Origin of the sequence: Orrella sp. JC864 (assembly GCF_037026685.1) — a bacterium.
In the GTDB taxonomy this organism is placed as follows: domain Bacteria; phylum Pseudomonadota; class Gammaproteobacteria; order Burkholderiales; family Burkholderiaceae_B; genus Orrella.
The window spans coordinates 112,761-324,319 of sequence record NZ_JBANET010000003.1; the positions used below are offsets into that span (position 1 = coordinate 112,761).

Here is a 211,559-nt window from a genome sequence, read left to right on the forward strand (position 1 = left end):
ATGCGGCAGCGACGTGTTCGGCAAGGCCGGCAAGCTGCGCCGGCTGATGCGCCAGGCAGGCGTGGCGCCCGGCCGCGTGCTGCTGGTGGGCGACGAACTGCGCGACATCGAGGCGGCCCGCCAGGCGGGCGTGTCGGCCGGTGCGGTCGCCTGGGGCTACAACGTGCCGCAGGCGCTGCGCGCGGCCGGCCCCGATGTGCTGTTCGACACGCCCGCGGACATCGCCGCTTACGTTCTGCAATCGTATTGCTAGGGGCGGCTGCTATCGTGTAGCGCACCGCCCGCAGGAGGGAGCGCGATGCTGTTCGACACCGCGTCCGACCGATACCGCACCATCGCCCGCTACGACCACGTGCTGCAAGCGCACCTGGCGGCCGGGCGCCTGCAATCCGAAGGCATAGACGCCGTCGTCGCCGACGAACACTACGTGTCGGTGAACTGGCTGATGGCCAATGCGCTGGGCGGGGTCAAGATACGCGTGCCGGCCGAGCAGGCCGACGCGGCGCTGGCCGTGCTGGCGCAGCTCGACGCCGGGGCCTACGCCCTGGCGCCGGACGAAGCGGCTGACGGCCAGGCCGGCATGCCGCCGGCGGCGCGCCCGCCTACCCCGCGATCCGGGCCGGCCCCGGATGAGTCGCCGCCCGCCGCGCCCGGCCCCCGCTGCCCCCAGTGCGCCAGCCTGCGAGCCGAGCCGCATCGCACCTGGCGCTGGCGCCTGGCCATGCTGCTGGTGCACACCATCAGCCTGCCCATGCCGTTCAAGGATGACGGCCGCTGGCGCTGCGCCGACTGCGGCTGGCGCTGGCGCCAGCAAGCCTAGCCGGCTTGCCAGCCGCGCACGAAGGCGTCGGCCGGCTGGCGCTTGCCGCCGGCCTTTTGCAGCTCCAGCAGGCGCAACACGCCCTGGCCGGTGGCCATGTCTATGCCGGCGGGGCAAGCCTGCAGCACGCTGCCCGGCGCGGCGTTGGCGGTCGTGGTGGGCACGCTGGCGCGCCAGACCTTGACCGGCTCGGCCAGGCCCGGCAACCGCACGGTGGCGCCCGGAAAGGGATTGAAGGCCCGCACGCGCCGGGCCAGCACCTCGGCCGGCTGGGACAGGTCCAGCGCGGCCTCGGCCTTGTCCAGCTTGGCCGCGTAGGTTACGCCTTCGGCCGGCTGCGGGCGGACGGACAACTGGCCGGCCTGCAAGCCTTGCAGCGCGGCCACGATGGCCTGCCCGCCCAGCTCGGCCAGCACGTCGTGCAGCTGCGCGGCGGTCTGCTCCGGCCCGATGGTGACGGCGCGCTCGAGCAGCATGCCGCCGGTATCCAGGCCGGCGTCCATCTGCATGATGGTCACGCCGGTCTGCGGGTCGCCGGCCTCGATGGCGCGCTGGATGGGGGCGGCGCCGCGCCAGCGCGGCAGCAGGCTGGCGTGGATGTTCAGGCAGCCGCGGCGCGGCAGGTCCAGCGTCCACTGCGGCAGGATCAGGCCATAGGCCGCCACCACCATCACCTCCGGCGCCACGGCCTGCAGCGCGGCCTGGGCCTGGCGCGCGTCTTCCGGGTAGCGCCCGTCCAGCCGCAGGCTGCGCGGCTGCAGCACCGGGATGCCGGCCTGCAGCGCCTCCTGCTTCACCGGGCTGGCCGTCAGCTTGAGCCCGCGGCCGGCGGGGCGGTCCGGCTGGGTCATGACCAGCGCCACCTCGTGGCCGGCCGCGCGCAGCGCCTGCAGGGCCACGCGGGCGAATTCTGGAGTACCGGCAAATACGATGCGCATGGAAGGCTCTGCCTGAAAATGCAACGCCCGGCGTATCAGGCCGGGCGCGAAGGGACCAGGGCGACAGGATAACGCATCAGGCGCGGGCGGCCTCGCGTTCGGCTTTTTTCAGGCGCGTCTTGATGCGCGATTGCTTGAGCGGGGACAGGTACTGCACGAAGACCTTGCCGTCCAGGTGGTCGATCTCGTGCTGCACGCAGACGGCCAGCAGCCCGTCGGCGTCGAACTCGTAGGGCTCGCCGTTCTCGTTCAGGGCACGCACGCGGATCTGCGAGGGCCGCTCGACCTCGTCGTACACGCCCGGCACCGACAGGCAGCCTTCCTCGTAGACCTTGCGTTCTTCGCTGCGCGAGAGGATTTCCGGGTTGATGAGCACCATCAGGCCGCTGCGGTCGTCGGTGACGTCGATGACGATCACGCGCTCGTGCACGTCGACCTGCGTGGCGGCCAGGCCCACGCCCGGCGCGTCGTACATGGTCTGGGCCATGTCGCGCACCAGCTGGCGGATGCGATCGTCCACCACCTGCACCGGCTTGGCCTTCTTGTGCAGCCGCGGGTCGGGATAGTGAAGGATGGGAAGCAAAGCCATTGCCTGGGGAAACCTGTCAGAACGGAATAAGCTCCATATTAATTCAATAGCGCATTGATTTCTAATAGTTTTGCACTATATAAGCCGCCGCGCCCAGGCTATGGCGCCGGCGCCCCGACCCGGCGGCCGCGGGCGCGGGCGGATGTTTTGGTCACGCCCGCGCATTTCGCTGCCCGGCCCGCGCTGGCACAGTAGCCGGCATGGCTAATCACCTTACCCGCGCCGCCGCGCGCACCGATCCCGGCCTGCGCTGCAGCGTCGGCCCCGCCGAACTGCCGGCCTGGCTGCGCCTTGCCCACGAACCCGGCATCGGGCCGGCCGGCGCGCTGGCGCTGGTCGCCGCGGCCGGCCCGCCCGACGTCCTGTACCAGATGCCGCCCGCCCAGCTGCGCCGCTACGTGCCCGCGGACCTGGCCCGGCGCATGGCCGGCCCCGCGCCGGCCTGGCTGGCCGCCGAAACCGAACGCGTGCTGCACTGGCTGGACGGCCATGCCCAACGCTACCTGCTCACCGTGCGCGATCCGCGCTACCCGGCCGCCCTGCTGCCCTTGCCCGATCCGCCGCTGCTGCTGTATGTCCAGGGGCGGATAGACTGGCTGCAGCGCCCGGCGCTGGCCATCGTGGGCGCGCGCAACGCCAGCGCCGCCGGGCTGGAAAACGCCCGGGCCTTCGCCGCGCACCTGGCGCGGCAAGGCTGGTGCGTGGTCAGCGGCCTGGCGCGCGGCATCGACGCGGCCGCCCATGCCGGCGCGCTCGATGCCGGCCCGGACTGCGGCACCGTCGCCGTGCTGGGCACCGGCATGGACCGCGTCTATCCCGCCGCGCATGCGCCGCTGGCCGCGCGCATCGCCGGTCAAGGAGCCCTGGTTTCCGAGCTGCCGCTGGGCACGCTGCCGCTCAAGCACCACTTTCCGCGCCGCAACCGCGTGGTCGCCGGCCTGGCGCGCGGCGTACTGGTGGTCGAGGCCGCGCGCCAGTCCGGCTCGCTGGGCACCGCCCGGCTGGCCGCCGATTTCGGCCGCGAGGTCTTCGCCCTGCCCGGATCCATCCACTCGCCGCTCACGCGCGGCTGCCACGCGCTGATCCGCGAAGGCGCCAAGCTGGTCGAGACCGCCGCCGACATCGCCGAAGAGCTCGGCGTGCCCGACGCGCCGCGCGGCTTCATGCGGCAGGCCGGGTCCGGCGTCCCGGCAGCCCCGCGGCCGGCCCCGCCCGCGCCGGCCGATGCGCCCCTGCTGCGCGCCCTGGGGCATGACCCGGCGCCGCTGGACGCGCTGGTCGCGCGCACCGGCCTGGAGGCGGGCGCGGTGCAGGCGGGCCTGCTCGAGCTGGAGCTGGCCGGGCGCATCGAAAGGCTGGCAGACGGGCGCTTCCAGCGCGTGGCGGCGGACTGAATCCGGCCCGCCGCGCACTGCGCCGGGCGCTGCCACTACAATGGTCGCCACGTCCCGGCCGCGGCGCGTCCGCGGGCCGCAAAACGATTCCTTCCCGCTGCGCCAGGCTTGGCCGGCCACCCAGGAAACCGCACATGTCCCTTCCCTCACGCGTCAAGATCGTCGAAGTCGCGCCGCGCGACGGCCTGCAGAACGAAAAGGCCTTCGTCGATACGGCCATCAAGATCGAACTGGTCGACCGCCTGTCGGCGGCGGGCTTTCCCAACGTCGAAGCCGTCTCCTTCGTTTCGCCCAAGTGGGTGCCCCAGATGGCCGACGCCAGCCAGGTCATGGCCGGCATCGCGCGCCGGCCCGGCACGATCTACTCGGCCCTGACGCCCAATCTCAAGGGCTTCGAGGCGGCGCGCGCGGCCGGCGTGCACGAGGTGGTGATCTTCAGCGCGGCCAGCGAGGCCTTCGCGCAGAAGAACATCAACTGCTCCATCGCCGAGTCCATCGCGCGCTTCGAGCCGGTGGCCCAGGCCGCGCGCGAGGCCGGCATCCGCCTGCGCGGCAGCATCAGCTGCGCCCTGGGCTGCCCCTACCAGGGCGAAGTCCCGGCCGCCGCCGTGGTGGACGTGGCCGAACGCTACCTGGCGCTGGGCTGCGACGAGATCGACGTGGCCGACACCATCGGCGTGGGCACGCCGCGCCAGGTGCAGGCCGTCATGGGCGCGGTGGCCCAGCGCATCGATCCCTCGCGCATCGCGGCGCATTTCCATGACACCTACGGCCAGGCGCTGGCCAACATCCTGGCCGCGCTGCAGGCCGGCATCGCCATCGTGCACACCTCGGTGGCGGGCCTGGGCGGCTGTCCCTACGCCAAGGGCGCCACGGGCAACGTGGCCACCGAAGACGTGCTGTACATGCTGCGCGGGCTGGACATCGAAACCGGCGTGGATTTCGACGCGGTGGTCGAGACAGGCCAGTGGATCGCCGGCCACCTGGGCCGGCCCGGATCGAGCCGGGCCGGCAACGCGGTCGTGGCCAAGCGCGCCGCCTGAACCCGCCGGCCGCCGTGCGCGGCCGGCCGATACGCTGACGCAAGGAGAGGGGATGGACCCGATCATCGATTTTCTGAACGGCATCCTGTGGAACTACGTGCTGGTCTACGGCCTGCTCGCCGTGGGGGTCTACTTCACGCTGCGGCTGGGCTTCGTGCAGCTGCGGCACTTCCCCGAGATGGTCCGCGCCGTGCTCAAGGCGCCGCAGAACGACCGGGGCGGCATCACGCCCTTCCAGGCGCTGTGCACCAGCCTGGCCTCGCGCGTGGGCACCGGCAACCTTGCCGGTGTGGCGGTGGCCCTGTACCTGGGCGGGCCCGGCGCCATTTTCTGGATGTGGATGGTGGCGCTGGTGGGCATGGCGACCGCCTTCGCGGAAAGCTCGCTGGCCCAGCTCTACAAGGTGCGCGATGCCGGCGGCCAGTTCCGCGGCGGCCCGGCCTTCTACATCGCCCGCGGCCTGAAGGCGCGCTGGGCGGCCGTGCTGTTCTCGATCTGCCTGGTGCTGGCCTTCGGCCTGGTGTTCAACGCCGTGCAGGCGAACTCCATCGCCGACGCCATGCAGGGCGCCTTCGGCCTGCCCAAGCTGGGCGTGGGCATCGCCCTGGCGGCGCTGGCCGGCGTGGTGATCTTCGGCGGCATCCGCCAGATCGCGCGCGTGGCCCAGGTCGTCGTGCCCTTCATGGCGCTGGCCTACCTGCTGGTGGCGCTGTACGTGGTCGTGGCCAATATCACCGAAGTGCCCGCGGTGCTGGCGCTCATCGTCAAGAGCGCACTGGGGCTGGAGCAGGCCGCCGGCGGCGTGGCCGGCGCCATGCTCAACGGCATCAAGCGCGGCCTGTTCTCCAACGAGGCCGGCATGGGCTCGGCCCCCAACATCGCCGCCGTGGCCACGCCCAACCCGCATCACCCGTGCTCGCAAGGGCTGGTGCAGGCCCTGGGCGTATTCATCGACACCCTGCTGATCTGCACGGCCACCGCCATCATGATCCTGCTCTCGGGCGTCATGACCCCGGGCTCGGAGCTGACCGGCACGCCGCTGACGCAGGAAGCCCTGAGCGTGCACATGGGCGAATGGGGCCGCTACTTCGTCGCGCTGGCCATCCTGTTCTTTGCCTTCACCTCCATCATCGGCAACTATTCCTACGCCGAGAACGCGATGGTCTACATGAAGGCCGGCGGGCCGGCCGGGCTCACCGCCCTGCGCGCCGGCACGCTGCTGATGGTGGTGTGGGGCGCCTACGAAAGCGTGGCCACGGTATTTAACGCCGCCGACGCGGCCATGGGCCTGATGGCCACCGTCAACCTGGTGGCCATCTGCCTGCTCTCGGGCGTGGTGGCCAAGCTGGCCCGCGACTACTTCGCGCAGCGGCGCCAGGGCGTGCCGCGCTTTGACAGCGGGCAGTATCCCGAACTGCACGGCGAAATCGACCTGGAGATCTGGGGGCCCGACGCCAAGCCGCGCGTGTGAGGCGCGCCTGCGGGGCGCGCGACGCCAGGGCCGGCCTTGGCGCCGGCCGGCACCGCCTGCCCCGGCTCATCCTTGCAGCGGCAGGGAAAAACCGAAGGTATTGACGCCGTCCCGGCTGCTCACGAAAACGTCCCCGCCGTGCATGGCCGCGATGGCGCGCACGATGGAAAGCCCCAGGCCGTGGTGCGCCTCGCTGCCGCTGCGGGCGGCATCGCCGCGATAGAAGCGCTCGAACAGGCGGGCCTGCTGGGCGGGCGGTATCGGATCGCCCTCGTCGCAGACGGCCACTTTCACGCTGTCGCCCTCGCGGGCGATCTTCACCCTGACCTGGCTGCCCGCGTGCGCGTATCGCGCGCTGTTGGCCAGCAGGTTGGCCAGCGCGCGATGAAACAGCCGTTTGTCCACGCGCGCCACCTGGTCGCCCTCCAGGGACACGGCCAGGTTGCGCTGGGCAAAAGAAGGCTCCAGATACTCCATCGTCTTTAGCGCTTCCTCGCGCAGCGATACCTCGCTCAATTCGGCCGCCCGCTGCCCGCTATCGGCCCGCGACAGGAACAGCATGTCGTTGACGATGCTGCTCATGCGCTCGAACTCTTCCAGGTTGGAGGCCAGCAGCTCCTGCAGTTCGCGGCTGTCGCGCGGGTGCGCCAGCGCCACCTGGGTCTGGCCGATGAGATTGGTCAAGGGCGTGCGCAGCTCGTGCGCCACGTCGGCGTTGAAGCCTTCGAGCTGGCGCCAGGCCGTTTCGCGCCGGCTCAGCGCGTTGTTGAACGAAGCGGCCAGCTCCAGGATCTCCGGCGGCAGGCGCCCGGTGTCCAGCCGCTTGCGCGGATCGTCCGGCGGCAGGGCATTGGCCTGGCTGCTGAGCCGGCGCACCGGCTCCAGGCCCAGCCGCGCGATCCAATAGCCGAACAGCGCCACCAGCAGGATGCCCAGCGCGCAGGCCAGCGCCAGGAATTGCTGGATCACGTTCTTGGTCTTGAGATAGGCGGTGCAGTCCATCGCCACGACCAGGCTGACGGCCGGGCGGTCATGGTAGGCGGGGATGTCGCGCGCCAGCACGCCCCAGGGCTTGCCCTGCTCGTCCTTGACCACCTTGAAACCGTCCTTGCCGCGCCAGGCGGTCGAGCGCCGCGCGATCGGCTCGCCGTGGCGGTAACGCGCATCCTCGGCAAGCAGCCAATAGCGAAAGCGCCCTTCCACCTCGCTCAAGGAGTCCAGCTTGCCGCGCACGTAGTCCCATTGGGCGGCGGTGCGCTGCTTGATCATGGGATCGAGCAGCGTGTGCTGGAAGTACAGCTCGCCCTGGATCTGCCGGCGCACGGCGTCGGCCGACACGTTGTAGAGCGCCACCGCCAGCACCGAGAAAATCACTGCAGCCACGACGGCGAACATCACCGACAGCCGCTGGGCGATGGACAGGCGGATCACGGCTGTGCGGCAGGGCCGGGCTCGTCGCGGGCTTCCAGCACGTAGCCCATGCCGCGCACCGTATGCAGCAGCTTGCGGGCATACGGCGCATCCACCTTGGTGCGCAGACGCTTGACGGCGGCCTCCACGACGTTCACGTCGCTGTCGAAGTTCATGTCCCACACCTGCTCGGCGATCATCAGCTTGGGCAGCACCTCGCCCCGATGGCGGGCCAGCAGGCTGAGCAGGGCGAACTCCTTGGCGGTCAGGTCCAGCCGCTGGCCGGCGCGCGTGACCTTGCGCGCGACCAGGTCGATGGCCAGGTCATCGACCTGCAACTGGGTGGCGTCCTGTCCGTCGGGGCCGCTGCGGCGCGCCAGCGCCTGCAGGCGCGCGACAAGCTCGGTGAAGGAAAAGGGCTTGGGCAGGTAGTCGTCCGCGCCCTTGCGCAAGCCCTTGACCCGGTCGTCGACCTCGCCGCGCGCCGAGAGCATGATCACCGGCGTTTTTTTGTGGCGGCGCAAGCCTTCGAGCACGGCGTACCCGTCCATGCCGGGCAGCATCAGGTCCAGCACCACGGCATCGTAGTCGAACTCCAGCGCGCAATGCAGGCCGTCGACGCCGGTATTGGCCAGGTCGACGGTATAGCCCATTTCCGTCAGGCCGCGGCGCAGATAGGAGGAGGTTTTTTCCTCGTCTTCAACGATCAGTAGACGCACGGTCGGATCTTTTGTCAGCAGGGTGGACGGCGGCCGCCGCCAGGGCCGATGCGGCCGGCAAACGCGCAATGTAGCGCAGGCATGCGGCGCCCATGCTGACCGCCGGCTGACATTTCTGTCAGCAAACCGCGGCCCGCGCCGGCCGGCAAAGACCCGGCCGGGGCTGGCTGACGCAAAAGTCATGCGCGCGTCAGCATTTTATCGACCGCCGGTCCGGCTTGCGTCCGCCGCGCGTCACGCTGGGGTCAGCCCCACCCTCCTAGAGTAGCGCCATCGCGGTGCCCACCGGTCTGAACAGGCGCCGCGTACTTCCCCACGCATTCAAGGAGAACGCGACCATGACCAAGACCCTCAAGCTGTTTCCCGGCCTGGCGCTGGGCCTGGCACTGAACGCCGGCACGTTGCAGGCGCAGGAACTGACCGCCGAGCCTCGGCCCCCCGCAAGCGCCAAATCGCGCGCCGAGGTGCGCGCCGAGACGGCCGCCTGGCGCCAGGCCGGCCTGGCCCAGGCCTGGCGCGGCGAGCAAACGCCCGACATCGAAGGCCCGCAATATCGCGCCGGGGTAGAGCGCTATGCGCAAGCGGCCGACCGCCTGCGCGCGCAGTCGGGCGAAGGCGCGCGCGCCCTGGCCTATGCGCCGCGCAAGGCGCGCTGATCCTGGGCGGGCGCCAGGCACGGAACCCCACGTGGCTGGCGCCGCGCCGCACCGCATGGCCGGCGCACCGCCGGTTTCTTTCGCGCGATCCGCGCGCATCTCCTTTCGGAGTCCGATAATGAAGCAAAAGTTAACCGGCCTGGCCTTCTGCCTGGCCGTCCTGTCCAATGCCCAGGCCGATACGTCGGTCACCCTGTACGGCATCGCCGACCTGGGCCTGGGCTACGAGTCGGTCAGGGGACCGGGCGGCTTCTCGCAAAGCCGCACCGGCCTGGTCGACGGCGTGAACAGCGGCTCGCGCTTCGGGCTGCGCGGCGTGGAAGAACTGGGCGGCGGCACCCGCGCCCTGTTCGTCCTCGAAGGCGGCATCAACCTGAGCGACGGCACCTCGGGCCAGAGCGGCCGCCTGTTCGGGCGGCGCGCCACCATCGGGCTGCAGAACGACGCCTGGGGCACGCTGGAGCTCGGGCGCCAGACCAACCTGGCCTCGACCTGGGTGGGCGACATGGTCAGCCCCTTCGGCACGTCCTTCCGCACGGCCAACATCGGCACGACCTTCAGCTCGGCCAACACCATGCGGCTGGACAACCTGGTGCTCTACCAGTCCCCCGATATCGCAGGATGGCAGGCCGGCGTCGGCTACTCGTTCAACGCCGACAGCACGCGCACGGACAACGGCGGCCAGCGCACCGGCTTCGGCACGGCCGACAACAACCGGGTACTGACCACGGCGCTGCGCTATCGCAACGGCCCGCTCTACGTGGCGGCCGCCTACGACCGCTTCAACCCGACCAGCGGCGCGGTGGGCGGCCAGTCGCCGGCCCGCATCCAGTCCTACATCCTGGCCGGCAGCTACGATTTCGAGGTGCTCAAGCTGGGACTGGCCTGGGGGCAGACGCGCGACGGCTGGTTCATCGGGCAGAACATGGGGACCTCGCCCAGCGAGGGCGGATTCCAGAACCTGGGCACGTTCAGCCTGCGCGACGGCTTCAAGGCCGACTCGTACATGGTCGGCGTCACCGTGCCTTTCGGCGCCAACGCCCTGCTGGCCTCCTGGCAGCGCGCCGACCCCGACAACGACCTGCTGACCGGCGAGGACGCCACCATGAACGTCTACAGCGTGGGCCTGACGCACGAGCTGTCGCGGCGCACCAACCTGTACGCCTACGCTTCGTACGGTGACAACTACGCCTTCAATCCGGACGCCAGCAACCGGACCGTGGTGGCCGGCGTGCGCCACCGCTTCTGAGCGCGGCGCCCCGCGCGCCGGGCGCCACCGGCGCGCGGGGCCGCGGTCATTCGTAGCTGCGCGCGTCCTCGATCACCTTGCCGTCGTTGGGCAGCGAGCCGGGCGCCAGCAGTTCCACCTCGGCCCGCAGCTTGGTGACCTCGCGCACCGACAGGGCCATTTTCTCGGCCAGTCCCGGCGGCTGGGCCTGGGCCTCCACGCGCAGCAGCATCCTGTCGCTGCCGACCTGGCCGCTGACCACCAGCCGCGCGCGGCGGGCTTCGGCGTGGCGCGCCAAGACCTCGGCGATCTGCGAAGGGTGCACGAACAGGCCGCGCACCTTGGTGGTCTGGTCCGCGCGGCCCATCCAGCCCTTGATGCGCGTATTGGTGCGCCCGCAAGGCGAGCGCCCCGGCAGCACGGCCGACAGGTCGCCGGTGCCAAAGCGCACCAGCGGATAGTCGGGATTGAGCGTGGTGACCACCACCTCGCCTACCTCGCCATCGGGCACCGGAATGCCGGTGCCCGGGCGCACGATCTCCACCAGGATGTCCTCGCCCAGCACCAGTCCTTCGCGCGCCGGCGTCTCGAAGGCGATCAGCCCCAGGTCGGCGCTGCCGTAGGCCTGGTAGGCCTGGATGCCGCGCTCGGCCAGCCAGTCGCGCAGCGAGGGCGGGAAGGCCTCGCCCGAGACCAGCGCGCGCTTGACCGATGTCAGCGGCAGGCGCAGTTCGTCGGCCTTCTCCAGGATGATCTTCAGGAAGCTGGGCGTGCCCGTGTAGCCGCTGGGCGCCAGGTCGTGGATGGCCCGCACCTGCTGCTCGGTCTGGCCGGTGCCCCCCGGGAACACCGTGCAGCCGACCGCGTGGGCGGCCGTCTCCATCATCGAGCCGGCCGGCGTGAAGTGATAGGAAAAGCAGTTGTAGGCCAGCTCGCCGGCGCGAAAGCCGGCCGCGTACAGGGCCCGGGCGAAGCGCCAGTAATCGGGCCGCGCGCTCTCGGGCTCGTAGATCGGCCCGGGCGAGGAAAACACCCGCAAGGCCTGCCCCCAGCCGATGGCCGAAAAGCCGCCGAAGACCCGCTCGATGGTGCCGGCCGCCGGCGCATCCTGCGCGCGGGCGCGCTGCTGCGCCTCCAGCAGCTGGCTCTTGCGCAGCACCGGCAATTGCGCCAGCGCCTGGCGGCTGTCCACGCGCCAAGGGTCGATGCCCTGCAACTGCCGGGCGATGCCCGGGGCGGTGGCCACCGCGCGCGCCACCGCGCCCGGCAGCGCGGCCATCAGGTCGCGTTCGCGCCGCTCGGGGTCGCGGATTTCCAATGCGTCGAAATACTCGGCCATGCTCGTGTCCTGCTGCTTGGGTGCGGCGGTTGCCGCGTGTGCCTTGCGCCCCGGCCGGCCTAGGCCAGCCAGCGCTTGCGGCGCCGGTAGAACTTGGTGTCGCGAAAACTCTTGCGCTGCCCGCTGGAGATGCCCAGGTAGAACTCCTTGACGTCCTCGTTGCGCGACAGGTCCTCGGCCCGTCCGTCCATCACCACGCGGCCGTTCTCCAGGATGTAGCCGTAATCGGCATAGCGCAGCGCAATGTTGGTGTTCTGCTCGGCCAGCAGGAAGCTCACACCCTCGCGGGTGTTCAGGTCGCGCACGATGCCGAAGATCTCCTCGACGATCTGCGGGGCCAGGCCCATCGAGGGCTCGTCCAGCAGGATCATGCGCGGATCGGCCATCAGCGCGCGGCCGATGGCGCACATCTGCTGTTCGCCGCCCGAGGTGTAGCCGGCCTGGCTGCCGCGGCGCTGCTTGAGCCGCGGGAAATACTGGTAGACGCGCTCGAGCGCGGCCTGCAGCCCGGCGCGGTCCAGCCGCCGGGTGTAGGCGCCGGTCAGCAGGTTTTCCTCGATGGTCAGGTGGGCAAAGCAATGGCGTCCCTCCATCACCTGCACCACCCCGCGCTTGACCAGGTCGGCCGGGGTCAGGCGCTCGATGCGCTCGCCCCGGTACTGGATCTGGCCCTTGGTCACGTCGCCGCGTTCGCCGCGCAGCAGGTTGGAGACCGCCCGCAAGGTGGTGGTCTTGCCCGCGCCGTTGGCGCCCAGCAGCGCCACGATGCGGCCTTCGGGCACCTGCAGCGAGACGCCCTTGAGCACCAGGATCACGTGGTTGTAGATAACCTCGATGCCGTTGACGTCCAGCAGGATCCGGCCGGGCTCTGCTTCAACGAAGGACTGGTTCATCTCATTGCTCCATTGGCACCGCATGATCGAGGACACCGCGAAGCCGGCCCTGCCGGCCCGCGGGTGTCGCCCCCTTCAAGGGCAAGCGCGATAGCGCTTCGTAAGCGGGCTAGCAATCCCGCGGCGTGGTGCCTTTCTCCTTGGCGTAGCGGGCCGCCAGCTCCTTGACCATGGGATCGATCAATTCCTTGTCGGACTGGTACCAGTCGGACACCACCTCGAACCTGGCGCCGTCCCACTGCACGATGCGGGCCCAGTCCCCGCCCATGTGGTCGCGGCAGGACGTCTGGATCGGCCGCATGATCTCGCCAAAGCCCAGCTCGTTCAGGCGCTCCTGCGTCAGGTTCAGGTTCTCCAGCCCCCAGCGCACCTGCTCGGGCGTCATGGGCTTGCCCTTGCCGAACTTCTCCTGCGCCGCGCGGATGCCCTCGACCTGCAGCATGGAGATGATCATGCCGCGCGTATGCGCGATGGTGCCCACCGAACTGGGGCCGGTGCCCTGGCCCTTGTCGTACACGTGGGTCTTCAGGTCCTCGTGGACCTTGTCGCGCGAGGCGCTGTTGTGGATGGTGATGGCGTTGTAGCCCTTGGCCACCGCGCCCAGGTCGCGCACGTCGCCTTCCGAGCCGGCCCACCAGATGGCGTACATCTTGTCGCGCGGATAACCGCTGGCCTGCGCCTCGCGGATGGCGGTCGGGGTCATGATGCCGGCGCTCCAAAGCAGCACGTAGGCAGGGCGCGACTGGCGGATCTGCAGCCAGGTCGATTTCTGCTCCACGCCCGGCGCGGTCACCGGATACATCAGCAGCTCGAAGCCGTGCTTCTTGGCGCGCGCCTGCAGCAGCGGAATGGGCTCCTTGCCGTAGGGCGAATCGTGATAGACCAGCGCGATCTTCTTGCCCTTGAGATTGTCGAAGCCGCCTTCCTTCCTGGCGATGTCCTGGATCATCACGTCGGCGGCGGTCCAGTAGGTGCCGCCCAGCGGGAAGTTCCATTCGAACACGCTGCCGTCGGCCGACTGCGACAGGCCGTAGCCGGGCGTGACCACCGGCACCTTGTCCAGCGGCGCCTTGTCGGTCACGGCGAAGGTGATGCCGGTGGACTGGGTATCGAAGCCCGAGGCCCCGCCGCCGCGCGTCTTCAGCCGCTCGTAGCACTCCACGCCGCGGTCGGTGGCATAGGCGGTCTCGCATTCCTCATAGGTGATCTTCACGCCGTTGATGCCGCCATCGCGCGCGTTGACCAGTTTCAGGTAGTCCATCTTGCCATCGGCCCACGGTATGCCCAGGGGCGCGAACGACCCCGTCCGGTAGGCCAACAGCGGAATGAACTGCTCGGCGGCGAGCGCCGGCAGCGCGGCGCCCAGGGCGCCGGTGGCGGCCAGCGCGGCCGCGGCCCGGATCAGTTTCTGTTTCATCTCCATTTACCTCCTGGCGGTGCAAGCACCTTCGTTGTGATCCCGATCTATGCCGGGTAAAAATCGAAACAGAGCCCCCGCAAGCCTTGGCCCCGGGGTGGGGCCCGTCAATGCGGGAACGGCCAGATGCGCAGCTTTTCCTTGCCTATGCTCCACAGCCTGGCCAGCCCATGCGGCTCGGCGATAAGAAAGAACACGATCAGGGCGCCGAAGATCATGTGCTCGATGTGCGCGGCGGTATCGACCGACAGCGGCACGCCGAACCAGTGCGGCACGTTGGCCAGCGCCACCGGCACCAGCACGATGAAGGCCGCGCCGAAGAAGCTGCCCAGCAGCGAGCCCAGCCCGCCGATGATCACCATGAACAGCAGCTGGAACGAACGGTTCAGGTCGAAGGCCAGCGGCTCCCACGAACCCAGGTGCAGGAAGCCCCACAGCGCCCCGGCCACCCCGACGATGAAGGAGCTGACGGCGAACGCCGTCAGCTTGGCGTAGACGGGGCGGATGCCGATCACCGAGGCGGCCACGTCCATGTCGCGGATGGCCATCCATTCGCGCCCGATCGCCCCGCGCACCAGGTTCTTGGCCAGCAGCGTGAAGACCACCACGATGCTCAGCACCAGCAGATACCTGTCCAGCGCGCTCTGGATCGGGATGCCGAACACGTCAAGGCGCGGCACCGACACGTTGCCCGAGGGCGAATAGTTGGTGAAATAGGGAATGCGCAGGAAGGCCCAGTCCACGAAGAACTGCGCGGCCAGCGTGGCCACCGCCAGGTACAGGCCGCGGATGCGCAGGCTGGGAATGCCGAAGACCACGCCTACCGCCGTGGCGCACAGCCCGCCCAGCAGGAACTGCACCAGCAGCGGGATCTCGGGCACGCGCACGCCGAAGTTCCAGGCGGCATAGGCGCCCACCGCCATGAAGGCGCCCGTGCCCAGCGAGATCTGGCCGCAATAGCCCACCAGGATGTTCAGCCCCACGGCGGCCAGCGCCAGGATCAGGAAGGGGATGAGCACCGCCCGCAGCAGGTAGTCCGAGGCCAGCATCGGCACCGCGACAAACGCCACGGCCAGCAGCAGCGCCATGAAGATGCGGTCCTGCCGGATCGGCAGGATCTGCTGGTCGGCCCGGTAGCTGGTCTTGAACTGCCCGTTTTCGCGATAGAACATAAATACCGTTTCCTCTGCCTTGCCTTATGCCTAGCGGGGACGCCGCGGATCCGGCTTTGCCGGTCCGCCAGCGTCGCCCCTTGAGGGGGGAAGCGCGCAGCGCTCCGGGAGTGGGTCACACCCTATCGATGATCTTCTCGCCGAACAGCCCCTGCGGGCGGAACAGCAGGAACACCAGCGCCAGCACGTAGGCGAACCAGATCTCGATGCCCCCGCCCACCATGGGGCCGAGATAGACCTCCGAGAGCTTCTCGCCCACGCCGATGATCAGCCCGCCGATGATGGCCCCGGGCACCGAGGTCAGCCCGCCCAGGATCACCACCGGCAGCGCCCGCAGCGCCGCCGTGGCCAGCGTGAACTGCACGCCGAACTTCGACCCCCAGATCACCCCGGCCACCAGCGCGCAGATGCCGGCCACCAGCCAGACGATGACCCAGATGCGGTTCAGTGCGATGCCCACCGACTGCGCGGCCTGGTGGTCGTCGGCCACCGCGCGCAGCGCCCGGCCGGTGGAGGTGTACTGGAAGAAAACCGCCAGCAGCGCCACCAGGGCGGCGGCCACGGCCGCGGCGGTCAGGTCCTCCAGGCTGATCAGGATGCCGCCCTCGAACACCGACTCCAGCGCGAACAGCGGATCCTTGGGCATGCCCACGTCGATGCTGTAGACCGAGCTGCCGAAGGCGATCTGGCCCAGCCCGTCCAGGAAGTAGCTGATGCCCAGCGTGGCCATCAGCAGCGTGGTGGCCTCCTGGTTGACCAGGTGGCGCAGCACGAATCGCTCGACCGCCCAGGCGAAGGCGAACATCAGGCAGGCGCTTACGCCGAAGGCCAGCACGTTGGCCAGCAGCTTGCTTTCGAAGCCCAGCCACTGGGGAATCCAGGCCGAGAAGCGCGCCATGGACAGCGCGGCCACCAGCACCATGGCGCCCTGCGCGAAATTGAACACGCCCGAGGCCTTGAAGATCAGCACGAAGCCCAGGCCGATGAGCGCGTACAGCATGCCGCTCATCAGGCCGCCGAACAGGGTTTCCAGGAAAAATCCCATGGCCGCGCTCCTAGGCTTGCAGGGCGGCCGGCGCCGCGCTGGTGTCCACGCCCAGGTAGGCGCGGATGACGTCCTGGTTGCCGCGCACCTGCTCGGGCGTGCCATCGCCGATCTTGCGGCCGTAGTCCAGCACCACCACGCGGTCCGAGATATCCATGACCACGCCCATGTCGTGCTCGATCAGCACGATGGTGGTGCCGAACTCGTCGTTCACGTCCAGGATGAAGCGGCTCATGTCCTGCTTTTCCTCGATGTTCATGCCCGCCATGGGCTCGTCCAGCAGCAGCATGCGCGGCTCCATGGCCAGCGCCCGGCCCAGGTCCACGCGCTTTTGCAGGCCGTAGGGCAGGCGTCCGACCGGCGTCTTGCGCCAGGCCTGGATCTCCAGGAAGTCGATGATGTTCTCGACGAACTCGCGGTGGCGCGTCTCCTCGCGCTCGGCCGGGCCCAGGCGCAGCGCCTGGGCGAACAGGCCGCATTTCATGCGCAGGTTGCGCCCGCTCATGATGTTCTCCAGCACGCTCATGCCCTTGAACAGCGCCAGGTTCTGGAACGTGCGCGCAATGCCCATCTCGGCGGCGCGGCGCGGGCTCATGCGCGAGAACGTCTTGCCGTCGAAGACGATGCTGCCCTGCTGCGGCGTGTACACGCCGTTGACCACGTTGAGCATGGAGCTCTTGCCCGCGCCGTTCGGGCCGATGATGGCGCGGATCTCGTGCTCGCGCACGTCGAAGGAAATATCGGTCAGCGCCTTGACCCCGCCGAAGGCCAGCGAGATGTTCTTCATGTCCAGCAGGACCTCGCCGATGCGCCCCTGGCGCCCGTCGGACAAGGCCGCGCCCGTCGCTGCGGCATTCATGGCTGTGCCTCCTGTACAGCGGCCCGGGCGGCGGGCGGCGCGCCGGCCGGCCCATGCCGCCGCGCCTGGCGGATCGCCACCGTGGCGGCGATCCTGCCGCTGCGGCCGTCCTCGAACTTGACCTCGGTCTCGATGTACTGGCTGTCGCGTCCCGCGTACAGGGCCTCGATCAGCGCGGCGTACTTCTGCGCGATGAAGCCGCGCCGCACCTTGCGCGTGCGCGTCAGCTCGTCGTCATCCGGATCCAGCTCCTTGTGCAGCACCAGGAAGCGGCTGACCTGCGAGCTGGCCAGCTTCTGGTCGCGCGCCAGGTCGGCATTGACCTCCTCCACGCAGCCGGCGACCAGCGCGTAGACCTCGGGCTTGCCGGCCAGGTCGGTATAGCCGGCGTAGGGCAGCCCGCGCCGCTCGGCCCAGTTGCCCACCGCCTCCAGGTCGATGTTGACGAAAACGCAGACTTCCTGGCGGCCATCGCCGAAGGCCACCGCCTCCTTGATGTAGGGGAAGAACTTGAGCTTGTTCTCGATGTACTTGGGCGCGAACAGGCTGCCGTCGGCCAGCCGGCCCACGTCCTTGGCGCGGTCGATGATCTTGAGCTGGCCGTCCGGGTCCAGGAAGCCGGCATCGCCGGTGCGGAACCAGCCGTCCTCGGTCATGGCCTCGCGCGTGGCCTCGGGATTGCGGTGGTACTCCTTGAACAGGCCGGGGCTCTTGAGCTGCACCTCGCCGGCCTCGCTCACGCGCAGCTGCACGCCCTCGACCGGCGGGCCCACGGTGTCGGCGCGCACCTGGCCGTCGTGCTGCACGCAGACGAACACCGAGGTCTCGGTCGAGCCGTACAGCTGCTTGAGGTTGATGCCGATGGAGCGGTAGAACACGAACAGGTCCGGGCCGATGGCCTCGCCCGCGGTATAGGCGATGCGCACCCGGCTCATGCCCAGCGCGTTGCGCAAGGGCCCGTAGATCAGCACGTCGCCCAGCGCATAGCACAGCCGGTCCAGCGCGCCCACCGGCTCGCCGTCCAGGATGCGCGCGCCCACGCGCCGGGCCAGCGCCATGCAGCGGTTGAACAGGGTGCGCTTGACCCAGCCGGCATCCTCCATGCGGATCAGCACCTGGGTCAGCAGGCCCTCGAGCACGCGCGGCGGCGCGAAATAATAGGTGGGGCCGATGTCGCGCATGTCGATGGCCACGGTGGCCGGCGACTCGGGATGGTTGACGGTAAAGCCGGTGACCAGCAGCTGGGTGTACGAAAACATGTTCTGGCCGATCCAGGCCGGCGGCAGGTAGGCCAGCACGTCCTCGCGGTCGGTCAGCCGCTCCATGCGCTCGATGGCGCGCGCCCGGTCGATCAGCGCGCGGTGGGTCAGCACCACGCCCTTGGGCCGGCCGGTGGTGCCCGAGGTATAGAACATGGCGGCCGCGTCGTCCGGCTGCACGCGGGCCGCCTGCCCGGCGAAGTAGCCCGGATGCCGCGCCCCGAAGGCCTGCCCGCGTTCGAGCAGCGCCTCGCACGAGAGCAGGGCCGGATCGCTGTAGTGGCGCAGCCCGCGCGGATCGTCGTAGACCACATGGCGCAGCGCGGGACACTGCTCGCGCACTTCCAGCATCTTGTCCACTTGCTCCTGGTCCTCGACCACGGCCACGGCGATGTCCGCATCCTGCAGCACGTAGCCCATTTCCTGGGCCACCGCGTCCTGGTAGAGCGGCACCGGGATCGCCCCCAGCGCCTGCGCCGCCATCATCGCCATGTACAGGCGCGGCCGGTTCTCGCCCACCACGGCCACATGCTGGCCGGCCGCCACGCCCAGCGCCGCCAGGCCCAGCGCCATCTGCTCGACCGTGCCCGCCACCTGCGACCAGCTATAGGTCTGCCAGATGCCCAGGTCCTTCTCGCGCAAGGCCGGCCGCGCGCCCCGCGTGCGCGCATGCTCGAGCAGTAGCGCGGGAAAAGTCCAGGCCCCCGGCGGGCCCGCTGCCTCGTGTGCCACCACGTCGTCTCCTGTCCGGACTTCTGGCCGCTGCGCCCTGGCGCGTGCGCGCCGGGCCGGGCTATCCGTTATTTATGGGCATAAGGTATAAGCAAGCTGCGCTCGCAACTGTCGCCATCGCGACAATTCCCGACTTTCAGGGGTTTTCCCCATGCCGTCTTCCGATTCGCTGCAGCTGGCCGCCGCCTGGTACCGCATGCTCACGCCCGAGCAGCAGGCGCGCGTCGAACGCGACGTCTCGATGCACCAGGTGGCGGCGGGCACGATCGTCGAGCGCAAGGGCGAGCCGGCGCAATGCTGGATCGGCGTGCTTTCGGGGCTGATCAAGGTTTCGGTGGGCAATGCCGACGGCAAGCTCGCCTCGCTGACGGGCGTGCCGGCCGGCGGCTGGATCGGCGAAGGCACGCTGCTCAAGCGCGAGATCCGCAAGTACGACGTGGTGGCCTTGCGCGATTCGGTGGTGGCGCGGCTGCCCGCGCCCACCTTCGAATGGCTGCTCGATACCAGCATCGCCTTCAACCGCTTCCTGCTCGATCAGCTCAACGAACGCGTGGCGCAGTTCATCGGCAAGGCCGAGAACGACCGCCTGCTGGACCCGGACGCGCGCGTGGCGCGCTGCCTGGCCGAATTGTTCAACCCGCTGCTCTATCCGGGCATGGGCATGCGCCTGGCGATCACGCAGGAAGAGCTGGGCTACCTGGCCCGCGTCTCGCGCCAGCGCGCCAACCAGGCGCTGCGCACGCTGGAGCAGGCCGGCCTGCTGCAAGCCGAGTATGGCGCGGTGCGCGTGCTGGACCTGGAGGGCCTGAAGCGCTACGGCCAATAAGCGAAGGTACACTGCGGCCATGCCCGCGCACAGGCGCGCCGGCGCCGCAACGCGCCATGCCGCCGCGCTTCAAGCCTACAGGAGGAAACCATGAAACTACGCAACACCATGCTGGCCGCGCTGCTGGCCCTGGGCGCCGGTGCCGCGCTGGCGGCCGAGACGATCGCGGTCAAGGATCCGTGGGTGCGCGCCAGCGCGCCCGGCCAGCGCAACGGCGCCGGCTACATGACGATAGAGAACGCCGGCCAGCAGCCCGACACGCTGCTGGCGGTCAGCTCGCCGGCCGCCGAACGCATCGAGCTGCACAACGTCGTGACCGAGAACGGCGTGGCCAGCATGCGCCCGGTCGACGGCGTGCCCGTGCCGGCGCAAGGCCAGGCGCGGCTGGCGCCCGGCGGCTATCACGTGATGTTCCTGAAGCTGCAGGCGCCCTTCAAGCAGGGCGAGCAGGTGCAGGCCACGCTGCGTTTCGAGAAGGCCGGCGAGATCCCGGTGACCTTTGCGGTGCAGCCGGCCACCTACAACCCCGGCGGCGGACATGGCAATCACGAGCACGGCGGCCACGGCCACGGCGGCCACGCCGACCACAAGCACTGAGGCGCGCAGGCCGCCGGCAAGCCGCCCGCCTGCCGCCGCAGGCCCGGCGGCCCGGCTTCAGGCCTTTTGCGCCGGTCCCTCCGGCCAGTAATAGGCGTCGCCATACTGGCGCGCCCCGAACAGCGCGGTGCCGATGCGCACCTCGGTCGAGCCCTCCTCGACCGCGCATTCGAAGTCGCCGCTCATGCCCATGGACAGGCGATCGAGCGAGACGCCGGCGATGCCCAGCTCGCGCACGCGGTCGCGCAGCTGGCGCAGCGAGCGAAAGCACGCCCGCACGGCCTGGGGGCTGGGCGAATTGATCGCCAGCGTCATCAGCCCGCGCACCCGCAGCGTGTCCATGCGCGCCACCTCGCGCAGCAGCGGTTCGAGCGCCTCGGGAGCCAGGCCGTACTTGCTGGGTTCGGTCGAGGTCTTGACCTGCACCAGCACGTCGATGGCCCGGCCCTCCTGCTGCAGCCGCCGGTCCAGCGCCTGGGCCAGTTCCAGCCGGTCCAGCGACTGCACCTCATGGGCCAGCCTGGCCACGTCCTTGGCCTTGTTGGTCTGCAGATGGCCGATCATCACCCATTGCACGCCGCTGTCGGCCAGCGGCTCGTACTTGTCGCGGATTTCCTGGGCCTTGTTCTCGCCGAAACGGCGATAGCCGGCCGCCACCGCCTCGCGGATGGCCGGCACCCCGAAGGTCTTGCTGACCGGCAGCAGCGCGACGCCGGCCGGGTCGCGGCCGACGCGCCGGCAAGCCGCGTCGATGCGCGCGCGCAGCTGCGCGGCGCGGCCGGCAAAGGTGGAAGGATCGGAAGTCGCGGTATCTGCCATGCTGTTCCTTGCCTGCGGAGAAATAGGGCAAAGATCCAAGTGTATCGGGCCGGCGCGGGCTCAGGCCGCGGCCAGCCGCCACAGCGACGTCGTCTCGGCCGCGCGCGCGGCATGCAGCGGGTCGGCCGCGTCCTGCGCCTTGCCGTGCACGGGCCGCGCGTCCAGCCGGCCCGCCACGCGCAGGCCGCCGGCCTCGATCCAGCCCAGCAGCTGTTCGCGGGTGCGCAGGCCCAGATGCTCGGCGATATCGGACAGGATCAGCCAGCCTTCGCCGCCGGGCGCCAGGCGGGCGGCCAGGCCGGCGAGAAAGCCGCGCAGCATGCGGCTGTCCGGGTCGTAGACGGCCTGCTCGACGGTGGACGTGGGGCGGGCCGGCACCCACGGCGGGTTGCACACGATCAGGGGCGCGCGGCCGGGGGGAAACAGGTCGGCGGCCAGCAGCGTGACGCGGTCGGCCAGGCCCAGGCGCCCGATGTTCTCGCGCGCGCATTCGAGCGCCCGCTCGCTGATGTCCGTGGCCACGATGCTGGCCACCCCGCGCCGGGCCAGCAGCGCGGCCAGCACGCCCGTGCCGGTGCCGATATCCCAGGCCAGCTGCGCGCTGCCGGCCGGCAGCGGCGCCTGGGCGGCCAGCCGCAGGTATTCGCCGCGCAGCGGCGAGAACACGCCATAGTGCGGATGGATGTGCGCCTGCAGCTCGGGCACCGGCACGCCCTTGCGGCGCCACTCGAAGGCGCCCACCAGCCCCAGCAGCTCGCGCAGCGACGCCACGCACCGCTGGCCGCCGGGGCCCCAGGCGGCCTGGCAGGCCGCCCTCAGGTCGGGCGCGCGGCGCAGGGCCACGCCATAGTCGGCCTGCAGCTCGATCAGCAGCATGCCCAGCGTGCGGGCGCGCTGCGCCTGCGCCATGCGATGGCGGTTGAACCGTTCGGCGCCCGCGCCCTGCGGCGGCTTGCGGGCGCGCTTGTCGATGCGCCGGGCGATGGCCTGCAGCAGCTGGCGGGCATTGTGGAAATCGCCCCGCCACAGCAGTCCGGTGCCTTCGCTGGCCAGCCTGAACGCCGTGTCGGCCGGCATGGCGTCGTCGGCCGGCACCACGCGCCGGGGGGCGGCGGCGCCCGATTCGCTGCGCCAGCGGGCGCGTTGCGGCTGGCCGTCCTCGGTCCAGTCCAGGTAGGCGGGCTCGTTCACGTGCACCTTTTGCTCAGGCCCTCAGTAGGTGGCGCGCCCGCCCGACAGGTCGAACACCGCCCCGGTGGTGAAGGAGTTTTCCTCGGACACCAGCCAGGCCACCATGGCGGCGATTTCCTCGACCTTGACGAAGCGCCCGCGCGGGATCTTCGAGAGCATGTAGTCGATGTGCTGCTGCGACATCTGGTCGAAGATCCGGGTCTTGGCCGCGGCCGGCGTGATGGCGTTGACCGCCACGCCCGAGCCGGCGGTTTCCTTGCCCAGGCTCTTGGTCAGCGCGATCACGCCGGCCTTGGAGGCGCTGTAGGCCGCCGCGTTGGGATTGCCCTCCTTGCCCGCGATCGAGGCGATGTTGACGATGCGGCCATAGTTGCGGGCCACCATGCCGGCGATGACCGTCCGGTTGACGTGGAAGGTGCCGGTCAGGTTGACCTCGATGACGCGGCGCCACTCGTCGGGCGGATACTGCGCCACGGTGGCATTGGCCCCGGCGATGCCCGCGCTGTTGACCAGGATGTCGATCTCGCCCAATGCCGCGGCGGTATCGTGCGCGGCCTGCTCGACCGCCGCCAGGTCGGTGATGTCCACCGTGTAGCCGCGCACCTGTCCCAGCGCGGCCAGGCCGCTTTCGGCCTGCGCCAGCTCGCGGGCGTCGCGGTCCCACAGCGCCACGCGCGCCCCGCCCTGCGCCAGGCGCTGGGCGATCGCCAGCCCGATGCCGGCCGCCCCGCCGGTGACCACCGCCGTGCGGCCCTTGAAGTCGTACTGGTTCATGCGCGGCCCTCCGTCAGGCGTTGACCACGCGCTGGCGCTGCTCGCCCAGGCCGTCTATGCCCAGGCGCATCACCTGCCCGGCCTTCAGGTACACCGGCTCGGGCTTCTGGCCCATGCCCACGCCCGGCGGCGTGCCGGTGGAAATCACGTCGCCCGGATACAGGGTCATGAAGCGGCTCAGATAGGCCACGATCTGCGGCACGCGAAAGATCATGGTCGAGGTGCTGCCGTCCTGGTAGCGCTTGCCGTCCACCTCCAGCCACAGGCGCAGGTTGTGCGGGTCGGCGATCTCGTCCCTGGTGACCAGCCAGGGGCCGGTGGGGCCGAAGGTATCGCAGCCCTTGCCCTTGTCCCAGGTGCCGCCGCGCTCGATCTGGTATTCGCGCTCGGAGACGTCGTTGACCACGCAGTAGCCGGCCACGTAGTCCATGGCCTGGTCCTCTTCGATGTAGCTGGCCTGCCGGCCGATGACCACGCCCAGCTCGACTTCCCAGTCGGTCTTGGTCGAACCGCGCGGGATCTTGACGTCGTCGTAGGCGCCGACCACCGCCGACTGCCATTTGTTGAAGACCACCGGCTCGGCGGGCACGGGCAGGCCCGACTCGGCCGCATGGTCGGCGTAGTTCAGGCCGATGCAGACGAACTTGCCGATGCTGCCCACGCAGGGCCCCAGGCGCACCGAGGCATCGACCGCCGGCAGGCCCTGCAGGTCCAGGGTCTTGAGCGTTTCGTATTGCTGGCTGGCCAGCAGCTTGCCGTCGATGTCGTGCACGATGCCGGACAGGTCGCGGATCACGCCCTGCGCATCCAGGATGCCGGGCTTTTCCTGGCCGGCGGGGCCGTAACGTAGCAGCTTCATGTAGCAGTCTCCTCTGTTGATGACGAACCCCCGGCGTGCGCCGGACGCGCGGCCCGGGGACGCGGGTGGATAATTCCGCTTGGCGGGCAGTGTAAGAAGACGCCCGCGGCCTGACTACTGACATTTGCCATACTACGGGATAACCCGATGTCATCTCCGGACTTACCCTCGCTGCACGCCATCAGCTCGCGCCTGCGCTTTCGCCAGCTGCGCCTGCTGCTGGCCATCGACGAGACCGGCTCGCTGCATCGCGCGGCCGATCTCATGGCCATGACGCAGCCCGGCGCCAGCAAGGCGCTGCGGGAACTAGAGGAGATCTTCGGCACCGAGCTGTTCGTGCGCAGCACGCAGGGGCTGCAGGCCAACGACATCGGCCGCTGCGTGGTGCGCTATGCGCGGCTGATCGGCACCAGCCTGGACAACCTGCGCGAGGAGATGACCGGCATCCTGCGCGGCCACGGCGCGCGCCTGGCCGTGGGCGCCATCGCGGGCGCCTTGCCCACCGTGCTGCTGCAGGCGGTGGAACGCTTCCGGCAGGCCCAGCCCTCGGTATCGATAGAGATCGTCGAAGGCACCAGCGCCCGCCTGCTCGAACTGCTGGGCAACGGCCAGCTCGACCTGGCGATCTGCCGCACCTCGGTCAGCGCCCGGCCCGAGCGTTTCGAGTTCGAATGGCTGCACGACGAGCGCATCGGCGTGGCCGCCGGCCCCCGGCACCGCCTGGCCCAGGCGCGCGCGGTCAGCCTGGCCGAACTGGCGGCCTGCCCCTGGGTGCTGTTTCCCAGCCAGATGCCGCTGCGCACCCTGCTCGAGCGCGAGCTGATCGAAGCCGGCCTGCCGTTTCCGCAGCACGCCATCGAGACCTCCTCGACCTTCGCCAGCGTGCTGCTGCTCTCGGAAAGCCGCGAGCTGGTCTCGCTGTTCTCGGCCGAAACCGTGGACTTTTTCGCCCGGCATGGCATGCTGCGGCGCCTGCCCATCGAGATCGGCGCCCGTGCCGAGCCCTGGGGCGTGGTGCGCCGGCGCGGCTCGCCGCCACTGCCGGCCGCCGCGCTGCTGATCGATGCGATCCGCCAGGCCGCGCAGGCGTTCCAGGCGCCGCCCGCCTCGCACGCCGCGCCGGTGGCGGCTGCAAGCCGCGGCCCTTAAAATTCGCGCTTTCGCAACCCGGGGCCGCCCAGCATGAACGAATCCAGCCACCAGCTTTCCATGACGATCCTGATGACGCCGGACATGGCCAATTTCGCCGGCAACGTGCACGGCGGGGCCATCCTCAAGCATCTGGACCAGGTGGCCTACGCCTGTGCCAGCCGTTATGCCGGGCGCTACGTGGTCACGCTGTCGGTCGACCAGGTGATCTTTCGCCAGCCCATCCACGTGGGCGAGCTGGTCACCTTCTATGCCTCGGTCAACTACACCGGCCGCACCTCGATGGAAGTGGGCATCAAGGTGGTGACCGAGGACATCCGCCAGGGCCTGGTGCGCCATGCCAACAGCTGCTACTTCACCATGGTGGCGGTCGATGACGAGCGCAATCCCGTGCCGGTCCCGCCCCTGCCGCTGGCCACCGAGGAAGAACGCCAGCGCTACGCCGCGGCGCAACTGCGCCGCGAGCTGCGCCAGGAAATGGAAAAGCGCCAGCACGCCATCAAGAGCCGGGTCAGCGGCGAGCAGCGCTGAGCCGGTCCAGCTGATCGCGCACGTCGTACTGCCTGCGGCGGGCATGCAGGGCGCTGCGCGTGGCGCGGCGCAGCGCCGCGGCCTGCAGCGGCCAGGGCGTCACGCAGGCGTGGCCCAGCTCCTGCACCAGGCGGTCGGTCAGGCCGCGCTCGGCGCCGTCCTCGCAGGGCAGCAGCACGAAAGGCATGTCCGACCAGACCGGCTGGCTGGCCAGCCATTGGCACAGCGCATTGCGCGTATCCCCGATCAGCGCCTCCTGGGCGGCGACCACGCAGCCGGCGCCCTGTTCGAGATTGCGGACCAGTTGCCCCGGCTCCGGGCAGGTCCGGGTGTTCATTCCGTCTTCGCCAAGGATCTCGGCGATCCAGCGCGCTTCACGGCCTGACTGCGCCAGGATAAGCACATCTTCCATCTTGTTGTCCGGGATAGGCGCGGCGGGCCCGGGGGCCGAACGGATCGCGCCGGCAAGGCATCGGCTCGAAGGTAGCAAATCGGCCTGCGCGCGCCATTGCAGGATGCCCCGCGCGGTGGCCAAATGTAAGGGCCGCGGGCCTGCGCCGCCGGGCCGCGCACAATCCGAAACCAAAGCCTGCCGCGCCGCGGCGCGCCCGCCACAGCGGCCCAGGCAGGGACCCGCCCTTCAGAACGTGTACTGCACGCTGGCGCCGGCGTACCACGACAGGCCCGGCCCCGGCTCGTAGAAGCGGCCATTGCCGTCGCCCACGATGACCGAGCCCACGTAGTCGCGGTCCAGCAGGTTGTCCAGCCGCAGCAGCTGGGTGAAGGTCCAGGGGCCGCTGCGCTGCTCGAACTGCGCGCGCCAGTTGAGCAGGCCATAGGCCGGCGCGGGCCGGCGGTCGATATCGCCGGGACGGCCGTTGTTGCTGTCGTCCACGTAGACCTTGCCGCGATAGACCGCCTCCAGGCCGGTGCTGACCCAAGGCCGCGGCGACCAGGTCAGCTCGGCATAGGCGCTGACGGCCGGCACGCCCGGCAGCTTGTTGCCGCGCGAGACGGTATAGGCGTCGGCGCCGCTGCCGCTGCGAAAACTGCTGGCATAGGTGGCGTCCAATAGGGTCAGGGCGGCGGCGGCCCGCCACTGGCTGTGCAGGCGGCTGTCTATGGACAGCTCCAGCCCGCGCCGCCGCGTCTTGCCGGCGTTCTGGTAGACGGTGCGCCCGCCCTGCGCCAGGGCCACCACCATCTCGTCGTCGGTATCGACCTGGAAGACCGCGGCATTGAGCTGGGTCCGCTCGCCCAGCAGCGCCTTCACGCCCGCCTCCACCTGCCGGCTGCGCGAAGGCCGCAGCCCGTGGTTGAACCCCCCGTCCTGCGTATAGGCCAGCTCGGCCAGCGAGGGCGTCTCGAACCCCCTGCCCGCGCTGACGTAGGCCTGCACCGACGGCGCGAGCGCGTAGCTGACGCCGGCGGCCGGGGCATACATGCTGTAGCGCTGCGAGCCGCTGTCATCGCCATTGCCCGGCGCCACGTAGCGATCGTCCACGCGCGTGCGCACCGAGCTATGGCGCAGGCCCGCCAGCACGGTCCAGCGGCCCGCTTCCCAGCTGGCCTGGACGTAGGGATCGACCGCGGTGACGGTATCGGTTTCGTCGCGCCGCAACCGGCCCCGCACGCCCAGCTGGCTGCCCACGAAGTTCTCGTAGCCCTGGCGGTCGTCCTGGCTGCGGTCGTAGGCCAGCCCGCCGGTCACGGTCAGCTCGCCCTGGCCCAGGCGCAGCGGCTGCTGCCAGCGCAGGTCGGCGCCGTGGAAGCGGCGCTCGAAATCGATCACCCCGCCCGCATGGGTGGGGTTGTTCTGCGGGGCCTGGGGAATCGCCAGGTACTGGATCACCCGCCGCGTGCCGGCATAGGCGTTCAGCTGCAGCGTGCCGGCGCCGATGCGGTGTTCGTATTGCAGCCCGCCCTGCCGGTGGCGGATGCTTTTGCGCGTGTCGAACTGCAGGGCCTGCGGGGCCACCGAGCGCGGATCCTGCCGGTACTGCGACCACGACAGGCCCAGCGGGTCCTGGGTGTCCTTCTGGTCCAGGCTGCTGAACACCAGCGCCAGGCGGCTGCCCGGGCCCGGCTCCAGGTTGATCTTGGCAAAGGTCTGGTCGCGCCGCACGGCGCTGTGGTCGCGATAGCCGTCGCTGGAAAAGCGCGAGGCATCGAGCACGAAGCCCACGCCGTCCATGCTGCCTTCGGCGCCCAGCCTGCGCTTGAACAGGCCGTCGCTGCCCGCCAGGCCCTCGGCCGTCAGGCGCGGGCGGCCCTGCCCATCGCGCGAGAACACCTGGATCACGCCCCCGGCATTGCTGCCATAGAGCGTGGCCATGGGGCCGCGCAACACCTCGATGCGGTCGGCGGTATCCAGGTTGAAGGTGGCGGCCTGCCCCTGGCCGTCGGGCGTGCTGGCGGGGATCCCGTCGGTATAGAGCTTCAGGCCCCGCACGCCAAAAGGCGTTTGCGCGCCGAAGCCGCGCGAGGAGATCTGCAGGTCCTGCGCGTAGTTCTGGCGGTTCTGCACCACCAGGCCGGGCACGCGCGCCAGCGCCTCCGAGGCATTGATGCGCAGCTGGCCGTCGCCGATCCGGCGGGCATCCACGCTATCGACCGAATACGGCGCCGTGAAGCTGGATACCTCCCGATACGAACCCGATACCACCACGGGCGCCAGCTGGGCGGGGCCGGCCGGCCCGCCCGCCTGGGGCGGCTGGGCCCGCGCCGGCATCCAGGCCAGCTGCGCGGCCGCGGCCAGGCACGGGCACAGGACGCGCAGCACCGGCGGGGATCGGCGCGCGGCGGGCGGGCAGGATGGGGGCATCGTCTTTCCTTGTGCGGCGGAACCGGCGCCCATCCAGGCGGCGGTTCGGTTCAGGGATGGGCCGGGGCCTGGACCTCGAAGGCCGCCAGGGCCAGCCGCGCGGCATGTGCGCGGATATCGACCGGCCAGGCCGAAATATGTTCGCGAAAAGCCGCGGCATCCCCGGCATACAGCGCCCGGCTGGCCGCCTCGTAGCCCGGCAGATCGCCCGCCATGGCCATCATGAAGCGGTCGCAGGCGGCCTGGGCCTGGCGCACTTCGTCCTGCCAGGCGGTCTCGCGCCGGGCGGCGTCCACCAGCTTACGCAAGGTGACCGATGCCCCGCCGGGCTGCGCCGCCAGCCACTCCCAGTGGCGGGGCAGCAGCGTGATTTCGCGCGCCACCACCCCCAGCTTGGGCCGGCCGGGCCCGCGGGCGGCCGGCGGCGGCGCGGGCTCGGCCGGGCCGGGGTCGGCCGGCAGCCGGGCCAGGACCTCCTGCTCGCTGCCGCGCAGGTCCAGGTCCACCGGCCGGCCCGTGCGGTCATCGAAAATCAGCACCGCCTGCGCGGGATCGCGCGCCGGATCGGCGAGAAACTGGCGGGCCGCCAAGGCCACGCTGCCCAGGGAACCGCAAGCCAGGCAACGCTCGCCGGCAAAGGCCGTATAGCCATGTCCGTGATGGGCCTGCATGCTCGTCTCCCGTATGGTTACGACACCCAGATTGTACCCGGATTAAATTACTTCCGAAGTTTTCATCCAAAATATTTCAGAGCAGCCCCTCCATGCGAGCCTGCATGAAGTCCAGGAAACAGGCGATGCGCGCCCCCAGCGCGGTGTTGCGGTAATAGACGGCGTGGATGGGCTGGCGGCTGTCCACGGTGTCGCGCATCAACACCTGCACCAGGTCGCCGCGGGCGCGGTCCTCGCGCGTCATGAAGTCGGCCAGGCACACCAGGCCATGGCCTTGCAGCGCCAGCTGGCGCAGGGTCTCGCCGCTGCCGGCCTGCACCGTGGGCCGGATGCGCAGGGTCTCGCCCCCGGCGTGACGCAGCGGCCAGTGGTTCAGGATCTCGGGCTGGGTAAAGCCCAGCAGGCTGTGCTGCGCCAGCGATCCCGGATCGCGCGGCCTGCCGTGGCGCTTGAGATAGGCCGGGCTGGCCAGCACCCGCAGCCGGCTGCTGCCCAGGGGCCGCGCGTGCAAGGTGGAATCGCCCAGCGCGCCGATGCGGATGGCCACGTCGGTGCGCTGCTCCAGCAGGTCGATATAGGTTTCGTCGCTATGCAGCTCCAGGGCGATGGCCGGGTACAGCGCGCGGAACTCGGCCATCAGCGGCACCATCACGTGCAGCATGAAAGGCGTGGCGGCGTTGACGCGCAGCCGCCCGGCCGGCTGCTGGCGCCGCGCGGCCAGCGTGCCTTCGGCGTCCTCCACGGCGTGCAGGATGGCGCGGGCGCGCTCCAGGAACTGCCCGCCTTCCTCGGTCAGCTCCAGCCGCCGGGTGGTGCGCCGCAGCAGATTGGTCTGCAGCTTTTCCTCGAGCCGGCTCAGGGCGCGGCTTACGCCCGACACGGTTTGGGAAAGCTGTTCGGCCGCGGCGGTGATCGAGCCGGTGTCCACCACCGCCACGAAGGCGGCCAGTTCGTCCAATGTCGTTTTCATTCTTGAATTCTAGGCAAATATCTTCTGCCCGAAACAGCGTTTCTTGAAAGAAAAAGCGGGCCAATACTTTCGCTGTCCCGCGTGCCCGGCCCCGCCTGTCTGGCGGTCCCCCGGGCGCGCCCCCCGTTTCGCCTGGATACGCATCATGCCCCTCGCCCTGTTCGCGCTGACGCTCAGCGCTTTTGCCATCGGCACCACCGAATTCGTCATCGTCGGCCTGATCCCCACGCTGGCCGCCGACCTGCAAGTCAGCCTGCCTTCGGCCGGCCTGCTGGTCAGCCTTTACGCCGTGGGCGTGGCGGTCGGCGCACCCGTGCTCACCGCCCTGACCGGCCGGCTGCCGCGCAAGGCCCTGCTGCTGGGGCTGATGGTGCTGTTCACCGCCGGCAACCTGCTGGCCTGGCAGGCGCCGGGCTACGAGTCGCTGGTGGCCGCGCGCGTGCTCACCGGGCTGGCCCATGGGGTGTTCTTCTCGATCGGCTCGACCCTGGCCACCAGCCTGGTTCCCAAGGAGAAGGCCGCCAGCGCCATCGCGCTGATGTTCTCGGGCCTGACCGTGGCCCTGGTGACCGGGGTGCCGCTGGGCACCTTCATCGGCCAGCACTTCGGCTGGCGCGCGACCTTCCTGGCGGTATCGGCGCTGGGGCTGCTGGCCTTCGTGGGCAGCCTGCTGTTCGTGCCGCGCCAGCTGCCGCGCGGCACGCCCGCCTCGCTGCTGCAGCAGGCCCGGGTACTGGGCCAGGGCCGGCTGCTGCTGGTCTATGCCATGACGGCGGTGGGCTACGGCGGCAGTTTTGCCGCCTTCACCTTCCTGGCGCCCATCCTGCAGGAGGTCTCGGGTTTCACGCCCGGGGCGGTCGGCCTGGTGCTGCTGGGCTACGGCGCTTCGGTGGCCGTGGGCAACATCTGGGGCGGACGGCTGGCCGACCGGCTCGGGCCGGTGCCGGCGCTCAAGCGCATCTTCCTGGCGCTGGCCGGCGTGCTGGCCGTGCTCGGCGTCACGGCGCACCATCCGTGGCTGGCGCTGGCCACCGTGCTGGCCTGGGGCGCCTTCGCCTTCGGCAACGTGCCGGGCCTGCAGCTGTACGTGGTGCGCCAGGCCGAACGCCACGCGCCCCACGCCGTGGACGTGGCCTCGGGCCTGAACATCGCCGCCTTCAACCTGGGCATCGCGCTGGGCGCCTGGGGCGGCGGCCTGGTGGTGCAGCACCTGGGCCTGATGCATACCCCTTGGATCGGCGCCCTGGTCGTGCTGGCAGCGGTGGCGCTGACGGCCTGGAGCGGCCGGCTGGACGCGCGCGAGCAAGCCGCCACCGGCACGGCGCCTGGCGCGGCGGCCTGCTGAAGGCAAGGCCGCCACGCCAGGTCTACAGGTGCAGGCGATGCCAGCGCATCTGGTCGGCCTCGCGCTCGTGCCGCGCCCTGGCCTGTGCCTGCAGCCACGCCGGCGCGCCGATATCGGCCAGCACGTGCGGCTCCAGGCCTTCGAGGGCGGCGCTGGCGTGTTCCCAGCCCTGCTCGCCGGCTCCGGCTGGCGCCGGGCCTGCCGGTGCGCGCCAGCGGGCGAGCCAGGCCGCCAGCCGGCGCAGCAGCGGGACCGGCGCGGCGCTTTCCTGCCTGGTGCAGGCCGGATCGAGGGGACGGGCGGGGGCAGGGTGCATGGTGGCTCTCCCAAAGTCGCGATGACGACACACTGGTCAGCTTATCTGTCCACCTCCACGCTGGATATCAAATTGTTTTGCCCAACTTGGTCGGCTATTCTTACCAGAATGACCCGCCTGCCCCTGAACGCCCTGCCCGCCTTCCAGGCCGTGGCCGAACGCGGCAACCTGCGCGCCGCGGCCCATGCCCTGCACCTGACCCACAGTGCGGTCAGCCAGCAGCTGCGCGTGCTCGAGACCCAGCTGGGCTTTGCCCTGTTCGAGCGGCGCGGCCGCCGGCTGGTGCTCAACGCCGCGGGGCAGGCCCTGCTCGGCCCGGTGCAGGAGGCCTTGCGCGGGCTGGAAGCGGGCAAACAGGCGGCCCTGGCCGCCGCGGGCCAGCGCCAGGCCCGCCTGCGCGTCTCGGTGCTGCCCTCGTTCGCCCAACGCTGGCTGCTGCCGCGCATGCAGCGCTGGCGCGCCCAGCATCCCCACCTTGCGCTGGAGATCGACGCCTCGCAGCGGCCGGTGGACCTGCAGCGCGAGGACTTCCATGCGGCCTTGCGCCAGGGCGTGGGGCCCTGGCCGGGCGTCGTGTCCGAAGCCTTGTTCGAGCAGCCCATGCCGTTTTTCGTGGTCGGCTGCGCCGTCGACGCGCGCAGGCTGGTGCACGCCGGCACGCATGCGCTGCTGCACGAGCCCTTGCTGGGCGAGGCCGAGATCTGGCGCTTGTGGTTCGCCGCCGCGGGCGTGCGGGCCGACATCACGCCGGTGGCCGTCTTCAACGACACCGGCCTGATGCTGCAGGCCGCCGAACAAGGCCTGGGGCTGGCGCTGGTGCGCGAGCCGCTGGCCGCCGATGCGCTGCGCGAGGGCCGGCTGATCAAGGTATCGGACATCGCCCTGCACCACGACGTGACGGACAACTATCACCTGCTCTATCCCCCGGCGCTGCGCGACTGGCCCGCGCTGCAGGCGCTGCGCCTATGGCTGCGGCACGAAATCGCGCTGTCGCGCCAGGCCTTGCAAGCATCGGAGCGGCCCGCGCCCGGCGCTTGAATAACGGTGCCGGGCCGCCCGCCCGGGCGCCACAACTGGACATCTCCTGTCACCGCTCGTTCGCCTCGGGCGCCGCGCCGCTTCGTAGACTTGCTTTCACGAAGATGTCGGTCCAGCCCGGGCCGGCGCATGCGGAGAACGACGATGGCCACAGCGGCAGCCCCATCCGGGCCCCAGGACAAGGATCACACGCCTCTCAAACGCGTCATGGGGCCCAAGCTCCTGCTGCTTTTCATCGTCGGCGACATCCTGGGCACCGGCATCTATGCCCTGACCGGACAGGTGGCCGCCGAGGTCGGCGGCGCGGCGTGGGCGCCCTTTCTGGTGGCTTTCGCCGTGGCCTTGCTCACGGCCTTCTCGTACCTGGAACTGGTTACCAAATACCCGCGCGCGGCCGGCGCTGCGCTGTACGTGCACAAGGCCTTCGGCATCCACTTCCTCACCTTCCTGGTCACCTTCACGGTGATGTGCTCGGGCCTGACCTCGGCCTCGACCGCCTCGCAGGCCTTCTCGGCCAACATGTTCCGCGCCCTGGGCATCGACGCCGACCCGGGCCTGGTCACGATGGGCGCGCTGGGCTTCATGCTGCTGGTCATGGCGATCAACTTTCGCGGGGTTTCCGAAAGCGTCAAGGCCAACGTGGTGCTGACCCTGGTCGAGCTCACCGGCCTGCTGCTGGTGATCGTGCTGGGCTTTTACGCCATCGCCGGCGGCCAGGCCGACTTCTCGCGCGTGGTGGCCTTCGACACGCCCGAGGACAAGAGCGTGTTCCTGGCCATCACCTCGGCCACCGCCCTGGCCTTCTTCGCCATGGTCGGCTTCGAGGACTCGGTGAACATGGCCGAGGAAATCAAGGACCCGCACCGGATCTTCCCCAAGGTCATGCTCAGCGGCCTGGCCATCACCGCGGTCATCTACGTGCTGGTATCCATCTGCGCCGTGGCGCTGATCCCGGTGGGCGAGCTGGCCGACAGCGACACCCCGCTGGTGCTGGTGGTCGAGCGCGCCGCGCCCGGCCTGCAAATGGACGTGGTCATGCCCGTCATCTCCATGTTCGCCGTGGCCAACTCGGCCCTGATCAACATGATGATGGCCAGCCGCCTGCTGTACGGCATGGCGCGCCAGGGCGTGCTGCCGCGCTTCCTGTCGCGCGTGCATGCGCGCAACCGCACGCCCTGGACGGCCATCCTCTTTACCACTGCGCTGGCCTTCGCGCTGATCGTGCTGGTATCGCTGTCCGACTCGCCCGCCATCCGCTCGCTGGGCGGCACCACGGCGCTGCTGCTGCTGGCGGTGTTCGCCTTCGTCAACGTGGCCGTGCTGGTGCTGCGCCGCCATAAGGTCGAGCATCCGCACTTTCGCATTCCCGCCGTCCTGCCGGTGATCGGCGCGGTCACCTGCCTGTTCCTGGTCACGCCGCTGACCGGGCGCGACGTCATCCAGTACCACGTGGCCGGCTGGCTGCTGGCGCTGGGCGTGGTGATGTGGGGCCTGACGCTGCTGTTTCACCGCAAGGACGCCGGGCATATCGATCCGGAGACGCTGAACGAGTAGCGCTCGGCCCTGATCCGGCGGGAGATGGCAAACGTGACGCTGGCAGGCAGGCGCCAGGCGTCAAGCCATGACGCGAGAACTCTCGCGCACCACGAGCCTGCAGGGCACCAAGTGCGTTTCGGGCGGGCGCTGCGGGTCGGGATGGGCCACAAGATCGGTGACCAGCCGGGCCACGGTAGCCCCGATGCGATAGGGCTCCGGCTTGACGGTGGTCAGGGTCGGCTCCAGCCACGAGCCCACCGCCGCATCGCCAAAGCCGGCCACCGCACAATCGCGCGGCAGGCGCAGCCCCAGCCGTCCCGCCTGCAGAATAGCCCCGGCCGCCATGTTGTCGCTGGCGAAAATGATGGCCCGGGGCCGCTGGGCTGCGGGCTCGGCGGCGTAGCGGGCGAGCAGGTCCGCGCCCGCCTGCATTTCGTCCTCGCTGTCCGAATACTGCACGTCGGGCACCAGGCCCGCGTCGCGCATGGCCGCCTCGTAGCCCAGCGTGCGCTGGCGGGCGCGGAAATCCTGGGCCACGTTACGCACCGCAAAACGGATGCGGTGCACGCCCTGCGCCAGGAAATGCTCGGTCAGCTGCACACCGACCTCGGAATGCGGGAAACCCACCTGGTGAAACGGCCGTCCCGGCACCACGCCCCAGGTTTCCACGACCGGGCTGCGCAAGGCGCGCAGCGCCGCCTCGGCCTGCGGCTCGTGATCGTCGCGCGTCACGATCAGGGCGCTGGGATGCCATCCTGCGAACGCCTCGATGGCGCGCGTTTCACGCTGGCGCGAATAGTTGGTGTTGGCCAGCAGCAGTTGCAAGCCGCCTTCCTCCAGGCCTTCGCTCATGCCCCGCACCAGTTCCGCGAAGGTGACGGTGGCGGTGTTCTGCATCACCGCCCCGACCACCCGGCTCTGTGCCGAGGCCAGCCGACCTGCCATCTGGCTGGGCACGTAGCCTGTCTCGGCGATGACCTCGCGCAGCCGGGCCTGCATGGCTTCGGAGACCTTGTGCGGCGCACGGAAGTATCGCGAAACCGTGATGGACGAAACCCCGGCCAGCGCCGCCACGTCGTGGATGGTGTACTGCCCCAGCTTGCGGCGCGGCGAGCGGCGTCTTGGCGCGGCCGGCTCCTGTCCGGCATCGGGCGCGGGCCCGTCGATCTGTGGCGTCATGGTTTACCCGTAGCGTGGTTCTAGCCGGTTGACGATCCCGGCCCCCAACTATACAGTTCAAACCAATGTTACCGGTGACATAAGGCGTGCGCCGCGCCCTTCCCGTCCCGCGAAACCTGCCGCAGGCCGGCGGCGGACCCACGAATATCCACCGGCCAGGAGACAAGCCATGACCTTCGCGCATCGCATCCGCCTGGCGTTGGCCTGCCTGGCGGCAATGGCCGCCGGCGCCGCGCCCGCGGCCCCGCAAGCCTATCCCGAACGCCCCTTGACCCTGGTAGTGCCCTATCCGGCCGGCGGTGTGGCCGACCAGATCGCGCGCCCCATCGCCCAGGCCCTGGGCCAAAGGCTGGGCCAGCCGGTGGTGATCGAGAACCGCGCCGGGGCCAATGGCAACATCGGCTCGGTATACGTGGCCCGCCAGCAACCGGCCGACGGCTATACCCTGCTGCTGGGCTCGCTGAGCACCCTGGCCATCAACCCCCACTTGTACAAGTCGATGGGCTACGACCCGCTGCAAGACCTGCAGCCGGTCTCGCTCACGCATCAGATGCCCAACGTGCTGGTGGTCGGTCCCCGCACGCCTTATCGAAGCGTGGCCGACGTGGTGGCGGCCGCCAAGGCCGACCCGGGCGGCCTGGTGTACGGCTCGGCGGGCAACGGCAACACCATGCACCTGACCGGCGTGCAGTTTCAGCAGCAAAGCGGCACGCAGCTGCTGCACGTGCCGTACAAGGGCGGCCCGCCCGCCCTGAACGACGTGATGGCCGGCCAGATCCCGATGATGTTCAACAACCTGCCGGCGGTGGTCGCCTTCCATCGCGCCGGCCGTGTACGGGTGCTGGCGGTCGCGGCCGACCAGCGTTCGCCGCTGCTGCCGGACGTGCCCACCATGGCCGAGGCGGGCGTGCCCGGCGTGGTCACGACGGTTTGGAACGGGCTGCTGGTGCGCCAGGGCACGCCGCCCGCCATCGTCCAGCGCCTCAACGCCGAGCTGCGCGCCGTGCTGCAGGATCCCGCCTTCCAGGCGCCCTTGCAAGCCCTGGGCTACGAAGTGCTCTGGTCTACACCCGAGGCCATGCAGACGCTGATCCGCACAGACTCCGAAGCGATGGCGCAGACCATCGAGCAAGCCGATATACGCATAGATTGACCGCATGAAGACATCTCCCCGCAAGACCCTGCAGTCGCTGCGCAGCCAGCGCTGGTTCGCCGCCGACGACATCCGCGGCTTCGCGCACCGCCAGCGGATGCAGCAGCAAGGCCTGGCGCGCGAAGAGTTCATGGGCCGGCCGGTGATCGGCATCCTGAACACCTGGAGCGAGCTTTCCCCCTGCCACGCGCACCTGCGCGAGCGCGCCAACGCCGTCAAGCGCGGCGTGCTGCAGGCCGGCGGCTATCCGCTGGAGCTGCCCGCGATGAGCCTGGGCGAAGTCATGGTCAAGCCCACGACCATGATCTACCGCAACTTCCTGGCCATGGAAACCGAGGAGCTGCTGCGCAGCCTGCCGCTGGACGGCGCGGTGCTCATGGGCGGCTGCGACAAGACCACCCCCGGACTGGTCATGGGCGCCCTGTCCATGGACATCCCGGCCATCTTCTGTCCGGCCGGGCCCATGCTCAATGACCGCTACCGGGGCCAGCCGGTCGGCGCCGGCACCCACACCAAGAAGTACTGGGAGCAATACGCCGTCGGCAACATAGACCAGCAGGAATGGATCGGCCTGGAGGCCCGCATGACGCGCGCACCGGGGACCTGCAACACCATGGGCACGGCCAGCACCATGACCGCCATCGTCGAAGCCATGGGGCTGGCGCTGCCGGGCGCCAGCAGCATTCCGGCCATGGACGCGGGACACAGCCGCATGGCGTGGGCCTGCGGGCAACGCATCGTCCAAATGGTCTGGGAAGACCTCAAGCCTTCGCGCATCGTCGACAAGGCCGCCCTGATGAACGGCGTGGCCGCGTACATGGCCCTGGGCGGATCGACCAACGCGGCCGTGCACCTGCCCGCCATCGCCGGCCGCGCCGGCCTTGCGCTGGGCCTGGACGAACTGGATGCGGTGGCCCGGCGGGTGCCCGTACTGGCCAATCTTTTTCCCTCGGGCAATGCGCTGATGGAGGATTTCCACTATGCCGGGGGCTTGCCCGCGCTGCTGAACAAGATTCGCGACGAACTTGCGCTGGACTGCCTGACGGTCACCGGCAAGACCCTGGGCGAGAACATAGCGGGCCGCCTGAGCACCGACGACGAAATCATCCGAGACCGCTGCCGGCCGCTGGTAGCCGCGCCCGCGGATTGCCCCGAGGCGGCCATGGCGCTGGCCGTGCTGCACGGCAACCTGTGCCCCGACGGCGCGGTGATCAAGCCCTCGGCCGCCAGCCCCGCCTTGCTGCGTCACCGGGGCCGCGCCCTGGTGTTCGACTCGAATGCCGAACTGCTGGCCGCGGTCAACGACCCGGACCTGGACGTGGATCAAAACACCGTGCTGGTGCTGCGCAACGGCGGGCCCGTGGGCGCGCCCGGCATGCCCGAATGGGGCAACCTGCCCATTCCCAAGAAGCTGCTCAAGCAAGGCGTGCGCGACCTGCTGCGCATCTCCGACTCTCGCATGAGCGGCACGCACTACGGCACCTGCGTGCTGCACGTGGCCCCCGAATCGGCGGTGGGCGGACCGCTGGCGCTGGTGCGCAGCGGCGACACGATCGAGCTGGACATCGGCCGGCGCCGGCTGGACATGCTGGTCGACGAAGCCGAACTCGCCCGCCGCCGCGCGGCCTGGCAGGCACCGCAGACCGCCTATGTGCGCGGCTACACGCGCATCTACCAGCAACAGGTCAGCCAGGCGGACAAAGGCTGCGATTTCGAGATCCTGAGCGGCAACGCCCCCACGCCCGAACCGCCCATCTACTGAACCCAACGCGGCCGGCGCACCGCAAGCGCCGGCCGCCCGGCTTTCTCCCTTTCCGCACAGGACGGATCCCCATGGCAGCATCGCGAGACATACTCGAAAACCCCTTCAAGCAACGCCTGGCCCAGGCCGACGGCGTGCCGCTGGGCACCTGGCTGATGAGCGGCGCGCCGGCCAGCGCCGAGGCGCTGGGCCGGCTGGGCTACGACTGGCTTCTGGTAGACCAGGAACACGTGCCGATCGATGCGCGCGACACGATGCAGATGCTGCAGGCCATCGAAGCGGCCGGCACGGCGGCCGTGGTGCGGCTGGCGGCCAACGACCCTGTGCTGTTCAAGCGCGCGCTGGATCTGGGCGCGCGCACGGTCATGGTGCCCTTCGTCGACAGCGCCCAGGACGCGCGCCGGGCCGTCTCGGCCAGCAAGTATCCGCCGCAAGGCACTCGCGGCTTTGCCGCCGTGGTGCGCGCCAGCGGCTACGGCACCGCCGCGGACTATGCCCGGCGGGCAAACGACTCGGTCTACACCATCATCCAGATCGAGACGCCCGCGGCCGTGCAGGCGCTGGAGGAGATCGCCGCCGTGCCGGGCGTGGACGCCCTGTTCCTGGGCCCGGGCGACCTGTCGGCCAATATGGGGCATATCGGCGACATCACCCATCCCGACGTGCAGGCCATCATCAAGGACGTCGCGCAGCGCTGCCGCAAGCTGGGCATTCCCTGCGGCATCGTCGGCCCCACGCCCGAAGTGGTGTGCGGTTTCGTCCAGGCCGGCTACGCCTTCGTGGCGGTGGCCTCGGACATGGCGATGATGCTGCGCCAAGCCACCGCCTGGATGCAAACCATGAAGCCGGCCTTGACGGGCGGCTTCGAAAGCTCGGTCTATTGAAAACCAACAATATCCCTTCAAGGAGACACCCCATGCTGCGCACCGTCCTCGCGACCGCGGCGCTGGGCCTGGCCGCCACGGCCGCCCAACCCGTCCTGGCGCAATCCGGCTATCCCACGAATCCCGTCACGCTGCTGGTGCCGTTCGGGCCGGGCGGCACCTCGGACATCATGGCCCGCCTGCTGCAGCAGCCGCTGGCCGAAGCGCTGGGCACCACCGTGGTGGTGGAGAACCGGGGCGGCGCGGGCGGAGCCATCGGCATGAGCGCGCTGGCGCGCGCCAAGCCGGACGGCTACACCATCGGCCTGTCCGTGATCGGGCCGGAGATCCTGCAGCCCTCGATGCGCAATACCGGCTACGGGCCCGACGACTTCGAGCACCTGTGCGGCACCTATGACGTGCCGCTGATGATGATGGTCAAGCCCGACTCGCCCTACAAAAGCCTGGCCGACGTGATCGAGGACGCCAAGCGCAAGCCCGGCGGCCTGACCTATGCATCCTCGGGCGCCGGCACGGTCCTGCACCTTGCCATGACCATGCTGCTCGAGGCCAACCAGGCCCCGGGCCTGCACGTTCCCTACAAAAACTCCAGCGAGATGGTGACGGCGCTGATGGGCGGACAGGTGGACGTCTTCAACGACACGCCGACCATCTCGACGCAGTACCGTCTGCGGGGCCTGGCGGTCTACGACGACAAGCGCCTGCCGGCGTTTCCCGACGTACCGACCGCGGCCGAGGCGGGCTTTCCCCTGAAGGCATCGGTCTGGGGCGGGCTGATCGCGCCGCGCGGCCTGCCCGAACCCGTACGCGCCAAGCTCGAGCAGGCTTGCCGCGACGCCACCCATACCGAGGCCTACCAACGCCGCGCCGCCCAGATCAACACGCCCCTGGCCTATCGGGACGGCCAGCAATACGGCCGGTTCGTGCGCGAGGAAATGCAGCGCTACAGCCGGCTGATCCAGGAAACCGGGCTGGCCAGCCAGCAATAGACGCCCATGCCCGCAGCCGGAGCCTTCGCATGATCAAGATCGACCGCCTGGAAGCCTTCGTCTATCGCGCCCCGGCCGAGCCGCCGGTGCAGACGTCCTTCGGCCTGATGCGCGACCGGCCCGCAGTGCTGGTACGCGTGACCGACACCGACGGCGCCCAGGGCTGGGGAGAAATATGGTGCAACTTTCCCACCGTGGGTGCCGAACATCGCGCCCGCCTGGCGCTGGCCTACGGCGCGCCGCTGCTGACCAGCCGGCCCTGGGCGCACCCGGGCCAGGCCTTTGCCCACCTGACGGACAAGCTTGCCGTGCTGGCCTTGCAGACCGGCGAAGCCGGCCCGCTGCAGCAAATGGTGGCCGGCCTTGACGTGGCGATGTGGGACCTGCATGCGCGGCGCGAGAACCGGCCGTTATGGCAGATGCTGGGAGGCGAGCGCGCCGCACCGGTACAACTGTATGCATCGGGCATCAACCCGACCGACCCCCAGGTGCTGGCCGCCGCCAAGCGCGACGAGGGCTACCGCGCCTTCAAGCTGAAGGTGGGCTTCGGCCTGCAGCGCGACCTGGCGAACCTGCAGGCCATGCGGCAGGCGCTGGGCCCCGCCGCCGTGCTGATGGCCGACGCCAACCAGGCCTGGGATATGGAGACAGCCTGCGCCGCGGGCGAGCGCCTGGCCGCGTTCGACCTGCTCTGGCTGGAAGAGCCGCTGCGCGCGGATCAGCCGCCGCAATGCTGGAGCGAACTGGCGCGGCGCCAACCGGTGCGCCTGGCCGGCGGCGAGAACCTGGCCGGTCTGGCGCAGTTCGACGCCTTCCTCGCCCAAGCCGGCATGGCGGTGATCCAGCCCGACCTGGGCAAATGGGGCGGCTTCACCGGCTGCGCCGAAGTGGCCCGGCGCGCCGTGCAGGCCGGGCGCTGGTACTGCCCGCACTGGCTGGGCGCAGGCATCGGCCTGATGGCCTCCATGCACCTGAAGACCGCCATCGGCGGGCCTGGCTACGTAGAGGTCGACGCCAACCCCAACCCCTTGCGCGAGCTGCTGGCCATGCCGGCCTGGACGCTGTCCGAAGGCAGCGTGACATTGGGCGCGCAGCCGGGCCTGGGCGTGGTGCCCGACCTGGCGGGCGCCGAACGCTACCGGATCGACCTGCCCACCAGCGGGCTGGCCTGAGAGGCGCGCAAGCCGCGCCGTCCCGGACCGGCACAGGTCAAGGCCGCCGGCACGCTACCGCTCGACCCATACGCCCGCTACAGTCCTGGTATCGCTTTCGCCGCCAGGACATCATGGACACACCCAACAAGGAACGGGAACTTCGGCGCAACCAGCGGCGCGCCCTGTTCTTCCTGCTCGCGTCCGCGGCGCTGTTCCTGCTGACCGCCTTCCTGCCGCCCGGCTTCTGGGTCAGCGGCGCCAAGGCCGTGGCCGAGGCAGCGCTGATCGGCGCGCTGGCCGACTGGTTCGCCGTGGCGGCCCTGTTCCATCGCATCGGCGTGCCCGGCCTGGGCCTGCCCATCCCCTTTCTGACGCGCCACACCGCCATCATCCCCAACAACAAGGCGCGCATCGCCGACGAACTGGCCAGCTTCGTGCGGGACAAGTTCCTGGACGAGCAATCGCTGGTGCAGCTGATCCGCCAGCACGACCCGGCCAGCCGGCTGGCTGCGTGGCTGCGCGCACGCGGCAACGCCCGGCGGCTGAGCCGGCATCTGGCCAAGGCGGCGGCCGGCATGCTGGCGCTGACCGGCGACGCCCGGATCCAGCGGCTGATGGCCGAGGCGCTGCGCGCGCTGCTGCGGCGGCTGGATCTGTCGCAGGCGGCCGGCTCGGTGCTGGAGACGCTGACCAAGGACGGCAGGCACCAGCAGCTGCTGGACGAAGGCATGGCGCAACTGGTGGCCCTGCTGCGCGACGCCCCGACCCGCGCGCTGATCGCCCAGAGCCTGGTGCTGTGGTTCAAGCGGGAATATCCCACCATCGAGAAGCTCATGCCCACCAGCTGGGCAGGCCGCAATGGCGCCGAACTGGTCGCCTCGGTCCTGGACAAGGTGCTGGCCGAGGTGGCCCGCGATCCGGACCATGCGCTGCGGCGCAAGTTCGACCAGGCGCTCGAGCGCCTGATCGCGCGCCTGCGCCAGGATCCGTCCTTCATCGAGCAGGGCGAGAAGCTCAAGCGCGCGCTGGCCGAGGGCGAGGCGGCCAACCGCTATGTCGCGGCGCTCTGGCAGGATTGGCGCCAATGGCTCGAACGCGACCTGGCCGCCGAGGATTCGGCCCTGCGCGCCGGCATCGCCGGCATGGGCCTGTGGCTAGGCCGCCAGCTGGCGCGCAGCCCGGCCCTGCGTCAATCGCTGAACGAGCACCTGGAAGGCGCCGCACGCGCCGTGGCGCCGGACTTCGCGCGCTTTCTGGCGCGCCACATCAGCGATACGGTCAAGCGCTGGGATACGCGCGAGCTGTCGCGCCAGATCGAGCTGGACATCGGCAAGGACCTGCAATACATCCGCATCAACGGCACCCTGGTGGGCGGGCTGATCGGCATGCTGCTGTACCTGGGTTCGCGCGGCATCGAGGCCGTCAGCCCCTACGTGCGCTAGCCCTGCGCGGCGGCCCGCTCGGCCCGCCGGCGGCGCTGCTGCGCGCGCACGGTCGCCATCCCGCCCAGCGCGATCATGCCCATGCCCAGCAGCGCCCAGGCATCCGGATGCTGGTCGTACACGAGATAGCCCAGCAGCACGGCGAATACGATCTGGAAATAGCCGAAAGGCGCCAGCAGCACCGGGCTGGCCTGCTTGAAGGCCGAGGCCAGCAGCATGTGCCCCATCATGCCCAGCAGCCCCAGCGCGATCATCCAGGCCCAGCCCGCCGCGTCGGGCGTCTGCCAGAAAAATGGCAGCATGACCGAGGCCAGCGCCGTGCCGAACAGGCCCACGAGGAAGTTGGACTTGGCCGCGCCGTCCACGGCGCCGGTCGCGCGCGTCAGCAGCTGGTAGACGGCGAAGAACACGCCACAGGAACCGGGCAGCAGGATGGCCGGCGTCCACAGCGCGCCGCCCGGCCGCACGATCAGCAGCACGCCCGCCAGCCCGGCGGCCACCGCCAGCCACTGCACGGGCCTGACCTGCTCGCGATAGAACAGCCGCGAGATCACCAGCACGAACAGCGGCGCCAGGAACACCATGGCGGTGGATTCGGCCAGCGGCACGTAGCGCAGGCCGTTCATGAAGCAATAGGCGATGCCGACCAGGCAGACCGCGCGCAGGAAGTGCAGCCCGAGCGCGCTCGAGCGCAAGGCCGCCGCGCCCATGCGCGGCGCGACGATGGCGCTCATTGCGCACAGGTGCACCAGGTAGCGCGCCCAGATCAGCAAGGGCACGGGATAGCCCTGCGCCAGGTACTTGGCCAGGGTGTCGTGGCTGGCAAGGCAAAGCGTGGCCACGATCAAGGTCAGGATGGCGGCGGCGGGGCTGTGGGGGATGGGCAGGCGAGGCATCGACGGGGCAGGCGCAAGGCAGGCAGACATAGTAGTTCTTTTGCTTGTGGTGCCGCCTTGGGTGCATAAGCTTTCATAAAACTTTCACCAAACTGACGGCAAGGGTTTACCCGGTACGACGCGACGAAATTTCTCTATATATTTCCTGCCCACAACAAAAGCCGTCGTTCACCATCCTGAACAGCCGGCGCAAGCGTCCACCAACAACGCCGAAGTTCAAACCCCGCGCTTACCAAAGCCTGTCAGGAGCCTTTCAATGCAGCGCCGTTCGTTTCTCAAGCAAGCCGCCCTGGGCGCCGCCGCCGGCGGCGCCACCATCGCCGCCCCCGCCATCGCGCAAGACTCGCCCACCGTCACCTGGCGGCTGGCCTCCAGCTTTCCGCGCAGCGCCGACGCCATCTACTCGGGCGCCGAAAGCGTGGGCAAATACGTGGCCGAAGCCACCGACGGCAAGTTCACCATCCGCACCTTCCCGGCCGGCGAGATCGTGCCGGCGCTGCAGGTGCTCGACGGCGTGCAGAACGGCACCATCGAGGCCGGCCACAGCGCTTCTTACTACTACTACGGCAAGGACCCGGTCCTGAGCTTCGACGCGGCCGTGCCCTTCGGCCTGAACACCCGCCAGATGAACGCCTGGATGCGCCACGGCGATGGGCTGTCCCTGCTGCGCGAAGTCTTCAAGGCCTACAACATCGTGAATTTCCCCTGCGGCTATACCGGCACGCAGATGGGCGGCTGGTTCCGCAAGGAAATCAAGTCGGTCGACGACCTCAAGGGCCTGAAGTTCCGCGTCAGCGCCTTCGCCGGGGCCGTGCTCTCGCGCCTGGGCGTGGTGCCGCAGCAGATCGCCGGCGGCGACATCTATCCCGCGCTGGAAAAAGGCACCATCGACGCGGCCGAATGGATCGGCCCCTACGACGACGAGAAACTGGGCTTTAACAAGGTCGCACCGCACTACTATTTCCCGGGCTGGTGGGAAGGCACGCTGCAGGTCTCGCTCTACGTCAACCAGGACGCCTATAACAAGCTGCCCAAGCGTTACCAGGCCGTGCTGGCGCAGGCCACCGCAGCGGCCACCAACGACATGATCGCCAAGTACGACGCCGAGAACCCGGCGGCGCTGCGCCGCCTGATCGCCGGCGGCGCGCAGCTCAAGGCCTTCCCCAAGCCCGTGCTCGACGCCTGCTACGCCGAGGCGGTCAAGCTCTACGACGAGCTCAGCGCCAAGAGCCCGATGTTCAAGAAGGTCTACGAAAGCATGCGCGAGTTCCGCGACAACGAACTGCCCTGGTTCCGTGTCGCCGAAGGCAGCTACGACAGCTACATGGGCACCATCGGCCGCGGCAAGTAAGCCTTGCGGCACAGGCGCCGCCGCGGCGCGGCGGCGCCTGCCGGCCCCCTTGCGCCCCCTTCCTTTTCCCATCGTCCGCCTTGCGGACCGGATCGCATCATGAACGCCCTGCTTGCCCTGTCCCGGTTGATCGACGCGATCAACACGGCGGTGGGCCGTGCGGTGACGTGGCTGACCTTGATCGTCGTGCTCGTCAGCGCCGGCAATGCCGTCGTCAGAAAAGTCTTCAATACCAGTTCCAACGCCTGGCTGGAACTGCAGTGGTATCTGTTCGGCGCGCTGTTCCTGCTTGCCGCCGGCTACACCCTGCTGCGCAACGAACACGTGCGCGTGGACGTGCTGGCCTCGCGCCTGCCGCGCCGCGTGCAGCTCTATATCGAGATCTTCGGCGTGGTCTTCTTCCTCATGCCGGCCTGCCTGCTGATCCTTTGGCTATCCTGGCCCATGTTCATGGATTCCTTCCTGACCAACGAGCAATCCTCCAATCCCGGCGGGCTGGTGCGCTGGCCCGTCAAGCTGCTGATCCCGGTCGGCTTCGCCCTGCTGGTGCTGGCCGGCCTGTCGCACCTGATCAAGTGCGTGGGCTTTCTGATGGGACGCTGCGCCGATCCAGGCGCACGCGAAGAGGCCCTGTCCGCCGAAGAGGCGCTGGCGCGGGAAATCGCCGAAGAGGCGCGGCTGCGCGAAGCCCGCCTGGCCGCCCAGGCAGGCGGCCAGGCGCCGGCCGCCGCCGGCGGCACGGACCCGCGCGACGGAAAGGGGCGCTGATCATGGAATTTCTCATCGCCAACATGGCGCCCATCATGTTCGCCACCCTGGTGGTCTTCCTGCTGCTGGGCTTTCCGGTGGCCTTTGCGCTGGCCGCCAACGGCATCCTGTTCGGCCTGATCGGCATGGAGCTGGGCCTGCTCAATGCGGCCCTGTTCCAGGCGCTGCCGCAGCGGGTGTTCGGCATCATCGCCAACGACACCTTGCTGGCCATCCCCTTCTTTACCTTCATGGGCCTGATCCTGGAGCGTTCCGGCATGGCCGAGGACCTGCTCGAGACCATCGGACAGCTCTTTGGCACCGTGCGCGGCGGCCTGGCCATCGCGGTGGTGTTCGTGGGCGCCATGCTGGCGGCCACCACCGGCGTGGTCTCGGCCTCGGTCATCTCCATGGGCCTGATCTCGCTGCCCATCATGCTGCGCTACGGCTACGACCGCCGCTTGGCCACCGGCATCATCGCGGCCTCGGGCACGTTGTCGCAAATCATCCCGCCCTCGCTGGTGCTGATCATCCTGGCCGACCAGCTGGGCCGCTCCATCGGCGACATGTACCGCGGCGCCATCCTGCCGGGCTTCATCCTGGCCGGCACCTATGTGGCCTACGTGGTGGTGATGTCCTACCTGAAGCCGGGCTCGGCCCCGGCCCTGCCCGAGTCCGCCCGCGCCTTTCGCGAGCCCAACGGCCGGCGCGGCGACCGCTCTCTGGCGGTGCTGATGGGCATTTCGGCGCTGTCGGCCTACCTGCTGACCGACCTGATCGAATCGGACGCCGCGCCTGTCGACGAGCAGATCGTGCTCTCGCTGCTCATCTGGGGCCTGACCGCGTTTCTCATCGCCGGCGCGAACAAGGTGTTCAAGCTCGGGCTGCTGTCCAAGCTGGCCGAGCGCGTGACCTTCGTGATGATCCCGCCGCTGTTCCTGATCTTCCTGGTGCTGGGCACCATCTTCATCGGCGTGGCCACGCCCACCGAAGGCGGCGCCATGGGCGCGGTGGGCGCCATCATCATGGCCCTGGCGCGCGGCCGGCTGACCCTGCCGCTGCTCAGGCAGGCCATGGACACCACCACCAAGCTGTCCACCTTCGTGGTGTTCATCCTGGTCGGCTCCACGGTGTTCGGCCTGACCTTCCGCGGCGTGAACGGCGATCTGTGGGTCGAGCACCTGCTGGTCGGCCTGCCCGGCGGCGAGATGGGATTCCTGATCGCCGTCAGCGTGCTCACCTTCCTGCTGGCCTTCTTCCTGGACTTCTTCGAGCTGGCCTTCATCATCGTGCCGCTGCTCGGGCCGGTGGCCGACAAGCTGGGCATCGACCTGATCTGGTTCGGCGTGCTGCTGGCGGTGAACATGCAGACCTCGTTCATGCACCCGCCCTTCGGCTTCGCGCTGTTCTACCTGCGCTCGGTCGCCCCGAAGAACCGCTATCGCGACAAGATCACCGGCCAGACCATCGAACCGGTGACCACGGGGCAGATCTACTGGGGTTCGGTGCCGTTCATCGTCATCCAGCTGGCCATGGTCGCCGCGGTGATGGCCTTCCCCAGCCTGGTGATGCACTACAAGGGCGATGCCCCGCCCGTCGATGCCAGCCAGATCAAGATCGAGGTCCAGAGCGACTACGGCGGCGGCATCTATGGAGGCGGGGACGCGGCTGCGGAGTTCAAGTAGCGCACGCGGGCAAGCGGGGCCGATCGGCTGGAGCCCGTCCCTGCCGGCCCGCTACCGCCGCAGGCGCCACCTCACGCCTGGACGGTTTCCCAGTCGGCAATGAGTGCCTGATAGATGGCGGCGCACTGCTCGATCTTGTCCACGGCGCACCATTCGTCGGTCTGGTGCGCCTGGGACGGTTCGCCAGGCCCGAGGATGAGCGTGGGAGCGCCGCCCAACGCGCCGGCCAGCAATGCGGCATCGCTGAAGTAGCTGGCCGTGCGCACCGCGAAGGCTTCGCCGGTAATGCGCGAGGCGATCGCTGCGGCCCGCTGCACCCAAGGCGACTGCGGCGACGTCCACACGCTGGGCAGATCGATCGTCGTCTCCAGCTCCATCTGCTCCTGCATGTGATCGGCGATCTGCTGGCGCACCTGGGCATGATCCATGCCGGGCACCGTCCGGACGTCGATCTCGATGATGGCCCTGTCGGGCACCGAATTGATGTTCAGCCCGCCGTGGAAGGTTCCGACGTTCAGCGTCGGCGAACCCAGCTCAGGATGCGCCGGCGCATGAAAGCAGAAGCATGAAAGCCTGGTGGTGGCCCGGGCGGCCTTGTAGACCGCGTTGTCGCCCTTCTGCGGCATCGAGCCGTGCGCGGTAACGCCGCGAGCGGTCCCGCGCAGCCACAGCGCGCCTTTGTGGCCCAGGTAAGGGACGTTGGCGGTCGGCTCCCCGACGATCAGCGCGCCCGCGGTGCCCTGCATGCCGGCGGCGATGATGGCCTCGGCCCCCTGGCAACCGGTTTCCTCCGCGGCGGTGATGAGCAGGGTGAGCTGCTTGCCTTCGCCCAGGCTGTCCGCCTGGGCGACAGCTGCCGCGACCATGGCGGCCACGCCCCCCTTCATGTCGCTGGCGCCGCGGCCATAGAGCCTGCCTTGGACGACCTCGCCTGCGAACGGCGCATGCGTCCATGCCTGGGCGCCCAGCGGCACCACATCGATGTGGCCGGTAAAAACCAGCGGGCCGCGCGGACCGGCCCTGCCCTTGGTGGCCACCAGGCTGGCCCGTTCCTTGCCCAGCGGCACCAGGCGGACGTCAAAGCCCGCTTGCTGCAGGATATCGGCAAGATAACGCGCGCAGGCCAGTTCGTTGCCCGGCGGATTGACCGTGTCGTACTGGATCAGCCGGCTGGCCAGCGCAACGGCATCGATGTCTTGTTTCATGTTTTTCCTGCTCGAAACGGGGTCAATGCGGCTGCGTCGCAATCATGGCGGGCAGCCGCGAGAAATCGGCATACCAGGCCGCGCTCTGCGGATGAGCCGCTCTCCAGTCGAATTCGGGATAACGGAAATCCAGGTAGCCCAGCGCGCATGCCAGGCTGATCTCGCCTATGGAGAAGTCGTCGGCGCGCAGCTGGCGAGCCTGCGACTCGATGCCATGCAGCGCCGCCTCGATCTTTTGCCATTGGCCCTGCGTCCATTGGCGGCACTGGAGCCCGGCGGGTCTGGCCGTGTGCTCATAGCGAATGAGCAATGCGGCATCGAGTACGCCATCGCCCAGGGCCTGCTGCGTCAAGGCCTGCCAGCGCGCCGGACCGCACGGCGGATAAAGCCGCGGGCCATGCCGCGCATCCAGGTATTCGCAGATGACGCGGCTGTCGAACAGCGCCGGCCCGTCCGGGCAGTCCGGCACAGCGACCGGGATCTTTCCCAATGGATTGACCGCGCCCACCACGCCGCTATAGCGGATGGGGCTGGCCGCGACTGCCATGCATGCGATTTCCTCGAAGGCTTGCAGCACATGGGCGCAGACCAGCACCTTGCGCGAGTACGGAGAAGTCGGCGCGAAATACAATTGCATGATGGCGGCGCGCGGCAGTGCAGGGGCCTGGCTCAGGCGCCAGGCGCCAGGCGCCATCCCAGCTGGCGGTAGACGGCAAGCAGATCGCCCAATACCCAGACCTTGTGGATCAGTCCGTCCTCGAAGCTGAAGAATCCCACTCCGGCATACTCCACCTGCCTGCCCGTCGCAGGCACTTCGTGAAACGCCCCCATGTGAGTGCCTCGGTATATCTGCCGGGAAATCACCTGCGGCCCCTGGCCGTAGCTCAGCGAAACCACTTCCGTATCGAAGTCGGGGAACGTCGCCTGCATCGTGTCCATATAGGACAGGAAGCCGTCGATGCCCTTTTTTTCAAGGCCTATCGCGCCACGAAAGGACAAGTCCGGATGCAGCAGGCTTGGAGCCAGCTCGCGTGCGTTGTCATTCCACAGGCGCCGGTAGAAGCGGTCGACCAGGCTGATGTGGCGGCTGGCATCGAGGGTATCCATGATGGACTCCACAAGGCAGGCGGGCCGCGCGACAGCGGCCCGCGTGATCAGACGGCAGCGTCCGGATCGGTGACGCGCAGCAGGAAGTTGTCCACTTGCGGCTCATACGCCCGCCACAACTGCCGGGCCTTCTCGACAGGCTCGTCGGCGTCGTCTATGCGCAGGTTGATGTGGGCGAAATCGAAGGGCCCAGCCACCAGCACGGCCACCGAACGGACCGGGTTGATCTCGCCGCCTGCAGCCAACCCGGCCTCCAAGGCATCGATCAACCGATCGGTGAAAGACGCATCGGGTCGCGCGCCGAAGCCGTCCACCATTGCCTTGGGCAGGGTGCTGGAGACCAGCAGGTTGCCGATGGCCACGCACTGCTCGCCTTGGTAGCCGCCATGCTTGGACACGATGCTGCCGCCGTTAAAAAAGGCGGTACGGCCCTGGCGGTCCACGATCGCCAGCTGCCGCCAGCCGATGACATGACCCTTGGCCACCAATTCGTCCAGCGCCTCCTGGGCGCTGGCGCCCGCCTCGAGCAGCTCGAGCCCGCGCGGACCGAGCCGGGGATCGGTCCGGTTCTGCGTCAGTACCGCGCCGACGCCGCCCTTGACGAACGGGCAGCGAGCGCCCACGCAAAGACTGGCCGTCGTGATGGCAATACCGAATTCGCCCGTTTCCGGGCAACGGGCCGCGATGGAAAAAGTCATGACTGCTCCTGCTGGTAAATGCCGTTGACGTCCCCTAGGACTTCATGAAATCGGGACGCCGGCTGGTTGCCCGCGCATCGATGAAGGCGGCGAATGATTGATCCAGGTGTTCATTGACCAGTCTTTCAGCGGTAGCCTTGTCCTTGGCCTTGACGGCCTCCAGGATTTCCCTGTGCTGGTCGAAGAACTGCTCGAACTGGTCGGCGTAGGATTCCTGTGCGATCAGAAAATAGGTGCGGCATTCGTGCCAGGTCTGGTAGAGCCGCTGATTGCGCGCCGCGGCGACCAGGAGCTGGTGAAACTCGCTGTTGTGCTGGGCCCGCGGCTCGACATCCTCGGAAGTCCATATGGCCGACTCGTTGCAGAGATATTCCAGCTCGGCCACCTGCCCGGGCGTGATCAGGTCGATGGCCTGCTTGACCGCATAGGTTTCCAGCGCCTTCCTGACCCCGAGCAGGTCCTTGAGCTCGCTGACCACGTCGCGCGTGATCACGCCACCGGTCTGCACCGGGATCACGAGCCGGTCTCGCTTGAGCAGCGACAGCGCCTCCCGGATGGGAGTGCGGCTGACCTTCAGCTGGGCAGCCAGCGCGGTCTCGATCAATTGCTGCTCCGCCGGAATCTCCCCGGTCAGGATCATGCGCCTCAATCGTTTATAGACTTGCGTTGCTGCGGAATCGGCCATCTCTACTGCTCCTCTACTTGAAGGTACCTTGCGTCAGTTGAGCAGTGGCCATCGCGTAAATCTTTGCTGCCGCTACGATATCCACGATGGATACACGCTCATCCGGCATGGTATTGTATTTTCCGCCCGGCCCCATCACGACGCCGGTCATGCCCGCTTGGGCCAGGTGCGCGGCATCCGAACCCAGGAACTTGTAGGGCGCGATGGCGCCGGTTGCCGGCACATGGCCCAGCACATCGGCGGCTGCCTCCTGCAACGCGATCACGGGCGGCGCATCTTCGCCGACCTTGAAAGGCGGCATGAAGATCCTGTTGTCTTCGAACAATTCAAGCTCTGCCTTCAATCCCGGCGTATCGCGCTCGATGCGATCGAGCAGTGCCCGGATGTCGGCCATGGCCCCGTCCTGCGTCTGGCCATATCCGAACCGGCCGGCGCACTTGAGCGTGCAGACATCGGCCAGCTGCTGCGGACGCCACTCGAAGTACTCGGCCGTCATGCCGCCGCGGATGACGCCGATGTTGATGCGGCTCAGGTCCTGCGACTCCTGCGTGGGTGCGCCCGAGAACTTCAGCTCACGCAGCTGCGCCGCGATCTTCATGGCGCCGGCTATCGCGTCGACGCCCTCCTCCATCTTGGACAGGTGTCGTGTCTTGCCATGGACGTGGATACGGAAGACAAAGCTGGCGGCATGGCAAGTGAGCAGGCACAAATCGGTGGGCTCGCCCACGATGAAGTAGTCGGTCCTGATGCCCGTTTCGATCAGCTTGCAGGTGCCCACGCCGCCTTGCAGCTCCCCGACGACATAGGCCAGCACGATATCGCCCTTGGGCTGGTAGCCGCACGCCTTCAAGGCCTCCATGGCGTGCAGGAAACTGCCATTGGCCGCTTTCATGTTGGATACGCCGATGCCGAATATGTGGCCGTCTTCGACCACGCCGCCCAGCGGATCCTTGGTCCAGCCCATGCCGGCCGGGTTGGTATCCATATGGCCGTTGAACATGAGCGACTTGCCGCCGCCCGAACCAGGCCATCTTCCCACTACGTTGTATCGATTGGGCGAGACCTCCTGGCGCTCGACCTGCAGGCCCAGGTCGGCCAGCCTGGCCTGCATGTAGTCGGCAATCTGCCGCTCGTCGCCGCTATAGCTCTTGATGCGCGCCGATTCGCTGATGAGCTGGACCACGCGCTGCTCGTCCACGGCGGCGGCTACGCGCGCCAGGCCTGCGGCGCTGTCCATGCGGCTGGCTTGCCCCGTACGGGCCGGCGTGCGTTCGCCTTCGGCATGCAGGGGGGCGCTCATCGGCCGGCTCCTGCGGCCGCCGGCTTGCCTGCCAGCTTGCGGTCATAGCGGGTCTTGGAATGGAACGGCCGGCCAAAGGCCGCATCGGCAAGCATGAACAGGTTCGACTCGCTACGGAAATGCAGCGTGAACGTGCGGATATCCCGATACAGGCGGTCCAGCTGGTAGCTTCTATGCGTGGCTCGCGAACCAAGGATGTCGAACGATTTATGGGCTGCCCAGTTGGCCGCTTCCTTGGCCAGGTGCATGGCGCGCATCGACAGGATCTCGGCCTGGTCGTAGTCGCCGCGCTCCCACAGGCCCGCGGCTTCATAGACGAGCGCGCGCGCGCCGCTGATCCGGCATCCCGCTTCGGCCAGGAACAGCTGGACCACCGGATTGGCGTCCAGGCCGCCGTATTTGGACGCGTAAGCCAGCACCAGGTCGTAGACGCTTTGCGCCTGCCCCACGTGGTTGGCGGCATAGCCGAGACTGAAGGTGCGAGGATCCTTGGCAACCCAGTCTCCCGGCTCGCCGACCAGGTCCTGGGGCGCCACGGCGACTTCGTGCAGCTTGAGCGCCCAGCTTACCGTCGGCCGCATGCCCATGGTGTCCCAGTTGTCGATCAGCTCGATCCCGTCTCGGTCGCTGGGCAGGGCCACCAGGACCATGCCCTCGCGCGTGGTCGCGGCACCGGGCAAGGTGGCCCAGATCAGCAGGATTCTTGCAACGGGCGCCAGGGTGGCAAAGCCCTTGAAGCCGGACAGGCGGTATGTGCCGTCCTGCTGCCCGACCAATACGGTGTCGTAGCCATGCGGCGCGTCGGCCCGAAGGCTGGCCTCCGAACCCACCGAGGCAAACAGGGCGCCCTCCTGTACGACCATGTCCATGTACTGCTTGATGTCCTTGCCCAGCCGGGCCACCATGCCCACCGCATGGCAATGCACCTGCAGCATCTGCGCGGTGACCGAACAGTTGCGCGCAATCGTCTCGAGCACCTTGTAGAACACGCCGTATGCCTGGCCGGTCCACAGCCCGTGGCCGCCGAACGCCTTGGGCACGGTCAGGCTGAGCAGATTGGCTGCCTTGAGCGCCTCGAAGTTCTCCTTCGGAAAAGACGCGTCGGCATCGTGCTCGGCCGTCACGCGGGAGAAGTTCTTGGAGACTTCGTCGGCCAGCGCTATGAGCCGCTCGTGCTCTGCGGGAAATTGCATGCGGATTCCTTGATATCGGGGGATGGAAACAGGCACAAGGGCCTCAGGTTGTCATGACGGCGGTGGCGTAGCTGCGCTGGACATAAAGCAGCGGCATGCCGCTGCCGTAGTGCAGGTCATGCACCGCGCCGAGGAACATGTAATGCGTGCCGACCTGCTGGGTCCAGACCACATCGCAATCGAAGGCAACCAGCGCATCTGCAAGTCGCGGGCATCCGGACACGCAGCGGGTCCATTCGCCCATCAGGAATTTGTCCGCGCCCGCAGGACCGCCTCGGCCGGCGAAGCAGTCGGACACGTGCCTCTGGTCCTCGCGCAGCACATTCACGCAGAACCTTCCGTTCTCCAGAATGCGCTTGCTGCTGTGCGTGTTCTCGTTGACACATATCAACAGCGTAGGCTGCTCGGTGTCGGCCGACACCGACACCATTGCAGAGAGCGTCAACCCTGCCCGTCCGGCGACGCCGTCGGTGGTGACGACATTGACCGTGCTGGCCGCCCGGCTCATTGCGGCAAGAAACGACTGCTTGAGCGAACCGGCTTGGACTTGTGACATGGCAGCCTCTTGAACATCCTGCAATGGTGCGGTTAAGGAAAGCACTACATCTTCAGGCCGCGCTCTTTGGCGACGCCGGCCCATTTATCCAGTTCGGAGCGGACGAACTCGGTGAACGCCCGCGAATTCGCCTTGCTTTCATCGATGATGAAGCCCAAGGGAGCGAAGCGCTCGCGCAATGCCGGACTTTGCAGGGCGGCCAGCATTGCCTCGTCCAGGCGCGCCACCACTTCCGGGGGCAGGCCCGCTGGCGCCGTCAGCCCGAACCAGGAACTCGATACCGAGGGATAGCCTTGCTCCGTGAAGGTGGCCAGATCCGGATACTGCGGCACCCGTTTTTCCGTGCTGACCCCGAGAAACTTGATGGCGCCGCTTTTTTCTTGCGGGATGTAGGTGGCCATCACATCGCTGATGACGTCGATCTGGCCGCCGAGCAGGTCGGACAAGGCCGCCGATGAACCCTTGTAGGGCACGTGCGTCATGCGAAAGCCGCCGATCGATTGCAGCAGTTCGCCGGTCAGATGGCCCATGCCGCCGGGCCCGCCCGAACCGAAGTTCACGCCCTTGCCGCTGGAACGGGTCGCGTCGATCACGTCCTTGACGGTGGCATAGGGGGCATCCGAACGGGCCACCAACACGATCGGCGACTGCGCCACCAGCGCCAGATGCGTGAAGTCCTTCATGGGGTCGTAGGGCACCTTCGGCCACAGCGCCGGCCCGGCGCCGTGCGCATTCGAGCTCGTCATCAGCAGCGTATAGCCGTCCGGCTGCGCGTTTGCCACCGCTTGCGTGGCGATCTGGCCACCTGCCCCGACCCTGTTCTCGACGATCACTTGCTGGCCCAGCGAATGGCGCAATTCCTCGGCCAGCAGCCTGGCCACCACATCGACCGGACCGCCCGGCGCAAACCCTACGACCAGCCTCACCGGCTTGTCCGGATAGGCGGCCTGCGCGGTGGCCGCGCCGGCGCCCAACAGGGTGCAGGCCAGTAGCGTTTTCAACATCCCCTTGAAACCGTTTTTCATGGCAGTAGTCCTTTTTCCTTTTTCGGTATTTAAGCATCCAAAAAGAATCCATGCAACATCCATGTTGCATTCTCACTGTATACAACAAGAATTCAACCACTTGCAAATGTCATGCCAGGTTTGGAGGACGAGGGGTATCCCGCGCAACCGGCGCGGGTGCGAAGAAAAAGCGCTCTTTTTTGGTGCGCGAATGCGACGTTTTGGGGATATTTGCGGTGCAGGCGGCCTTGCGGGTCATGGACCGGCGGGGGCGCCACAGGCAAACGGCTAGGCGGATGCGCAGGAAAAGCGGCGCAGGCCGGCACCCACTGGCGCGGGTCTTTCGTCTGCCCGGGCGCTAGCGCCTTTCCAGCGCCAGCGCTTGGTAGGCCTGCTTGACCGCCTCGTGGCCGTAGCGGTTTTCCAGGCGCTTGACGATGAAGTGCCCGCGCGCCATGTCCTGGTAATAGGACGTGAACAGGGTGTTGATGGTGGCGCCCGATACGGCGCCGATCACCGGCACGGCCTGCGCGGCGAACTTCTGCGTGACCACCACGCCGAAACGCGAGGCGACCTTCTCGATCAGCCGGGCCATCCAGCGCCCGGCCTGCTGCGGACTCATGTGCACCGCCGCGCCGGCAGCCTTCTTGGCCGCGATGGCGGCCAGCTCCTGCGACAGCCCGCGCATGGCTTCGGCCGTGAAGCTGCGCGCCACGTAGTAGCCGGTCTCGCTGGCATCGTCGGCGCTGCTGCGCCCGCCCAGGGCGAACACCTCGATGCAGGCCTGCTTGGTCTGCAAGGCCTGCAGGTCGAAGCCTTCCTCGCGCGCGATGTCGGCCACCGCCCGCATGATGATGGTGGTGGAAATCGGCAGCTCGACGAACAGCGCCGACATACCGAAGGCCCCGCCGACCGCGCCGGAGGCGGCGGCCGCCACTTTATGCGCCAGGATGGCGGACCTCTTCTGCGGCCCCTTGCCCAGGCTCCAGAGCGCGACCTGCGAGGACTTTTCCAGGGCCGCGTGCACGGCCGCATTGATCTGCCGCGTGACCACGTCCGGCATCTTCTTGAGCGCCAGCTCCAGCGGGCTGCCCACCAGGTTGGCGAGCCTGGCGGTGATGGTCGGCGATTCGAGCAGCGCGACGGCGCGCCGCAGGTCGGCCAAGTCTTGGGGGGAGTCCTGGATTGTCATGCTCTCTGGCCCCGGGGGGCGCAAGTATGCAATGCCCTCAAGTTAGCATGCCGGCGCGGGGCCCCGGCTTGCCCCCCGGCCCGCCATTGCCGGCATATTATTTCCATCGGCCGCGCGCCACGACGGGAAGCCCTGCGACCATGACCGCGAACCTGCAAGCCTTTGTCTTCAATACCACCGCGTCGATCCGCTTCGGTTCCGGCGCCTCGTCGCGGCTGGGCGAGCTGGCCCGCCCTTTCGGCAGCCGCACGCTGCTGGTGACCGACGCCGGACTGGTGCGTGCCGGCCTGATCGCGCCGCTGCGCGAAAGCCTGCAAGGCCACGGCGTGGCCTGCGCGGTATTCGACGCGGTGCAGGCCGATCCGGCCGAGGAGCTGGTGCTGCAGGCCGCCCAGGCGGCGGCCGACGCGGGCGCGCAATCGATCATCGGCGTGGGCGGAGGCTCATCGCTGGACGTGGCCAAGCTGGTGGCCGTGCTGCGCGGCGGCGACCAGCCGCTGGCGCAGATGTACGGCGTGGACAATGTCAGCACGCGCCGCCTGCCCCTGCTGTTGGTGCCCACCACCGCCGGCACCGGCTCTGAAGTCACCCCCATCTCCATCGTCACCACCGGCCGGCATGAAAAGAAAGGCGTGGTCTCGCCGGTGCTGCTGCCCGACGTCGCGCTGCTGGACCCGGTGCTGACGCTGGGCCTGCCGCCCCATGTCACGGCGGCCACGGGCGTGGACGCCATGGTGCATGCCATCGAGGCCTATGCCTCGGCCAGCCCTAACAACAATCCCATCTCGCGGGGCCTGGCGGTGCAGGCGCTGCAATTGCTGGGCGCCAACCTGCGGCGCGCCGTGGCCGACGGCCAGGACCTGCAGGCACGCTCGGCCATGCTGCTGGGCTCGATGCTGGCCGGCCAGGCCTTTGCCAACTCGCCGGTCGCCGCCGTGCATGCCCTGGCCTATCCGCTGGGCGGGCACTACGGCATCGCGCACGGGCTGTCCAACGCGCTGATGCTGCCGCACGTGCTGGCGTTTAACGCGCAGCGCTGCGCTGGCGTGTACGAGCAACTGGTCCCGCATCTTTTTCCGCAGTTGGCGGACGCAGGCCGGGCCGGTTGCCAGGACTTCATCGACGAGCTGGGGCGGCTGTGCCGCGACATCGGCCTGCCGTCGCGCCTGCGCGAGGTGGGCATCCCGCAACAGGCCTGCGCCCTGCTCGCAGGCGAAGCCATGAAGCAGACCCGGCTGCTGGTGAACAATCCCCGCCCGCTGGCCCTGAAAGATGCCCTGGCTATCTACCGCGCGGCCTGGTGAGCGCGCAGGTATGCGGCCTGGCCCGAAGGGCCGGGCGCGACCCTTCGAATAATTCAAACATTCTTCCCGTTAATTCGAAGTTATGCGGTTTAGGCGGCGGTTAGCATCGCCCATCAAACACAACAACGACGGGAGACGCACATGTCTATGCCTGCCTTGCGGCGCGTGGCCGCAGCCGCCCTTCTGGCCGCAGCGCACGTGGCCGCACCTGCCTGGGCCTCGGCCAAGGACGACACGCTGGTGGTCGCCTTCCAGCGCGAAGTCGTCAATCTGGACTATCTGTACACCACCTCGCAGGAACACATCATTCTGTCGGACCTGACGGACGACCGCCTGTTCGACGTGGACCCGCACACCAACGAGATCCGGCCTATGCTGGCCACCGGATACGCCTACGTGGACGACCGGACCATCGACGTGACGCTGCGCGAAGGCGTGCGTTTTCACAGCGGAGCGCCGTTCACGGCCGATGACGTGGTCTATACCTACCAATGGGTGCTTGACGCCGAAAGCGGCACGCGCGCCAGCGGCGCCCTGTCGCGCTGGCTCGACCGGGTCGAGAAAACCGGCCCCATGCAGGTGCGCTTTCACCTGAAGGCCGTGTATCCCCTGGCTTTGCGCGACATGGCCCGGCGCATTCCCATCCGCCGCAATGGCGCCTATGAGGCCGGCGGCAAGCCCGACCGCGGCGCCCAGGCGCTCAAGCCCGATGGACTGGGCCCGTATCGCGTCGAAAGCTTCGAGCCGGGACAACGGGCGGTGCTGCAGCGCTTCGAGGACTATTACGCCGATAGCCCCAAGGGTCGGCCCGCCATCGGACGCATCGTGGCACGCACCCTGCCCGACTGGGGCACCCAGCAGGCCGAACTGATGAGCGGCGGCGTCAACTGGGCCTATGACATGCCGCTGGACGTCGCCCAGAGCATGGCGGCCACAGGGCGCATCCGGCACACCGCCGGCCCCAGCCTGCGGATGAGCTTCGTCGTGCTCGATGCGGCCGGCGTCTCGGGTCCGAGCGTGCTGAACGACCTGAGGGTGCGGCGCGCCGTCAACCACGCGATCAACCGGGAGGCGATCAGCAAGTTCCTGGTGGGCGGCGTCTCGCAAGCGCTGCATACCGCCTGCCACCCGGCGCAGTTTGGCTGCGACCAGGACGTCATGGCCTATCCCTACGACCCCGAGCGCGCCCGCGCCCTGCTCAAGGAAGCCGGCTACAAGGGACAGCCTATCGACCTGTGGGCCTATCGTGAACGCTCGGTGGCCGAGGCGGTGGCGGCCGACCTGACCGCGGCGGGCCTGCGCGTGAACCTGCGCTATGGCCAGCTCGCCTCGCTGGACCAGGCCCGGGCGGCCGGACGCATCCAGGCGTACATCGGCTCGTGGGCCAACGGCGGGACCGCCGACACCGCCATGATCGCCCGCGTGCACTTTGCCGATACCGACCGCAATATGGCGCGCGATGCGCAGGTGGAAGACCTGGTGATGCGAGCCGAGCGCACCAACGATCCGCAGGCCCGCGCCCAGGCCTATTCGCAGGCGCTGGGCATTATCGCCGAGCAGGCCTATTGGGCGCCCCTGTTCACCTATTCGGTCAATTACCTGACCTCGCCCGACCTGTCCTTTCCCGTGCCGCCCGACGGCTTGCCGCGCCTGTACGAGGCAAGCTGGGCCGCCCGCTGAGCGACCGAAACGGAGAACCCCATGTTGCGTTTCGCCTTGCGCAGGCTGGGCCTGGCCCTGCTCGTGGCCCTGGCCGTCTCCTTTGCCACCTTCGCGCTGCTGAACATCGCCACCGATCCGGCCCAGGCCATCGCCGGCGAGAACGCCGAGCCCGAGCTCATCGCGCAGATCCGCGCCGATTACGGTTTCGACCGGCCCTTCCTGGAACAGTACGGCAGCTGGCTGGGCAATGCCGTGCGCGGCGACTTCGGGCGCAGCTACTACTGGCACGATACCGTCAGCCAGCTGGTGCTCAAGCACGCGCCGGCCACCATCCGCCTGGCCTTGATGTCGCTGGCCATCACCGTGCTGCTGGCCATCCCGCTGGGCGTGGCCGCGGCTTTGCGGCCCAACTCGGCGGTCGACCGCCTGGCGCTGGGCGTGGCCGTCTCGGCCCAGGCGGTGCCCAACTTCTGGTTGGGCCTGATGCTGGTCATCCTGCTGTGCGTCATGCTGCCGATCTTTCCCGTGTCCGGCGACGGCACCTGGCTGCACTACGTGCTGCCGTCGATCGTGCTGGGCACCAGTTCGGTGCCCGCGGTCATGAGGCTGACCCGCACCGGCCTGATCGAGGTACTGGGCTCGGACTACGTCAGGACCGCCCGAGCCAAGGGCTACCGGGGCCTGCGGCTGCTCATGCGCCACGCCATACGCAACGCCATGCTGCCCATCGTCAGCGTGCTGGCCGTCCAGCTGGGCCAGAAGTTCGGCGGCTCGGTCATCGTCGAATCCATCTTCGCCATCAACGGGCTGGGGCGGCTGACCCTGCAATCCATCCTGGGCAGTGACATCCCCACCGTCCAGATGCTGATCTTCATTTTCGCCATGGTGTTCATCGTCATGAACTTCCTGGCGGACCTGCTCAATGCCCTGCTCGACCCGCGCATCAGGATGAATTGACATGCAAACCGAAAATACCCTGGCCCGGCCCGGCCTGGCGGCCGCCGAACCGGAAAGCGCGACCGAGCTGCTGGCGCAACGCCGCCGGCACTTCTGGCGGCGGGTCCGCGGCCATACCGGCCTGCAGATCGGCGCGGGCATCATCCTCACGCTGCTGCTCGTAGCGCTGTTTGCACCCTGGCTCGCGCCGCACGATCCTTATGCACAGTCGTTGACCCACCGGCTGCTGCCGCCCGCATGGGCCGAAGGCGGCTCTTGGACCTATCCGCTGGGCACCGACCAGGTGGGACGCGACTACCTGAGCCGGCTGATCCACGGCACGCGCATCTCGCTGCTGGTGGGTTTTGGCGCGGCCAGCGTCGGCTGCCTGGTCGGCGTCACGCTGGGTATTCTTGCCGGCTATTTCGGCGGACGCATCGACTCGGCCATCAGCTTTCTGCTGACTTGCCAGCTGGCCTTGCCCGGGCTGCTGCTGGCCATGGCGCTGGTTTTCATCATCGGCCCCTCGCTGTGGGTGGTGATCGGCATCATCGGCGGCCTGCACTGGACGTACTACCTGGTGGTGACGCGCACCAGCACGCTCAGGCTGCGCCAGCTGGATTTCGTCGCGGCCGCCAAGGCCATCGGCAGCAGCCGCCGGCAGATCCTGTTCTACGAGATCCTGCCCAACATGCTCAACCAGATCATCGTGGTGTTCACCTTCGAGGTCGGGATCGCGGTGCTGGCCGAAGCGGCCCTGTCCTTCCTGGGCGTGGGCGTGCAGCCGCCCACGCCGTCCTGGGGCCTGATGATCGCCGAAGGCAAGGCCGCCATCTTCTTTCGCCCCTGGCTGGTCGTGTTCCCGGGCGTGGCCCTGTTCCTGCTGGTGATCGGCGCCAACCTGCTGGGCGACGGGCTGCGCGACGTGACCGCCCCGGACAAGCGCAGCTGAGCCAAGGAACAGCCATGTCTGAACTGCTATTGGAAATAGAGAACCTCAACGTCGGGCTGCCCACGCAATCCGGCACGCTGCGCGCCGTGCGCGGCATGGACCTGGCGCTGCGCAAGGGTGAAGCCCTGGGCATCGTCGGCGAATCAGGCTCGGGCAAGTCGATGACCGCCCTGGCGCTCATGCGCCTGCTGCCTGCGGGCGCGCAATGGCACGCGCAGGCCATGCGCTTTGCCGGCCGCGACCTGCTCGCCATGCCCGAGCCCGACTTCGCAGGCCAGGTGGCCGGCCGCGGGATCGCCATGATCTTCCAGGAGCCGATGACCTCGCTCAACCCGGTCTACACCGTCGAAAGGCAGATGACCGAGCTGATGATCCGCGACGGCGCCAGCGCGGCGCAGGCGCGCGAACGCGCCTTGTACCTGCTCGATCGCGTGCGCCTGCCCGACCCGCGCGAGCGCCTGCGCAGCTATCCGCACCAGCTATCGGGCGGGCAGCGCCAGCGCGTGATGATCGCCATGGCCCTGATGACCAGCCCGCAGTTGCTGATCGCCGACGAACCGACCACGGCGCTGGACGTGACCGTCCAGGCCCAGATCCTGGAACTGCTGGGCGAACTGCGCGCCGAGTTCGGGATGGCGATGATCCTGATCACGCACGACCTGGCCGTGGTGGCCAGGTCGGTGGACCGGGTCATGGTCATGTATGGCGGCGAACCCCTGGAAAGCGGCTCGACCCGCGCCGTGCTGCAGGACCCGCGCCATCCCTATACGCGCGGCCTGCTTGCGTGCCGGCCCGGCCAGGCGTCGCGCCACGCCCGCCTGCGCGCCATACCCGGCATCGTGCCGTCGCTGGTGCAGCCCTGGACCGGTTGCGTCTTCGCGCCTCGCTGCGGCCACGCCCTGCCCTACTGCACCGGCGGCCAACCCATCGACAAGACGCTGCGCGGACCGCAGACCTGGTTCCGCTGCCTGAACCCGCAGGCCGGCCCGCCGCCGGCCGCGGCACCGGCCGCCGGCCCCGGGACCGCGGCGGCCCGCACCCAGGCGCCCACGCTCGTGGCCCGGCGCATTTCTCGCACCTTCGTGCAGCGCAAGGGCCTGTTCGCCCGGCCCTATACCGTGCAGGCCGTGCGGGACAGCTCGCTGGCGCTCGCGCAGGGCGAAACGCTGGCCGTGGTCGGTGAATCGGGCTCGGGCAAGAGCACGCTGGCGCGCATCCTGCTGGGGCTGGATGCGCCCGACAGCGGCGTGGTCGAACTGGGCGAGCGCCCCATCGGCGAACTATCGCCGGCCGAGCGCGCCAGCTGGATCCAGCCGGTATTCCAGGATCCCTATTCTTCGCTGAATTCCCGCCACACCGTGGGCCAGATCGTCGCCCGCCCGCTGGTGCTGCACCGCGCCTGCGGCACGCACCAGGCGCAGGACCAGGCGGCCCGGATGCTCCAGCGCGTCGGCCTGCCGGCGCGCCTGCTCAACAGCTATCCGAACCAGCTCTCGGGCGGCCAGCGCCAGCGCGTGGCGATCGCGCGGGCCTTGATGCTGGCCCCGCGCATCCTGCTGTGCGACGAGCCGACCTCGGCGCTGGACGTATCGGTGCAGGCGCAGATTCTCAACTTGCTGCAAGACCTTCAAGAGGAGTTCGGGTTGTCCATGCTGTTCATCACGCACGACATCGGCGTCGTCAGGAAGATCGCCGACCGGGTCGTGGTCATGCACCAGGGCCGCATCGTCGAAGACGGTCCGGCTGGCGAGGTGCTCGACCGCCCCTCGCATCCCTACACCGGCCAGCTGCTCGCTTCGGTACCCAGCCTGGAGACGGCCTTCGCGGAGCCGGCGCAATGACCGGCGCGGCGCCCCTGCCCGCCTCCGTAGCCGAGCTCTTCTCGCCCGAGCAGACCTGGCAATCCTGGCTGGATGTCGAGGCCGCGCTGGCGCTGACCCAGGCGCAGCTGGGCATGATACCTGCCCACTGCGCCAGGGAGATCGCCCGCCAGGCCGTGCTCGATAAGCTGGATCTTGATGCGCTGCGCGCCGATATCGGCCGCACCATGGCCCCTGTGCTGTCGGTCGTGCACGCGCTCTCGCACGTGTGCGGCGAGGAAGCCGGCGGCTACGTGCATTGGGGCGGCACTACGCAGAACATCATCTTTGCCGGGCGCCTGCTGCAAATGCGCCGTGCGCACGGCCTGCTGCTGGCCCGCATCGGCCGTTCGCTGGAGCGGCTGGCCGAGCTGGCGCGGCTGGGGGCCGAGGCCGTCATGGCAGGACGCACCAACCGCAAGCACGCCCTGCCGATTACCTTCGGCTTCAAGGTGGCCGGTTGGATCGAGGAACTGGCGCGCTGCGTGCAAAGACTGCAGCAGGTCGAGCCGCGCGCCTTCGCGCTAGTGTTCGGCGGCGCCATCGGAGCCATGCATACCTTCGGCCCCGACGGCCCCCGGCTGGCGCGCGCGCTGGCCGATCGCCTGCAGCTCAGCCATCCGCTGGTGCATTCGCGCGCCATGCTCGATCCGTTCTGCGAGTACGTGGTGGTGCTGGCCCTGTTCGGCATGACCTGCTCGCGCATCGGCAACGAACTGTACCTGCTCATGACCGACGAACTGGGCGAAGTGTCCGAGTCCCTGCCCGAGGGCGTGATCGGCAGCAGCACCATGCCGCACAAGGACAACCCCAAGCATGTGGTGACCCTGATCGCGCGGGCGGCCCGGCTGCGCGCGCTGGCCGCACCCGCGCTGGAGGCCGGCCAGCCCAGCCATGAAGGCGACGCGGCCTGCAACCAGCAGCTCTATGGCCTGATCGACGAAGCGTGCCCGCTGGCCTACGACCTGGCCGTGCGGCTGGAGCAGCTGCTGAGCCTGCTGCGGTTCGATCCGCTGCGCATGCGCCGCAACCTGTCCCTGTCCGCCGACGTGATCGCCTCCGAGCAGCTCATGATGCTGCTGGCAGGCAGGCTGGGACGCCAGCGCGCCCACGACAAGGTCCATGCCGCGATCCGCACCGCGCGCCAGCGCGGCGTGCCGCTGCCGCAAGTGCTGGTGCAAGACCCCGAGATCCACGCCCACTACGCCCAAGCCGAACTGGCGCAGGCGCTCGATCCGGCCCGCTATACCGGCAACAGCCGCGAGACCGCCTTGCAGGCCGCCGAGATGGCCGATGCCCTGGCCTGCCGGCTGCGGCCGGGCTCCCAGCCGGCCCTCGCCCCGGCGGGGAACTAGCGCCTGCCGGCGCCGGTTTCCCGCCCGGCCTGCTGTCCGGGCGGCGGCAGCAGGCGGAAACTGGAGGCGGCCTCGCCCTGCTCGCGGCACAGGCGGCGCACGTAGCCGCGCAGGCTGTCGATGAACAGGTCCGCCAGCGGCGGCCGGCCGCCGGGTGGAAAGATGCAGGCATAAGTCACCCAGCGCGCGGGCTCGACGGGCATGAACGTCAGCGCATCGTCCTCATGCAGCCGCGCGCAGGTGCGGTCCATCAGCGACAGGCCATTGCCGTCGCGCACCAGTTGATGAACCATCATGGTGGAAGTGGTCTCTATCGCCACGCGCGGCTTGGCTCCCGCGGCGGCGAACACTTCGTCCAGCCGGCGGCGCCATAGCTGGTGGGGCTGCAGCGTCACCATGTCCTCTTCGAGCAGATCCTCAGCATGCACGCTCTGCCTGCCCGCCAGCCTATGCTTGCGCGGCAACAGCGCCTCGACGCGCGCCTGCAGCACCGGTTCGATCTGCAGGTCGACGGTGGCATTGGTAATGGGCAGCGACAGCAAGCCGAGGTTGTAGCGCCTGCGCGCGACCTTGTTCTCGATTTCGAACCGGCCTTCGATGTGGATGCGGCAATCGAATCCGGGATGCAGCTTGCGCATGTCGCTGATGGCCGGCGACACCAGGCAGGTTCCCAGGGGAACCGAGGTCACCAGCGTGAACTTCTCGCGGTTCTTGCCGCGGATGTCCTCGGCGATGCGCGGCAGCTCGTCCACGCCGACCAGGATGTGCTCGGCCTCCTGGAAGAACAGCTCGCCCTCCGGCGTCAACAGCAGGCGCCGGCGCGAGCGGGTAAACAGCTTGAGCCGCAGTTCGTCCTCCAGCAAGGCGATCAGGCGGCTGGCCGCGGACTGGCTCAGGTGCAGCTGCTCGGCAGCGCCGGCCAGCGAGCCGCGCAGGACGATCAGGCGAAACAGCCGCAGCGATTTCAGGTTCATGGCACCAGGCTGGCCGCCGGCGCCGGGCATGCGGCGTGTACGGGCGATCGCTTGCGTAATTTCGAACAGGTCATTGCTTAATTCGAATAATCCGTGCAATGGGCGAGGCTAGGATGCCAGAACCGCAGCGCCCGATCAATGAAAAACCAACGGCCTGCGCAGCAAAGAGGAGACCATCATGCAACGATCGCTTCTGGCCGCGGGCTTGCTGGCCTGCGCGGCGGCATCGCAGGCAGCCTTGCCCGAAGGCGCGGGCCAGTATGTCTATCGGGACGCCGACGGCGGCGAGGTCCCGGTCTATTACTACGTGCCGCCCGGCGCCGCGCCCGGCGCGCCGGTTGTGCTGGTGCTGCATGGCTTGCAGCGCGATGCCGGGCAATACCGGGACGGCTGGATCGAAGCGGCCGGGCGGCACGGCCTGACCGTACTGGCGCCGCTGTTCACCCGCGAGCGCTTTCGCGGCGCGAACGGCTACCAGCTGGGCAACGTCTTTCATGCCCAGACCGACGACGAGATCCGCGGCCGTGCGCGGCCCGCGCGCAGCAATCCCCCCTCGGACTGGAGCTTCGCACTGCCCGATGCCGTCTTTCGGGATTTCACGCGCCGCCAGCCTGCGGCCCCCGCCGGCTATACCTTGTACGGCCACGGCGCGGGCGCGCAGTTCGCGCAACGCTATGCCCTGTTCCGTCCGCATTCGCTAGCTTGCCGCATCATCGCGGCCAACCCGGGCTGGTACACCTTTCCCGACCGGGAAATCGAATGGCCCTATGGCCTGAAAGGCGTCGGCTTGCTGGACGACGCGGCGCTGGATGCTGCGCTTGGCGCCCCCTTGCTGTTGATGCTGGGCGAGGAAGACACCTCGCGCGGCGGCGTGATCCGCGTGACCGAAGGCGCCGACGCGCAAGGTGCCGACCGCAAGGCGCGCGGCGAGAACTTCTTCGCCTACGGGCAAGCGCTGGCCGCACGGCGCGGTGTGCCCAGCGGCTGGCGGCTGCAAGCCGTCGCCGGGGCGGGCCACCGCAATGCCGAGATGGTCGACGCGGTCGCCGCCGCCATCCAGCACTGCCCCGCTCCCTAGGTTCCATCCCCCCCCCGTATCGCAGGCAGCGCGCGGCACGCAAGGTGCCGCCGCCCCGCTTGCGCCTGAAAAAACCATACCGACAAGGAGACATCATGTCCAAGTTCTTTAACTATCCCTTGCTGGCCGGCACCATCCTGGCGGCGGCCGGCGCACCAGCCGCCGCGCAGTCCTCGACCCGGGTCGAGCTCTACGGCGTCATCGACGTGGGCTTTCTGCACGACAGCGACGAGGTGAACGGCTCTTCCACCGGCGTGAACAGCGGTGGCGAAGCAGGTTCACGCTGGGGCCTGCGCGGCGCGGAGGACCTGGGCGGCGGCTGGAAAGCCACGTTCCAGGTCGAGGGAGGCATCGACATGACCAATGGGCGCTCGCAGCAAGGCGACCGGCTGTTCGGCCGCTGGGCCTACCTGGGCCTTGCCGGGCCTTATGGCGAGATCCGCGCTGGCCGCCAATGGGTGCTGGGGCGCGAATGGGGCGGTGCGGCCACGCCGTTCGGCATCGCCTGGATGCGCTCGGGCCTGGGCACCACCTTCGGCTACAACGACGGCGACTTCGGCTCCAGCGGCATCGCCGACAACATGGTGATGTATCGCTCGCCGCGCGTGGGCGGCTGGGAAGCCGCCCTGGGCTACAGCTTCCAGCCCAACGGCGAGCAGGAGGCCGGGCCGGCCAACAACGATCGCGTGCTGACCGGCGGCCTGCGCTATGCGCGCGGCCCGGTGCGCGTGGCGCTGACCTACGAGCATGCCTATGCCAGCCAGAACCGCAGGGTCGGCGGGCGGCCCGCCACCGACGCCACCAACTGGCAGCTGGGCGGCTCCTACGATTTCGAGGTGGTGCGGGTCTATGGCGGCGTGGGCCGTATCAGCGACGCATCGCGCGGCCCGGCCAGGCTGATGGAGAAGGACGTGGCGTGGACCGCCGGGGTGCGCGTGCCGGCCGGCCCGGGATCGATACTGGCTTCGTGGCAGCAGACCACGCGCTCGGACATCCAGGGCGGGGCGCTCGGCTACCAATACGTGCTGTCGCGCCGCACCGACATCTACGCCTTCGTGAACCATACCGAGACCCGCAACCGCAATAGCGGCGAGGATGAAGGCCGCACCCAGTTCAGCGTGGGCATGCGCCACCGCTTCTAGGCGGCCGATCCGGCAGGCGCCGCCGCGCGCGGCGGCGTCATGAAAACTATTCATAGCCCGAAGCGATATTCATCATTTGTCCCCGGCGCCCCGGCCGCCGTACGCTCCCGGATCAGCTGCCAGCCATGGCCGCTGGCATAACTCTTACAAATCTGGGACAGCGTATGAAAACCTGGCTTGCATGCCTGCTCGCACTCGCGACGATATCCGCCCCTGCCGCAGCGCAGGACTACCCCGAACGCCCCGTGCGCATGCTGGTGCCCTTCGCCCCCGGCGGCGTCGTGGACATCGCCGCGCGCCACGTCAGCGAACAATTGTCCAAGACCTGGAATCAATCGGTGATCGTGGAGAACCGGCCCGGCGGCAACGGCTTCATCGCCACCACCGCGGCGGCGCGCGCCGCGCCCGACGGCTATACGCTGCTCATGGCCCACACGGGCGAGTTCTCGGTCAACCCCGCGGTGTTTCCCAAGGTGCCCTACGACCTGGAGCGCGACTTCGAGCCCATCACCCTGGTCAGCGACACGCCGCTGGTGCTGGCCACCAAGTCGGACTCCAAGCTCGATTCGATCAAGACCGTCATCGAGCTGTCCAAGGCCAAGCCGGGCTCGCTGACTTTTTCCTCTCCCGGCACGGGCAGCTTCAACCACCTTGCGGGCGAATGGTTCGCCAACAGCGCCGGCATCGAGCTGATGCACGTGCCCTATCGCGGCGGCTCGCCGGCCGCGGCGGCCGTGGCCTCCGGCGAAGTCTCGCTGGGCGTGGTGGCCGCCTCGTCCATGGACCAGTTCGTCAAGTCCGGGCACGTCAGGATCCTGGCGGTGATGACCGAGCGCAAGATCGCCTCGCGCCCCGATTGGCCCACGCTGCAGGAGGTCGGCGTCAAGGACGTGGACGCGGCCAACTGGGTCGGCCTGTTCGCCCCCAAGGGCACGCCGCCCGAGATCCTCGAGAAGATCAACCGCGACGTCAACGCGGCGCTCCGGAGCCCCAAGCTGCAGGAAACCTTTGCCATGGGCGGCGGCGAGGCGGTGGGCACCACCCCGCAGGAGTTCCGCGAACGCATCGCGCGGGATCTGCAGACCAACCGCGAAATCGCCCAGCGAGCCGGCGTGCAGATCCAGGAGTGACATCCCTTTCCCGCCGGATGCGGCCGGCCGCGGGCCGCGCCGCACCGCACGCATAAGCCATCAAGAACCAGGAGTCGGCAGCATGTCCGCCAGACCGGAAACACCCCCCCGATACGGCCAGGCCCAGGCCAGCGACGGCGCGAGCCTGCACTACCAGATCCACGAGAATCCGGCCAGCGAGCACTGCATCGTGCTGCTGCACTCGCTGGCCATGGACCATCGGTTCTGGCGCCTGGTGGCGCCGGCCCTGGCCGGCCAGGCCACGGTGCTCTGTCCGGACGTACGCGGGCATGGCGCCTCGTCCAAGCCGGCCGGCCCCTACGACATTGCCCTGTTCGCCCGCGACCTGAAGGAGCTGCTGCAATCGCTGGGGTACCGGCGCGCCATCGTGGGCGGGGCCTCGATGGGCGGGTGCATCGCGCTGCAGTTCGGCATCGACCATCCCCAGATGACGGCCGGCCTGGCGCTGATCGATACCACGGCCTGGTACGGCCCGAGCGCGCCGGCGGACTGGGCCGGGCGCGCGCACAAGGCCGCCAGCGAAGGCTTCGGCGCGCTGGTGCAATTCCAGGCCACGCGCTGGTTCAGCGACGCGTTTCGCGCCGCGCAGCCCGAGACCGTGCAGGCATGCATCGACACCTTCCTGGCCAACGATACCGACGCCTACGTGGCCACCTGCCACGCCATGGGCGGCTTCGACGGCCGCGAAGGCGCCAGGCGCATCGCCTGCCCCACCGAGGTCCTGGTCGGCGAGCAGGACTATGCCGCCCCGGTATCGATGGCCCAGGACCTGCATGCCGCGATCGCCGGGTCGGCCCTGACCGTGATCCCGGCTGCCCGGCATCTCACCCCGCTGGAGACGCCCGCCGTGATCGTGCAGGCCTTCGAGCGCCTGCTGGCCGGCGCATCGGGCGCGCCCGCATGAGCCCGCGCACAGCCAAGCGAGGAACCCCGCGGTGATACCTTTCGAATATCTGACACCCCGTACGCTGGAAGAAGCGATACAGCTTCTGGATCCCGAGGATCCCGACATCCGCCCGGTGGGCGGCGGCACAGCCGTCATGCTGATGATGAAGGCCGGCGTGCTGCGCCCCACGCGCCTGGTCAGCCTGGGCAAGGTCCAGGACACGTACCGGCAGATCCAAGTGGACAGCGAAGGCGCGCTGCGGGTGGGCGGCATGACGACGCTGGCCCAGCTCGAGCGCTCGCCCCTGGTGCAGCGCGGCTGGCCCATGCTGGCGCGCACGTTCAAGGCCTTGTCGAACATCCGCGTGCGCAACGTCGCCACGATAGGCGGCAACCTGGCGCACTGCGATCCGCACATGGACATGCCGCCGGTGCTATCCGCGCTGGGCGCCAGGGTCGTGGCCAGCGGCCCGGCCGGCGCGCGCGAGATCGACGTCGAGCAGCTGTGCGTCGGCTACTACGAGACCGTGCTGGCGCGCAACGAGATCATCTCCGAAGTCATCGTGCCGCCCATGCGCCAGGCGCGCGGCGCCTATTTCAAGGTGACCACCCGCGCGGCGCACGACTGGCCGGCCCTGGGCGTGGCGGTGACGCTGCAGGCCCAGGGCGACCTTATCCGCCAGGCCCGGATCGTGGTGGCAGCCGCCACCGACCGGCCGACCCGCCTGCCGGCGCTCGAGCAAGCGCTGCGCGATACGCGTTTCGATGAAGACGGGATCCGGCAGGCGGCGCTGGCCGCGGCCCGGGAACTGGACATCGCCAGCGACCAGCACGGCTCGGCGCAATACAAGAAACACTTGCTGGGCGTCTACCTGGGCCGCGCGGTGCGCGCGGCCTTGGCCGAACGGCAAGGAGACGGTGATCATGAACAGCATTGACGACCCCGGCCTGGCCCGCGCGCAGGTCGGCAAATCCCGGCACCGGCTGGAAAGCCGGGCCAAGGTGACGGGCCGGGCCGACTACACGCATAACCTGGCGCTGCCCGGCATGCTGCACGCCAAGATCCTGCGCAGCACGGTGGCGCACGCAAGAATCGTGTCCATCGACGCGGAGGCGGCGCGACGGCTGCCCGGCGTGCAGGCCGTGGTGACCGCGCAGGACATCCTGAAGGTGATTCCCGAGCCCTATTTCGGCCCGGCCTTCCACGACCAGCCCATCCTGGCGATCGACAAGGTCCGCTACGTGGGCGAACCGGTGGCCGTGGTGCTGGCGCACGACCCCTACGTGGCCGAGGAAGCGCTGCATCACGTTTACGTCGAGTACGACGAGCTGCCGGCGGTGTTCGACGAAGTGCAGGCCGCCAAGTCCGAAACGGTCGTGCACGAGGCCCTGCGGCCGGCCGGCACGTTTCCCGATCTGAAGCACCTGGCGGGCCGGCGCGACACCAATATCGCCCTGGACTTCAGCGTGCGCAAGGGCGACGTGGAGGCGGCCTTCGCCCAGGCCAACCACGTGTTCGAGCATACCTTCCGCACGCAGCAGGTCATGCATACCCCGCTCGAACCCATGGTGACCGTGGCCGAGCTAACCGATGCGGGCCTGACGCTGCATACGGCTTCCCAGAGCCCTTCCTTCGTCCGGCTGGAGATCGCCCGGCTGCTGAACTGGCCCGAAGCCAGGGTGCGCGTGCGCACGGGGCTGCTGGGCGGGGGCTTCGGCGCCAAGCTGTATATCAAGCTCGAGGCGCTGGCCGCTGCGCTCGCGCTGATAGCGCGCAGGCCGGTCCGGGTGGCGCTGACCATGGAAGAGCAGTTCTACACCATCACCAAGCACGGCACCACCTTCAAGATCAAGACGGCCGTCACCCGTGAAGGCCGCATCACCGCGCGCCGCTGCGAAGTCTGGTGGAACGGCGGCGCCTACGCGGACATCGGCCCGCGGGTGACGCAAAAATCGGGATTCACCGCCGCCGGTCCGTACGACATCGACAACGTCTGGATCGACTCGTACCAGGTCTACACCAACCTGCCGCCGGCCGGCGCCTTTCGCGGCTTCGGCATTACCCAGATGGTATGGGCCTACGAAAGCCAGGCCGACATCATCGCGCGGGCCCTGGACATGGATCCCGTGCAGTTCCGCCGCCTGAACCTGCTGCGCGAAGGCCGCCCTCATGCGACCGGCACGGTCATGAAGGACGCCGCGCTGATCCAGGCGCTGGAGCGCACGGCCGAACTGATGAAGTGGGACGAGCCCCTGCCCAGGGGCCAGGGCACGCTGCGCCGCGGCCGCGGCATCGGCATCGGCTTCAAGGCCCTGGTCGCGCCGACCACCTCGATGGCCATGGTGAGCCTGTCGGCCGACGGCAGCTGCTTCGTCTATTCCAGCACCGTGGACATGGGCCAGGCATCGGACACGGCCATGGCCATCATCGCCGGCGAAGTGCTGGGCCTGGACCCGGACACCATCCGCGTGATCCATCCGGACACCGACGTCACGCCCTACGACATGGCGACGCTGGGGTCGCGCTCGACCTTCCATATGGGGCATGCGGTGCGCCTGGCGGCCGAGGATGCGCTGGCCAAGATGCGGGCGCTGCAGGCCGAGCTGGGCCTGCCCGCGCAGGACAAGCCCGATGCCGCGCAGCTGCTGGTCAAGCGCTACGGCATGCGGGCCGGCAACATCATCGGCATAGGCAGCTTCGTGCCCGAATACATCTCGCCGGACAAGCAGACCGGCCAGTCCGAGAACATCACGCCCAACTGGATGGTGGGCGCGACGGGCGTGGAAGTCGAGGTCGATACCGAGACCGGCAAGTTCCGCGTGGTGCGCATGCTCAACGTGGGCGACTGCGGCACGGCGATCAACCCGCGCATCGTCAAGACCCAGCTCTCGGGCGCCGCCATCATGCAGCTGGGCGCGGCGCTGTACGAGGAGATGGACTTCGACGAGAACGGGCAGCTGCGCAACGCCTCGTTCGCCGAATACAAGATCCCGGGCATCCACGACGTGCCGCAGGACTTCGGCACCGAGATCGTCGATGCCTGCCAGCGCAACGGCCCATTCGGCGCCAAGGGCGTGGGCGAGTCGGGCACCTTCGGCGTGGCCTCGGCGATCGCCGCGGCCATCGAGGACGCCGTCGGCGTGCGCCTGTTCAGCATGCCCATCAAATACGAGTCGGTCTGCCAGGCGCTGCAGGCGCGCCGGGCCGGCCAGCCGGAGGAACAGCCATGAATGGCCAGACGACCCGCATCCAATTCACCCTGAACGGCCAGGCCGTCCAGGCCGACATCCAGACGCACCACAACGCGCTGGACGTGCTGCGCAACACCTTCGCCCTGTTCGGCGCGCGGGAAAGCTGCGGCCAGGGCCTGTGCGGCTGCTGCACCATCATCGTCGACGGCAAGAGCGTCAGCGGCTGCCTGTACCTGGCCGCGGCGCTGGATGGCACCGAAGTGCGGACCATCGAGAGCCTGGACGCCGACGGCGAGCTGCACCCCGTGCAGCAGGCGTTCATCGATTGCGACGCGTTCCAGTGCGGCTTCTGCACCTCGGGCTTCATCCTGATGAGCCAGCAGCTGCTGGCCGAGAATCCCCGTCCCAGCGAGGCGGAAATCAAGAACTATCTTTCGGGCAACCTGTGCCGCTGCGCGGCCTATCCCGAGATCATCGAGGCGGTCCAGCTGGCCGCGACCCGCATCAACGCTTCCAAAGAGGCCATGTAGTGCAGCTCAAGGATCAACAAATCATCAACCTGCCGGTCCAGCAGGTCTGGGCCGCGCTGAACGACCCGGCCATCCTGCAGCAATGCGTGCCGGGCTGCGACACCTTCGAGCCGGTCGGGGAGAACCAGTACAAGGTGGTCATGACCGCGTCGGTAGGTCCCATCCAGGCCAAGTTCACGGGCAAGCTGCAGCTGTCGGACATCGTGCCGCCCGAGTCGTACACGCTGAGCTTCGAAGGCTCGGGCGGGGCGGCCGGCTCGGGCAAGGGCAACGCCACCGTGCAGCTGGCCGAGGTTCCCGAGGGCACCCTGCTGTCGTACGCCGTCTCGGCCACCGTCGGCGGACGGCTGGCCCAGGTGGGCGCGCGCCTGATCGATGGCGTGGCAAAGAAGATGGCCGACCAGTTCTTCTCGCGCCTGAAGGCCCTGCTCGAACCGGCGCAGGCCCAGGCGCCCGCGCCGCAGCCCGAGGCGGCCAGCCCGCCCGCCCGCGCCCCGGCATCCAGGCGCTCGCTGCTTTGGCCCGCCGTGGCCGGCGCGGCCGTCATCATCGGCCTTATCATCTACCTGAACTGACCCAGCGGCCCCCACGGAAGACGCAAACATGCAATTCATCAACGATCCCGGCAATCCGCCCGCCGGCCACTATTCGCAGGCGGTCGTCGTCAATGGCCTGGTCTTCCTGTCGGGAATCCTGCCGGCCGCACCGCAAGGCAGCTTCGAAGAGCAGGTCCGGCAGGTGCTGGCCAAGGCCGACGAGGTCCTTCACAACGCCGGCAGCGCGCTGGACCATGCCGTCCAGTGCACCGCCTACATCGTCGGCGTCGAGAACTGGCCCGACTTCAACCGCATCTACAAGGAAGTGCTGGGCGCGCACAAGCCGGCCCGCACCGTGGTGCCGGTGGCCGAGCTGCACTACGGCGCCCTGGTCGAGCTGCAGGTGGTCGCGGCCCTGAGGCAGGCCGCCTGAGCCGTCCCGGCCAACCCGGGCGCTAGGCGCCAGGCGGGCGGCGGCCGAACTTGCCCAGCGCCCATTGCTTGAAGTGCCGGATCTTCGGCACTTCGGCCAGGTCTTTGCGATAGCCCAGGAAATAACTGACGCTGAGCCTGACCTTCTTGTCGAAGGGAATAACCAGCGCGCCGCTGGCCAGCTCCTTCTGGATGATCCAGGAGCGGCCCATGCAGATGCCGATGCCCGCCATGGCCGCTTCAACCGGCAGGCACAGGCCGCTGAAGCTGATCTCGTCCTTGAACGCCAGCGGCTCCGGACAGGTATAGGACATCCAGGTAGCCCAGTCGTCGTCCACCAGGGGCGATACCGAACGCAGGATGGTGTGCCGCGTCAGGTCCTGCAGCGTGTTCAGCCGCCCTGCCGCCAGCAGGGCGGGGCTGCATACCGGAAAAATATCGTCGGGCGGAAACAGGTGCACTGCCAGGTCGGGCATGGTGTTCATGCCATATCCGATGCACACGTCGAAGTCGTGCTCCTGGATGCGGTCCACGCCCACCACCGGCGTCAGGCGGATCTCGATCTCCGGGTGCCTGCGCCGGAAATCCTGCAGCTCGGGCACCAGGCACCGCGACGCGAAGCTGGACAGGCAGGCGATATGCAGGCGCGAGCGGCGCAGATTGGATATCTCGTCCGAAGCCGTCCCTATCATCACCAGCGCAGGCTTGATCTTCCTGAGATAGTGCATGCCGGTATCGGTCAGCGCGACCCTGTTGGTGCTGCGGTCGAGCAATTGGGCGCCCACCAGCGTTTCCAGTTCCTTGATCTGGTGGCTGATCGCCGTCTGGGTCAGGTTCAGTTCGCGGGCCGCACGCGTGAAGCTCAGGTGGCGGGCAGTGGCTTCGAAGGCGCGCAAGGTGTTCAGTTTCGGAAGGTGTTTTGGCATCGTTTCCGCCTCCTGCGGCGGCGTGCAGGCGGCGGACAGCCCCCCAGCCCTGGCGAATCTATGTGCAAAAAAAAGCATATAGCATCGCACAAACCCCCGCCGGCTAGCACCGGGACTACCCTGAGCGGACTGCCTGCCCCGCTGGCCCCGGGCCATGAAAACGGCTCATGGACCGTAGCGGGAATTTTCGTTTGGCCCGGATGCCGGCGGCCACTATCCTTCATCCGGATACATGCCTGCCCGCAAGCCTTCGCGCGGGAAGCACCAACAGGGGACAAAGGAAGATGAATGCAAGCAAAGCGCCGGCCATGCCGGCCTACGGAAACTGGATCAACGGCCGGGAAGAAGCCTCCGGGGCCACATGCGAGACGCTCAATCCCTATAACCAGCAGCCGTGGGCCACGGTGGCGCAGGGAACCGTCCAGGACGTGGACCGCGCGGTCCGCGCGGCCCGCGCCGCCTTCGAGCAAGGCCCCTGGGCCGCCATGACGGCCACCGAACGGGCCGCGCTGCTGCGCCGCCTGGGCGACATCATCAAGCGCGACGCCCAGGAGCTGGCCCGCATCGAATCGACCGACAACGGCAAGCTGTACAAGGAAATGCTCGGGCAGTGGCAATACCTGCCCGAATGGTTCTATTACAACGCCGGCCTGGCCGACAAGCTGCAAGGCGACGTGATTCCCTCGGACCGGCCGAACTTCATGATCTACACGCGCCACGAGCCGCTCGGCGTCGTGGGCGCCATCACGCCCTGGAATTCCCCGGGCCTGCTGCTGATCTTCAAGCTGGCAGCCGGGCTGGCCGCCGGCTGCACCTTCGTGGTCAAGCCGTCCGAACACACGCCGGTGTCCACCGTCGAGCTGGCCCGCCGCATCCACGAAGCCGGCTTTCCGCCCGGCGTCTTTAATGTCGTCAACGGCCCGCCCGAGGTGGGCGCCGCGCTGGTCGGCCATCCCGGGATCGACAAGATCGCCTTCACCGGCGCCACCGAAACCGGCAAGAAGATCGCGGCGCAGGCGGCCCGCAACCTGACTCGCGTGTCCCTGGAGCTGGGCGGGAAATCGCCCAACATCGTCTTTGCCGACGCGGACCTGGATGTGGCGGCCAACGGCGCGGTGGCCGGCATCTTTGCCGCCACCGGCCAGACCTGCATGGCCGGGTCGCGCCTGCTGGTGCAGCAGGACGTGCACGATGCGCTGCTGGACAGGATCGTCGAGCAGACCCGCTCCATCAAGCTGGGCGACCCCATGGACCCGGCCACGCAGATGGGCCCCTGCGCCAACGAACCCCAGCTGCGCAAGGTGCTGGAATACATCGACGTCGCCCGGCAGGAAGGCGCAAGCCTGAAGTACGGCGGCCAGGTCGATCCGGCGCTGGGCGGGCTGTTCGTGCAGCCGACCGTGTTCGCCAACGTGCACAACGCCATGCGCATCGCCCGCGAGGAAGTGTTCGGGCCCGTCCTGAGCGTCATCCCTTTCAAGGACGAGGAAGAGGCGATCCGCATCGCCAACGACACCCGCTTCGGCCTGGCCGCCGCGGTCTGGACCCAGAACGTGCATCGCGCCCACCGCGTGGCCCACAGGCTGCGGGCCGGCACGGTGTGGATCAACGCCTATCGGGTGGTGTCCTTCGCGGCGCCTTTCGGCGGCTACGGCGAAAGCGGGCTGGGCCGCGAAAACGGCGTGGACGCGATCCGCGAGTTCACCGAAACGAAATCGGTCTACGTCGAACTGAGCGGCGCGCCGCGCGATCCGTTCAAGCTGGGATAGCCGCGCCGCCAGGGCGCGCGGCGAACCGGCCGGGCCTCATCGCCTGGCCGGCCCGCAGAACCTGCCCAGCGCCCACTCCCTGAAATACCGGATCTTGGGCACGTCGGCCAGGTCCTTGCGATGGCCCAGGAAATAGCTCACGTCCAGGCAGACCTGCTGGTCAAAAGGCGCCACCAGGCTCTTGTTCTCCAGTTCCTTCTGGATGATCCAGGAACGCCCCATGCAAACCCCCATGCCCGCCACGGCGGCCTCCACCGTCAGGTAAAGGCCGCCGAAGCTGATCTCGTCCTTGAACGCCAGCGGTTCCTGGCAGGCATAGGACATCCACACCGACCAATCGTCGCCCACCAGCGGCGATAGCGACCGTATGATGGTTTGCTCCACCAGGTCCGCCGGCGTGCGCAACCGGCCACCCTGCAGCAGCGTGGGACTGCATACCGGGAATATGTACTCGGGCGAGAACGGATACACGGCCAGGCCCGCAATGGTGTTCATGCCGTAGCCGATGCATACGTCGAAATCCTGCTCCTGCAGCCGGTCCACGCCGATCACCGGGGTCAGGCGTATCTCGATGTCCGGATGCCGCTGCCGGAAATCCTTCAGCGCCGGCATCAGGCACTTGGACGCGAAGGTCGACAGGCTGGCGATATGCAGCCGTGAGCGGCGCACGCTCGATACCTCGTCCGAGGCCGTGCCGATCATGACCAGCGCCGGCTTGATCTTGCGCAGGTAGGTCATCCCGCTGTCGGTCAGGATGACCTTGTTGGTGCGCCGCTCGAACAGCTGGGCGCCCACCAGCGCTTCCAGTTCCTTGACCTGGTGGCTGATGGCAGTCTGCGTCAGGTTCAGTTCGCGGGCGGCGCGCGTAAAACTCAGGTGACGCGCGGTGGCTTCGAATGCGCGCAGCGCGTTCAGCTTGGGCAAATGCTTGGGCATGGGGGTCCTCCTCCTGTGGACGACATATAGCAAGCCCCCGGCGCGCGCGCACTTGGTGAAAGCCAGCAAGGCGGCTATTGCGCCCTCAGTTGCATGGCACTGATGTCCTTGCCGTTACGCTCGTATTCCTGCCTGAAACGCGCGGCCACCTGCGCCACGGGCGGCGATTGTGGCTCGATGCCGCCGTTGTGCATGGCCTGCCTGAATTTTTCCGTCTGCACCACTGCCCGCACCGCCTCGTTGATCTGCTGCACCAGCGCATCGTCGGCCGAGGCCGGGGCGTACAGGCCCAGCCAGCCGGTGGCGCTGAAGCGCTCATAGCCCAGCTCGGTGGCAGTAGCCACCTCGGGCAGCAATGCCGAACGCCGCTCGCCCAGGCTGGCCAGGAACACCACCCGCGCGTCCTTGAGCAGGGGCACCACCGTTCCTATCGATACCGTCATCACGGGCAGGTGGCCGGCCATGACGTCCTGCACGGCCGGCGCGGCGCTCTTGTAGGGGACATGGTTCAGCTTGATGCCCGCTTGCCGCTGGAACCGTTCCCAAGCCAGGTGGTGAGTGCTGCCGATGCCGTTGGTGGCATAGTCGATGCCGCCCGGCTTCTGCCTGGCCCTGTCCACCAGCTCCTGGAGCGAGCGAAAGCCAGCGTTGGCATTTGCCATGACCACATAGGGATAGGTGCCGGTCATGGCTACCGCCTTGAGGTCCCCCAGCGTGTCGTAGGTCAGGTTGGGATTGAAATGCGGCATCGAGACCAGCACGCCATCGTCAGCATAGAACAGCGTATAGCCGTCGCCCTTGGATTTGGCCGCCGCGGCCGCGCCCAGGGCCCCGGCGGCGCCGGGCTTGTTCTCCACGATCACGGGCTGCCCCCAATGCTTGCCCAGACCCTCGGCCAGCGCGCGGGCGGTGATGTCCACGACGCCGCCAGGCCCGTAGGGCACGATCAGCGAGACCGGCCTGGAAGGAAACGGCTCGGCGCGCGCCAGTCCGGCCGCGGCGCAGGCCAGCACAAGAACCCCGAGCCTGGCGGCCCGCTCCAGCGTAGTGGCGAAGTTTTTCATGCTTGTCTCCATATCGTTTGAGAGGCTTGTACGTGGTCGACGCACAAGTCCGCGGTCGAGCCGCAACCCAGCAGCGCCATGACGCGATGCGTCTCCTCCACCAGGATCTGCAGCACCCTGGACGCTCCCGCCTGCCCTCCAGCGGCCACACCATACAGCGGCGCGCGTCCCAGCGTGACGGCGCGCGCGCCCAGCGCCAGCGCCTTGACGATGTCCGAACCGCGGCGAAAGCCGCCGTCGACCAGCACGGTGAGCGCGTGGCCCACCTCCGAGGCAATCGGCTCGACCATCCGCAGCGTCGGCGCCACGCCATCGAGCTGGCGGCCGCCGTGATTGGAAATCACGATGCCGTCGGCCCCCACGGCCAGGGCCTGCCTGGCATCCTCCACGCACAGGATGCCCTTGATCACGAACGGGCCCGGCCAGAGCCGGCGGATGTGCCGGACGTCGTCCCAGGACAGGTCCGGGTGCCTGTGCTTGCGGGTGAACGCCGCGATCTCGTGCACGTTGGCCTGCGGATGCACGAACTCCAGCAGGTTCTCGAAGCGCGGCACGCCGCGCAGCCAGACGCCCAGCAGCCAGCGCGGATGCATCAGGCCGTCGAGCACCGTCCTGGGCTTGATCGTGACGTCGTGGGCGAAATGGTTGCGCCGGTCGCGCTCGCGGTTGCCGGGCACCGGGGTGTCGACCGTCAGCACCAGGCAGGTGAACCCCGCGCCGCGCGCACGCTCGAGCAGGCGCTTCCATACCGGAGGCTCGCCCCAGGGATAGAGCTGGAACCACTTCACGCCCTTGCAGGCCGCGCCGACCTGCTCGATGGAATCGTTGGAGGCGGTGGCCAGCGCAAACGCCAGCCCGGCCTGCGAGGCAGCCTGCGCCAGGGCCAGGTCGGCATGGCGGTGGAAGATCCCGTTCATGCCGGTCGGGCCCACCACGGCGGGAAACGATACCGTTTCGCCGAACAGGTCTGTCTGCATGGCGATGGCCTTGTGCCCGGCCGTCACCCTGGGCACCAGGTCGATCTCGTCGAAGCAGGCGCGGTTGCCGCGCAGCGTCTTCTCGTCCTCTGCGCCCCCTTCCAGGTACTCGTATATGATCCGCGGCAGCCGGCTGCGCGCCAGTTTGCGGATATCGTCCACGTTGATCGCGGCATCGATGTTCATGACTCTGCCTTCTTCTGCGCGATGGTGGCGTCACTTGCCCCGCGACAACGGGGCGATGGCGTAGCCCGTCGCGACGTGGGCGTCGATGAAATAGGGCTTGCCCCGCTTGACCGCCTCCAGCCCGCGCAGGATGGCCCGCTCCAGGTCGGGCACGTTCCTGACCGGGCCTTCGCCGTCCACGCCCTGCGCGCGCGCCAGGGCCGCCAGGTCCGGCGCCGGATCGTCGATGCGCTGGCCGATCCAGCGGTTTTCCACCGGCCGGCCGCGAATCCGGGCCACGGCCTCCTGGTGCATTTCGTCGTTGAAGTTCGAGCGGTTGTTGGACACGATGATCAAGGCCGGCAGCTCGTAGCGCGCCGCCGTCCACAATGCCGTGGCGCCTTGCAGGAAGTCGCCGTCGCCCATGACCGATACCACCAGCCGCCCGGACCCCTTGAGCGCCAGCGCGATGCCCACCGTCAGGCCGGGCCCGGCCGCCAGGCCCGCCCCGCCATCGCTGCCCAGGAAATCCAGCGGCCCGCGGCAATGAAAGGCGTCGCCCGCCCAGCCATAGGTGGCGTGCGCCAGCGAGATGGGCAAGTCGCCGCGCAACCGCTGCAGCGCCACTTCGATGTCGCGCGGGGCGATTTCGTCGGCGCTGCCGGCACTGTATTCGGGCAGCGCCGGCTGGCTGCTGCGCTCGCCCTGCCAGCGGGGCTGCCCGCCCAGGCGCACGCGCAGCACTTGCACCAGTTGCTCGACCACGGCGTCCGGGCTGGCCTGCAGGGGGATGTCCGTCGGCGGCAAGCCGAAGTAGTCCATGCTCCAGCCGCGATGCAGCTGGCTGTCCAGAGAGGCGTGGGCCAGGGTCGCCGTCATCGCGCCGGTATCCTCCCACACCTGCTTGAGCAAGCCGTTCAAGTCCACCCAGTCCAGGCTCAGGATGACATCGGCCTGCTCGACCGCGGCCTTGGCCTCGGGATTGAGCCAGTACACCGGCGGCACCGCCATCAGCGGATGCTCGGTGGGAAAGACCGCACGGTCGCGGATGGAGGTCATCACCGAAGCGCCCAGCAACTCGGCCAGCTCGATCCGCAGGTCCCACGCCTGCATGTCCCGCGAGCCGCGGCCGAAAAGCAGCAGCGGCCGGCGGGCGGCCAGCAGCGTGTCGGCAAGGTGCTCGATGGCCTGCTGGCTGGCGCGCGGCGGTTCGGAAGGCTGGTAGCGCTGCGCCTGGCCCAGCGCGATCCCGGTGTCCAGGCGGGTTTCCTGCAGGCCGGCGTCCAGGCAGATGTAGACCGGCGCGCGGGGCTCGGCGCGCGTCAGCTGCGCGCCGCGCCAGAAGGCCTCGACGGTGGCCTGGGCCGAGCGCGGTTCGTCGTCCCACTTGATGAAGTCGCGCACCAGCGCGCCCTGGTCCTTGGCCGTGTGGATCCAGTCGATCCAGGGCCGCCGCTTATGGCCGTCCACCGGGCCGGTCGCGCCCACCACCACCATCGGCATGCGGTCGCAATAGGCGTTGAAGATGCCCATGGACCCATGCAGCAGCCCCACGTTGCTGTGCAGCACCGCACCCATGGGGCTGTCGGTGACCTTGGCGTAGCCATGCGCGATCGACACCACGTGATCCTCGTGCAGGCACAGCAGCATGCCCGGGTCTTCGTTGCCCAGGTAGTTGACCAGGCTGTCGTGGAATCCACGATAGCTGGCACCCGGATTCAAGGCCACGTACTTGATGCCGATCCGCCGCAGCATCTCCGCCGCCACGTCGCTGCCCCATTCCATCTTCGTGGGCGCCTGCCCGGGTACCACCTTGTCCAGCTTGGCCATCTATTGCTCCACCTTGACGCCGGCACGCGCGGCGATTGCCTTGTTCTGCTTCAGTTCCTGCTTGATACGCGAGGCAAATGCCTCGCTGCTCGTGCCCACCGCCGCTCCCCCGCTGGCTTCGAAAGCGGACCGCACCTGCTCTGTCTGCACGGCCGCCTGGACATCCTTGTTGAGCTGTTCCACAATGGCCGGCGGCGTGCCCTTCAAGGCGAACAGCCCCACCCAGTTCGAGGCATAGACCCCCGGCACGCCGGCCTCCTCGGCCGTGGGCCAGTCGGGATAGGCGGCCAGCCTGTCCTTGGCAAGCACCGCCACGACGCGGATGCGGCCAGCCTTCACGTATTCGTTGATGGCCGAGATGCCCAGCACGCCCAGCGCCACCTCGCCCGAGGCCACCGCCGTGGCGGCCGGCGCGCCGCCGCGATAGGGAATATGCGTGAATTGCACGCCGGCCTGGTTGGCGAACCATTCGCCGGCCAAGTGGTTGAAGCTGCCAGTGCCCGGCGTGGAGAAGGTCACCGAGCCCGGGTCGGCCTTGGCCTGTGCCACAAGCTGGTCCACGGTATGGATCTTGGAGGCGGCGGGCACGGCCAGCGTGAGCGGCGTATCGCTGACCAGGGACACCGGAATGAAGTCGCGCTCCAGGTCGTACGGCAGCTTGGAGAACAAGGCCGGATTGACCGAGAACTCGCCGGTATGCGCCATAAGCAAGGTGTGGCCGTCGGCCGGCGCCTGCGCTGCCGCCGTGGTGCCGATGAAGCCGTTGCCGCCCGGCTTGTTGTCGATGATCACCGGCTGGCCCCAGGTCCTGGACAGGGCCTGGCCTACCAGACGCGCGGCTATGTCCACGGTGCCGCCGGCCGCAAAAGGCACGACCATGCGAACCGGCTTATCAGGATATGTCTGGGCGAATGCGGGCAGGCTTAGCAGCAACGCCGCCAAGCCCCCGACGAGGCTGGATTTCATGCTTGTCTCCGCTGAACCGATTTCTTATCGATGTATCCGGTGCAGCGTAGCGGCGTGGCGCGCAGGCAAGCAAACGATAAATTTCGAGGCCGCCCATGAGGGATTTCTATGCACGGCCGGCCGCGCGCGGGTCGCCCGCGCGCGCCATGAACCCTGTCTTCCGGGAAATGCGCGAAGCCGCGCAGTTCAGGCAGGAGGCGCTGCCGCCTTCACTCCAGCACAGCCTCCAGGATCGCGCCGCTGCCCGACTCGGTCATCACCACCGACCTGCCGTCCGGGCGCAGCGCCACGTTGGTCACGGTGCTGCCTTCGATAGGGCTCTTGATGAGATGCGTCACTTCTCCGAGCGGGCTGAGCACGAACACCGCGCCCAGGCTGGCGTGGGCCACCAGCAACCGGCCGTCGGCCGTGGTGGCCAGCCCATCGGGTCCGCTGGTGCCGAAGAAAGCCTGGAAAGCCCCCATCTTGCTCAGCGAGCCGTCGGGCAGCAGGGGGGCGCGCCACACCTGGTTGGCGCGGGTCACGGCGAGGAACAGCACCTTTTCGTGCCCATCCAGGGCGATGCCGTTGGGGCTGGGCGCGTTGGCCAGCAGCAGGTCCAGGCGGCCGCCATCTGGATCGTAGCGATAGACCCGGCCGTGCGGATCGTGCAGGCCGGTCTGCCCCTGGTCGGTAAAGTACAGCCTGCCGGCGCGATCGAACACCAGGTCGTTCACGCCCTTGAAGGATTCGCTGTTGCGGTGGCCCAGCACCGTCTCCACCCGTCCGCTGCCGACCTCGCAGCGCAAGATGCCGTGGCGGTAATCGGCCACCCAGAGGCTGCCATCCGCGTGCAAGGCCAGGCCGTTGGGCCAGCCATCGGTCTGCGCGACGGTATGCCAGCTGTCCGGCCCGTCCACGCGCAGGATGCGACCGTGCGGAATGTCGGTCACGTACAGGGTGCCCGACGCGTCGAACACCGGCCCTTCCAGGAAACAATCCACCGGCTGCCCGGCCTTGTTGGCATCGGCCCATGCGCTGCGCCGCGGGCGGCGCAAGCCGGGCGGCACGGTGGCGAACACGCGCGCCTGAATCACCGTCGGCGGCGTGAAAGACAGGTTCCACATGGCTGGATTCCTTATTCGGGCTTGATACCCACGCGCTTGCCGATGTCCGCCCAGAAGCCGACCTGCCCGCGCACGTAGTCGTCGGTCTGCTGCACGCTCAGCGAGCGATGGCGCGCGCCCTGTCGGGCCATGGCCTGCCGCATGGCGGGCTCGGCCATCACCTGGTTGACCAGCGCGTTCATCTTTTGGACGATGGGCGCGGGCGTGCCCTTGGGGGCAGCCAGCCCGAACCAGTTGTACACGTCAAACGAAGGCAAGCCAGCCTGGGCGAAGGTCGGCACCTCGGGCAGGGAATCCAGGCGCTGCTCGCCGCTGACTGCCAGCGCCCGGACCCGCCCGCCCTGCTCAGGCGGGATGGCCGTGGGCGCTGCGGTCACCAGCAGATCGATCTGGCCGGCCATCACGTCGGCCAGCGCGGCGCCGGCGCCCCGATAGGGAATGTGCGTGATGTCGATGCCCGCCTCGGTCTTGAATATCTCCGCACCCAGGTGGGTGGAGCTGGCCTGCCCGCCCGAGCCGAAGTTCAACCGGCCCGGATGGGCACGCGCATGCTCGGTCAGATCCTGCATCGTGCCGAACGGCGAGTTCGCGGGTACCAGCAGCACAAGCGGCGTCTCGATGATCTGCGCCACATGGACCAGGTCGTTCTCGTAGTCCCAGGGCAGCTTGGCGAACGACAGCGGCAGCATCGCATAGGTGGTGTCGGTGACCAGGAACGAGGTGCCGTCGGAAGCGGAACGCACCACGTCCTGCGTGGCGATGGTGCCCGAGGCGCCCGACTTGTTCTCCACGATGAAGGTCTTGCCGGTGGCCTCGGACAGTTTCTGCGCGACCTGGCGGGCCGCATAGTCGGTGGTGCCGCCCGGCGCATAGGGCACGACCAGGCGCACCGGCGCCTGCGGCCAGTCGGATGTGGAATCGGCCGCATGCGCAGCCTGCCCGACGGCGCCCGCCGCCAAGGCGCAAAGCAGAAAACCAATACTGCGGATCATGGACGTAGTCATGCTCATGTCTCTCTGTTTTTTTGTCGTCTTACGAAGCGGTCTGGATGCCGGCCTCTTGGATCAGGCGCGCCCACTTCTGCTGTTCGTCGCGGATGTACTGCTGCGCCGCCTGCGCCGACCCGCCCATGGCGGTGCTGCCTTCGGCCGTGAACATGGCAACGGTGGCCGGATCGTCCAGCACCTTCTGCACCACGCCGTTGACGGCCTGCACCACTTCGCGCGGCGTGCCGGCCGGGGCCACCAGCGCCTTCCAGTCCACCGCCTCGAAGCCTTCGAAGCCGGACTCGGCCACGGTGGGCACATCCGGGAGAATGGGCAGCCGCGCAACCGATGTCACGGCCAGGGCGCGCAGCACCTTGCCCTTGAGCATCTCCTGGGCCGCCTGCGGCGTGGCGAACATATAGTCGGTGTTCTGGCCGATCAGGTCGTTCAACGCGGGCGCGGCGCCCCGGTACGGCACGTTCAGCACCTTGAAGCCAGCCTGGTGCGCCAACAGTTCGCCGGCCATGTGACCCACCGTGCCCGAGCCGGCCAACGCCTGCTTGAGCGCGCCGGGCTGGTCGCGTGCCTCCTTGACCAGTTCGGCCAGCGTCCGCCAGCGGGCATCGGCCTTGACCACCAGCACCACCGGCAGCGAAGCGACCAGTGCCACCGCCGCGAAATCCTTCTTGGCATCGAAAGGCATCTGCGGCATCAGGCCGGGATTGATGGCCAGGTTGGCGGTCTGGCCCAGGCCCAGCATCAGGCCGTCCGGCCTGGCCTTGGCCACTACGTCCATGCCGATGTTGCCGCCTGCGCCCGGGCGGTTCTCCACCACGATCGACCAGCCGGCCTGCTGCGTGATGCGAGCCGCGATGGCGCGCGCCACCGAGTCAGTGCCGCCGCCCGGCGTATAGGGCACGATAAGGCGCACCGGCCTGCCGTGCGGATAGGCGCCCGCCATTTGCGCCCGCAAGGGCAGGCTGGCGGCGCACAGGGTTGCGCCCAGGAAGGCGCGGCGAGTAAAGGCAGTCATGATGGCTTGTCTCCTTGTGTGATTTGCCTTGCTTTGAAGGCCGCGATTTCGTCATCGCTATAGCCGATGCTGCGCAGCAGCTCGTCGGTGTGTTCGCCTATCGAGGGCGGTTGCAGCCGGATAGGCGGCTGCGCGCCGTCCAATGCCAGCGGAACCAGGGGCACCTTCGACGTCCGGCCGTCGGCCAGCGTGACTGGCGCCAGCGCGCCGGTAGCCCGCAAGTGCGGGTCGTCGAACAACTGCTCGGGCCGCGTGATGGGCGCGAAAGGCAGGCCTTCGCGCTCGAACAGCGCCGCCAGTTCGCCAACGCGGTAGCCGGCCAGGCGCGCGCGCAGTTGCGGCATCAGCCACGGCCTGGCCTGGACCCGGTCGTTGTTGGTCCCGAGGCGGGGATCGCCCAGCATCTCCGTCAATCCGAACGCGCGGCAGAAGATCTCCCATTGCTTGTCGCTGACTACGGCCAGGAAGATCTGCTCGCCGTCTTGCACGGTAAAGACGTCATACACTGCCCAGGCCGAGATACGGCTGGGCATCGGCGCGGGCGCACGGCCCGTCACTGCGTACTGCATCATGTGCTGGCCGACCAGGAACACATTGTTCTCGAACAACGAGGTCTGTACCTGCATGCCCACCCCGGTGGCCTGGCGCTGCGCCAGCGCAGCCATGGCGCCCATCGCACCGAACATGCCGCCCATGATGTCGTTGACGCTGGTGCCTGCGCGCAAGGGGTCGCCCGGCCGGCCGGTCATGTACGCCAGCCCGCCCATCATCTGCACCACCTCGTCCAGCGCCGTGCGGTGCTCGTAAGGACCGGGAAGAAAGCCCTTGTGGCTGACGTAGATCAGCCGCCGGTTGCGCGCCTTCAGTCGTTCGTAGCCCAGACCGAGCTTTTCCATGACGCCGGCCTTGAAGTTCTCGCTGACGATGTCCGCCGTATCGATCAGGCGCAGCGCCGCCTCCACGCCTTCGGGCTGCTTGAGATCCAGCACGATGCTCTTCTTGTTGCGGTTGAACATCGGAAAGAAGCCCGCCCCCGAGCCCAGCAGCCGGCGGGTGCTGTCCCCGCCCACGGGTTCGACCTTGATGACCTCGGCGCCCAGGTCCGCGAGCAGCATGCCGCAGGTGGGGCCCATCACCATATGGGTGAATTCGATGACGCGGATGCCTTCGTAGGGAAGGCGCGAGGCGGTACTACCTGGCATGGAAGGCCCTTGCTTGATGAGATTGCGCCCTCGCGGGCAGAAGTAAGGTCAGCGCGGCTACGGGCGCGGCGCGCGCGGCTGCACGAAGCCCTTGGGCAGGCCGGCATCCGGCGTCATGCCGTACAACGGCTCGCCGGGCAGCCCGGCGGCCAGCGGCGCGCGCGCGGCCACAAGCGCCTGCAGGTCGATGCCGGTGCGCACCCCCATGGCTTCGAACATGAAGACCAGGTCTTCGGTGACCACGTTGCCCGAGGCGCCCGGCGCATAGGGGCAGCCGCCCAGCCCGCCGAGCGAACTGTCGAAAGTGCGCACGCCCTCTTCCCAGGCCGCCAGGCAGTTGGCCAGTCCCAGGCCGCGGGTGTTGTGCATATGCGCCGCGCCGGCATGCCCGCCCAACTCGCCGCGCAGCCGGCGAAACAGGCGGCGAACCTGCGCCGGATTGGCATAGCCCACCGTGTCGGACAGGCCGGACTCGTCCGCGCCCGCGGCCACGCAGGCGACAGCCAGGCGGATGACCTCGTCTTCCGGCACCTCGCCCTGCAGGGTGCAGCCGAAGGCGGTGGAAATGCCGGCCTCCAGCTTCACGGCAGGCGCCAGTTCGTCGCGCAGCCGAGCAATGGCGCGCACTTCCTCGACCATCTGCCCGGGTGTCTTGCGCACGTTCGCCAGCGAATGGGCGCGGCTGGCCGACACGGGCATGGTCAGCTTGTGCACACCGGCGCGCAGCGCGGCCTCGGCTCCGCGCAGATTGGGCACCAGCGCCATCACGGTCAGGCCGGCGTGCCGGACGGCATGCCGCACCACATCCGCCGCATCGGCCATCTGGGGCAGCAGCCGCGCGGGCACGAAGGAGGCCACCTCGATCTCGCGTACGCCGGCGGCCACCAGCGCATCGATCCAGGCCAGCTTGTCCGCGGTGGGCATGGTGGCCTTGACCGATTGCAGGCCGTCGCGCGGGCCCACTTCGCTGATCAGCACGTCTGTCTGCATACTCGCCATGCTTGTCCCTATTCGTTCTATCTTATAGAATAATGTTCTTTTCAATGAAATTTAAATACAAGGGCGAGCCGGCTGTCAATCCGCCCGCCAACACCGCTCGCGCCGCGACAAGGCCACCCGGCGCGCCCCTACAATGGCGCGAGCCGTTCCAAAGCACGGAACGCGCCCTCTTCCAGTAGGCCTTCGGAACAAATGCCTCGCAAAGCCGCTACCCAATCACTGGCCGACGCCGACGCCGCCCAAGGCGGGGTCGCCGCGGTGGACCGGGCCTTGAGCTTGATGTCGGTGTTCACCCATGACGAGCAGACGCTGTCGCTGGCCGAACTGGCCGAGCGCACGCGCCTGTACAAGAGCACCGTGCTGCGCCTGCTCGCTTCGCTGGAGCACGCGCGCTGGATCCAGCGCCTGGAAGACGGGCGCTATGCGCTGGGGCCGGAAGTGGCCCGGCTGCACGGGGTGTATGCGGCATCGTTCTCGCTGGAACGGGTGGTCACGCCGGTGCTGCGCAAGCTGGTGGCCGCCACAGGCGAAAGCGCCGCCTATCACGTGCGCCAGGGCGACGCGCGCTTGTGCCTGTACCGGGTCGATTCGCCGCACCCGGTGCGCGACCACATCCGCGCCGGCGACCTGCTGCCGCTGAACCGGGGCAGCGGCGGGCGGGTGCTCACCGCCTACGACGAGGTGCTGGGCCGCGCGCCGGGCCCTGACCGCAAGCTCTATGACAAGATCCGCGCCGACGGCTACTTCGCGGCCGTGGGCGACCGGCTCGACGAAGTGGCGGGCATCTCCGCACCGGTATTCCTGCTCTCGGGCGCCATCGCCGCGGCCGTCACCCTGACCGCGCCGGCGCACCGGTACGACCCCAGGCATCTGGAAGCGGTGCGCCAGGCGGCGCGGGCGTTGACGGGGCGGGTTGGCTGAGCCCTCAATCCACCCCCATCTCCGGATCGCTCACGCCGTCCTGTCCGGTTTCCAGCCGGCCGGCGAAGCGCCGCTCGAACCCCACGCCCGCGGAAACCGTGAAGTCGTACCAGCGGTGTTCGTCCAGCGTCCAGCGCGGCTCGACCTGCATGCCGGGATCCACCACATAGGTCCAGGGCCCGTCGCTGCGGTACGCGTTGGCGCGCACCGTCAGTTCGGCACGCGTATCGCCCATGTTCATGAGGGTCAGGTAGATCTCGCCGAATCGGGGCCTTCGCCCGCCCGTATCCGCACTGCAATGGCCTGCAAAACCTGCGGCAACGCCGCGATGCTGGGCACGACGTAGTGCGCGCCGCTGGCGCGCAGCTTGGCCTGCGCCGCCTGCACGCGGGCCTGCACGTCCTGCGGACGGGCCTGCGCGTGCTCCTGCGGCGAATAGCCGACTTCGTTGCCCGACAGGCTGATGCCCACGGACCACATGCCGGCGTTGCGCCCTTCCTCGATGCCCGGGCAGGTGTCGTCCACCTTCACGCAGGCGCGCACGTCGCCCGCGCCCAGCGCCAGCACGTTGGCCAGCGCCATGTAGGGACCGGGCCGCCCGCCTGCCGGCAGTTCGTCGCCGGCCACGGCATGGTCGGGCGCCACGCCCGCCTCGGCGGCCAGGGGCAGCAGCCGCTCGAGCACGGCGCGGGGATAGCCGGAACACGAGCCGGTCTTCACCCCCTGTCCGCGCAGCCAGCGCAGCACCTGCGCAGCGCCCGCGATGGGCGCGGAAAACTCGCCGACCTTGGCGATCTGCAGGGGCATGAAGCGGGCATAGATGGCGTCCACGTCCGTCTGGCCGGGCTCGCGGCCGAACGCCGAGCGCCATTGCTGCCGGACCGCGTCCTCCTGCAGCAGCCGGTGGATGTGCTGCCGCTTGGACAGGCCCATGGGGCCGCGCGCCTGCGCCAGCGTCACCCGGATGCCGAAGCTGGCGAAGGCCTCGACGAAGATCTGCGTGGGCGCCAGCGAGCCGAAGTCCACCAGCGTGCCCGCCCAGTCAAAAATGACGGCTTGCAGGCCGGTCAGCGATCCATCGGCGGGCAAGGCCAGGTCCGGGGGGGAAAGGGTCATGGAAGTCGAAGGCATGGTGGTAATGTCCGTAGGAAAAAATTGCGTCGGGCCGGCAAAAGAGGGGCAGCAGGCAGGCCAGCAGCATGTTGCGGTTCAGGCGATGGCGCGGATGAAGTTGCGCCCGCGCGGCCCCTGGCTGGCCGACCGCACCATCTGCGCCCAGTCGGCGGCGCTCACGCCGTAGTCGGCCGGATCGGTGGCCACGCCCAGCCCGTGCAGGAACTGGCGCAGCCGCGCCACCGCCGCCTCGGGGCTGGCGGCCTCGAAGATCGCCAGCAGGGCCCGGTCGGCCTGCGGGTCCGAGCCCAGCGCCATCTCCAGCACCAGCGGCAGGCTGAACGAGCAGGCGATGCCGTGCGCCACGCCATGGCGCAGCGTGATCTCGTAGGAAAGCGAATGCGCCAGCGCGGTCTTGGTATTGGAGAAGGCCAGGCCCGCCAGCAGCGCCGCCTGGGCCATCTCGGCGCGCAGGGCGGCGTTTTCCAGGTCCTGCATCAGCGTCGGCAGCACGCGCAGGATCCGCTGGGCGGCATCGCAGGCCAGGGCCGTGGAGACCGGGTTGCGGTGCACGTTCCAGATCGATTCCAGCGCGTGGGACAGTGCGTCCAGCCCGCTGGCCAGCGTGGCGCCGGCCGGCAGGCTGAGCATCAGCGCCGGATCGACGATGGCGGCCTCGGGCCAGGTCCAGGGCTGGTGCAGCGAATGCTTGCGCCCGGCGTCCTGGTCCCACACCGTGGCCCAGGGCGTGACCTCGCTGCCGGTGCCTGCCGTGGTCGGCACGGCGATCAATGCCTTGTGGCGCCCGGGCGGCAGGACCGTGCCTTGGGTCAAGGCCTGCAGTAGTTCGCCGAAGGTGCCCGAGGGTGTGGCGCACATCAGCGCCTTGGCGGTATCGATGGCGCTGCCCCCGCCCAGGGCTACCAGGCAGGGCACGTCGGCCCACAGGCTGTGCGCCCGGTCGTAGAGCGGCGCCAGCCATTGCACGTCCGGGTTGGGCCGCGCCTGGGCCACCACCCCGCGCAGGCGCGGCCCGAGCAGGTCCGCCACCTGGTCCACCAGGCCCAGCGCGGGCGCTTCCGGGAAGGTGACGAGCACGCAGTCGCGCCCGCCCAGGATACCGGGCAGGCGCGCCAGGCTGTCCTGGCCTGCATGGATGCCGACGGGGTTGTGATAGGTCCACACGATGATGAAAGTCCGGAAAAAAAGGGCGTGACTGGCCGCGGGCGAAGCGGGATGCCTTCGGCCGTGAAAAGGGATTGGAGAGATGGCGCGCTACCGGGCGGCCGACCGCCGGCCCGGCAGCGCGCGGCTCAGTGCCGGCTGCCGCGCTGTATGCGTCGCCGCAACATGTTCGATGCCAGGTCGGCCGCGATCACCATGACGGTGATCAGGATGATGCAGGTGGCGGTCTCCTGGTAGCGGAACAGCTTGAGGCTGGCGACCAGTTCGAAGCCCAGCCCGCCCGCGCCCACCATGCCCAGCACGGTGGCCGAGCGCAGGTTCACCTCGAAGCGGTACAGCACCACGGCGATCCAGGCGGTAATGGCCTGCGGAATCACGCCGAAGACGATCACCTGCACCGGGTTCGCACCCGCGCTGCGCAAGGCTTCCAGGGGACCGTTGTCGATCTCCTCGATGCTTTCGGCGAAGAACTTGCCCAGCATGCCCATGCCGTGCAGGGCCAGCGCCAGCACGCCGGGAAAAGGCCCCAGGCCCACCGCCGAGACGAACACCAGCGCCAGGATCAGTTCGTTGATGCTGCGCACGACGTTCAGGAACTGCCGCGTGAGCCTGCGCAGGCCGTTCCAGCCGTGCAGGTTGCCCGCGGCAACGAAGGACAGGGGCAAGGCCAGCAGCACGCTGAGCAGCGTGCCCCAGATGGCGATCTGGATGGTTTCCAGCGCGGGCGCCCACAGGCGCGGCAGGATGCTCCAGTCCGGCGGCACCGAGCGCGCGATGAAGTCGCCGATCTGCGGCATGCCGCTGGCCAGCTCGCCCCAGCTCATCTGCGCGCCCTGCGCGCTCCATTGGATGACCCAGCCCAGCACCAGGGCCAGCGCGGCGTAGCCGAGCCAGCCGGCCTTGCCTTCGGGACGCTGCACGACCCAGCGATACGGGCCTTTTTCAGCGATGGGGCTCATGACAAGCCTCCTGCGGCCACCGCGGCGGCGCCGTGCCAGCCCTGCGGCGTGGCCTGGCCGTCCGCCGCGGGCTGTGCGTGATAGATGGCCTGCAAGGCGGCTTCGTCCAGCTGGCCGGGCGTGCCGTCGAACACCACGCGCCCCTGGGCCAGGCCGACGATGCGGTCGCCGAACTCGCGCGCATACTCGACCTGGTGCAGGTTGCAGACCACCGTGATGCCCAGCCCGCGCGTGGCTTCGCGCAGGTATTGCAGGACGGTGCGGGCGGTCTTGGGATCCAGGCTGGCGACCGGCTCGTCGGCCAGGATCACCTTGGGTTGCTGCGCCAATGCGCGGGCGATGCCCACGCGCTGCATCTGTCCGCCCGACAAGGCCTCGGTGCGCTCATGGATCTTGTGGGCCAGGCCGACGCGCTCCAGGCAGGCCCGCGCCAGTTCCAGGTCGGCTTGCCGGAACAGCTGCAGCATCGAGGGGATCGTCCCCAGCTGCCCCAGCCTGCCGGTCAGCACGTTCTTGAGCACCGACAGGCGCGGCACCAGGTTGTGGTGCTGGAACACCATGGCGGCCTGGCGCGCCAGCGCCCGGCGCGAATGATGCCGCATCAGGTCGATGCCGCCCACCTGCAGGCTGCCGCCGTCGGGCCGGACCAGTCCGTTCATGCAGCGCAGCAGCGTCGACTTGCCGGCCCCCGACAGGCCCAGCATCACCACGAACTCGCCCGGCGACACATCGAGATCGATGCCGTGCAGCACGTGGTTCTGGCCATAGCGCTTGCGCAGTTGGCGCAGCTCGATCATTTCATGCGTCCCAGGTCCAGGTCCAGGGCCTTGGCGGTCTGGCGCACCACGTCATAGGCCTTGTCGTCGGTGGGCGCAAAGGCGTCTAGCACGCCCTGGTCGCCCCAGGGCAGGTCCTTGATCCCGGCCATCGCGGCCGCGACCTTCTTCTTGGTGTCCTCGTCCAGCGACTTGCGCCAGGCCATGGGCGATTCGGGGATGGGCTGCGAGCGCCACACCACCTGGATGTCCTCGCGCTTGACCACGCCCTTGGCAAAGGCCGACTCCAGGATGCGGTCCGCCACGGCGGCGCCGTCCACCTTGCCGTTGGCCACGGCCATGATGTTGGCGTCGTGCGAGCCCGAGAAGATCACCCGCGAGAAGTACTTGTCGGGATCCAGGCCCTCGTTGAGCAGGCCGGCCTTGGGGAACAGGTGCCCCGAGGTGGAGCTGGGGTCCACGAAGGCGAAGGTGCGGCCCTGGAGCTTGGCCATGCTGTCCAGGCCCGAATCCGCGCGGGTGATGACCTGGCTGTGATAGGCGCTGGTGCCGGTTTTCTTGGTCACCGCCACGGCGAAGGCCTCGGCATCGGCGACCTGGCTGGCCAGCACATACGAGAAAGGCCCCAGGTAGGCGATATCGAGCTTCTTCGAGCGCAGCGCCTCGATCACGCCGTTGTAGTCGTTCGCCACGAAGGGGCGCACGGTCATGCCGGTCTTTTCGGCCAGCTGGTCCATCACCTGCTGGCTGGCGCGGATCATCGCCTGCGCGTCTTCGGAGGGAATCAGGCCCACGCGCAATTCGGCGGCGGCGGCCGGCAGGGCGGCACTGGCGCTCGCGGCGAATACGGCGGCGCTGACAACGTTGATCCAGGTCTTGCGGGTCATTTTCATGGCGGGTGTTCCGAGTAGGGCTGAACAGATCCAGCGGGGGGGAGCGAACACGGCCATGGTAGGGACGACACATTGCCTTCATGTTAAGAAATTAAATTTGTTTTCCCCTGATTCTCAAGATGGAACCTATAGATGACGACCGCCAGGTATCGCGCCTTCGTGGCCGTGGCCCACCAGGGCAGCCTGAGCGCCGCCGCCCGCTCGCTCAACCTGAGCCAGCCCACCGTGTCGGCGCAGATCCAGGCGCTGGAGCAGCAAAGCAAAGTGGAGCTGTTCTACCGCCGCGGCTACCGGATGAGCCTGTCCTCGGCCGGCCAGCAGTTGCTGCCCATCGCGCAAAAGCTGCTGGCCCTGGAGGCCGAGGCCGAATATTTCCTGCGCGACGCCGGGCAGCTGAACCAGGGCACGCTGCAGCTGGGCGCGGTGGGGCCCTTCCATGTCATCGAGATGGTGGCCGCCTACCGGCGCCAGCGCCCGGGCATGAAGCTGTCCATACGCATAGGCAACTCCCAGCAGGTGCTAAGCGACCTTGCGCACTACGCCATCGACATCGGCGTGCTCGCGGGCCTGCATGACAACGCGCACCTGCAGGCCTTGCTGTATGCGCAGCATCCCATCATCCTGTTCGCGCACAAGGACCACCCCTTGGCGCGGCACCGCTGCGTGCCGCTGGAGCGCCTGCAAGGCGTGGAGCTGATCCGGCGCGAAGCCGGCTCGACCACGCAGGCCACGATGGACCAGGCCTTGCGCCAGGCCGGCGTGCACACCGAGTGCTCGCTGGTGGTCGGCAGCCGCGAATCCCTGCGCGAAGCGGTTGCCCGGGGCCTGGGCGTGGGCATCGTCTCCGAGGCCGAGTTCATCCCCGACGCCCGGTTCGTGCCCATCCGGATAGAGGGCGACCCCGCCACCACCAGCACGTACATCTATTTCGCCCGGGAAAGGCAGGAAAGCCCGCTGATCCGGTCGTTCCTGGCGGCGCTGGGGATACAGGCGTAGCGGAGCGGGCGCTGCCGCGTGAAAGGTCCATTGTTGTCCGTTGTTGAATGCTGTTGGCAATTGAGGTGAATTTTTTCCGGTTTTGCAGCTGATAGGCTTCGCCCCATGTTCTTAAGGCAACTGCAAGGTGCCATTTCATGCAGGCAAAACCATCCACATCCTGGTGCCCGGCCATCGCGCTCTTGCTGCTGGTTGCGACGCCACCGGCCGGCACGGCCCAGCAGCTCGACGGCGCCCGCCTGTTCCAGCAGCGTTGCGCGGCCTGCCACGCGATCGAACCCGGACAGAACCGCATCGGCCCGCATCTGGCCGGCCTGGCCGGCCGCAAGGCGGCAAGCGTGGACGGCGCGCGGTATTCGCAGGCCCTGCGCGACACGCAGGCCGTGTGGGACGCGCAAACGCTGGACCGCTTCCTGGCCAACCCCCGGCAATTCGCCCCCGGCACGACGATGAACCTGGCCATGCCCAATGCCGGCGAGCGCAAGGCGCTGGTGGACTACCTCATCGCATTGCCCTAGGCCGGCGCCGTACCGTCTATCGAAAGGAGCTTCCATGGCCACACTGACCGTCAATGAACGCAGCCTGCAGGTGCAGGCCGGCCCCGAGACGCCGCTGCTCTGGGTGTTGCGCGAACACCTGGGCCTGACCGGCACCAAGTACGGCTGCGGGGCGGGAACCTGTGGCGCCTGCACCGTGCACCTGGACGGCGAGGCGGTTTTCTCCTGCCAGGTCCCGCTGCAGGCCGCCGAAGGCCGCAGGATCACCACCATCGAGGGCCTGTCCGCGGACGGCAGCCATCCCGTGCAGCGCGCGTGGATCGCCGAGCAGGTGCCGCAATGCGGCTACTGCCAGTCCGGCCAGATCATGCGCGCCGCGGCGCTGCTGGCGGCCAACGCCCAGCCCTCGCGCGAGCAGATCGTCGATGCCATGGCGGCCAACCTGTGCCGCTGCGGCACCTATCATCGCATCGTGCGCGCCGTCGAGCGCGCCGCCGGGCAGGCGTGATGAACGGCATGCCCATGAACAGTTCGCGCCGGGACTTCCTGCGCACCGGCTCGGCCCTGAGCTTTGCCGTCATGGCCGGCGGCGCCCTGCAGGTCTTCCAAGGCACGGCGCTGGCCCGGCAGGCCGAGCCGCTCGCGCCCAACGCCTGGGTGAGCATCGGCCACGACGATACGGTCACGATCCGTTTCGGATCGACCGAAATGGGCCAGGGCGTCATGACCTCGCTGCCCATGATTCTTGCCGAAGAGCTCGATGCCGATTGGTCCAAGGTCCGGGTCGAGCAGGTCGACCAGGGGCCGCTGGAGGTCTACGGCAATCCCCATACCGGCGGCATTCTCTTTACCGCCGGCAGCTCGTCGGTGGCGGGCTATTTCGACATCATGCGGCGCGCCGGCGCCGGCGCGCGGCGCGTCCTGATCCATTCGGCCGCCCAGGCATGGAACGTGCCGCCCAACGAAGTAGGCACCGAACCGGGCGTGGTGATCCATGCGCGCAGCGGCCGCCGGATGCGATTTGGCGAAGTCGTGGCCCTGCCGCGCATCGTCGAGCAGGTACCGCAGGTCACGCCGGCCGATCTCAAGCCCCGCTCGGCTTACCGCCTGATCGGCACGGATCCGGGGCGGCGCGACATCCCGGGCAAGACCCGCGGCGAACCCGTCTATTCCATCGACGTGCGCCTGCCGGGCATGGTCTATGCCGCCCAACTGCTCGCCCCGGTCGAGGGCGAGCGGCCGCTGGCCGTGGACGATGCGCAGGCCAGGGCCCTGGAGGGCCTGGTCGACATCATCCAGCTGCCCCACTCGGTGGCCGCGGTCGCCACGAGCTGGGAAACGGCGCTGCGGGCCAGGGACCTGCTGGCGGTGCAATGGAGCACGGATTCGCCCTTTCGCTCGGCCGACAACGATGCGGACCTGGCGGCGACGGTGGCGGCGGTCAACGACCCCGGACGCCAGGCCACGGCATGGGAGTCGCGCGGCGATGCCTCCGCGGCCCTGCAAGATGGCCGGCACCGGCGCATCGAAGCGCAGTTCGTGACCGAGTACCTCTATCACGCGCAGATGGAACCGCTCAACGCCGTGGCCGCCGTCGATGCCGACGGCAAGGGCGCCGAAGTCTGGCTGGGCACGCAAAGCCAGACCGCCTCCATCGCGGCGGCCGCGCAAACGCTGCAGACCACGCCGGACCGGATCCGCTTTCACGCCATGCAGATGGGCGGGGCCTTCGGCCGCCGCACCTTCTTCGCACGCGAGAACCTGGGCGATGCGCTGCTGCTCTCGCGCCAGCTCAAGCGGCCCGTCAAGCTGATGTGGACGCGCGAGGACGACGTCAAGAACGGCTGGCTGCGTCCGCTCAGCGCCCATGCGCTGCAGGCGACGCTGGACGAGCAGGGCAATGTCGCGGCATTGCGCCACCGGGTGGCCAGCCCTTCCATCCTGGCCTTCGCGGCGCCCGCGCGCTGGGAAAACGCCAAGAACCGCGACGTGCTCGTGATGGAGGGAACCGAGAGCAGCGACTACGACATCGCCGATTTTCTTGCCGAGCACGTCATACTGGAGCGGCGCTCGCGCGTGTGCGCCTGGCGCGGCATCGGCTGGGTGCCGAACTGCTTCGCGCGCGAATGCTTCATCGACGAGCTGGCCGCGGCGGCCGGCAGCGATCCGGTGGCGTTCAGGCGCCGCCTGCTGGCCAAGAGCCCGCGCGCCCTGGCCGTGCTCGAGGCCGTGGTCGCCATGTCCAACTTCGGCAAGGCCCCCAGCGGGCGCGCCCACGGCATTTCCTTTGCGGGCTACAAGGCCACGCTGGGCGCGGGGGTCGCCGAAATCTCGATAGACGCCGAATCGGGACAGATCCATGTGCACCGGTTCTGGGCCGCCGTCGATCCCGGCTTGGCCATCCACCCCGACAACCTGCAGGCGCAAGTCGAAGGCGGGATCATCTTCGGCCTGTCCGGCCTGCTCAAGGAACGCATCACCATCGCCCAGGGCGAGGTCCAGCAGAACAACTTCTACGACTACGAGCCCTTGCGCATCCACGAGATCCCGCAGATCCAGGTGCAGATCGTCGAGTCCGGGGCCACGCCCTCGGGCGCCGGCGAGATCGGCGTGCCGATGACGGGCGCGGCCGTGGCCAATGCGGTCCATGCCCTGACGGACAAACGGCTGCGCGCCATGCCCTTCACGCCCGAGCGGATCAAGGCCCTGCTGGACAGCTAGCGCCTTGCCCGCACCTTGCCCGCGCCTGGCCAGCAGCCGGGCGCGGGCAAGGGCGCGGCCGGGCCGCACGCGCATTGACCGCCGGGCCACGGTGCGTTGAAATCGGCGTGTCTGTCCCATCATGATCGGCGATCTCCCTTTTATGGACCGCTTTCTTGCGTTGCAACTGTTCAATCGGATCGTCGAGCTAGGCAGCTTCACGCAAGCGGCGCTTGCCCTGGACATCCCCCGCGCGACGGCAACGCACGCGATCAAGCAGCTGGAGAACCGGCTGGGCGCGCGGCTGCTCGACCGCACCACCCGCCACGTCAAGCCGACCCTGGACGGGCAAGCCTTCTACGAACGCAGCAAGCGCGTGCTGGCCGAGCTGGAGGATGCCGAGTCCGCGCTCAGCACCCGCGTGGCCAATCCCCACGGCACGCTGCGGCTGGACGTGCACGGCATGCATGCCACCATGATCATCCTGCCGCGCATCGCCGAGTTTCACGAGCGCTATCCGAACATCGAGGTGGTCCTGAGCAGCGGCGACCGCCTGGTCGATCTGGTCAGGGAAGGCATCGACTGCGTGGTGCGGGCCGGCCAGCCGCGCGACTCCTCGCTGGTCGTGCGCAAGCTGGCCGAATTGCCGGAAATCATCTGCGCCAGCCCGCAGTACCTGGCCCGGCACGGCACGCCCCGGCATCCCTGCGAGCTGGAACAGCACCAAGGGATAGGCTTTTTCTCGCGCGGCCACGACTACCGCTATCCGTTCACCGTGATCGTCGATGGCAAGGTGCACGAATACCAAGCCAGCGGCTGGATCTCGGTCAACGACGCCGCCTGCTATACCAGCGCGGCACTGGCCGGCTGCGGGTTGATCCAGGTGCCGCGCTACCGCCTGGAAGACGACCTGAAGGCCGGGCGGCTGGTCCAGGTGCTGCCCGAGTGGACCTGCCCGGCGCTGCCCATCAGCGCGCTCTATCCTTTCCACCGGCAGCTCTCGCCCCGCGTCCGCGTGTTCATCGACTGGGTGCGGGAGCTGTATGCCGAGAAATTCGGCGCGGTCGCGGGCCATTGAGACGCGGCGGCCAAGCAGCGTCCCGCCTGCCGTTCAGGCCGGCCCCAGCCGCTCCCGCGTGCGCCGCGCCACGTCGCGGTTCCACGGATACCGATCCCAGTAGTCCTGCATGAAACGCAGGATCTCGGGCCGCTGCCTGAGCGACAGGCCGATCATGTCCAGCCCTTCGAGGAACATGCGCCGATGCCGCGCGGACAGCTCGAAGGCATGCTCGCCGGCCGGCGCCTGCACCCGCAGTCGCTCGATGTCGATCGTCACGACGTTGCCGCTGTCGGCCTCCACGTCGTCCATCAGCTGCTCGACGGCCCGGCGCGGCAAGGCCACCAGCAGCAGCCGGTTGTTCATCGCATTGGAATAGAAGATCTCGCCGAAGCTGGGCGCGATCACCGCGTCGATGCCGAACTGCTGCAAGCCCCAGACGGCATGCTCGCGGCTCGATCCGCAGCCGAAGTTGGCCCCGCCCACCAGGATGCGCGTGCCGGCATATTCGGGACGATTGAGCACGAATCCGTCGCGCGGCTTGCCCGAGGCGTCGAACCGATGGTCGTGCAGCACGCCGGCGGCCAGCCCGGCCTTGTCGATACCCCGCAGGAACTGCTTGGGCATGATCTGGTCGGTGTCCAGGTTCTCGAAGCGGATGGCGGCGGCCTTGCCGGACAGCAGCGTGGTCTCAGGCATGACTGGGCTCCAGTTTGCGCACGTCGGTGATGGTGCCGGTCACTGCCGCTGCGGCGGCCATGGCCGGGCTCATCAGATGGGTAATGGCGCCGCGCCCCTGGCGGCCCTCGAAATTGCGGTTCGTCGTGGAGGCGCAGCGCACGCCCTCGGCCAGCACGTCGTCGTTCATGGCCAGGCACATCGAACAGCCCGGCTGGCGCCACTCGAAACCGGCCTGCACCAGCACAGCGGCGATGCCCTCCTGTTCGGCCTGCCGCCTGACCGCGCCCGAGCCCGGCACGACCATCGCGCGCACGCCGCGGGCCACGCGCCGGCCGCGCACCACCTCGGCCACCGCCCGCAGGTCTTCGATGCGGCCGTTGGTGCAGGAGCCGATGAACACGTGCTGGATGGCGGTTCCGTCCAGGGGCTGGCCGGGCTGCAGCCCGGTATAGGCCAGCGCCCGCTGCGTGGAGCGCTGCCCGGCCTCGTCCATGCCGGGCGCCACGCCGGGCACGCGGGCCGAGATGGGCAGCACCTGGTCCGGGCTGGTGCCCCAGGTGACGTGCGGCTCGACCTGGGCCGCATCGAACCGGTATTCCTGGTCGAAGACAGCGCCCTCGTCGCTGCGCAGGCCGGCCCAATGCCGCCGGGCGGCCGCGCGCTGCGCCGCATCCATGTCCGGCGCGCGATCCAGCACGTAATCGATGGCGGCGGCATCGGGCGCGATCAATGCCCCACGGGCTGCCGCCTCCACCGTCATATTGCACAGCGTGAAGCGCGCCTCGACGCTCAGGGCCTCGATGGCGCCGCCGCAATATTCGACCACATAGCCGCGCGCGCCTTGCGCGCCGATACGCCCGATGATCATCAGGACCAGGTCCTTGGCGGTGGTGCCCCGGGGCAGCCGGCCGTCCACGCGGATGCGCATCGTGCGGGCCATGCGGTAGACCAGGGTCTGCGTGGCCAATACATGCTCGACCTCCGAGGTGCCGATGCCAAAGCCCAGGGCGCCCAGCGCGCCATAGGTGGTCGTATGGCTATCGCCGCAGATGACCACCATGCCCGGCCGGATCATGCCGTGCTCGGGCGCCACGACGTGCTCGATGCCCTGCAGCCTGTCATTGGTGTCGAACAGCGGGATCGCGTGGCGCTCGCAATTGGCGCGCAGGTTGGCGGCTTGCAGGGCTGACGCCGGATCGGCGATCACGCGCACGGGGCCCGGGTGCGTCGGGATGATGTGGCTGACCACCGCCACGTTCTGCCCGGGCGCCAGCACGCCGCGTCCCTGCTCGTGCAGGCCCGCGAACGCCTGCGGGCTGGTGTACTCGTTCATCAGGTGCAGGTCGCAATACAACAGCACGTTGTCTTCGTCGATCGTCGCCACCGTGTGCGAATCGACCAGCTTCTGGTAGAGCGTTCGGGGAGCCATTCTCACTGTCTCGTTGCCATGCATGCTCAGTCGGCGGTAATGCCGCGTTCCTTGATCAATTGCGCCCACTTGGGCATTTCCTGCTCCAGGCGCTGGCGCGCCGCTTGCGGCGTGCCCGGCGTGGGGTCGAAGCCTTCCTTGGCCATCCGCGCCTTGAGCGCCGGCGAGTCCAGCGCGGCGTTCAGCGCCCCGTTGAGCTTGTCAATCACGGGCTGCGGCGTGCCGGCCGGCGCAAAGACCATGAACCAGGTCTCGAACACGTAATCGGGCAGGCCGGCCTGCCTGGCGGTGGGTACGTCCGGCAGCATTGCCGAGCGCTGCGGCCCGGTGACCGCCAGGGCCCGGAGCTTGCCGCCCTGCACGTGCTGCTGCGCCGCCGAGACCACCGGAAAGCTCATGTCCACCTGGCCGCCGATGGTGTCCACCAGGGCGGGCCCGCCGCCGCGATACGGCACGTGCACGATGTCCACGCCGGCCACCGCCTTGAACAGCTCGGCAGACATGTGGAAGGTGCTGCCCACGCCGGCCGAGCCGTAGTTCATCTGGCGGGGGTGGGCCTTGGCATGGGCGATGAGCGCCTGCAGGTCCTGCGCCGGCACTTTCTCGTTGACCACCAGCACGTGCTGCGAGCTGGCCACCATGCCGATGGGCGCCAGGTCCTCGAGCGTGTCATAGGGCATTTGCGCGAACAGCGCCGGATTGATGGCAAGCGAAACCGTCTGCAAGCCGATGGTGTAGCCATCGGGCGCGGATTTGGCCACGGCGTCCACGCCGATGTTGCCGCCGGCGCCGGCACGGTTCTCGATCACCAGCGAGCCGCCCAGTTCCTTGGCCCAGGTATCGGCCACCAGGCGCGCGGCGATGTCGGCGCTGCCGCCGGGCGCATAGGGAACGATCAGGCGCACAGGACGTTCGGGATAGGCAGCGGCGCCCGCCGTGCCGACGGCAAGGACGCAAGCCGCGAGCGCGGCCAAAGGTGCGAATTTCATCGATGTCTCCGTTGGACTAGTTGTTGTGCGGACCATCGTATCATTCACCCACAGGAACTTAATTCACCAGTTTTTAATTCTTAGGTAACTCCAAATTACTAATTCATGAACAACCTGTCCGACCTGTCCTTCTTCGCCTGCATCAACCGCCTGGGCAGCCTGGCGGCCGCCGCGCAGGAACTGGGCGTCACGCCCCCGGCGGTCAGCAAGCGGCTGGCCGCGCTGGAAGCGCGCCTGGGCGTTCGCCTGCTGCACCGGACCACGCGGCGCATCCATCTCACGCCCGAAGGCGAGCGTTATCTGGTCGAGGGCACGCGCATCATCGAGGCGCTGGAAGGACTGGAGCGCAGCATCTCCGATAGCAGCGATATGCCGTATGGCCTGTTGAAGGTGGGCGCCACGCTGGGCTTCGGCAGGCAGCACATCGCCCCGGCCCTGGCGGATTTCACGCGGCTTTATCCGAAGGTGGAACTGCAGCTTTACCTGAGCGACCGGCAATTGAACCTGGTGGACCTGGGCCTGGACCTGGTGGTGCACTTCGGCGAAATCCCCGACGTGCGGCTGGCCGCCCGGCTGCTTGCGCACAACCGCCGCATCCTGTGCGCCGCGCCTTCCTACCTGGAGGCCGCGGGCATGCCCGATACGCCCCGCCAGCTGGCCAGCCACCGTTGCATCGTGATCCGCGAAAGCGACGACACCTTCGGCACCTGGCACCTGCGCAACGGCACGCGCCAGGAGTCGGTCAAGGTGCGCGGGGCCATGAGCACCAACGACGGCGCATCGGCCGTGGCCTGGGCGCTGGCCGGCCAGGGCATCATCGCGCGCTCGACCTGGGACGTGGCCGAGCACCTGCGCAGCGGCGCGCTGCGGCAAGTGCTGCCGCAGTGGGAAATGGCGCCCGCCGACATCTACCTGGTGTTCCCGTCGCAGAACAACCGGGCGCAGCGGGTGAGGGCCATCGTGGATTTCCTGCTGGCGCGTTTTGCCGGACACCGCGGCCGCGGGGCGCGTGCGGCGACGGGACGGTGGTGAAAGGGCGGCATGCCGCCCGCCGGCAGGCGGCAGGCGGCGAAGGCCGCTGGCCTCAGCCCCGCCAGCGCACCGCGCCCGCTCCCACCGCGAGCGCGGCGGCGGCCAGCGCCAGGGGCACGAAGGACACCCACAGCACCGTGGCCCAGTCATAGGCCGCCAGTATCCCGCCGGAGGCGAACGAGCCGATCGCCATGGTGCCGAACACGATGAAGTCGTTGAAGGACTGCACCCGGGTCTTTTCCTCGGGGCGGTGGCATTCCAGCACCAGCGCCGATGCGCCTACGAATCCGAAGTTCCAGCCTATGCCCAGCAGCACCAGGGTTACCCAGAAATGCGCCACCTCGATACCGGTGAGCCCGATCGCCGCTGAAACCGCGGTAAGCAGCAACCCGAGCGCAACAATGCGCCCGGCGCCGAAACGCGTGATCAGCCGGCCGGTGAAAAAGCTCGGCGCGTACATGGCGATGACGTGCCATTGCAGGCCAAGATTGGCGCTCTCCTGGGAATGGCCGCACAGCCGCATCGCCAGCGGCGCGGCGGTCATGAGGAAGTTCATCAGCATGTAGGACACGGCGCCGCAAACCACCGCGATGACGAAACGCGGCTGGCGCGCGATGACCGCCAGCGGCCGGCCTTTGGCCGCCGCTTCGGCCGGCGTGGGCCGGGGCAGCCGCACGCCGGCCAGCACCATCGCCGACAAGGCCGCCACGGCCGCCTGCACGACGAAGGTGGCGGCGAACATGTGGGCAGGCCACAGGTACATGGTGTGCGTCACCAGTTGCGGGCCCACCACGCCCGCCGCGACGCCGCCGCCCATCACGAAGGATAGGGCGCGGGCGCGCCGCGCCGGCGCTACGCCGTCCGCGGCGGCAAAGCGAAACGACAGCACCACGGCAGCATAGGCGCCGCCGAAGAAGGTGGCCAGGCAGAACAGCCAGAACGAGCCCAGCATGACGGCCAGCGCGGCCAGCAACCCGACCAGCACGCCGCATCCGGTTCCCGCCAGGAAGGCCGCCCGCCTGCCGTGGCGGCGGGCGATCACGCCCGCGGGCAGGATGCACGCGGCCATGCCGACCACGAAGACGGACAGCGGCAGCGTGGCCAACGCCCTGGCCGGCGCCAGCATGTCGCCGACGATGGCCCCGGTGGCGTAGACCACCACCGAATTCGCGCCGGCCAGCGCCTGCGCGATGGTCAGGCGCGCGATATTGCCGCGCTGCGCCTGCGGCGAGAGCGCCGCCTCCGCCGGGTCGTGCGTAGGTGCGGTGTCGGGCAAGGAAGGCTTGGGCACGCAGGGCTGCTTGTCAGGTGGAGAACGCGGGCAGTGTAGCCGGGAACTCCGGCCGGTCACGGAGAACCCGGGGGCGGCGGGTCCGGCGACGTGGTGACCAACATCACCAACCACATACACCCCGATGGGCCCGCCTTCCTTGCCGAACATGGCAAGAAGGCGCCGATACGCCGGGCGGCGCAGCCCGGCGAGATCGCCGAGGTCATCGCCTTTCTTGCCTCGGACAAGGCCAGCTACATCGTGGGCGCGGTGCTCATGGCCGACGGCGGCATGAGCGTGGCGCTGCCTTGAACGGCTTGGCCGCGCCCTACTCCACCGTCACGCTCTTGGCCAGGTTGCGCGGCTTGTCCACGTCCGTGCCCCGCGCGCAGGCCGTGTGGTAGGCCAGCAGCTGCAGCGGGATGGTATGCAGGATCGGCGAGAGCACGCCATAGTGCTCGGGCATGCGGATCACGTGCATGCCGTCGCCGCTGGCGATCTTGCTGTCCGCGTCGGCGAACACGTACAGCTCGCCGCCGCGCGCGCGCACTTCCTGCATGTTGGACTTGAGCTTCTCCAGCAGCACGTCGTTGGGCGCGATGGTGACCACCGGCATCTCGTCGGTGACCAGGGCCAGCGGACCGTGCTTGAGTTCGCCGGCCGGATAGGCCTCGGCGTGGATGTAGCTGATCTCCTTGAGCTTGAGCGCGCCTTCCAGCGCGATGGGGTAATGCATGCCGCGGCCCAGGAACAGCGCGTTCTCCTTGGTGGCGAAGCGCTCGGCCCAGGCGATGATCTGCGGCTCCAGCGCCAGCACCGAGCCGATGGCCGCCGGCAGGTGGCGCAGCGCCTTGACGTGGTCGGCCTCCTGCGCGTCGCTCAGCCGCCCGCGCACCTGCGCCAGGGCCAGCGTCAGCATGAACAGGCCGGTCAGCTGGGTGGTGAAGGCCTTGGTCGAGGCCACGCCGATCTCCACGCCCGCGCGGGTGATGAAGGCCAGTTCGCATTCGCGCACCATGGCGCTGGTGGCCACGTTGCAGATGGTCAGCGTGTGGCTCATGCCCTGCGCGCGCGCGTGCTTGAGCGCGGCCAGGGTGTCGGCCGTCTCGCCTGATTGCGAGATGGTCACCACCAGCGTGCGCGGATTGGGCACGCTGTCGCGATAGCGGTATTCGCTGGCGATCTCCACCGCCACCGGGATCTGCGCGATCGATTCGATCCAGTACTTGGCGGTCAGCCCGGCGTAGTAGCTGGTGCCGCAGGCCAGCACCAGCAGCGAATCGATCTCCTTGAAGACCTTGTGCGCGCCGTCGCCGAACTGCTCGGGCGTGATGCGCTCGACGTCTTCCAGCGTGTCGCCCACGGCGCGCGGCTGCTCGAAGATTTCCTTCTGCATGAAATGGCGATAGGGGCCCAGCTCGGCGGCGCCGCTGTGCACCTGCACGGTATTTTGTTTGCGCTCAACCTGGCGGCCGTCACGGTCGACGATCCACACGCGGTCCAGCTGCAGGTCGGCCACGTCGCCGTCCTCCAGGTAGATGATCTGGTCGGTGGTACCGGCCAGCGCCAGCGCGTCGGACGCCAGGAAGTTCTCGTGCTTGCCCACGCCCACCACCAGCGGCGAGCCCTGGCGCGCGCCCACCACACGGTGCGGCTCGTCGCGGCAGAACACGGCGATGGCATAGGCGCCATGCAGGCGGCGCACGGCCTGCTGCACGGCGTCGAACAGGTCGCCCTGGTACAGGTGGTTGATCAGGTGGGCGATGACCTCGGTGTCGGTCTGGCTTTCGAAGACGTAGCCGGCCGCCTGCAATTCCTCGCGCAGTTCGTCGTGGTTCTCGATGATGCCGTTGTGCACCAGTGCGATGCGCGGCTCGTCCTTGCCCTGCGCCGAGAAGTGCGGGTGGGCGTTGTGGGTGGCCGGCGCGCCGTGCGTGGCCCAGCGGGTGTGGGCGATGCCGGTCAAGCCGTTGAGCTTGTCCTGCCCGATCTGGGCCGAGAGCTCGGAGACGCGGGCGGTGCTGCGCGTGCGGCGCAGCTTGCCGTCCAGGTAGACGGCCACGCCGCACGAATCGTAGCCCCGGTACTCCAGGCGCTTGAGGCCTTCGACCAGGATGGGAGTGATGTCGCGCTGGGCGACGGCGCCGACGATGCCGCACATGGTGGGATCTCCTGCATAACGATTGAATTGGGGGCATTGTGCAGGAGGCACCAAGAAATTTGATGTCTTATTTATCGTATATTTGAATGATTATTCCCTTACATGTTTGTGATTAAATATTCTTTCTTGTTTAGCCTTAGAATGAACTAATCATGCGCGAAACCGCCGCCGCATCCCTGCAACTGGACGAACTGGACTGGCGCATCCTGGCCCAGCTGCAGGAGAACAGCGCCCTGACCAACCAGGACCTGGCCGCAAGCGTGCATGCCTCGGCCCCTACCTGCCTGCGCCGGGTGCGCCGCCTGACCGAGGCCGGCATCATCGCGCGGCAAGTGGCCTTGCTGGATCCGGCGCGCCTGCCCAGCACGCTGACCGCCATCATCGAGATCACGCTGGACAACCAGGCGGCCGAACGCATGGCCGACTTCGAAGCCATGATGCAGGACGAACCCGCCGTGCTGCAGTGCTATCGCGTCTCGCCCGGCCCGGACTTCGTGCTGGTCGCGCAGCTGCGCGACATGCCGGCCTATCACGCGCTGGTGCACCGGGCCTTCACGGCGCAGGCCAACGTGCGCAACGTGCGCACCTTCTTCTCGGTGCATCGGGCCAAGTTCGACACGCGCATGCCGATCGAGGCCATCGGCCCCGCATAGCAGGGCCTGACGGCGGCCTCACTGCCCCAGCAGCCGCTCGAACTGCGCCAGATAGCGCCGCCCCATCTGCGTCACGTCGTGTTCGCTGCGCACGTAGGCGTAGGCCTTTTCCACCGCCTGCGCGCGATAGGCCGCATCGTCCAGCATGCGCGCCATGCCGGCGGCCAGGGCCTGGTGATCGCCCACCGGCACCAGGCAGCCGCGCCCTTCCCCCACGCTTTCGCGCAGGCCACCGGCGTCGGTGGAAACCACCGGCACGCGCAGCAGGAAGGCATCGAGCACGCTGCTGCCCAGCGCCTCTTCCTCCGAGGCCATCACGAACACGTCCATGATGCTGTAGAAGTCCTCGACGCCGCGCCGGAAACCGGCCAAGTGGTAGACCTGCTGCAAGCCGCTGGCCGCCACCAGCTCGCGCGCGGCCTGCTCGCGGTTGCCGCCGCCGCCGAAGTGCAGGAAGACAAAGTCCTGGCGCTGCCCGGCCAGCAGCGCCACCGCGCGGATCAGGGTCAGCGGGTCCTTGTCCTGGATCAGCGCGGCGGAGGTCGCCAGCACGCGCTTGCCTTGCAGGCCGAACTCGGCCACCAGGGCCTGGACGTTGGCCTGGTCGATGGCGCGCGGCTCGACCGCGCTGCGGATGACCACGGGCGCCAGGCCCAGCCGGCGCGGCTCGCCGGCCGCCATGTCGCTGACGGCCACGATCAGGTCGGCATGGCGCCACTTCCAGCCGGTCTTCCATTGCTCGCCGGGCCGCACCGTGAAGGAGGTGCGGCGCGAGAACGCCACCTTGGCGCGGTGCAGGGGCTTGGCCAGCACCGCCCAGGTCAGGGTATTGGCGGTTTGCGCGTGGATGATGTCGTAGCGCCGGCCGTGGCGCGCCAGCCAGGCCAGCTGGGCCGGCGCGCGGCGCACTTCGTGCACCGCGAAGCCCTCGGCGCGGGCGCGCTCGGCCATCTGCCCGCCGGCGCGCGTCAGCAGCTCGACCGCGTGGCCCGCGCGGCGAAACGCCTGCATGCAATACAGCGTCTGCCGCTCGCCGCCGCGCCAGCCCTTCTCGAAATTCAGCTGCAGGATCCTCATGCGCGCTCCGCCCGGCGCCGGGCAAAGCGGGGATTATAGAAGCGGGCCGGGCGGTATCGGGCTGACACGCGCGCGCCTCATTCCAGATAGCGCCGGCACGCATCCACCAACGCCTCGGGCATCTCCTCGGCCAGATAGTGCCCGCAAGGCAGCGCCTCGCCGCACAGGTCCGCGGCGTAGTCCCGCCACAAGGCCAGCGGATCGAAGCAGCGGGCCAGGCCGCCGTGCTCGCCCCAGAGCACGGCAACCGGCATGGCCAGCCGGCGGCCGGCCGACCGGTCGGCGCGGTCGTGTTCCAGGTCGATGCCGGCGGCGGCCCGGTAGTCCTCGCACATCGCATGGATGGCCGCCGGCTCGCGCGCATGGCGCACGTACTCATCCCAGGCGCGCGGATCGAAGGCATCCATGCCGGCATGGCGCGTGCCCATGAAGCGCCGCAGCATGAATTCCGGGTCCGCGCCGACCAGCGTCTCGGGCAGCGGCTCGGGCTGGATCAGGAAGAACCAGTGCCAATAGGTGCTGGCAAAACGCATGTCCGTCTGTTCATACATCGCCAGCGTGGGTGCGATGTCCAGCAGCACCAGCCGGGAAACCGCCTGCGGATGGTCCAGCGCCAGGCGGTGCGCCACCCGCGCGCCCCGGTCGTGTCCCATCACGGCAAAGCGCGCGTGGCCCAGCGCCCGCATGACCGCCAGCTGGTCCGCCGCCATCGCGCGCTTGGCATAGCGCGCCCCGCCCCGGCTGGCGGGCTTGCCGGCCTGTCCGTAGCCGCGCAGGTCGGTCGCCACCACGGTATGGCGCCGCGCCAGCGGCCCGGCCACCTTGTGCCACATGGCGTGGGTCTGGGGAAAGCCATGCAGCAGAAGCAGCGGCGGGCCGCTGCCGCCCGTGACGTAGGGGATGGCGATTTCCTCGTCCGCCTCGCGGCAGACCACGGTGCCGCGCCGAAAGCCGGAAAACAGCGCCTCTTGCATGGGGCCTCCGTTTCTTCTACAGTTTGCATACCTGTATACAAGTATACAGATTAGCCAAACAGGAGGAAGACATGGCTGAATTCGATTGCGACGTCGCAGTCATCGGCGGGGGCGTAACCGGCGTGGCGGCCGGCATCGCCGCCGCCCGGCAGGGCGCCAGGACCCTGCTGCTCGAACCGCGCCCCTTCGTGGGCGGCAATGCCACCACCGGGCTGTGCCTGCACAACTACGTCACCCGCTACGGACGGCAGGTGGTGTTCGGCCTGGCCCAGGAGATCGTGGACGAGCTGATCGCCATGGGCGGGGCCGTGGGCCACGTGCCCTACGAGGGCTTCACCAGCGCGGTCACGCCGGTGGACGGCAATTATTTCCGCATCAAGACCACCGAGATGCTGGCGCGCGCCGGCGTCCAGGTGCTCTACGGCGCCACCGTGGTGGACGTGCAGACGCGCGGGCGCGGCATCGAGAGCCTGCGCTTTGCCGCCAAGGGCGGACTGCATGCCCTGCGCGCGCGCAATGTCATCGACGCCACCGGCGACGGCGACATCGCGGCCATGGCGGGCGTGCCGTTTCGCAAGGGCGACGGCCCCCGGGAACGCATGCAGCCGATCTCGATGATCCTGCACTTTCACAACGTGGACACGCGCCGCATCGCGGCCGAGCTGGGCGAGATCGCGCCGGCCATGGCGAGCCGGCCGGAAGGCGGCGAGCCCATCCCGGTGTACTTCAACGGCTCGTTCTCGAAGTGGAACGACGCCATCATGGCCGAAGGACTGTTCCCCAACCGCGACCGGCACGTGTTCTTCAACACCGTCTGGCCCGACCAGATCAACGTCAACACCTCGGCCGTGCTGGACCTGGACGGCACCGACCCGGTCCAGCTCTCGCGCGCGACGGTGGAACTGACCGCGCAGTGCGCGCGCATCGGCGACTTCCTCAAGCGCCACGTGCCGGGCTTCGAGCACAGCTATTGCATCCCGGCGGCCATCCCCGGCGTGCGCGAATCGCGCAACATCAACGGCCGCTACCAGCTCAGCGACGAGGACGTGCTCGAAGGCCGCAAGTTCGAGGACACCATCGGCCAGGTCTGCTTTCCGGTGGACATCCACGCGCCCGAAAGCAGCCAGGCGATCTTTCACCAGATCGGCGGCGATGGCGCGTTCGACATCCCGTATCGTACGATGCTGCCCGCGGACTACGACAACCTGGTGGTGGCCGGGCGCTGCGTTTCGGCGACCCACGTGGCCCACGGCGCCACGCGCAACATGGCGCCATGCCTGGTGATGGGCGAAGCCGCGGGAACGGCCGCGGCGATGGCCAGCGCCGCGGGCGGCCAGGCCGGCACGCTGGCGGTCCAGGCCCTGCAAGACGAACTGTTGAAGAACCGCGTATACCTGGGCGAGGCCTTTGCCCACCGAACGGAGACACATGTTTAGCGCCAATGCTTTCGATCCCTTGTGGGTAAGCGTCGCCGAACCGCTGCGGCGCCGCATCGTGGAGGGCGAAATCCCTCCCGGGCAGCTGTTGTCCGAGAACCAGCTCGCACAGGAGTTCGGCGTCAGCCGCACGCCCGTGCGCGAGGCCCTGCGCATCCTGATCGACGAAGGACTGGTCGAGATGATGCCCGGGCGCAAGGTGCGCGTGGCCGTACCGGATCCGCAGGACGTCCGGGAAATCTACGACGTGCGCTGGTTGCTCGAGGCCGAGGCGCTGCGCCGGCTGGCGGCCGATCCGCCGCTGTGCGAGCGCACTTGTGCCCAGCTGCAACGGCATTGCCAGCAAGGAAGCGAAGCATTGGCGCAGCAGGACCGCCGCCAACTCGCCGCGGCCAACGAGCGGTTCCACGAGACCATCGTGGCCGCGCTCGGAAACAGGCGCCTGATCGCACAGTTCCGGACCATCTACAACCTGATCTCGCTGTACCGCCACCAGACCTTGCAAAGCGAAGGCTGGGCCCAGGCGGGCAATGCGGATCATGCGCGGCTGGTCGAACTGATACGCGCGCAGGACCTGGACGCGGCGCTGACCTTATTGAAAGAACATCTGGACCATGCGCGGCAGATCATGCTCGAACGCATGCGCCAGAGAACGGGCCCGCAGGGCAAGCACGGCTAGACGCGCTCGAAACCTCCGACACGCCGGCCGTCCGTCCTCGAAGCGCCCGAGGAGACAAACCATGAATCGTCGTCATGCCATCGGACTGGCCGGCGCGCTGCTGGCCGCCGCCTTCCTGTCCTCGCCCGCCGCCGCCGGCCAGGACTTTCCCAATCGCCCCGTCACCGTCATCGTGCCCTATCCGCCGGGCCAGGCCTCGGACCTGATCATGCGGCTGATCAGCGCCAAGGCGGCCAAGTCGCTGGGCCAGCCCGTCGTGGTGGAGAACCGCGCGGGCGCCAGCGGCAACATCGGCACCGACGTGGGCGCGCGGGCGCCCAAGGACGGCTACACGCTGACCCTGGCCACCGCCGCGCTGCCGATCTCGGCCAACACCTACGACAACCTGCCCTTCGACCTGCGCAAGGACTTCGCGCCGGTGCTGCTCATGACCGCCATGCCGCTGGTGCTGGTGACCGCGCCCGAGTCCGGCCTGCGCGACGTCAAGACCCTGGTGGAGCAGGCGCGCGCCCGGCCGGGCGCGATCACTTTTGCCTCGTCGGGCCCGGGCACCAGCCATCACCTGACCGGCGAGCTGTTCAAGGCGCGCTCGGGCCTGGACATGCTGCACGTGCCCTACAAGGGCAGCAGCCCGGCGCACGTGGACCTGATGGGAGGCCGGGTGGACGTGATGTTCGACAACATCGTGGCGGTGCGCAACAACGTGCGCGAAGGCAAGCTGCGGGCGCTGGCGGTCACCTCGCCGCAGCGCAGCCCTTCGCTGCCGGATGTGCCCACGCTGCGCGAGGCCGGCTACGAGGACATGGACACGCAAGCCTGGTTCGGCCTGCTGGTGCCGGCCGGCACGCCCGAGCCGGCCATCGCCAGGCTTAACGAAGCCTTTGCCCAGGCCCTGTCGGACCCGGACATCCAGTCGCGCCTGGCGGACATGGGCGCGCGCGTGACGCCCGGCACGCCGCAGGCCTTCGGCCAGTTCATCGAGGCCGAGATCGAGAAATGGCGGCCGGTGGTCGAGCGCGCCGGCATCAAGATGCAGTGACGCCGGCCCGCCAGGGCATCAGCCGCGGCCGATGCCCTGGTACTGGATGCCCATTTCGCGCATCTCGGCCGGATCGTAGAGGTTGCGCCCGTCCAGGATGACGGGCGTCTTGAGCAGCGACTTGATGCGCTCGAAGTCGGGCGCGCGAAAGACCTTCCATTCGGTCATGATGATGAGCGCGTCGGCGCCATCGAGCGCCGCGTACATATCGTCCACGAAGCTGACCGCCGGCTGCCCGGCCAGCACCTTGCGCGCCTCGTGCATGGCCACCGGGTCGTGCGCGGCGATGGCCGCGCCGCGCGAGGCCAGCGCGGCGATCACTTCCAGGCTGGGCGCCTCGCGCATGTCGTCGGTATTGGGCTTGAAGGCCAGGCCCCACATGGCAAAACGCTTGCCCGAGAGATCCTCGCCAAAGCGCTTGATGGCCTTCTGGGCCAGGCGCTGCTTCTGCGCGTGGTTGGCCACCTCGACCGCGCTGACCACGTGCATCGGCACGCCATGCTCCTGGGCCGTGCGGATGAGCGCCTGCACGTCCTTGGGAAAGCACGAGCCGCCGTAGCCGGCGCCGGGGTACAGGAAGTGATGGCCGATGCGCGAGTCCGCGCCGATGCCCCGGCGCACCTGCTCGACGTCCGCGCCCAGCGCCTCGGCCAGGCAGGCGATCTCGTTCATGAACGAGATGCGCGTGGCCAGCATGGCGTTGGCCGCGTACTTGGTCAGCTCGGCCGAGCGCACGTCCATCACCATCACGCGTTCGTGAGTGCGCTGGAAAGGACCGTAGATGCGGCGCATCACGCTGATGGCGTGCTCTTCGTCGGCGCCCACGATGACGCGCTCGGGGCTCATGAAATCCTTGACCGCCGAGCCTTCCTTGAGGAACTCCGGGTTGGACACCACGCTGAACGGCAGGTCCAGGCCGCGCTCGGCCAGCACGCCGGCCACGGCCTGGCGCACCTTGTCGGCCGTGCCCACGGGCACGGTGGACTTGTCCACGATGATCTTGCGCTCGGTCATGTGCGCGGCGATATTGCGCGCGGCGGCCAGCACGTATTGCAGGTCGGCCGAGCCGTCCTCGCCCGGCGGCGTGCCCACCGCGATGAACTGCACCTCGCCGAAGGCCACGCTGGCGGCCACGTCGGTGGTGAACTGCAGCCGGCCGGCCCGCACGTTGCGCTCGACCAGCTCGTCCAGCCCCGGCTCGTAGATCGGGATGCGGCCCTCGCGCAGCATCTGCACCTTTTCCTCGTTGACGTCCAGGCACATCACGTCATTGCCCATGTCCGCGAGGCAGGCGCCCGTTACCAGGCCCACGTAGCCGGTGCCGATCACAGTGATTTTCATAGACTCATCAGCCTTCGTTCAAATAGGGTTCAAGCACGCTGCGGACTAGCCCGGTCGCTCCCTGCGCAGCCGGGGCGATTATAGGTGGCGGGGTCCGGCGCAGTTGTCACAACCTGCATCCGCTCAGCCCATGCGGCGATAGCGCCAGGCATTGACCGCCAGCGCCGCGAAAGCGCACGCGCTGCCCAGCGCCAGGGCATGGGTAGGCCCGCCGCTTGCGCTCAGGCCGAATCCCAGCGCCACCAGGGCCGTGCCGAAGCTCTGGCCGAACACGCGCGTCACCGCCTGCAGCCCGCCGGCCGCGCCGCTGCGGCTGATCGGCGCGGCGGTCAGCATGGCGCGATTGTTGGGGGTCTGGAAAAAGCCGAAACCGACGCCGGCCACCACCATGGCCGCCACCACCCAGCCCAGCCCCGCATCCACCGGCAGCAGCACCAGGGCCAGCAGCCCCAGGCCCATGGCCGCCGCACCGATGCCGGCCAGCAGCGCGGCAGACAGGGAATCGGACAGGCGCCCGGCCAGCGGCGCGGTAGCCGCCGCGCCCAGCGGCCAGGCGGCCATCAGCAGGCCCGTGGTGAGATGGTCGCGCTGCAGCACCTGCTGGAAATAGAAAGGCAGGCTGACGAACGAAGCCATCTGCGCGGCAAAGGACAGGGCCGATGCCGCCACCGCATAGGCAATCGTGTTCACGCGCAGCAGGTCCACCGGCACCAGCGGCGCGGGGCGTTGCAGCGAGCGGCGCACCAGCACATAGCCCAGCGCCGCGGCCGCGGCCATCAGGCCCAGCGCGCGCCCTGGCCGCGCGGCCAGGTGGTCCACGCCGATGATGAACAGCGCCAGCGCCAGCATGCACAGCAGGGCGCTGAGCCAGTCGAAGGGCTTGGCCGTGGTCGGCACGTCCGGCAGCATGCGCACGCCGAAGAAGGCCGCCAGGCAAATCGGCACGTTCACCGCGAAGATCCACGGCCAGGAGGCCACCGACAGGATGGCCGAGCCGATGGTCGGCCCCATCACGGTCAGCACGCCCACGGCCATGGCGTTCACGCTGATGCCGCGGCCCAGCATGCGCATGGGATAGATGTTGCGCACCAGCCCGCCGAACAGGCACATCAGCGTGGCCGCGCCCACGCCCTGGAAGGTGCGCGCCGCGATCAGCATCGCCAGCGAGCCGGCCAGGGCGCTGGCCAGCGAGCCGCACAGGAACAGGCCCAGCCCGCAGGCGAACATGCGCCGAAAACCCACCCGCTCGGCCACGGCCGACAGCGGCAGCAGCATGGTGACCACGGTCAGGTTATAGGCGTTGACGATCCACACGGCCGAGGCCGAGGAAATGCCCAGGTCGGCCGAGATGGTGGGCAGCGCCACGTTGGCGATGGTCGCGTCCAGCACCGCCAGCGCCATGCCGGTGAGCAGGGTAAGCACGGCCCAGTGCCGCCGCGGCGCGGGCAAGCCGTCCGGCGCGCAGGCCCTGGCGGCGCCGGCCTGCGCGGACGCTGGCTGCGGATCGCTCAAGACTTCTTGACCGGTCGTTTCCAGCCGGCGATGGTGGTCTGCGGGGAGCGGGAAAGCGTCAGCTGCCCGGCGGGCGCTTCGCGCGTCAGCGTGGTGCCCGCGCCCAGCGTGGCGCCGCGGCGCACGGTGACCGGCGCCACCAGCTGCGTGTCCGAGCCGATGAAGGCATCGTCCTCGATCACGGTGCGGTGCTTGTTCACGCCATCGTAGTTGCAGGTGATGGTGCCCGCGCCGATATTCACGCGCTGGCCCACGTCCGCATCGCCCACGTAGGCCAGGTGATTGGCCTTGCTGCCCTTGCCGATGCGGCTGTTCTTGATCTCGACGAAGTTGCCGATGTGCGCCTGCTCCTCCAGCCGCGCGCCCGGGCGCAGCCGCGCATAGGGGCCGACCTGCGCCTGCGCGCCCACCTCGGCCTGCTGCAGGTGGCTGTATGCCTCGATGCGCGCGCCCGCGCCCACCCGCACGTCGCGCAGCATGCAGTGCGGGCCCACGCGCACCCCGTCGGCCAGCTCGACCTCGCCCTCGAAGACGCAGCCCACGTCGATGTAGACATCGCGCCCGCACTTGAGCGAGCCGCGCTGGTCGAAGCGGGCCGGATCGGCCAGCGTGACGCCGGCCTCGAGCTGGCGGCGCGCCAGCTCGCGCTGCCAGATGCGTTCGAGTTCGGCCTGCTGCAGGCGGCTGTTCACGCCCAGCGTCTCCCAGGCGGCGCCAGGATGCGCGGTGCTGACCGGCGCGCCGTCGGCCACGGCCAGGCCGATGATGTCGGTCAGGTAATACTCGCCTTGCGCGTTGTCGTTGCTGATGCGCGAGAGCCAGTCCTTGAGCAGGCCGGTGGGCGCGGCCACGATGCCGGTGTTGACCTCGCCGATGCGGCGCTCGGCCGGGCTGGCGTCCTTGTGCTCGACGATGCGCACCACCTTGCCCTGCGCATCGCGCACGATGCGGCCGTAGCCGGTGGGATCGGCCAGGTGCTCGGTCAGCACGGCCAGCCCCCGCCCCCGCGCCTGCAGCAGGCTGCGCAGGGTTTCGGGCTGCACCAGCGGCACGTCGCCGTAAAGCACCAGCGTGGCATCGTCGGCATCGCCCTGGCCCAGCAGCGGCACGGCCTGCTGCACCGCATGGCCGGTGCCCTGCTGGGGCTGCTGCAGCACGAAGTGCAGGCCCTCCTGCCCGGCGTAGGCCGCCTGCACGCGGTCGGCGCCGTGGCCCACGACCACGATGATCCGCCCGGGCGACAGCGCGCGCGCGCCGTCGAGCACGTGATCGAGCATGGGCTTGCCGGCCAGGGTGTGCAGCACCTTGGGCAGGTCCGATTGCATGCGCTTGCCCATGCCGGCGGCGAGGATGACGATGTTCAGCATAGATTTCCGGAAAGTCGTTGGCCGCGGCACGCCCGATCGCATGCCGCGAGAAGAGGCGAAGTCGGTCAGGTGGCGGGCTTGCGGGCGGCAGCGCGCTTGGCCGCCGGCTTGGCGGTACGCTTGGCCGCCGGCTTGGCTTTGCCGCGCGCGGCAGGGGAAGCTGCGGCAGGCGCGCCTGCGGCGGATGTCCCCGCGGCGGGCGTGCCCTTGGCCGATGCGGCGCCCGCGCCCGGCGCCCGGGGCTGGCCGGCCGCGTCCTGCTTGCCGCCCGAGGCGGGCATGGAGGCGGCGGTCGCCGCGGCGATCTGGTCGAACTGTTTTTGCAGCAGGCTCCACCAGGCCTGCGAGGCCGATGCGACCGGATCGGGCATGCCGGCGGCCGGCGGCGGCAAGTCCTGGGACTTGCCGGCCTCGGACGAGCCTGGCTCGCCCGGGCGCCCCGCTTGGGGCTCGGGCGGCTGCGCCGGCTCGCGCGCGGGCGCCTGCTCCGGCGCCGCCTTCTTGCCGGCGGCCTGCCCCGGCCCGGCCTGCCCCGGCCGTATGCCCAGCAGGACCTCCAGCGGCGAGGCCTCGGCGCCGGCGGCCATGCCATCGGCAAAGGAACGCAAGGTGGCGATGGTGGCGCGCTGCACCTCCAGGCCCTGGATGGTGCTGCTCAGCAGCGACAGGTTCATCTGCAGCCAGTTCTCGACGGTGCGCAAGTCCGCGATGCGCCGCTCGAGCTCCTCGAGATTGAGCGGCGGCGTCATGGGCATGCTCTGCGCCAGGCCGCCGGCGCCGGCCAGGCTGGACCAGGCGTGGCGCATCATCTCCATGCTGGCCAGCAGGGGGTTGCCCGAAAGCTCGGGCCCCTGCCCCATGCCGGGCAGGACGAAGGGGTTTTGATTGCTAGCGGTCATGCGTTGTCCCAGAGGCGGATGCGGCGCGGTGTCGGGCGGCCCTAGCGCAGCACGACCCGGCCGTTGTCTTGTACCAGCACGTGGTCGCCCGAGGCCAGATGGAAGGGCTCCTGGCTGGTGAAGGTGCGCAGCGACCCGTCGCTCATACGCACCCGCATCTCGTGGCGTGTCACGGTTCGTTGCCCTTGGATATTACGCTCGATTTCACGGCCGGCCAAAGCGCCGCCCAGCCCGCCCAGGATGGTCAGCGCCGTCTTGCCGCTGCCGCCGCCGAACTGGTTGCCGACCACGCCGCCGACCACCCCGCCGGCCACGGTGCCGACCAGGCCGTTGCTGCGATCGCCCACCGGCACCTGGATCTGGCGCACGCTCTCGACCGTGCCGCAGTTGCGGCAGTCGGCCGCCGCCTGGCGCGGCGCGGCCGGCGGGGCCGATTGCACCGGCGCGGGCGCGCCCTGGGCGGCGGGCGCGCCGGCCGGCGGCGCCTGCTGTTCGGCCGGGACCGCCGGCGGCCCGGCATCCGGCGCCTGCTGCGCCTGCGAGCCGGGCAGCCAGCCGGCCAGGGCCGCGATGGCCACCACGCATAGCGCGATGATCGCCAGGGCGGCCGCGGCCACCAGCGGGTGAAGGGCAAGCGCGGCGCGCTCGCGCTGCGTCTGGATGGGCGTAATCTTCATGCTCGGCTCCTGAAAGCAAACCTCGGTGCCTGTATAGCACCGGGGCATGGTATCGGGAGGTTGCGAACGTGACCGTTTGCAAGGCGCCAGCCCGGCGCGCAAACGCCCGGCATTCTGGGACAATGGCCGCATGAAAAGCACCGTGACCCTGACCGAGCTGGAAGAGGCCATCAACCACTGGCGCAGGCGCTCGCCCTCGCAAGGCGAGGCGCACCGGCTATGCCCGCAGGCGGCCGCGCTGGCCGAGCCCTACGCGGGCATGATCATGGCCCATCGACACGAAATCGCGCTCTCGGAGCTGGGCCCGCAGGCCCGCGAGGCGCTGCAGGCGGCGGGGATGGACTGATCAGCCCAGTTCGAGCAGCGTCCTGACGTCGTGCACCAGGACGTCGACCCCGGCGGTGTTGTTGACCAGCACGCGCGATTCACCCTTGGCATCGAGCAGGTAGATCGCCGCCGTGTGGTCCATGCTGTAGTCGCCGTCCGGGCGCGGCGACTTGGCGTAATACACCTTGAACGACTGGGCCGCCTGCTTGACCTGCTCGGGCGTGCCGGTCAGGCCCTCGAAACGCGGATCGAAGGCGGTCACGTATTCGCGCAGCACCTGCGGCGTGTCGCGCTCGGGGTCCACCGTCACCAGCGCCACCTGCACGCGGTCGGCGTCATCGCCCAGCTGCTGCATCACCTGGGCCATTTCGGCCAGCGCGGTGGGACATACGTCCGGGCACTGGGTAAAGCCGAAGAACACCACCATCACCTTGCCCTGGTAGTCGGCCAGCGTGCGCGGCTGGCCGGCGGTGTCGACCAGGGACATCTGCTGGCCCAGGCGGGTGCCGGTGATGTCGCTGCCCATGAATTCGGGCTTGTCCTTGCCGCACGCGGCGAGCAGGGACAAGGTGCCCAGGGCCAGGACGGCGCGCAGCAGGCTGCGCCGCAGGGAAAAACGGTAGGTCATGGCAGGCTCCGAGAGTCGGCGGCAAGGCAGCGCACTAGATCAGCTGCAGCCAATGGTCGATCAGCAGGGCAAAGAACAGCAGCGCCAGGTAGAGGATGGAGTAGCGGAACGTGCGGCGCGCCAGTTCGTCGCTGTAGCGGCGGTACAGCCGCCAGGCATAGGCCAGAAAGACCAGCCCCAGCGCAAGGGCCGCCACCAGGTACAGCAGCCCGCTCATGCGGATGGCATAGGGCAGCAGCGTGGTGGCCAGCAGTGCCAGCGTATAGAGCAGGATGTGCAGGCGCGTGAAGCGCTCGCCGTGGGTGACCGGCAGCATGGGCAGCCCGGCGTTGGCGTAGTCCTGGTTGCGGTACAGCGCCAGCGCCCAGAAGTGCGGCGGCGTCCAGATGAAGATGATCAGCACCAGCACCCAGGCCTCGGCCGGCACGGCGTTGGCCATGGCCGCCCAGCCCAGCGCCGGCGGCATGGCGCCCGAGAGCCCGCCGATCACGATGTTCTGCGGCGTGCGCGGCTTGAGGATGACCGTATAGATGACGGCGTAGCCCACGAAGGTGGCGAAGGTCAGCCACATGGTCAGGGGGTTCACGCCATGGTAGAGCACCAGCATGCCGGCCCCGCCCAGCAGGCCCGAAAGCCCCAGCACCTGGGCGGCGGTGATGGTGCCTTGCGCGGTGGCGCGGCGCGCGGTGCGCGCCATGCGGGCATCGACCTCCTGCTCGATCAGGCAGTTGATGGCGAAGGCCGCCGCGGCCAGCAGCCAGATGCCCAGGGTGGCCGCCAGCATCCGGCCCAGGTCGGGCATGCCGGGCACGGCCAGGAACATGCCGATCACGGCGCAGAACACGGCCAGCTGGGTCACCCGGGGCTTGGTCAGCACCAGGTATTGGCGCAGCAGGCCGGGCTGGGGGGCAAGGGCGGAAGTCATGAGGCTATTTTAGATCGTCGGGGAAACAGCCGCCGGACGGGGGGCCGCGGCACGTCCGGACCGCGCCAGCCGCACCACCAGCGTCACGCAGGCCAGCACCAGGCCGGCCGCGCCGCCGTTGTGCAGCACCGCGATCAGCAGCGGCCACTGGAAGACGACGGTGGTCAGGCCGGTGAACAGCTGGGCGGCCAGCAGCGCCAGCACCAGCCGCGCCGGGCCGGCCAGGCCAGGCACGGCGCGCATGCGCCAGGCCAGCGGGCCCAGGTAGGCGAACACCAGGAAGGCAAAGTTGCGGTGCACCCAGTGAATGGCTGTCAGGGCGCTTTGGGAGATCATTTCGCCGGACGGAAGTTCCCCCAGCCCCCGGATGATCGAAAAACCGCCGGCGAAGTCCATCTCGGGAATCCAGCGGCCATGGCAGGTGGGGAAGTCCATGCAGGCCAGCACGGCGTAGTTGGTGCTTACCCACCCGCCCAGCGCTATCTGTACGAAAAGCAGCGCCAGGCCGCCTGCCGCCCAGGGCAGGAAATGCCGGGACGCCGCGGGCACGGGCTCGTGCGGCCGCGCCCGCGCCGCCAGCCAGGTCATCAGGGCCAGCAGGCCCATGCCGCCCAGCAGGTGCGCCGTCACCACGGCCGGCATCAGCTGGTGGGTGACGGTCCAGGCGCCGAAGGCCCCCTGCAGGCAGACCGCCACCAGGGTGAGCACCGCCAGGCGCGGGCTGTGGCCCAGCTCGCGCCGGTATCGCCAGGCGAACCAGGCGATGGCGATGATGAGCAGGCCCAGCAGCGCGCCGACGTAGCGGTGGATCATCTCGATCCAGGCCTTGGACAGCGTCACCGGCCCGTAGGGCATGGCCTGCGCCGCCTCGCGGATCTCGCCCAGCGCCCCCAGCGGGCTGAGCTTGCCGTAGCAGCCCGGCCAGTCGGGACAGCCCAGCCCCGAATCGGTCAGGCGCACGAAAGCCCCGAACATGATCAGGTCCAGGGTCAGGAACCAGGTGAAGAAAACCAGCTTGCGGTAGCGGGCCTTGATGCGATCGATATCCATGCTGCCTTGGGGGTCACGGCCTTGCCGGCCGTCAGCCTATGCGGGAGTTGTAGACCAGCTTGCTGACGTCCTTGCGAAACCCCAGCGGATCGGCCTGGTCGGGATACTGCAGGATCAGGTTGCCGTTGGGGTCGATGATCCACATCGGCCCGCGCAGGCCCTGCCCGGCATGCGGCGTGCCATCGAGAAGAAAGGGCTCGAGCTGCTCGCGCCGCGCGCGCACCATCACCGTGCCCCGGTAGGCGTCGAGCACCTTCTGGGGCACCGGCCCGTCATCCAGGATGAACCACACGCGCCGCAGCCGATCGACGTTCTTGCCCTGGCTGGCATGGCTGTTGCGCAGCACGAACAGCTTGCGGGCGCAGGCCTCGTCGCACTCGGCGGTATCGGCGGCCACCAGCAGCCATTCGCCCTTGAGCGAGTTCAGGTCGAAGGGCTGCCCGTCCAGGGTGGCCAGCGCCAGCGCGCCGGCCTCGGGCATGGGCCGCTGCGGCGTGACCAGCTGGCCGTAGTTGGTGGCCTGCGAAGGCCACCACTGCGGGTTGAAGTAGACCACGAAAGCGCCCACGATGGGCGCCAGGGTCACCAGCAGGATGGCGATCAGCGGCGCCAGCGAGCGCCGGGGGCGGGGCGAGCCCGCGGGTTGAGCGGTCATGTCGTTTTGTCTCTCCGTTCAGGTATCCGGTTCGAGGCCCGGCGGCGCCAGGCCCGGGCGGCCACCGCCAGCCAGGCGATCGCCGCGATGGCGGCAAAGCTGAACCACTGCAGCGCATAGCCCACGTTCTGGTCCGCATCCACCGAAGGCTGCGGCCATTGGCGCGCCAGCCCGTCGCCGGCCGGCGACGTCTGCATCAGCACGGCGGGCAGCAGCGCCAGGCCGCTGGCGCGCGCAAGCGCGTCCAGGTCCAGGTTCTGCACGCGCGGCAGGCCGTCCGGTGCGGCCGGACCCGGCCAGCCCTGGGGCAGTTCGCTGTGCGCGCCGGGCAGCTCGAACATGCGCGGCACCCGGGCGGCCAGCTCGCCTTCGACGGTTTGACGGCCCTGCGGCCGGGGCACGGCGGGCAGCGGCTCGCCGCCCAGGGGCCGCGCCATCCAGCCGCGCAGCACCAGCACCGCCTGGCCGCGCCCGCCGTCAAATTCCAGCGGCGTGGCCAGCCACAGGCCGGGCCGCCCGTCCAGGTTGCGGTTGTCCACCAGCACGCTGAGCTCATGGCGCCAGCGGCCGCTGGCGCGGGCCGCGCGCCAGGGCCGCAGTTCGCCGGCATCGACCTCGGGCGACAGCGCAAGCGGCGCCTGCGCCCGGCCGGCCTCGATGGCCTGCGCGATGGCGCGCCGCTCGTGCGCGCGGCCCAGCTGCCAGCGCCCCAGCGAGACGAACACGGCCACCGCCAGCGCCAGCAGCGCCAGCGCCGCGACGGTGCGTCCGGCTCCGGGGTGCCTGCCTAGCTGTGCCATCTCTGCAATAATTTCATCTTTATCCGACGAGACCGGAGGCGCATCATGCGCATCATCGTCATTCTTGCCTTTATCGGCATCCTGGCCAGCCTGGCCTCGGCCGGCGTCTACCTGATGCGCGACAAGGGCACCACCAACCGCACGGTCAACGCGCTGACGGTGCGCATCGGCCTGTCCATCGTACTGTTTTTGTTCGTGCTGCTGGCCCACCACATGGGCTGGATCCAGAGCACGGGCTTTTAGCCGCCGCGCCGAATGGACCGGGGGCCGGCAAGGCCGGCCCCCGGGCTGCTGCGGTCCAGGCGGGCGCGGCGGGCCGCCCGGGCCGCGGCGTCAGAACCAGTAGACGAACAGGTACAGGCCCAGCCACACCACGTCCACGAAGTGCCAGTACCAGGCCGCCCCCTCGAAGCCGAAGTGGTGGGTGGCGGTGAAGTGGCCGCGCATCAGGCGCACCAGGATGACCGTGAGCATGGTGGCGCCCAGCAGCACGTGGAAACCGTGAAAGCCGGTGAGCATGTAGAACAGCGAACCGAAGGCGCCCGAATTGAACTTCAGGTTCAGGTCGGCATAGGCATGGATGTATTCGTAGGTTTGCACGCCCACGAAGATGAAGCCCAGCAGCACGGTGGCCGCCAGCCAGAAGATCGCCTTGGCCCGGTGGCTGGCCCGCAGCGCGTGGTGCGAGATCGTCAGCGTCAGGCCGGAGGTCAGCAGCAGCGCCGTGTTGATGGTGGGCAGCCAGAAGGGGCCGACGGTCTGGAACTCCTCGACCACGCCGGCCGGGCCCAGGTTGGGCCAGACCGCCACGAAGTCGGGCCACAGGAACAGCCGGTGGTCCAGGTCGCCAAGCGTGGGCGTGGTCACCGTGCGCACGTACCACAGCGCGCCGAAGAAGCCGGCGAAGAACATCACCTCCGAGAAGATGAACCAGCTCATGCCCCAGCGGTAGGAGACGTCCACGCGCCTGCTGTTCAGGCCGCCCTCGGACTCGCGGATGGCATCGGCGAACCAGACCCACAGCGAGGCGATCAGGCCGGCCAGGCCGACAAGCAGGATCCACTTGCCGAAGGCCACGCCGTTGATCCAGGTGGCGGCCCCCACGCCCATGGCCAGCAGCGTCACCGCGGTGCGCACCGGATGCGGCGATTCGCCGGGGACGAAATAGTAAGGGGCCTCTTTGACCGAGTGACTGGCACTCATGGTGATCTCCCTGGTACGTGTGTTGTTCTGGTTGATTGTCGGATGTTTTGATCGGCGGGTCGATGCCCTGCTAGCTCAGGCTGGCGACCGCCCAGCGCACGATGAAGACCAGCAGCGCCACGAACAGCGCGCCGGCCAGCAGCCCTGCGATGATCAGGTGCACCGGGTTGAGCTTGGCCGCGTCCTCGTCGTAGCCCGCGCCCTTGCGCACGCCGAACATGCCCCACAGCACCGCCTTGAGCGTCTGCAGGAAGTTCAGCTTGCGGCGCGAGCTGGCGCGCAGATCGTCGGCCATGGCGCTTTCCTAGTGCACCGCGATGTACTGCTTGACGATGACCCAGGCGAACACCGCCGCCACGAAGACCAGGATCGCCAAGGCGGTGTTGCGGTTGCGTCGGCGCTGCTCGGGCGTTTTCATGCTGGGTGGTCCTGGTGGCAAGGCGGTGCGGGCCGGCAAGGCTACTTCACCTCGGGCGGGGTCTCGAAGGTATGGAAGGGCGCCGGCGAGGGCACCGTCCACTCCAGTCCTTCGGCGCCCTCCCAGGGCTTGGCCGGGGCCTGCACACCCTTGCCGCGGTAGCACTTGAGCACGACGTACAGGAACAGCAGCTGCGACAGGCCGAACCAGAACGCGCCGATGGTGGCGATCTGGTGAAAATCGGTGAACTGCGCGGCATAGTCGGCGTAGCGGCGCGGCATGCCGGCCAGGCCCAGGAAGTGCATGGGGAAGAAGGTGACGTTGAACGAGATCATCGTCGACCAGAAGTGGATCTTGCCCAGGCGCTCGTCGTACATGCGGCCGGTCCACTTGGGCAGCCAGTAGTAGGTGCCGGCAAACAGCGCGAACAGCGAGCCGGCCACCAGCACGTAGTGGAAGTGCGCCACGACGTAGTAGGTGTCGTGCACCTGGATGTCGATGGGCGCCATCGACAGGATCAGCCCGGTGAAGCCGCCGATGGTGAACACGAAGATGAAGCCCACCGCGAACAGCATGGGCGTCTCGAAGGTCATGGCGCCGCGCCACATGGTGGCCACCCAGTTGAACACCTTCACCCCGGTGGGGATGGAGATGAGCATGGTGGCGTACATGAAGTAGAGCTGGCCGGTCACCGGCATGCCGGTGGTGAACATGTGGTGCGCCCAGACGATGAAGGACAGCACGGCGATGGCGGCCGTGGCGTAGACCATCGAGGCGTAGCCGAACAGGCGCTTGCGCGCGAAGGCCGGCACGATCGCCGAGACGATCCCGAAGGCCGGCAGGATCATGATGTAGACCTCGGGGTGGCCGAAGAACCAGAACACGTGCTGGTACAGGACCGGATCGCCGCCGGCGGCCGCGTTGAAGAAGCCCGTGCCGAAGTGGCGGTCGGTCAGCAGCATGGTGATGGCCGCGGCCAGCACCGGCATGACCGCGATCAGCAGGTAGGCGGTGATGAGCCAGGTCCAGCAGAACAGCGGCATCTTCATCAGCGTCATGCCGGGCGCGCGCATGTTCAGGATGGTGACGACGATGTTGATCGCGCCCATGATGGACGAGGCGCCCATGATGTGCACGGCGAAGATGGCCAGGTCCATGCCCGGGCCCATCTGCACCGACAGCGGCGCATACAGCGTCCAGCCCGCGGCCGTGGCCCCGCCGTCCACGAAGAACGAGGACGCCAGCAGCAGGCCGGCCACCGGCAGCAGCCAGAAGCTGAAGTTGTTCATGCGGGCAAAGGCCATGTCCGAGGCCCCGATCTGCATGGGGATCATCCAGTTGGCAAAGCCCACGAAGGCCGGCATGATCGCGCCGAACACCATGATCAGGCCGTGCATGGTGGTGAACTGGTTGAACAGCTCGGGCTGGAAGAACTGCAGGCCCGGCTCGAACAGTTCGGTGCGCAGCAACAGGGCCAGCACCCCGCCCTTGATCAGCATGACGAACGAGAAGATCAGGTACATCGTGCCGATGTCCTTGTGGTTCGTCGCGAACAGCCAGCGGCGCCAGCCGTGGGGCATGTGGTGGGCGTGATCGTCGTGGCCGTGGGCGTGCCCGGCCGGGGCGTGATCTGCGGTGACGCTGCTCATGTGGGACTCCTTCCTGCTGAGCGGCAGCCCCGCCTGGGCGGGGCTGGCGAAATCTTATCGAATGTTTCTTCTTGCCGGAGACCGCGGCGCCCTTAGCGGGCCGCCGCCACCTCGGCGGGCATCACGACCGGATCCTGGCCCTTGCCGGCATTGCTCCAGGCGTTACGGGTATAGGTGATGACCGCGGCCACTTCCACGTCGTTGAGCTGCCCGCCGAAGGGGGCCATCGCGGTGCCCGGCTTGCCGTTGAGCACCACCTTGATCTGCTCGTCCTTGGGACCGAGCACCACGGGGTCGCCATCTAGCCCCGGGAAGTTGCCGGGCACGCCCTGGCCGTTGGCCTGGTGGCAGGCCACGCAATTGGCAGCATAGACCTGCTGGCCGCGCGCGACCAGTTCCTCCTGCGTCCATTCCTTGTTGGGATCGTCGGCGGCCTCGGCCAGCTTCTTCTGCTCGCCGGCGGCCCAGGCGGCGTAGTCCTCCTCGGAAACCACCTTGACCACGATGGGCATGAAGGCGTGGTCCTTGCCGCACAGCTCGGCGCACTGGCCACGGAACTCGCCGACCTCCTCGGCGCGGAACCAGGTGTCGCGCAGCAGGCCCGGGATGGCGTCCTGCTTGACGCCGAAGTGCGGGATCATCCAGGAGTGGATCACGTCGGCGGCGGTGACCACCAGCCGCACCTTCTTGCCCACCGGCACCACCATCGGGTTGTCCACCTCCATGAGGTAGAACTCGCTCTTGGGTTCGCGGCCCATGATCTGGGCCTGCGGCGTGGCCAGGTTCGACAGGAACGAGACCCCGGCGGCCTCGCCGTCCATGTACTCGTAGCCCCATTTCCATTGGTAGCCGGTGACCTTGATGGTGAGGTCGGCGCTGGAGGTGTCCTTCATGGCCACCACGGTGCGCGTGGCCGGCAAGGCCATGGCGATGACGATGAAAAAGGGAATGACCGTCCAGGCGACTTCCACGCCCACGTGCTCGTGGAAGGTGGCCGGCTTGACGCCGCGCGATTTGCGGTGCGCCCAGATGGAGTAGAACATCACCCCGAACACGCCGATGAATATCACCAGACAGATGACCAGCATCATCCAGTGCAGCCAAGCCACGTCGCGTGCGATTTGCGTGACGCCTTCGTGCAGGTTGAGCTGATTGACTCTGGGGCCGCCAGGCATGTCCTTGACCTGTGCCGCCGCCATACCGCCAACCAGCATTGCACAGGCGCCCAGCAGTATCCCTCTCCACTTCTTCATGCTGACCTCGAATCTCGGCGCTTGCAGGTGCGACCTGCCGGCGGGTGCCGGCATGGGGTTGTCTCTGGTGCGCGATTAATTATTGAAATAAGGGCAAGCCACGCTAATGAAGGCGTAAGGCCAGGCGCGGTTGCACACGAACCACTAACTAAACTGCGGGATTATAACGAACTTGGCAAAGCGCGCCGCGCGGCCCGCCCCCCGGCGCGCGCGCCCGGCTCGCCCCGCCGCCCCGGCCCTCCCTGAAACAGGCCGTAAAGCGCCGCCGGCTGTAGGCCCGGCGCAAGATCGCTGCACTACAATCGCCGCCATGCCAGATCATCCGCTGCCCGCCACGCCCGCGCAACTGCAGGCCCTGTATGCGCGCCTGTGCGCCGCCGCCCAGGAAACCCCCTACGAAGGTTCGCTGCCCTTGTGGGTGGCCGCACGCCGCTGCGGCTGGGCCACGCCGGCGGCCTGCGCGGCGCTGCGCGCGCTGCCGGGCGTGCGCCTTGGCCCGGACCGCCTGGACATCGGCGCGGACCTGGCGCCCGGCGCCGGGCTAAACGCCCTGCTGGCGCAGGCCGCCCAGGCGCTGCGCCAGGCCGGCTGCGTGCGCGGCTGGCGCAACGAGCTGCTGGATGTGCATCCCGAGGATGGCAGCGGCGCCATCGGCGTGCTCGAACGCGCGGCCATGCGCCCGCTGGGCCTGCTGACCCAGGCCGTGCACCTGAACGCCTGGACCCCCGATGGCAGGCTGTGGATCGCGCGGCGCGCGCTGACCAAGAACTCGGATCCGGGCATGTGGGATACGCTGGTGGGCGGGCTGGCCAGCAGCGGCGAGACGCTGGAGCGCTCGCTGCTGCGCGAATGCGCCGAAGAAGCCGGCCTGTCGCCGGCCGACGTGGCCGGCCGCACGCCGCTGCGCACCATCCTGCGCATGCGCCGCCGCCTGCCCGAAGGCCTGCAGAACGAGGACATCCTGACCAGCACCTGCGTGCTGGCGCCTTCGGCGGCGCCGCGCAACCAGGACGGCGAGGTCATGGAAATCCGCCACGAACCGCTGGACACCGTGATGCGCATGCTCGAGGCCGGCGAGTTCACCGAAGAAGCAGCCCTGGTCATCGTCCAGGACATGCTGTTTCGTTTCTGCAAGGAACCCGCCTGAAACGCCCCGGCCGCGCCACCTTGCAAGACGTGGCCCGGCTCGCCGGGGTCAGCGCCATGACCGCCTCGCGCGCGCTGAACGCGCCGGCCAGGGTCAGCGCCGCGGTGCGCGCGCGGGTCGAGCAGGCCTGCCGCGACCTGGCCTACCAGCCCAACCGCGCCGCCAGCGCGCTGGCCGGGGCGCGTTCGCGGCTGGTGGTGGCAGTGGCGCCGGCCTGGGAAGACCCGGCGGTGGCCGCGCTGCTCGAAGGCGCCAGCCACGCCCTGGCCGCCTTGGGATACGCCACCGTGCCGGTACGCCTGCCGGCGCCGGGCCATGCGGCCGGCGCCGCCGCCCTGCAGCCGTGGCTGGCCTACGCGCCGGACGGCATCGTCTTTGCCGGCACGCATCCGGATGCCGACATGCTGGTGCGCCTGCAGCAACACGATTTGCCCTGGACGCAGGCCGGCGCCGGGCCGACGAGTGCCGGCCCGATCGCCGGCGCGGGCGCGGGGCCCCGGGCGCAGGCCATCGGCCAATGCGCCATCGCGCACCTGCATGCGCGCGGGTACCGGCGCGTGGGCATCGTGTGCGCGCAAGGCGAACTGGGCGCCATCGAACGGGCCGACGCCGCATTGCGGGCCATGCAGGCGCATGGCCTGGCCGCCGAGCCGCAGCGCGTGGCCGCCGCGTCCGAGCCCCCCTCGCCGGAACTGGGCGCGGCGCTGGCGCAAGCCCTGCTGCAAACCACGGACTGCGATGCCCTGTTCCTGACGCACGACCTGCTGGCCTGGGGCGCCTTGCATCATTGCCGGCAGCGGGATCCGGACGGAGTCTGGTCCGGCGCGCTTGCTTTGGTCGGCGTGCACGACCTGCCCGCCTCGCGCTGGCTGCATCCGGCCTTGAGTTCGGTGGACACGCGCCCGCAAGCGGCGGGCGAACAGGCAGCAAGGGAATTGATAGAACGTGTGGAAGGCCCCGCGCGCAAGGCCCACTGGTTCGATACCGGCTGCGCAATGGCCCAGCGCCAAAGCAGCCAGGGGCCGGGCACCGGCAGCCCTGGCTGAATTGATCCACGCCGAAACTTTGCCGGCCGGGCCGCCACGGCGATAGAATCGCAGCCATGCCCACCGTCACCTTCGACACCCTCAAGTTCGTGCGCACCCTGGAAGCCGGCGGCCTGCCGCCCCAGCAGGCGGAGGCGATCTCCAATGCCGTGCGCGATTCGCATGACACTTCCGAGTTGGCAACCAAGGCCGACCTGCGCAGCGCCCTCGGCGAGCTCGAGCATCGCATCGATGCCCGCTTCGCCGCCGTGGATGCCCGCTTCACCCTGCTCGAGCAGCGCATGACGATCAAGCTCGGTTCCATGCTGATCGTGGCCGTGGGCGCGATGGCGGCCATCGCCAAGATCCTGTAGCGGGCAGCAGCCATGCCGACCGTCAACTTCGATACCCTCAAGTTCGTGCGCACCCTGGAAGCGGCCGGCGTCCCGTCCCCGCAGGCCGAGGCGATTTCCTACGCCGTGCGGGACGCGCAGGACCTGTCCGACTTGTCGACCAAGTCGGACCTGCGCGAACTCGAACAGCGCATGACGATCAAGCTCGGCTCCATGCTGATCGTGGCCGTGGGCGCGATGGCGGCCATCGCCAGGCTCTTGTAGGCAGCCGGCGATACGATGGCTTGCCGGGCCACGCCAGGCCCGGCCCGGCTATGTGGTTGGCGTGACACCCGATTGCCGGCCGGCCTCGCCGCCGTTCTCGCCAGGGTGCGCTTGCAGCGCAGCCTGGTGCCTGCGCCACACCTGCAGCGCCCGCAGGCGCTCCTGCGCCACGCGCTCGATGCGCTTGCGCAGATCGGCGTCGCGTTCGAGCAGGGCGCGGAAATCGCGCGCCGAGAGCATCAGCAGGCGGCTGTAGCCCAGCGAGGTCGCCGTGGTCACCACGGTTTCACCCGAAAGCAGCGCCATTTCGCCGAAGAACTCGCCGCTACCCAGCTCCAGGCCGGTGCCGTCCGGCAGGCCGATCTTGACCGCACCCGAGGCGACGAAACACATCATCGCACCCTGGCGGTTGCGTACCGTCACCGGCTGCTCAGGCAGCGCCAGGCGCGGTTTGAGCAAGCCCTCGATGGCTTGCCGCGCCTGCGGCGCCAGGCCTGCGAACAGCGGCACGCGGGCGATCAGCTCGCCGGCGGTCATGCCGATGTCCAGCTCGGGGCTTCGGTCGATGTAGCGCCAGCGCGCCTGCAGCTGCATCATCAGGTCGGCATAGACCTCGCCGCTGATCAGCGACTGCTCCAGCATGTCGCGGTAGCGGCTGCGTTCCAGCTCGCGCGCCACGCGGCCCAGGTAGGCCTCCTGCAGCCATTCGGCATAGCCGGGATATTGCAGCGCCATGGCCGAGAGCGCGTCCTGGATCAGGGCCAGGCGATGCGCATGCAGGGCCAGGATGCGGTCGGTCGCCGCCTTGCCCAGCAGCGGCTGCACCTGGTGGCGGGCGAAGTCCATCAGGCGCTGCGCCACCGAGCGCTTGCTCATCAGGCTGGAGAAGCGCTGGGCCAGCTCCTGCGCCAGCCAGCGGCGCAGGCCCAGCCGGTCGTGCAGCTCCAGCGCCAGGCGAAAGCCGCGCGAATAGCGCAGGTCGTGCACGATGGCGGCCTCGAAGCCCTGTTCGCCGTTGGCGCGCACCGCCTCGCCCATGGCCTGGGCACGCGCCAGCAGCCGCTCGGCCAGGCGCCAGTCGACGATCTGGGCCTTGAGGATGCCGAAGAACATTTCCTCCTCGCGGGCGGCCATCATCGACAGGCCGACCTTGACCTGCTGGTCCTCGTCCAGGCGCGAGACCGGGCTTTCGTGCACGGCGGACAGGCTGGCGTCGAAGACCGCCGCCACGCGCTGCTGGGCAGCCGGGCTGATGTGGTCCTCCTGGGCGATCTGCCCGGTGCGCTCCTGCAGGTCTTCCAGCGCCACCGTCAGCGCCTGGTTGCGCAAGGTGCGCTCGACCGGCGAGAGTGCGTTCAGGCCCAGCATGCGGATCAGCGTGCGCAAGGTGGTGCCGCTGACGAACAGCGTGGCCAGCACGAAGCCCGTGACCACCACCGCGATGAAGTTGCGCGCGTCCGGATCGACCGCCTGGTGCTCGGTCACCGCCAGCGCCAGGGCCAGCGACACCGCTCCGCGCAGCCCGCCCCAGCACATCACCGCCTGGTAGCGCCGCCCGACCCGCTGGCCGATGCGCACCACGCCCAGCAGCGGCAGCAGGCCGAACACCACCAGCGCCCGCGCGGCCAAGGTGGCCGCGAACACCACGCCGATCATCAGGAAGTCGAACAGGCTGGTGTCGGCCATCAGGCGCGGCACCAGCATGGCGGCGAACAGGAAGATCAGCGAATTGGCCCAGAACCCGAACTGCGCCCAGGCGCTGGCCAGGTGTTCGAAGGTGGTGGGCGACATGCGCGTGCGCCCGCTCGACCCCACCACCAGCCCGGCGATGACCGTGGCCACCACGCCCGATACGCCCAGGTAGTGCTCGGAAATGAAGAAGGTGAGATAGGCCAGGGTCAGCGTCAGCGTAATCTCGGCCACGGGCCAGCCGCGCAGCCAGCCGAACAGCTGCCCGGCCAGGCGGCCCATGGCCAGGCCCGCCAAGCCCCCGCCCAGGAACTGCACCAGGAAATCCTGCCCGATGGCCAGGGCGCTCAGTTCTCCTTGGCCGCCCAGCACGGCCAGCAGCACCGAATACAGGGCGATGGACGCCGCGTCGTTGAACAGGCTTTCGCCCTCGACCAGCGTGGTCAGGCGCCTGGGCGCGCCGACCTCGCGGAAGATGCCCACCACCGCCACCGGATCGGTGGTGGCCACGATGGCCCCCAGCAGCAGGCAGACCACCAGGCCATAGTCCGACACCCAGGCCAGCGTATAGCCCACCACCAGCGTGCAGACCAGCACGGCCACGATGGCCATCATGAGGATGGGGCCGATCTCGTCGAGCAGGCGCCGCACGTTCATGGCCAGCGCCGTCTCGAACAGCAGCACCGGCAGGAAGACGATCAGGAAGGTCTCGGACGAGATCTCGAAATGCTCGATGCTGTCCAGGAAATCGGCCACCACGCGCGGGGCCCAGTCGTGCACGTGCACGACGTAGCCCAGCGCGCAGCCCACCAGCGCCAGCAGCACCGAATACGGCAGCTTCAGCCGGCCGGCCAGCGGCGGCATGAAGCACACCAGGGTCAGCAGGCCCGCCAGGCCGAACACCAGGAAACCGATTTCCATTGCGCATCCTGCCGGGCGCGCCCCGGCTGTCCTGCCTAGGATAGCGGTTTTGGCAATGGGTCCTGGTCGAACTGCCCCAAAAAAAAGGGGCACCTGCGAAGGTGCCCCTGAAACATCCGTCCCATGGGGGAGGGGAAAGAGGAGAAGCCGAGACGGATGTCCGGACCGCAACGCAAGGCTTGGCTCCTGCGCTTGCGCTCCATGCTGGTTAGTCCGCCCCGGCTCGCCCGAGTTCCGGGCCTTGATGGAAAAAAATCTGGGCTGTTTGTGTCCAGGAATGACCCGCGGCGCTCAGGCCGACAGCGCCGCCCGCATCTTCTTGAGGGCCGCCGCCTCGATCTGGCGGATGCGCTCGGCCGAGACGCCGAATTCCTGGGCCAGCTCGTGCAGCGTGGCGCCGCCGTCGTCCTGCAGCCAGCGGGCTTGCACGATGCGGCGCGAACGCTCGTCCAGGCTTTCCAGCGCGCTGGACAGGCCGCTGCCTTGCAGGTCGGCATAGGCCTGGCGTTCGAGCACCTGGGTGGGCTCCTGGGCGCCCTCGTCCGACAGATAGGCGATGGGCGCGTAGCGCTCGTCCTCTTCGTCCTGGTTGTCCAGGGCCATGTCGCGGCCGGACAGGCGCACTTCCATCTCGGAGACGTCTTGCGGGCGCACGTTCAGCTCGCGCGCGATGGCGTCCACCTGGGAAGGATCGAGCGTCTGGCCATCCGGGCGCATGCTGCGCAGGTTGAAGAACAGCTTGCGCTGGGCCTTGGTGGTGGCCACCTTGACCAGCCGCCAGTTGCGGATGATGAACTCGTGGATCTCGGCCTTGATCCAATGGACCGCGAACGAAACCAGGCGCACCCCGCGCTCGGGATCGAAACGCTTGACGGCCTTCATGAGGCCGACGTTGCCTTCCTGGATCAGGTCGGCCTGCGGCAGGCCATAGCCCAGGTACTGGCGCGAGACCGAGACCACCAGGCGCAGGTGGGAGACCACCAGCTGGCGCGCGGCCTCGATCGAGTCGTGGTCGCGCAGCTCGCGCGCCAAGGCGGTTTCCTGCTCGGCGGTGAGCACCGGCACGCTGTTGACGGCGGCGATATAGGCGTCCAGGGTGCCCAGGGCACCCGGATTGGAAATGGCCCTGGAGAGCGAGGCGCTGGACAGGGCCAAGGCGTGGTTGGCAGTAGTCATTGCAGGTCGCTCCGTAAAGGGGGTTGCGACGATGAAACCATCTTAGCACTCTGGCGTCGTGAGTGCTAATTGGAGACCGCGCACTAGGGAAAGTTCCCCCATTGAGATCGTCCCTTTTTCTCGGCAGCCGGCTCGGCCAGCTCGCCGGCCAGCCTGGCAAAGCTCAACAATATTTCGTTCTGAACGAGCCGGAACGACGGTTCGGGCCAGGCTTTGCCCTGAATAATGTCGCCAGCGGCCCCAGCGCCGCCCGACAAGAACACGGAGACAAGACATGCCCGATATCGCCAAAAGGCGGCGCCTGGCCGCCGCGGCCCTGCTGCTGGCCGGCGGCCTGGCCGCACCGCTGGCGCCGGCCCTGGCCGCCTATCCCGAAAAACCGCTGCGCCTGGTGGTGCCCTACCCGCCTGGCGGCGCCACCGACGTGGTGGGCCGCGTGGTGGCCATGGGGCTGTCCGAGGAGCTCAAGCAGCAGGTCGTGGTGGAGAACCGCGGCGGCGCCGGCGGCAACCTGGGCGCCGACGCCGTGGCCCGTGCCGAGCCCGACGGCTATACCCTGCTGATGGGCGCCATCACCTCCCATTCGATCATGGCGACGCTGGAGAAGGACCGCATCCCCTACAAGCTGATGCAGGACCTGACGCCGGTGGCCACCATCGCCGCCGTGCCGCTGGTGTTCGTGGTCAACCCCAAGGTGCCGGTGCAGAACCTGAAGGAGCTCATCGACTACGCCGGCGCCAACCCCGGCAAGCTGACCTACGCTTCCTCGGGGGCCGGCGCGCCGCAGCGCATGGCCGCCGAGCTGTTCAAGCGCCAGGCCAAGGTGGACCTGCTGCACGTGCCCTACCGGGGCAGCGGCCCGGCCATGACCGATCTGGTGGGCGGACAGGTGCAGACCATGGTCGAGACCGTGCCCGCCGCCCTGCCCTTCATCAAGAGCGGCCAGCTGCGTCCCCTGGCGGTGACCATGCCCGAGCGCATCTCGCTGCTGCCCGAGGTGCCCACCGCCGCCGAGGCGGGGCTGCCCGGCTTCGAGGTCGCCTCGATGTTCGGCGTGCTGGTGCCCGCCCAAACGCCCCGGCCTATCGTCGAGCAGCTCAACGCCGCGCTGGTGCGGCTTTTGCAGCGGCCCGACATCCAGGAAAAGCTGCTCGGCCAGGGCGCCTATACGGTCCCGCCCGCCGACGCGGACCAGGCGCGGGCGCGCCTGCAGGCCGAAGTCGACAAGTGGGCGCAGGTGATCCAGGACGCCCGCATCACTGTCGATTGAAGGCCGCCGGCGGGACGGCAGGACAGTCCCGCCTCTTCCCGTTTCCTGTCTCACCGGACCGTCCATGTCATCGCAGCAAGACCCCAAGAACACCCGCGCCGGCCAGGCCACCGGCATGCGCCGCGGCCTGACCAGCTACGGCGACGCCGGCTTTTCCCTGTTCCTGCGCCGCGCCTTCATCAAGGGCGCCGGCTTCTCGGACGAGGCCCTGGACCGCCCCATCGTGGGCATCGCCAATACCGGCAGCGGCTACAACCCCTGCCACGGCAACATGCCGCAACTGGTCGAGGCGGTGCGGCGCGGGGTGATGCTGGCCGGCGGCCTGCCGGTGGAGTTTCCGACCATCTCGGTGCACGAAAGCTTCGCCTCGCCGACCAGCATGTACCTGCGCAACCTGATGTCCATGGACACCGAGGAGATGATCCGCGCCCAGCCCATGGACGCGGTGGTGCTGATCGGCGGCTGCGACAAGACGGTGCCCGCCCAGCTGATGGGCGCGGCCTCGGCCGGCGTGCCGGCCATCCAGCTGGTGACCGGCTCGATGCTGACCGGCTCGCACCGCGGCGAGCGGGTGGGCGCCTGTACCGACTGCCGCCGCTTCTGGGGCAAGTACCGCGCCGACGAGATCGATGATGCCGAGATCGCCGACGTCAACAACCAGCTGGTGGCCAGCGTGGGCACCTGCTCGGTGATGGGCACGGCCAGCACCATGGCCTGCATCGCCGAGGCGCTGGGCATGACGGTGCCGGGCGCGGCCTCGCCGCCGGCGGTGACGGCCGATCGCATGCGCATCGCCGAGCGGACCGGCGCCCAGGCGGTGGGCATGATCGCGCAGCGGCTCACGCCCGAGCGCATCCTGACGCCGGCCGCCTTCGAGAACGCCCTGCGCGTGCTGCTGGCCATCGGCGGCTCGACCAACGGCATCGTGCACCTGACCGCGGTGGCGGGCCGGCTGGGCATCGAGATCGACCTGCAGGCCTTCGACCGCATCGGCCGCGAGACGCCGGTGCTGGTCGATCTCAAGCCCTCGGGCCAGCACTACATGGAAGACTTCCACAAGGCGGGCGGGCTGCGCACGCTGCTGCACGAGCTGCGGCCGCTGCTGCGCCTGGACGCGCTGACCGTCACCGGGCGCACGCTGGGCCAAGAGCTGGATGCCGCCGGCCCGCCCTTCGCCCAGGACGTGGTGCGGCCGTTCTCGCGGCCCATCTACGCGCAAGGCGGCATCGCCGTGCTGCACGGCAACCTGGCGCCGGGCGGGGCCATCATCAAGCAGTCGGCCGCCAGCCCAGCGCTGATGGAGCACGAGGGCCGCGCGGTCGTTTTCGAGGACCTGCAGGACCTGGCCGAACGCATCGACGACCCGGACCTGGACGTGCGGGCCGAGGACGTGCTGGTGCTCAAGCACATCGGCCCGACCGGCGCGCCGGGCATGCCCGAGGCCGGCTACCTGCCCATCCCGCGCAAGCTGGCCCGCGCCGGCGTCAAGGACATGGTGCGCATCTCCGACGGGCGCATGAGCGGCACGGCCGCCGGCACCATCGTGCTGCACGTTACGCCCGAGGCGGCCGTAGGCGGGCCGCTGGCCTGCGTGCAGAACGGCGACCGCATCCGCCTGAGCGTGGCGCGGCGCGAAATCAGCCTGCTGGTGGACGAGGCCGAGCTGGCCAGCCGCCAGCGGGCCTGGCGGCCGCGGCCCGAACGCGCGGGCGATGACCGGGGCTATCGCAAGCTGTTCCTGCAGAACGTGACGCAGGCCGACCAAGGCGTGGACTTCGCCTTCCTGCAGGCGCGCCAGGCCCGGGGCAAGACGCCGCAGCCGCGCGGATAGCACGCCGCCCTGGCGGCTGGTGCCCCCGCCGGCAAAGAATCTAGGCCGCGCGCGGCCCGGGACGGGGCGCGGCCGCGCCTGCCGCGAACACCGCCTGGCATTGGTCCAGGAAGGCCTCGGCCAGCAGCCCGCGCGGGCCCTGCGCCAGCCATACCAGGCCGACCCGGCGCACCGGCGCGCGATCGGGCAGGGCAATGCGCGCCAGCGCGTAGTTGGTGGACCACAGCGAGGACCAGTCCGGCAGCAGGGCCACACCCAGGCCCTGGTCCACCAGCGCCGCCACCCCCAGCAGGCTGTCGATCTCCAGCCGCTGCCTTGGCACGATGCCGTGATCGCGCAGATACCGGTCGGCCAGCTGCCCGCCCAGCACCGAGCGGTCGTAGCGGATGAACGGCTGGGTGCGCAGCAGCTCGAGCGCGTCGGCATCCTGCAGGGCGGCCGGCGCCACCACCACCAGCGGCTCTTCCATGACCGCCTGCCAGCGGCAGGCCTTGCCCAGCGGGAATTGCGGCTCGACCACGATGGCGGCATCGAGCTCGCCCTCGTGCACGCGCCGGCACAGGTCCACCGACGAGCCGGGCATCACGAACACCGGCAGGCTGGGATGGCGCTCGTAGAAGCGCTTGAGCACCGGCGGCAGCACGCTGGTCATGGCCGACACGAACACGCCCAGGCGCAGTTCGCCGGTGGCCGAAGCGTCGTCGGCCGCCGCCACCAGGTCGCGCGCATCGCGCAACAGGGCGCGGGCGCGCTCCATGATGCGCAGGCCCGCCTCGGTGGCCCGCACCGAGCGGCCCGCGCGCTTGACCAGCGACAGGCCCAGGCTTTGCTCCAGCGCCTTGACCCGGGCCGCCACGGCGGTCGAAGTCAGGTCCAGCTGCCGCGCGGCCTGCGCGAAGGAGCCGCTTTCCACGACGGTGACGAAGCTTTGCAGGTAGCGGATGTCCATGTCGATCCCCCAAGGCGCCCCTGCGCAGCCGGCCGCGCGGGACGCCTGTCTTTTTCCGGCGGGCGGGGCGACACTATGACGCAAAACAGGCGCCCTTGCCATGGGGGGAAGAGACGGACCGCCGCCGTCCGACGGCGGTTCAAGCCTCGTAGCGCAGCACGCTTTCGAGCTGGGTGCGGATGGCCGCCTGGCGCGCCGGGTCGGGCTGGGGCATGGGCATGCGCGGGCCTCCCGCGGGGCAACCCTGCAGGGACAAGGCATACTTCACATTGGCGGGCAGGTTGTCGGCGAACAGCGCATTCCAGAAGCGCAACAGCGCGCGATGGATCTGCAGGGCCCGCGCATGGTCGCCGGCCTGCACGGCGTCCCACAACGCCACGGTCACGCCCGGCACCGCAGCGGGATTGGCGGCGATGGTGCCATGCGCGCCCAGGGCAAAGGAGGGATACAGCAAGGCATCCACGGCGGTGAACACCTGCTTGCCTTCGGGCAGGTCGATCAGCAGGTCGGCCATGAGCTTGAGGTCGCCCGCGCTCTGCTTGACGCCGACCACGCCAGGCAGCCCCTTCATCAGGCGCACCAGCAGCGCCGGGCTCAGGTAGTTCCAAGGCACCACGTTGTAGATCACCACCGGCAGCCCGACCTCGCGGGTCAAACGCTCGAAATGGGCATAGGTGGCATCCTCGTCCGGCTTGAAGACGTAATGAACCGGCGTCACCTGCAGGGCGGCCACGTTGTGGCGCGCCACGGCCTTGGACATTTCGATGGCCTTGGCCGTGCTGTTGGCGATCACGCCGGCCACGATGGGCACGGCGCCCTGGATTTCTTCGTTGGCGATCTCGCACAGGCGCGCCAACTCCTCGGTCGACAAGGTATGGCCCTCGCCCGTGCTGCCGCCGATGCATATGCCATGGACCTTTTTCTCGAGCATGAAGCGCACCGTCCCGCGAAACGCGGCTTCGTCGATGGTCTCGTCGTCCTTGAAGGGGGTGACCAGGGGGGGAATGATGCCTTTGAGTGCTTGCGACATGGAAATCGACCTTTGCTTGTGGGTGAATGGACGGAAATGACGGGAAGGCGGCGACGTGAGGCCGGATCAGGGCGTGCGCCGCAAGGCCTTAAGCACCTGGGCGACCTGCTCCTCGTGCCGGACCATGAACTCGCGCAACTCGTGCGAACCCAGCCAGACCGGTTCGAAGCCGCGCGAGCGCAAGGCCTGCTGGAAGCCTTCGCTGTCGTAGGCCTGCTTGAGCAAGCCCTCGATACGGGCAAGCAGGGCCGGCTCCATGCCGGCCGGACCGGCCAGCGCGCGCCACGTGCCGCCGGCGTAGACCTTGCCCAACTGCTCGGCCACGGTCGGCACGTCCGGATAGCGGTCCAGGCGCTCATGGGCCAGCACGCCTATGGTTTTGACGTGGCCGGCGCGAGTCAGCGCATCGGTTTCCGGCACGGAAGCCAGCACCACGTCCAGCCCTCCTGAAACCAGTTCCTGCAGCCCGGCCGCCGAGCCTTGCGCAGGCACGAAGGTGACCTGGGAGACGTCCACGCCCTGGTCCATCAGCATCGAGGCGAACGGGATGTCCCAACTGGCGTTGCAGGTGCCGCCGCAGGAAATGCGCACGCTCGACGGGTCGGCCTTGAGCGCGGACACCAGCGCCGGCACGTCCTTGAACCGCGAACCGCTGGCCACGTGGATGGCCGCCGGGTCGGCATTGAACTGGCCTATGGGCGTATAGGAATCCGCGGTGAAATCGGCCTGGCCCAGCAGCGTGTATTGCGCGTAGGGCGAAAGCTGGCCCAACGTATAGCCGTCGGGCCTGGCGCGCACATAATTGGTCATGCCCACCACGCCCCCGCCCTGCGCCTGGTTGACGATGGTAAAGCGCTGGCCTGAGACGGCTTCCAGTTCGCGCGCCAGCATGCGCATGGTGTAGTCGCTGCCGCCGCCTGCGCCGGCGATGACGATCAGGGTCACCGGCCGCTGGGGCCAGTCGGCCTGCGCCTGTGCCACGCCTGCGATGCATAGCGCCGCGGCCGCCAGCACGGCCTTGCCAGAACGTAATGACATGGTGCCTCCTTTGGCAAAGGGAACGCGAAAATCGAGGGAGCGGCCCGCGCAGGGCCGGACTTGGAACATCAGGCCTGGCGCGCGCCGCGGCGGCGCATCAGCCGGCCGGCCAGAATCAGCAGCCAGGCCAGCGCCGTGACCGCGCCCAGCGCCAAACCCAGGGGGCGGTCCACGAACGCCGCCAGATCGCCGGAGGACTTGAGCATCGTGGTCATGAACGATTGCTCGATCATGGGTCCGAGAATCAGGCCCAGCACGGCCGGCGCGAAAGGAATCTCGTTGGCCTCCATCATGTAGCCCAGCATGCCGATTACCGCGATGACGCCCACGCTGAACAGCGTGTTCTCCACGGCGAAGGCGCCCAGGATGCAGAACATCAGGATCGAGGGAGCGATATAGGCGGCCGGAATGCGCACGATCAGCCCGAATGCCCGGATGCAAAGCACGCCCAGCGGGATCATGACCAGGTTGGCCACGAAGAAGATGGCGAAGATCGTGTAGATCGTTTCGGGATGGTTCAGGAACAGTGTGGGACCCGGATTGAGCCCCTTGAGGAACAACACGCTGATGACGATGGCCGTGACCGCGTCGCCGGGAATGCCGAACACGGTGGCCGGTATGTAGGCCCCGCCCACGCTGGCATTGTTGGAGGCGCCGGCGGACATGATCCGCTCCTGCCTGCCCGCATCGTCGTCGCGCGCGCCTACCCGCGAGACCTTGCCGGTGATGGCGTACGAAATCCACGCGGCGATATCCTGGCCCGCGCCGGGAATCGTGCCTACCAGCGTGCCCACCGCGCCGCCTCGCAGCACGCCGACCTTGTGGCGCCACACCAGCCCGGGCATGATCCGCAACAGGCTGGTGTCGTCGCGCGGCGCACTGGCGAGCGCGCCGTCGGCTTGCTGGCTGCCGCGCAGCAGTTCGGACAGGGCAAAAAAGCCGATCAGCACCGGAATCAGGCCGGGGCCGCTCAGCAGATTGGGATCGCCGAAGGTGAACCGGGGTATGCCGCCCACCGGATCCATCCCGATGGTGGCGATCCCCAGACCCAGAAACAAGGACGCCAGCCCTTTGACCAGGGAGGGGCCAGCCACGAAGATGGCGCAACTCAGGCCCACCACCGCCAGCCAGAAGTACTCCACGCTGCTGAATGAAAGCGCGATACTGGCCAACGAGGGCGCAGCCACCATCAGCACCACCGCGCTGATCAGTCCGCCGATCACCGAAGCGACCAGGCTGCAGCCCAGCGCCACCGCGCTCTTGCCTTCGCGGGTCAGGCCATGGGCGTCATCCGTATAGGCCGCCGAGGCGGGCGTGCCCGGCATGCGCAGCAACGCGCCCGGGATGTCGCCCGCGAAGATCGCCATGGAGGAACAGGTAATGATGGCCGCCACCGCCGGGATCGGGTCCATGAGTGTGACGATGGGCACCAGCAGCGCCACCGACATCAGCGCCGTCAGGCCGGGAATGGCGCCGATGACCAGGCCGTAGGCGGCGGTGGCCAACACCACGCCGAGCAGGTAGGGATCGAATACCTGGGCCAGGACAGTCGAGACATCTACCATATCAGGTACTCCGAAATATCGGTCAATGGCCCCCAGGGCAGCGGCACGCCCAGCAGCGAGGCGAACAACAGGGTCAAGGCCAGCGAGACGACAAGGGCCACCAGCACGGCACGCGCCAGCGGCACGCCTCGCAGGCGCAGCATCGCCGTCATGATCAGCGTGGAAGTCGGAAGAAAGCCCAGCGTGTCGGCCAGCAGTATGTAGATCGGCAAGGCCAGCAAGATGCTCCAGAAGCGCAGCGCCAGCAGGCGCGAGCGCGACCATTGCGGCCGGACCCACCACACAGCGGTGCGCAGCGTGGCCAGCGACTTGAGCGCAATCGCCAGGCCGGTGGCGGTCAGTCCCGCGCCCACGATCGCGGGAAACAGACCGGGACCGTAATCCACATGGCGGGGCGCGGGCAGCGAACCCGCATACCCGCAAACCAGGGCGCCGAGCGCCACAAAGAACAGACCGACAAACAGGTCATGGACCTTCACATCATCCTCCGCGCGGAAAGTGCGGCCGGGCAGGCGCTTACCGGCCGGCACGCGCCTGGGGCAAACCGGTCAGCGGGCGGCGTAACCCAGCGCCCGCATGACGCGCTCGGTCTCGTCCTCGTGTTGCGTCATCAAGGCTTGCAGCGCCTGGCGGTCGAGGTAGCGCACGCCGAAATTGCCGCGACTCATGGCCTGCAGGAAGGTCTCGCTGCGCACGGCCTGGGCGATGGCCTGTTCCCACGCCCGGGCGATGTCATCGGGCATGCCCGCCGGCCCGGCCAGCGCGCGCCAGGTGCCGCCGTCCACCGGTTTGCCCAGCGCCTGGCCGGCCAGCGGCACCGCCTCGAATCCCGGCACCGGCTCGGGGCTCAGGACAGCGAGCGGGCGCACGTGGCCTGCCGAGGCCAGGGCCGCCGCCTCGGGCAGGGAGGCCGTCTGGAAATCCACCCCCCCGGCCGACAGCTCGGTCAACCCGCCGGCGGCACCCTGGCCGGGCACCCACCGCACCTTCTCCACGTCGATGCCGTAGTCCAGCATCATCGCCGCCACGGGCACGTCCCAGACGCTGCCGCAGGCGCCGCTGCAATGCACGGAAAAGGCGGCAGGATCGGCCTTGATGGCATCCAGCGCCTCCTTCAGGGATTGGAAGCGCGAGCGGCTGTTGACCAGCAGCGCGGCGGAATCGCCATTGAAATTGCCCAGCGGCGTGAAATCGGCCGCCTTGAAATCCGCCTGTCCGACGTACTTGTAGCCAGCGTAGGGAAACAGCAAGCCCACCGTGTAGCCGTCCGGACGGGCGCGCATCAGGGTGTTCAGGCCCACCACGCCGCCGCCTTGGCCCTGGTTGATGATGGTGACCGGTTTGCGGAATATGCGCTCCAGTTCCCGGCCCAGCATGCGCGTGGTGGTATCGCCGCCGCCGCCCGCGCCGGCAGGCACGATGATGGTCAAGGGCCGGGCGGGAAACTCTGCGGCCTGCGCGGGCATTGACGCGGCCAGCGCCAGGCAGAACAGGGCTGCTATGCGTTTCATTGGACTCCTCCGTGAGTGGACAGGACTGGCGGATCAGACGTCCGTCTTTATCCCTTTATTCAGAATATAATATCCGAACAGTTATTTTTATTCCAGCATAAATTTACGGCGGCGCCTTCCCTCGGCCGGGCCTTGGCCGACGCGTAGGCAGGCAGGCCGGGAGACCGGATGCGACCACAGGGGCCGGCGCGGGCTCAACGCCCGCGCCGCTTAGGAGGCCAGCGCCTCGGAGATCCGATTGGCGGTGTCGATCACCACGGGCGCCAGGCCGGTCAGCCGCCGATCCGGCATGCGGTCGGTGGGTCCGGAGACGCTGACGGCGGCGAACACCTGCCCCGCCGCATTGCGCACCGGCGCCCCGACGCAGCGCACGCCCACGGCGTTCTCCTCGTCGTCGATGGCATAGCCCTGCCGGCGGATATCGGCCAGCACCTCGAATAGCCGGTCCATATCCGTGATGGTGTTGGCGGTATGCTTGACCAATCCCTGCTCGGCGCAAATACGCCGGATCAGCGGCTCGGGCTGGAAAGCCAGGAAGGCCTTGCCCACGCTGGTGCAATAGATCGGCGCAGCCTCGATGGTAGTCAGGGTCGTCATGTGGTTGCCGCTCATGACCTCGCGCTCGATACAGGCCATCTGGCTGCCGTCGAACATGTGAAAGTGCACGATCTCGCCCGAGAGCTGGTTAAGCTGCTGCAAGTGGGGCCCCGCGTGGCGGTGTACGTCCAGCGTGCCGATCACGACGCTGCCGTAATGGAACATCTTCAAGCCCAGGCGATAGTCGCGGCGCCGGCCATCCTGGTCCAGCATGCCGATCTCGCGCAGCGAACTGACAATCCGGTGCACGGTGGTGCGCGGCAGGCCGGTCAGCACGACCAGTTCCCCCACCGACAGGCGGCTGCGCGCCTTGGTGAAACAGTCAAGCACTTGCGCCATTTTCAGGAAGGAAGTGGCGCTGGCGTCTTTGGCGGCGGAACGGACGTCGGATTTGGCTGGGCTCATGGCGGTGGATGGACGGATACCGGGGATACCGGCGATTTTTGCTATGGAAATTCTTTTTCAGGGACTAGAATGCCGGTGAACCAATTTTATTCCGAAATAAGGAATAAAACTGACAAGTACGATCCGTCATTATCCGCCGGAACAGGAGCAAGCATGAAGAAACTGATCAACGATCCGCGACGCGTGGTGCGGGAGATGCTGGAGGGGCTCGTGGATACCCACGCGCACCTGGGGCTGCTGCGGGACGAGAACATCGTTGCCCTACGCGAATTGCCTCCGCCAGCGCAGCGTCCCGTGGCGGTGCTCTCGGGCGGCGGCAGCGGACATGAGCCGGCCCACGCAGGCTATGTCGGTTCCGGCATGCTGGCCGGCGCGATCGCCGGCGACGTCTTTACGTCCCCCAGCGTCGACGCGATTCTTGCCGCCATCCTGGCCGTGGCCGGGCCCGCCGGGGCCGTGCTCGTGGTCAAGAACTATACCGGCGACCGCCTGAACTTCGGCCTGGCGGCCGAGCTGGCCCGTGAACGGGGCATACCGGTGGAAGTCGTGGTGGTCGCCGATGACGTGGCGCTGCGCGACCTGGTTCCCCCCGAGCGGCGCCGGGGCATCGCCGGCACCGTGCTCGTGCACAAGATAGCGGGCGCGGCCGCCGCGCAGGGCATGCCGCTGGCCGAGGTCGCAGCCCTGGCCGGGCGCGCCGCCGCCAGCCTTGGGTCGATGGGCGTGGGGCTGAGCGCCTGCACCGTGCCGGCGGCAGGCACGCCAAGCTTTACGCTGGGCGAGACTGAAATCGAGTACGGCCTGGGCATCCACGGCGAAAAAGGCGTGCGGCGCGCTGCCATCCAGCCCGCCGACGCCATCGTCGAGGACATGCTGGCCCATATCCTGGCCGAGCTGCCCCCGGACACGCAACGGGTGGCGCTATTGGTCAACGGCCTGGGCGGCACCCCGCCGATGGAACTGAATATCGTTGCCCGGCACGCCCTGGCAAGCCTGCGCGCCCGGGGCCTGCAGCCCGAGCGCGCCTGGGTCGGCAACTATATGACCGCGCTGGAAATGGCCGGCTGCTCGCTCACCGTGCTGCCCGTGGACGATCGGCTGCTGGCCTTGCTGGACGCGCCCACCAACGCACCTGCCTGGCGCGCCGCCGAACCCCTGGCCGCGCAACGCGCGCTGCTGGCCGGGCCGGCGGATACGTCCGGCGAGCCGGCGGCGGTACCGCCGGGCCCGCTGGCCGAAGCGCTGCGCCGCGCCGCGCTGGCCGCCGCGCAGGCGCTGATCGACGCCGAGCCCGAGCTGACGGACCTCGATAGCCAGGCCGGAGACGGCGACCTGGGCGCCAGCATGGAACGCGGGGGCCAGGCCATCCGTGGCCTGCCGCCTCAGGCATTCCACGCCCCGGACGTGCTGCTTACCGCCCTGAGCCAGGCCATGCGCCGCACCATCGCCGGCAGTTCCGGGCCTTTCTATGCCGTCGCCTTGCTGCGCGCGGGCCGCGAACTGGCCGGCCAGGCCCGGCCCACGCCGCAGCAATGGCAAGCTGCTTTTGCCGCCGCAATCCAGGCCGTCATGCAGATGGGCGGCGCCAAGCCGGGCGACCGCACCATGGTCGATGCGCTGGCGCCCGCCGCGCAGGCCTGGCAGCAGGCGCTTGCGGCCGGCCAGGACGGCCTGCAGGCCTTCGATGCCGCCATCGCTGCCGCCCGCGACGGGGCGGCGGCCACCGCGGCGATGCAAGCCCGGCTGGGCCGCGCCAGCTACCTGGGCACGCGTGCCGTCGGTGTGCCCGATGGCGGCGCGGTGGCCGTGGTGCGTTGGCTGGAAGGACTGCGCGCGGGGCTGGGCACGCCATAGCCCGGCGGCTGCGCCGCGACAACACCGCCCTGCGGGCCACGGGCGACCTGGCCCTGGCGGCCGCCCCGCACCCTACCACCCATGCTCGCGCAGCAACTGCTCCGTGCGCGCATCGTCGGGCCGGGCGAACAGCGCGCCGCGCGGGTCCATGAAGATGCGGTAGCGCGCCCCGTCGATCATGGGCAGGTAGGCGGCGCTGCCGTACTGCACGTCCACGAAGCGCAGCCAGGCGCCGAAACGGCGCTTGAGCGAACCGATGTCCGGCGTGGGAAACTCGCGCAGGTCGTGCACGCTGCGCGCGCCGGTGCGCTCCTGCTCCGGGTCTTCATAGCGCCCGGACAGCCGCTCGATGCGGTAGATAGGGGGCAGGCCCGCCAGCAGCGCCGGCAGGCGCCAGCGCACCACGCGCGCATCGAGCTGCCAGGCGTCGCCGTTCAGGGGATAGGAGCGCGGCTCGCGGCCGTTCAGCGCCAGCGTCGCCACGAATTGCTGCGGCTGGTTCTGGCTGAACGCAAGCGTGCCCACCGGCGCATCGGTGGTCAGGCGCACGTACTGCACCACCGAGGCGGCCAGCAGCGCCGTCACGCAGGCCAGCGCCACCAGCAGCAGGCCGATCAGCCGGCGCACCGGACGCAGCCGCCAGCGGTCCTGGCGATGCCGGCGGCCCGTGCCCAGCAGGAACGCCAGGCCGGGAATCGCCAGGACCGCCGCAAGCAAGGCTATCCAGAGAAAAGGCGCTACGGTTTCCATAAGCCGGTTTCCTTTTTCCGCCCGGCCGCCCCCCCAAGGCGGACAACGGCCCCGGGCCGGCAGCCCGCCGCAAGGCGCGGCGCGGGGGCGGACAGCGTCAACGGGCCTTCAGCTGGCTGGCGTGAAAGGCCAGGTGATCCTGCATGAAGGTCGAGATGAAGAAGTAGCCGTGGTCGTAGCCTTCGTGGCGGCGCAGCGTCAGCGGCTGGCCGACCGCCTGGCAGGCGGCCTCGAAGGCTTCGGGATACAGCTGCTCGGCCAGGAACTGGTCGGCCAGGCCCTGGTCGATCAGGATGCCCCCGGGAAAAGGCGCCTCGCCGGCCGCGCTCATCAGCGCCGCGGCGTCGTGCGCCTGCCAGGCCTGGCGGTCCTGCCCCAGGTAGCCCGCGAAGGCCTTCTGGCCCCAGGGGCAGCGCATGGGCGCGGCGATCGGCGCGAAGGCCGAGACCGATACATAACGCCCCGGGTGCCGCAGCGCCAGCGTCAAGGCGCCGTGCCCGCCCATGGAATGGCCGAAGATGCCCATGCGCGCCGGATCGCCGGGCAGCTCGCGCCCGGCCAGCTCGTAGAGCTCGCCGGCCACGTAGCTTTCCATCCGGTAGTGCCGGCGCCAGGGTGCTTCGGTGGCGTCCAGGTAGAAGCCCGCGCCCGTGCCGAAGTCCCAGGCATCGTCCTCGCCTGGCACGCCGGCCCCGCGCGGGCTGGTATCGGGCGCGACCAGCATCAGCCCGTGCTGGGCGGCCAGGCGCTGGGCGCCAGCCTTGATGGCGAAGGTCTCTTCGGTGCAGGTCAGCCCGGCCAGGTAGAACAGCACGGGCACGGGCCCGTCGGCGGCCTGCGGCGGCAGGTATGCCGAGAACCTCATGGGCAGGCCGATCTCGCGCGAGTCGTGGCGGTAATAGCGCTGCACGCCCTCGAAGCAGCGATGCTCGTTCAGCAGCTCAAGCATGGCGCGCCCCGTCAGTACAGCACGACCGAGCGGATGGATTCGCCCTTTTTCATCAGGTCGAATCCCTCGTTGATGCGCTCGAGCGGCAGGGTGTGCGTGATCAGGTCGTCGATGTTGATCTTGCCTTCCATGTACCAGTCGACGATCCTGGGCACGTCGGTGCGGCCGCGCGCCCCGCCGAAGGCCGAGCCCTTCCATTCGCGGCCGGTGACCAGCTGGAACGGGCGCGTGGAGATCTCGGCGCCGGCCTCGGCCACGCCGATGATGATGGATTGGCCCCAGCCCTTGTGGCAGCACTCGAGCGCCTGGCGCATCACCTTGGTGTTGCCGATGCACTCGAAGGAGTAGTCGGCCCCGCCGTCGGTCAGCTGCACGATGTGGTCCACCACGTTCTCGACCTCGTTCGGGTTGACGAAGTGGGTCATGCCGAACTTGCGGGCCATGGCCTCGCGCGCCGGGTTCAGGTCCACGCCGATGATCTTGTCCGCGCCCACCATCCTGGCGCCCTGGATCACGTTCAGGCCGATGCCGCCCAGGCCGAACACCACCACGTTGGCGCCGGCCTCGACCTTCGCCGTATAGACCACCGCGCCCACGCCGGTGGTCACGCCGCAGCCGATATAGCAGATCTTGTCGAAGGGGGCGTCATCGCGCACCTTGGCCAGCGCGATCTCGGGCACCACGATGTGGTTGGCGAAGGTGGACGTGCCCATGTAGTGGTGGATGGGCTTGCCGCCGATGGAGAAACGGCTGGTGCCGTCGGGCATCAGCCCCTTGCCCTGCGTGCTGCGGATGGCCTGGCACAGGTTAGTCTTGCGCGACAGGCAGAACTTGCACTGGCGGCATTCGGGCGTATAGAGCGGGATGACGTGGTCGCCGGGCTTGAGCGAGGTCACGCCCGCGCCCACTTCCAGCACCACCCCGGCCCCTTCGTGGCCCAGGATGGCCGGGAACAGCCCTTCGGGGTCGGCCCCCGAGAGCGTGTAGTAGTCGGTGTGGCAGATGCCGGTGGCCTTGACCTCCATCAGCACTTCGCCGGCCTTGGGCCCTTGCAGTTCGACATCTTCGATCGTCAGGGGGGCGCCGGCTTTCCAGGCGATGGCGGCTTTGGTCTTCATTGCGTGCTCCTAGTTGAAGTCCTGATGGGGGGCGCGGCGGCGCGGCGGGCGCATGTGCTACAGGCGGTTTCAGCGCCTGGCCGGGCCGCGGTTTCAGCCCGATGATAGCGTGACTGGCCGCACGCCCGCCGCAAGCCGGGGCAAGCCGCCCCCGCGGGACGGCGCGCCCCTGGCAGTGCGCCGGCTGCCATCAAGTCGTAACGACTACGGAACCATTTAACTGGTCAATCACCCAAACCTGTTCTATCGTTTGCGCAATCCCCCCGGAACACAGCCATGGCCAGACTTCCTCGCCTTTACGCGCCGGGCCTGCCGCAACTGGTCCAGGCCAGCTTCGCCGAACCCCTGGCCAAGCCGGGCGAACCGGCGCCGGCCCCCCTGTTCAACGACCTGGCCGCATGGCTGGGCGAAGCCGCTTCGCGCCACCGCGTGGCCGTGCACGGCTGGGTGCTGTGCCTGGACCGCGTGGTGCTGCTGGCCACGCCGGCCGACGAAGAAGGCCTGCCGCGGCTGATGCAGACGCTGGGCCGCAACCTGGCCTCGCGCCAGCGCGGCGGGCGGATCTTTGCCGGCCGCTACCGCTCGGCCCTGATCGAGCCGGGCGCCTGGGTGCTGCCGGCGCTGGTCTGGCTCGAATCCCTGCCCGCGCAAAGCGGCGCGGCCGATATCGAGACCTGGCCGTGGTCCTCGGCGGCCGCCCATACGGGCTCGCTGCCCTCGCCGCCGGCCTGGCACCAGGACCACGCCGACTACTGGTCCAGCGGCAATACGCCTTTCGACCGCCAGGCCAATTACCGCAGGCGCCTGCACGAGGGCCTGTCGCGCGAGCAGGCCGAGCGCATCCGCAGCACCCTGGCCGGCCAATGGGCCCTGGGCAGCCCCGAGTTCCTGGCCAGCCTTTCCGGCACCGCCAGCCGCCGGGTCTCGCCGGGCCAGCGCGGCCGCCCCCGCAAACAGCCGCCGCCGCCGCAAGCCTAGGCCGCCGCATCCTGTTGCATCGACGCCGCGCGCCAGGCCACCGCCGGGCGGCGCGACCCTGCGCGCCGGTACCGTGCAGCCCACCCTGCCATGACAGGAAAATATCGGGGACGCAACATTGGGGTGCGTTTTACGCACCAACCCGGTGCATAACGGTCCGTGCGCGTCTTTCCCAGGAGGTTCTCAGGCATTTTGATGCGTCCCCTTATTTTAAATGAGAGAAATTCTCTTTAAATTAATTAGGGAACGACCCTTATTATTTGCATTGCATCCCGGGCCCCGCCGCAGTATCGTCCCCTTCCCTGCACTGCAGCATCGTCGCTGCGGCCTTTTGCGGAGCGCATATGTCCAGCCCTCACCTCCCCGCCCCCGAATCCTGTCGCCCGGCCGCCCAGCCCATCGACGCCAGCCGCATCGGCCTGCCTCGCGCGCAGGGCCTTTACTCGCCGCTGAACGAGCATGACGCCTGCGGCGTGGGCTTTGTCGCGCACATCAAGGGCCGCAAAAGCCACGCCATCGTCCAGCAGGGCCTGAAGATCCTGGAAAACCTGGATCACCGCGGCGCGGTGGGCGCCGACAAGCTCATGGGCGACGGCGCCGGCATCCTCATCCAGATCCCCGACGCCCTGTACCGCGAGGAAATGGCCCAGCAGGGCGTGACCCTGCCTCCGCCCGGCGAATACGGCGTGGCCATGCTGTTCCTGCCCAAGGAGACCGCCTCGCGCCTGGCCTGCGAGCAGGAGCTCGAGCGCGCCGTGCGCGCCGAGGGCCAGGTGGTGCTGGGCTGGCGCGACGTGCCGGTCGATTCGGACATGCCCATGTCGCCCACGGTGCGCGACGTGGCGCCGGTCATCCGCCAGCTGTTCATCGGCCGCGGCTCGGACGTGATGGTGCCCGATGCGCTCGAACGCAAGCTCTACGTCATCCGCAAGACCGCCAGCCACGCCATCCAGAACATGCGCCTGGCCCACGGCAAGGAATATTTCGTGCCCTCGGCCTCGGTGCGCACCGTGGTCTACAAGGGCCTGCTGCTGGCCGACCAGGTCGGGCGCTACTACCGCGACCTGGCCGATACCCGCACGGTGTCGGCCCTGGCGCTGGTGCACCAGCGCTTCTCGACCAACACCTTCCCGGCCTGGCCGCTGGCGCACCCCTACCGCATGATCGCCCACAACGGCGAGATCAACACGGTCAAGGGCAACTTCAACTGGCTGCGCGCGCGCGAAGGCATGATGCAGTCGGCCGTGCTGGGCGATGACCTGAAAAAGCTCTACCCCATCGTCTACGAAGGGCAGTCGGACACGGCCACCTTCGACAACTGCCTCGAACTGCTGACCATGTCGGGCTATTCCCTTGCCCACGCCATGATGATGATGATCCCCGAGGCCTGGGAGCAGCACGAGCAGATGGACGCGAGCCGCCGCGCCTTCTACGAGTACCACGCCGCCATGATGGAGCCCTGGGACGGCCCGGCCGCCGTGGCCTTCACCGACGGGCGCCAGATCGGCGCCACGCTGGACCGCAACGGCCTGCGCCCGGCGCGCTACCTGGTCACCGACGACGACATGGTCATCATGGCCTCGGAAGCCGGCACCCTGTCCGTGCCCGAGAACCGCATCGTCAAGAAGTGGCGCCTGCAGCCGGGCAAGATGTTCCTCATCGACCTGGAACAGGGCCGCATCATCGACGACGCCGAGATCAAGTCGCAGCTGGCCAACAGCCGCCCCTACGCCCAGTGGATCGACCGCCTGCGCATCAAGCTCGAATCGCTGCCCGCGCCCAAGGGCGCGGCCGACGAGGCCAATCCGGTGCCGCTGCTCGATCGCCAGCAGGCCTTCGGCTGGACCCAGGAAGACTACAAGTTCATCCTCGAACCCATGGCCGCCACCGGCGAGGAAGCCATCGGCTCGATGGGCAACGACGCGCCGCTGGCCGTGCTCTCGCATCGCGCCAAGCCCTTCTACAACTATTTCCGCCAGCTGTTCGCGCAGGTCACCAACCCGCCCATCGATCCCATCCGCGAACAGATGGTCATGTCGCTGGTCTCGTTCATCGGCCCCAAGCCCAACCTGCTGGACATCAACAACGTCAACCCGCCGCTGCGCCTGGAAGTCTCGCAGCCGGTGCTGGACCAGGCGGCCATGACGCTGCTGCGCGGCATCTCGCAGGTCACGCACGAGAAGTTCCGCAGCTACGAGCTGGACATCACCTACCCGGTGGCCTGGGGCCCCGAAGGCATCGAGGCCCGCGTGGCCGCGCTGTGCGCGCGCGCCGTCGATGCGGTGCAAAGCGGCTACAACGTGCTGATCCTGTCGGACCGCCGCGTGGACAGCGAGCGCGTGGCCATCCCGGCGCTGCTGGCGACCTCGGCCATCCACCAGCACCTGATCCGCGCGGGCCTGCGCACCAATACCGGCCTGGTGGTCGAGACCGGCTCGGCGCGCGAGGTGCACCACTTCGCCCTGCTGGCCGGCTACGGCGCCGAGGCCGTGCACCCCTACCTGGCGCTCGAATCGCTGGCGGCCATGTCCGACAGCCCGGAAAAGGCCATCAAGAACTACATCAAGGCGGTGGGCAAGGGACTGAACAAGGTCATGTCCAAGATGGGCATCTCGACCTACATGTCCTATTGCGGCGCGCAGATCTTCGAGGCCATCGGCCTGCAGTCCAAGCTGGTCGACCAGTACTTCGCGGGCACGCCCAGCACGATCGAGGGCATCGGCATCTTCGAGGTCGCCGAGGAAGCCCTGCGCCAGCACCGCGCGGCCTTCGGCAACGACCCGGTGCTGGCCAACGCGCTGGACGCCGGCGGCGAATACGCCTACCGGGTGCGCGGCGAAGACCACATGTGGACGCCCGATTCCATCGCCAAGCTGCAGCATGCCTCGCGCGCCAACAGCTACCGCACCTACAAGGAATACGCGCAGCTGATCAACGACCAGAGCCGCCGCCACCTCACCTTGCGCGGCCTGTTCGAGTTCAAGGTCGATCCGGCCCGCGCCATCCCGCTCGATGAGGTCGAGCCCGCCAAGGAAATCGTCAAGCGCTTTGCCACCGGCGCCATGTCGCTGGGCTCGATCTCGACCGAGGCCCACTCGGTGCTGGCCGTGGCCATGAACCGCATCGGCGGCAAGTCCAACACCGGCGAAGGCGGCGAGGACGAGGTGCGCTACCGCAACGAGATGCGCACCGGCAGCGCCGGCATCAAGGACGGCGACACGCTGGCCTCGGTGCTGGGGCCCGAGCGCATCGCCGCCGACGTGCCGCTGGCCGCCGGCGATTCGCTGCGTTCGAAGATCAAGCAGGTCGCCTCGGGCCGCTTCGGCGTCACGGCCGAATACCTGGCCAGCGCCGACCAGATCCAGATCAAGATGGCGCAAGGCGCCAAGCCCGGCGAGGGCGGCCAGCTGCCCGGCCACAAGGTTTCCGAGTACATCGCCAAGCTGCGCTACTCGGTGCCGGGCGTGGGCCTGATCTCGCCGCCCCCGCACCACGACATCTACTCCATCGAGGACCTGGCGCAGCTGATCCACGACCTGAAGAACGTCAATCCGCGCGCCTCGATCTCGGTCAAGCTGGTCTCGGCCTCGGGCGTGGGCACCATCGCGGCCGGCGTGGCCAAGGCCAAGGCCGACCACGTGGTGATCGCCGGCCATGACGGCGGCACGGGCGCCTCGCCCGTGTCCTCGATCAAGCAGGTCGGCTCGCCCTGGGAGCTGGGCCTGGCCGAAACGCAGCAGACCCTGGTGCTCAACCGCCTGCGCAGCCGCATCCGCGTGCAGGCCGACGGCCAGATGAAGACCGGCCGCGACGTGGTCATCGGCGCGCTGCTGGGCGCGGACGAATTCGGTTTCGCCACCGCGCCGCTGGTGGCCGAGGGCTGCATCATGATGCGCAAGTGCCACCTGAACACCTGCCCGGTGGGCGTGGCCACGCAGGATCCGGTGCTGCGCGCCAAGTTCCAGGGCAAGCCCGAGCACGTGGTCAACTTCTTCTTCTTCGTGGCCGAGGAAGTGCGCGAGATCATGGCCCAGCTGGGCATCCGCCGCTTCGACGAGCTGATCGGCCGCGCCGACCTGCTCGATACCCGTCCCGGCGTGGAGCACTGGAAGGCGCGCGGCCTGGACTTCACCCGCGTGTTCCACCAGGTGCAGTCCGACGCGGGCCGGCGCCAGACCGAAGAGCAGGACCACGGCCTGGCCGGCGCGCTGGACCACCAGCTGATCGAGCGCAGCAAGCCGGCGCTCGAGCGCGGCGAGAAAGTCTCCTTCATCGTGCCGGTGCGCAACCGCAACCGCACCATCGGCGCCATGCTCTCGGGCGCGGTGGCGGCGCGCTACGGCCACGAGGGCCTGCCCGATGACACCATCCACATCCAGTGCAACGGCACGGCCGGCCAGAGCTTCGGCGCCTTCCTGGCGCACGGCATCACGCTGGACCTGGTGGGCGAAGGCAACGACTACGTCGGCAAGGGCCTGTCGGGCGGCCGGATCATCGTGCGCTCGCCCAACGACTTCCGCGGCTTCGGCCCGGACCACATCATCGCGGGCAATACCGTGCTGTACGGCGCGCTCTCGGGCGAGGCCTACTTCAACGGCGTGGCCGGCGAGCGCTTCGCGGTACGCAATTCGGGCGCGGCCGCCGTGGTCGAAGGCACGGGCGACCACGGCTGCGAATACATGACCGGCGGCACGGTGGTGGTGCTGGGCGCGACCGGCCGCAACTTCGCGGCCGGCATGTCCGGCGGCGTGGCCTATGTGTGGGATCCGGAAGGCACCCTGCGCCAGCGCGTGAACCTTTCCATGGTCGAGCTCGAGCCGGTACTGCCGCACGACGAGCAGGCCTCGCAGGGCAAGATCGAGATCTGGCACAGCGTGCAGCGCGGCGCCGAACGCGAGACCGACGAGGCCATCCTGCGCCGCCTGGTCGAGAACCACTTCCGCACCACCGGCAGCTACCGCGCCCGCGAGATCCTGGGCGACTGGCAGCGTTCGCGCGAGAAGTTCGTCAAGATCATGCCCACCGAATACCGCCGCGCCCTGGCCGAAATGTGGCGCGCCACAAGCGGCGAGCTGATCGCCGCATGAATCGAGCCCACCCCCGAAGCGCTGCGCGCTTGCCCCTCACGGGGGCGCCACGGGCGGACCGGCAAAGCCGGCTCCACCGTGGCCCGGACGGTGTGGCATCGGATTCATGCGTAGTGGTGGTGCCGGGCGCCATCGAAAGTTCAATGGAACGGATTTGAGAAGACATCATGGGTAAAGTCACCGGATTTCTGGAGTTCGAGCGCCTCTCGGAGGCCACCGAGGCGCCGGCCAAGCGCCTGAAGCACTGGCGCGAGTTCGTGCTGCATCTGGACCAAGAGCAGGCGCGCCAGCAGGGCGCGCGCTGCATGGACTGCGGTATCCCGTTCTGCAATACGGGCTGCCCGGTCAACAACATCATTCCCGACTGGAACGACCTGGTCTATCGCAACCAGTGGCGCCAGGCGCTGGACGTGCTGCACTCGACCAACAACTTTCCCGAGTTCACCGGCCGCATCTGCCCCGCGCCCTGCGAAGCGGCCTGTACCTTGAACATCAACAGCGAGCCGGTGGGCATCAAGTCGATCGAGCACGCCATCATCGACCACGGCTGGCAGCAGGGCTGGGTGGTGCCCCAGCCCCCCACCCGCAAGACCGGCAAGAAGGTCGCGGTGGTGGGCTCGGGCCCCTCGGGCCTGGCCTGCGCCCAGCAGCTGGCCCGCGCGGGCCACGCCGTGACCGTATTCGAGAAAAGCGACCGCATCGGCGGGCTGCTGCGCTACGGCATCCCCGACTTCAAGCTGGAAAAGTCGCTGATCGACCGGCGCATCGCGCAGATGGAAGCCGAGGGCGTCGAGTTCGCGCCCTCCACCTACGTGGGCAACCCGCAGGACAAGGCCGCCGACGGCCTGACGGTCAAGACGCCCGAGGCCCTCATGGCCGAGTTCGACGCGGTGGTCATGGCCGGCGGGGCGGAGACGCCGCGCGACCTGCCCGTGCCGGGACGCGAACTCGAGGGCGTGCATTTCGCCATGGACTTCCTGCGCCAGCAGAACAAGGCCGTGGCGGGCGATCGCCTGTCCAGCCAGACGCTGGCCCGCGACAAGCACGTGGTGGTCATCGGCGGCGGCGACACCGGCTCGGACTGCGTGGGCACCAGCAACCGCCATGGCGCCAAGTCGGTCACGCAGATCGAACTCATGCCGCGCCCGCCCGAGCAGGAAAACAAGGCGCTGACCTGGCCCTACTGGCCGGCCAAGCTGCGCACCTCGTCCTCGCACCAGGAAGGCTGCGAGCGCGACTGGGCCATCACCACCAAGGCCTTCGAAGGCGAGAAGGGCCGCGTCAAGAAACTGGTGGCCGCCCGCGTCGAATGGGTCAAGGACGAGGCCACCGGCCAGCTCAAGATGCAGGAGATCGAAGGCTCGCAGTTCGAGCTGCCGGCCGACCTGGTGCTGCTGGCCATGGGCTTTGTCTCGCCGGTGGCCAACGTGCTGGAGGCCTTCGGCGTGGAGCGCGACGGCCGCGGCAATGCGCGCGCCAACACCGACGACTACCGCACCAGCGTGGGCAAGGTCTTTGCCGCCGGCGACATGCGCCGCGGGCAGTCGCTGATCGTCTGGGCCATCCGCGAAGGCCGCCAGTGCGCCCGCGCGGTGGACGCGTTCCTCATGGGCGAATCGGACCTGCCGCGCTAAGGCAGCCGGCCCGCTTCGCGGCTGCCGCGCCGCGCGGCGCACCGGCCCTTGGCCGGCGCGCCGCGCCCATGTCAATCCGGCTTGGCGCCCGAGACCTTGATGATCTCGGCCCAGCGGCCGATCTCGTCACGGATGTACTGCTGGGCCTGGTCCGGCGTGCTCAGCTGCACCTCGGCGCCCAGCGTGGCCAGCTGCTTGCGCACCTCGGGCTTTTCCAGCGCGGTGTGCAGCGCCTGGTTCAGCTTGTGCACCACCTCGTCGGGCGTGCCGGCCGGCACCAGCATGGCGGCCCAGGTCTGCGCGTCGAAGCCCGGCACGCCGGCCTTGTCCACCGTGGGCACGTCAGGCAGGGCCTGGGAGCCGCGCCGGCTGCCCACCGCAAAAACCTTGAGCGTGCCCTTTTGCACGTGCGGCATGATCGCCGGGCCCGATTCGAACATCATGGCGGTGTCGCCGCCCATCAGCCCGGTCAGCGCGGCGGCCGCGCCCCGGTAGGGCACGTGGGTGATGTTCAGGCCCGCTTCGCGCTTGAGCATTTCCATGGTCAGGTGGTTGGTCAGCCCCGAGCCGCCCGAGCCGTAGTTGAGCTTGCCGGGCTGGCTCTTGACGTGCTTGATCAGGCCTTCGAGCGTGTCGGCCGGGAAATCCGTGCGCGTGACCAGGAACTGCGGCACCACCACCAGCATGGACACCGCGCGGAAATCGCGCAGCGTGTCGTAGGGCAGGTCCTTGTACAGGCCCATGTTGATCGCCAGCGGCCCGCTGGAGGCCATCAGCAGGGTATAGCCGTCCGGTTCCGAGCGCTTGGCATGCTCCATGCCGATGATGCCGCCCGCCCCGCCGCGATTGTCCACGTAGAACGACTGGCCCAGCATCTCGGTCAGCTGCTGGCCGATGGTGCGCGCCAGCACGTCGGTGGTCTGGCCCGCCGGGAAGGGCACCACGATCCTTACGCCGCGATCGGGGTAGTCCGCGCGCGCCGGCCCGGCCAGGACGGCGCTTGCACACATCAATGCTGCCAATGCTCGTTTCATCTGTCGTCTCCTTCGTTGTTATGGGATACAGCGAGGCGGAGCAAGGCGGCGACCAGGCCAGTGTCCTGCCCTTGCGGGAGTAGCCACTAGCAGCGCATCAGTCGTCTCCCTTGGTCCATTCGGTGGAAAGCCGGAAGCGGTCGGCGATGTAGAAGTTCTCCGAGACCGTCAGCAGCCGTTCGGCCGGATCGAAATAGGCGCGCAGCATGCGCAAGGCCGGGCTGCCCGGCTCCAGGCCCAGCTGGATCAGGGCGTTCTCGGGCATCAGCGCGCCCTCGATCTGCTGGCGCACGCGGTGGATGTCCTGGCCGTAGTCTTCCTGCAGCATCTTGAAGATGCTGGGATGGTTGCCGCGCAGGCGCTGCTTGATGGCGGCGAACTCGGGCCGCAGGTAAACGCGGGAATACGAGATCACGCGCCCGTTATCGACCAGGCAGCGGTTGGCGTGCAGCACCACCCATTTCGAGCCGGGTTCGCAGCGCAGCGACTCGGCCATGGCTTCGTCGGCCACCGCCACCGTCTCGCCGAACAGCTCCAGCCGCGTCTGGTCGGTATAGGCCAGGATGTCCTTCATGGACCCCAGCCCGGCCACGTAGCTGGGCAGCTTGGCGCCGGGCTGCGCGGAAGTGACCACCGTGCCGATGCTGGGATAGCGCACGATCATGCCGGTATCGACCAGCTTGCGCGTGGCCTCGCGCACCGTGTGCCGGCTCACGCCGAAGGTGGCGCTGAGCTGCGCCTCGGTGGGCAGCAGCGAGCCCACCGGATACTTGCCCGAGATGATCTCGTTGAGCAGGCACTGGTGCAGCCACGCATAGCGCGGCTGGGTCTTGCTGCGCGGGGTGGCGCGCGTGGGGCGCACGGCGTTGCCAGGTGGGTTGCGGGTCATGCCGTTCTTGACGGGGGTCTCTTTTTTCATACAATGTACGTACATTGATTGTCGATGTAAATACGGAATATCCGTACATAACCATACGCCCGCGGATTGTATCCGCCAGCAAGGCGAGACAGCCGCGCAAGCGGCCGGACGGAGACAGTATCGATGCCAGAGCCAACCGCCGCATCCGACGGCGCGCCCCGGCCTTTCGAAGGCCTGGTCGTGGTCGAGCTGGGCCACAGCGTTGCCGCGCCCTTTGCCGGACAGATCCTGGGCGAGCTGGGCGCTACGGTGATCAAGGTGGAAAAGGACGACGGCGACGCGGCGCGCAAATGGGGCCCGCCCTTCGCCGAAGGGGCCTCCACCATTTTCCAGGCGCTCAACCGCAACAAGCAATCGGTGGTCTGCCAGCTGCGCGATCCGGCGCAGCTGCAGGCGCTGCGCGAACTCATCCTGAGCCGCGCCGACGTGGTGCTGCAGAACCTGCGGCCCGGCCAGATCGAGGCGCTGGGCCTGGACGGGCCCGCGCTGCTGGCCGCGCGGCCTTCGCTGGTCTATTGCAACATGGGCGCCTTCGGGCGCGCCGGACCGCTCAAGGGGCATCCGGGCTACGACCCGCTGATGCAGGCCTTCGGCGGCATCATGAGCACGACCGGCGAGCCCGGCCGCCCCGCGGTGCGCGTGGGCGCCTCCATCGTCGACCTGGGCACCGGCATGTGGGCGGTCATCGGCATACTGAGCGCCTTGTGGACGCGCCGCGAGAGCGGCCGCGGCCAGGTCGTGGACGTCTCGCTGTTCGAGACCGCCACCACCTGGGTCTCGCTGATCGCCTCGCAAGTGCTGGCCTCGGGCGAGTCGCCCGGCCGGCACGGCTCGGGCACGGCCAGCATCGTGCCCTACAAGGGCTATGCCACGCGCGACGGCGAGATCGTGGTGGCCGCCGGCAGCGACGCGCTGTTTCGCGCGCTGGCCCGCACGGTGGGCCATCCCGAGTGGGCCGAGGACCCGCGTTTTGCCGACAATCCCAGCCGGGTGCGCAACCAGAAGCTGCTGTACGGCTGGCTGGACGAGATCTTTCTTCAGGACGACACCGGGCGCTGGATGGAAAAGCTGGAGGCCGCCGGCGTGCCCTGCTCCCCGGTGCACGAAATGGACCAGGTGCTGGCCCACCCGCAGACCGCGGCCCTGGGGCTGGTGCAGCGGGTGCCGGGCACGGCCATGGACGTGATCGGCCTGCCGCTGAGCTTCGACGGCCTGCGTCCGGCCCCGCGCGCGCGTCCGCCGGCGCTGGGCGAGCACACCGACACCCTGCTGGGCGCGGCCGCGCGCGCGCCCGGCGGCGCAGACCCGCAACGCAGCGCCGGCAAGCAAGAAGGAACGCCATGAACCTGCCCCGATACGAAACCATCCTGGCCGAGCGCGTGGACGAGCACGTTTTGCAGATCACGCTCAACCGCGCCCAGGTCGGCAACGCGCTGAACACGCAGATGGGACACGACCTGCTGCACCTGTGGAACGCCCTGACGGAGGACGCCGGCCCGGTGCGCTGCGCGGTGCTGACCGGCGCGGGCGAGAAGATCTTCTGCGCCGGCGGCGACCTGAAGGAGCGCAACGGCATGAGCCGGGCGCAGTGGCAGCGCCAGCACGAGCTGTTCGAACGCATGTACTGGACGCTGGTGGACCTGCCCGTGCCGGTGATCGCCGCGGTCAACGGCCATGCCTACGCGGGCGGGCTGGAGATGGCGCTGTCCTGCGATTTCATCTATGCCGCGCGCCAGGCGCGCTTTGCGCTTACCGAGGTCACGCTGGGCATCATGCCGGGCGCCGGCGGCACGCAGAACCTGCCGCGCGCGATCGGCGAGCGCCGCGCCAAGGAGATCATGCTGACCGGCCGGCCCTTCGACGCCGAGCAGGCCAGCGCCTGGGGCCTGGTCAACGCGCTGCACGAGCGCGAGGCGGTGCTGCCCGCCGCGCTGGAGACGGCGCGCGTCATCGCCGCCAATGCGCCGCTGTCGGTGCGGCAGATCAAGAAGTCGGTGCGCTACGGCGGCCAGATGGAGCTGCGCACCGCCTTCCGTTTCGAGATCGAGGCCTACAACCACCTGGTCGATACCGACGACCGCCGCGAAGGCGTGCTGGCCTTCAACGAGAAACGCAAGCCGGTCTTCAAGGGCTGCTAGCCCTGCGGCCGTACAGTACAGGAGAGATCGCCATGCAAAGGGAAGTCATACTCAGGGAAGTGGGCCTGCGCGACGGCCTGCAAAGCATTTCCTCGTTCATGCCGACCGCCGACAAGCTGGACTGGATCGGCCGCGAGGCGGCCGCCGGCGTGGCCGAGATCGAGGTCACTTCCTACGTGCCGCCCAAGCTGCTGCCGCAGTTCGCCGACGCCGAGGCGGTCACCGCCGGCGCGCTGGCCGTGCCGGGGTTGACCGCCGCGGCGCTGGTGCCCAACCTGCGCGGGGCCGAGCGCGGCATCGAGCTGGGCGTGCACAAGATCAACTTCGTGATGTCGGTCAGCGAGACCCACAACATGAAGAACGTGCGGCGCAGCCGCGAGCAGTCGCTGGCCGAGTTCCAGGCCATCGCCCAGCGGGTGCGCGCGCTGCCTCCAGGACAGCGACCGGTGCTGTGCGGCGGGCTGGCCACCGCGCTGGGCTGCACCTACGAAGGCAAGGTGCAGCTCTCGGAAGTGCTGCGCCTGGCCGCGGCGCTGGCGCAGGCCGGCGCGCAGGAAATCATCATCCCCGACACCGTGGGCTATGCCGACCCGCGCCTGGTGCGCCAGGTGTTGCGCGCCGTCATGCAGGAAGTCGGTCCGCTGCCGGTGGCCGCGCATTTCCACGATACCCGCGGCACCGGCCTGGCCAACCTGCTGGCGGCGCTGGACTGCGGCGTGACGCACTTCGACGCCTCGCTGGCCGGGCTGGGGGGCTGTCCTTTCGCACCGGGCGCCACCGGCAACATCGTCATGGAAGATGCCTGCTACATGCTCGAATCGATGGGCGTGGCCACCGGCATCGACCTGCCGGCGCTGCTGGCCGTGCGCCAGGTGCTCGAGCGCGCCTTGCCCGGCGTGGCGCTGCACGGCGCGCTGGCCCGCGCGGGCCTGCCGCTGGGCTATGCCGGCGCCAGCCAGGCGCTGGCCGCCTGATTTCCACCCTCTTGCAGGATACTTCGATGCAGCAAGCAGACACCCTGGACGATACGCTCAGCATGAGCCTGGGCGAGGACTATCCCGACATCCGCGAAGGCGTGCGGCGCATCTGCGAACGCTTTCCCGGGGAATACTGGCGCCGCCTGGACGAGCAGCAGCGCTATCCCGAGGAATTCGTGGCGGCGTTGACCGAATCGGGCTTCCTGGCCGCCCTGATCCCCGAGGAATACGAAGGCAGCGGCATGCCGCTGCGCGCGGCAGCGGTCATCCTGGAAGAAATCCATGCGGCCGGCTGCAACGCCGGCGCCTGCCACGCGCAGATGTACACCATGGGCACGGTGCTGCGCCACGGCAGCGCCGAGCAGAAGCGCCGCTACCTGCCGGCCATCGCCCGCGGCGAGCTGCGCCTGCAGGCCTTCGGCGTCACCGAGCCGACCAGCGGCACGGACACCACGCGCCTGAAGACCCGCGCGGTGCGCGAGGGCGATCACTACGTGGTCGACGGCCAGAAGGTCTGGACCTCGCGCGCGCTGCATTCGGACCTGATGCTGCTGCTGGCGCGCACCACGCCCTACGAACAGGTGCAGAAGAAAAGCGACGGCCTGTCGGTCTTCCTGGTGGACCTGCGCGAGGCGCGCGGCAAGGGCCTGGAGATCCGCCCGCTCAAGGCCATGATCAACCACAACACCACCGAGGTGTTCTTCGACAAGCTGCGCATCCCGGCCGACAGCCTGATCGGCCAGGAGGGCAAGGGCTTTCGCTACATCCTGGACGGCATGAACGCCGAGCGCATCCTGGTGGCCTCCGAGGCCATCGGCGATGCGCGCTGGTTCATCCGCACCGCCGTCAACTACGCCAACGACAGGCAGGTGTTCCAGCGGCCCATCGGCCAGAACCAGGGCATCCAGTTCCCGATCGCGCGCGCCTACGCCGAGACCCAGGCCGCCGACCTGATGCTGCGCAAGGCGGCCGCGCTGTTCGACGCCGGACGGCCCTGCGGCGACGAGGCCAACATGGGCAAGATGCTGGCTTCCGAGGCATCCTGGCACGCCGCCGAGGCCTGCCTGCAGACGCACGGCGGCTTCGGCTTTGCCAGCGAGTACGACGTCGAGCGCAAGTGGCGCGAAACGCGCCTGCTGCAGATCGCGCCGATCTCGACCAACCTGATCCTGTCCTACATCGGCCAGCACATCCTGGGCATGCCGCGCTCGTTCTGAGCGGACGAGCCGCCCGCCCCACGGAGACTTTCCATGACCGGATTGACGCAGGAACTGGCCCGCTACGTCCAGGAGCCGGACTTCGGCCCGCAGGCGGAGCAGGCCTGCGACATTGCCCGCATGGGCATGATCGACACCATCGCCACCGCGCTGGCCGGCGCGCACGAGCCGGTGGCGCGCATCGCGCTGGACTACGCCGGCGAGCAGGGCGGCAACGCGGCCGCCGCCGCGCCGCTGTGGTTCGCGGCCCGGGACCTGCCGGCCCGGCAAAGCGCCTTCGTCAACGGCACGGCCAGCCATGCGCTGGATTACGACGACGTGGCGCTCTCGGGCCATCCGAGCACGGCGCTCACGCCGGCCATCCTGGCGCAGGGCCATGTGCTGGGCGCCTCGGGCGAGCGCTGCGTGCGCGCCTACGTGGTCGGCTACGAGACCTGGGCCGAGCTGGTCTCGCGCGAGACCGATCCGTACCACATCAAGGGCTGGCACCCGACGGCGGTGTTCGGCACGGTGGCCGCCACGGCGGCGCTGGCCTACCTGCGCGGCACGCAGGCCCCGGTGGCCGCCCACGCGCTGGGCATCGCCGCCAGCCTGGCCAGCGGCCTGGTGGCCAACTTCGGCACCATGACCAAGCCGCTGCACGCCGGACGCGCCGGCGCGCTGGCCTTCGAGGCGCTGGACCTGGCCGAACGGGGCCTGACCGCCGCGCCCGATGCGCTGGAGCACAAGGCGGGCTTTCTGAACGCCCTCTCGCCCCAGGGCCGCGTGGACCGCGAACGGCCCGCCGCGCTGCAAGGCCAGGCGCGCATCGCCACGCTGGGCCTGGCCATCAAGAAATACCCGGTGTGCTACTCGGGCCATCGCATCATCGACGGCCTGATCGCCCTGGCCGATACCCACGGCATCGATCCGCAACAGGTCGAGCGGGTCAGGGTGGCGATCGGCAGGCCGCAGGCTTCCATGCTGCGCAACCGCAGGCCCGCCACCGCGCTGCAAGCCAAGTTCAGCGCCGAATTCGCCGTGGCCTCGGCCCTGCTGCGCCGCAAGGTCGGCCTGGCCGAGCTGCAGGACGAGGTGGTCAACCAGCCGGCCATGCGCGCGCTGTACGACAAGGTCGAGGTCGCGCTAATCGAGCAGGCCGACCCGTCGGACAGCGCCTTCGCACTGTACGACGAGGTGCGCATCGAAATGCGGGACGGCACGGTGCTCGAATCGGGCCGCATCCCTTATGCGCGCGGCCACGCCCGGCAGCCCCTGACCGAGGACGAGCTGCGCGCCAAGTTCGACGAATGCCTGCGGTGCTGGCAGGCCGGCATGCGGCAGCAGGCCGCCGAAGGCGGGACGGATGCCTTGGCGGCCGGGCACGGCGTCGATGCCCAGGACCTGTACGGCCGGCTGCGCGCGCTGCGCCAGCTGCCCGACGTGCGCGCCTTGTTCCGCCCCTGACCGCGTCCCGGCCGCGATGAACCCGCCCACCCGGATCCCCTGGTCGCTGGAACTGCATACCCTGGCCCGGCGCCACGGCGAGCGCACCGCCGTCCAGGCCGAGGACGGCCGGCTCTGCTACGCCGGCCTGAACCGGCGCGCGCACGGCCTGGCCGCGCGGCTGCTGCGCGAAGGCGTGACACCCGGGGCGTGCGTGGGCATCTACCTGCCCAACGGCGTGGATGCGGTCTGGGCCGACTATGGCGTCACGCTCTCGGGCGCCTGCCTGGTGCATCTGAATGCCGCGTATACGCGCGAGGAAGTCGAATGGGGGCTGCGCCTGGCCCCCATGCGCGTGATCCTCACCGACCGCGCCGGCATGGCGCTGCTGCAGGGATTGCCTGCGCGGCTGCTGTGCTGCGAGGACATCGACCCGATCGACGATCCCCAGGTGCTGCCGGCCGTGCCGGCCGACGCCTGGGGCCGCATCATTTTCTCCTCCGGCACCACCGGCAAGCCCAAGGGGCTGGTCTACGACCACGGCCGCCGCTGGCTGGCCGCCGTGCTGCTGCGCGCGATGCTGCCCTGGGTGCCGCAGCCCGGCTCGCGCATCCTGCTCATGACGCCCTACGTGCATGGCGCCTCGATGCTGGCCCGCGCCTGGCTGGACAACGGCGGCTGCGTCGAACTGCGCCGGGGCGTGGACCCGGCCCAGGCCGGCGCACTGCTGCGGGCGGGCAGCCTGGAGGCGTTGTTCGCCCCACCCACCGTGCTGGCCAAGCTGGCCGCGGCCTTGGGCGAACAGTCCTTCCCGGGCCTGCGCTGCCTGTTCACCGGCACCCAGACGCTCACGCCCGGCCTGTACGCCCGCGCACGCGCGCTGTTCGGCCCCTGCGTGCGCGTGACCTACGGCAAGAGCGAGAACGTCAATCCCATTACCGTGCTGGACCCGGCCGATACCGACGCCGCCTATGCCGAGGCGCCAGGCGACACGGCGCCCGGCGCCTGCCTGGGCTGGCCCGCCCCGGGCGTGGAGCTGCGCATCGGCCAAGGCGACGAAATCCTGCTGCGCTCGCAGCACATGTACATCGGCTACGTGGATGCCGAGGGCTTTCATCCGCCCGAGGCGGACGGCTGGCACCGCACCGGCGACCTGGGCCGCATCGACGCGCGCGGCCGGCTGTGGCTGCTGGGCCGCATGGCCGACGTCATCAAGAGCGGCGGCTACAAGATCTACCCCGACGAAATCGAGGCCGCCCTGGCCGGCACGCCCGGCTGCGGCCCGATCTGCGTGGCGGCCCTGCCCTCGGACTACTGGGGCGAGGTCATCGTGGCCGTGGCCGAACAGGCCGACCCGGCCCAGGACTGGGCCGCGCAGGCGCGCGAGCGCGTGGCCGGCCTGGCGCGCTACAAGCATCCGCGCGCCTACGTCACGCTGGACGAGCTGCCGCGCAACCCCCAAGGCAAGATCAGCCGCCGTGCCGTACGGGAGGCGGTGATGGCGCGGTGGGGGTTGGTGGATGGGGCGTATCCGGAGTTGGTGCGGCGGGGGGTGGAGTGAGGTTGCAGATGGGGATGGTGGTTGGGGTGTTGGCCGCTATCCGCTATCTTGACGGCCGGCGTGGCCGGTCGGGGCGTCGGGCTCATGCTGTCGCGTGCGGCGCGGCCGCGCCGCCCCCGCGCCAGAAATCGCCCGCCACCCCGCCCGGCCCCGCCGGCCTTCTGAGCCGTGTGATCGCAACACCGCCGGGCGGCTTGGTTCTTCTTGCCTGCTTGCCCCACGCCACTTGAAGAGAGAAAGATCTTGCGGGGCCGCTCAAGCGGGGCGCGCAGGCGCCCCTTCTTTCGCATTCGACCGCCGATTTTGAGGGGTAGGGGCAGCGGGGCAGGCCCGAAGATTTCAAGGCTGTAACGGACACGTTGAGTGTGAAGCCGCTTGCAAGCCTCAGGGCGGACGGGACACTGGCAGCTTGGCCGCTACGCTGATGACGCCGACAACCCGCTTGCAAGCCTCGGGGCGGCAGCGGCGCTGGTGCGGCACGGATCAATGTAGCTGTTCCCACAATGCAGCGGTTCCCCCCCTGCTGCGCGCTGCACGGCCGCCACGCCCTTGATATCTTCGGGCCTGCCCCGATGCCCCTGCCTCTCAAAAGCGGCGGTCGAATGTTCAAGAGGGGTTGCCTGCGCAACCCCTCTTGAACGGCCCCGCAAGATCTTTCTCTTCTCAAGCGCCGTGGGGCAAGCAGGCAAGAACGACTCCGTCCCCAGCGCCGGAACACACCCAGACTACGCAGTCCGCCGAGACCGGGCGGGGTGGCGGGCGATTTCTGGCGCCGGGCGCGGCGCAACCGCGCCGCACGGCGACGGCATCGCCCGACGCCCCGACCGGACTCGGCGGACGTGTCCAAGCGGACCTGCTCCAAGCGGACCTACTCCAAGCGGATCCATTCAACGGACTTGTCCAAACGAACGCGTCCACCCCCCTACCCCGGCTTCGCATTCGACAACCTCACCGCCCGCGTCCACACCCCAATCTCCTCCCGTATGAACGCGCGCGTCTGCGCCGGCGTATAGCTCACCGTCTCGGCCCCCAGCGCCGACAGCTTGCGCTGCACCGCCGGCTGGGCCAGCACCTTGGCCAGCGTGGCGTTCAGGCGCTCGATCACCGGCGCCGGCGTGCGCGCCGGCGCCAGCATGACGATCCAGGCCTGCGCGGCGAAGCCCGGCACGCCGGCCTGCCCGATCGGCGGGGCGTCGGGGAAAGCCCGCGAGGGCTCCTGCGTACTGACGCCCAGGATCTTGAGCGCGCCCGATTGCACATGCGGCATGATGGCCGGGCCGGCCTCGAACATCACGGCCACGTCGCCGCCGATCAGGCCGGTCAGCGCCGCCGTCGCGCCCCGGTAGGGCACGTGCATCATGTTCAGGTCCGTGCGGCTCTTGAAGATCTCCATGGTCAGGTGGTTGGTCAGCCCCGAGCCGCCCGAACCGTAGTTCAGCTGGCCGGGGTGCCGCCGGACGTGCTCGATCAGGCCCTGCACGTCGTCGGCCGGAAAATCGGAACGCACCACCAGGAACAGCGGCACCATGGCGATCAGCCCCACCGGCTCGTAGTCGCGCTCCACGTCGTAGGGCAGCGAGTCGTACAGGCCGGGATTGATCCCTACCGGGCCGCTGGCGGTCACCAGCAGGGTGTAGCCGTCGGCCTCGGCCCGCTTGCCCGCTTCCATGCCGATGATGCCGCCCGCGCCGGCGCGGTTGTCCACATAGAAGGGTTGGCCCAGTTCCTGGGCCATCTGCTGCCCGATCTCGCGGCCGATCACGTCGGTGGTCTGGCCGGCCGGATAGGGCACGATCAGGCGCACGCCGCGTTCGGGATACTGGGCCGCGGCGCAAGGCAGGAGCCAGCCCAGGCACAACGCCGCCCCCAGGCAGGCCGTCAATAGTCTGCTCATCTTTGTCTCCTCCGATCGCTTTGCGCGATTCTTGGGTTCATGGGCACCACTACATCCGGACATTAACTTATCACAGCTGGGCCTTTATGTACGTACATTGCTGCGGGCAGGCGGCGGCCGCGCGCGCCCGCGGCCCGCACGCCCCTCCCCGGGCGGCGGCGCCCCGGCAAGGCGCCGGGCTAGACGATGCCGGTGAGGTAATGGACCGCGATCACGGCAAAGACGCTGGCGGTCGAGATGAGGGTGATGGCGAAGATGTCGCCGTAGGACTGGCGGTGGGTCAGGCCGGTGACGGCCAGCAGCGTGATCACCGCGCCATTGTGCGGCAGGGTGTCCATGCCGCCGCTGGCCATGGCCGCGACGCGGTGCAGCACGTCCATGGGGATGCCGGCGGCCTGCGCGCCCTGGATGAAGGTATCGGACATGGCCGCCAGCGCGATGCTCATGCCGCCCGAGGCCGAGCCGGTGATGCCGGCCAGCGCGGTCACCGCGATGGCCTCGCCCACCAGCGGATCGGGGATGGCCTTGAGCGCCTCGGCCACCAGCAGGAAGCCGGGCAAGGCGGCGATCACCCCGCCGAAGCCGTATTCGGCCGCTGTGTTCATCGAGGCCAGCAGCGCCCCCGAGACCGCGTTGCGGCTGCCTTCGGCCAGCTGCGAGGCCACGGTGCGGAAACTGAAAAGCAGGATGGTCACGATGCCGGTCAGCAAGGCCGCCATCACCGCCCAGATGGCGACCCGGCCCTCGGCATCGATAGGCAGCGGTTCAGGCAGGCCGGCCAGTTCGACCGTGCCCCCGGGCGGATACCAGAGCGGTATCCACTGCGTGAAGAAATAGTTGGCCACGCCCACCACCACCAGCGGCAGCAGGGCGACCAGCGGGTGGTAGCTGCGCACGTCCTCGGGCGTGTCCGGCTCGTTGCGCAGGTCGGTGCCATAGCCCTCGCCCGCCGCGGCGGCGCGGGCGCGCCGCCACTCCAGGTAGGCGATGCCGCCGCAGAAGGTCAGCGCCGCGCCGACCAGGCCCAGCCAGGGCGCCGACCAGGCCGTGGTGCCGAAGAAGCTGGTGGGGATGATGTTCTGGATCTGCGGCGTGCCGGGCAGCGCCGTCATGGTGAAGGTGAACGCCCCCAGGGCGATGGTGCCCGGGATCAGCCGCTTGGGGATGTGGCCCTGGCGGAACATCTCGGCGGCGAAGGGATACACCGCGAACACCACCACGAACAGCGACACCCCGCCGTAGGTCAGCAGCGCGCAGACCAGCACGATCGCCATGATGGCGCGCCGCGCGCCGATCAGGCCGATGACGGCCTGCACGATGGAGCGCGAAAAGCCCGAGAGCTCGATCAGCTTGCCGAACACCGCGCCCAGCAGGAAAACAGGCAGGTAGAGCTTGGCGAACTCGACCATCCTGACCATGAACAGGTCGGAGAACACCGGCGCGACGGCCGAGGGCGCGGTCAGCAGCACCGCGCCCATGGCCGCCAGCGGGGCGCACAGGATCACGCTGTAGCCGCGGTAGGCGGCCAGCATCAGAAAGCCCAGCGCGGCCGCCACGATGAAAAAATCGATCACGTTCTCTCCTGCCTGAACGGATTGTGCCGCGCCCGCAAGACAATCAGAAGACGCGGTGGATGCCCACCAGGATCGTAACAAACAAGGCCGCCGCGCCCGCCACCATCAGGTACGGGCCCCAGTCGCGCTGCCGGTTGCCGTAGCCGGCCATCAGCACCAGCAGGCTGGAGCCGCCCAATAGGTAATAAAACGTATCCGCGTCCATCTTGCAGCGCCCTCCCCGGCGTATGGTGCCTGTCCCCGCGCAGGTCCCTCGTGCGAGCCCGCGCCCCGCTTTGCCGCACGGCGCGGCAAGCCGACATTGGGACATCGGCGGGCGTGCCGGTCAAGGCCGCCCGCGCCCGTACGCCGCCGCGGCTTGCGCAACATCAAGAAACCCGGGCGCGGGCAGGGCAATCCCGGCCGCCGGCGCCCGGGCTGCTACGATGCACGGGCCGCGCAAGCTCTGGCGCGGCGTCCGCGACGCGGGGTTTTCTACCCGGGTGAACGCCCGGGCCCCCAAGATACAATGCCCGTTTTTCCCTCCAGCGACCCGATGGCCACTGAAGCGACGACATCCGACCCCGTGCTGGACCTGCGCGACGTTGCGCTGGGTTACGGCGATTTCGTGGTGCTGCGCGGCATCGACATGCGCGTGCTGCCCGGCCAGGTCGTGGCCATCATGGGCGGCTCGGGCTCGGGCAAGACCACGCTGCTGCGCGCGGCCACCGGCCAGCTCAGGCCCCGCGCCGGCCAGGTGCTGGCCTTCGGCCAGGACATCGCGGCCCAGCCGCCCGCGCAATTGCAGAAACTGCGCCAGCGCATGGGCGTGCTGTTCCAGCAGGGCGCGCTTTTCACCGACCTGGACGTCTACGAGAACGTCGCCTTCCCGCTGCGCGAGCATACCCGCCTGCCCGAGGCCGAAGTCATGCAGCGCGTGCTGGACAAGCTCGACGCCGTGGGCCTGCGGGCCGCCGCGCACCTGCGCGTCTCGGAGATCTCCGGCGGCATGGCGCGGCGCGTGGCGCTGGCCCGCGCGGTGGTGCTCGAACCCGAGCTGATCCTCTACGACGAGCCCTTCGCCGGCCTGGACCCGATCTCGCTGGGCATCACCGCAAGGCTGATCCGCGACCTGTCCGACCGGCTGGGCTGCGCCTCGGTGCTGATCACCCACGACATCCAGGAGTCCTTCGCGATCGCCGACCAGGTCTACCTGGTCGGCCAGGGCGTGCTCAAGGCCTCGGGCAAGCCCCAGGACCTGTCGGGCTCGACCGATCCCTACGTCCGGCAGTTCCTGGACGGCGCGGCCGACGGCCCGGTGGCGTTTCACTATCCGGTCACGCCGGCCTTCGAGGCCTGGCAGCGCCGCAAGGAGGCCCGTCCATGAGCCTGGCCCGTCCCATTGCCGCCCTGGGCGGCGGCCTGCGCGAAAGCGTCGCCGGCATCGGCGCCTTCACGCGCTTTTTCTTCCAGCTGCTGGCGCGCAGCGGCATCGCGCTGGCGCGCCCGCGGCTGGTATCGCAGCAGGTGCATTTCATCGGCAACTATTCGCTGCTGATCATTGCCGTCTCGGGCACCTTCGTGGGCTTCGTGCTCGGCCTGCAGGGCTACTACACGCTGAACCGCTACGGCGCCGAGGATTCCCTGGGCCTGCTGGTCGCGCTCTCGCTCACACGCGAGCTCGGGCCGGTGGTCACGGCGCTGCTGTTCGCCGGGCGCGCCGGCACCTCGCTGACCGCCGAGATCGGCCTGATGAAGGCCGGCGAGCAGCTCGCGGCCATGGAAGTGATGGCGGTCGATCCGGTGCGCCGGGTGCTGGTGCCGCGCCTGTGGGGCGGCATCATCGCCATGCCGCTGCTGGCGGCCATCTTCTCCATGGTCGGCATCCTGGGCGGCTGGGTGGTCGGGGTGCTGATGATCGGCGTGGACCCCGGCTCGTTCTGGTCGCAGATGCAGGCCGGCGTGGACGTGATCGACGACGTGCTCAACGGCGTGATCAAGAGCCTGGTGTTCGGCGTGACGGTCACGCTGGTGGCCCTGTTCGAGGGCTGGCGCGCCCGCCCCACGCCCGAGGGCGTGGCCCGCGCCACCACCCGCACCGTGGTGACCGGCTCGCTGGCCGTGCTGGGCCTGGACTTCCTGCTCACCGCCCTGATGTTCGGCAACTGAGCCCCTGACAAACGGAAAACTTTGGGACTTCTGACATGACGCGCGAAAAAAGCGATTTCTGGGTAGGGCTGTTCGTGCTGCTGGGCGCGGCGGCCCTGGTGTTCCTGGCCCTGCGCGCCGGCAACCTGAATTCATACTCGTTTGCGCCCACCTACACGCTGACGGCCAGCTTCGATAACATCGGCGGCCTGCGCGAGCGCGCGGCCGTGCGCAGCGCCGGCGTGGTGGTCGGCCGGGTCTCGCGCATCGAGTTCGACGACCAGATGTACCAGGCCGTGGTGCACATGGACATCGTGCAAGGACACGAATTCCCGCAGGATTCGTCGGCCAAGATCCTGACCTCCGGCCTGCTGGGCGAGCAGTACATCGGCCTGGAGGCGGGCGGCGACGACAAGTTCTTTGCCGATGGCGAAAAAATCCGCTATACACAAAGCGCCATCGTGCTGGAGAACCTGATCAGCCAGTTCCTCTACAACATGGCCGGCAACCAGGGCGGCTCGCAGGGCGGCTCGGCGCAAGGCCAGCCGCAAGGCGCGCAAGGCGGCACCGGCCAGCCCGCCCAGGCGGGCGGCACGCCCGCGCCGGCCGGCCAGCCCTGAGACGCCGCCTGCCCCGGCCGCCTTGCCGGGCGGCAGCCCACCCAGAACAACGAATCCGAACCAAGGATGCACCTAGCATGAAGAACCTCAAACGCGTCGCCCCGCTGCTGGCGGCCTCGGCCCTGCTGGCCGGCTGCGCCACGAGCTCACAGCCCGATCCGCGCGACCCCTGGGAAGGCGCCAACCGGGGCATCTACCAGTTCAACGACGCGGTCGACCGCGCCGTGCTGCGCCCGGTCGCCGAGTTCTACACCTTCGTGACGCCGCAGCCGGCGCGCAACTGCATCCATAACGTCTTCTCCAACCTGGGCGAGATCTGGTCCGCCACCAACAGCTTCCTGCAGGCGCGCGGCCACGACTTCTTCAACACGCTGGGCCGCTTCCTGCTGAACACCACCATGGGCGTGGGCGGCTGCTTCGACGTCGCCTCGGCCAACGGCGCGCGCAAGATCCCCAACGATTTCGGCATCACCCTGGGCGTCTGGGGCGTGGGCCAGGGCCCCTACGTGGTGCTGCCCCTGCTGGGCCCGAGCACCGTGCGCGACGGCGCCGGCACGGCCGTGGGGGTTTTCGGGAACATTGTGAACGTGCGGGAGATCGATAACGTCAGGGTACGCAATTCGTTGTGGGGCCTGGAGGTGGTCGATACCCGCGCCTCGCTGCTCGAGGCGAGCAAGACCGTCGATCGCACCGCCATCGATCCCTACAGCTTCGTGCGCGATGCGTACCTGCAGCGCCGCAACGCCCAGGTGTTGCAGCGTACCGGCGGCGCCGACGGCGCCGACAACCTGCCGGACTACTCGGACGACGAAGACGACGTCGAACCGGCGGCCGGCCAGAAGTAAAGGAGAATCCATGCAACGCACCCAAGGTCTCGATCTGCGCATGCTGATGCTGCGCGCCAGCCTCGCCCTGCTGCTGGTGGCCGGCATGATCGGGCTGGCCCGCGCCCAGGCCCAGCCCGACCCCAAGGCCGCGCCCAACGAATTCGTGCAGCAGGTGGCCGACCAGTTGCTCGACATCCTGAAAAAAGACGCCCAGCTGCGTTCGGGCGACATCCAGCGCGTGAACCAGGTGGTCGACCAGAACCTGCTGCCCTACGTCAACTTCGAGCGCACCACGCGCCTGGCGGCCGGGCGCAACTGGCGCCAGGCCACGCCCGAGCAGCAGCAGGCGCTGGCCCAGGCGTTCCGGGGCACGCTGATCCGCACCTATAGCGGCGCGCTGACCAAAGTGGACCAGGGCACCTCGGTGCGGCTGCTGCCGTTTCGCGGCGACCCCAATGCCGACGACGTGGTGGTGCGCTCGCAGATCGTGCCGCAGTCCAACGCCCAGCCCGTGGGCGTGGACTACCGCCTGGAAAAGACCCCCGAGGGCTGGAAAATCTACGACCTGAACGTCGAAGGCATCTGGCTGATCGAGAACTACCGCAACCAGTTCGCCCAGGAAATCAACCGCAGCGGCATCGACGGCCTGATCCAGGCGCTGAACTCGCGCAACCAGTAACTGGCGACGAAAAAACGGGGGCCGGCGGCGGCCTTATATAATCGAACATTAGCCTTCCCGGGGCGCCGCCGCGCCCTGTCCCTATGTCCGCCGTCAGCCTCGAACACGTCTCCAAGGTCTATACCCCGCGCTCGCGCGGCCTCGCCGGGTGGTTCAAGCCCGCGCCCGGCCCGGGCTTTACCGCCCTGGACGACGTCAGCCTGACCATCCAGCCGGGCGAGTTCTTCGGCCTGCTCGGCCCGAACGGCGCCGGCAAGACCACGCTCATCTCCATCCTGGCCGGGCTGGCGCGCGCCAGCGCCGGGCGTGCCAGCGTCTGCGGCCACGACGTGCAGGCCGACTACCGCCAGGCCCGCCGGGCCCTGGGGGTGGTGCCACAAGAGCTCGTCTACGACCCCTTTTTCACCGTCCGCGAAACCCTGCGCATCCAATCGGGCTACTTCGGCCTGCGGCGCAACGACGACTGGATCGACGAGATCCTGGCCAACCTGGGGCTGGCCGACAAGGCCGACCAGAACATGCGCGCCCTGTCCGGCGGCATGAAGCGCCGGGTGCTGGTGGCCCAGGCGCTGGTGCACCGCCCGCCGGTCATCGTGCTGGACGAGCCCACCGCCGGCGTGGACGTGGACCTGCGCCGCACGCTGTGGGAATTCATCTCGCGCCTGAACCGCGAGGGCCACACCATCATGCTGACCACGCACTACCTCGAGGAGGCCGAGGCCCTGTGCGGGCGCATCGCCATGCTCAAGCGCGGGCGCATCGTCGCGCTGGACACCACCGCCGCCCTGCTGGCCCAGGCCGGCGGCGGCGACCTGGAAGACGCCTTCGTGCGCATCATGCACCAGGACAACCCCACCCTGGCTGGAATCGACCTGTGAAGCCTGCCCTGACCCGCCCCCTGCCCGCCGCCGGCTCGGGCTTTCCGACGCTTCTGCGCAAGGAATTGCTGCGCTTCTGGAAGGTCAGCTTCCAGACCATCGCCGCGCCGGTCATCACGGCGCTGCTGTACCTGGTGGTGTTCGCCCAGGTGCTGCAGGACCGCGTGCAGGTATACGGCAGCGTGCCCTACACCTCCTTCCTGATCCCCGGGCTGATGATGATGAGCATGCTGCAAAATGCCTTCTCCAACCCGTCGTCCTCGCTGATCCAGAGCCGCATCACCGGCAACCTGGTGTTCATGCTGCTGCCGCCGCTGTCGCACCGCGAGATCTTCGCCGCCTACGTGCTGGCCGGCGTCGTGCGCGGCCTGGCGGTGGGCCTGTGCGTCTGGCTGGTGGCGCTGTGCTTCGTGAGCCTGCCCATGGCCCATCCGGGCTGGGTGCTGGTCTTCGGCGTGCTGGCCTGCGGCATCATGGGCACGCTGGGCCTGATCGCCGGCCTGTGGTCCGAGAAGTTCGACCAGCTGGCCGCCTTCCAGAACTTCCTGATCATCCCGGCCACCTTCCTGTCGGGCGTGTTCTATTCCATCCACACGCTGCCGGCTTTCTGGCAGCATGTCTCGCACTGGAATCCCGTCTTCTACACCATCGACGGCTTTCGCTACGGCTTTTTTTCGATGTCGGACGTCTCGCCCTGGCACAGCCTGGCGGTGGTCGGCGCGGTGTTCGTGGCGCTGACCGTCTTTGCGCTGCGCCTGCTGGCCAGCGGCTACAAACTGAGGACCTGACACCATGCTGCCCACCCCCGAGCAAGTGCGGCAATACATCGCCGACGGCCTGCCCTGCACCCACCTGCAGGTGCAGGGAGACGGCGCGCACTTCGAAGCCGTGATCGTCAGCCCCGCCTTCGAAGGCAAGAACCGCATCGAGCGCCACCGGCTGGTCTATGCCGCGCTGGGCGAGCGCATCCAGGGCTCGAACGCCGAGATCCACGCGCTGGCCATGAAGAACTACACCCCCGCCGAATTCGAGGGCAAGCACTGATGGACAAACTGCGCATCACCGGCGGCGCCCGCCTGCACGGCGAGATCGCCGTCTCGGGGGCCAAGAACGCCGCCCTGCCCATACTTTGCGCGGGGCTGCTCACGGCCGAGCCGCTGACGCTGTCCAACGTGCCGCGCCTGAACGACATCTCGACCACCCTGCGCCTGCTGGGCAGGCTGGGCGTGCATGCCGAGCACGGCGCCGACGGCACCGTGCAGCTGCGCGCCGACAAGGTGGACAGCCTGGAAGCGCCCTACGAGCTGGTCAAGACCATGCGCGCCTCCATCCTTGTGCTCGGGCCGCTGCTGGCGCGCTTTGGCCAGGCCCGCGTCAGCCTGCCCGGCGGCTGCGCCATCGGCCAGCGGCCGGTGGACCAGCACATCAAGGGCCTGGCCGCGCTGGGCGCGGACATCAGCATCGAGCACGGCTTCGTGGTGGCCCGCGCGCAGCGCCTGAAGGGCACCACCATCCGCACCGACATGGTCACCGTCACGGGCACCGAAAACCTCATGATGGCCGCCGTGCTGGCCGAGGGCCGCACCGTGCTGGACAACGCCGCGCGCGAGCCCGAGGTGGTCGACCTGGCCGAGCTGCTCATCAAGATGGGCGCGCGCATCGAGGGCCACGGCACCGACCGCATCGTCATCGAAGGGGTCGAGCGCCTGCACGGGGCCGAGCACCGCGTCACGCCCGACCGCATCGAGGCCGGCAGCTTCCTGTGCGCGGTGGGCGCGGCCGGCGGCGACATCACCCTGCGCGGCGCCGCACCCGGCGCCATGGGCGCCACCCTGGCCAAGCTCGAGGCCGCCGGCCTGCGCCTGGAATGCGGCCCGGACTGGATCCGCGCGCGCATGGACGGGCGCCCGCAGCCGGTGGACATCCGCACCCAGGAGTACCCCGGCTTCGCCACCGACATGCAGGCCCAGATGATGGCCCTGAACACGCTGGCCGACGGCACCTCGGTCATCGTCGAGACCATCTTCGAGAACCGCTACATGCACGTGCAGGAGCTGTGCCGCCTGGGCGCGGAGATCGACATCGACGGCCACACCGCCGTGGTGCGGGGCGTGGCGCGCCTGTCGGGCGCGCGCGTCATGGCCACCGACCTGCGGGCCTCGGCCAGCCTGGTCATCGCCGGCCTGGCCGCCGAGGGCCAGACCATCATCGACCGCATCTACCACCTGGACCGCGGCTACGAGCAGATGGAGGTCAAGCTGCGCGCGCTAGGCGCGCAGATCGAGCGGCTCAGCGGCAAGGAGCCCGCATGAACGCCGCCCGTCCCCTGACCCTGGCGCTGTCCAAGGGCCGCATCTTCGAGGAAACCCTGCCGCTGCTGGCCGCGGCCGGCATCGAGGTGACCGAGAATCCCGAGAAGTCGCGCAAGCTCATCATCCCCACCTCCGATGCGGGCCTGCGCCTGATCATCGTGCGCGCCTCGGACGTGCCCACCTACGTGCAGTACGGCGCGGCCGACCTGGGCATCGCCGGGCGCGACGTGCTGATCGAGCACCAGGCCACGCACCCGGGCGGGCTCTACCAGCCCATCGACCTGAACATCGCGCGCTGCCGCCTGTGCGTGGCGGTGCGCGCCGGCTTCGACTACGAAGGCGCCGTCTACCAGGGCGCGCGCCTGCGGGTGGCCACCAAGTACGTGCAGGCCGCGCGCGAGCACTTCGCCGCCAAGGGCATGTACGTGGACCTCATCAAGCTGTACGGTTCCATGGAGCTGGCGCCGCTGGTGGGGCTGGCCGACGCCATCGTCGACCTGGTCTCCACGGGCGGCACCCTGCGCGCCAACGACCTGGTGGCGGTCGAGGACATCATGCCGATCTCCTCGCGCCTGATCGTCAACCAGGCCTCGCTCAAGACCCGCCGCCACGCGCTGCAGCCGCTGCTGGACGCCTTCGAGCGCGCGGCTGCCGCCGGCGCCTGAACTTTTTTCCACGCCCAACGCCATGCCACTGATCAACCGCCTGGACAGCCGCGACGCCGGATTCAAGACCGAACTGAACCGCCTGCTGGCCTTCGACGCCTCGCAGGACGAGGCCATCGAGCGCGCCACCGCCGGCATCCTGGCCGACGTGCGCCAGCGCGGCGACGCGGCCCTGCTCGAATACACCCGGCGCTTTGACCGCGTGCAGGCCGGCTCGGTCGCCGAGCTGGAAATCCCCCGCAGCGAATGGGAAGCCGCGCTGGCGGCCCTGCCGGCCAAGCAGCGCAACGCCCTGGAGCTGGCCGCCGACCGCGTGCGCGCCTACCATGCGCACCAGCGCGCCGAAAGCTGGTCCTATACCGAGGCCGACGGCACCTTGCTGGGCCAGCAGATCACCGCGCTGGACCGCGTGGGCCTGTACGTGCCCGGCGGCAAGGCCGCCTATCCGTCCTCGGTGCTGATGAACGCCATCCCGGCCAAGGTCGCCGGCGTGCCCGAGGTCGTGATGGTCACGCCCACCCCCGACGGCGCGCGCAACCCCATCGTGCTGGCGGCCGCGGCCGTGGCCGGCGTGGACCGCGCCTACGCCATCGGCGGCGCACAGGCGGTCGGCGCCCTGGCCTACGGCACGGCCACCATCGACGCGGTGGACAAGATCGTCGGCCCGGGCAACGCCTATGTGGCCGCGGCCAAGCGGCGCGTCTTCGGCACCGTGGGCATCGACATGATCGCCGGCCCCAGCGAAATCCTCATCATCTGCGACGGCAGCACGCCGGCCGACTGGATCGCCATGGACCTGTTTTCGCAGGCCGAGCACGACGAGCTGGCCCAGTCCATCCTGCTGTGCCCGGACGCGGCCTACCTGGACGAGGTCCAGGCCGCCATCGCCCGCCTGCTGCCCACCATGCCGCGCCACGAGATCATCCGCGCCAGCCTGGCCCAGCGCGGCGTGCTCGCCCGCGTGCGCGACCTGGACGAGGCCTGCGAGATCGCCAACCACATCGCCCCCGAGCACCTGGAGATCTCCACCGAGGACGCCGCGCAGCTGGCCACCCGCATCCGCCACGCCGGGGCGATCTTCCTGGGCCGCTACAGCTCCGAGGCCCTGGGCGACTACTGCGCCGGCCCCAACCACGTGCTGCCCACCTCGCGCACCGCGCGCTTTTCCTCGCCGCTGGGCGTCTACGACTTCCAGAAGCGCTCGAGCCTGATCCAGGTCTCGCAGGCCGGGGCCCAGGCCCTGGGCCCGATCGCCGCCGAGCTGGCCTACGGCGAAGGGCTGCCGGCCCACGCCGCCAGCGCCGAGTACCGGCTCGAACGGCCATGAACGCCCCGCGCCCGGCCGACGCGCGGGTCCGGCAGTGCGTGCAGCGCACCGTGCGCGCCGACGTGCAGGCCCTGCGCGCCTATGCCGTGGCGCCGGCCGGGGACTGCATCAAGCTCGATGCCATGGAATGCCCCTACCCGCTGCCCGCGCCGGTGCGCGCCGAGCTGGCGCAGGCCCTGGCGCAGGTGGACATCCACCGCTACCCGGCCGCCAGCAACGCCGCGCTGCAGGCCCAGGTGCGCCAGGCCTTCGGCGTGCCGCAGCAGGCCGGGCTGCTGTTCGGCAACGGCTCGGACGAGCTGATCCACCTGCTGGTGCAGACCTGCTGCGCGCCGGGCGAGGCGGTGCTCTCGCCCTGGCCGTCCTTCGTGTATTTCGAGATGGCCGCCCGCCTGGACCACGCCCGCTTCGTCGGCGTGCCGCTGACGGCCGATTTCCAGATCGACCCGCAGGCGCTGCTGGCGGCCATCGCGCGCGAGCAGCCCAAGGTGGTGTTCCTGGCCGTGCCCAACAACCCCACCGGCAGCCTGTGGCCCGACGAAGTCATAGAACAGGTGCTGCAGGCCGCCCCCGGCCTGGTGGTGGTGGACGAGGCCTACCAGCCTTTCGCCGGCCGCAGCTGGATGCCCCGGCTGATGGAGCATCCCAACCTCGTGGTGCTGCGCACGGTGTCCAAGATCGGCCTGGCCGGCCTGCGCTTCGGCTACCTGGCCGGCCACCCGGCCTGGGTGGCCGAACTGGACAAGGCCCGTCCCCCGTACAATATCGACTTGCTGACGCAGGCCGCCCTGACGGTCGTGCTGCGCCACAAGGCCGTGCTCGACGAGCAGGCCGCGCGCCTGGTCGCCGACCGCGAGCCGCTGGCCCGGGCGCTGGCCGCGCTGCCCGGCGTCACGGTGTTTCCGTCGGCCGGCAATTTCGTGCTGCTGCGGGTGGCCGGCGCACAGGCCCTGCATCGCGCCCTGGCGGCGCGCCGCATCCTGGTGCGCGACTTCTCGTCGGCCCACCCGCTGCTGGCCGACTGCCTGCGCGTGTCGGTCGGCACGCCAGACGAAAACGCCGCCCTGCTGGCCGCCCTGCAAGACCTTCTGAATGCCTGAACCGAGCCTTTCCATGCGTACCGCCGAAATCAGCCGCAATACCAACGAGACGCGCATCCGCGTGGCCGTGAACCTGGACGGCACGGGCCGCCAGCGCATCGACACCGGCGTGCCCTTCCTGGACCACATGCTGGACCAGATCGCGCGCCACGGCCTGATCGACCTGGACATCAAGGCCGAGGGCGACCTGCACATCGACGATCACCACACCGTCGAGGACGTGGGCATCACCCTGGGCCAGGCCATCGCCCAGGCGGTGGGCGACAAGGCCGGCATCCGCCGCTACGGCCACGCCTACGTGCCGCTGGACGAGGCGCTCTCGCGCGTGGTGGTCGATTTCTCCGGGCGCCCGGGGCTGGAGTTCCACGTGCCCTATACCCGCGCGCGCATCGGCAACTTCGACGTGGACCTGTCCCGCGAATTCTTCCAGGGGCTGGTCAACCACGCCCGCATCACCCTGCACATCGACAACCTGCGCGGCGTCAATGCCCACCACCAGTGCGAGACGGTGTTCAAGGCCTGTGGCCGCGCGCTGCGCATGGCGCTCGAACCGGACCCGCGCAGCGCGGGCGTGGTGCCCTCGACCAAGGGCGTGCTCTGAGCCGGCGCGCGCCCTGCCGGGCCGCGCGCCGCCCCTTCGTTTCCAACCAGGCCGAACCGACGTGACCACCATCGCCATCGTGGACTACGGAATGGGCAACTTCCATTCCGTGGCGCGCGCGCTGCGCTATGCGGCGCCCGATACCGACATCCGCATCTGCAACCAGGCCGCCCAGATCGACGCGGCCGACCGTATCGTTTTCCCGGGGCAAGGCGCCATGCCCGACTGCATGCGCACCCTGGAGCGCTCGGGGCTGCGCGCAGCCGTCGAGCGCGCCGCGCGCAGCAAGCCCCTGCTGGGCGTGTGCGTGGGTGAGCAGATGCTGTTCGAACGCAGCGAAGAGGGCGACACGCCCTGCCTGGGCCTGTTCCCGGGCACGGTGCGCCGCTTTGCCGGCCCGCAGTTCGCCGCCCCGGCGGGCGGCGAGCCCGGCCTGCTCAAGATCCCCCACATGGGCTGGAACCCGGTGTACCAGACCCGCGCGCACGCGCTGTGGGCGGGCATCCCCGACGGCACGCATTTCTACTTCGTGCACAGCTACTACGCCGACCCGGCCGACGCGGCCCTGACCGTCGGCCAGACCCGCTACGGGCTTGCCTTTACCTCGGCAGTGGCCAGGGATAACATCTTCGCCGTCCAATTTCATCCGGAAAAGAGCGCCGATGCTGGTTTGCGCCTTTACCGCAATTTTGTAGACTGGCAGCCTGAGTAGGCCGCGCGCCTTCGGCCGGCACCCGTTTCCGACCCTACCCATCCAAAAGAAAGCCTCTCCTCCACCATGCTGCTGATCCCCGCCATCGACCTCAAAGACGGGCGCTGCGTGCGCTTGCGCCAGGGCGACCTGGACGACGCCACGGTATTTTCCGAAGACCCCACCGACATGGCCGAACACTGGCTCGAGCGCGGGGCGCGCCGGCTGCACCTGGTCGACCTGAACGGCGCGGTGGCGGGCAAGCCCAAGAACGAGCCGGTCATCCGCCGCATCGTCGACGCCGTGGGCGCCGAGATCCCGGTGCAGATCGGCGGCGGCATCCGCGACCTGGACACCATCGAGCGCTACCTCGATTTCGGCATCTCCTACGTCATCATCGGCACGGCCGCCGTCAAGAACCCGGGCTTCCTGCACGATGCCTGCAGCGCCTTTCCCGGCGCCATCATCGTGGGGCTGGACGCGCGCGACGGCAAGGTGGCCACCGACGGCTGGAGCAAGCTCACCGGCCACGACGTGCTGGACATGGCCCGCAAGTTCGAGGACTACGGCTGCGAGGCCATCATCTACACCGACATCGGCCGCGACGGCATGCTCTCGGGCGTGAACGTCGAGGCCACGGTGCGGCTGGCCCAGCACGTGCGCATCCCGGTCATCGCCTCGGGCGGCATCGCCAGCATGGCCGACATCGACGCGCTGTGCGCGGTCGAGGAAGAAGGCGTCGAGGGCGCCATCCTGGGCCGCAGCATCTACGAAGGCACGCTGGACTTCGAGGCCGCCCAGCAACGCGCCGACGAACTGAGCGCAGGCTGAGCATGCCCATCGAAAACCTGGACGGGCTCACGCGCCGCATCATCCCCTGCCTGGACGTCACGGCCGGGCGGGTGGTCAAGGGCGTGAACTTCGTCAACCTGGTCGACGCGGGCGACCCCGTCGAGATCGCGCGCCGCTACAACGAGCAGGGTGCCGACGAGCTGACCTTCCTGGACATCACCGCCACCAGCGACGAGCGCGACCTCATCCTGCCCATCATCGAGCAGGTGGCCTCGCAGGTCTTCATCCCGCTGACCGTGGGCGGCGGCGTGCGCCAGGTGCCGGACGTGCAGCGCCTGCTCAATGCCGGCGCCGACAAGGTCTCGATCAACAGCGCCGCCGTGGCCCGCCCCGAGCTGGTGCGCGAGGCGGCCGACTACCACGGCTCGCAGTGCATCGTGGTGGCCATCGACGCGCGCCGCGTCTCGGCCCAGGGCGAGCCGGCCCGCTGGGAGGTCTACACCCACGGCGGACGCCGGGGCACGGGCCTGGACGCGGTGCAATGGGCGCGCCGCATGGCGGCCTACGGCGCCGGCGAGCTGCTGCTCACCAGCATGGACCGCGACGGCACCCGGGCCGGCTTCGACCTGGAGCTGACCCGCGCCGTGGCCGATGCGGTGCCGGTGCCCGTCATCGCCTCGGGCGGGGTGGGCAGCTTGCAGCACCTGGCCGATGGCGTTACGCTGGGCCGCGCCAACGCGGTGCTGGCCGCCAGCATCTTTCACTACGGCGAACACACCGTCGGCCAGGCCAAGGACTACATGGCCGAGCGCGGCATCGCCGTGCGCCGCTAGGCCGGCGCGCCGCCGGGCCGATGCGGCGCCGCGCGCAGCCGCCGGCGCCCCCAACCTTTTTATGACCGGCCCGCCGGGCCGCCCCAGGACATGGAACCTTCAAGCCTCGATTGGATGGCCGACGTCGCCTTCGACAGCGACGGGCTGATCCCCGCCATCGCGCAGGACGCGCACGACAACCGTATCCTGATGGTCGCCTGGATGAACGCCCAGGCCCTGGCCGAGACGGCCGCCACCGGGCGCGCGGTCTACTGGTCGCGCTCGCGGCGCAAGCTCTGGCGCAAGGGCGAGGAATCGGGCCACACCCAGACGGTGCACGAGATCCGGCTGGACTGCGACGGCGACGTGGTGCTGCTCAAGGTCGAACAGCAAGGCGGCATCGCCTGCCACACCGGCCGCCCGAGCTGCTTCTACCGCCGCCTGCAGGCCGGCGAGCCGGCCCGCTGGGAAATCACCGATCCGGTGCTCAAGGATCCCGAACTCATCTACAAGTAAAGCCCATGACCGACTCCGCCTCCAGCGCCGAGCTGCTCTCGCGCCTGGCCGACACGCTCGAATCGCGCCTGCCCGCGCGCGGCGGCGATCCCCAGACTTCCTACGTGGCCAAGCTGCTGGCGCGCGGGCCCGACGCCTTCCTGAAAAAGATCGGCGAGGAGGCCACCGAGCTGGTCATGGCCGCCAAGGACGGCGCGCCCGAGCGCGTGGTGTCTGAAACCGCCGATTTGTGGTTTCATTGCATGGTTGCCCTCGCCCACTTCGGCCTGCGCCCCGACGACGTGCTGGCCGAACTGGCGCGCCGCGAGGGCCTCTCGGGCCTGGAAGAAAAAGCCCGGCGCCCGGCCCCCTGACCCCGATTGCCAGCCGATTCCATGAGCGAAAACTGTATCTTCTGCAAGATTGCCCAGGGCAGCATCCCGGCCCGCAAGGTCTACGAGGACGACGAGTTCGTCTGCTTTCACGACATCAGCCCGGCCGCGCCCGTGCACCTGCTGCTGATTCCCCGCAAACATGTGGTATCTCTGCAAAACGTCACACCAGAGGATTCACATTGGTTGGGTAGAATGGTTGCACTGGCCTGCCGCCTGGCGGCGGAAAACGGCTGCCGGCCCGGCCCGCAAGGCGGTTTCCGCCTGGTAGCCAACGCCGGCGCCGACGGTGGCCAGGAAGTGCATCACCTCCATTTTCATATTCTTGGCGGCGAACGTCCCTGGCAGGGACGCATGGCCGCCATAGCCTAAGTCTCAGGAGACGCTCATGGGCAGTTTCAGTATTTGGCATTGGTTGATCGTTCTCCTCATCATCGCGCTGGTGTTCGGCACCAAGAAGCTGCGCAACATGGGGTCCGACCTGGGCGGCGCCGTCAAGGGCTTCAAGGAAGGCATGCGCGATGCCAACGAACCCACCGATCCGCAACCCACGCAGCGCGTGACGCAGCAGGGCGACACCATCGACGTGCAGGCCAAGGAAAAAACCGGCTCGCAGCAGTAATGCCGGCGCGCATCCAGCCCTTCGGCCGCGGCCCTTGCCTGCCGCGGCGCTTCCCTTCCGGCCGCTTGCGGCCCGCCGTCCATGTTTGATGTCAGCTTCACCGAGTTGATGATCATCGGCGTCGTCGCCCTGATCGTCATCGGCCCCGAACGCCTGCCCAAGGTGGCCCGTACCGTCGGCCACCTGCTTGGCCGCGCGCAGCGCTACGTCAACGACGTGAAAAGCGACATCCGCCGCGAAATCGAACTGGACGAGCTGCGCAAGTTCAAGGAGCAGATGCAGGAGGCCGCCGACAGCATGCAAAGCTCGCTGCGCGAGACCGGCGCCTCGCTGCGGGCCCCGCTGGACGAGCTGTCGCGCTCGTTCTCCGAGACGGCCGCCGAGGTGCGCGGCGCGGTCTCCGGGCCGGACAAGAACAACGACAAGGACAAGGCCGAGCCGGCCCAGGCGGACCTGGACTTTCCCGCGCTGACCACGCCGCCGGGCACCCCCGGTTCCCCGGACACCGCCCCGGCGCCCGCCCCCCAGGGCGGCGTTTCCACGGAACCGGCGCCGGAACCGGCCCCGGAACCGGCCAGGACGGAATCCGCCGAGACAGAACCCGCTGCGGCCGATCCCGCCGCAACGGCGCCGGCCAGGGCCGAACCGCCGCCCGCCGACCCCACCGATACCCGCAAGCCATCGTGAGCCAGGACGATCTTCCCCAAGACAGCTTCATGTCCCACCTCGTGGAACTGCGCTCGCGCCTGCTCAAGGCGGCCGGCGCGGTGCTGGGGGTGTTCCTGGTGCTGTTCACCTATCCGGGCGCCTCGGCCATCTACGACGTACTGGCCCAGCCCATGCTGGCCTCGCTGCCCCAGGGCACGCGCATGATCGCCACGGGCGTGATCACGCCCTTCATGGTGCCGGTCAAGGTCACGCTCATGGCCTCCTTCGTGCTGGCCCTGCCCTTCGTGCTCTACCAGGCCTGGGCCTTCGTCGCGCCGGGCCTGTACCGCCACGAAAAGCGCCTGGCCGCGCCCATCATCATCTCCAGCTCGCTGCTGTTCCTGGCGGGTATGGCCTTCTGTTATTTCTTCGTCTTCAAGACCGTCTTTCACTTCATCGCCAATTTCGCGCCGCAGTCGATCACGCCCGCGCCGGACATCGAGGCCTACCTGAACTTCGTGCTCACCATGTTCATGGCCTTCGGCATCACCTTCGAGGTGCCGGTGGTGGTCGTGCTGCTGGTGCGCACGGGCGTGGTCACCATCGAGCAGCTGCGCAGCGCGCGCGGCTACGTGATCGTCGGCGCCTTCATCATCGCCGCGATCGTCACCCCGCCCGACGTCATCAGCCAGTTCATGCTGGCCGTCCCCCTGTGCCTGCTCTACGAGGTGGGCATCGTGCTCTCGCGCATGGTCAAGCCCGAAGCGCGCAGCGACGAGGACGCGCTTACCGAGCGCCCCTGAGGACCGGGGACGGCGTACATCCTTATGTACGCCTTACATTAGCCCCCGCATAATAAAAAACGTTTCTCCTCAAAGACTTGCCGAAGAAAGCCGGCCGCCGCCGGCAGCCGGGCAGGCCGCAAAACCGCAAACTGCCTGCCTGCGCCGCGGCTGTTCCGCCCTAGCCGCGCGGCCCGTGCGCCACAGAATCCTTGCTTCGCCGCTGCCTGCGGCCTGCCCCAAGGAGACCGGTCGCCCGTGCTGCCCCACCGACTGAAGCAAGCCCGCTTGCGCCTGGGCGTCTCGCAAGAAAAGCTGGGCCGGCTGGTGGACATCGACCCCGCCTCGGCCAGCGCCCGCATGAACCAGTACGAGCGCGGCAAGCACACGCCGGACTACTCCCTGGTCAAAAGGCTGGCCCCGGTGCTGGGCCTGCCCGTGCCGTGGTTCTACACCGAGGACGACGAGACGGCCGAACTGCTCGAACTGTTCCACCGCATGCATCCCTCGGATCGCGTCGTGCTGCTCAACGCCGCGCGGCGGCTCGTCCCCGGCCTGGGACGGTAACGGATCTCACCCTCGTTTCAAATGGCATACCCCATGCACAAAGGCATTGCCGCTTTGCAAAGCGCACGGCCTCTTTCACCATTGCCGGCATGACGATCTCGGACCGACTCACGGCACTGATGCGCAGACGCGGCATACGCAGCCAAAGCCAGCTGGCGCGCATCTCCGGAGTGCCGCAATCCTCGATCCATCGCATTCTTTCGCGCGGCGAAAACTATTCGGTGGGCACCGGCACCCTGCGCAAGCTTGCCGCGGCGCTGGATACCAGCGTGGCCTGGCTCTCCGAAGGCACCGAAGTCCTGAGCCCGCGCGGCGGCCGGCGCCTGTCGCTGGGCGTGGCCGAGGCGGCCCGCGAAGCCGACGAAAACCAGGACGGCGACGTGCTCGAGGCCATACACATCTTCCAGCGCCTGTCGCCGGACGAGCGGCGCAAGGTGCTGGCCGTGCTGCGCCTGCTGCCTTCGGTGGCCGGCCAGCCGCAGCCGGCGGAAAAAGCCGCCCACGACGACTGAGCCGCCCAGCTGCTCAGCGCGGGCGCGTCGGCCGCTTGCCCACCTGCACCTGCAGCGCCACGGTCTTGCCTTCGCGCCGCACCTCCAGCCGGGCGACGTGGCCCGGCTTGAGCTCGGCGATCTGGTTCAGCAGCCCGCCCGTGTCCAGCACCGGCTGGCCGTCCAGGGTCTGCACGATGTCGCCCACCCGCACCCCGCCGCGCGCGGCGGGCCCGTCGGCCAGCACGCCGGCGATGATCACCCCGCCTGGGCGCGGCAGGCCGAAGGCGCGCGCCAGGTCCGCGGTGATGTCCTGCGGCTCCACGCCCAGCCAGCCCCGCACCACGGCGCCGTGGCGGATGATCTCCTGCAGGATCTGGCCGGCGGCCTGCGCCGGGATGGCAAAGCCGATGCCCAGCGAGCCGCCCGATTGCGAGTAGATCGCCGTGTTCACGCCCACCAGGTTGCCCTGGGTGTCGATCAGCGCCCCGCCCGAGTTGCCGGGGTTGATGGCGGCGTCGGTCTGGATGAAGTTCTCGTAGGTATTGATGCCCAGCCGGTTGCGCCCCAGCGCCGAGACGATGCCCATGGTGGTGGTCTGGCCCACGCCGAAGGGGTTGCCGATGGCCAGTACCACGTCGCCCACGTGCAGCACCGTGGCCGCGCCGAAGGCGATGACGGGAAGATCGTCCAGCTCGACCTTGATGACCGCCAGGTCGGTCTCGGGATCGGCGCCCACCAGCTCGGCGCTGGCCTGGCGCCCGTCGGCCAGGGCCACTTCGATGGCGTCGGCGGCCTTGACCACGTGGTAGTTGGTCAGGATGTAGCCGTCCTCGCTGGCGATCACCCCCGAGCCCAGGCTGGTGCTGGCCTCGCGCCGGCTCAGGCCCGGCAGCTGGCCCAGCAGCTCGCGCAGGGCCGGATCGTCGGGCAGGGGCACCAGCGGTACCGAGACGTTCTTGGTGGTGAATACGTTGACGACCGAGGGCGCGGCCCGGGCCACCGCCTCGCGATAGGACGTCAGGCCCGGGGCCGGGACCGCGCGCGCCGGCTGGGCGGGCTCGGGGCCGCGCGCGCCGTTGCCCGCGCCGTTCAGGCGCAGCCAGTCCGGGCGCAGCGTGGTCACCACGAATAAAATGGCCAGGCTCACGGTCACTGCCTGGCAAAAGATCAGCCAGTATCGTTGCATGCTTCGTAAAGGCGAATGGAATGAATCAGACGACGACCCGCGAACTGGCTGCCTGGCTGGACGCGCAGCTGCAAACCGCACGTTTCAAGGACTACTGCCCCAATGGGCTGCAGGTGGAAGGCCGGCCCGTCGTGCGCCATATTATCGCGGGGGTGACCGCATCCGAAGCCTTGTTGCGCGTGGCGATCGAGCGCGGCGCCGACGCGGTGCTGGTCCATCACGGCTGGTTCTGGAAGAACGAGGACCCGCGCGTGCGCGGCACGCGGCGCACGCGCCTGGCGCTGGCGCTGGGCCACGAACTGAACCTGCTGGCCTACCACCTGCCGCTGGACGCCCATCCGCAATGGGGCAACAACGCCCAGCTGGCCCAGGTACTGGGCCTTGCGCCCGAGCGCGACGACGAAGGGGCCCCGCGCGTGTTCGGGCCCGAACACCTGGTCTGGATAGGCCGCGCGCCGGGCCTGGCCACCGTGGGCGAGCTGGCCGCGCGGGTCGCCGAGCGGCTGCAGCGCCAGCCGCTGCTGATCGGCGATCCGGCGCAGCCGCTGGGCCAGGTAGCCTGGTGCACGGGCGGCGCCCAGGGCTTCATGCAGGCCGCCGTGGATGCCGGCGCCACGGTCTACCTGAGCGGCGAGGCGTCCGAGCCCACCACCCACCTTGCGCGCGAGACCGGCACCGCCTATATCGGGGCCGGCCACCACGCCACCGAACGCTACGGCGTGCGGGCGCTGGGGCAGGCCGTGGCCGAGCGCTTCGGCATACGGGTGGATTTCGTGGACATCGACAACCCGGTCTAGGGCCCTGTCAACAGGCCCCGGACCGGGCGGACGGCATCAAGGGCGCTTGAGCAGGTCGCGGATCTCGCGCAGCAGGGCCACGTCCTCGGGCGGAGGCGCGGGCTCGGCGGCCGGTTCGGCGGGCTTTTCCTCCTCGGCGGCGCGGCGCGCCGCGTTCACGCCCTTGACCATCCAGAAAATCACGAAGGCCAGGAGAATGAAGTTGATCAGGATGGTGATGAAGTTGCCCCAGGCGAACACGATGGCGCCGGCCTGGGTCAGGTCGGCGTAGGTCTGCGGCCCGGTGTAGTCCGGCGGCGTGCTCAGGACGATGAATTTGTTGCTGAAGTCGACCGCCCCGCCCAGCAGGTAGTTGATGACGGGCATGACGATATCCTTGACCAGCGAATCGACGATCCTGCCGAACGCCGCGCCGATGATCACGCCGACAGCCAAGTCGACGACGTTGCCCTTGACGGCGAAGTCGCGGAATTCCTTCATAAAACTCATGGTATTTCCCTCCTGGCGCCCGGGATCGGGCCACGGCGCTATAATAAGCGGTTGCTGAGATCTTGGAGCAGGGCAAATAACCCTTCTTGACAAAGACCAGCGGCATGTCGCAGCACGGATCGCAGAACGTCCGGCTGCGCCACCCAGGCTGTTCGGCAAGGGCCGGGCGGTGCGCAACTACGCCACGAATAGCGCGCACGGCCGGTCCGGTGCCTTGGAGGCAAGCGGCACCCGATACTCGGGTCAGGGTTTCGGGAGGGGCAGTTCCACAACGCCGACAGGGCTTGTAGTACAAGGCTTGAAAACAGGATAGAGGAACATGAGTCAGGAAACGATAGTTGTCGACGACGATGGCGCGGTGGACCCGAATCTGCCGCCCGATCCGTCGCGGCGCTTCTGGGTAGGAACGGCCTGTGCCGTGGGTGGCGTCGCCGGCGTCGCCACGGCGGTGCCCTTCGTCAGCACCTTTGCCCCCTCCGAACGCGCCCGCGCCGCCGGCGCGCCCGTCGAGATCGACATCGCCGACCTGGCTCCCGGCCAGATGCGCACCACCGAGTGGCGCGGCAAGCCGGTATGGGTGATCCGCCGCAGCGAAGAGCAGGTGGCCGCCCTCAAGCAGCTCGATAGCCAGATGGCCGATCCGCACTCCGAGCGGCCCGGCTACACGCCCGAATACGCCAAGAACGAATACCGCTCGCGCAAGCCCGACCTGTTCGTGTGCGTGGGCATCTGCACGCACCTGGGCTGTTCGCCGACGCCCCGCTTCGCGCCGGGCCCCCAGCCCAGCCTGCCGGCCGACTGGCAAGGCGGCTTCCTGTGCCCTTGCCATGGCTCCACCTTCGACATGGCCGGCCGCGTCTACGCCAACAAGCCGGCTCCCGACAATCTCGAAGTTCCGCCCTACGAATACCTGAGCGACGACCGCATCATTGTCGGCGTCGACGAGGACAACAAGGCTTGAAGGCATGCGCCCCGCGCGGCGCCCCTTGGCCTTGCCCGTCGATAAACCTACGCGATAAAAGAAACTGAAGGAGCCATTTCATGGCTGGCGAGAAAACCGTCGAAACGACAGGCCTGCTTGGCTGGATAGACAGGCGCTTCCCCGCGTCCGCATTGTGGAAGGCGCACCTGTCCGAATACTACGCACCCAAGAATTTCAACTTCTGGTACTTCTTCGGCTCGCTGGCCCTGCTGGTGCTGGTGCTGCAGATCGTCACCGGCATCTTCCTGGTCATGCACTACAAGCCCGACGCGCAGCGCGCCTTCGAGTCGGTCGAGTACATCATGCGCGAAGTGCCCTGGGGCTGGCTGATCCGCTACATGCACTCGACCGGCGCCTCGATGTTCTTCGTGGTGGTCTACCTGCACATGCTGCGCGGGCTGTTCTACGGCTCGTACCGCAAGCCGCGCGAACTGGTCTGGATCTTCGGCGTGGCGATCTTCCTGTGCCTGATGGCCGAGGCCTTCTTCGGCTACCTGCTGCCCTGGGGCCAGATGTCCTACTGGGGCGCGCAGGTGATCGTCAACCTGTTTGCCGCCATCCCCTACATCGGGCCGGAGCTGTCCATCTGGATCCGCGGCGACTACGTGGTGTCCGACGCCACGCTCAACCGTTTCTTCTCGCTGCACGTGATCGCCATCCCGCTGGTGCTGGTGGGCCTGGTGGCCGCGCACCTGGTGGCGCTGCACGAGGTCGGCTCGAACAACCCCGACGGCGTCGAGATCAAGAAGTACAAGGACAAGCACGGCCGCCCGCTGGACGGCGTGCCCTTCCATCCCTTCTACACGGTGCACGACATCCTGGGCGTGGCGGGCTTTCTCATCGTCTTCGCGGCCATCGTGTTCTTCGCGCCGGAGATGGGCGGCTACTTCCTGGAGTACAACAACTTCATCCCGGCCGACCCGCTCAAGACCCCGCCGCACATCGCGCCGGTCTGGTATTTCACGCCCTTCTACTCCATGCTGCGCGCCACCACCGACCAGTTCACCTGGGTGCTGGCCGCCGGCGCGGTGATCGGCGCCATCGCGCTGTTCCTCAAGGGCAACCTCAAGGGCATCTGGCGCATCCTGGTGCCGGTGGCGCTGCTGGCCGTGGCCGTGTCGCTGCGCACCATCGACGCCAAGTTCTGGGGCGTGGTCGCCATGGGCGGCGCGGTCGTCATCCTGTTCTTCCTGCCCTGGCTGGACCACAGCCCGGTCAAGTCGATCCGCTACCGCCCGGGCTGGCACAAGTGGCTGTACGGCATCTTCATCGTCAACTTCCTGATCCTGGGTTTCCTGGGCACCCAGGCCCCCACGGACGTCTATAACGTGATGTCGCAGGTCGGCACCCTCATCTATCTCGGCTTCTTCCTGCTGATGCCGATCTGGAGCCGACTGGGCACTTTCAAGCCGGTCCCCGACCGCGTCACGTTCCACGCCCACTGAGCCTGAGCCCAAAAGATGAACGGAAAGACCATGATCAAGAAGCTGCTGGGCGCCGTGGCGATGGCGCTGACGTGTACGACCGCCCTGGCGGCGGGGGGCGATTTCCCGCTGGAGCGCGCGCCCAAGCAGGTCAACGACCTGGCCTCGCTGCAAAACGGCGCCAAGCTCTTCGTGAACCACTGCCTGAACTGTCATAGCGCCAATTCCATGCGCTATAACAAGCTGGCCGAGATCGGCCTGTCGGACGAGCAGATCCGCGACAACCTGCTGTTTACCGGCGAGCGCGTGGGCGACATGATGCGCATCGCCATGCAGCCGGCCGACGCGGGCAAGTGGTTCGGCACCGCCCCGCCCGACCTGTCGGTCATCGCCCGGGCCAAGTCCATCAACGCCGGCCCCAGCGGCGCCGACTACATCTACACCTACCTGCGCACCTTCTACCGCGACGCCAGCAAGGCCACCGGCTGGGACAACCTGGTGTTCCCCAACGTGGGCATGCCCCACGTGATGTGGAACGACCAGGGCCCGCGCGAGCTGACCCGCACCGAAGTGCGCCAGGCCAAGGCCCAGGACGGCAGCACCGGCTGGGAACGCGTGGTCACCACCTACGACGCCCAGGGCTACGCCTCGGTGCAGCGCGAGCCGCTGGCCGGCTACAAGGGCCACGGCTCGGTCGAGCACCGCTTCAAGGCGCTGGATCCGGCCCGGGCCAGCCGCTACGAGCAAGAGGTGGCCGACCTGACCAACTTCCTGAACTGGATGGCCGAACCGGCGCAGCTGCAGCGCAAGCGCCTGGGGGTCTGGGTGTTGATTTTCCTGGGTCTTTTCCTGGTCGTGGCCTGGCGCTTGAATGCTTCCTTCTGGAAACACGTAAAATAGCGGGCTTGAACCGAGCCCGGCCCCCCAGCGGCGGCCTGGCGCCCGGGGCCAGCGGCGGCGATCGGCCGGCGCTGGCCTTTCGCTTTGATAATGCAAGGATGGAATCCCCGCCATGATGGTGCTTTATTCCGGAACCACGTGCCCGTTCTCCCAACGCTGCCGGTTCGTGCTGTTCGAAAAAGGCATGGATTTCGAAATCCGTGACATCGACCTCTACAACAAGCCCGAAGACATTTCGGTGATGAACCCCTACGGCCAGGTGCCCATCCTGGTCGAGCGCGACCTGGTTCTGTACGAATCGAACATCATCAACGAGTACATCGACGAGCGCTTCCCGCACCCGCAGCTCATGCCGGCCGACCCGGTCATGCGCGCGCGCACCCGCCTGTTCCTGTACAACTTCGAGAAAGAGCTGTTCTCGCACGTGGCCGTGCTGGAAGACCGCATCGGCCGCCCCGACGAAAAAAAGCTCGAGCGCGCCCGCGCCAACATCCGCGACCGGCTGGCCCAGCTGGCCCCCATGCTGCTCAAGAGCAAGTACATGCTGGGCGAGGAATTCTCCATGCTGGACGTGGCCGTGGCCCCGCTCTTGTGGCGCCTGGACCACTACGGCATCGAGCTGCCCAAGAACGCGGCGCCCATCCAGAAGTACGCCGAGCGCATCTTCTCGCGCCCGGCCTACATCGAGGCGCTGACGCCCTCCGAAAAAGTGATGCGCCGATAAGCACCATGGGTGAGATCTCCACCAAGCCGTACCTGATCCGCGCCCTGCACGAGTGGTGCACGGACAACGGCTACACGCCCTACATCGTGGTCACGCCCGACGCCCATACCCTGGTGCCGGCCGCGCATGTGCAGGACGGGCAGATCACCCTGAACATCGGCACCCTGGCCACCAACCGCCTGTCCCTGGGCAACGAGCTCATCGAGTTCGAGGCCCGCTTCTCGGGCGTCACCGAGCGCGTCTCGGTCCCGGTCAACGCCGTCTCGGCCATCTACGCGCGCGAGACGGGCGCCGGCATGGGCTTCGAGGTCCAGCCCTACGAACCGGCCGCCGAGCCGGCCGCGCCGCAGGCGCCCTTGGCCGATGCCCCCGGGCAGGCCGACGAGGCCCCCGCCGACGACCCCGACAAGGGCCCGGACGGTGGCGGCGACGAACCCAGGCGCCCGCGCCTGACCATCGTCAAATAATCCGCAGCACCCCTCCCAGGGCCGGCCGGCAGCCCTTACAATGCCGCCCTGCCCGCCCGCCGCAAGCGGCCGGGCCATCCGCCGGTGTAGCTCAGTTGGTAGAGCAGCGCACTTGTAATGCGAAGGTCGAGGGTTCGATTCCTTTCACCGGCACCAATAAAATCAACGCTTTAGGCCGATTCCCTCTGGGTCGGCCTTTTTCGTTTGTGCAGTTCCGGTGTAATTGTTCCGGCAAATCTGCCGTCGAGCTTGTCCATGGCCGCCTGCACGTGGGCGCCGTCCTGATGGGCGTAGCGCGCCACCATGGCCAAGGTCTTGTGACCGCTCACGCGCTGGACTGTAGGCAAATCCACGCCGGCCTGCACTAAGTGCGATACCGCGGTGTGTCGCAGCGTATGCCTGACCACCTGCGCGGGATCAAGGCCCGCCCGCGCCACCGCGGCGCGAAACGGCTTCTCTAGCGCCACAGTGTGGCCCGATTTGGAGGCCCTGGAGGCGGGGAAAAGCCACGGGGTACCCTTGGGCACCGACCGAGCCAGATAATCGCCCAGGAAGGCCGCCAAGGTCGCCGTGATGGGCTGCTCGCGGGCGCCGGCCTTTGCCTTCGGGATGTAGATCATCCTGCGATCGATGTCGATGTGTTCCTTGCGGATTCGCAGCACCTCGCCCTTGCGCATCCCGGTCGACACCGCAATCAGAACGAAAGGATAGAGCTGGGGGTTATCCGATTCCTTGGCAGCTTCCAGCAGCTTTTGCACCTGAGGCGCTGTCAGGTAAACGATTCGCCCGCTGCCATCGGCCAACTTCTCGATCTTGGGCCGGGCCGTGGTCAACCAGCCCTTGTCCGTTGCGATGGTCAACAGGTGAGACAGGGTGGCCAACTCGCGGTTGACGGTGCCGGGCGCAACCGTCCTGCCTTCCGTCTTGGCCTTCCGATCCTTGCTGCGCTGGTCGCCTCCGGCCTGCACCACCTGTTTGAGCCTATGGGCCTTGTATCGGCCGATATCCTCGCTGGTGATCTTGGACAGCGGCTTGTCACCGAAGAATGGCGTCAGGTGATGGCGCAGCACTCGATCCTTGGCGTCGATATCCTTGCCGCCTGTCGCCCTCAACGTCTCAATGTACTTGCCCGCGGCGGCTTCGAACGATAGCGCCACCTTGCGCCCCTTGGGCAATGCCAGGCGATCATGCCGAGCATCAGTACGGGCCTTGGCGATGAATTCCTCGGCCTGGGTCCTGGTAACGCCTTCTGACTCCCGGCCCAAGGTCCGGTGGATCCGCACCCCATCAACCATGACGTTGACGCTGTAGACGCCATCGCCGTTGGCCAGCCGCTCGAACACGATGCCATGCTCCTGCACCCTCTCGCCGGGCGCGAGATCACGCAGCCGGCGCCGGTCGAGCTTGACGAAGCCCCTAGCCATTCTTCTTGGCGGCCTCCAACTCGGCCTTCTTCTGCTCAAGCCACGCCAAATCCTTCTTGTGCTTTTCGATCGCCCGGTTGATGCCAGCCAAAGTCGGGGGACTCTGTGCGATGTCGCTGGCGAGGGCTTGGGAATCCTTGTTTTCCGCCACTCCAGCTTTTATCTGGCTCCAGACGTGCTCGACCTCGTTGAGTTCTTTTTCAGCTACTGAGTCTGGGTTCATGCCCCGCAGCCTAAGGATCAATTTCGCGACCTCTACACACTGCTGCTCTTCGTATGTCAGAAGGTGGGGATAAAGAAAAGCTAACCGCATTACGCGCTCGCTTTCTCTTGGCGACCATAGGGCCCAAGCCTCGTCAGCTAAGGGTACGAACAAGCCCTGATCGGCCTCTTTGGCCAAGGCAACTTTCTTAAAAGCCTCTTCTACAGCCCACTCAACGAAGTTGGTGACTGTCCGCCTCTGCACGCGTGCACATAGCTCAAGGAAGTACTTCGTACGAGGGTCGAACCGGATAGCGACCTGCTCAGTCCTGGCGAGCCCTTTACCGCCCTTTTTTCGTTCCGTTGCCATCGATGCCATCCGATGAATTGATGGGAATGAATGATAGCAAAAAACAACACTGCTAGACATTGACGTCACTACAATGACTCCGTAGAATCAGCATCGTTGTGTTTTGCTACCGATTCACGTTTTTCTAACGGAGGCCGTATGGTAACTACCCCTGAAATTGTCATCCTGCCCGATGGGCGCATGGACCGCGCCAACGCGGCCCGCTATTTGGGCCGTGCCAAAGGCACTCTGGCCGCCTGGGCCATCCAGGGCAAAGGTCCGAAGTACATCAAACGAGGGCGGGTCTGGTACCGCAAGGAAGACTTGGATGCCTGGCTGGCCGCCGGCGAGGTCACTAGCTCGGCCCAAGCTCAAGCACTCGGGGTGCAGTGATGGCGCCCCAAAAGGAAAACCCCGGCAAGCGCGCCAACGCAGCCGGGGTCGAAATCGCAGTGTCCCAAGCGAAAGGAACCTACGCCATGAATGATACACCCTACTCCGCCGGCCAGGTAGCGGCCCGGTCCTGGTTTGCCCAAATCCAACGCACCGCAGCCGATCATCGGGACGCCGCCCGGTGCACGTTCGTGCGTTCCCTGGAGGCTGACGACAGCGATGCCGCGATGGCCTCCATCGAGTTCAACCGCGGCTTTGCCGAAGGCTTGGCCCAAGCGATTGCGGGGGTGCGTCATGCGTGAAGATGACGCCCTGAAGTATAGCTACGCCCTGGCCAAGCAACTGGATAGCGCCTACGCGCTGGAGACGAACTACGGCACGCTCGAACTAGACGACGAGATGCAAGCCGCAGTAGCGGCGGTGCTGCGCCCGATCCTGACGACGAGACTGCATGCGATTGAGGGGGTGAACCATGGCTGATCTTCGCCACCAGGACCAAAACGAATTGGAGAACAAGGCGACTCAGTTGCGGTCGTTGTTATCGATCTGCTTCGGAGTTGGTCACCAAGCATTTGACGGGATCGGCGACGCAAACCGCGAAGGCATCATGTGGCTCGCGTACTCACTTGCCGAAGACATCGAGCGCATCGTCGAGGGAGGCAATCATGACTGATCCCGACGATCTGACCATGGATACCTGCGATCTGGCCTGCCGGATATTCCACATTGCCAACACCCTGCAAACCATGGCGGCCGCGCTGCCCGATGACAAGGAAGGTTGCGAGGTTCCCACGCGCTGCATGGTGTCTTTCCTGGCCAGGATGACGGAAGAGATTGCCGAAGAGGTGATGGACTATCCCCCGACCATGGTGCCGAAGAAGGAGGCGCGATGAAAGCTTCCCACCTGTCCGCCTTGCAAAAGAGCCTGAAGCCGTGCGCGCACTGCGGCGGGCCGGCGACCCTTCGACCTATGCCAGCGGCTCCTATGTGGTTCCGCGTGCGCTGCGACGCCTACGACTGCGGGATGACGTCCTGGGCCATGATGGGCGAGCAGGAGGCCGTAGACGCCTGGAATCGGAGGGCGGGTGGCTAAACGCGATCATCGAAAAGGAGCATTGCCGTTTAAGTTCGTGGCGATCCCGGTACCGGTGCTGGAAAGCCCCGAGTATCGGGCGCTGCCGGACGCTGCACGCGCCTTGCTGATCGACCTGCTGATGCAGTTCACGGGCAAAAACAACGGGCGCGTGAGCACATCCTTTGTGGCCCTGCAGCGTTACGGGTGGACCAGCAAGTCCAAGCTCGAAAGGGCCAAGGCTGCACTGCTGCAAGCTCCGTTCGTGCTCGTAACGCGCAGAGGCAGGCCGCCCAACACCACCGAATGGGTGGGCGTCACCTGGTTGCCGCTGGACTTCGACAGGACCATGGACGTTGATCCGAGGTCCTGGCCGTACATGAATTTCCAGACCATCGAGGCCGGCGCCATCGATCCGAACCATGGCCGTGCAAAACAGTTTGGTCGCCCCCGAATCAGGGGTGATGGAAAAGCGCTTCCCAGGGGAATCGCCCCCGAATCGGGGGTGATGACATGATCAGAAAGCGGTCTATCGCTCCCGAATCAGGGGTGATCATCATAGAGAGCTGCGCAATCTTTAATCACCCCCGAATCAGGGGAAGGTATAGAAGTAGCCATCTATGCCGCCGGCGTCCCGGCCGGCTGGCATACCCCTGTCTTGGGCTGGGAAGTGCGGGCGGCCCCTTGTCCCAAACCAGGACTAGTCCGAAATCGGGACATGCAAACCCATGGGAAACCGGCTGGGTTTCGGGAGGCACTGGGGAAGCGTTCGGCATTTCCCCGGGTAACGCAGGCGGCGTTACTGCAACGTTTCTCCGTGGGCCCGGCCTCACTGAGCGCTCACTGATCGAACGCCCTGCGAACGCACCCGAACGCAAGGGCGCACATGCTGCAAATGGTGCAGGAAATGCCGGGGCGGCATCTGGTGCCGGGGTTGCCCCGGAGTTATCCGGAGTGTGCCCTTCATCATGGGGGTTCCACTCCTGGAGTGCCGCGGGGACGGGCAAAAAAGTCTGGGGCGGCGTCCCTCCTGACCACGCCCCCAAACTGCTTTCTACACCCGCGAAATATGAAATTGAGGTTCCGCGATGACAGACACCTTTGAAGACCGAGTGGCCGCCACGCTGGTCGCGATGCGCAACTGGTGCGAAGAGAACGGCGTGGTGCCTAACGGTTATGGCGCGGTGGATGAACGGACTGCCGAACGCATCCTTGGGTACGCACCGCGGACGCTGGCCAAGCAGCATGAGTTGGGCGGCTGTGAGATACCGTGCCGACGCCTGGGTAACCGACGCTGGTACACGCTTGAAGACATGGCCAGGGAGGTTGAGCGCGGGTATCTGGCGCAGTAGCTGCGAAAACCCGCGAAAACGTCGAAATCTGCGGTTTTGTCCTGGCCGGTGCAGGACAAGAATGGCACTGAGGATACAGCCCGTATCGCAGTGCCATTTTCATTTTTGAGGACCACATGACGACCTACACCGACAACGCCAGTACCTTCGCCCGAGTGCTGCGAGCCAAGGCCCTGGCCGGCAACGTATCTGGCGCCCTGGAGTACGCGAAGGCCAACTTCGGCCCCAACAGCCAGGCCGCCAAACTGCTGGAAAAAGACATCATGGGCACCTGGGACCTGGGTACCGATGCCGACGTGCGCGCCGCTAGCCGGGGCTTCCTGGATCTCGTGCGCAGTCGTAGCCTGCTGGGCAAGATCAGCGGATGGTTCCGCCTACCCTTCGAGACGCCTACGCTGCGCCAGAACCAGCAATTGGCCGCATCCTGGGTGGCGGAAGGTAAACCCATCCCCCTGACGATCAGCGCATTCGATCGCGCCAAGCTGGAGCAGCGCAAGATCGGCAGCATCCTGCCGGTAACGGTGGAATTGCTGAAAGGCGCTGGCGCCGACTTTGAGTCGGCCCTGAACCGCGTCCTGTCCGGTGCGGTCGCCGGCCTGGAGGCGGCCAGCCTGACGGATCCCTTGAATGCTGGCGTTCCTGACGAAAGCCCCGCATCGCTCACCTACGGCGTTACGCCGGTTCCCGGGTCCACTGACCCCCTGGCCGATATCGAAACGCTCCTGGACGGCTTCCTGGGCGATTTGGAGGCCTCTGTGCTGGTGACCAGCCCCCGAGCTGGCCTGGTGCTCCACAGCGCCGGATTCGAGAGCACCGGAGTCCGCGGGGGCGACGTGGCCGGCCTGGTGCATGTCACCAGCGGCGCCGTGCCCGACAACCGCGTGATCCTGCTGGACCCGACCGGCATCGCCCTGGCCGACGATGGTGTGATCCTGGACACCTCCGAGCAAGGCACGCTGCAACTGGCCGACAGCAACGGCGATCCCACCGACGAGTACATCAGCCTCTGGCAACAGAACCTGGCCGCGATCAAGGTGGTGCGCTACCTGAACTGGCTGGACCTGCGTGGCGATTCGGTGGCCTACACCGACTCGGCGCAATGGGTGTCGTGATGGCTGTCAATCCGGCACCTGGCCGGCTCACGAACGCACAGCAGAAGCAGATCGAGCGCAGCACGTTGCTGCACTCCATCGGCAAGTACATCGGCGGCAAGCTGCGCGAGCAGGCCAAGGCGACGGATGACAAGCTCGATGCCCTGCTGGCCGCCGTCGCAGACCTTGAAAAGCGGGTAGCGGCCCTGGAAGCCGCTGGAGGAACGAATGGGGGTTCGAATGGCTGACGTACTGGAACTGACCAAAGAGGTTGAGCACGATTTTCTCCAGCGCCACGCGCAGCAGGCCGGCCGCGCGATGGCGATGGCCCGAGCAGACGGACTATCGCCGGCCGGCCTGGCTCAACTGGAAGACGTGATTCAAACGCTGCGCGATGAAAGCATAGGCCGCATCCGCACCAGCACACTGCTATTTGTCCTCGACCAAGGAGCTAAGCGTGAAGGGAATTGAGCAAACCGAAACCATGATGCTGCAGCTTTACGACGCGCAGATGGCCGAGATCCGCAAGGTGGTCGCGTCGTCGTTCGGCGAGGTCGGGCTGGAGCGCTTTGACCAGGTTTCCAAGATCGGGCGCGAGAAGACATTGATCCTGCTGCGCGCCAAGATGGCTACTTGGATGGCCGAGTTCGAGCAGGAGCTGGTGGCCATGATCGAGGCCGAAATGTCGGGCACGGCTAAGCACTAAGGAGACTTAAAGATGGCGACCCGCAGCTTAGGAACCTTGACTGTCGACCTCATCACCCGCACAGGGGGTTTCGAGGATGGCATGAACAGGGCTTCGCGCACGGCCGACCAGCGTGCCAAGCAAATCGACCGGTCGCTAGCTCGCATCGGCGCCGTGTCCGTCACCGCGATTGCGGCCGCAACGACAGCTACGGTCGCCCTGGTGCGTTCCACCGCGCAGAGTGCGCAGGAAATATCGCGGCTGGCCACCCTGTCTAACACGTCGGCGGAGCGGTTCCAGGCCGTCGCCTATGCTGCCCAGACAGCGGGGATCGAGCAAGAAAAGTTGGCGGATATCCTGAAGGACGTGCAGGATCGGGTAGGCGACTTCCTGCAAACGGGCGGCGGACCAATGGCCGACTTCTTCGAGAAGATCGCCCCCCGGATAGGCGTCACCATTGAGCAATTCCGCCGTCTCTCTGGCCCTGAAGCGCTCGAGCTTTTCTACTCCAGCCTGGAGAAAGCCAACCTGTCGCAAAGTGAACTGGTGTTCTACATGGAGGCGATGGCCAGCGACTCTTCGCTGCTGATCCCGCTCCTGAAGAACAACGCCAGTGGGCTGCGCGACATGGAGCAAAGGGCGCGGTCGCTGGGCGCCGTGATGAGCAACGAAACCATCAGAAGCGCCGTGGAGATGAACCGCTCCATGCGAGAACTGGAAACATCGCTCACTTCGCTCAAGAACAACATCGCGCAGCAGGTGATCCCGGTCATCGCAAACTTGACCGGCGGCCTGGCCGAAGCCGCCCGAGTATCGGGCAGCATGATTACCTCACTTGAGGTGAACGTGCTGGACTGGCTGTTTGGCGACAAGGATCCGGCCAAGGAGATCGAGACCGTCACGGCCCGACTGAACGACAATCGCCGTGCCCTGGCCGCCCTGCGGGCTCAACTGGACAGCGACCCCGAGGATGTGACGCAGAGCCTGCGCCAGCGTATCGCGGTGCTTGACGATGTGGTCAAAGCGGGGGAAGCGCGGCTGGCGCTGGTGAACCGGCGCCTGGCGCGTGCAAATGGCGGGGTCCCTCAGCTTCCCCCGATCAAAGTCACTGGCGATTTACCGCCCCCACCGCCCGCCCCAGGAAAGCCCCAGGACGATCTGACTGCGATGGTGGCCGACCTGCAATTGCAGATCGACATCTTCGGCAAGTCAGAGGCGGCAGCGGAGCGCTACCGGATAGAAATCGCCAAAGGCTCGGAGGTCATGCGCGAGCGTGCATTGACCCTCCATGACAACCTCACAGTCCTACAGGACATGGAGAAAGCCCAGGAGGCCTACCAGGACCTGGTGAAGTCTCTGCGCACCGATGAGGAGCAGTCCCTGGATCTGGCACGCGAACGGATTGCCGTGCTGCGCGAGGCAAAGGTTGGGCTGGAGGAATACGCGACAACGGCAGAGAGAATCGCCAAGGCAGCCATCGATGATGCCCCGGAGTATGGCGGACTTGACGCCACCATAGGGGCGCGGCTGGCGAGTTGGCGAAGGTGCAGGATGCCCGCGAAGAACTGGAAGAGTGGTATCAGGCCCAGCTCGAGATGCAGCGTAGCTTTCTGGACGAAAAGCTTATCAACGAAGAGACCTACGCCAGCGCGGTCGCCGAGATCAACAGGCAAAACAATGACCGCCTGACCAACATCCAGACGGCGTACAAAACGGCTTCTCTGGCCATGTTCGCGGACATGACCATGCAGACCGTGGGGATGCTGGACATGATGGGCAAAGAGGGTTCCGCCGCCTACAAGGCGCTGTTCCTCGCGAGCAAGGCCGCGGCAATCGCACAGGCCATCGTCAACACCGAAGAGGCGGCAACCAAGGCGCTGACCATGGGGCCGGTTCTGGGTATCCCCATGTCAACCCTCGTTCGTGTCACTGGCTACGCTTCAGTGGCGTCTATCGCGGCTCAGACGATTGTAGGCATGGCTCACGATGGCATCGACGCAGTGCCACAAACCGGCACGTGGCTTTTGGAGAAGGGCGAGCGCGTGATGACCGCCCAGACCAGTGCAAGGCTGGATTCGACCCTGGACCGCATCGATGTCAACGGCAACCGTGGCGGACAGCCCATCATCAACCTGATTGAGGATCGGTCCCGCGCCGGGCAAGTGGAGACGGAAACCACCGACCGCGAGGAAATTATCAACATCTTCGTGGCCGACATCAGAGGCAACGGGAGGATGGCGCAGGCGATGGAAGCCACCTATCCGATCCGGAGGGTGGGACGATGACCGAGGGGAGGGTGCTCAAAAATTGAGCGCCCCCTTTCTCGGAGACCACGGCCCCAACCTTTCATTCCTAAACGTGAAGAAAAAAAGCAAATCGCTTCGAGCTTTTCTCAGCCGGCATGGGCCTTTTCTACCAGTGGCGGAGATCGCAAGGGAGGGCCTATACCTTACGGCAGCTTGCAGCCTCGGAATCAGAAACCATTGATTGTGTATAGTGACTTGTAGATACTTCTTGAGTCAGGCATTACAGGAGCATATTTTGGACGAGCACGCACAGAAGGTTCCATGCCCGGAGGGCTGCACTGTAGTGCAGACGGACTCGAAATGGTTGGGGCAACGAAAAGGTCAAGACATAGACATCTACTACTTCGACGTCATCGACGCTAGCGGAAACGTTATTTCTTCGCACGAGGTATATGACGTCACCTCAACCTATCCCCCATTTGGACGGACTGTCTATTTGCACAAATGACTTCCGCCGCCAAATCCTTGCCCGGGCTGCCAATCCTTTAGGGCGCGCGTGTAATTCCTGTGTAATTGGGCGTGCAAAACTACACAGAAATAGGCACTTTTCGATATTCCCGGGACTCCTGGAATCTGCCGAAAACCCGCATGAATGCTAGCTTTTTGACGTTTCGGCAACTTCCGTAAAACATGGGCCTTCGTTCTTGTAATGCGAAGGTCGAGGGTTCGATTCCTTTCACCGGCACCAATTCAGCACAGGCGCATCGCCACCCCTCCAAGCGCCGCTTCACCGCCCTTCGGCCCCCTGCCCCGCGACATCCCGCTCCGACGGCAGCAGCAGCACCACCAGCGCCGTGCAGGCCGCGATGCCGGCCATGCCCAGGAACAGCGAGGCAAAGCTCGATGCCTTCACCACCGGGCCCAGCAGCCAGACCGCCAGCGAGCTGATGCCGAAGGAGACGGCCAGGCGCATGCCGGCCACCCGCGAGCGCACGCTGTCGTCCACGTACCTGACGATCATGGCGTCGGTAAAGGGGATGCTGCCAAAGATGCACACCATGGCGCCCAGCAGGGCAAGGAACAGCCACCATCCGCTGGTCAGGGCGGCTAGGACCAGCCAGGGGATCTGCGCCAGCACCAGGCACAGGTACAGGCGCTTGAGCGGCACCCTGTCGATCAGCTTGCCCACCACCACCTGGGTCAGGGACGCCAGGGCGTAGATGCTGGCCAGCAGCAGGCCGATCTTCGCGGGGTCTTCGACCAGGCCCTCGAATCGCTCGGTCAGGAATTGGGTGTTGCCGTTGGTGGTGAAGTTAAAGAGCAGGCTGCCCGTGACGGCCGCCGCCGTCATCACGACCAAGGCGCGCGCCAGCAACCTGGGCGGCAATACCACTTGCGGCGGCTTGCGGCTGCGCGCCGGCGCCGGCCCCTGGGGCTCGCACAGCAGCGCGAAGGCAAGGCCGCAGGCCACGGCGATGGCGCCGGGCACGGCGAAGGCCGCGCGCCAGCCCCAGGCCTGCACCAGCAGTCCAGTGAGCAGCGCCGCGCCGGCCACGCCCAGGTTGCCCGCCAGCCCGTTGATGCCGATGGCCGAGCCGGGACGGCTGGAACGCTGCACCAGCATGGGAATGCCCACGGGATGGTAGATGGAGGCGAACAGGCCGATGGCGGTCAGGCCCGCCGCCAGCTGCCAGGGGCCTTGCGCCAGGGCGGTGAGCAGCGCCGCGCCGCCCAGGCCGAAGAAAAAGACCAGCATCATCTGCCGGCGCCCCCACAGGTCGCCCAGGCGCCCGGCCGGCACCGAGCCCAGGCCGAACAGGAAGAACGCGCCCACGCCGTAGGGCATCAGGTCCTCCCAGCGGGTGTAGCCGAATTCGGCGGCGATCGTGCCTACCGCCGTGGCGAAGATCAGCAGGAACAGGTGATCGAGCGCATGGCCCACGTTCAGCAGCAGCACGACCTGCCGAGGATGGTCTTTGGCGCCGTCCTGGCTCGGCGGAGCCGGCGAGAGTCTGGTATTCATGTTTCCAAGCACGAAAAAGGTCCGTCCACCGCAACCGGGATGCGCCTGCGCGCCCGGCTGGTGATCGGCAGTCTGCCGGATATAGAATCAGTCGTCTTTCGAGGTTTTCCAGCAAACTATCGCAAAATGGACACGCTGGCCCTGCAAGCCGGCCCCAGCGCCCGTTCCCCGGTCGTGCTGCCCGCGGCCACCGAGGGGCCGATGCTGGTGGCGCGCCGCATCGCCTTTCCCGCCGGCACGCATATCGCGGCCCACCGGCATATCCGCGGCCAGTTCCTGTTTGCCGCGGCCGGCACCATGCTCGTGCGCACGCCGGGCCGCGCCTGGCTGGTGCCGCCCAGCCGGGCCTTGTGGATACCCGCGCACACCGAACACGCCATCGACGCCCACGGCGCGCTGCACATGCGCACCCTTTACCTGGACGCGGCCAGCGCCGCGGCGCTGCCGCAAGGCTGCGTGGTGCTGGAGGTCACGGCGCTGCTGCGCGAGCTGATCCTGCGCCTGACTTCGCCATTGCAGGAGCAGGGCGATGACCAGGCCATCGCCCTGACCGGCCGCCTGGCGGTCCTGGAGATCGGCCGGCTGCCGCGCTGCGCGCTGGACTTGCCCATGCCCGCCAGCCCCGCCTTGCTCGCGCTGTGCGAGGCTTTGCTGGAGCAGCCGAGCCGCCTGGACGATCCGGCCCATCCGGCCGGCGTCAGCGCCCGCACGCTGTACCGGCGATTCCGCGCCGAGACGGGCCTGAGCTTCGTGCAATGGCGCAAGCAGGCCTGCCTGCTTCATGCCGTTCGCCTGCTCAGCGCCGGGCTGTCCGTCACACAGGTAGCCCTGGAGCTGGGCTACGAAAGCCCGAGCGCCTTCTCCACCATGTTCCGGCGCACGCTGGGGACATCGCCGCGCGCGTTCCGCGCACCGGCCTAGGCAAGCGCCGGCATGCGCCGTCCGGCAAGCACCCAGCCCGCCCGGCGCATGTAAGAGTTATTGCGGCATCTGTCCCGGCCAGCCGGACCGCGCCCGGTCTTGCCCGCCCGCTGTGCCGCCGCGCAGGATACGGAAACCACAGGTAACGCGCCGCGCCGCGCCCTCTCCTACCCTTGTCGCATGGCCAGGGGCGCGGTACCCGGCTGGCGAATGGCGCGGCGCCGATGCGGCGGCTGCGTCCCAGGAGGAACGGCATGCGACACAGGACATGGGTTTTGGGCGGGCTGCTGGCGATGGCGCTGGGCACGGCGGGCGCCAATTCCGGCATGGAAACGACCACCGGGGTCAAGCAGGACCGGCCGGAATACGAACACAAGCACACCCGGCCGGCCGATGCCGGGCAGAACGTGCGCACCGACGAGCGCCGCGAGACGCCGGGCCGGCCCGCCGAGACGGGCTCCACCCACCCCTCGCCCAGCGGCACCAAGAAAGAGTCGGGCCAGAGCGGGCGCGCGTCCGGGTCCACGCCCAACGTGGGGGACGGCACGGCCGCCGAGGCGGCCGGCCCCGGCGCGGGCCGCTCGGGCAGCGGCTCGGGCAACCGGCTCAACAGCCCCTGAGCGCCTGGCTAACGCGCGTATTCGCCATTGGCCTCGGGCTGGAACAGCAGCGCCTCGATGCGCAAGCGCACCGCCCGGCCGTCGGCGCCGGGCCAGTCCACCGACTCGCCCACGCGCCGGCCCAGCAGGTCCCCGCCCAGGGGCGAGAGCACCGAGATATGCCCGCTGGCCAGGTCCGCCTGCTCCGGATAGCACACCACGATCTCGCGGCGCTCGCCGGCCCCATCCACCAGCAGCACGCGCGAATTGACGGTGACGACGTCCGGCGGCATCTCCTGCGGCATCAGGAAGTCGCCTTCGTCGAAAGCCTGCAGCACGGTGGGCACGGCGCCGTCAGGCGTGCGCAGGCGCGCGGCCAGGCGGTCGATGCGCATGCGGTCGAGTTCGGAAAAGATGCGTTCGGTAGCGGGGGACATGCAAGGACTCCGGTAGACACAGGGTGATGAGCGGAAAGCGGGTCTGGCCCGGCGGCCGATCCCCTTGGGTGAGGGGGGTGCGGGCCGCCGGGCCTAGGTGTCTGCGTCGGTGTCCTGGACGGTGCAGAACGGGCGCGCGGCATCGCGGCGCGCCAAGGGCGCGCCGAGCAGGGCGATGGATGCCGCGGGGATGTGCGAGGCCACGTTCATGCGGCTATGGTACCGCAGCGGCGCGTGCCGTGGAACGCCCCTACATGGGGCCGGCGACGGGGCCGGCAAGCGCCGGGCCCGGCCGGCGCGCCTTTGGCCGGGGCAGAGAATGTAGCCACATGTGAGCGCGCGCCCAGGGCCTGCGCGGCGCGTCTAAAATTGCCCTCTTTCGCGCGGCCGCGCCGCGCTGGCAAAACGACGTTCCGCCCAGGCCTTGAAACGCACCCGACCCGCCCTCTCCTGCTTCTGGTTGGCCGAAACCCTGCGCTTGCGCGAGGCGCACTGGGGCCCGCTCGATGATGGCGAGGCGGTGCGGCGCGCCCGCGCGCAGGGCGGCTCGCTGCAGGACCGCATGCTGGCGCGCGCCCGGTGGCTGGGCGAGCAAAGCGGCCTGGCGCGCGTCGTGGCCGACTGGCGGCGCGCCAGCCTGCTGGCGCTGGCCGTGCTGCTGGCGCTGGCCCTGCTGGCCGGGGCCAGCACGGCGTTCGGCGCGCTGGGCGGAGGCCAGCGGCCGGTCAACGTGATCTGGGCGCTGGGCGCGCTGCTGGGATTGCATGCCCTGACCTTCCTGCTCTGGCCCCTGGGGCTTTTGCTGCGCAGCGAAGGCGCATGGCTGGGCCAGGCCTGGCTGTGGGCCTCGCGCAAGCTGGCGCGCGGCCCCGACGCGGCGCTGGCGCCCCAGGCCTTCGCCACCTTGCTTTCGCGCCATGGCGGCCTGCGCTGGCTGCTGGGCGCCATCACCCACGGCATCTGGCTGGCCGGCCTGTCGGCGGCGCTGGCCGCGCTGCTGGTGGCGCTGTCCACGCGGCGCTATGCCTTCGCCTGGGAAACCACCATCCTGGAACCGGAAACCTTCGTGCGCGTGACACGCGCATTGGGCTGGCTGCCGCAGCAGCTGGGCTTTGCGATGCCCGATGCGGCGGCCATCCTGGCCAGCGACGGCCTGCAGGCCGTGCCCGCGGCGGTCCAGGCGCAATGGTCCGGCTGGCTGGTCGGCGCGCTGGTCGTCTACGGCATCGCGCCGCGCCTGCTGGCGCTGCTGGCCTGCGCCGCGCAGCTCTGGCGCGTGCGGGCCCGGCTCGGGCTGGACCCGAACCTGCCGGGGCTGGCCAGCCTGCGCGACCGGTTGATGCCGGCCGTCGAACGCCTGGGCCCGGATGCGCCCGAAGGCACGCCCGAGCTGCCGCAGCACCGGCCCGGGCAGGCCGAAGCGGGCCAGCCCTGCACGGGGCTGGTGCTGGCCGGCATCGAGATTCCCTCGGACCTTGCCTGGCCCAGGCTGCCGGCAGGCCTGCACGATGCCGGCATCGTGGACACGCGCGAGCAGCGCCGCGTGCTGCTGGATCGCCTGGCGCAGGCGCCCGCCCGGCGCCTGCTGCTGGCTTGCGATGCGCGCCAGACGCCGGACCGGGGCACGCTGCGCCTGCTGCTGGAGCTGGCCGGGCACGCGGCCAGCACGCGCGTGTGGCTGCGTGCGGGCGAGCGCGCCGAACCCGCCCGGCTGCAAGGCTGGCAGGCGCAATTGACGCAGGCCGGCCTGCCCGCGCAGGCCATTACCCGCGACAGCCAGGCGGCGCTGCACTGGCTGCAGCACGGAGACAAAGAAGATGCCTGAACCGGCCGGCGCGCCGCTCAAGCTGGCCGTGGTCGGCCACACCAATACCGGCAAGACTTCGCTCTTGCGCACGCTCACGCGCGACCCGGGCTTTGGCAAGGTGGCCGACGAGCCGGGCACCACGCGCCACGTCGAAGGCACGCGGCTGATGCTGCACGGCGAACCCGTGCTCGAACTCTTCGATACGCCGGGACTGGAAGACGGCATCGCGCTGCGCGACTACCTGGAGCAGCTGCCGCGGCCGGCCGGGCGGCTGGACGGGCCGGCGCGCATCGCGCGCTTTCTGGACACGCCCGAGGCGCGCGGCCGCTTCGAGCAGGAAGCGCGCGTGCTGGCCAAGCTGCTGGCCTGCGACGCCGCGCTCTACGTCATCGATGCCCGCGATCCGGTGCTGAGCAAGCATCGCGACGAGCTGGCCCTGCTGGCCGACTGCGGCAGGCCCATCCTGCCGGTGATCAACTTCGTGCACAGCGACAACCGCCGCACGCCCGAGTGGCGCGCGGCGCTCTCGCGCCTGGGCCTGCATGCGCAGGTGGAGTTCGACACGGTCGCCCCGGCCCTGGACGGCGAGCGCCAGCTCTATACGCGCCTGGGCATGCTGCTGGACCAGGACCGCAACGCCGGCCTGGAGCGCCTGGTCCAGGACCTGGAAACCCAGCGCATGGAGCGGCGCCGCGCGGCGCTGCGGCTGGTGGCCGAGCTGCTGATCGACGCGGCCGCCCTGAAAGTGCCCGGCCAGGCCGACGAGGCGGCCATGCAGGCCGCCGCCCAGGCGCTGCAGTCGCGCGTGCGCCAGCGCGAGCAGGCCTGCGTGCTGGCGCTGCTGTCGCTGTACAACTTCCGGGCCAGCGACTATGCGGCGGGCGACCTGCCCTTGACCGGCAACCGCTGGGGCATGGACCTGTTCAACCCCCAGGCGCTGCGCGACATGGGCATCCAGGTGGGCAAGGGCGCGGCGGCCGGCGCCATGGCCGGCGCGGCCGTGGACGTGATGCTGGCCGGCCTGAGCCTGGGCACCGGCATGCTGGTGGGCGCGGCTGCCGGCGGCCTGTGGCAGGGCGGCGAGCGCTGGGGCAAGCGGCTGCTGGGCCGCCTGCGCGGCCGCCAGGAACTGAGCGTGGGCGATGACGTGCTGCGCCTGCTGGCGGTGCGCCAGTGCCTGCTGGCCGACGCGCTGGAGCGGCGCGGCCATGCCGCGCGCGATCCGGTCACGCTGCAAGGCACCGGCGCCGACTCGCTGCGGCGCGGGCCGCTGCCTTCGCCCTTGCGCGATGCGCGCGGCCAGCCTCACTGGTCGGCCTGCGGGGACGACTACCAGCCCGGCAGCGCGCGCGAGCAGGCCATCGGCCTGCTGGCCCAGGCGCTGCTCGAAGAGCGCGATACCGCCCTGCGCGGCCAGGGCGTGGATAAAAACGTGCAGCCGTAACAAGCGGGCAACACCCGCTCAGGTACAATAGCCTCAGGTCGTGCCCAGCCAATCGGCACGACGCCACCGAAGGCAGCCTGACGCCGCAAGCGCGGCGCCTGCCGGGCCACACGGGCCCACCGGTTTTTTCACTCCCTTTGCATCGGCCTGGATTGGAGTCTCTCTTCCCGAGCGACAGGCTGTAGCTGGAGCATTCCTTGTCTACCCAGATTACTTTTGCCGACCTCGCGCTGGCCGAGCCGCTGTTGCGCGCCATCACCGAGGCGGGCTATACCCAACCCACCCCCATCCAGGCCCAGGCCATCCCGCAAGTGCTCAAGGGCGGCGACCTGCTGGCCGCCGCGCAAACGGGCACCGGCAAGACCGCGGGCTTTACCCTGCCCATCCTGCACCTGCTGCTGCAGCGTCCGATCGCGCAGCAGCGCCCCGGCCGACCGCGCGTGCTCATCCTGACGCCCACGCGCGAGCTGACCGCGCAGGTCGAGGAGTCGGTGCAGACCTACGGCAAGCACACGCCCATCCGTTCCATGGTCATGTTCGGCGGCGTGAACATCAACCCGCAGATCACCGCGCTCAAGAAGCCGCTCGATATCCTGGTGGCCACGCCGGGCCGGCTGCTGGACCACCTGGGCCAGCGCACCATCGACCTGTCGGGCGTGGAGATCCTGGTGCTGGACGAGGCCGACCGCATGCTGGACATGGGCTTCATCCGCGACATCCGCAAGGTCCTGGCCGCGCTGCCCAAGCAGCGCCAGAACCTGCTGTTCTCGGCCACGTTCTCCGACGAGATCCGCACGCTGGCGCGCGGCGTGCTGAACAACCCCGGCGAAGTCTCGGTCACGCCGCGCAACACCGCCTCCGAGCGCGTGCACCAGACCGTGCACATGGTCGAGCAGATCCACAAGCGCGACCTGATCAGCCACATCATCCGCGAAAGCGGCTGGCACCAGGTGCTGGTGTTCACCCGCACCAAGCACGGCGCCAACCGCCTGGCCGAAAAGCTGGTCAAGGACGGCCTGTCCGCGGCCGCCATCCACGGCAACAAGAGCCAGGCGGCCCGCACCCGGGCGCTGGAAGGCTTCAAGCAGGGCAAGGTCGCGGTGCTGGTGGCCACCGACATCGCCGCGCGGGGCCTGGACATCGACCAGCTGCCGCAAGTGGTCAACTTCGAGCTGCCCAACGTGCCCGAGGACTACGTGCACCGCATCGGCCGCACCGGCCGCGCCGGGGCCACGGGCTCGGCCGTCTCGCTGGTGGATCCTTCCGAGATCAAGCTGCTGCGCGCCATCGAGAACCTCATCAAGAAGCCGATCGAGCGCCTGCCGGTCACCGGCTGGACGCCCGCCCCGCGCAGCGCCGCCCAGATCGCCGAGGATGCGGCCGACGCCCAGCGCGAGGCCGGCCGCAGCGGCCGCGGCGCCCTGGGCAATGGCCGCCCCTCGGGCGCACGCACCG

212 protein-coding genes, 1 tRNA gene and 1 pseudogene (1 of these 214 only partly in view) are annotated in these 211,559 nt (G+C 68.8%); 119 read left to right on the top strand and 95 right to left on the bottom strand.

Translation table 11 applies throughout. The annotated features are described in order from the left end of the window. Positions 1-253 carry the 3' portion of an HAD hydrolase-like protein gene (locus tag V8Z80_RS03855; protein WP_336061195.1) on the top strand. Its footprint begins 449 nt before the window's first position, so 253 of the gene's 702 nt are visible here — the last part of the coding sequence; its start codon lies beyond the left edge, outside the window; the stop codon is at positions 251-253. Positions 254-298: 45 nt separating this feature from the next. Then, on the top strand, positions 299-820 hold the full coding sequence (locus tag V8Z80_RS03860; RefSeq protein WP_155194716.1) for a putative signal transducing protein: 522 nt from the start codon (positions 299-301) through the stop codon (positions 818-820). Here V8Z80_RS03860 and fmt read toward each other — a convergent pair. Continuing rightward, the gene (gene fmt, locus V8Z80_RS03865) at positions 817-1,758 is read right to left on the bottom strand and encodes a methionyl-tRNA formyltransferase (RefSeq protein ID WP_155194718.1); all 942 of its coding nucleotides are present in this window, start codon (positions 1,756-1,758) and stop codon (positions 817-819) included. The two genes, V8Z80_RS03860 and fmt, sit on opposite strands and share 4 nt — an antisense overlap. 76 nt (positions 1,759-1,834) lie before the next feature. Then, positions 1,835-2,347, bottom strand: coding sequence for a peptide deformylase (def, locus tag V8Z80_RS03870; RefSeq protein WP_155194720.1), 513 nt, complete (start codon positions 2,345-2,347; stop codon positions 1,835-1,837). A 200-nt stretch (positions 2,348-2,547) separates the two neighbouring features. On the opposite strand from def, the gene dprA reads away from it, so the two are divergent. From dprA to V8Z80_RS03885, 3 genes are all read left to right on the top strand, one after another. Beyond that, positions 2,548-3,741: a DNA-processing protein DprA gene (dprA, locus tag V8Z80_RS03875; RefSeq protein WP_336061062.1), complete on the top strand. Its 1,194-nt coding sequence runs from the start codon at positions 2,548-2,550 to the stop codon at positions 3,739-3,741. A gap of 134 nt (positions 3,742-3,875) precedes the next feature. Further along, positions 3,876-4,784, top strand: a complete 909-nt coding sequence (locus V8Z80_RS03880; protein WP_336061063.1) for a hydroxymethylglutaryl-CoA lyase — start codon at positions 3,876-3,878, stop codon at positions 4,782-4,784. 52 nt (positions 4,785-4,836) lie between these two features. After that, complete coding sequence (locus tag V8Z80_RS03885; protein ID WP_336061064.1) at positions 4,837-6,255, top strand: alanine/glycine:cation symporter family protein; 1,419 nt, start codon at positions 4,837-4,839, stop codon at positions 6,253-6,255. Between the two features lie 66 nt (positions 6,256-6,321). On the opposite strand, the gene V8Z80_RS03890 is transcribed toward V8Z80_RS03885, so the two are convergent. Both V8Z80_RS03890 and V8Z80_RS03895 read right to left on the bottom strand, forming a co-directional pair. Continuing rightward, positions 6,322-7,686: a heavy metal sensor histidine kinase gene (locus V8Z80_RS03890; RefSeq protein ID WP_336061066.1), complete on the bottom strand. Its 1,365-nt coding sequence runs from the start codon at positions 7,684-7,686 to the stop codon at positions 6,322-6,324. Beyond that, on the bottom strand, positions 7,683-8,384 hold the full coding sequence (locus V8Z80_RS03895) for a heavy metal response regulator transcription factor (protein ID WP_336061068.1): 702 nt from the start codon (positions 8,382-8,384) through the stop codon (positions 7,683-7,685). Before V8Z80_RS03895 ends, V8Z80_RS03890 begins: the two co-directional genes overlap by 4 nt. A 338-nt stretch (positions 8,385-8,722) precedes the next feature. On the opposite strand from V8Z80_RS03895, the gene V8Z80_RS03900 reads away from it, so the two are divergent. After that, a complete protein-coding gene (locus tag V8Z80_RS03900; protein ID WP_336061069.1) occupies positions 8,723-9,040 on the top strand; it encodes a DUF4148 domain-containing protein in 318 nt (105 codons plus the stop codon). A gap of 118 nt (positions 9,041-9,158) precedes the next feature. Beyond that, positions 9,159-10,289, top strand: coding sequence for a porin (locus V8Z80_RS03905; protein WP_336061070.1), 1,131 nt, complete (start codon positions 9,159-9,161; stop codon positions 10,287-10,289). 46 nt (positions 10,290-10,335) lie between these two features. On the opposite strand, the gene V8Z80_RS03910 is transcribed toward V8Z80_RS03905, so the two are convergent. From V8Z80_RS03910 to V8Z80_RS03940, 7 genes are all read right to left on the bottom strand, one after another. Then, complete coding sequence (locus V8Z80_RS03910; protein ID WP_336061071.1) at positions 10,336-11,607, bottom strand: phenylacetate--CoA ligase family protein; 1,272 nt, start codon at positions 11,605-11,607, stop codon at positions 10,336-10,338. Between the two features lie 59 nt (positions 11,608-11,666). Then, complete coding sequence (locus V8Z80_RS03915; protein ID WP_155194734.1) at positions 11,667-12,500, bottom strand: ABC transporter ATP-binding protein; 834 nt, start codon at positions 12,498-12,500, stop codon at positions 11,667-11,669. A gap of 109 nt (positions 12,501-12,609) precedes the next feature. After that, positions 12,610-13,923 carry an ABC transporter substrate-binding protein gene (locus V8Z80_RS03920; RefSeq protein WP_336061072.1) on the bottom strand — a complete coding sequence of 438 codons (1,314 nt, stop codon included), beginning with the start codon at positions 13,921-13,923 and terminating at the stop codon, positions 12,610-12,612. Between the two features lie 101 nt (positions 13,924-14,024). Beyond that, complete coding sequence (locus V8Z80_RS03925) at positions 14,025-15,089, bottom strand: branched-chain amino acid ABC transporter permease (RefSeq protein WP_155194738.1); 1,065 nt, start codon at positions 15,087-15,089, stop codon at positions 14,025-14,027. Positions 15,090-15,204: 115 nt separating this feature from the next. Further along, positions 15,205-16,134 carry a branched-chain amino acid ABC transporter permease gene (locus V8Z80_RS03930; RefSeq protein ID WP_155194740.1) on the bottom strand — a complete coding sequence of 310 codons (930 nt, stop codon included), beginning with the start codon at positions 16,132-16,134 and terminating at the stop codon, positions 15,205-15,207. Positions 16,135-16,144: 10 nt separating this feature from the next. Beyond that, entirely contained in the window at positions 16,145-16,993 is an 849-nt protein-coding gene (locus tag V8Z80_RS03935; protein ID WP_155194742.1) for an ABC transporter ATP-binding protein, read from the bottom strand. Then, positions 16,990-18,984 (bottom strand): AMP-dependent synthetase/ligase, encoded by a 1,995-nt coding sequence (locus V8Z80_RS03940; RefSeq protein WP_442951932.1) that lies wholly within the window; start codon positions 18,982-18,984, stop codon positions 16,990-16,992. The genes V8Z80_RS03935 and V8Z80_RS03940 overlap by 4 nt, the downstream gene beginning before the upstream one ends. Before the next feature lie 151 nt (positions 18,985-19,135). Here V8Z80_RS03940 and V8Z80_RS03945 point away from each other — a divergent pair, with 151 nt between their 5' ends. Next, positions 19,136-19,810 carry a Crp/Fnr family transcriptional regulator gene (locus V8Z80_RS03945; protein WP_155196767.1) on the top strand — a complete coding sequence of 225 codons (675 nt, stop codon included), beginning with the start codon at positions 19,136-19,138 and terminating at the stop codon, positions 19,808-19,810. A gap of 90 nt (positions 19,811-19,900) precedes the next feature. Further along, on the top strand, positions 19,901-20,407 hold the full coding sequence (locus V8Z80_RS03950) for a copper chaperone PCu(A)C (RefSeq protein WP_336061074.1): 507 nt from the start codon (positions 19,901-19,903) through the stop codon (positions 20,405-20,407). 57 nt (positions 20,408-20,464) lie between these two features. Here V8Z80_RS03950 and V8Z80_RS03955 read toward each other — a convergent pair whose 3' ends face one another. Genes V8Z80_RS03955 through V8Z80_RS03970 form a run of 4 tightly spaced genes read right to left on the bottom strand, consistent with a single transcriptional unit; the run spans position 20,465 to position 24,050 of the window. Next, positions 20,465-21,226: a YggS family pyridoxal phosphate-dependent enzyme gene (locus V8Z80_RS03955; RefSeq protein ID WP_336061075.1), complete on the bottom strand. Its 762-nt coding sequence runs from the start codon at positions 21,224-21,226 to the stop codon at positions 20,465-20,467. A gap of 60 nt (positions 21,227-21,286) precedes the next feature. Beyond that, a complete protein-coding gene (locus V8Z80_RS03960) occupies positions 21,287-22,417 on the bottom strand; it encodes a class I SAM-dependent methyltransferase (RefSeq protein ID WP_336061076.1) in 1,131 nt (376 codons plus the stop codon). Between the two features lie 21 nt (positions 22,418-22,438). Further along, on the bottom strand, positions 22,439-23,191 hold the full coding sequence (locus tag V8Z80_RS03965; protein WP_336061077.1) for an SDR family NAD(P)-dependent oxidoreductase: 753 nt from the start codon (positions 23,189-23,191) through the stop codon (positions 22,439-22,441). A 13-nt stretch (positions 23,192-23,204) separates the two neighbouring features. Beyond that, complete coding sequence (locus tag V8Z80_RS03970; protein WP_155196763.1) at positions 23,205-24,050, bottom strand: fumarylacetoacetate hydrolase family protein; 846 nt, start codon at positions 24,048-24,050, stop codon at positions 23,205-23,207. Positions 24,051-24,197: 147 nt separating this feature from the next. Here V8Z80_RS03970 and V8Z80_RS03975 point away from each other — a divergent pair, with 147 nt between their 5' ends. Further along, positions 24,198-25,199, top strand: a complete 1,002-nt coding sequence (locus V8Z80_RS03975) for a LysR family transcriptional regulator (RefSeq protein WP_155196762.1) — start codon at positions 24,198-24,200, stop codon at positions 25,197-25,199. A gap of 33 nt (positions 25,200-25,232) precedes the next feature. Next, positions 25,233-25,730, top strand: coding sequence for an acyl-CoA thioesterase (locus tag V8Z80_RS03980; RefSeq protein WP_155196761.1), 498 nt, complete (start codon positions 25,233-25,235; stop codon positions 25,728-25,730). On the opposite strand, the gene V8Z80_RS03985 is transcribed toward V8Z80_RS03980, so the two are convergent. From V8Z80_RS03985 to V8Z80_RS04000, 4 genes are all read right to left on the bottom strand, one after another. Further along, positions 25,711-26,142, bottom strand: coding sequence for a hypothetical protein (locus tag V8Z80_RS03985; protein ID WP_155196760.1), 432 nt, complete (start codon positions 26,140-26,142; stop codon positions 25,711-25,713). The two genes, V8Z80_RS03980 and V8Z80_RS03985, sit on opposite strands and share 20 nt — an antisense overlap. A gap of 228 nt (positions 26,143-26,370) precedes the next feature. Continuing rightward, positions 26,371-28,554, bottom strand: a complete 2,184-nt coding sequence (locus tag V8Z80_RS03990; protein WP_336061078.1) for a TonB-dependent receptor family protein — start codon at positions 28,552-28,554, stop codon at positions 26,371-26,373. Between the two features lie 50 nt (positions 28,555-28,604). Continuing rightward, positions 28,605-29,225 carry a DUF2239 family protein gene (locus V8Z80_RS03995; protein WP_336061079.1) on the bottom strand — a complete coding sequence of 207 codons (621 nt, stop codon included), beginning with the start codon at positions 29,223-29,225 and terminating at the stop codon, positions 28,605-28,607. Between the two features lie 76 nt (positions 29,226-29,301). Then, positions 29,302-30,195 (bottom strand): LysR substrate-binding domain-containing protein, encoded by an 894-nt coding sequence (locus V8Z80_RS04000; RefSeq protein WP_155196758.1) that lies wholly within the window; start codon positions 30,193-30,195, stop codon positions 29,302-29,304. Positions 30,196-30,340: 145 nt separating this feature from the next. Between V8Z80_RS04000 and V8Z80_RS04005 the strand changes: the two genes are divergently transcribed. Next, complete coding sequence (locus V8Z80_RS04005) at positions 30,341-31,540, top strand: MFS transporter (protein ID WP_336061080.1); 1,200 nt, start codon at positions 30,341-30,343, stop codon at positions 31,538-31,540. 22 nt (positions 31,541-31,562) lie between these two features. Here V8Z80_RS04005 and V8Z80_RS04010 read toward each other — a convergent pair whose 3' ends face one another. Next, complete coding sequence (locus V8Z80_RS04010) at positions 31,563-31,856, bottom strand: hypothetical protein (RefSeq protein ID WP_336061081.1); 294 nt, start codon at positions 31,854-31,856, stop codon at positions 31,563-31,565. Between the two features lie 96 nt (positions 31,857-31,952). On the opposite strand from V8Z80_RS04010, the gene V8Z80_RS04015 reads away from it, so the two are divergent. Together V8Z80_RS04015 and V8Z80_RS04020 are read left to right on the top strand one after the other, a co-directional pair. After that, positions 31,953-32,894: a LysR substrate-binding domain-containing protein gene (locus V8Z80_RS04015; protein WP_336061196.1), complete on the top strand. Its 942-nt coding sequence runs from the start codon at positions 31,953-31,955 to the stop codon at positions 32,892-32,894. Between the two features lie 144 nt (positions 32,895-33,038). Continuing rightward, positions 33,039-34,448: an APC family permease gene (locus V8Z80_RS04020; protein WP_155196756.1), complete on the top strand. Its 1,410-nt coding sequence runs from the start codon at positions 33,039-33,041 to the stop codon at positions 34,446-34,448. A 60-nt stretch (positions 34,449-34,508) separates the two neighbouring features. Here V8Z80_RS04020 and V8Z80_RS04025 read toward each other — a convergent pair whose 3' ends face one another. Next, the gene (locus tag V8Z80_RS04025; protein WP_155196755.1) at positions 34,509-35,609 is read right to left on the bottom strand and encodes a LacI family DNA-binding transcriptional regulator; all 1,101 of its coding nucleotides are present in this window, start codon (positions 35,607-35,609) and stop codon (positions 34,509-34,511) included. 169 nt (positions 35,610-35,778) lie between these two features. Here V8Z80_RS04025 and V8Z80_RS04030 point away from each other — a divergent pair, with 169 nt between their 5' ends. From V8Z80_RS04030 to V8Z80_RS04055, 6 genes are all read left to right on the top strand, one after another. Beyond that, positions 35,779-36,762, top strand: coding sequence for a Bug family tripartite tricarboxylate transporter substrate binding protein (locus tag V8Z80_RS04030; protein ID WP_336061083.1), 984 nt, complete (start codon positions 35,779-35,781; stop codon positions 36,760-36,762). A 4-nt stretch (positions 36,763-36,766) separates the two neighbouring features. Then, entirely contained in the window at positions 36,767-38,524 is a 1,758-nt protein-coding gene (gene araD, locus V8Z80_RS04035; protein ID WP_155196753.1) for an L-arabinonate dehydratase, read from the top strand. Positions 38,525-38,595: 71 nt separating this feature from the next. Next, positions 38,596-39,408, top strand: a complete 813-nt coding sequence (locus V8Z80_RS04040; RefSeq protein WP_336061084.1) for an HpcH/HpaI aldolase family protein — start codon at positions 38,596-38,598, stop codon at positions 39,406-39,408. A gap of 32 nt (positions 39,409-39,440) precedes the next feature. Continuing rightward, the gene (locus tag V8Z80_RS04045; RefSeq protein WP_336061085.1) at positions 39,441-40,397 is read left to right on the top strand and encodes a Bug family tripartite tricarboxylate transporter substrate binding protein; all 957 of its coding nucleotides are present in this window, start codon (positions 39,441-39,443) and stop codon (positions 40,395-40,397) included. Between the two features lie 29 nt (positions 40,398-40,426). Beyond that, a complete protein-coding gene (locus V8Z80_RS04050) occupies positions 40,427-41,569 on the top strand; it encodes a mandelate racemase/muconate lactonizing enzyme family protein (protein WP_155196750.1) in 1,143 nt (380 codons plus the stop codon). A gap of 113 nt (positions 41,570-41,682) precedes the next feature. Then, on the top strand, positions 41,683-42,993 hold the full coding sequence (locus tag V8Z80_RS04055; RefSeq protein ID WP_442951933.1) for a DUF445 domain-containing protein: 1,311 nt from the start codon (positions 41,683-41,685) through the stop codon (positions 42,991-42,993). On the opposite strand, the gene V8Z80_RS04060 is transcribed toward V8Z80_RS04055, so the two are convergent. Beyond that, positions 42,990-43,919, bottom strand: a complete 930-nt coding sequence (locus V8Z80_RS04060; RefSeq protein ID WP_336061086.1) for a DMT family transporter — start codon at positions 43,917-43,919, stop codon at positions 42,990-42,992. The genes V8Z80_RS04055 and V8Z80_RS04060 overlap by 4 nt on opposite strands. Before the next feature lie 226 nt (positions 43,920-44,145). Here V8Z80_RS04060 and V8Z80_RS04065 point away from each other — a divergent pair, with 226 nt between their 5' ends. From V8Z80_RS04065 to V8Z80_RS04075, 3 genes are all read left to right on the top strand, one after another. Further along, complete coding sequence (locus V8Z80_RS04065) at positions 44,146-45,240, top strand: TRAP transporter substrate-binding protein (protein WP_155196748.1); 1,095 nt, start codon at positions 44,146-44,148, stop codon at positions 45,238-45,240. 99 nt (positions 45,241-45,339) lie between these two features. Further along, positions 45,340-46,008, top strand: coding sequence for a TRAP transporter small permease subunit (locus V8Z80_RS04070; RefSeq protein WP_336061087.1), 669 nt, complete (start codon positions 45,340-45,342; stop codon positions 46,006-46,008). Positions 46,009-46,010: 2 nt separating this feature from the next. Further along, positions 46,011-47,672 (top strand): TRAP transporter large permease, encoded by a 1,662-nt coding sequence (locus V8Z80_RS04075; protein WP_336061088.1) that lies wholly within the window; start codon positions 46,011-46,013, stop codon positions 47,670-47,672. Positions 47,673-47,743: 71 nt separating this feature from the next. Here V8Z80_RS04075 and V8Z80_RS04080 read toward each other — a convergent pair whose 3' ends face one another. The 10 genes from V8Z80_RS04080 to V8Z80_RS04125 form a co-directional block, all read right to left on the bottom strand. Then, positions 47,744-48,877, bottom strand: coding sequence for a M20 family metallopeptidase (locus V8Z80_RS04080; RefSeq protein WP_336061089.1), 1,134 nt, complete (start codon positions 48,875-48,877; stop codon positions 47,744-47,746). Positions 48,878-48,899: 22 nt separating this feature from the next. After that, positions 48,900-49,514: a glutathione S-transferase gene (locus V8Z80_RS04085; protein ID WP_336061090.1), complete on the bottom strand. Its 615-nt coding sequence runs from the start codon at positions 49,512-49,514 to the stop codon at positions 48,900-48,902. 32 nt (positions 49,515-49,546) lie between these two features. Next, positions 49,547-49,984: an ester cyclase gene (locus V8Z80_RS04090; RefSeq protein ID WP_336061091.1), complete on the bottom strand. Its 438-nt coding sequence runs from the start codon at positions 49,982-49,984 to the stop codon at positions 49,547-49,549. Positions 49,985-50,031: 47 nt separating this feature from the next. Then, positions 50,032-50,682: a DUF1028 domain-containing protein gene (locus V8Z80_RS04095; protein WP_336061092.1), complete on the bottom strand. Its 651-nt coding sequence runs from the start codon at positions 50,680-50,682 to the stop codon at positions 50,032-50,034. A gap of 34 nt (positions 50,683-50,716) precedes the next feature. After that, positions 50,717-51,367, bottom strand: coding sequence for a GntR family transcriptional regulator (locus V8Z80_RS04100; protein ID WP_336061093.1), 651 nt, complete (start codon positions 51,365-51,367; stop codon positions 50,717-50,719). A 13-nt stretch (positions 51,368-51,380) separates the two neighbouring features. After that, entirely contained in the window at positions 51,381-52,667 is a 1,287-nt protein-coding gene (locus V8Z80_RS04105) for a M20 family metallopeptidase (protein WP_336061094.1), read from the bottom strand. Next, on the bottom strand, positions 52,664-53,860 hold the full coding sequence (locus tag V8Z80_RS04110; RefSeq protein WP_336061095.1) for an acyl-CoA dehydrogenase family protein: 1,197 nt from the start codon (positions 53,858-53,860) through the stop codon (positions 52,664-52,666). Before V8Z80_RS04110 ends, V8Z80_RS04105 begins: the two co-directional genes overlap by 4 nt. Before the next feature lie 43 nt (positions 53,861-53,903). After that, a complete protein-coding gene (locus V8Z80_RS04115; protein WP_336061096.1) occupies positions 53,904-54,416 on the bottom strand; it encodes a flavin reductase family protein in 513 nt (170 codons plus the stop codon). Between the two features lie 44 nt (positions 54,417-54,460). After that, entirely contained in the window at positions 54,461-55,441 is a 981-nt protein-coding gene (locus tag V8Z80_RS04120) for a Bug family tripartite tricarboxylate transporter substrate binding protein (RefSeq protein ID WP_336061097.1), read from the bottom strand. Positions 55,442-55,778: 337 nt separating this feature from the next. Further along, the gene (locus V8Z80_RS04125; protein ID WP_155193396.1) at positions 55,779-56,612 is read right to left on the bottom strand and encodes an EcsC family protein; all 834 of its coding nucleotides are present in this window, start codon (positions 56,610-56,612) and stop codon (positions 55,779-55,781) included. A gap of 152 nt (positions 56,613-56,764) precedes the next feature. Between V8Z80_RS04125 and V8Z80_RS04130 the strand changes: the two genes are divergently transcribed. The 6 genes from V8Z80_RS04130 (at position 56,765) to V8Z80_RS04155 (ending at position 64,680) form a co-directional block, all read left to right on the top strand. Beyond that, positions 56,765-57,916, top strand: coding sequence for an iron-containing alcohol dehydrogenase (locus V8Z80_RS04130; RefSeq protein WP_442951938.1), 1,152 nt, complete (start codon positions 56,765-56,767; stop codon positions 57,914-57,916). Between the two features lie 141 nt (positions 57,917-58,057). After that, the gene (locus V8Z80_RS04135) at positions 58,058-59,596 is read left to right on the top strand and encodes an ABC transporter substrate-binding protein (protein WP_336061099.1); all 1,539 of its coding nucleotides are present in this window, start codon (positions 58,058-58,060) and stop codon (positions 59,594-59,596) included. Positions 59,597-59,617: 21 nt separating this feature from the next. Then, positions 59,618-60,535: an ABC transporter permease gene (locus tag V8Z80_RS04140; RefSeq protein ID WP_155193392.1), complete on the top strand. Its 918-nt coding sequence runs from the start codon at positions 59,618-59,620 to the stop codon at positions 60,533-60,535. Between the two features lies 1 nt (position 60,536). After that, positions 60,537-61,466, top strand: a complete 930-nt coding sequence (locus tag V8Z80_RS04145; RefSeq protein ID WP_155193390.1) for an ABC transporter permease — start codon at positions 60,537-60,539, stop codon at positions 61,464-61,466. Positions 61,467-61,480: 14 nt separating this feature from the next. Next, positions 61,481-63,307 carry a dipeptide ABC transporter ATP-binding protein gene (locus V8Z80_RS04150; protein ID WP_155193388.1) on the top strand — a complete coding sequence of 609 codons (1,827 nt, stop codon included), beginning with the start codon at positions 61,481-61,483 and terminating at the stop codon, positions 63,305-63,307. After that, complete coding sequence (locus V8Z80_RS04155; protein ID WP_155193387.1) at positions 63,304-64,680, top strand: lyase family protein; 1,377 nt, start codon at positions 63,304-63,306, stop codon at positions 64,678-64,680. Before V8Z80_RS04150 ends, V8Z80_RS04155 begins: the two co-directional genes overlap by 4 nt. On the opposite strand, the gene V8Z80_RS04160 is transcribed toward V8Z80_RS04155, so the two are convergent. Then, positions 64,677-65,654: a LysR family transcriptional regulator gene (locus V8Z80_RS04160; RefSeq protein ID WP_336061100.1), complete on the bottom strand. Its 978-nt coding sequence runs from the start codon at positions 65,652-65,654 to the stop codon at positions 64,677-64,679. The two genes, V8Z80_RS04155 and V8Z80_RS04160, sit on opposite strands and share 4 nt — an antisense overlap. Positions 65,655-65,832: 178 nt before the next feature. On the opposite strand from V8Z80_RS04160, the gene V8Z80_RS04165 reads away from it, so the two are divergent. From V8Z80_RS04165 to V8Z80_RS04205, 9 genes are all read left to right on the top strand, one after another. After that, positions 65,833-66,732, top strand: a complete 900-nt coding sequence (locus tag V8Z80_RS04165) for an alpha/beta hydrolase (RefSeq protein ID WP_336061101.1) — start codon at positions 65,833-65,835, stop codon at positions 66,730-66,732. 95 nt (positions 66,733-66,827) lie between these two features. Continuing rightward, entirely contained in the window at positions 66,828-67,874 is a 1,047-nt protein-coding gene (locus tag V8Z80_RS04170) for a porin (RefSeq protein WP_336061102.1), read from the top strand. A 164-nt stretch (positions 67,875-68,038) separates the two neighbouring features. Continuing rightward, a complete protein-coding gene (locus tag V8Z80_RS04175; protein WP_336061103.1) occupies positions 68,039-69,004 on the top strand; it encodes a Bug family tripartite tricarboxylate transporter substrate binding protein in 966 nt (321 codons plus the stop codon). 82 nt (positions 69,005-69,086) lie between these two features. After that, positions 69,087-69,929: an alpha/beta fold hydrolase gene (locus tag V8Z80_RS04180; protein ID WP_155193379.1), complete on the top strand. Its 843-nt coding sequence runs from the start codon at positions 69,087-69,089 to the stop codon at positions 69,927-69,929. A gap of 31 nt (positions 69,930-69,960) precedes the next feature. After that, positions 69,961-70,848, top strand: a complete 888-nt coding sequence (locus tag V8Z80_RS04185) for an FAD binding domain-containing protein (protein WP_336061104.1) — start codon at positions 69,961-69,963, stop codon at positions 70,846-70,848. Beyond that, the gene (locus tag V8Z80_RS04190) at positions 70,835-73,141 is read left to right on the top strand and encodes a xanthine dehydrogenase family protein molybdopterin-binding subunit (RefSeq protein WP_336061106.1); all 2,307 of its coding nucleotides are present in this window, start codon (positions 70,835-70,837) and stop codon (positions 73,139-73,141) included. Before V8Z80_RS04185 ends, V8Z80_RS04190 begins: the two co-directional genes overlap by 14 nt. Further along, positions 73,138-73,632, top strand: a complete 495-nt coding sequence (locus tag V8Z80_RS04195; protein WP_336061107.1) for a (2Fe-2S)-binding protein — start codon at positions 73,138-73,140, stop codon at positions 73,630-73,632. The genes V8Z80_RS04190 and V8Z80_RS04195 overlap by 4 nt, the downstream gene beginning before the upstream one ends. After that, positions 73,632-74,207, top strand: a complete 576-nt coding sequence (locus tag V8Z80_RS04200) for a CoxG family protein (RefSeq protein WP_336061108.1) — start codon at positions 73,632-73,634, stop codon at positions 74,205-74,207. Before V8Z80_RS04195 ends, V8Z80_RS04200 begins: the two co-directional genes overlap by 1 nt. Positions 74,208-74,235: 28 nt before the next feature. Continuing rightward, positions 74,236-74,601 (top strand): RidA family protein, encoded by a 366-nt coding sequence (locus V8Z80_RS04205; protein ID WP_155193374.1) that lies wholly within the window; start codon positions 74,236-74,238, stop codon positions 74,599-74,601. A gap of 22 nt (positions 74,602-74,623) precedes the next feature. On the opposite strand, the gene V8Z80_RS04210 is transcribed toward V8Z80_RS04205, so the two are convergent. After that, positions 74,624-75,526, bottom strand: coding sequence for a LysR substrate-binding domain-containing protein (locus V8Z80_RS04210; RefSeq protein WP_336061109.1), 903 nt, complete (start codon positions 75,524-75,526; stop codon positions 74,624-74,626). 308 nt (positions 75,527-75,834) lie between these two features. On the opposite strand from V8Z80_RS04210, the gene V8Z80_RS04215 reads away from it, so the two are divergent. Then, the gene (locus V8Z80_RS04215; RefSeq protein WP_155193414.1) at positions 75,835-77,295 is read left to right on the top strand and encodes an aldehyde dehydrogenase; all 1,461 of its coding nucleotides are present in this window, start codon (positions 75,835-75,837) and stop codon (positions 77,293-77,295) included. A gap of 36 nt (positions 77,296-77,331) precedes the next feature. On the opposite strand, the gene V8Z80_RS04220 is transcribed toward V8Z80_RS04215, so the two are convergent. The 10 genes from V8Z80_RS04220 to V8Z80_RS04265 form a co-directional block, all read right to left on the bottom strand. After that, on the bottom strand, positions 77,332-78,231 hold the full coding sequence (locus V8Z80_RS04220; RefSeq protein ID WP_155193371.1) for a LysR substrate-binding domain-containing protein: 900 nt from the start codon (positions 78,229-78,231) through the stop codon (positions 77,332-77,334). A 74-nt stretch (positions 78,232-78,305) separates the two neighbouring features. Continuing rightward, positions 78,306-79,295, bottom strand: coding sequence for a Bug family tripartite tricarboxylate transporter substrate binding protein (locus V8Z80_RS04225; RefSeq protein WP_336061110.1), 990 nt, complete (start codon positions 79,293-79,295; stop codon positions 78,306-78,308). After that, positions 79,292-80,458: an alpha-hydroxy acid oxidase gene (locus tag V8Z80_RS04230; RefSeq protein ID WP_336061111.1), complete on the bottom strand. Its 1,167-nt coding sequence runs from the start codon at positions 80,456-80,458 to the stop codon at positions 79,292-79,294. Before V8Z80_RS04230 ends, V8Z80_RS04225 begins: the two co-directional genes overlap by 4 nt. Positions 80,459-80,488: 30 nt before the next feature. Continuing rightward, on the bottom strand, positions 80,489-82,267 hold the full coding sequence (locus V8Z80_RS04235) for a thiamine pyrophosphate-binding protein (protein ID WP_336061112.1): 1,779 nt from the start codon (positions 82,265-82,267) through the stop codon (positions 80,489-80,491). Further along, complete coding sequence (locus V8Z80_RS04240) at positions 82,268-83,146, bottom strand: Bug family tripartite tricarboxylate transporter substrate binding protein (protein WP_336061113.1); 879 nt, start codon at positions 83,144-83,146, stop codon at positions 82,268-82,270. A 296-nt stretch (positions 83,147-83,442) separates the two neighbouring features. After that, complete coding sequence (locus V8Z80_RS04245; protein ID WP_336061114.1) at positions 83,443-84,339, bottom strand: SMP-30/gluconolactonase/LRE family protein; 897 nt, start codon at positions 84,337-84,339, stop codon at positions 83,443-83,445. 11 nt (positions 84,340-84,350) lie between these two features. Continuing rightward, a complete protein-coding gene (locus V8Z80_RS04250) occupies positions 84,351-85,349 on the bottom strand; it encodes a Bug family tripartite tricarboxylate transporter substrate binding protein (RefSeq protein WP_336061115.1) in 999 nt (332 codons plus the stop codon). Between the two features lie 22 nt (positions 85,350-85,371). Next, positions 85,372-86,358: a Bug family tripartite tricarboxylate transporter substrate binding protein gene (locus V8Z80_RS04255; RefSeq protein WP_336061116.1), complete on the bottom strand. Its 987-nt coding sequence runs from the start codon at positions 86,356-86,358 to the stop codon at positions 85,372-85,374. Then, the gene (locus V8Z80_RS04260; RefSeq protein WP_336061117.1) at positions 86,355-87,560 is read right to left on the bottom strand and encodes a CaiB/BaiF CoA transferase family protein; all 1,206 of its coding nucleotides are present in this window, start codon (positions 87,558-87,560) and stop codon (positions 86,355-86,357) included. The genes V8Z80_RS04255 and V8Z80_RS04260 overlap by 4 nt, the downstream gene beginning before the upstream one ends. Before the next feature lie 57 nt (positions 87,561-87,617). After that, positions 87,618-88,550 (bottom strand): hydroxymethylglutaryl-CoA lyase, encoded by a 933-nt coding sequence (locus V8Z80_RS04265; protein ID WP_336061118.1) that lies wholly within the window; start codon positions 88,548-88,550, stop codon positions 87,618-87,620. 201 nt (positions 88,551-88,751) lie between these two features. Here V8Z80_RS04265 and V8Z80_RS04270 point away from each other — a divergent pair, with 201 nt between their 5' ends. Beyond that, entirely contained in the window at positions 88,752-89,480 is a 729-nt protein-coding gene (locus V8Z80_RS04270; protein ID WP_336061119.1) for an IclR family transcriptional regulator, read from the top strand. A gap of 4 nt (positions 89,481-89,484) precedes the next feature. On the opposite strand, the gene V8Z80_RS04275 is transcribed toward V8Z80_RS04270, so the two are convergent. The 6 genes from V8Z80_RS04275 to phnD all read right to left on the bottom strand — a co-directional run bounded on the left by V8Z80_RS04275 (position 89,485) and on the right by phnD (position 94,406). Next, the gene (locus V8Z80_RS04275) at positions 89,485-89,721 is read right to left on the bottom strand and encodes a phospholipase domain-containing protein (RefSeq protein WP_155193353.1); all 237 of its coding nucleotides are present in this window, start codon (positions 89,719-89,721) and stop codon (positions 89,485-89,487) included. Between the two features lie 5 nt (positions 89,722-89,726). Next, a complete protein-coding gene (gene phnX / locus V8Z80_RS04280; protein ID WP_336061200.1) occupies positions 89,727-90,596 on the bottom strand; it encodes a phosphonoacetaldehyde hydrolase in 870 nt (289 codons plus the stop codon). Between the two features lie 93 nt (positions 90,597-90,689). Next, the gene (gene psrA / locus V8Z80_RS04285; protein WP_336061120.1) at positions 90,690-91,778 is read right to left on the bottom strand and encodes an iron-containing alcohol dehydrogenase PsrA; all 1,089 of its coding nucleotides are present in this window, start codon (positions 91,776-91,778) and stop codon (positions 90,690-90,692) included. Positions 91,779-91,906: 128 nt separating this feature from the next. Further along, positions 91,907-92,737 carry a phosphonate ABC transporter, permease protein PhnE gene (gene phnE, locus V8Z80_RS04290; RefSeq protein WP_336061121.1) on the bottom strand — a complete coding sequence of 277 codons (831 nt, stop codon included), beginning with the start codon at positions 92,735-92,737 and terminating at the stop codon, positions 91,907-91,909. After that, positions 92,734-93,534, bottom strand: coding sequence for a phosphonate ABC transporter ATP-binding protein (gene phnC, locus V8Z80_RS04295; RefSeq protein WP_336061122.1), 801 nt, complete (start codon positions 93,532-93,534; stop codon positions 92,734-92,736). Before phnC ends, phnE begins: the two co-directional genes overlap by 4 nt. Next, the gene (gene phnD / locus V8Z80_RS04300) at positions 93,531-94,406 is read right to left on the bottom strand and encodes a phosphonate ABC transporter substrate-binding protein (protein ID WP_336061123.1); all 876 of its coding nucleotides are present in this window, start codon (positions 94,404-94,406) and stop codon (positions 93,531-93,533) included. The genes phnC and phnD overlap by 4 nt, the downstream gene beginning before the upstream one ends. Positions 94,407-94,538: 132 nt before the next feature. On the opposite strand from phnD, the gene V8Z80_RS04305 reads away from it, so the two are divergent. From V8Z80_RS04305 to V8Z80_RS04325, 5 genes are all read left to right on the top strand, one after another. Beyond that, on the top strand, positions 94,539-95,402 hold the full coding sequence (locus V8Z80_RS04305) for a LysR substrate-binding domain-containing protein (RefSeq protein WP_155193346.1): 864 nt from the start codon (positions 94,539-94,541) through the stop codon (positions 95,400-95,402). Between the two features lie 137 nt (positions 95,403-95,539). Beyond that, positions 95,540-95,920: a c-type cytochrome gene (locus V8Z80_RS04310; protein WP_155193344.1), complete on the top strand. Its 381-nt coding sequence runs from the start codon at positions 95,540-95,542 to the stop codon at positions 95,918-95,920. A 34-nt stretch (positions 95,921-95,954) separates the two neighbouring features. Continuing rightward, a complete protein-coding gene (locus V8Z80_RS04315; RefSeq protein ID WP_155193342.1) occupies positions 95,955-96,407 on the top strand; it encodes a 2Fe-2S iron-sulfur cluster-binding protein in 453 nt (150 codons plus the stop codon). 14 nt (positions 96,408-96,421) lie between these two features. Beyond that, entirely contained in the window at positions 96,422-98,620 is a 2,199-nt protein-coding gene (locus V8Z80_RS04320; RefSeq protein WP_336061124.1) for a xanthine dehydrogenase family protein molybdopterin-binding subunit, read from the top strand. A gap of 142 nt (positions 98,621-98,762) precedes the next feature. Further along, positions 98,763-99,677, top strand: coding sequence for a LysR substrate-binding domain-containing protein (locus tag V8Z80_RS04325; protein WP_155193406.1), 915 nt, complete (start codon positions 98,763-98,765; stop codon positions 99,675-99,677). 33 nt (positions 99,678-99,710) lie between these two features. Here the strand turns inward: V8Z80_RS04325 and leuD are convergent, their stop codons facing one another. Genes leuD through V8Z80_RS04340 form a run of 3 tightly spaced genes read right to left on the bottom strand, consistent with a single transcriptional unit; the run spans position 99,711 to position 102,755 of the window. Then, a complete protein-coding gene (gene leuD / locus V8Z80_RS04330; RefSeq protein ID WP_155193339.1) occupies positions 99,711-100,355 on the bottom strand; it encodes a 3-isopropylmalate dehydratase small subunit in 645 nt (214 codons plus the stop codon). Next, positions 100,348-101,766, bottom strand: a complete 1,419-nt coding sequence (gene leuC, locus V8Z80_RS04335) for a 3-isopropylmalate dehydratase large subunit (protein WP_336061125.1) — start codon at positions 101,764-101,766, stop codon at positions 100,348-100,350. Before leuC ends, leuD begins: the two co-directional genes overlap by 8 nt. Positions 101,767-101,792: 26 nt before the next feature. Next, positions 101,793-102,755, bottom strand: coding sequence for a tripartite tricarboxylate transporter substrate binding protein (locus V8Z80_RS04340; RefSeq protein WP_336061126.1), 963 nt, complete (start codon positions 102,753-102,755; stop codon positions 101,793-101,795). A gap of 105 nt (positions 102,756-102,860) precedes the next feature. Between V8Z80_RS04340 and V8Z80_RS04345 the strand changes: the two genes are divergently transcribed. Further along, positions 102,861-103,787: a LysR family transcriptional regulator gene (locus tag V8Z80_RS04345; RefSeq protein ID WP_155193334.1), complete on the top strand. Its 927-nt coding sequence runs from the start codon at positions 102,861-102,863 to the stop codon at positions 103,785-103,787. A 52-nt stretch (positions 103,788-103,839) separates the two neighbouring features. Here the strand turns inward: V8Z80_RS04345 and V8Z80_RS04350 are convergent, their stop codons facing one another. Continuing rightward, positions 103,840-105,063, bottom strand: a complete 1,224-nt coding sequence (locus V8Z80_RS04350; protein ID WP_336061201.1) for an MFS transporter — start codon at positions 105,061-105,063, stop codon at positions 103,840-103,842. Between the two features lie 93 nt (positions 105,064-105,156). Here V8Z80_RS04350 and V8Z80_RS04355 point away from each other — a divergent pair. Beyond that, positions 105,157-105,369, top strand: a pseudogene (locus V8Z80_RS04355) (SDR family oxidoreductase); the annotation flags it as partial. A 16-nt stretch (positions 105,370-105,385) separates the two neighbouring features. Here V8Z80_RS04355 and glmS read toward each other — a convergent pair. Further along, positions 105,386-107,218 carry a glutamine--fructose-6-phosphate transaminase (isomerizing) gene (glmS, locus tag V8Z80_RS04360; RefSeq protein ID WP_155193332.1) on the bottom strand — a complete coding sequence of 611 codons (1,833 nt, stop codon included), beginning with the start codon at positions 107,216-107,218 and terminating at the stop codon, positions 105,386-105,388. 152 nt (positions 107,219-107,370) lie between these two features. Between glmS and V8Z80_RS04365 the strand changes: the two genes are divergently transcribed. Further along, positions 107,371-107,871, top strand: a complete 501-nt coding sequence (locus tag V8Z80_RS04365; RefSeq protein ID WP_155193330.1) for an Lrp/AsnC family transcriptional regulator — start codon at positions 107,371-107,373, stop codon at positions 107,869-107,871. An 18-nt stretch (positions 107,872-107,889) separates the two neighbouring features. Here the strand turns inward: V8Z80_RS04365 and V8Z80_RS04370 are convergent, their stop codons facing one another. Then, positions 107,890-108,948 carry a glycosyltransferase family 4 protein gene (locus V8Z80_RS04370; RefSeq protein WP_336061127.1) on the bottom strand — a complete coding sequence of 353 codons (1,059 nt, stop codon included), beginning with the start codon at positions 108,946-108,948 and terminating at the stop codon, positions 107,890-107,892. Between the two features lie 77 nt (positions 108,949-109,025). Continuing rightward, a complete protein-coding gene (locus V8Z80_RS04375; RefSeq protein WP_336061128.1) occupies positions 109,026-109,922 on the bottom strand; it encodes an alpha/beta fold hydrolase in 897 nt (298 codons plus the stop codon). Between the two features lie 71 nt (positions 109,923-109,993). On the opposite strand from V8Z80_RS04375, the gene V8Z80_RS04380 reads away from it, so the two are divergent. The 3 genes from V8Z80_RS04380 (at position 109,994) to V8Z80_RS04390 (ending at position 113,076) form a co-directional block, all read left to right on the top strand. Then, positions 109,994-111,358 carry an FAD-dependent oxidoreductase gene (locus V8Z80_RS04380; protein WP_336061129.1) on the top strand — a complete coding sequence of 455 codons (1,365 nt, stop codon included), beginning with the start codon at positions 109,994-109,996 and terminating at the stop codon, positions 111,356-111,358. After that, on the top strand, positions 111,351-112,037 hold the full coding sequence (locus V8Z80_RS04385) for a GntR family transcriptional regulator (RefSeq protein ID WP_336061130.1): 687 nt from the start codon (positions 111,351-111,353) through the stop codon (positions 112,035-112,037). The genes V8Z80_RS04380 and V8Z80_RS04385 overlap by 8 nt, the downstream gene beginning before the upstream one ends. A gap of 61 nt (positions 112,038-112,098) precedes the next feature. After that, complete coding sequence (locus V8Z80_RS04390; RefSeq protein ID WP_155193319.1) at positions 112,099-113,076, top strand: Bug family tripartite tricarboxylate transporter substrate binding protein; 978 nt, start codon at positions 112,099-112,101, stop codon at positions 113,074-113,076. An 18-nt stretch (positions 113,077-113,094) separates the two neighbouring features. Here V8Z80_RS04390 and V8Z80_RS04395 read toward each other — a convergent pair whose 3' ends face one another. The 5 genes from V8Z80_RS04395 to V8Z80_RS04415 all read right to left on the bottom strand — a co-directional run bounded on the left by V8Z80_RS04395 (position 113,095) and on the right by V8Z80_RS04415 (position 118,872). Next, positions 113,095-114,417, bottom strand: coding sequence for a UDP-glucose dehydrogenase family protein (locus tag V8Z80_RS04395; protein ID WP_155193317.1), 1,323 nt, complete (start codon positions 114,415-114,417; stop codon positions 113,095-113,097). A gap of 123 nt (positions 114,418-114,540) precedes the next feature. Further along, the gene (locus V8Z80_RS04400) at positions 114,541-115,839 is read right to left on the bottom strand and encodes an MFS transporter (protein ID WP_442951934.1); all 1,299 of its coding nucleotides are present in this window, start codon (positions 115,837-115,839) and stop codon (positions 114,541-114,543) included. Between the two features lie 86 nt (positions 115,840-115,925). After that, positions 115,926-117,296, bottom strand: coding sequence for a bifunctional UDP-N-acetylglucosamine diphosphorylase/glucosamine-1-phosphate N-acetyltransferase GlmU (gene glmU / locus V8Z80_RS04405; RefSeq protein WP_336061131.1), 1,371 nt, complete (start codon positions 117,294-117,296; stop codon positions 115,926-115,928). A 65-nt stretch (positions 117,297-117,361) separates the two neighbouring features. Next, positions 117,362-118,195 (bottom strand): PhaM family polyhydroxyalkanoate granule multifunctional regulatory protein, encoded by an 834-nt coding sequence (locus V8Z80_RS04410; RefSeq protein ID WP_155193311.1) that lies wholly within the window; start codon positions 118,193-118,195, stop codon positions 117,362-117,364. A 41-nt stretch (positions 118,196-118,236) separates the two neighbouring features. Then, positions 118,237-118,872 carry a glycine zipper 2TM domain-containing protein gene (locus tag V8Z80_RS04415; protein ID WP_336061132.1) on the bottom strand — a complete coding sequence of 212 codons (636 nt, stop codon included), beginning with the start codon at positions 118,870-118,872 and terminating at the stop codon, positions 118,237-118,239. Positions 118,873-119,002: 130 nt separating this feature from the next. Between V8Z80_RS04415 and V8Z80_RS04420 the strand changes: the two genes are divergently transcribed. Continuing rightward, positions 119,003-119,218, top strand: coding sequence for a DUF3717 domain-containing protein (locus V8Z80_RS04420; RefSeq protein WP_336061133.1), 216 nt, complete (start codon positions 119,003-119,005; stop codon positions 119,216-119,218). Here V8Z80_RS04420 and V8Z80_RS04425 read toward each other — a convergent pair whose 3' ends face one another. The 5 genes from V8Z80_RS04425 to V8Z80_RS04445 are packed head-to-tail and all read right to left on the bottom strand — an operon-like array spanning position 119,219 to position 123,257. Continuing rightward, the gene (locus V8Z80_RS04425; protein ID WP_155193304.1) at positions 119,219-119,827 is read right to left on the bottom strand and encodes an SCO family protein; all 609 of its coding nucleotides are present in this window, start codon (positions 119,825-119,827) and stop codon (positions 119,219-119,221) included. A 34-nt stretch (positions 119,828-119,861) separates the two neighbouring features. Then, positions 119,862-120,752 (bottom strand): heme o synthase, encoded by an 891-nt coding sequence (cyoE, locus tag V8Z80_RS04430; RefSeq protein ID WP_336061134.1) that lies wholly within the window; start codon positions 120,750-120,752, stop codon positions 119,862-119,864. A gap of 9 nt (positions 120,753-120,761) precedes the next feature. Further along, positions 120,762-121,796 (bottom strand): COX15/CtaA family protein, encoded by a 1,035-nt coding sequence (locus tag V8Z80_RS04435; RefSeq protein WP_336061203.1) that lies wholly within the window; start codon positions 121,794-121,796, stop codon positions 120,762-120,764. Between the two features lie 37 nt (positions 121,797-121,833). Beyond that, a complete protein-coding gene (locus V8Z80_RS04440) occupies positions 121,834-122,457 on the bottom strand; it encodes an SCO family protein (RefSeq protein ID WP_155193296.1) in 624 nt (207 codons plus the stop codon). Beyond that, a complete protein-coding gene (locus tag V8Z80_RS04445; RefSeq protein ID WP_336061135.1) occupies positions 122,454-123,257 on the bottom strand; it encodes an SURF1 family protein in 804 nt (267 codons plus the stop codon). The genes V8Z80_RS04440 and V8Z80_RS04445 overlap by 4 nt, the downstream gene beginning before the upstream one ends. A 45-nt stretch (positions 123,258-123,302) precedes the next feature. Here V8Z80_RS04445 and V8Z80_RS04450 point away from each other — a divergent pair, with 45 nt between their 5' ends. Beyond that, the gene (locus V8Z80_RS04450; RefSeq protein WP_155193292.1) at positions 123,303-123,500 is read left to right on the top strand and encodes a twin transmembrane helix small protein; all 198 of its coding nucleotides are present in this window, start codon (positions 123,303-123,305) and stop codon (positions 123,498-123,500) included. A gap of 90 nt (positions 123,501-123,590) precedes the next feature. Here V8Z80_RS04450 and V8Z80_RS04455 read toward each other — a convergent pair whose 3' ends face one another. The 5 genes from V8Z80_RS04455 to coxB form a co-directional block, all read right to left on the bottom strand. Beyond that, complete coding sequence (locus V8Z80_RS04455; RefSeq protein ID WP_155193290.1) at positions 123,591-124,460, bottom strand: cytochrome c oxidase subunit 3; 870 nt, start codon at positions 124,458-124,460, stop codon at positions 123,591-123,593. Between the two features lie 70 nt (positions 124,461-124,530). Continuing rightward, positions 124,531-124,755, bottom strand: a complete 225-nt coding sequence (locus tag V8Z80_RS04460) for a DUF2970 domain-containing protein (protein ID WP_155193289.1) — start codon at positions 124,753-124,755, stop codon at positions 124,531-124,533. Positions 124,756-124,764: 9 nt separating this feature from the next. Next, positions 124,765-124,878: a cytochrome oxidase small assembly protein gene (locus tag V8Z80_RS04465; RefSeq protein WP_155193287.1), complete on the bottom strand. Its 114-nt coding sequence runs from the start codon at positions 124,876-124,878 to the stop codon at positions 124,765-124,767. Between the two features lie 41 nt (positions 124,879-124,919). Then, on the bottom strand, positions 124,920-126,527 hold the full coding sequence (gene ctaD / locus V8Z80_RS04470) for a cytochrome c oxidase subunit I (RefSeq protein WP_155193285.1): 1,608 nt from the start codon (positions 126,525-126,527) through the stop codon (positions 124,920-124,922). Between the two features lie 92 nt (positions 126,528-126,619). Beyond that, positions 126,620-127,780, bottom strand: coding sequence for a cytochrome c oxidase subunit II (gene coxB, locus V8Z80_RS04475; protein WP_155193284.1), 1,161 nt, complete (start codon positions 127,778-127,780; stop codon positions 126,620-126,622). Between the two features lie 310 nt (positions 127,781-128,090). Between coxB and V8Z80_RS04480 the strand changes: the two genes are divergently transcribed. Genes V8Z80_RS04480 through V8Z80_RS04495 form a run of 4 tightly spaced genes read left to right on the top strand, consistent with a single transcriptional unit; the run spans position 128,091 to position 130,569 of the window. Next, positions 128,091-128,927: a DUF4743 domain-containing protein gene (locus V8Z80_RS04480; protein ID WP_155193282.1), complete on the top strand. Its 837-nt coding sequence runs from the start codon at positions 128,091-128,093 to the stop codon at positions 128,925-128,927. 29 nt (positions 128,928-128,956) lie between these two features. Then, a complete protein-coding gene (locus V8Z80_RS04485) occupies positions 128,957-129,973 on the top strand; it encodes a LacI family DNA-binding transcriptional regulator (RefSeq protein ID WP_336061205.1) in 1,017 nt (338 codons plus the stop codon). Positions 129,974-130,029: 56 nt separating this feature from the next. Continuing rightward, positions 130,030-130,326 carry a DUF1640 domain-containing protein gene (locus V8Z80_RS04490; RefSeq protein ID WP_155193279.1) on the top strand — a complete coding sequence of 99 codons (297 nt, stop codon included), beginning with the start codon at positions 130,030-130,032 and terminating at the stop codon, positions 130,324-130,326. A 12-nt stretch (positions 130,327-130,338) separates the two neighbouring features. After that, on the top strand, positions 130,339-130,569 hold the full coding sequence (locus V8Z80_RS04495) for a DUF1640 domain-containing protein (RefSeq protein ID WP_155193277.1): 231 nt from the start codon (positions 130,339-130,341) through the stop codon (positions 130,567-130,569). A gap of 48 nt (positions 130,570-130,617) precedes the next feature. Here the strand turns inward: V8Z80_RS04495 and V8Z80_RS04500 are convergent, their stop codons facing one another. Together V8Z80_RS04500 and rpoH are read right to left on the bottom strand one after the other, a co-directional pair. Then, entirely contained in the window at positions 130,618-133,179 is a 2,562-nt protein-coding gene (locus V8Z80_RS04500) for a cation:proton antiporter (RefSeq protein ID WP_336061136.1), read from the bottom strand. A gap of 291 nt (positions 133,180-133,470) precedes the next feature. Beyond that, positions 133,471-134,355 carry an RNA polymerase sigma factor RpoH gene (rpoH, locus tag V8Z80_RS04505; RefSeq protein WP_155193273.1) on the bottom strand — a complete coding sequence of 295 codons (885 nt, stop codon included), beginning with the start codon at positions 134,353-134,355 and terminating at the stop codon, positions 133,471-133,473. A 274-nt stretch (positions 134,356-134,629) separates the two neighbouring features. Between rpoH and V8Z80_RS04510 the strand changes: the two genes are divergently transcribed. Next, positions 134,630-135,625 (top strand): Bug family tripartite tricarboxylate transporter substrate binding protein, encoded by a 996-nt coding sequence (locus V8Z80_RS04510; RefSeq protein ID WP_155193271.1) that lies wholly within the window; start codon positions 134,630-134,632, stop codon positions 135,623-135,625. Positions 135,626-135,689: 64 nt separating this feature from the next. Further along, positions 135,690-137,456 (top strand): IlvD/Edd family dehydratase, encoded by a 1,767-nt coding sequence (locus V8Z80_RS04515; RefSeq protein WP_336061138.1) that lies wholly within the window; start codon positions 135,690-135,692, stop codon positions 137,454-137,456. 40 nt (positions 137,457-137,496) lie between these two features. Here V8Z80_RS04515 and V8Z80_RS04520 read toward each other — a convergent pair whose 3' ends face one another. From V8Z80_RS04520 to V8Z80_RS04550, 7 genes are all read right to left on the bottom strand, one after another. After that, positions 137,497-138,405, bottom strand: a complete 909-nt coding sequence (locus tag V8Z80_RS04520) for a LysR substrate-binding domain-containing protein (RefSeq protein ID WP_155193257.1) — start codon at positions 138,403-138,405, stop codon at positions 137,497-137,499. A gap of 139 nt (positions 138,406-138,544) precedes the next feature. Continuing rightward, entirely contained in the window at positions 138,545-139,435 is an 891-nt protein-coding gene (locus tag V8Z80_RS04525) for a dihydrodipicolinate synthase family protein (protein WP_336061140.1), read from the bottom strand. Positions 139,436-139,501: 66 nt separating this feature from the next. Beyond that, positions 139,502-140,473 carry a Bug family tripartite tricarboxylate transporter substrate binding protein gene (locus tag V8Z80_RS04530; RefSeq protein WP_336061141.1) on the bottom strand — a complete coding sequence of 324 codons (972 nt, stop codon included), beginning with the start codon at positions 140,471-140,473 and terminating at the stop codon, positions 139,502-139,504. 68 nt (positions 140,474-140,541) lie between these two features. After that, positions 140,542-142,038, bottom strand: coding sequence for a tripartite tricarboxylate transporter permease (locus tag V8Z80_RS04535; protein ID WP_336061142.1), 1,497 nt, complete (start codon positions 142,036-142,038; stop codon positions 140,542-140,544). Beyond that, entirely contained in the window at positions 142,032-142,517 is a 486-nt protein-coding gene (locus V8Z80_RS04540) for a tripartite tricarboxylate transporter TctB family protein (RefSeq protein ID WP_336061143.1), read from the bottom strand. The genes V8Z80_RS04535 and V8Z80_RS04540 overlap by 7 nt, the downstream gene beginning before the upstream one ends. A gap of 69 nt (positions 142,518-142,586) precedes the next feature. After that, positions 142,587-143,549 carry a tripartite tricarboxylate transporter substrate binding protein gene (locus tag V8Z80_RS04545; protein ID WP_336061144.1) on the bottom strand — a complete coding sequence of 321 codons (963 nt, stop codon included), beginning with the start codon at positions 143,547-143,549 and terminating at the stop codon, positions 142,587-142,589. A 210-nt stretch (positions 143,550-143,759) separates the two neighbouring features. After that, the gene (locus tag V8Z80_RS04550; RefSeq protein ID WP_336061145.1) at positions 143,760-144,551 is read right to left on the bottom strand and encodes an IclR family transcriptional regulator; all 792 of its coding nucleotides are present in this window, start codon (positions 144,549-144,551) and stop codon (positions 143,760-143,762) included. A 153-nt stretch (positions 144,552-144,704) separates the two neighbouring features. On the opposite strand from V8Z80_RS04550, the gene V8Z80_RS04555 reads away from it, so the two are divergent. After that, positions 144,705-146,405, top strand: coding sequence for a dihydroxyacetone kinase family protein (locus V8Z80_RS04555; RefSeq protein ID WP_155193255.1), 1,701 nt, complete (start codon positions 144,705-144,707; stop codon positions 146,403-146,405). A 72-nt stretch (positions 146,406-146,477) separates the two neighbouring features. Here the strand turns inward: V8Z80_RS04555 and V8Z80_RS04560 are convergent, their stop codons facing one another. The 3 genes from V8Z80_RS04560 to V8Z80_RS04570 all read right to left on the bottom strand — a co-directional run bounded on the left by V8Z80_RS04560 (position 146,478) and on the right by V8Z80_RS04570 (position 149,222). Further along, on the bottom strand, positions 146,478-147,155 hold the full coding sequence (locus tag V8Z80_RS04560; RefSeq protein ID WP_155193254.1) for a hypothetical protein: 678 nt from the start codon (positions 147,153-147,155) through the stop codon (positions 146,478-146,480). Positions 147,156-147,252: 97 nt separating this feature from the next. Further along, the gene (gene fghA, locus V8Z80_RS04565) at positions 147,253-148,104 is read right to left on the bottom strand and encodes an S-formylglutathione hydrolase (protein WP_155193252.1); all 852 of its coding nucleotides are present in this window, start codon (positions 148,102-148,104) and stop codon (positions 147,253-147,255) included. 11 nt (positions 148,105-148,115) lie between these two features. Then, positions 148,116-149,222 (bottom strand): S-(hydroxymethyl)glutathione dehydrogenase/class III alcohol dehydrogenase, encoded by a 1,107-nt coding sequence (locus V8Z80_RS04570; protein ID WP_155193250.1) that lies wholly within the window; start codon positions 149,220-149,222, stop codon positions 148,116-148,118. 276 nt (positions 149,223-149,498) lie between these two features. Between V8Z80_RS04570 and V8Z80_RS04575 the strand changes: the two genes are divergently transcribed. The 3 genes from V8Z80_RS04575 to V8Z80_RS04585 all read left to right on the top strand — a co-directional run bounded on the left by V8Z80_RS04575 (position 149,499) and on the right by V8Z80_RS04585 (position 156,921). After that, positions 149,499-150,200 carry a hypothetical protein gene (locus V8Z80_RS04575; protein ID WP_336061146.1) on the top strand — a complete coding sequence of 234 codons (702 nt, stop codon included), beginning with the start codon at positions 149,499-149,501 and terminating at the stop codon, positions 150,198-150,200. Positions 150,201-150,544: 344 nt separating this feature from the next. Beyond that, positions 150,545-155,287: a glutamate synthase-related protein gene (locus V8Z80_RS04580; RefSeq protein ID WP_336061147.1), complete on the top strand. Its 4,743-nt coding sequence runs from the start codon at positions 150,545-150,547 to the stop codon at positions 155,285-155,287. Positions 155,288-155,454: 167 nt separating this feature from the next. Then, complete coding sequence (locus V8Z80_RS04585; protein WP_155193244.1) at positions 155,455-156,921, top strand: glutamate synthase subunit beta; 1,467 nt, start codon at positions 155,455-155,457, stop codon at positions 156,919-156,921. Positions 156,922-156,992: 71 nt separating this feature from the next. Here V8Z80_RS04585 and V8Z80_RS04590 read toward each other — a convergent pair whose 3' ends face one another. Then, complete coding sequence (locus V8Z80_RS04590) at positions 156,993-157,955, bottom strand: Bug family tripartite tricarboxylate transporter substrate binding protein (RefSeq protein WP_336061148.1); 963 nt, start codon at positions 157,953-157,955, stop codon at positions 156,993-156,995. A gap of 97 nt (positions 157,956-158,052) precedes the next feature. Beyond that, the gene (locus V8Z80_RS04595; protein WP_336061149.1) at positions 158,053-158,874 is read right to left on the bottom strand and encodes a GntR family transcriptional regulator; all 822 of its coding nucleotides are present in this window, start codon (positions 158,872-158,874) and stop codon (positions 158,053-158,055) included. Between the two features lie 123 nt (positions 158,875-158,997). Here V8Z80_RS04595 and V8Z80_RS04600 point away from each other — a divergent pair, with 123 nt between their 5' ends. Genes V8Z80_RS04600 through V8Z80_RS04625 form a run of 6 tightly spaced genes read left to right on the top strand, consistent with a single transcriptional unit; the run spans position 158,998 to position 166,192 of the window. Continuing rightward, complete coding sequence (locus V8Z80_RS04600; RefSeq protein WP_155193234.1) at positions 158,998-160,218, top strand: CaiB/BaiF CoA transferase family protein; 1,221 nt, start codon at positions 158,998-159,000, stop codon at positions 160,216-160,218. Continuing rightward, entirely contained in the window at positions 160,215-161,012 is a 798-nt protein-coding gene (locus V8Z80_RS04605; protein WP_155193232.1) for an enoyl-CoA hydratase-related protein, read from the top strand. The genes V8Z80_RS04600 and V8Z80_RS04605 overlap by 4 nt, the downstream gene beginning before the upstream one ends. A gap of 32 nt (positions 161,013-161,044) precedes the next feature. Then, positions 161,045-161,986, top strand: coding sequence for a hydroxymethylglutaryl-CoA lyase (locus V8Z80_RS04610; RefSeq protein WP_155193230.1), 942 nt, complete (start codon positions 161,045-161,047; stop codon positions 161,984-161,986). A 26-nt stretch (positions 161,987-162,012) separates the two neighbouring features. Continuing rightward, the gene (locus tag V8Z80_RS04615) at positions 162,013-163,206 is read left to right on the top strand and encodes an acyl-CoA dehydrogenase family protein (RefSeq protein WP_336061150.1); all 1,194 of its coding nucleotides are present in this window, start codon (positions 162,013-162,015) and stop codon (positions 163,204-163,206) included. Between the two features lie 33 nt (positions 163,207-163,239). Continuing rightward, complete coding sequence (locus V8Z80_RS04620) at positions 163,240-164,652, top strand: MmgE/PrpD family protein (RefSeq protein ID WP_336061152.1); 1,413 nt, start codon at positions 163,240-163,242, stop codon at positions 164,650-164,652. A 16-nt stretch (positions 164,653-164,668) separates the two neighbouring features. Then, positions 164,669-166,192 (top strand): class I adenylate-forming enzyme family protein, encoded by a 1,524-nt coding sequence (locus tag V8Z80_RS04625; protein ID WP_336061153.1) that lies wholly within the window; start codon positions 164,669-164,671, stop codon positions 166,190-166,192. Between the two features lie 922 nt (positions 166,193-167,114). Here the strand turns inward: V8Z80_RS04625 and V8Z80_RS04630 are convergent. The 3 genes from V8Z80_RS04630 to V8Z80_RS04640 all read right to left on the bottom strand — a co-directional run bounded on the left by V8Z80_RS04630 (position 167,115) and on the right by V8Z80_RS04640 (position 169,865). Continuing rightward, complete coding sequence (locus tag V8Z80_RS04630; RefSeq protein ID WP_336061154.1) at positions 167,115-168,086, bottom strand: Bug family tripartite tricarboxylate transporter substrate binding protein; 972 nt, start codon at positions 168,084-168,086, stop codon at positions 167,115-167,117. Positions 168,087-168,265: 179 nt separating this feature from the next. Then, positions 168,266-169,657, bottom strand: coding sequence for a GntP family permease (locus V8Z80_RS04635; RefSeq protein WP_336061207.1), 1,392 nt, complete (start codon positions 169,655-169,657; stop codon positions 168,266-168,268). A gap of 46 nt (positions 169,658-169,703) precedes the next feature. Continuing rightward, positions 169,704-169,865 (bottom strand): hypothetical protein, encoded by a 162-nt coding sequence (locus V8Z80_RS04640; protein WP_336061155.1) that lies wholly within the window; start codon positions 169,863-169,865, stop codon positions 169,704-169,706. Between the two features lie 330 nt (positions 169,866-170,195). Between V8Z80_RS04640 and V8Z80_RS04645 the strand changes: the two genes are divergently transcribed. The 24 genes from V8Z80_RS04645 to V8Z80_RS04760 all read left to right on the top strand — a co-directional run bounded on the left by V8Z80_RS04645 (position 170,196) and on the right by V8Z80_RS04760 (position 187,109). Then, positions 170,196-171,026, top strand: coding sequence for an ABC transporter ATP-binding protein (locus tag V8Z80_RS04645; RefSeq protein ID WP_336061156.1), 831 nt, complete (start codon positions 170,196-170,198; stop codon positions 171,024-171,026). Beyond that, complete coding sequence (gene mlaE, locus V8Z80_RS04650) at positions 171,023-171,808, top strand: lipid asymmetry maintenance ABC transporter permease subunit MlaE (RefSeq protein ID WP_155193221.1); 786 nt, start codon at positions 171,023-171,025, stop codon at positions 171,806-171,808. The genes V8Z80_RS04645 and mlaE overlap by 4 nt, the downstream gene beginning before the upstream one ends. 35 nt (positions 171,809-171,843) lie before the next feature. Continuing rightward, positions 171,844-172,407: an outer membrane lipid asymmetry maintenance protein MlaD gene (gene mlaD, locus V8Z80_RS04655; protein ID WP_155193219.1), complete on the top strand. Its 564-nt coding sequence runs from the start codon at positions 171,844-171,846 to the stop codon at positions 172,405-172,407. Positions 172,408-172,484: 77 nt separating this feature from the next. Beyond that, complete coding sequence (locus tag V8Z80_RS04660; RefSeq protein ID WP_336061157.1) at positions 172,485-173,252, top strand: MlaA family lipoprotein; 768 nt, start codon at positions 172,485-172,487, stop codon at positions 173,250-173,252. A 10-nt stretch (positions 173,253-173,262) separates the two neighbouring features. Beyond that, positions 173,263-173,913, top strand: coding sequence for an MlaC/ttg2D family ABC transporter substrate-binding protein (locus V8Z80_RS04665; RefSeq protein ID WP_442951935.1), 651 nt, complete (start codon positions 173,263-173,265; stop codon positions 173,911-173,913). Between the two features lie 83 nt (positions 173,914-173,996). After that, positions 173,997-174,791, top strand: a complete 795-nt coding sequence (locus V8Z80_RS04670) for an ABC transporter ATP-binding protein (RefSeq protein ID WP_155193215.1) — start codon at positions 173,997-173,999, stop codon at positions 174,789-174,791. Continuing rightward, entirely contained in the window at positions 174,788-175,579 is a 792-nt protein-coding gene (locus tag V8Z80_RS04675; protein ID WP_336061158.1) for an ABC transporter permease, read from the top strand. Before V8Z80_RS04670 ends, V8Z80_RS04675 begins: the two co-directional genes overlap by 4 nt. Before the next feature lie 4 nt (positions 175,580-175,583). Continuing rightward, entirely contained in the window at positions 175,584-175,835 is a 252-nt protein-coding gene (locus tag V8Z80_RS04680) for a BolA family protein (RefSeq protein WP_155197329.1), read from the top strand. Next, on the top strand, positions 175,835-177,103 hold the full coding sequence (murA, locus tag V8Z80_RS04685; RefSeq protein ID WP_336061160.1) for a UDP-N-acetylglucosamine 1-carboxyvinyltransferase: 1,269 nt from the start codon (positions 175,835-175,837) through the stop codon (positions 177,101-177,103). The genes V8Z80_RS04680 and murA overlap by 1 nt, the downstream gene beginning before the upstream one ends. After that, a complete protein-coding gene (hisG, locus tag V8Z80_RS04690; protein WP_155197326.1) occupies positions 177,100-177,768 on the top strand; it encodes an ATP phosphoribosyltransferase in 669 nt (222 codons plus the stop codon). The genes murA and hisG overlap by 4 nt, the downstream gene beginning before the upstream one ends. A 22-nt stretch (positions 177,769-177,790) precedes the next feature. Then, on the top strand, positions 177,791-179,095 hold the full coding sequence (gene hisD, locus V8Z80_RS04695) for a histidinol dehydrogenase (protein WP_155197324.1): 1,305 nt from the start codon (positions 177,791-177,793) through the stop codon (positions 179,093-179,095). Further along, entirely contained in the window at positions 179,092-180,195 is a 1,104-nt protein-coding gene (gene hisC, locus V8Z80_RS04700) for a histidinol-phosphate transaminase (RefSeq protein ID WP_155197322.1), read from the top strand. Before hisD ends, hisC begins: the two co-directional genes overlap by 4 nt. A gap of 13 nt (positions 180,196-180,208) precedes the next feature. Further along, positions 180,209-180,796 carry an imidazoleglycerol-phosphate dehydratase HisB gene (gene hisB, locus V8Z80_RS04705; RefSeq protein WP_336061161.1) on the top strand — a complete coding sequence of 196 codons (588 nt, stop codon included), beginning with the start codon at positions 180,209-180,211 and terminating at the stop codon, positions 180,794-180,796. A 61-nt stretch (positions 180,797-180,857) separates the two neighbouring features. Then, entirely contained in the window at positions 180,858-181,508 is a 651-nt protein-coding gene (gene hisH, locus V8Z80_RS04710) for an imidazole glycerol phosphate synthase subunit HisH (RefSeq protein WP_336061162.1), read from the top strand. Positions 181,509-181,574: 66 nt separating this feature from the next. Further along, positions 181,575-182,318 (top strand): 1-(5-phosphoribosyl)-5-[(5-phosphoribosylamino)methylideneamino]imidazole-4-carboxamide isomerase, encoded by a 744-nt coding sequence (gene hisA, locus V8Z80_RS04715; protein ID WP_336061163.1) that lies wholly within the window; start codon positions 181,575-181,577, stop codon positions 182,316-182,318. Positions 182,319-182,320: 2 nt separating this feature from the next. Then, on the top strand, positions 182,321-183,112 hold the full coding sequence (hisF, locus tag V8Z80_RS04720; RefSeq protein WP_336061164.1) for an imidazole glycerol phosphate synthase subunit HisF: 792 nt from the start codon (positions 182,321-182,323) through the stop codon (positions 183,110-183,112). A gap of 90 nt (positions 183,113-183,202) precedes the next feature. After that, complete coding sequence (hisI, locus tag V8Z80_RS04725; protein WP_155196406.1) at positions 183,203-183,607, top strand: phosphoribosyl-AMP cyclohydrolase; 405 nt, start codon at positions 183,203-183,205, stop codon at positions 183,605-183,607. A gap of 5 nt (positions 183,608-183,612) precedes the next feature. Further along, positions 183,613-183,960, top strand: a complete 348-nt coding sequence (locus V8Z80_RS04730) for a phosphoribosyl-ATP diphosphatase (protein ID WP_155196407.1) — start codon at positions 183,613-183,615, stop codon at positions 183,958-183,960. Positions 183,961-183,981: 21 nt separating this feature from the next. Then, positions 183,982-184,350, top strand: coding sequence for a histidine triad nucleotide-binding protein (locus V8Z80_RS04735; RefSeq protein WP_155196408.1), 369 nt, complete (start codon positions 183,982-183,984; stop codon positions 184,348-184,350). 16 nt (positions 184,351-184,366) lie between these two features. Then, positions 184,367-184,600: a Sec-independent protein translocase subunit TatA gene (tatA, locus tag V8Z80_RS04740; RefSeq protein WP_155196409.1), complete on the top strand. Its 234-nt coding sequence runs from the start codon at positions 184,367-184,369 to the stop codon at positions 184,598-184,600. An 81-nt stretch (positions 184,601-184,681) separates the two neighbouring features. Next, positions 184,682-185,287: a Sec-independent protein translocase protein TatB gene (gene tatB / locus V8Z80_RS04745; protein ID WP_336061166.1), complete on the top strand. Its 606-nt coding sequence runs from the start codon at positions 184,682-184,684 to the stop codon at positions 185,285-185,287. A gap of 29 nt (positions 185,288-185,316) precedes the next feature. After that, positions 185,317-186,051, top strand: a complete 735-nt coding sequence (gene tatC, locus V8Z80_RS04750) for a twin-arginine translocase subunit TatC (RefSeq protein WP_155196411.1) — start codon at positions 185,317-185,319, stop codon at positions 186,049-186,051. A 237-nt stretch (positions 186,052-186,288) separates the two neighbouring features. Continuing rightward, entirely contained in the window at positions 186,289-186,597 is a 309-nt protein-coding gene (locus V8Z80_RS04755) for a helix-turn-helix transcriptional regulator (RefSeq protein WP_336061167.1), read from the top strand. Positions 186,598-186,686: 89 nt separating this feature from the next. Further along, positions 186,687-187,109: a helix-turn-helix domain-containing protein gene (locus V8Z80_RS04760; RefSeq protein ID WP_155196413.1), complete on the top strand. Its 423-nt coding sequence runs from the start codon at positions 186,687-186,689 to the stop codon at positions 187,107-187,109. A 13-nt stretch (positions 187,110-187,122) separates the two neighbouring features. Here V8Z80_RS04760 and V8Z80_RS04765 read toward each other — a convergent pair whose 3' ends face one another. Continuing rightward, positions 187,123-188,277 carry a trypsin-like peptidase domain-containing protein gene (locus tag V8Z80_RS04765; RefSeq protein WP_155196414.1) on the bottom strand — a complete coding sequence of 385 codons (1,155 nt, stop codon included), beginning with the start codon at positions 188,275-188,277 and terminating at the stop codon, positions 187,123-187,125. A gap of 20 nt (positions 188,278-188,297) precedes the next feature. On the opposite strand from V8Z80_RS04765, the gene V8Z80_RS04770 reads away from it, so the two are divergent. Further along, positions 188,298-189,074, top strand: a complete 777-nt coding sequence (locus V8Z80_RS04770) for a Nif3-like dinuclear metal center hexameric protein (protein WP_155196415.1) — start codon at positions 188,298-188,300, stop codon at positions 189,072-189,074. Between the two features lie 36 nt (positions 189,075-189,110). On the opposite strand, the gene mscL is transcribed toward V8Z80_RS04770, so the two are convergent. Next, positions 189,111-189,563 (bottom strand): large conductance mechanosensitive channel protein MscL, encoded by a 453-nt coding sequence (mscL, locus tag V8Z80_RS04775; protein WP_155196416.1) that lies wholly within the window; start codon positions 189,561-189,563, stop codon positions 189,111-189,113. Positions 189,564-189,882: 319 nt separating this feature from the next. Here mscL and petA point away from each other — a divergent pair, with 319 nt between their 5' ends. The 6 genes from petA to V8Z80_RS04805 all read left to right on the top strand — a co-directional run bounded on the left by petA (position 189,883) and on the right by V8Z80_RS04805 (position 194,216). Continuing rightward, positions 189,883-190,524 (top strand): ubiquinol-cytochrome c reductase iron-sulfur subunit, encoded by a 642-nt coding sequence (petA, locus tag V8Z80_RS04780; RefSeq protein ID WP_155196417.1) that lies wholly within the window; start codon positions 189,883-189,885, stop codon positions 190,522-190,524. An 80-nt stretch (positions 190,525-190,604) separates the two neighbouring features. Then, a complete protein-coding gene (locus V8Z80_RS04785; protein ID WP_155196418.1) occupies positions 190,605-191,990 on the top strand; it encodes a cytochrome b in 1,386 nt (461 codons plus the stop codon). Between the two features lie 30 nt (positions 191,991-192,020). Next, the gene (locus tag V8Z80_RS04790) at positions 192,021-192,869 is read left to right on the top strand and encodes a cytochrome c1 (protein WP_155196419.1); all 849 of its coding nucleotides are present in this window, start codon (positions 192,021-192,023) and stop codon (positions 192,867-192,869) included. Between the two features lie 112 nt (positions 192,870-192,981). Then, positions 192,982-193,593, top strand: coding sequence for a glutathione S-transferase N-terminal domain-containing protein (locus V8Z80_RS04795; protein WP_155196420.1), 612 nt, complete (start codon positions 192,982-192,984; stop codon positions 193,591-193,593). 5 nt (positions 193,594-193,598) lie between these two features. After that, positions 193,599-194,060 (top strand): ClpXP protease specificity-enhancing factor, encoded by a 462-nt coding sequence (locus V8Z80_RS04800; RefSeq protein ID WP_155196421.1) that lies wholly within the window; start codon positions 193,599-193,601, stop codon positions 194,058-194,060. 80 nt (positions 194,061-194,140) lie between these two features. Beyond that, positions 194,141-194,216, top strand: a tRNA-Thr gene (locus tag V8Z80_RS04805). Positions 194,217-194,230: 14 nt separating this feature from the next. On the opposite strand, the gene V8Z80_RS04810 is transcribed toward V8Z80_RS04805, so the two are convergent. Further along, positions 194,231-195,484: a tyrosine-type recombinase/integrase gene (locus V8Z80_RS04810; protein WP_336061170.1), complete on the bottom strand. Its 1,254-nt coding sequence runs from the start codon at positions 195,482-195,484 to the stop codon at positions 194,231-194,233. Then, positions 195,477-196,055: a hypothetical protein gene (locus tag V8Z80_RS04815; protein WP_336061171.1), complete on the bottom strand. Its 579-nt coding sequence runs from the start codon at positions 196,053-196,055 to the stop codon at positions 195,477-195,479. Before V8Z80_RS04815 ends, V8Z80_RS04810 begins: the two co-directional genes overlap by 8 nt. Positions 196,056-196,193: 138 nt before the next feature. Here V8Z80_RS04815 and V8Z80_RS04820 point away from each other — a divergent pair, with 138 nt between their 5' ends. The 14 genes from V8Z80_RS04820 (at position 196,194) to V8Z80_RS04880 (ending at position 202,912) form a co-directional block, all read left to right on the top strand. Continuing rightward, complete coding sequence (locus tag V8Z80_RS04820; RefSeq protein WP_336061172.1) at positions 196,194-196,427, top strand: helix-turn-helix transcriptional regulator; 234 nt, start codon at positions 196,194-196,196, stop codon at positions 196,425-196,427. Between the two features lie 86 nt (positions 196,428-196,513). Continuing rightward, the gene (locus V8Z80_RS04825; protein WP_336061173.1) at positions 196,514-196,729 is read left to right on the top strand and encodes a hypothetical protein; all 216 of its coding nucleotides are present in this window, start codon (positions 196,514-196,516) and stop codon (positions 196,727-196,729) included. Continuing rightward, positions 196,722-196,907, top strand: a complete 186-nt coding sequence (locus tag V8Z80_RS04830) for a hypothetical protein (RefSeq protein WP_336061174.1) — start codon at positions 196,722-196,724, stop codon at positions 196,905-196,907. The genes V8Z80_RS04825 and V8Z80_RS04830 overlap by 8 nt, the downstream gene beginning before the upstream one ends. Further along, complete coding sequence (locus V8Z80_RS04835; RefSeq protein WP_336061175.1) at positions 196,900-197,100, top strand: hypothetical protein; 201 nt, start codon at positions 196,900-196,902, stop codon at positions 197,098-197,100. Before V8Z80_RS04830 ends, V8Z80_RS04835 begins: the two co-directional genes overlap by 8 nt. Then, on the top strand, positions 197,093-197,320 hold the full coding sequence (locus tag V8Z80_RS04840) for a hypothetical protein (RefSeq protein WP_336061176.1): 228 nt from the start codon (positions 197,093-197,095) through the stop codon (positions 197,318-197,320). Before V8Z80_RS04835 ends, V8Z80_RS04840 begins: the two co-directional genes overlap by 8 nt. Then, complete coding sequence (locus V8Z80_RS20890) at positions 197,317-197,520, top strand: Lar family restriction alleviation protein (protein WP_442951936.1); 204 nt, start codon at positions 197,317-197,319, stop codon at positions 197,518-197,520. Before V8Z80_RS04840 ends, V8Z80_RS20890 begins: the two co-directional genes overlap by 4 nt. Further along, positions 197,513-198,016, top strand: a complete 504-nt coding sequence (locus tag V8Z80_RS04845; protein WP_336061177.1) for a hypothetical protein — start codon at positions 197,513-197,515, stop codon at positions 198,014-198,016. The genes V8Z80_RS20890 and V8Z80_RS04845 overlap by 8 nt, the downstream gene beginning before the upstream one ends. Before the next feature lie 571 nt (positions 198,017-198,587). Further along, on the top strand, positions 198,588-198,851 hold the full coding sequence (locus V8Z80_RS04850; protein WP_336061178.1) for a hypothetical protein: 264 nt from the start codon (positions 198,588-198,590) through the stop codon (positions 198,849-198,851). 116 nt (positions 198,852-198,967) lie between these two features. Continuing rightward, positions 198,968-199,963: a phage major capsid protein gene (locus V8Z80_RS04855; protein WP_336061180.1), complete on the top strand. Its 996-nt coding sequence runs from the start codon at positions 198,968-198,970 to the stop codon at positions 199,961-199,963. Further along, positions 199,951-200,190: a hypothetical protein gene (locus V8Z80_RS04860; protein ID WP_336061181.1), complete on the top strand. Its 240-nt coding sequence runs from the start codon at positions 199,951-199,953 to the stop codon at positions 200,188-200,190. The genes V8Z80_RS04855 and V8Z80_RS04860 overlap by 13 nt, the downstream gene beginning before the upstream one ends. Next, positions 200,183-200,413: a hypothetical protein gene (locus V8Z80_RS04865; protein ID WP_336061182.1), complete on the top strand. Its 231-nt coding sequence runs from the start codon at positions 200,183-200,185 to the stop codon at positions 200,411-200,413. Before V8Z80_RS04860 ends, V8Z80_RS04865 begins: the two co-directional genes overlap by 8 nt. 13 nt (positions 200,414-200,426) lie before the next feature. Next, positions 200,427-200,648, top strand: coding sequence for a hypothetical protein (locus V8Z80_RS04870; RefSeq protein ID WP_336061183.1), 222 nt, complete (start codon positions 200,427-200,429; stop codon positions 200,646-200,648). 12 nt (positions 200,649-200,660) lie between these two features. Beyond that, positions 200,661-202,316, top strand: a complete 1,656-nt coding sequence (locus V8Z80_RS04875) for a hypothetical protein (protein ID WP_336061184.1) — start codon at positions 200,661-200,663, stop codon at positions 202,314-202,316. After that, entirely contained in the window at positions 202,223-202,912 is a 690-nt protein-coding gene (locus tag V8Z80_RS04880) for a hypothetical protein (RefSeq protein WP_336061185.1), read from the top strand. Before V8Z80_RS04875 ends, V8Z80_RS04880 begins: the two co-directional genes overlap by 94 nt. 748 nt (positions 202,913-203,660) lie before the next feature. On the opposite strand, the gene V8Z80_RS04885 is transcribed toward V8Z80_RS04880, so the two are convergent. Then, a complete protein-coding gene (locus tag V8Z80_RS04885) occupies positions 203,661-204,896 on the bottom strand; it encodes an MFS transporter (RefSeq protein ID WP_336061186.1) in 1,236 nt (411 codons plus the stop codon). A 126-nt stretch (positions 204,897-205,022) separates the two neighbouring features. Between V8Z80_RS04885 and V8Z80_RS04890 the strand changes: the two genes are divergently transcribed. Then, positions 205,023-205,817 carry an AraC family transcriptional regulator gene (locus tag V8Z80_RS04890; protein ID WP_155196424.1) on the top strand — a complete coding sequence of 265 codons (795 nt, stop codon included), beginning with the start codon at positions 205,023-205,025 and terminating at the stop codon, positions 205,815-205,817. A 254-nt stretch (positions 205,818-206,071) separates the two neighbouring features. Then, on the top strand, positions 206,072-206,437 hold the full coding sequence (locus V8Z80_RS04895) for a hypothetical protein (protein WP_336061187.1): 366 nt from the start codon (positions 206,072-206,074) through the stop codon (positions 206,435-206,437). An 8-nt stretch (positions 206,438-206,445) separates the two neighbouring features. Here V8Z80_RS04895 and V8Z80_RS04900 read toward each other — a convergent pair whose 3' ends face one another. Then, the gene (locus tag V8Z80_RS04900) at positions 206,446-206,853 is read right to left on the bottom strand and encodes a GreA/GreB family elongation factor (RefSeq protein ID WP_336061188.1); all 408 of its coding nucleotides are present in this window, start codon (positions 206,851-206,853) and stop codon (positions 206,446-206,448) included. A gap of 424 nt (positions 206,854-207,277) precedes the next feature. On the opposite strand from V8Z80_RS04900, the gene V8Z80_RS04905 reads away from it, so the two are divergent. The 3 genes from V8Z80_RS04905 to V8Z80_RS04915 form a co-directional block, all read left to right on the top strand. Beyond that, on the top strand, positions 207,278-208,678 hold the full coding sequence (locus V8Z80_RS04905) for a DUF2868 domain-containing protein (RefSeq protein ID WP_155196427.1): 1,401 nt from the start codon (positions 207,278-207,280) through the stop codon (positions 208,676-208,678). Continuing rightward, the gene (locus V8Z80_RS04910) at positions 208,671-210,104 is read left to right on the top strand and encodes a GTPase/DUF3482 domain-containing protein (protein ID WP_155196428.1); all 1,434 of its coding nucleotides are present in this window, start codon (positions 208,671-208,673) and stop codon (positions 210,102-210,104) included. Before V8Z80_RS04905 ends, V8Z80_RS04910 begins: the two co-directional genes overlap by 8 nt. A 197-nt stretch (positions 210,105-210,301) precedes the next feature. Next, positions 210,302-211,559: DEAD/DEAH box helicase (locus tag V8Z80_RS04915; protein ID WP_336061190.1), on the top strand; the 1,258-nt coding region annotated here is incomplete at its 3' end.

What these genes read in the sequence shown, in the direction of transcription:
- V8Z80_RS03860 (WP_155194716.1), top strand. Translation starts at nt 299, where the DNA reads ATGCTGTTCGACACCGCGTCCGACCGATACCGCACCATCGCCCGCTAC.
- fmt (WP_155194718.1), bottom strand. Translation starts at nt 1,758, where the DNA reads ATGCGCATCGTATTTGCCGGTACTCCAGAATTCGCCCGCGTGGCCCTG.
- def (WP_155194720.1), bottom strand. Translation starts at nt 2,347, where the DNA reads ATGGCTTTGCTTCCCATCCTTCACTATCCCGACCCGCGGCTGCACAAG.
- dprA (WP_336061062.1), top strand. Translation starts at nt 2,548, where the DNA reads ATGGCTAATCACCTTACCCGCGCCGCCGCGCGCACCGATCCCGGCCTG.
- V8Z80_RS03880 (WP_336061063.1), top strand. Translation starts at nt 3,876, where the DNA reads ATGTCCCTTCCCTCACGCGTCAAGATCGTCGAAGTCGCGCCGCGCGAC.
- V8Z80_RS03885 (WP_336061064.1), top strand. Translation starts at nt 4,837, where the DNA reads ATGGACCCGATCATCGATTTTCTGAACGGCATCCTGTGGAACTACGTG.
- V8Z80_RS03900 (WP_336061069.1), top strand. Translation starts at nt 8,723, where the DNA reads ATGACCAAGACCCTCAAGCTGTTTCCCGGCCTGGCGCTGGGCCTGGCA.
- V8Z80_RS03905 (WP_336061070.1), top strand. Translation starts at nt 9,159, where the DNA reads ATGAAGCAAAAGTTAACCGGCCTGGCCTTCTGCCTGGCCGTCCTGTCC.
- V8Z80_RS03910 (WP_336061071.1), bottom strand. Translation starts at nt 11,607, where the DNA reads ATGGCCGAGTATTTCGACGCATTGGAAATCCGCGACCCCGAGCGGCGC.
- V8Z80_RS03915 (WP_155194734.1), bottom strand. Translation starts at nt 12,500, where the DNA reads ATGAACCAGTCCTTCGTTGAAGCAGAGCCCGGCCGGATCCTGCTGGAC.
- V8Z80_RS03920 (WP_336061072.1), bottom strand. Translation starts at nt 13,923, where the DNA reads ATGGAGATGAAACAGAAACTGATCCGGGCCGCGGCCGCGCTGGCCGCC.
- V8Z80_RS03925 (WP_155194738.1), bottom strand. Translation starts at nt 15,089, where the DNA reads ATGTTCTATCGCGAAAACGGGCAGTTCAAGACCAGCTACCGGGCCGAC.
- V8Z80_RS03930 (WP_155194740.1), bottom strand. Translation starts at nt 16,134, where the DNA reads ATGGGATTTTTCCTGGAAACCCTGTTCGGCGGCCTGATGAGCGGCATG.
- V8Z80_RS03935 (WP_155194742.1), bottom strand. Translation starts at nt 16,993, where the DNA reads ATGAATGCCGCAGCGACGGGCGCGGCCTTGTCCGACGGGCGCCAGGGG.
- V8Z80_RS03945 (WP_155196767.1), top strand. Translation starts at nt 19,136, where the DNA reads ATGCCGTCTTCCGATTCGCTGCAGCTGGCCGCCGCCTGGTACCGCATG.
- V8Z80_RS03950 (WP_336061074.1), top strand. Translation starts at nt 19,901, where the DNA reads ATGAAACTACGCAACACCATGCTGGCCGCGCTGCTGGCCCTGGGCGCC.
- V8Z80_RS03955 (WP_336061075.1), bottom strand. Translation starts at nt 21,226, where the DNA reads ATGGCAGATACCGCGACTTCCGATCCTTCCACCTTTGCCGGCCGCGCC.
- V8Z80_RS03965 (WP_336061077.1), bottom strand. Translation starts at nt 23,191, where the DNA reads ATGAACCAGTACGACTTCAAGGGCCGCACGGCGGTGGTCACCGGCGGG.
- V8Z80_RS03970 (WP_155196763.1), bottom strand. Translation starts at nt 24,050, where the DNA reads ATGAAGCTGCTACGTTACGGCCCCGCCGGCCAGGAAAAGCCCGGCATC.
- V8Z80_RS03975 (WP_155196762.1), top strand. Translation starts at nt 24,198, where the DNA reads ATGTCATCTCCGGACTTACCCTCGCTGCACGCCATCAGCTCGCGCCTG.
- V8Z80_RS03980 (WP_155196761.1), top strand. Translation starts at nt 25,233, where the DNA reads ATGAACGAATCCAGCCACCAGCTTTCCATGACGATCCTGATGACGCCG.
- V8Z80_RS03985 (WP_155196760.1), bottom strand. Translation starts at nt 26,142, where the DNA reads ATGGAAGATGTGCTTATCCTGGCGCAGTCAGGCCGTGAAGCGCGCTGG.
- V8Z80_RS03990 (WP_336061078.1), bottom strand. Translation starts at nt 28,554, where the DNA reads ATGCCCCCATCCTGCCCGCCCGCCGCGCGCCGATCCCCGCCGGTGCTG.
- V8Z80_RS03995 (WP_336061079.1), bottom strand. Translation starts at nt 29,225, where the DNA reads ATGCAGGCCCATCACGGACATGGCTATACGGCCTTTGCCGGCGAGCGT.
- V8Z80_RS04000 (WP_155196758.1), bottom strand. Translation starts at nt 30,195, where the DNA reads ATGAAAACGACATTGGACGAACTGGCCGCCTTCGTGGCGGTGGTGGAC.
- V8Z80_RS04005 (WP_336061080.1), top strand. Translation starts at nt 30,341, where the DNA reads ATGCCCCTCGCCCTGTTCGCGCTGACGCTCAGCGCTTTTGCCATCGGC.
- V8Z80_RS04010 (WP_336061081.1), bottom strand. Translation starts at nt 31,856, where the DNA reads ATGCACCCTGCCCCCGCCCGTCCCCTCGATCCGGCCTGCACCAGGCAG.
- V8Z80_RS04020 (WP_155196756.1), top strand. Translation starts at nt 33,039, where the DNA reads ATGGCCACAGCGGCAGCCCCATCCGGGCCCCAGGACAAGGATCACACG.
- V8Z80_RS04025 (WP_155196755.1), bottom strand. Translation starts at nt 35,609, where the DNA reads ATGACGCCACAGATCGACGGGCCCGCGCCCGATGCCGGACAGGAGCCG.
- V8Z80_RS04030 (WP_336061083.1), top strand. Translation starts at nt 35,779, where the DNA reads ATGACCTTCGCGCATCGCATCCGCCTGGCGTTGGCCTGCCTGGCGGCA.
- araD (WP_155196753.1), top strand. Translation starts at nt 36,767, where the DNA reads ATGAAGACATCTCCCCGCAAGACCCTGCAGTCGCTGCGCAGCCAGCGC.
- V8Z80_RS04040 (WP_336061084.1), top strand. Translation starts at nt 38,596, where the DNA reads ATGGCAGCATCGCGAGACATACTCGAAAACCCCTTCAAGCAACGCCTG.
- V8Z80_RS04045 (WP_336061085.1), top strand. Translation starts at nt 39,441, where the DNA reads ATGCTGCGCACCGTCCTCGCGACCGCGGCGCTGGGCCTGGCCGCCACG.
- V8Z80_RS04050 (WP_155196750.1), top strand. Translation starts at nt 40,427, where the DNA reads ATGATCAAGATCGACCGCCTGGAAGCCTTCGTCTATCGCGCCCCGGCC.
- V8Z80_RS04055 (WP_442951933.1), top strand. Translation starts at nt 41,683, where the DNA reads ATGGACACACCCAACAAGGAACGGGAACTTCGGCGCAACCAGCGGCGC.
- V8Z80_RS04060 (WP_336061086.1), bottom strand. Translation starts at nt 43,919, where the DNA reads ATGTCTGCCTGCCTTGCGCCTGCCCCGTCGATGCCTCGCCTGCCCATC.
- V8Z80_RS04065 (WP_155196748.1), top strand. Translation starts at nt 44,146, where the DNA reads ATGCAGCGCCGTTCGTTTCTCAAGCAAGCCGCCCTGGGCGCCGCCGCC.
- V8Z80_RS04070 (WP_336061087.1), top strand. Translation starts at nt 45,340, where the DNA reads ATGAACGCCCTGCTTGCCCTGTCCCGGTTGATCGACGCGATCAACACG.
- V8Z80_RS04075 (WP_336061088.1), top strand. Translation starts at nt 46,011, where the DNA reads ATGGAATTTCTCATCGCCAACATGGCGCCCATCATGTTCGCCACCCTG.
- V8Z80_RS04080 (WP_336061089.1), bottom strand. Translation starts at nt 48,877, where the DNA reads ATGAAACAAGACATCGATGCCGTTGCGCTGGCCAGCCGGCTGATCCAG.
- V8Z80_RS04085 (WP_336061090.1), bottom strand. Translation starts at nt 49,514, where the DNA reads ATGCAATTGTATTTCGCGCCGACTTCTCCGTACTCGCGCAAGGTGCTG.
- V8Z80_RS04090 (WP_336061091.1), bottom strand. Translation starts at nt 49,984, where the DNA reads ATGGATACCCTCGATGCCAGCCGCCACATCAGCCTGGTCGACCGCTTC.
- V8Z80_RS04095 (WP_336061092.1), bottom strand. Translation starts at nt 50,682, where the DNA reads ATGACTTTTTCCATCGCGGCCCGTTGCCCGGAAACGGGCGAATTCGGT.
- V8Z80_RS04100 (WP_336061093.1), bottom strand. Translation starts at nt 51,367, where the DNA reads ATGGCCGATTCCGCAGCAACGCAAGTCTATAAACGATTGAGGCGCATG.
- V8Z80_RS04105 (WP_336061094.1), bottom strand. Translation starts at nt 52,667, where the DNA reads ATGAGCGCCCCCCTGCATGCCGAAGGCGAACGCACGCCGGCCCGTACG.
- V8Z80_RS04110 (WP_336061095.1), bottom strand. Translation starts at nt 53,860, where the DNA reads ATGCAATTTCCCGCAGAGCACGAGCGGCTCATAGCGCTGGCCGACGAA.
- V8Z80_RS04115 (WP_336061096.1), bottom strand. Translation starts at nt 54,416, where the DNA reads ATGTCACAAGTCCAAGCCGGTTCGCTCAAGCAGTCGTTTCTTGCCGCA.
- V8Z80_RS04120 (WP_336061097.1), bottom strand. Translation starts at nt 55,441, where the DNA reads ATGAAAAACGGTTTCAAGGGGATGTTGAAAACGCTACTGGCCTGCACC.
- V8Z80_RS04125 (WP_155193396.1), bottom strand. Translation starts at nt 56,612, where the DNA reads ATGACAATCCAGGACTCCCCCCAAGACTTGGCCGACCTGCGGCGCGCC.
- V8Z80_RS04135 (WP_336061099.1), top strand. Translation starts at nt 58,058, where the DNA reads ATGTCTATGCCTGCCTTGCGGCGCGTGGCCGCAGCCGCCCTTCTGGCC.
- V8Z80_RS04140 (WP_155193392.1), top strand. Translation starts at nt 59,618, where the DNA reads ATGTTGCGTTTCGCCTTGCGCAGGCTGGGCCTGGCCCTGCTCGTGGCC.
- V8Z80_RS04145 (WP_155193390.1), top strand. Translation starts at nt 60,537, where the DNA reads ATGCAAACCGAAAATACCCTGGCCCGGCCCGGCCTGGCGGCCGCCGAA.
- V8Z80_RS04150 (WP_155193388.1), top strand. Translation starts at nt 61,481, where the DNA reads ATGTCTGAACTGCTATTGGAAATAGAGAACCTCAACGTCGGGCTGCCC.
- V8Z80_RS04155 (WP_155193387.1), top strand. Translation starts at nt 63,304, where the DNA reads ATGACCGGCGCGGCGCCCCTGCCCGCCTCCGTAGCCGAGCTCTTCTCG.
- V8Z80_RS04160 (WP_336061100.1), bottom strand. Translation starts at nt 65,654, where the DNA reads ATGAACCTGAAATCGCTGCGGCTGTTTCGCCTGATCGTCCTGCGCGGC.
- V8Z80_RS04165 (WP_336061101.1), top strand. Translation starts at nt 65,833, where the DNA reads ATGCAACGATCGCTTCTGGCCGCGGGCTTGCTGGCCTGCGCGGCGGCA.
- V8Z80_RS04170 (WP_336061102.1), top strand. Translation starts at nt 66,828, where the DNA reads ATGTCCAAGTTCTTTAACTATCCCTTGCTGGCCGGCACCATCCTGGCG.
- V8Z80_RS04175 (WP_336061103.1), top strand. Translation starts at nt 68,039, where the DNA reads ATGAAAACCTGGCTTGCATGCCTGCTCGCACTCGCGACGATATCCGCC.
- V8Z80_RS04180 (WP_155193379.1), top strand. Translation starts at nt 69,087, where the DNA reads ATGTCCGCCAGACCGGAAACACCCCCCCGATACGGCCAGGCCCAGGCC.
- V8Z80_RS04190 (WP_336061106.1), top strand. Translation starts at nt 70,835, where the DNA reads ATGAACAGCATTGACGACCCCGGCCTGGCCCGCGCGCAGGTCGGCAAA.
- V8Z80_RS04195 (WP_336061107.1), top strand. Translation starts at nt 73,138, where the DNA reads ATGAATGGCCAGACGACCCGCATCCAATTCACCCTGAACGGCCAGGCC.
- V8Z80_RS04205 (WP_155193374.1), top strand. Translation starts at nt 74,236, where the DNA reads ATGCAATTCATCAACGATCCCGGCAATCCGCCCGCCGGCCACTATTCG.
- V8Z80_RS04210 (WP_336061109.1), bottom strand. Translation starts at nt 75,526, where the DNA reads ATGCCAAAACACCTTCCGAAACTGAACACCTTGCGCGCCTTCGAAGCC.
- V8Z80_RS04215 (WP_155193414.1), top strand. Translation starts at nt 75,835, where the DNA reads ATGCCGGCCTACGGAAACTGGATCAACGGCCGGGAAGAAGCCTCCGGG.
- V8Z80_RS04220 (WP_155193371.1), bottom strand. Translation starts at nt 78,231, where the DNA reads ATGCCCAAGCATTTGCCCAAGCTGAACGCGCTGCGCGCATTCGAAGCC.
- V8Z80_RS04225 (WP_336061110.1), bottom strand. Translation starts at nt 79,295, where the DNA reads ATGAAAAACTTCGCCACTACGCTGGAGCGGGCCGCCAGGCTCGGGGTT.
- V8Z80_RS04230 (WP_336061111.1), bottom strand. Translation starts at nt 80,458, where the DNA reads ATGAACATCGATGCCGCGATCAACGTGGACGATATCCGCAAACTGGCG.
- V8Z80_RS04235 (WP_336061112.1), bottom strand. Translation starts at nt 82,267, where the DNA reads ATGGCCAAGCTGGACAAGGTGGTACCCGGGCAGGCGCCCACGAAGATG.
- V8Z80_RS04240 (WP_336061113.1), bottom strand. Translation starts at nt 83,146, where the DNA reads ATGGTCGTGCCTTTTGCGGCCGGCGGCACCGTGGACATAGCCGCGCGT.
- V8Z80_RS04245 (WP_336061114.1), bottom strand. Translation starts at nt 84,339, where the DNA reads ATGTGGAACCTGTCTTTCACGCCGCCGACGGTGATTCAGGCGCGCGTG.
- V8Z80_RS04250 (WP_336061115.1), bottom strand. Translation starts at nt 85,349, where the DNA reads ATGAGCATGACTACGTCCATGATCCGCAGTATTGGTTTTCTGCTTTGC.
- V8Z80_RS04255 (WP_336061116.1), bottom strand. Translation starts at nt 86,358, where the DNA reads ATGACTGCCTTTACTCGCCGCGCCTTCCTGGGCGCAACCCTGTGCGCC.
- V8Z80_RS04260 (WP_336061117.1), bottom strand. Translation starts at nt 87,560, where the DNA reads ATGCCAGGTAGTACCGCCTCGCGCCTTCCCTACGAAGGCATCCGCGTC.
- V8Z80_RS04265 (WP_336061118.1), bottom strand. Translation starts at nt 88,550, where the DNA reads ATGCAGACAGACGTGCTGATCAGCGAAGTGGGCCCGCGCGACGGCCTG.
- V8Z80_RS04270 (WP_336061119.1), top strand. Translation starts at nt 88,752, where the DNA reads ATGCCTCGCAAAGCCGCTACCCAATCACTGGCCGACGCCGACGCCGCC.
- V8Z80_RS04275 (WP_155193353.1), bottom strand. Translation starts at nt 89,721, where the DNA reads ATGAACATGGGCGATACGCGTGCCGAACTGACGGTGCGCGCCAACGCG.
- phnX (WP_336061200.1), bottom strand. Translation starts at nt 90,596, where the DNA reads ATGACCCTTTCCCCCCCGGACCTGGCCTTGCCCGCCGATGGATCGCTG.
- phnE (WP_336061121.1), bottom strand. Translation starts at nt 92,737, where the DNA reads ATGAGCCCCATCGCTGAAAAAGGCCCGTATCGCTGGGTCGTGCAGCGT.
- phnC (WP_336061122.1), bottom strand. Translation starts at nt 93,534, where the DNA reads ATGATCGAGCTGCGCCAACTGCGCAAGCGCTATGGCCAGAACCACGTG.
- phnD (WP_336061123.1), bottom strand. Translation starts at nt 94,406, where the DNA reads ATGAAAATGACCCGCAAGACCTGGATCAACGTTGTCAGCGCCGCCGTA.
- V8Z80_RS04305 (WP_155193346.1), top strand. Translation starts at nt 94,539, where the DNA reads ATGACGACCGCCAGGTATCGCGCCTTCGTGGCCGTGGCCCACCAGGGC.
- V8Z80_RS04310 (WP_155193344.1), top strand. Translation starts at nt 95,540, where the DNA reads ATGCAGGCAAAACCATCCACATCCTGGTGCCCGGCCATCGCGCTCTTG.
- V8Z80_RS04315 (WP_155193342.1), top strand. Translation starts at nt 95,955, where the DNA reads ATGGCCACACTGACCGTCAATGAACGCAGCCTGCAGGTGCAGGCCGGC.
- V8Z80_RS04320 (WP_336061124.1), top strand. Translation starts at nt 96,422, where the DNA reads ATGAACAGTTCGCGCCGGGACTTCCTGCGCACCGGCTCGGCCCTGAGC.
- V8Z80_RS04325 (WP_155193406.1), top strand. Translation starts at nt 98,763, where the DNA reads ATGGACCGCTTTCTTGCGTTGCAACTGTTCAATCGGATCGTCGAGCTA.
- leuD (WP_155193339.1), bottom strand. Translation starts at nt 100,355, where the DNA reads ATGCCTGAGACCACGCTGCTGTCCGGCAAGGCCGCCGCCATCCGCTTC.
- leuC (WP_336061125.1), bottom strand. Translation starts at nt 101,766, where the DNA reads ATGGCTCCCCGAACGCTCTACCAGAAGCTGGTCGATTCGCACACGGTG.
- V8Z80_RS04340 (WP_336061126.1), bottom strand. Translation starts at nt 102,755, where the DNA reads ATGAAATTCGCACCTTTGGCCGCGCTCGCGGCTTGCGTCCTTGCCGTC.
- V8Z80_RS04345 (WP_155193334.1), top strand. Translation starts at nt 102,861, where the DNA reads ATGAACAACCTGTCCGACCTGTCCTTCTTCGCCTGCATCAACCGCCTG.
- glmS (WP_155193332.1), bottom strand. Translation starts at nt 107,218, where the DNA reads ATGTGCGGCATCGTCGGCGCCGTCGCCCAGCGCGACATCACTCCCATC.
- V8Z80_RS04365 (WP_155193330.1), top strand. Translation starts at nt 107,371, where the DNA reads ATGCGCGAAACCGCCGCCGCATCCCTGCAACTGGACGAACTGGACTGG.
- V8Z80_RS04370 (WP_336061127.1), bottom strand. Translation starts at nt 108,948, where the DNA reads ATGAGGATCCTGCAGCTGAATTTCGAGAAGGGCTGGCGCGGCGGCGAG.
- V8Z80_RS04375 (WP_336061128.1), bottom strand. Translation starts at nt 109,922, where the DNA reads ATGCAAGAGGCGCTGTTTTCCGGCTTTCGGCGCGGCACCGTGGTCTGC.
- V8Z80_RS04380 (WP_336061129.1), top strand. Translation starts at nt 109,994, where the DNA reads ATGGCTGAATTCGATTGCGACGTCGCAGTCATCGGCGGGGGCGTAACC.
- V8Z80_RS04385 (WP_336061130.1), top strand. Translation starts at nt 111,351, where the DNA reads ATGTTTAGCGCCAATGCTTTCGATCCCTTGTGGGTAAGCGTCGCCGAA.
- V8Z80_RS04390 (WP_155193319.1), top strand. Translation starts at nt 112,099, where the DNA reads ATGAATCGTCGTCATGCCATCGGACTGGCCGGCGCGCTGCTGGCCGCC.
- V8Z80_RS04395 (WP_155193317.1), bottom strand. Translation starts at nt 114,417, where the DNA reads ATGAAAATCACTGTGATCGGCACCGGCTACGTGGGCCTGGTAACGGGC.
- glmU (WP_336061131.1), bottom strand. Translation starts at nt 117,296, where the DNA reads ATGCTGAACATCGTCATCCTCGCCGCCGGCATGGGCAAGCGCATGCAA.
- V8Z80_RS04410 (WP_155193311.1), bottom strand. Translation starts at nt 118,195, where the DNA reads ATGACCGCTAGCAATCAAAACCCCTTCGTCCTGCCCGGCATGGGGCAG.
- V8Z80_RS04415 (WP_336061132.1), bottom strand. Translation starts at nt 118,872, where the DNA reads ATGAAGATTACGCCCATCCAGACGCAGCGCGAGCGCGCCGCGCTTGCC.
- V8Z80_RS04420 (WP_336061133.1), top strand. Translation starts at nt 119,003, where the DNA reads ATGAAAAGCACCGTGACCCTGACCGAGCTGGAAGAGGCCATCAACCAC.
- V8Z80_RS04425 (WP_155193304.1), bottom strand. Translation starts at nt 119,827, where the DNA reads ATGACCTACCGTTTTTCCCTGCGGCGCAGCCTGCTGCGCGCCGTCCTG.
- cyoE (WP_336061134.1), bottom strand. Translation starts at nt 120,752, where the DNA reads ATGACTTCCGCCCTTGCCCCCCAGCCCGGCCTGCTGCGCCAATACCTG.
- V8Z80_RS04440 (WP_155193296.1), bottom strand. Translation starts at nt 122,457, where the DNA reads ATGACCGCTCAACCCGCGGGCTCGCCCCGCCCCCGGCGCTCGCTGGCG.
- V8Z80_RS04445 (WP_336061135.1), bottom strand. Translation starts at nt 123,257, where the DNA reads ATGGCACAGCTAGGCAGGCACCCCGGAGCCGGACGCACCGTCGCGGCG.
- V8Z80_RS04450 (WP_155193292.1), top strand. Translation starts at nt 123,303, where the DNA reads ATGCGCATCATCGTCATTCTTGCCTTTATCGGCATCCTGGCCAGCCTG.
- V8Z80_RS04455 (WP_155193290.1), bottom strand. Translation starts at nt 124,460, where the DNA reads ATGAGTGCCAGTCACTCGGTCAAAGAGGCCCCTTACTATTTCGTCCCC.
- V8Z80_RS04460 (WP_155193289.1), bottom strand. Translation starts at nt 124,755, where the DNA reads ATGGCCGACGATCTGCGCGCCAGCTCGCGCCGCAAGCTGAACTTCCTG.
- V8Z80_RS04465 (WP_155193287.1), bottom strand. Translation starts at nt 124,878, where the DNA reads ATGAAAACGCCCGAGCAGCGCCGACGCAACCGCAACACCGCCTTGGCG.
- ctaD (WP_155193285.1), bottom strand. Translation starts at nt 126,527, where the DNA reads ATGAGCAGCGTCACCGCAGATCACGCCCCGGCCGGGCACGCCCACGGC.
- coxB (WP_155193284.1), bottom strand. Translation starts at nt 127,780, where the DNA reads ATGAAGAAGTGGAGAGGGATACTGCTGGGCGCCTGTGCAATGCTGGTT.
- V8Z80_RS04480 (WP_155193282.1), top strand. Translation starts at nt 128,091, where the DNA reads ATGCCAGATCATCCGCTGCCCGCCACGCCCGCGCAACTGCAGGCCCTG.
- V8Z80_RS04490 (WP_155193279.1), top strand. Translation starts at nt 130,030, where the DNA reads ATGCCCACCGTCACCTTCGACACCCTCAAGTTCGTGCGCACCCTGGAA.
- V8Z80_RS04495 (WP_155193277.1), top strand. Translation starts at nt 130,339, where the DNA reads ATGCCGACCGTCAACTTCGATACCCTCAAGTTCGTGCGCACCCTGGAA.
- V8Z80_RS04500 (WP_336061136.1), bottom strand. Translation starts at nt 133,179, where the DNA reads ATGGAAATCGGTTTCCTGGTGTTCGGCCTGGCGGGCCTGCTGACCCTG.
- rpoH (WP_155193273.1), bottom strand. Translation starts at nt 134,355, where the DNA reads ATGACTACTGCCAACCACGCCTTGGCCCTGTCCAGCGCCTCGCTCTCC.
- V8Z80_RS04510 (WP_155193271.1), top strand. Translation starts at nt 134,630, where the DNA reads ATGCCCGATATCGCCAAAAGGCGGCGCCTGGCCGCCGCGGCCCTGCTG.
- V8Z80_RS04515 (WP_336061138.1), top strand. Translation starts at nt 135,690, where the DNA reads ATGTCATCGCAGCAAGACCCCAAGAACACCCGCGCCGGCCAGGCCACC.
- V8Z80_RS04520 (WP_155193257.1), bottom strand. Translation starts at nt 138,405, where the DNA reads ATGGACATCCGCTACCTGCAAAGCTTCGTCACCGTCGTGGAAAGCGGC.
- V8Z80_RS04525 (WP_336061140.1), bottom strand. Translation starts at nt 139,435, where the DNA reads ATGTCGCAAGCACTCAAAGGCATCATTCCCCCCCTGGTCACCCCCTTC.
- V8Z80_RS04530 (WP_336061141.1), bottom strand. Translation starts at nt 140,473, where the DNA reads ATGTCATTACGTTCTGGCAAGGCCGTGCTGGCGGCCGCGGCGCTATGC.
- V8Z80_RS04535 (WP_336061142.1), bottom strand. Translation starts at nt 142,038, where the DNA reads ATGGTAGATGTCTCGACTGTCCTGGCCCAGGTATTCGATCCCTACCTG.
- V8Z80_RS04545 (WP_336061144.1), bottom strand. Translation starts at nt 143,549, where the DNA reads ATGAAACGCATAGCAGCCCTGTTCTGCCTGGCGCTGGCCGCGTCAATG.
- V8Z80_RS04550 (WP_336061145.1), bottom strand. Translation starts at nt 144,551, where the DNA reads ATGAGCCCAGCCAAATCCGACGTCCGTTCCGCCGCCAAAGACGCCAGC.
- V8Z80_RS04555 (WP_155193255.1), top strand. Translation starts at nt 144,705, where the DNA reads ATGAAGAAACTGATCAACGATCCGCGACGCGTGGTGCGGGAGATGCTG.
- V8Z80_RS04560 (WP_155193254.1), bottom strand. Translation starts at nt 147,155, where the DNA reads ATGGAAACCGTAGCGCCTTTTCTCTGGATAGCCTTGCTTGCGGCGGTC.
- fghA (WP_155193252.1), bottom strand. Translation starts at nt 148,104, where the DNA reads ATGCTTGAGCTGCTGAACGAGCATCGCTGCTTCGAGGGCGTGCAGCGC.
- V8Z80_RS04570 (WP_155193250.1), bottom strand. Translation starts at nt 149,222, where the DNA reads ATGAAGACCAAAGCCGCCATCGCCTGGAAAGCCGGCGCCCCCCTGACG.
- V8Z80_RS04575 (WP_336061146.1), top strand. Translation starts at nt 149,499, where the DNA reads ATGGCCAGACTTCCTCGCCTTTACGCGCCGGGCCTGCCGCAACTGGTC.
- V8Z80_RS04580 (WP_336061147.1), top strand. Translation starts at nt 150,545, where the DNA reads ATGTCCAGCCCTCACCTCCCCGCCCCCGAATCCTGTCGCCCGGCCGCC.
- V8Z80_RS04585 (WP_155193244.1), top strand. Translation starts at nt 155,455, where the DNA reads ATGGGTAAAGTCACCGGATTTCTGGAGTTCGAGCGCCTCTCGGAGGCC.
- V8Z80_RS04590 (WP_336061148.1), bottom strand. Translation starts at nt 157,955, where the DNA reads ATGAAACGAGCATTGGCAGCATTGATGTGTGCAAGCGCCGTCCTGGCC.
- V8Z80_RS04595 (WP_336061149.1), bottom strand. Translation starts at nt 158,874, where the DNA reads ATGAAAAAAGAGACCCCCGTCAAGAACGGCATGACCCGCAACCCACCT.
- V8Z80_RS04600 (WP_155193234.1), top strand. Translation starts at nt 158,998, where the DNA reads ATGCCAGAGCCAACCGCCGCATCCGACGGCGCGCCCCGGCCTTTCGAA.
- V8Z80_RS04605 (WP_155193232.1), top strand. Translation starts at nt 160,215, where the DNA reads ATGAACCTGCCCCGATACGAAACCATCCTGGCCGAGCGCGTGGACGAG.
- V8Z80_RS04610 (WP_155193230.1), top strand. Translation starts at nt 161,045, where the DNA reads ATGCAAAGGGAAGTCATACTCAGGGAAGTGGGCCTGCGCGACGGCCTG.
- V8Z80_RS04615 (WP_336061150.1), top strand. Translation starts at nt 162,013, where the DNA reads ATGCAGCAAGCAGACACCCTGGACGATACGCTCAGCATGAGCCTGGGC.
- V8Z80_RS04620 (WP_336061152.1), top strand. Translation starts at nt 163,240, where the DNA reads ATGACCGGATTGACGCAGGAACTGGCCCGCTACGTCCAGGAGCCGGAC.
- V8Z80_RS04625 (WP_336061153.1), top strand. Translation starts at nt 164,669, where the DNA reads ATGAACCCGCCCACCCGGATCCCCTGGTCGCTGGAACTGCATACCCTG.
- V8Z80_RS04630 (WP_336061154.1), bottom strand. Translation starts at nt 168,086, where the DNA reads ATGAGCAGACTATTGACGGCCTGCCTGGGGGCGGCGTTGTGCCTGGGC.
- V8Z80_RS04640 (WP_336061155.1), bottom strand. Translation starts at nt 169,865, where the DNA reads ATGGACGCGGATACGTTTTATTACCTATTGGGCGGCTCCAGCCTGCTG.
- V8Z80_RS04645 (WP_336061156.1), top strand. Translation starts at nt 170,196, where the DNA reads ATGGCCACTGAAGCGACGACATCCGACCCCGTGCTGGACCTGCGCGAC.
- mlaE (WP_155193221.1), top strand. Translation starts at nt 171,023, where the DNA reads ATGAGCCTGGCCCGTCCCATTGCCGCCCTGGGCGGCGGCCTGCGCGAA.
- mlaD (WP_155193219.1), top strand. Translation starts at nt 171,844, where the DNA reads ATGACGCGCGAAAAAAGCGATTTCTGGGTAGGGCTGTTCGTGCTGCTG.
- V8Z80_RS04660 (WP_336061157.1), top strand. Translation starts at nt 172,485, where the DNA reads ATGAAGAACCTCAAACGCGTCGCCCCGCTGCTGGCGGCCTCGGCCCTG.
- V8Z80_RS04665 (WP_442951935.1), top strand. Translation starts at nt 173,263, where the DNA reads ATGCAACGCACCCAAGGTCTCGATCTGCGCATGCTGATGCTGCGCGCC.
- V8Z80_RS04670 (WP_155193215.1), top strand. Translation starts at nt 173,997, where the DNA reads ATGTCCGCCGTCAGCCTCGAACACGTCTCCAAGGTCTATACCCCGCGC.
- V8Z80_RS04680 (WP_155197329.1), top strand. Translation starts at nt 175,584, where the DNA reads ATGCTGCCCACCCCCGAGCAAGTGCGGCAATACATCGCCGACGGCCTG.
- murA (WP_336061160.1), top strand. Translation starts at nt 175,835, where the DNA reads ATGGACAAACTGCGCATCACCGGCGGCGCCCGCCTGCACGGCGAGATC.
- hisG (WP_155197326.1), top strand. Translation starts at nt 177,100, where the DNA reads ATGAACGCCGCCCGTCCCCTGACCCTGGCGCTGTCCAAGGGCCGCATC.
- hisD (WP_155197324.1), top strand. Translation starts at nt 177,791, where the DNA reads ATGCCACTGATCAACCGCCTGGACAGCCGCGACGCCGGATTCAAGACC.
- hisC (WP_155197322.1), top strand. Translation starts at nt 179,092, where the DNA reads ATGAACGCCCCGCGCCCGGCCGACGCGCGGGTCCGGCAGTGCGTGCAG.
- hisB (WP_336061161.1), top strand. Translation starts at nt 180,209, where the DNA reads ATGCGTACCGCCGAAATCAGCCGCAATACCAACGAGACGCGCATCCGC.
- hisA (WP_336061163.1), top strand. Translation starts at nt 181,575, where the DNA reads ATGCTGCTGATCCCCGCCATCGACCTCAAAGACGGGCGCTGCGTGCGC.
- hisF (WP_336061164.1), top strand. Translation starts at nt 182,321, where the DNA reads ATGCCCATCGAAAACCTGGACGGGCTCACGCGCCGCATCATCCCCTGC.
- hisI (WP_155196406.1), top strand. Translation starts at nt 183,203, where the DNA reads ATGGAACCTTCAAGCCTCGATTGGATGGCCGACGTCGCCTTCGACAGC.
- V8Z80_RS04730 (WP_155196407.1), top strand. Translation starts at nt 183,613, where the DNA reads ATGACCGACTCCGCCTCCAGCGCCGAGCTGCTCTCGCGCCTGGCCGAC.
- V8Z80_RS04735 (WP_155196408.1), top strand. Translation starts at nt 183,982, where the DNA reads ATGAGCGAAAACTGTATCTTCTGCAAGATTGCCCAGGGCAGCATCCCG.
- tatA (WP_155196409.1), top strand. Translation starts at nt 184,367, where the DNA reads ATGGGCAGTTTCAGTATTTGGCATTGGTTGATCGTTCTCCTCATCATC.
- tatB (WP_336061166.1), top strand. Translation starts at nt 184,682, where the DNA reads ATGTTTGATGTCAGCTTCACCGAGTTGATGATCATCGGCGTCGTCGCC.
- tatC (WP_155196411.1), top strand. Translation starts at nt 185,317, where the DNA reads ATGTCCCACCTCGTGGAACTGCGCTCGCGCCTGCTCAAGGCGGCCGGC.
- V8Z80_RS04760 (WP_155196413.1), top strand. Translation starts at nt 186,687, where the DNA reads ATGACGATCTCGGACCGACTCACGGCACTGATGCGCAGACGCGGCATA.
- V8Z80_RS04765 (WP_155196414.1), bottom strand. Translation starts at nt 188,277, where the DNA reads ATGCAACGATACTGGCTGATCTTTTGCCAGGCAGTGACCGTGAGCCTG.
- V8Z80_RS04770 (WP_155196415.1), top strand. Translation starts at nt 188,298, where the DNA reads ATGAATCAGACGACGACCCGCGAACTGGCTGCCTGGCTGGACGCGCAG.
- mscL (WP_155196416.1), bottom strand. Translation starts at nt 189,563, where the DNA reads ATGAGTTTTATGAAGGAATTCCGCGACTTCGCCGTCAAGGGCAACGTC.
- petA (WP_155196417.1), top strand. Translation starts at nt 189,883, where the DNA reads ATGAGTCAGGAAACGATAGTTGTCGACGACGATGGCGCGGTGGACCCG.
- V8Z80_RS04785 (WP_155196418.1), top strand. Translation starts at nt 190,605, where the DNA reads ATGGCTGGCGAGAAAACCGTCGAAACGACAGGCCTGCTTGGCTGGATA.
- V8Z80_RS04790 (WP_155196419.1), top strand. Translation starts at nt 192,021, where the DNA reads ATGATCAAGAAGCTGCTGGGCGCCGTGGCGATGGCGCTGACGTGTACG.
- V8Z80_RS04795 (WP_155196420.1), top strand. Translation starts at nt 192,982, where the DNA reads ATGATGGTGCTTTATTCCGGAACCACGTGCCCGTTCTCCCAACGCTGC.
- V8Z80_RS04800 (WP_155196421.1), top strand. Translation starts at nt 193,599, where the DNA reads ATGGGTGAGATCTCCACCAAGCCGTACCTGATCCGCGCCCTGCACGAG.
- V8Z80_RS04810 (WP_336061170.1), bottom strand. Translation starts at nt 195,484, where the DNA reads ATGGCTAGGGGCTTCGTCAAGCTCGACCGGCGCCGGCTGCGTGATCTC.
- V8Z80_RS04815 (WP_336061171.1), bottom strand. Translation starts at nt 196,055, where the DNA reads ATGGCAACGGAACGAAAAAAGGGCGGTAAAGGGCTCGCCAGGACTGAG.
- V8Z80_RS04820 (WP_336061172.1), top strand. Translation starts at nt 196,194, where the DNA reads ATGGTAACTACCCCTGAAATTGTCATCCTGCCCGATGGGCGCATGGAC.
- V8Z80_RS04825 (WP_336061173.1), top strand. Translation starts at nt 196,514, where the DNA reads ATGAATGATACACCCTACTCCGCCGGCCAGGTAGCGGCCCGGTCCTGG.
- V8Z80_RS04830 (WP_336061174.1), top strand. Translation starts at nt 196,722, where the DNA reads ATGCGTGAAGATGACGCCCTGAAGTATAGCTACGCCCTGGCCAAGCAA.
- V8Z80_RS04835 (WP_336061175.1), top strand. Translation starts at nt 196,900, where the DNA reads ATGGCTGATCTTCGCCACCAGGACCAAAACGAATTGGAGAACAAGGCG.
- V8Z80_RS04840 (WP_336061176.1), top strand. Translation starts at nt 197,093, where the DNA reads ATGACTGATCCCGACGATCTGACCATGGATACCTGCGATCTGGCCTGC.
- V8Z80_RS20890 (WP_442951936.1), top strand. Translation starts at nt 197,317, where the DNA reads ATGAAAGCTTCCCACCTGTCCGCCTTGCAAAAGAGCCTGAAGCCGTGC.
- V8Z80_RS04850 (WP_336061178.1), top strand. Translation starts at nt 198,588, where the DNA reads ATGACAGACACCTTTGAAGACCGAGTGGCCGCCACGCTGGTCGCGATG.
- V8Z80_RS04855 (WP_336061180.1), top strand. Translation starts at nt 198,968, where the DNA reads ATGACGACCTACACCGACAACGCCAGTACCTTCGCCCGAGTGCTGCGA.
- V8Z80_RS04860 (WP_336061181.1), top strand. Translation starts at nt 199,951, where the DNA reads ATGGGTGTCGTGATGGCTGTCAATCCGGCACCTGGCCGGCTCACGAAC.
- V8Z80_RS04865 (WP_336061182.1), top strand. Translation starts at nt 200,183, where the DNA reads ATGGCTGACGTACTGGAACTGACCAAAGAGGTTGAGCACGATTTTCTC.
- V8Z80_RS04870 (WP_336061183.1), top strand. Translation starts at nt 200,427, where the DNA reads ATGATGCTGCAGCTTTACGACGCGCAGATGGCCGAGATCCGCAAGGTG.
- V8Z80_RS04875 (WP_336061184.1), top strand. Translation starts at nt 200,661, where the DNA reads ATGGCGACCCGCAGCTTAGGAACCTTGACTGTCGACCTCATCACCCGC.
- V8Z80_RS04880 (WP_336061185.1), top strand. Translation starts at nt 202,223, where the DNA reads ATGCAGCGTAGCTTTCTGGACGAAAAGCTTATCAACGAAGAGACCTAC.
- V8Z80_RS04885 (WP_336061186.1), bottom strand. Translation starts at nt 204,896, where the DNA reads ATGAATACCAGACTCTCGCCGGCTCCGCCGAGCCAGGACGGCGCCAAA.
- V8Z80_RS04890 (WP_155196424.1), top strand. Translation starts at nt 205,023, where the DNA reads ATGGACACGCTGGCCCTGCAAGCCGGCCCCAGCGCCCGTTCCCCGGTC.
- V8Z80_RS04895 (WP_336061187.1), top strand. Translation starts at nt 206,072, where the DNA reads ATGCGACACAGGACATGGGTTTTGGGCGGGCTGCTGGCGATGGCGCTG.
- V8Z80_RS04900 (WP_336061188.1), bottom strand. Translation starts at nt 206,853, where the DNA reads ATGTCCCCCGCTACCGAACGCATCTTTTCCGAACTCGACCGCATGCGC.
- V8Z80_RS04910 (WP_155196428.1), top strand. Translation starts at nt 208,671, where the DNA reads ATGCCTGAACCGGCCGGCGCGCCGCTCAAGCTGGCCGTGGTCGGCCAC.